Annotated in this window: 166 protein-coding genes and 1 pseudogene; 113 read left to right on the plus strand and 54 right to left on the minus strand. The window is 40.3% G+C overall.

Translation table 11 applies throughout. The features are described from left to right. Positions 1-499 precede the first annotated feature (499 nt). From H5079_RS07740 to H5079_RS07750, 3 genes are all read left to right on the plus strand, one after another. Positions 500-862, plus strand: coding sequence for a hypothetical protein (locus tag H5079_RS07740; RefSeq protein ID WP_011329423.1), 363 nt, complete (start codon positions 500-502; stop codon positions 860-862). Beyond that, positions 862-3,198: a fatty acid cis/trans isomerase gene (locus H5079_RS07745; RefSeq protein ID WP_182683907.1), complete on the plus strand. Its 2,337-nt coding sequence runs from the start codon at positions 862-864 to the stop codon at positions 3,196-3,198. The genes H5079_RS07740 and H5079_RS07745 overlap by 1 nt, the downstream gene beginning before the upstream one ends. Before the next feature lie 161 nt (positions 3,199-3,359). After that, positions 3,360-4,769 (plus strand): ATP-binding cassette domain-containing protein, encoded by a 1,410-nt coding sequence (locus H5079_RS07750; protein WP_182683845.1) that lies wholly within the window; start codon positions 3,360-3,362, stop codon positions 4,767-4,769. A 47-nt stretch (positions 4,770-4,816) separates the two neighbouring features. Here H5079_RS07750 and H5079_RS07755 read toward each other — a convergent pair whose 3' ends face one another. From H5079_RS07755 to H5079_RS07780, 6 genes are all read right to left on the minus strand, one after another. After that, positions 4,817-5,695: a TraB/GumN family protein gene (locus H5079_RS07755; protein WP_086994760.1), complete on the minus strand. Its 879-nt coding sequence runs from the start codon at positions 5,693-5,695 to the stop codon at positions 4,817-4,819. 50 nt (positions 5,696-5,745) lie between these two features. Beyond that, the gene (locus tag H5079_RS07760) at positions 5,746-7,179 is read right to left on the minus strand and encodes a sensor histidine kinase KdpD (protein WP_182683846.1); all 1,434 of its coding nucleotides are present in this window, start codon (positions 7,177-7,179) and stop codon (positions 5,746-5,748) included. Beyond that, positions 7,160-7,834, minus strand: a complete 675-nt coding sequence (locus tag H5079_RS07765; protein ID WP_011329418.1) for a response regulator transcription factor — start codon at positions 7,832-7,834, stop codon at positions 7,160-7,162. Before H5079_RS07765 ends, H5079_RS07760 begins: the two co-directional genes overlap by 20 nt. Before the next feature lie 63 nt (positions 7,835-7,897). Then, on the minus strand, positions 7,898-9,877 hold the full coding sequence (locus H5079_RS07770) for an LTA synthase family protein (protein ID WP_182683847.1): 1,980 nt from the start codon (positions 9,875-9,877) through the stop codon (positions 7,898-7,900). Then, complete coding sequence (locus H5079_RS07775; protein WP_182683848.1) at positions 9,868-10,239, minus strand: diacylglycerol kinase; 372 nt, start codon at positions 10,237-10,239, stop codon at positions 9,868-9,870. Before H5079_RS07775 ends, H5079_RS07770 begins: the two co-directional genes overlap by 10 nt. Next, positions 10,236-11,906, minus strand: a complete 1,671-nt coding sequence (locus H5079_RS07780; protein ID WP_182683849.1) for a phosphoethanolamine transferase — start codon at positions 11,904-11,906, stop codon at positions 10,236-10,238. Before H5079_RS07780 ends, H5079_RS07775 begins: the two co-directional genes overlap by 4 nt. A gap of 540 nt (positions 11,907-12,446) precedes the next feature. Here H5079_RS07780 and ilvG point away from each other — a divergent pair. The 8 genes from ilvG to H5079_RS07820 all read left to right on the plus strand — a co-directional run bounded on the left by ilvG (position 12,447) and on the right by H5079_RS07820 (position 21,555). Next, complete coding sequence (gene ilvG, locus H5079_RS07785; RefSeq protein WP_182677578.1) at positions 12,447-14,096, plus strand: acetolactate synthase 2 catalytic subunit; 1,650 nt, start codon at positions 12,447-12,449, stop codon at positions 14,094-14,096. Beyond that, entirely contained in the window at positions 14,093-14,335 is a 243-nt protein-coding gene (ilvM, locus tag H5079_RS07790) for an acetolactate synthase 2 small subunit (RefSeq protein WP_058374304.1), read from the plus strand. The genes ilvG and ilvM overlap by 4 nt, the downstream gene beginning before the upstream one ends. A 99-nt stretch (positions 14,336-14,434) precedes the next feature. Continuing rightward, entirely contained in the window at positions 14,435-16,291 is a 1,857-nt protein-coding gene (gene ilvD / locus H5079_RS07795) for a dihydroxy-acid dehydratase (protein WP_086994745.1), read from the plus strand. 2 nt (positions 16,292-16,293) lie between these two features. Next, complete coding sequence (gene ilvA, locus H5079_RS07800) at positions 16,294-17,847, plus strand: threonine ammonia-lyase, biosynthetic (RefSeq protein WP_089368828.1); 1,554 nt, start codon at positions 16,294-16,296, stop codon at positions 17,845-17,847. A gap of 97 nt (positions 17,848-17,944) precedes the next feature. Further along, entirely contained in the window at positions 17,945-18,973 is a 1,029-nt protein-coding gene (locus tag H5079_RS07805; RefSeq protein ID WP_182683850.1) for an ABC transporter substrate-binding protein, read from the plus strand. A 61-nt stretch (positions 18,974-19,034) separates the two neighbouring features. Then, positions 19,035-20,219 carry a methyltransferase gene (locus H5079_RS07810; protein ID WP_182683851.1) on the plus strand — a complete coding sequence of 395 codons (1,185 nt, stop codon included), beginning with the start codon at positions 19,035-19,037 and terminating at the stop codon, positions 20,217-20,219. 11 nt (positions 20,220-20,230) lie between these two features. Then, the gene (gene can, locus H5079_RS07815) at positions 20,231-20,890 is read left to right on the plus strand and encodes a carbonate dehydratase (protein ID WP_182683852.1); all 660 of its coding nucleotides are present in this window, start codon (positions 20,231-20,233) and stop codon (positions 20,888-20,890) included. 8 nt (positions 20,891-20,898) lie between these two features. After that, positions 20,899-21,555, plus strand: coding sequence for an NAD(P)H-binding protein (locus tag H5079_RS07820; RefSeq protein ID WP_086994733.1), 657 nt, complete (start codon positions 20,899-20,901; stop codon positions 21,553-21,555). Positions 21,556-21,796: 241 nt separating this feature from the next. Here the strand turns inward: H5079_RS07820 and H5079_RS07825 are convergent, their stop codons facing one another. Next, positions 21,797-22,060, minus strand: coding sequence for a ubiquinone biosynthesis accessory factor UbiK (locus H5079_RS07825; protein ID WP_086994730.1), 264 nt, complete (start codon positions 22,058-22,060; stop codon positions 21,797-21,799). A 163-nt stretch (positions 22,061-22,223) separates the two neighbouring features. Between H5079_RS07825 and rep the strand changes: the two genes are divergently transcribed. Next, complete coding sequence (gene rep / locus H5079_RS07830) at positions 22,224-24,242, plus strand: DNA helicase Rep (protein ID WP_182683853.1); 2,019 nt, start codon at positions 22,224-22,226, stop codon at positions 24,240-24,242. Positions 24,243-24,247: 5 nt separating this feature from the next. On the opposite strand, the gene H5079_RS07835 is transcribed toward rep, so the two are convergent. From H5079_RS07835 to elbB, 3 genes are all read right to left on the minus strand, one after another. Then, positions 24,248-26,818 carry a diguanylate cyclase domain-containing protein gene (locus H5079_RS07835; RefSeq protein ID WP_182677568.1) on the minus strand — a complete coding sequence of 857 codons (2,571 nt, stop codon included), beginning with the start codon at positions 26,816-26,818 and terminating at the stop codon, positions 24,248-24,250. 169 nt (positions 26,819-26,987) lie between these two features. Beyond that, positions 26,988-27,383 carry a cytochrome c5 family protein gene (locus H5079_RS07840; protein ID WP_041454600.1) on the minus strand — a complete coding sequence of 132 codons (396 nt, stop codon included), beginning with the start codon at positions 27,381-27,383 and terminating at the stop codon, positions 26,988-26,990. Positions 27,384-27,613: 230 nt separating this feature from the next. Next, a complete protein-coding gene (gene elbB / locus H5079_RS07845; RefSeq protein ID WP_182683854.1) occupies positions 27,614-28,261 on the minus strand; it encodes an isoprenoid biosynthesis glyoxalase ElbB in 648 nt (215 codons plus the stop codon). Between the two features lie 872 nt (positions 28,262-29,133). Here elbB and polA point away from each other — a divergent pair. The 3 genes from polA to H5079_RS07860 all read left to right on the plus strand — a co-directional run bounded on the left by polA (position 29,134) and on the right by H5079_RS07860 (position 33,441). Further along, entirely contained in the window at positions 29,134-31,869 is a 2,736-nt protein-coding gene (gene polA, locus H5079_RS07850) for a DNA polymerase I (protein ID WP_182683855.1), read from the plus strand. Positions 31,870-32,338: 469 nt separating this feature from the next. Further along, positions 32,339-32,926, plus strand: coding sequence for a YceI family protein (locus H5079_RS07855; RefSeq protein WP_011329398.1), 588 nt, complete (start codon positions 32,339-32,341; stop codon positions 32,924-32,926). After that, positions 32,923-33,441, plus strand: a complete 519-nt coding sequence (locus H5079_RS07860) for a DUF1285 domain-containing protein (protein WP_182683856.1) — start codon at positions 32,923-32,925, stop codon at positions 33,439-33,441. The genes H5079_RS07855 and H5079_RS07860 overlap by 4 nt, the downstream gene beginning before the upstream one ends. 449 nt (positions 33,442-33,890) lie before the next feature. On the opposite strand, the gene yihA is transcribed toward H5079_RS07860, so the two are convergent. After that, complete coding sequence (yihA, locus tag H5079_RS07865; protein WP_058374289.1) at positions 33,891-34,559, minus strand: ribosome biogenesis GTP-binding protein YihA/YsxC; 669 nt, start codon at positions 34,557-34,559, stop codon at positions 33,891-33,893. Positions 34,560-34,826: 267 nt separating this feature from the next. Here yihA and H5079_RS07870 point away from each other — a divergent pair, with 267 nt between their 5' ends. The 3 genes from H5079_RS07870 (at position 34,827) to H5079_RS07880 (ending at position 37,323) form a co-directional block, all read left to right on the plus strand. Further along, a complete protein-coding gene (locus H5079_RS07870; protein ID WP_011329395.1) occupies positions 34,827-35,459 on the plus strand; it encodes a cytochrome c in 633 nt (210 codons plus the stop codon). Between the two features lie 750 nt (positions 35,460-36,209). Further along, positions 36,210-36,794, plus strand: coding sequence for a Der GTPase-activating protein YihI (yihI, locus tag H5079_RS07875; RefSeq protein ID WP_011329394.1), 585 nt, complete (start codon positions 36,210-36,212; stop codon positions 36,792-36,794). Positions 36,795-36,807: 13 nt separating this feature from the next. Then, complete coding sequence (locus H5079_RS07880) at positions 36,808-37,323, plus strand: DUF2489 domain-containing protein (protein WP_011329393.1); 516 nt, start codon at positions 36,808-36,810, stop codon at positions 37,321-37,323. An 87-nt stretch (positions 37,324-37,410) separates the two neighbouring features. Here the strand turns inward: H5079_RS07880 and hemN are convergent, their stop codons facing one another. Beyond that, a complete protein-coding gene (gene hemN / locus H5079_RS07885; protein ID WP_011329392.1) occupies positions 37,411-38,784 on the minus strand; it encodes an oxygen-independent coproporphyrinogen III oxidase in 1,374 nt (457 codons plus the stop codon). Between the two features lie 118 nt (positions 38,785-38,902). Beyond that, positions 38,903-39,436, minus strand: coding sequence for a ribosome biogenesis factor YjgA (gene yjgA, locus H5079_RS07890; RefSeq protein ID WP_011329391.1), 534 nt, complete (start codon positions 39,434-39,436; stop codon positions 38,903-38,905). A 145-nt stretch (positions 39,437-39,581) separates the two neighbouring features. Between yjgA and pmbA the strand changes: the two genes are divergently transcribed. The 3 genes from pmbA (at position 39,582) to H5079_RS07905 (ending at position 43,831) form a co-directional block, all read left to right on the plus strand. Beyond that, positions 39,582-40,931: a metalloprotease PmbA gene (pmbA, locus tag H5079_RS07895; protein WP_182683857.1), complete on the plus strand. Its 1,350-nt coding sequence runs from the start codon at positions 39,582-39,584 to the stop codon at positions 40,929-40,931. An 80-nt stretch (positions 40,932-41,011) separates the two neighbouring features. Further along, positions 41,012-41,491: a DUF721 domain-containing protein gene (locus tag H5079_RS07900; RefSeq protein WP_182683858.1), complete on the plus strand. Its 480-nt coding sequence runs from the start codon at positions 41,012-41,014 to the stop codon at positions 41,489-41,491. A 267-nt stretch (positions 41,492-41,758) separates the two neighbouring features. Continuing rightward, on the plus strand, positions 41,759-43,831 hold the full coding sequence (locus H5079_RS07905) for a M13 family metallopeptidase (protein ID WP_011329388.1): 2,073 nt from the start codon (positions 41,759-41,761) through the stop codon (positions 43,829-43,831). A gap of 181 nt (positions 43,832-44,012) precedes the next feature. On the opposite strand, the gene mutT is transcribed toward H5079_RS07905, so the two are convergent. The 3 genes from mutT to H5079_RS07920 form a co-directional block, all read right to left on the minus strand. Further along, positions 44,013-44,411: an 8-oxo-dGTP diphosphatase MutT gene (gene mutT, locus H5079_RS07910; protein ID WP_011329387.1), complete on the minus strand. Its 399-nt coding sequence runs from the start codon at positions 44,409-44,411 to the stop codon at positions 44,013-44,015. 72 nt (positions 44,412-44,483) lie between these two features. Continuing rightward, positions 44,484-47,192: a preprotein translocase subunit SecA gene (gene secA / locus H5079_RS07915; protein WP_089368818.1), complete on the minus strand. Its 2,709-nt coding sequence runs from the start codon at positions 47,190-47,192 to the stop codon at positions 44,484-44,486. 419 nt (positions 47,193-47,611) lie between these two features. Beyond that, positions 47,612-49,639, minus strand: coding sequence for a methyl-accepting chemotaxis protein (locus H5079_RS07920; RefSeq protein WP_182683859.1), 2,028 nt, complete (start codon positions 49,637-49,639; stop codon positions 47,612-47,614). 110 nt (positions 49,640-49,749) lie between these two features. On the opposite strand from H5079_RS07920, the gene H5079_RS07925 reads away from it, so the two are divergent. Continuing rightward, positions 49,750-50,520 (plus strand): NAD-dependent epimerase/dehydratase family protein, encoded by a 771-nt coding sequence (locus H5079_RS07925; RefSeq protein ID WP_041454596.1) that lies wholly within the window; start codon positions 49,750-49,752, stop codon positions 50,518-50,520. Here the strand turns inward: H5079_RS07925 and hutH are convergent. From hutH to hutC, 3 genes are read right to left on the minus strand one after another with little or no spacing between them, the layout of a single operon-like run. Continuing rightward, entirely contained in the window at positions 50,517-52,049 is a 1,533-nt protein-coding gene (gene hutH / locus H5079_RS07930) for a histidine ammonia-lyase (protein WP_182683860.1), read from the minus strand. The two genes, H5079_RS07925 and hutH, sit on opposite strands and share 4 nt — an antisense overlap. A gap of 2 nt (positions 52,050-52,051) precedes the next feature. Next, positions 52,052-53,725: a urocanate hydratase gene (hutU, locus tag H5079_RS07935; protein ID WP_182683861.1), complete on the minus strand. Its 1,674-nt coding sequence runs from the start codon at positions 53,723-53,725 to the stop codon at positions 52,052-52,054. Between the two features lie 20 nt (positions 53,726-53,745). Continuing rightward, the gene (gene hutC, locus H5079_RS07940) at positions 53,746-54,459 is read right to left on the minus strand and encodes a histidine utilization repressor (RefSeq protein WP_011329381.1); all 714 of its coding nucleotides are present in this window, start codon (positions 54,457-54,459) and stop codon (positions 53,746-53,748) included. A 120-nt stretch (positions 54,460-54,579) separates the two neighbouring features. On the opposite strand from hutC, the gene hutI reads away from it, so the two are divergent. Both hutI and H5079_RS07950 read left to right on the plus strand, forming a co-directional pair. After that, positions 54,580-55,827, plus strand: a complete 1,248-nt coding sequence (gene hutI / locus H5079_RS07945; RefSeq protein ID WP_182683862.1) for an imidazolonepropionase — start codon at positions 54,580-54,582, stop codon at positions 55,825-55,827. 41 nt (positions 55,828-55,868) lie between these two features. Next, the gene (locus H5079_RS07950) at positions 55,869-57,638 is read left to right on the plus strand and encodes an EAL domain-containing protein (protein ID WP_404936204.1); all 1,770 of its coding nucleotides are present in this window, start codon (positions 55,869-55,871) and stop codon (positions 57,636-57,638) included. Here H5079_RS07950 and H5079_RS07955 read toward each other — a convergent pair. Beyond that, entirely contained in the window at positions 57,635-58,684 is a 1,050-nt protein-coding gene (locus H5079_RS07955) for a formimidoylglutamase (protein ID WP_182683863.1), read from the minus strand. The two genes, H5079_RS07950 and H5079_RS07955, sit on opposite strands and share 4 nt — an antisense overlap. A gap of 1 nt (position 58,685) precedes the next feature. Beyond that, positions 58,686-59,183 carry a ribonuclease E activity regulator RraA gene (gene rraA, locus H5079_RS07960; protein ID WP_011329377.1) on the minus strand — a complete coding sequence of 166 codons (498 nt, stop codon included), beginning with the start codon at positions 59,181-59,183 and terminating at the stop codon, positions 58,686-58,688. Between the two features lie 334 nt (positions 59,184-59,517). Here rraA and H5079_RS07965 point away from each other — a divergent pair, with 334 nt between their 5' ends. Continuing rightward, the gene (locus H5079_RS07965; RefSeq protein WP_182683864.1) at positions 59,518-61,398 is read left to right on the plus strand and encodes a methyl-accepting chemotaxis protein; all 1,881 of its coding nucleotides are present in this window, start codon (positions 59,518-59,520) and stop codon (positions 61,396-61,398) included. Positions 61,399-61,425: 27 nt separating this feature from the next. On the opposite strand, the gene H5079_RS07970 is transcribed toward H5079_RS07965, so the two are convergent. The 5 genes from H5079_RS07970 to priA form a co-directional block, all read right to left on the minus strand. Then, positions 61,426-61,800, minus strand: a complete 375-nt coding sequence (locus H5079_RS07970; RefSeq protein WP_011329375.1) for a gamma-butyrobetaine hydroxylase-like domain-containing protein — start codon at positions 61,798-61,800, stop codon at positions 61,426-61,428. A 67-nt stretch (positions 61,801-61,867) separates the two neighbouring features. Next, positions 61,868-63,196: an HslU--HslV peptidase ATPase subunit gene (gene hslU / locus H5079_RS07975; protein WP_011329374.1), complete on the minus strand. Its 1,329-nt coding sequence runs from the start codon at positions 63,194-63,196 to the stop codon at positions 61,868-61,870. An 11-nt stretch (positions 63,197-63,207) separates the two neighbouring features. Next, complete coding sequence (gene hslV, locus H5079_RS07980) at positions 63,208-63,726, minus strand: ATP-dependent protease subunit HslV (protein WP_011329373.1); 519 nt, start codon at positions 63,724-63,726, stop codon at positions 63,208-63,210. Between the two features lie 79 nt (positions 63,727-63,805). Beyond that, positions 63,806-64,333 carry an SPOR domain-containing protein gene (locus tag H5079_RS07985; RefSeq protein ID WP_011329372.1) on the minus strand — a complete coding sequence of 176 codons (528 nt, stop codon included), beginning with the start codon at positions 64,331-64,333 and terminating at the stop codon, positions 63,806-63,808. A gap of 20 nt (positions 64,334-64,353) precedes the next feature. Beyond that, complete coding sequence (priA, locus tag H5079_RS07990; RefSeq protein ID WP_182683865.1) at positions 64,354-66,540, minus strand: primosomal protein N'; 2,187 nt, start codon at positions 66,538-66,540, stop codon at positions 64,354-64,356. Between the two features lie 256 nt (positions 66,541-66,796). On the opposite strand from priA, the gene rpmE reads away from it, so the two are divergent. Next, a complete protein-coding gene (rpmE, locus tag H5079_RS07995) occupies positions 66,797-67,012 on the plus strand; it encodes a 50S ribosomal protein L31 (RefSeq protein ID WP_011329369.1) in 216 nt (71 codons plus the stop codon). Positions 67,013-67,556: 544 nt separating this feature from the next. Beyond that, complete coding sequence (locus H5079_RS08000; RefSeq protein WP_011329368.1) at positions 67,557-68,798, plus strand: malic enzyme-like NAD(P)-binding protein; 1,242 nt, start codon at positions 67,557-67,559, stop codon at positions 68,796-68,798. A gap of 98 nt (positions 68,799-68,896) precedes the next feature. Here the strand turns inward: H5079_RS08000 and metJ are convergent, their stop codons facing one another. Then, a complete protein-coding gene (gene metJ, locus H5079_RS08005; protein WP_006793094.1) occupies positions 68,897-69,217 on the minus strand; it encodes a met regulon transcriptional regulator MetJ in 321 nt (106 codons plus the stop codon). 199 nt (positions 69,218-69,416) lie between these two features. Here metJ and metB point away from each other — a divergent pair, with 199 nt between their 5' ends. Together metB and H5079_RS08015 are read left to right on the plus strand one after the other, a co-directional pair. After that, on the plus strand, positions 69,417-70,655 hold the full coding sequence (metB, locus tag H5079_RS08010; RefSeq protein WP_011329367.1) for a cystathionine gamma-synthase: 1,239 nt from the start codon (positions 69,417-69,419) through the stop codon (positions 70,653-70,655). A 5-nt stretch (positions 70,656-70,660) separates the two neighbouring features. Then, on the plus strand, positions 70,661-73,006 hold the full coding sequence (locus H5079_RS08015; protein ID WP_179808007.1) for a bifunctional aspartate kinase/homoserine dehydrogenase II: 2,346 nt from the start codon (positions 70,661-70,663) through the stop codon (positions 73,004-73,006). A 91-nt stretch (positions 73,007-73,097) separates the two neighbouring features. Here H5079_RS08015 and H5079_RS08020 read toward each other — a convergent pair whose 3' ends face one another. Next, positions 73,098-75,608, minus strand: coding sequence for a penicillin-binding protein 1A (locus tag H5079_RS08020; protein WP_011329365.1), 2,511 nt, complete (start codon positions 75,606-75,608; stop codon positions 73,098-73,100). A 131-nt stretch (positions 75,609-75,739) separates the two neighbouring features. On the opposite strand from H5079_RS08020, the gene H5079_RS08025 reads away from it, so the two are divergent. The 9 genes from H5079_RS08025 to H5079_RS08065 all read left to right on the plus strand — a co-directional run bounded on the left by H5079_RS08025 (position 75,740) and on the right by H5079_RS08065 (position 84,880). Next, positions 75,740-76,819, plus strand: coding sequence for a pilus assembly protein PilM (locus H5079_RS08025; RefSeq protein ID WP_182683866.1), 1,080 nt, complete (start codon positions 75,740-75,742; stop codon positions 76,817-76,819). Beyond that, a complete protein-coding gene (locus tag H5079_RS08030) occupies positions 76,807-77,379 on the plus strand; it encodes a PilN domain-containing protein (RefSeq protein WP_011329363.1) in 573 nt (190 codons plus the stop codon). The genes H5079_RS08025 and H5079_RS08030 overlap by 13 nt, the downstream gene beginning before the upstream one ends. Beyond that, positions 77,369-77,971: a type 4a pilus biogenesis protein PilO gene (locus H5079_RS08035; protein ID WP_182683908.1), complete on the plus strand. Its 603-nt coding sequence runs from the start codon at positions 77,369-77,371 to the stop codon at positions 77,969-77,971. Before H5079_RS08030 ends, H5079_RS08035 begins: the two co-directional genes overlap by 11 nt. Next, positions 77,971-78,507, plus strand: coding sequence for a pilus assembly protein PilP (locus H5079_RS08040; RefSeq protein WP_011329361.1), 537 nt, complete (start codon positions 77,971-77,973; stop codon positions 78,505-78,507). The genes H5079_RS08035 and H5079_RS08040 overlap by 1 nt, the downstream gene beginning before the upstream one ends. Beyond that, on the plus strand, positions 78,494-80,584 hold the full coding sequence (locus tag H5079_RS08045) for a type IV pilus secretin PilQ (RefSeq protein WP_182683867.1): 2,091 nt from the start codon (positions 78,494-78,496) through the stop codon (positions 80,582-80,584). The genes H5079_RS08040 and H5079_RS08045 overlap by 14 nt, the downstream gene beginning before the upstream one ends. A gap of 442 nt (positions 80,585-81,026) precedes the next feature. Beyond that, on the plus strand, positions 81,027-81,545 hold the full coding sequence (gene aroK, locus H5079_RS08050) for a shikimate kinase AroK (RefSeq protein WP_008466255.1): 519 nt from the start codon (positions 81,027-81,029) through the stop codon (positions 81,543-81,545). Between the two features lie 28 nt (positions 81,546-81,573). Further along, positions 81,574-82,644, plus strand: a complete 1,071-nt coding sequence (gene aroB, locus H5079_RS08055) for a 3-dehydroquinate synthase (protein WP_011329359.1) — start codon at positions 81,574-81,576, stop codon at positions 82,642-82,644. Further along, positions 82,644-83,969, plus strand: a complete 1,326-nt coding sequence (locus tag H5079_RS08060; protein ID WP_182683868.1) for an AAA family ATPase — start codon at positions 82,644-82,646, stop codon at positions 83,967-83,969. The genes aroB and H5079_RS08060 overlap by 1 nt, the downstream gene beginning before the upstream one ends. A 53-nt stretch (positions 83,970-84,022) precedes the next feature. Continuing rightward, positions 84,023-84,880, plus strand: coding sequence for a Dam family site-specific DNA-(adenine-N6)-methyltransferase (locus H5079_RS08065; RefSeq protein ID WP_011329357.1), 858 nt, complete (start codon positions 84,023-84,025; stop codon positions 84,878-84,880). Here the strand turns inward: H5079_RS08065 and H5079_RS08070 are convergent. Both H5079_RS08070 and H5079_RS08075 read right to left on the minus strand, forming a co-directional pair. After that, entirely contained in the window at positions 84,837-85,022 is a 186-nt protein-coding gene (locus tag H5079_RS08070) for a DUF2970 domain-containing protein (protein ID WP_182683869.1), read from the minus strand. The two genes, H5079_RS08065 and H5079_RS08070, sit on opposite strands and share 44 nt — an antisense overlap. A gap of 2 nt (positions 85,023-85,024) precedes the next feature. Beyond that, positions 85,025-85,321 carry a hypothetical protein gene (locus H5079_RS08075; RefSeq protein ID WP_182683870.1) on the minus strand — a complete coding sequence of 99 codons (297 nt, stop codon included), beginning with the start codon at positions 85,319-85,321 and terminating at the stop codon, positions 85,025-85,027. Positions 85,322-85,536: 215 nt separating this feature from the next. Here H5079_RS08075 and rpe point away from each other — a divergent pair, with 215 nt between their 5' ends. Genes rpe through trpS form a run of 3 tightly spaced genes read left to right on the plus strand, consistent with a single transcriptional unit; the run spans position 85,537 to position 87,922 of the window. Further along, entirely contained in the window at positions 85,537-86,220 is a 684-nt protein-coding gene (gene rpe / locus H5079_RS08080; RefSeq protein WP_089368799.1) for a ribulose-phosphate 3-epimerase, read from the plus strand. Continuing rightward, positions 86,220-86,885: a phosphoglycolate phosphatase gene (locus tag H5079_RS08085; protein ID WP_182683871.1), complete on the plus strand. Its 666-nt coding sequence runs from the start codon at positions 86,220-86,222 to the stop codon at positions 86,883-86,885. Before rpe ends, H5079_RS08085 begins: the two co-directional genes overlap by 1 nt. A gap of 32 nt (positions 86,886-86,917) precedes the next feature. Next, on the plus strand, positions 86,918-87,922 hold the full coding sequence (gene trpS, locus H5079_RS08090; protein ID WP_011329353.1) for a tryptophan--tRNA ligase: 1,005 nt from the start codon (positions 86,918-86,920) through the stop codon (positions 87,920-87,922). Positions 87,923-88,068: 146 nt separating this feature from the next. Here the strand turns inward: trpS and uvrA are convergent, their stop codons facing one another. After that, positions 88,069-90,891 (minus strand): excinuclease ABC subunit UvrA, encoded by a 2,823-nt coding sequence (gene uvrA, locus H5079_RS08095; RefSeq protein ID WP_182683909.1) that lies wholly within the window; start codon positions 90,889-90,891, stop codon positions 88,069-88,071. Between the two features lie 161 nt (positions 90,892-91,052). On the opposite strand from uvrA, the gene H5079_RS08100 reads away from it, so the two are divergent. The 6 genes from H5079_RS08100 to H5079_RS08125 all read left to right on the plus strand — a co-directional run bounded on the left by H5079_RS08100 (position 91,053) and on the right by H5079_RS08125 (position 101,717). Next, positions 91,053-92,420 carry an MFS transporter gene (locus tag H5079_RS08100; protein ID WP_011329351.1) on the plus strand — a complete coding sequence of 456 codons (1,368 nt, stop codon included), beginning with the start codon at positions 91,053-91,055 and terminating at the stop codon, positions 92,418-92,420. Between the two features lie 20 nt (positions 92,421-92,440). Beyond that, the gene (ssb, locus tag H5079_RS08105; RefSeq protein WP_011329350.1) at positions 92,441-93,175 is read left to right on the plus strand and encodes a single-stranded DNA-binding protein; all 735 of its coding nucleotides are present in this window, start codon (positions 92,441-92,443) and stop codon (positions 93,173-93,175) included. Positions 93,176-93,368: 193 nt separating this feature from the next. Continuing rightward, positions 93,369-96,176: an Ig-like domain-containing protein gene (locus H5079_RS08110; protein ID WP_182683872.1), complete on the plus strand. Its 2,808-nt coding sequence runs from the start codon at positions 93,369-93,371 to the stop codon at positions 96,174-96,176. Next, entirely contained in the window at positions 96,177-98,897 is a 2,721-nt protein-coding gene (locus tag H5079_RS08115; protein ID WP_182683873.1) for a TonB-dependent siderophore receptor, read from the plus strand. It begins immediately after the preceding gene. Positions 98,898-99,062: 165 nt separating this feature from the next. After that, positions 99,063-100,223 carry a cytochrome-c peroxidase gene (locus H5079_RS08120; protein ID WP_182683874.1) on the plus strand — a complete coding sequence of 387 codons (1,161 nt, stop codon included), beginning with the start codon at positions 99,063-99,065 and terminating at the stop codon, positions 100,221-100,223. Between the two features lie 186 nt (positions 100,224-100,409). Further along, a complete protein-coding gene (locus H5079_RS08125) occupies positions 100,410-101,717 on the plus strand; it encodes an EAL domain-containing protein (protein WP_182683875.1) in 1,308 nt (435 codons plus the stop codon). A gap of 2 nt (positions 101,718-101,719) precedes the next feature. On the opposite strand, the gene H5079_RS08130 is transcribed toward H5079_RS08125, so the two are convergent. Beyond that, entirely contained in the window at positions 101,720-102,628 is a 909-nt protein-coding gene (locus H5079_RS08130; RefSeq protein WP_182683876.1) for a 1-aminocyclopropane-1-carboxylate deaminase/D-cysteine desulfhydrase, read from the minus strand. A gap of 76 nt (positions 102,629-102,704) precedes the next feature. Here H5079_RS08130 and H5079_RS08135 point away from each other — a divergent pair, with 76 nt between their 5' ends. From H5079_RS08135 to H5079_RS08320, 38 genes are all read left to right on the plus strand, one after another. Then, positions 102,705-103,637 carry a hypothetical protein gene (locus H5079_RS08135; RefSeq protein ID WP_011329344.1) on the plus strand — a complete coding sequence of 311 codons (933 nt, stop codon included), beginning with the start codon at positions 102,705-102,707 and terminating at the stop codon, positions 103,635-103,637. Further along, the gene (locus tag H5079_RS08140) at positions 103,634-104,233 is read left to right on the plus strand and encodes a PilN domain-containing protein (RefSeq protein WP_011329343.1); all 600 of its coding nucleotides are present in this window, start codon (positions 103,634-103,636) and stop codon (positions 104,231-104,233) included. Before H5079_RS08135 ends, H5079_RS08140 begins: the two co-directional genes overlap by 4 nt. Continuing rightward, positions 104,230-104,916, plus strand: coding sequence for an agglutinin biogenesis protein MshJ (locus tag H5079_RS08145; RefSeq protein WP_182683877.1), 687 nt, complete (start codon positions 104,230-104,232; stop codon positions 104,914-104,916). Before H5079_RS08140 ends, H5079_RS08145 begins: the two co-directional genes overlap by 4 nt. Beyond that, the gene (locus H5079_RS08150; RefSeq protein WP_041454587.1) at positions 104,894-105,217 is read left to right on the plus strand and encodes an agglutinin biogenesis protein MshK; all 324 of its coding nucleotides are present in this window, start codon (positions 104,894-104,896) and stop codon (positions 105,215-105,217) included. The genes H5079_RS08145 and H5079_RS08150 overlap by 23 nt, the downstream gene beginning before the upstream one ends. Then, positions 105,195-106,853 carry a pilus (MSHA type) biogenesis protein MshL gene (gene mshL, locus H5079_RS08155; protein WP_011329340.1) on the plus strand — a complete coding sequence of 553 codons (1,659 nt, stop codon included), beginning with the start codon at positions 105,195-105,197 and terminating at the stop codon, positions 106,851-106,853. Before H5079_RS08150 ends, mshL begins: the two co-directional genes overlap by 23 nt. A gap of 2 nt (positions 106,854-106,855) precedes the next feature. Beyond that, the gene (locus H5079_RS08160; protein ID WP_011329339.1) at positions 106,856-107,758 is read left to right on the plus strand and encodes an ExeA family protein; all 903 of its coding nucleotides are present in this window, start codon (positions 106,856-106,858) and stop codon (positions 107,756-107,758) included. Next, positions 107,755-108,987, plus strand: a complete 1,233-nt coding sequence (locus H5079_RS08165; protein WP_182683878.1) for a tetratricopeptide repeat protein — start codon at positions 107,755-107,757, stop codon at positions 108,985-108,987. The genes H5079_RS08160 and H5079_RS08165 overlap by 4 nt, the downstream gene beginning before the upstream one ends. Next, on the plus strand, positions 108,984-110,711 hold the full coding sequence (locus tag H5079_RS08170; RefSeq protein WP_011329337.1) for a GspE/PulE family protein: 1,728 nt from the start codon (positions 108,984-108,986) through the stop codon (positions 110,709-110,711). The genes H5079_RS08165 and H5079_RS08170 overlap by 4 nt, the downstream gene beginning before the upstream one ends. After that, complete coding sequence (locus tag H5079_RS08175) at positions 110,698-111,918, plus strand: type II secretion system F family protein (protein ID WP_011329336.1); 1,221 nt, start codon at positions 110,698-110,700, stop codon at positions 111,916-111,918. The genes H5079_RS08170 and H5079_RS08175 overlap by 14 nt, the downstream gene beginning before the upstream one ends. Position 111,919: 1 nt before the next feature. Beyond that, complete coding sequence (locus H5079_RS08180) at positions 111,920-112,504, plus strand: Tfp pilus assembly protein FimT/FimU (protein ID WP_011329335.1); 585 nt, start codon at positions 111,920-111,922, stop codon at positions 112,502-112,504. A gap of 26 nt (positions 112,505-112,530) precedes the next feature. Then, positions 112,531-113,064 (plus strand): prepilin-type N-terminal cleavage/methylation domain-containing protein, encoded by a 534-nt coding sequence (locus tag H5079_RS08185; protein ID WP_182683879.1) that lies wholly within the window; start codon positions 112,531-112,533, stop codon positions 113,062-113,064. A gap of 8 nt (positions 113,065-113,072) precedes the next feature. Continuing rightward, on the plus strand, positions 113,073-113,561 hold the full coding sequence (locus H5079_RS08190) for a prepilin-type N-terminal cleavage/methylation domain-containing protein (protein WP_182683880.1): 489 nt from the start codon (positions 113,073-113,075) through the stop codon (positions 113,559-113,561). After that, positions 113,548-114,087: a prepilin-type N-terminal cleavage/methylation domain-containing protein gene (locus H5079_RS08195; RefSeq protein WP_011329332.1), complete on the plus strand. Its 540-nt coding sequence runs from the start codon at positions 113,548-113,550 to the stop codon at positions 114,085-114,087. Before H5079_RS08190 ends, H5079_RS08195 begins: the two co-directional genes overlap by 14 nt. Then, on the plus strand, positions 114,087-114,929 hold the full coding sequence (locus H5079_RS08200; protein ID WP_182683881.1) for a type II secretion system protein: 843 nt from the start codon (positions 114,087-114,089) through the stop codon (positions 114,927-114,929). Before H5079_RS08195 ends, H5079_RS08200 begins: the two co-directional genes overlap by 1 nt. Then, complete coding sequence (locus H5079_RS08205; RefSeq protein ID WP_058374243.1) at positions 114,919-115,410, plus strand: hypothetical protein; 492 nt, start codon at positions 114,919-114,921, stop codon at positions 115,408-115,410. Before H5079_RS08200 ends, H5079_RS08205 begins: the two co-directional genes overlap by 11 nt. Continuing rightward, the gene (locus H5079_RS08210; RefSeq protein WP_011329329.1) at positions 115,407-119,147 is read left to right on the plus strand and encodes an H-type lectin domain-containing protein; all 3,741 of its coding nucleotides are present in this window, start codon (positions 115,407-115,409) and stop codon (positions 119,145-119,147) included. Before H5079_RS08205 ends, H5079_RS08210 begins: the two co-directional genes overlap by 4 nt. 120 nt (positions 119,148-119,267) lie before the next feature. Further along, positions 119,268-121,307 carry a formylglycine-generating enzyme family protein gene (locus tag H5079_RS08215; RefSeq protein WP_011329328.1) on the plus strand — a complete coding sequence of 680 codons (2,040 nt, stop codon included), beginning with the start codon at positions 119,268-119,270 and terminating at the stop codon, positions 121,305-121,307. Positions 121,308-121,434: 127 nt separating this feature from the next. Then, positions 121,435-122,478, plus strand: a complete 1,044-nt coding sequence (locus tag H5079_RS08220; protein ID WP_011329327.1) for a rod shape-determining protein — start codon at positions 121,435-121,437, stop codon at positions 122,476-122,478. After that, a complete protein-coding gene (mreC, locus tag H5079_RS08225; RefSeq protein ID WP_172459221.1) occupies positions 122,478-123,320 on the plus strand; it encodes a rod shape-determining protein MreC in 843 nt (280 codons plus the stop codon). The genes H5079_RS08220 and mreC overlap by 1 nt, the downstream gene beginning before the upstream one ends. Continuing rightward, on the plus strand, positions 123,313-123,792 hold the full coding sequence (mreD, locus tag H5079_RS08230) for a rod shape-determining protein MreD (RefSeq protein WP_089368784.1): 480 nt from the start codon (positions 123,313-123,315) through the stop codon (positions 123,790-123,792). Before mreC ends, mreD begins: the two co-directional genes overlap by 8 nt. Then, the gene (locus tag H5079_RS08235; RefSeq protein ID WP_011329324.1) at positions 123,792-124,361 is read left to right on the plus strand and encodes a nucleoside triphosphate pyrophosphatase; all 570 of its coding nucleotides are present in this window, start codon (positions 123,792-123,794) and stop codon (positions 124,359-124,361) included. Before mreD ends, H5079_RS08235 begins: the two co-directional genes overlap by 1 nt. Before the next feature lies 1 nt (position 124,362). Further along, the gene (gene rng / locus H5079_RS08240) at positions 124,363-125,835 is read left to right on the plus strand and encodes a ribonuclease G (RefSeq protein ID WP_011329323.1); all 1,473 of its coding nucleotides are present in this window, start codon (positions 124,363-124,365) and stop codon (positions 125,833-125,835) included. After that, a complete protein-coding gene (locus tag H5079_RS08245) occupies positions 125,835-129,686 on the plus strand; it encodes a YhdP family protein (protein ID WP_182683882.1) in 3,852 nt (1,283 codons plus the stop codon). The genes rng and H5079_RS08245 overlap by 1 nt, the downstream gene beginning before the upstream one ends. A gap of 38 nt (positions 129,687-129,724) precedes the next feature. Beyond that, a complete protein-coding gene (locus tag H5079_RS08250) occupies positions 129,725-130,552 on the plus strand; it encodes a carbon-nitrogen hydrolase family protein (RefSeq protein WP_182683883.1) in 828 nt (275 codons plus the stop codon). Beyond that, positions 130,549-131,988, plus strand: a complete 1,440-nt coding sequence (tldD, locus tag H5079_RS08255) for a metalloprotease TldD (RefSeq protein ID WP_011329320.1) — start codon at positions 130,549-130,551, stop codon at positions 131,986-131,988. The genes H5079_RS08250 and tldD overlap by 4 nt, the downstream gene beginning before the upstream one ends. A 230-nt stretch (positions 131,989-132,218) precedes the next feature. Beyond that, complete coding sequence (gene trmJ / locus H5079_RS08260) at positions 132,219-132,944, plus strand: tRNA (cytosine(32)/uridine(32)-2'-O)-methyltransferase TrmJ (protein ID WP_086996586.1); 726 nt, start codon at positions 132,219-132,221, stop codon at positions 132,942-132,944. A gap of 207 nt (positions 132,945-133,151) precedes the next feature. Beyond that, positions 133,152-133,643, plus strand: coding sequence for a Fe-S cluster assembly transcriptional regulator IscR (gene iscR / locus H5079_RS08265; protein ID WP_011329317.1), 492 nt, complete (start codon positions 133,152-133,154; stop codon positions 133,641-133,643). A gap of 24 nt (positions 133,644-133,667) precedes the next feature. Then, positions 133,668-134,885 carry an IscS subfamily cysteine desulfurase gene (locus H5079_RS08270; RefSeq protein ID WP_011329316.1) on the plus strand — a complete coding sequence of 406 codons (1,218 nt, stop codon included), beginning with the start codon at positions 133,668-133,670 and terminating at the stop codon, positions 134,883-134,885. A 43-nt stretch (positions 134,886-134,928) separates the two neighbouring features. Beyond that, positions 134,929-135,312 carry a Fe-S cluster assembly scaffold IscU gene (gene iscU, locus H5079_RS08275; protein WP_011329315.1) on the plus strand — a complete coding sequence of 128 codons (384 nt, stop codon included), beginning with the start codon at positions 134,929-134,931 and terminating at the stop codon, positions 135,310-135,312. 9 nt (positions 135,313-135,321) lie between these two features. After that, the gene (gene iscA / locus H5079_RS08280) at positions 135,322-135,645 is read left to right on the plus strand and encodes an iron-sulfur cluster assembly protein IscA (protein WP_182683884.1); all 324 of its coding nucleotides are present in this window, start codon (positions 135,322-135,324) and stop codon (positions 135,643-135,645) included. A 112-nt stretch (positions 135,646-135,757) separates the two neighbouring features. Further along, entirely contained in the window at positions 135,758-136,285 is a 528-nt protein-coding gene (gene hscB, locus H5079_RS08285) for a co-chaperone HscB (protein ID WP_041454584.1), read from the plus strand. A 52-nt stretch (positions 136,286-136,337) separates the two neighbouring features. Continuing rightward, positions 136,338-138,200, plus strand: coding sequence for a Fe-S protein assembly chaperone HscA (gene hscA / locus H5079_RS08290; RefSeq protein WP_011329312.1), 1,863 nt, complete (start codon positions 136,338-136,340; stop codon positions 138,198-138,200). Between the two features lie 11 nt (positions 138,201-138,211). Continuing rightward, entirely contained in the window at positions 138,212-138,550 is a 339-nt protein-coding gene (fdx, locus tag H5079_RS08295) for an ISC system 2Fe-2S type ferredoxin (protein ID WP_011329311.1), read from the plus strand. A gap of 236 nt (positions 138,551-138,786) precedes the next feature. Further along, positions 138,787-140,214: an NAD-dependent succinate-semialdehyde dehydrogenase gene (locus tag H5079_RS08300; protein ID WP_182683885.1), complete on the plus strand. Its 1,428-nt coding sequence runs from the start codon at positions 138,787-138,789 to the stop codon at positions 140,212-140,214. Between the two features lie 726 nt (positions 140,215-140,940). Then, a complete protein-coding gene (locus H5079_RS08305) occupies positions 140,941-141,945 on the plus strand; it encodes a Fe(3+) ABC transporter substrate-binding protein (protein ID WP_011329308.1) in 1,005 nt (334 codons plus the stop codon). Beyond that, entirely contained in the window at positions 141,946-143,577 is a 1,632-nt protein-coding gene (locus H5079_RS08310; protein ID WP_182683886.1) for an iron ABC transporter permease, read from the plus strand. After that, a complete protein-coding gene (locus H5079_RS08315; protein WP_182683887.1) occupies positions 143,578-144,627 on the plus strand; it encodes an ABC transporter ATP-binding protein in 1,050 nt (349 codons plus the stop codon). A gap of 50 nt (positions 144,628-144,677) precedes the next feature. Next, positions 144,678-145,577 (plus strand): Dyp-type peroxidase, encoded by a 900-nt coding sequence (locus H5079_RS08320; protein ID WP_182683888.1) that lies wholly within the window; start codon positions 144,678-144,680, stop codon positions 145,575-145,577. Between the two features lie 15 nt (positions 145,578-145,592). Here the strand turns inward: H5079_RS08320 and argR are convergent, their stop codons facing one another. Next, on the minus strand, positions 145,593-146,060 hold the full coding sequence (gene argR / locus H5079_RS08325; RefSeq protein WP_041454781.1) for a transcriptional regulator ArgR: 468 nt from the start codon (positions 146,058-146,060) through the stop codon (positions 145,593-145,595). 226 nt (positions 146,061-146,286) lie between these two features. Between argR and mdh the strand changes: the two genes are divergently transcribed. Then, positions 146,287-147,219 (plus strand): malate dehydrogenase, encoded by a 933-nt coding sequence (gene mdh / locus H5079_RS08330; protein WP_011329303.1) that lies wholly within the window; start codon positions 146,287-146,289, stop codon positions 147,217-147,219. Between the two features lie 103 nt (positions 147,220-147,322). On the opposite strand, the gene ispB is transcribed toward mdh, so the two are convergent. Then, positions 147,323-148,294 carry an octaprenyl diphosphate synthase gene (gene ispB / locus H5079_RS08335; RefSeq protein ID WP_011329302.1) on the minus strand — a complete coding sequence of 324 codons (972 nt, stop codon included), beginning with the start codon at positions 148,292-148,294 and terminating at the stop codon, positions 147,323-147,325. A 422-nt stretch (positions 148,295-148,716) separates the two neighbouring features. On the opposite strand from ispB, the gene rplU reads away from it, so the two are divergent. From rplU to H5079_RS08370, 7 genes are all read left to right on the plus strand, one after another. Beyond that, positions 148,717-149,028 (plus strand): 50S ribosomal protein L21, encoded by a 312-nt coding sequence (gene rplU, locus H5079_RS08340; protein WP_006794538.1) that lies wholly within the window; start codon positions 148,717-148,719, stop codon positions 149,026-149,028. A gap of 16 nt (positions 149,029-149,044) precedes the next feature. Then, a complete protein-coding gene (gene rpmA, locus H5079_RS08345) occupies positions 149,045-149,302 on the plus strand; it encodes a 50S ribosomal protein L27 (protein ID WP_002957747.1) in 258 nt (85 codons plus the stop codon). A 230-nt stretch (positions 149,303-149,532) separates the two neighbouring features. Beyond that, the gene (gene cgtA, locus H5079_RS08350; protein WP_011329301.1) at positions 149,533-150,690 is read left to right on the plus strand and encodes an Obg family GTPase CgtA; all 1,158 of its coding nucleotides are present in this window, start codon (positions 149,533-149,535) and stop codon (positions 150,688-150,690) included. Positions 150,691-150,763: 73 nt separating this feature from the next. Continuing rightward, positions 150,764-151,255, plus strand: coding sequence for a type 3 dihydrofolate reductase (folA, locus tag H5079_RS08355; RefSeq protein ID WP_182683889.1), 492 nt, complete (start codon positions 150,764-150,766; stop codon positions 151,253-151,255). Positions 151,256-151,334: 79 nt separating this feature from the next. Then, positions 151,335-151,712, plus strand: coding sequence for a DUF3718 domain-containing protein (locus H5079_RS08360; RefSeq protein WP_182683890.1), 378 nt, complete (start codon positions 151,335-151,337; stop codon positions 151,710-151,712). Positions 151,713-152,094: 382 nt separating this feature from the next. Continuing rightward, positions 152,095-154,020, plus strand: coding sequence for a methyl-accepting chemotaxis protein (locus H5079_RS08365; RefSeq protein ID WP_182683891.1), 1,926 nt, complete (start codon positions 152,095-152,097; stop codon positions 154,018-154,020). Positions 154,021-154,112: 92 nt separating this feature from the next. After that, complete coding sequence (locus H5079_RS08370; RefSeq protein WP_179806929.1) at positions 154,113-154,586, plus strand: peroxiredoxin; 474 nt, start codon at positions 154,113-154,115, stop codon at positions 154,584-154,586. 70 nt (positions 154,587-154,656) lie between these two features. On the opposite strand, the gene H5079_RS08375 is transcribed toward H5079_RS08370, so the two are convergent. Beyond that, on the minus strand, positions 154,657-156,792 hold the full coding sequence (locus H5079_RS08375) for a S8 family peptidase (protein WP_011329296.1): 2,136 nt from the start codon (positions 156,790-156,792) through the stop codon (positions 154,657-154,659). Positions 156,793-157,104: 312 nt separating this feature from the next. Between H5079_RS08375 and H5079_RS08380 the strand changes: the two genes are divergently transcribed. Beyond that, positions 157,105-158,289 (plus strand): NAD(P)/FAD-dependent oxidoreductase, encoded by a 1,185-nt coding sequence (locus H5079_RS08380; RefSeq protein WP_011329295.1) that lies wholly within the window; start codon positions 157,105-157,107, stop codon positions 158,287-158,289. An 80-nt stretch (positions 158,290-158,369) separates the two neighbouring features. Here H5079_RS08380 and H5079_RS08385 read toward each other — a convergent pair whose 3' ends face one another. From H5079_RS08385 to coaBC, 4 genes are all read right to left on the minus strand, one after another. Next, positions 158,370-159,476 (minus strand): GGDEF domain-containing protein, encoded by a 1,107-nt coding sequence (locus H5079_RS08385; protein WP_182683892.1) that lies wholly within the window; start codon positions 159,474-159,476, stop codon positions 158,370-158,372. A 118-nt stretch (positions 159,477-159,594) separates the two neighbouring features. Further along, complete coding sequence (locus tag H5079_RS08390) at positions 159,595-162,375, minus strand: S9 family peptidase (protein WP_182683893.1); 2,781 nt, start codon at positions 162,373-162,375, stop codon at positions 159,595-159,597. Positions 162,376-162,536: 161 nt separating this feature from the next. Beyond that, on the minus strand, positions 162,537-163,124 hold the full coding sequence (gene slmA / locus H5079_RS08395) for a nucleoid occlusion factor SlmA (protein ID WP_011329292.1): 588 nt from the start codon (positions 163,122-163,124) through the stop codon (positions 162,537-162,539). Between the two features lie 158 nt (positions 163,125-163,282). Continuing rightward, complete coding sequence (gene coaBC / locus H5079_RS08400; RefSeq protein WP_011329291.1) at positions 163,283-164,476, minus strand: bifunctional phosphopantothenoylcysteine decarboxylase/phosphopantothenate--cysteine ligase CoaBC; 1,194 nt, start codon at positions 164,474-164,476, stop codon at positions 163,283-163,285. A gap of 143 nt (positions 164,477-164,619) precedes the next feature. Here coaBC and radC point away from each other — a divergent pair, with 143 nt between their 5' ends. The 4 genes from radC (at position 164,620) to rfaH (ending at position 166,773) form a co-directional block, all read left to right on the plus strand. Further along, positions 164,620-165,294: a DNA repair protein RadC gene (radC, locus tag H5079_RS08405; RefSeq protein ID WP_182683894.1), complete on the plus strand. Its 675-nt coding sequence runs from the start codon at positions 164,620-164,622 to the stop codon at positions 165,292-165,294. A gap of 273 nt (positions 165,295-165,567) precedes the next feature. Beyond that, entirely contained in the window at positions 165,568-165,804 is a 237-nt protein-coding gene (gene rpmB, locus H5079_RS08410) for a 50S ribosomal protein L28 (protein WP_041454777.1), read from the plus strand. Positions 165,805-165,815: 11 nt separating this feature from the next. After that, the gene (gene rpmG, locus H5079_RS08415; RefSeq protein ID WP_004335545.1) at positions 165,816-165,971 is read left to right on the plus strand and encodes a 50S ribosomal protein L33; all 156 of its coding nucleotides are present in this window, start codon (positions 165,816-165,818) and stop codon (positions 165,969-165,971) included. Between the two features lie 316 nt (positions 165,972-166,287). Beyond that, positions 166,288-166,773 (plus strand): transcription/translation regulatory transformer protein RfaH, encoded by a 486-nt coding sequence (gene rfaH, locus H5079_RS08420; protein WP_011329287.1) that lies wholly within the window; start codon positions 166,288-166,290, stop codon positions 166,771-166,773. Between the two features lie 57 nt (positions 166,774-166,830). Here the strand turns inward: rfaH and H5079_RS08425 are convergent, their stop codons facing one another. The 7 genes from H5079_RS08425 to lptD form a co-directional block, all read right to left on the minus strand. Continuing rightward, complete coding sequence (locus tag H5079_RS08425; protein WP_089368770.1) at positions 166,831-168,846, minus strand: methyl-accepting chemotaxis protein; 2,016 nt, start codon at positions 168,844-168,846, stop codon at positions 166,831-166,833. A 252-nt stretch (positions 168,847-169,098) separates the two neighbouring features. Continuing rightward, positions 169,099-169,917 carry a symmetrical bis(5'-nucleosyl)-tetraphosphatase gene (locus tag H5079_RS08430; RefSeq protein ID WP_089368769.1) on the minus strand — a complete coding sequence of 273 codons (819 nt, stop codon included), beginning with the start codon at positions 169,915-169,917 and terminating at the stop codon, positions 169,099-169,101. 12 nt (positions 169,918-169,929) lie between these two features. Then, the gene (gene apaG, locus H5079_RS08435; protein ID WP_011329284.1) at positions 169,930-170,319 is read right to left on the minus strand and encodes a Co2+/Mg2+ efflux protein ApaG; all 390 of its coding nucleotides are present in this window, start codon (positions 170,317-170,319) and stop codon (positions 169,930-169,932) included. Then, the gene (rsmA, locus tag H5079_RS08440; RefSeq protein WP_011329283.1) at positions 170,303-171,109 is read right to left on the minus strand and encodes a 16S rRNA (adenine(1518)-N(6)/adenine(1519)-N(6))-dimethyltransferase RsmA; all 807 of its coding nucleotides are present in this window, start codon (positions 171,107-171,109) and stop codon (positions 170,303-170,305) included. Before rsmA ends, apaG begins: the two co-directional genes overlap by 17 nt. Further along, positions 171,106-172,098, minus strand: coding sequence for a 4-hydroxythreonine-4-phosphate dehydrogenase PdxA (pdxA, locus tag H5079_RS08445; RefSeq protein WP_011329282.1), 993 nt, complete (start codon positions 172,096-172,098; stop codon positions 171,106-171,108). The genes rsmA and pdxA overlap by 4 nt, the downstream gene beginning before the upstream one ends. 2 nt (positions 172,099-172,100) lie before the next feature. Then, positions 172,101-173,396, minus strand: coding sequence for a peptidylprolyl isomerase SurA (gene surA, locus H5079_RS08450; protein ID WP_182683895.1), 1,296 nt, complete (start codon positions 173,394-173,396; stop codon positions 172,101-172,103). 98 nt (positions 173,397-173,494) lie between these two features. Then, complete coding sequence (gene lptD, locus H5079_RS08455; protein ID WP_041454580.1) at positions 173,495-175,741, minus strand: LPS assembly protein LptD; 2,247 nt, start codon at positions 175,739-175,741, stop codon at positions 173,495-173,497. Positions 175,742-175,834: 93 nt separating this feature from the next. On the opposite strand from lptD, the gene H5079_RS08460 reads away from it, so the two are divergent. From H5079_RS08460 to djlA, 3 genes are read left to right on the plus strand one after another with little or no spacing between them, the layout of a single operon-like run. Beyond that, positions 175,835-176,836, plus strand: coding sequence for an aminoglycoside phosphotransferase family protein (locus H5079_RS08460; protein WP_182683896.1), 1,002 nt, complete (start codon positions 175,835-175,837; stop codon positions 176,834-176,836). Continuing rightward, positions 176,833-177,486 carry an N-acetylmuramate alpha-1-phosphate uridylyltransferase MurU gene (murU, locus tag H5079_RS08465; protein WP_058374205.1) on the plus strand — a complete coding sequence of 218 codons (654 nt, stop codon included), beginning with the start codon at positions 176,833-176,835 and terminating at the stop codon, positions 177,484-177,486. The genes H5079_RS08460 and murU overlap by 4 nt, the downstream gene beginning before the upstream one ends. Before the next feature lie 17 nt (positions 177,487-177,503). After that, positions 177,504-178,364: a co-chaperone DjlA gene (gene djlA, locus H5079_RS08470; RefSeq protein WP_182683897.1), complete on the plus strand. Its 861-nt coding sequence runs from the start codon at positions 177,504-177,506 to the stop codon at positions 178,362-178,364. Here djlA and H5079_RS08475 read toward each other — a convergent pair. Together H5079_RS08475 and rluA are read right to left on the minus strand one after the other, a co-directional pair. Further along, positions 178,347-179,357: a DUF3530 family protein gene (locus tag H5079_RS08475; RefSeq protein ID WP_182683898.1), complete on the minus strand. Its 1,011-nt coding sequence runs from the start codon at positions 179,355-179,357 to the stop codon at positions 178,347-178,349. The genes djlA and H5079_RS08475 overlap by 18 nt on opposite strands. A 92-nt stretch (positions 179,358-179,449) precedes the next feature. Next, a complete protein-coding gene (gene rluA / locus H5079_RS08480; protein ID WP_182683899.1) occupies positions 179,450-180,103 on the minus strand; it encodes a bifunctional tRNA pseudouridine(32) synthase/23S rRNA pseudouridine(746) synthase RluA in 654 nt (217 codons plus the stop codon). 137 nt (positions 180,104-180,240) lie between these two features. Here rluA and H5079_RS08485 point away from each other — a divergent pair, with 137 nt between their 5' ends. From H5079_RS08485 to H5079_RS18515, 3 genes are all read left to right on the plus strand, one after another. Continuing rightward, the gene (locus H5079_RS08485) at positions 180,241-180,468 is read left to right on the plus strand and encodes a hypothetical protein (protein WP_011329274.1); all 228 of its coding nucleotides are present in this window, start codon (positions 180,241-180,243) and stop codon (positions 180,466-180,468) included. After that, positions 180,468-180,755: a type II toxin-antitoxin system RelE/ParE family toxin gene (locus H5079_RS08490; protein ID WP_182683900.1), complete on the plus strand. Its 288-nt coding sequence runs from the start codon at positions 180,468-180,470 to the stop codon at positions 180,753-180,755. Before H5079_RS08485 ends, H5079_RS08490 begins: the two co-directional genes overlap by 1 nt. Before the next feature lie 88 nt (positions 180,756-180,843). Beyond that, positions 180,844-180,933 carry an IS3 family transposase gene (locus H5079_RS18515; RefSeq protein WP_404936205.1) on the plus strand — a complete coding sequence of 30 codons (90 nt, stop codon included), beginning with the start codon at positions 180,844-180,846 and terminating at the stop codon, positions 180,931-180,933. A gap of 100 nt (positions 180,934-181,033) precedes the next feature. Here H5079_RS18515 and rapA read toward each other — a convergent pair whose 3' ends face one another. Continuing rightward, on the minus strand, positions 181,034-183,928 hold the full coding sequence (gene rapA / locus H5079_RS08495; protein WP_011329272.1) for an RNA polymerase-associated protein RapA: 2,895 nt from the start codon (positions 183,926-183,928) through the stop codon (positions 181,034-181,036). A 444-nt stretch (positions 183,929-184,372) separates the two neighbouring features. Between rapA and H5079_RS08500 the strand changes: the two genes are divergently transcribed. From H5079_RS08500 to H5079_RS08510, 3 genes are all read left to right on the plus strand, one after another. Continuing rightward, entirely contained in the window at positions 184,373-185,770 is a 1,398-nt protein-coding gene (locus H5079_RS08500; RefSeq protein WP_086997728.1) for a PhoH family protein, read from the plus strand. A 66-nt stretch (positions 185,771-185,836) separates the two neighbouring features. Further along, positions 185,837-189,607 (plus strand): PAS domain-containing hybrid sensor histidine kinase/response regulator, encoded by a 3,771-nt coding sequence (locus H5079_RS08505; protein ID WP_182683901.1) that lies wholly within the window; start codon positions 185,837-185,839, stop codon positions 189,605-189,607. Further along, complete coding sequence (locus tag H5079_RS08510; RefSeq protein WP_182683902.1) at positions 189,591-190,490, plus strand: diguanylate cyclase; 900 nt, start codon at positions 189,591-189,593, stop codon at positions 190,488-190,490. The genes H5079_RS08505 and H5079_RS08510 overlap by 17 nt, the downstream gene beginning before the upstream one ends. Positions 190,491-190,627: 137 nt before the next feature. Here the strand turns inward: H5079_RS08510 and H5079_RS08515 are convergent, their stop codons facing one another. Continuing rightward, the gene (locus H5079_RS08515) at positions 190,628-191,572 is read right to left on the minus strand and encodes a D-2-hydroxyacid dehydrogenase (protein WP_182683903.1); all 945 of its coding nucleotides are present in this window, start codon (positions 191,570-191,572) and stop codon (positions 190,628-190,630) included. 502 nt (positions 191,573-192,074) lie between these two features. Here H5079_RS08515 and H5079_RS08520 point away from each other — a divergent pair. The 4 genes from H5079_RS08520 (at position 192,075) to H5079_RS08535 (ending at position 198,882) form a co-directional block, all read left to right on the plus strand. Beyond that, the gene (locus tag H5079_RS08520; protein ID WP_011329266.1) at positions 192,075-193,208 is read left to right on the plus strand and encodes a 1-acyl-sn-glycerol-3-phosphate acyltransferase; all 1,134 of its coding nucleotides are present in this window, start codon (positions 192,075-192,077) and stop codon (positions 193,206-193,208) included. 317 nt (positions 193,209-193,525) lie between these two features. After that, positions 193,526-193,771 (plus strand): DUF1289 domain-containing protein, encoded by a 246-nt coding sequence (locus tag H5079_RS08525; RefSeq protein WP_011329265.1) that lies wholly within the window; start codon positions 193,526-193,528, stop codon positions 193,769-193,771. 181 nt (positions 193,772-193,952) lie between these two features. Beyond that, on the plus strand, positions 193,953-194,156 hold the full coding sequence (locus H5079_RS08530; protein ID WP_011329264.1) for a DUF3283 family protein: 204 nt from the start codon (positions 193,953-193,955) through the stop codon (positions 194,154-194,156). Positions 194,157-194,376: 220 nt separating this feature from the next. After that, positions 194,377-198,882: an EAL domain-containing protein gene (locus H5079_RS08535; protein WP_182683904.1), complete on the plus strand. Its 4,506-nt coding sequence runs from the start codon at positions 194,377-194,379 to the stop codon at positions 198,880-198,882. 57 nt (positions 198,883-198,939) lie between these two features. Here the strand turns inward: H5079_RS08535 and H5079_RS08540 are convergent, their stop codons facing one another. Continuing rightward, positions 198,940-199,893 (minus strand): ion transporter, encoded by a 954-nt coding sequence (locus H5079_RS08540; protein ID WP_011329262.1) that lies wholly within the window; start codon positions 199,891-199,893, stop codon positions 198,940-198,942. Beyond that, entirely contained in the window at positions 199,894-202,560 is a 2,667-nt protein-coding gene (locus H5079_RS08545; RefSeq protein ID WP_182683905.1) for a bifunctional acetate--CoA ligase family protein/GNAT family N-acetyltransferase, read from the minus strand. A 112-nt stretch (positions 202,561-202,672) separates the two neighbouring features. On the opposite strand from H5079_RS08545, the gene H5079_RS08550 reads away from it, so the two are divergent. Further along, complete coding sequence (locus H5079_RS08550) at positions 202,673-203,389, plus strand: SIMPL domain-containing protein (protein WP_179806947.1); 717 nt, start codon at positions 202,673-202,675, stop codon at positions 203,387-203,389. Here the strand turns inward: H5079_RS08550 and H5079_RS08555 are convergent. Together H5079_RS08555 and H5079_RS08560 are read right to left on the minus strand one after the other, a co-directional pair. Continuing rightward, positions 203,358-204,044 (minus strand): hypothetical protein, encoded by a 687-nt coding sequence (locus H5079_RS08555; RefSeq protein ID WP_182683906.1) that lies wholly within the window; start codon positions 204,042-204,044, stop codon positions 203,358-203,360. The two genes, H5079_RS08550 and H5079_RS08555, sit on opposite strands and share 32 nt — an antisense overlap. Before the next feature lie 191 nt (positions 204,045-204,235). Next, positions 204,236-205,999: pseudogene (locus tag H5079_RS08560) on the minus strand (DUF885 domain-containing protein); the annotation flags it as partial. On the opposite strand from H5079_RS08560, the gene H5079_RS08565 reads away from it, so the two are divergent. Then, a partial coding sequence (locus tag H5079_RS08565) for a cellulose biosynthesis cyclic di-GMP-binding regulatory protein BcsB (protein WP_259398055.1) occupies positions 205,941-206,127 on the plus strand: 187 nt, incomplete at its 3' end. The pseudogene H5079_RS08560 and the gene H5079_RS08565 sit on opposite strands and share 59 nt — an antisense overlap.

The raw sequence follows: 206,127 nt of genomic DNA on the forward strand, positions 1-206,127 counted from the left end.
AGTGTGGGTGAGTAATGTACACAAGTCTCCCGCGTAGGTCGGGCGAGCGTAGCGATACCCGACACTCAAATCATAAAAACATCACCACTAGCCAATGAATGTGGTGCATTTGCACTGTGATTTTCTACCGCTGTGGGCACTACGACATTACCAGGCTCCAAATTATAGAAAGCTCGACTAGAAATAGTCGGGCTTTTTTACATCTGCAGGAAAGTGAGGTTCGTATAATTAATATACACTCATCCAACACCTAACACGTAGGTCGGGCGAGCAACGCGATACCCGATGATAAAATCATAAAAAAAATCACCACCGGCGAATAAGGTTAAACTTAACTTGTGAGTATGATTGAATTGATAATGTTGTTATTCGTTTTTTATCACTAAATACAGCACATAGGCGTAGTTACTGTTGATAACTTTCGCTAATTTTTGATCTTATTATTTGCTATAATTGTTTTATAAATAGCCTGTATAGCCGTATTGAGAGAATCAGCACAATGGAATTTGAACAAGATAGCACTTTAACCCTTCCTTTATTTCTTTTTGATGACACTTTAAGTGACAGAGATTTAGAGCAACCTGACTTTGAAATTTCATTGCCACTAGATGACGAATTGCTGACTCAACTATGTCAAAACCCTAGTGAAGACAGTAGTATAGCAATTAGTGTTGAGAGCTATCAGTTAACAATAGTTAACCCTGAACTGGCAGATATTGCAGAGCAACAGCATGATGCACAATTAACTTTAACCCGCGGGCCATTATTAAGTGCAGTACTGATTACAGCAGATCAACAAACATTTGTTTCTCCACAAATGGATATGATGCCTACGTTTGATTTGGGCGATGAGGACGAATGATGAGAAAAGTCGTAATAAGTACGCTAATACTGATTATTTTAAGTGGCTGTGCGTATTTAGGTAATGCTCATTACAATGATTTATTTGGCCCTGAGCAAACACAAGATCGTATGGTTTTACATAGTACAATTGAGGGGGCTGATTTTTTACAAAATGTAAAGCCAGTGCTTGATACACGCTGTGTAGTTTGCCACGGTTGCTACGATGCGCCATGTCAGCTTAAGCTCTCATCTCCCGAAGGCATTGATAGAGGTTTAAGTAAAGAGCTGGTCTATGATGGTACGCGTTTATTAGCCACTACACCGAGCCGTTTGTTGTTTGATGCAGATAATACCCAGCAATGGCGTGATAAAGGTTTTTCGCCGGTGCTAAATGAGCGCGAGCAAAGCATAGAAGCAAACTTAGCAGGCAGTGTGTTATTTAATAGCTTAGTGCTAAAGCAAAGCTCTGATATTGCTAACAATGAAGTACTTGATGATGGTGATTTTGATTTTTCGTTAAGTCGCTCTCAAACCTGTGCCACTATGGGAGAGTTTGATAGGTTGGCGGATGATCAACCACATGGTGGTATGCCTTATGGTTTGCCAGGCGTATCGCGTGAGGAATTTAAGCACTTACAAAATTGGCTGAAAAACGGTGGTAAAATGGCCAATATTGCACCGCCAACAGCGTTTGAGCTACAACAAATTAAGCGTTGGGAAGCATTTTTAAATCAAGATAGTTTAAAGTATCAGCTTTCTGCGCGTTATATTTACGAGCATTGGTTTTTAGCAAATATCTATTTCACTCCAGAAAACACGCAAACCTTTTTTAAATTAGTGCGCTCAAGTACACCACCCGGTGAAGATATTAAACTCATTAGCACACGTCGTCCTTATGATGATCCTAATGTTGAACGTGTTTACTATCGAATGATGCATGAACGCTCAACTATTTTGTCAAAAACACATTTGCCACTTAAATTAAATGATGCAAAGCTAACGCGTTTATATCAGCAGTTTATAGAGCCTGAATATACGGTAGCGAGCATGCCAAGCTATGAGCCAAAGGCTGCCTCTAATCCTTTTAAAACCTATGAAGTGATTCCAATCGACTCAAAATATCAGTTTATGCTTGATGAAGCTGAGTTAATAATTATGGGCTTTATTAAAGGGCCGGTTTGTCGTGGGCAAATTGCACTTAACGTCATAAATGATCATTTTTGGGTTGCATTTGCTGATCCTAAAAAAGTGGCTACTCCTGCTGTAGGTGAAATGCTGATTCAGCACGAAGATGCGCTTGAGCTACCTGCCGCTGAAGAAAGTAACGCATTAGCGATTAAAAGCTGGATTAAATATTCGGTGCGCGAAAAACGTTACTTAAAAGCTAAAGTTGAGCTGGCTAATGAGCTGTTTAAAAATGGCGATCACTTAACCACTAATTTATTGTGGAAAGGTGATGGTGTTAATAAAAATGCTGCGTTAACTGTATTTCGTCACTCAGACAGTGCTACGGTTGTGAAAGGCTTAATTGGACAAGAGCCTAAAACTATGTGGGTGCTTGATTATGCTTTATTTGAGCGCATTCACTATTTATTGGTTGCTGGATTTGATGTATACGGCAATGTAGGGCACCAACTCGTTACACGTTTATATATGGATTTTTTACGTTTAGAGGGAGAGGGTAACTTTCTTGGCCTATTACCTGAAGATAAACGAGAGCAAATTAAAAGTAGTTGGTATCGTAAGTCACCGCCTAGCTTATCTAAGTTCTTTAAAAGTAACCAAGAGTTTAGCCAACCTAGCGGAATAGTTTATAAAACCGATGATCCGCAACATGAGCTTTATGGCTTAATTAAAACGGCATTATCGCCCGTACTTAGCGAGCATTACGATTACACTAGCGTTTCTGGGCCGTTAGCAAGTATTAATACTATGCCTGTTAAGGCAATTAACTTATTGCCACCTGTATCTTATGTATTGGTTAAGCAAACAGACAATAGCCATAAAGCGTATACCATTATTCATCATAACGCACATTACAATATCTCTAGCTTACTTAACGAAGAAGGTCAGCGAGCTTTTGAAGAAGATACTGTCACTCTAGTTCCTGGTTTTATTGGGGATTATCCAAGTGCTATTTGGTATTTAAATAATCAACAGCAAGTTGCAGCATTTGCAGAGCAGTTACCACTGATGCAAATTGAAGCTGATTATCGTGCGTTAAAATCTAAGTTTGGCATTCGCCGTACTCATCCACAATTTTGGCAGTATAGCGACATTTTACATCGGGCTGCTAAGCAGTATCGTGGTGTTGAATACGGTATGTTTGACTATAATCGCTTAGAAAACCGCTAGTTTTAATGAACTAAACGCAAGCCCAGCACTAAGTTGCTGGGCTTTTTTTATTGCTTGCTGCTTATTACTTGAAATAATTTACAGTGCAGGAAATAGCGGTTGCTTCGAAGTTTAACTTTGCGGTAATTTAAATTAAGTAGAATAAATAATAAGAGTAAACAGTGCAGTCAATTCAGCTTCAAGCATTTAGTGGCTATTTACAAGGCCAAGGGCAAAGTCGTTACCATATTAATGACCTAAGTTGGCAGGTTAACCAAGGCGAGCATTGGTTGTTACTTGGCGCTAATGGTGCCGGCAAGTCAGCTATTACTGCTGCGTTAGCTGGCGAAGCTAAGCACAGTAGTGGTAAGCGCAGTTGCAGTATAGATGCTGTGCAATTGGTTTCATCTGATGCGCAAAAACAGCTTATTAATAAAGAACTAAAAAATGACAAACAAAGCTCAGTGAAAGAGCTGTTATTGGGTACAGCCAATTATGATGTCGATTTGGCGCTGCGTTTAATTAACATATTAGACTTTGAGAAATTACTAGCTCGTCATTTTAGAGAGCTTTCAACCGGTGAAACTCGAAAGTTATTATTAATTAAAACGCTGAGTTCGCGGCCTAATTTAGTGGTGCTTGATGAACCCTTTGACGGGCTTGATGTAGAGTCGAGTACTGCGCTTAATGTCATTTTGGCGCAATTAAGTGAATATATTAGTTTTGTGTTTGTAGTGAATCGTGTAGACGAAATTCCTGCTTTTATTACTCATTATGGTTATGTAAATCAAGGGTGTTTACAGTCTATTTTAGCGCATCCAAATGCAGAGCAAGTAGCCGATTTACTCAAGTTACTGCACTTAGAGCACAGCCAACTGAATATTCCAGAGCGAGATAGCGCGCAAGTTCAAGGGGTGTTTACGGGCAATACCTTGGTAAAGCTAAGCCAAGCAAGTGTAAGTTATAGTGGTTTGAGTATTTTTACAGGGCTTGATTGGACTATTAATAAACATCAGCATTGGCAGTTAAGTGGTAAAAATGGCTCAGGTAAAACCTGCTTATTAAATTTAATTACTGGCGATAATCCGCAGTGTTATAACAACAATATTGAAGTGTTTGGCTTTAAGCGTGGCACGGGGGAGAGTATTTGGGATATAAAGCAACATATTGGCTTTATATCGAATGCGCTACACATGGATTATAGGGTGAGTATTTCGGCATTAAATACTATTGTTTCTGGCTTTTACGACAGTATAGGTTTGTATCAAACCCCAAGTGATGCACAAATTAATATTGCCAAACAATGGCTCGCGTTAATAGGTTTGGAGGAGCAATATAATACCTCGTTTACTCAGTTATCGTATGGCGATCAGCGGTTGTTACTTATTGCCCGCGCTATGGTTAAGCACCCAACCTTGCTTATTTTAGACGAGCCCTGTTTAGGGTTAGATGAGGCAAACCGACAGCGAGTGCTATTATTGATTGAAAAAATATGCGCCGCAGGCAGCAGCACGGTAATTTATGTAAATCATCATGCGGCAGATAAAATTAACGGTATAGAGAATTACTTAAAAATGGAAGATTTTAATTAAAACTGAGAGAAAGGTTGAATGAAAAATCACTCAACCTATTTTTTATTTTAAAGACGAGTAACGTTAAAACCTTTATCTTTTAATTGTTTAAGTAAGCCGTGTTGTTCAGGTAAGTGCAGTGCGCCGACGGCAATAAATAGTTGCTCGTTTACTAAACGTGGTGTTAGTTGTTTAATCCAGTTGTTGTTGCGGTTAATGAGCATTACTTGCTCACTAATTTCACCGTAATTACTATCATCAAAACTAGTATTGTAATAATTGGTTAGAGTTTGCATATCGCCATTTTTCCAGGCATCAACTAGCTTAATAAAGTAGGTATTAATGTCGGCAAGCTGCTCAAAGGTTTCTGCAATCATTTCATTACTTAATAATTCCATACCATCAAACATTTGTAGTTGTTGTTCAAGAGTCTCCAGCTCCCCTACTTTAATATCTTTATTTTTGGCGTAAGCGAGTACTTGCTTATCAATACCTGTTTTATCTGAATAACCGGCATTTTGAAACTCAATTTGCATCATAGTTACCATTACCGCCCATGGCTTTAAGCCATTAAACATAGCCACATCAATCGACTTTTTGGCAAAATAATCTTTAAGTTTATTGTAATTTTCTGCAGAGAGCTCAGTTTGCAATGTTTTACCGTTTTTTAGTAGCATGAGTGGCATAGAGCGCTGCTGCATTTGCAGTGGCGTTAGTTTGTTTATATCTACCTCTACAATAACTTGAGAGCTTGCATCAATTGCATCAGTTACATTTTTAGGCAAGCCTTGCATGCTGGCGTCGCCTACGTGCACAGTGCCAAATAAATAGGAATTAACTCCGTTTTTTTCTATTTTGTATAACGCAGGAGCAGCATAGCTGTTAAGGCTAAATGTTATAAGTAACGCCACAATAAAAAAGTGGCTAATACGAGTAAGAGCATTCATGGTTTGTCCTTAAAATCTCAAAAATTAGTAGTGTAAATACTAACCTAAATTTACCCGGAGGGCAGCGTTAATATAAACGTTAGCGTATTGTTTTCGGTATTACTAGCCGTAATAGTAAAGCCATTTAAGTTACATAAGCTCTGCACAATAGATAACCCTAAACCGTGACGGTGGTTATTAGTTCTAGATGAATCTAGCTGATAAAGCGGGTCGAAAATAGCTTGTAATTGTTGTTCGCTCAATACAGTAGCCACTTTATTACTTAATGAAATGATAGTGGATTTTGGGTTACTTACGGCACTTAATTTGATGTTGTGCTGCGTTAAACCATAAAATAACGCGTTATCTATTAAATTACATAAAATAGTATTAAGGCTAAACTCGTCAGCAATAATGGTTACATTATTTGCAATAGTATTATTTATACGGGTGGCAATATTAGGATGTTTAAAGGTTAGCTCATTAATTGTTTGTTTGAGCAAATTATTTAAAACGATAGTTTGCGCATTTAATTCTATGCTGCTAGTTGAGCGCTGTAGTAATAGTAGGTTGTTTACAATGGTTTTCATACGCTCAGAAATACTGAGTATGTCACTGGTATAGGTATCGCTAATACGCTTGTCATCTGGGTATTTAAGTGCGACCTCGGATAAGCTTATTAGCTCTGCAATGGGAGTTTTAAGCTCGTGCGCTATATCGCTGGTAAGGCGTTTTTCATTACTATAAAGCTGCTGATTAGTAGTAATGAATTTATTGAGTTCATTGCGTATAGGCTCTATTTCTTCTACTTTAAAGTCGCTTTCTATAGTTTGTGCCACGGTTGTAATATCGAGACGTTTTATTTGCTCGTTCAGATTGTGTAGCGGAAATAGCCCTTTATTTACAATGCGTGTAACCAAGTAGCGCACGCCAAATACACCAATCACACAGGTGAGAATAAACACCACATCAATAATGATCAGTACTTTATTAAGCTCGGCCGTTGGGGCTGCTATTGCCAGGGTCATACTGTTAATAGTAGCTGATGCGTTGGTGTTTCTAATATCTTTTTTAGCAACAAAGTGGCTTATAAGTACTCGGCCGCTTTGTCCGTTAGGTAAGTCGTAATCAATTATTTTAGATTCGTTTATAGGTAGTTCTAAAAAAGGCAGTTGAGTGTTTTTATACAGTTGTAACGATTGAGAGCGCTCAAACACCTCGCTGCCATGCCATAATTGGTAAAACTCACTGGCGTCGGCTTGTTCGTATTCCGACATGAATTTACCCGAAAATTCAAACTCAACTTTACCGTTGTCATCCTCTACTAAGGTTTTTAAGTAGTTAGCTTTATTAGTGAGGGATTGATTAAACTGCTCCTCTACCCAAGAATCTACACTTAAATCAACAGTTAAAAATATAGTGAATAATATAACGGAGATCACCGCGCTAATATTATTAACGAGTTTACGTTTTATTGAGTGACTTTTACTTTGTTGTTGCGACATAACCAAACCCACGTTTATTTTTTATAGGGAGTTCGCCATCAAACTGTCTTACTTTTTTACGTATGGTTGATATATGTGCTTCAAGCGCATTTTTAGAGAGCATATCGAACTGACCGACCACCGCTTCACTTATAAGCTCCAGCCCTAATACTCGCTCGGGGGCATTAAATAAGCACTCTATTATTTTGTATTCATTACGAGTGAGTTCAATGGCATGTTGCTGGTAATGAAGTGTTTTTAGCGAAAGATCTAATACACAGTCACCTACGGTAAGCGTATTTTGTTGGTTTTGCAGTGAACCACGGCGAAGTAGCGCAAGCACGCGAGCGTGAAGTTCTTCAAACGAAAACGGCTTAGTTAAATAATCGTCAGCCCCTTTCATAAGGCCATTTATTTTATCTTGCGGCTCACTACGAGCAGATAAAATAAGTACACGGCTTTGGTTATTACTGCTGCGCAATGCTTGCAAAATACTCATGCCATCTACACTCGGTAGCATTAAATCAAGTAATATTAGGTCGTAGTTTCCACTAAGTGCCATGCTTAATCCTTCTGAGCCGTCACCGGTTTCATCTACGGTAAAACCAAGGTTGCCAAGGCCTACTTGCAGGCTGCGCCTTAGTGCTTCTGAGTCTTCAATAACGAGGATGTTCATCTTTGCTCGATTTGTAAAAATAGCCTTGTTACTTTAACAAGGCTTTATTATCAAGTCACTTTGTTAATGATACCAACCATTTGTATAAGCTAAGTTACCTAGGTTGGCATGGGCTAGGGCTTTTTTAATCAGTTGCTCATCGTTTTTACATGGCACAAGCTGATTATTACTATACGTATAGGTGGTTGCTGGTTTTTGCGGTTGTAGCACCACCACTTTATTGTCGTGCATATAGGCAAAGTTTTTGTCGTATTGCATCATTGCGCGTTGTTTGTTGTCGCTAATAGGTTTTGATAAATCATGGCCTATCATAGGGTGTTTGCCACTTACGCCAATTAAAGATAGTAAAGTAACGGGAATATCGAGTTGGCTGGCTAGTTGATTATCGCGTTTATGGGCAATGTCTTTACCAAAAATAACCGCTGGAATTCTAAAGTGATCAATTGGCACCAAGCTAGCACCTGATACACGCGAGTCGTGATCGGCTATTACAATAAATACCGTATCGTCCCAGTAGCTCGACTTTTTAGCTTTTTCGATAAATGTACCTAGCGCGTAGTCAGCGTATTTTGCCGCATTATTGCGGGTTTGTTTTTGTTTGTCGTACAGGGTTATTTTATCGTCAGGAAATTCATACGGGCTATGGTTGGAGCTGGAAAATATAAGACTTAAAAATGGTTTATTTTGTTTTTTAAGTTTAGTGAGTTCGATATCAGCTTGGTCGTATAAGTCTTCGTCTGATGCGCCCCACGAGCCATTAAAGTCTATTTTATTAAAGTTATTTGTATCTACAATATCTTTAAAGCCATTACCTAAAAAGAAGCTTCGCATGTTATCAAAGTGGCTTTCGCCGCCATAAATAAATTGGGTGTTATAATTTTGCCTCGCTAAAAAGTCAGCGATAGTAAAAAAGTCACGTTGTGATTTATCAAGCTTAACAACTGCACGCGAAGGTGTAGGCGTAAAGCCTGTAATTATCGCTTCAATACCACGCACCGAGCGCGTGCCTGTGGCATATAAATTATCAAACCCCCAACCTTGCTGATAAAGTGCGTCAATATTAGGTGTAAGTGGTAAACCGCCAAGTGTGCCTACATAGCGTGCCCCTAAGCTTTCTTGTAAAATAATGACTAGGTTTTTTGGTTTAGTATTATTCGTTGCGGTATGAAAGGTGTTTGTTGGCGCACTTTTATCAGTAAATGTGGCTTGGCTATCTTGCATATTATTGCGCACTATACTGAGCAGTTCATCTGCTGGCATTTTTCCGTAATAATCTTGGCTAGATTGCTCATTAGAGAGCTGCTTTACCGCAAATGCTACGCTATAAAGTGAGTTAAGGGTTAAGTCGTTAAGTAAGTGATCGGTCGAAAACGATACCATGGCTGGGTTAAGTGGTCTGTGCCCTAATGAATTACGCGCGCCTAAAATAGTTAAGCACACTAAAACTAACGCTAAAATTGATTGATTTAACCTTGTTAGTGACGACTTACTTTGCCATTGATGGCTAAATACTTTACCTGCAAATTTGCAGCTTAAAATAAGTGCTATAACAGCAATAAGTATTTCTAATTTATAGCCCGAAAGAATCATTTTAGAGACTTCTTTAGGGTAAATTAAATACTCTATAAATAAGCGGTTTGGGCGTAAATCATACTCGTTTATAAATGTAGGGGTAATCACTTCAAAAAAAACGAGTAAAGCAGACATACCCACTAAGTAAATTTTAATTAGGCTGCGTATTTTATTTTGCCAACCTACGCTTTGCATCAGTAAAGTAAGTAGCAATACGGGCATAATAATGTAGCTTAAAGTGGCTATATCAACTCTTAAACCACCTATAAATATAGACAACCACGCATGCGATCCAAATACACGCTCCCCTTGCCATACACTTAAACCAAAGCGAGCAAGTGTTAAAAAGCCAAGGGCTAAAACAGCAAATACAACAAAAATCCATACCGGGCCAAGTGCATTTTTCACCTGAGGTATTACTTTAACTATTAGCCCCGTTATTTTAGGTATAAAATTTAGCTTTAAGCCCATAATACAGCCCACCAAATAAGTGCGGCAATTAACATGGCTATAAACACACTGGCAGAGGCTATATCTTTAGCGAGACCCGAAAGCTCATGGTGTTCGCTGCCAATCCTATCAACTACAACCTCAACTGCCGTATTTACTAGTTCAGCAAACAATACAAAAAGCAGGCTGGCTATAAGTAGTAATTTATCGCTTAGTGCAATTTCTTGCAGATACACAAACACACCAAGTAACGAAAACAGTGCTAACTCTTGTTGAAACGCCGCTTCAAATCGACTCATCCATTTTAAGCCGTTAAAAGAATGGCTTAAGGTAAAAATAAGGCGCATTAAGCCTTGGCGTTTTGTAACGGTTTTATTGCTCATAGTTGTATTTCGCTTGGTGTTGTTTGGCAGCTCGCAAGTAGATCAAGCGATGCCTGATACGTTTTGCTGTTAATGCCAATTAAATTTAAAAGGGTGTGGAAAATATTGTTGTGTGAGCGTGCAGCATTGGTGTCTAAATTAGCTAAGCAGGTATTGGTAATGCGCTGATTATGCTCATCAGCCCACATATAAAGTGGTACGTGGGTTTGTGTGCTAGGCGCAAAGCTATACGGAAAGCCATGTAAATAAGCACCGCCCTCGCCAAGAGATTCACCATGATCTGACACATATAAAAATTGCTTATCTATATTGTTTGGCAGCGTTTTTAATTGCTCAATTACTTGGGCGTTAACAAAGTCGCTGTACGCAATGGTGTTGTCGTAGGTATTAACTAATTCATCAAATGAGCAATTTTGAATATCGCTTCTGTCGCAGGTTGGGGTAAATTGTTTAAATTGTTCAGGGTAGCGTTTAAAGTAAGTTGGCCCGTGCGAGCCCATCATATGCAGTACGATAACGGTGTTAGCTTGGGTTAAATTAGCCAGTTTGTGTTTAAGTGGAGCTAATAGCGCTTCATCAAAACAGTACTTACCATCACATAAAGTAGATTTTGTTGTAGGTATGTCGATAGTAACTACTCGCGTACATACGTCTTTACAGCCGCTGTTGTTATCAACCCAGAGTACATCACTGCCTGCGTGCTGGGCCAAATCAATCAAGTTTTGCTGGCTGTCGGCTTCGAGTCGATCAAAGTTTGTTTGTGTTTGCAACGAAAACATACAAGGTACAGATACCGCTGTAGCCGTGCCGCAAGACGCCACATTATTAAAGTAAGTAACGCCGTGTTTTTGGGTATAAAAATTGGTGTTACGTTTATAACCTTGATAAGCAAAGTTTTCTGCTCGTGCAGTTTCACCAACCACTATTACGGTTACGCTACTGGTATTAGGCGCAATTAGGGTAGGTGCAGCATCTATATTTTTAAATTCCATATTGGTATACAGCAGCTGATCGCGCATATATTTATAGCCGCTAGAGAGATACTGAAATGGAATAATTTCTTTTTTCAAAATGCGGTTATTGCGGCCCGTTGCAGCATAGTCGGCATAAAAGTTTGTAACCACCAATACTATAAGCGCCAAACACGCTACAACTAGCTTTACGCGGCTAAGTACTTCTTGGTGAGGGCGGGTAAAGTGTATTTTTATTTTGCTTAAAACAAAAACAGGCAGGGCACAAAACAGCAGTAAAAAGCCAATAAGCTGCGGATTTAAATAGCTTAATGCTTCGCTTGAATCAGTTTCGAAGGTGTTTTGGATCATAGAATAATCAAACACCACGCCATAATTTAAGGTGCCGTAAAGTACTGCACTGGAAATAACCAATAAAAAGTAATTAAGTGGCTTTAATAACCACCGAACCGACACTATCGAAAAAAATATAATTAGCAGGCAGAGTAGTAATAGCGGTACTGAAAATAAAAATAGCCACGAAAAAGAAGCTAAAGAAGTAATGGCGCTAAAAGAGCCATGAATGAATGGAATATTTATAACCAAACAATAGTAGCAGGCAATCATTACTACAAAAGCGTTGGCGCTACAGTGAATGTAAAACCGTTTACCACGATTAAGTTTTTGCTGTGTAGATATAGGACTAAGTGAATGCATATTTAGGCTCGTTTAAAACAACAACGCCATGTTATGCAACAACACTTAAGAACTGCTTAAGAGAAGCTACGCATTTCCTGAGGGGGTAAAATAAATTTATTCCCAGAGTATTATTAAAAATTAATCAAACCATAAAAAGGGCATATTAGAATAGGGAATTTATAGCGCTTAACTATTCACATAAAAAAACCATAGCAGGTAATTATAGTGAATATTAAAACCACTTAAATTGCTTATTTGTCTTTTATTTGAATTGAATTTGATGTTGACTTAAAGGGCTCAGCACGGTATTAATATAAAAAGAGAGCAAAGGAATAGCCTTTGCGATAATTTAACAACATTTGGTATTAATTACATGCTTGCAAACGCACTAAACCTAGTCCTGATTATTATCGTGGTGATTATTCCCGCGAGGGCTTCGTAGTGCTTTAAAAAACTTAAGCATTTAAAAGCCCTCCGCACTTAACCGTTCGGGGGGCTTTTTGGTTTTAGCGGCAAAATATGTGATTGAATTGTCACTGAGGAATGAGGGTTTTATTAATGACAGGCGCAGAATTAACAATAGATTTATTAGCCAAACACGGCGTAAAAGAAGTATTTGGCTACCCAGGCGGAGCTATTATGCCAATTTACGATGCCTTGTATGGCGCGCCAGTCAAGCACTACCTTACTCGGCATGAGCAAGGTGCAGGCTTTGCGGCAGTAGGTTTTGCTCGTAGTACGGGTAAATTAGGAGTGTGTTTTGCAACGTCAGGCCCTGGTGCCACTAACTTAATTACTGCTCTTGCCGATGCGATGATGGACTCAGTGCCATTATTAGCAATTACCGGGCAAGTGCCTACCGCAGCGATTGGTTCAGATGCCTTTCAGGAGGTAGATGTGTTAGGTATGTCGCTGTCGTGTACTAAGCACAGTTACATGGTAGAGCGAGCCGAAGACTTAGCCGAAATACTGCAAGAGGCCATGCACTTAGCGCAAAGCGGTCGCCCAGGGCCCGTACTCGTAGATATCCCAAAAGACATTCAAATGGCGCAAGTGCCATTTCAGCCTTGGCTAGCAGCAGACGAGTACTTACCAGAACTTGATTTAAAGCAAGTTGCTATTGCTAATCAACTGCTTAGTGAAGCTAAACAGCCGGTTGCTTATGTAGGTGGTGGAGTGCAATCAGCGGATGCACAAGCCCAGTTGATGCAGTTTTTAAATAAAACCCACATGCCAGCGGTTGCCACACTTAAAGCGCTGGGCAGTGTGTTACCCGATTACGAGTATTACTTAGGTATGCTAGGTATGCACGGCGGCCAAGCTGCTAACTTAGCGGTGCAAGAATGCGATGTACTAGTGTGTATTGGGGCGCGGTTTGATGACCGTGTTACCGGCAACTTAGCAAAGTTTGCTGCAAACGCTAAAGTAATTCATTTAGACATAGACGCCGCAGAAGTCGGTAAGCGTAAACCAGCAAAAGCTTCTTTAATTGCTGACTTAAAAACGTCCTTACCTGCATTAGAGTGCTTTGTAACTCCGCAAGCATGGTGCGATTATAACAAAGCAATGATGGTTAAATATGCATGGCGTTACGACTATCCGGGCGACAAGGTATTTGCACCCTATTTACTTAATCAACTTAGCCAACGTATGCCTAAAACGGGTGTCGTGTGCTGCGATGTAGGTCAGCACCAAATGTGGGTGGCCCAGCATATGAAATTTAATCATCCCAGTAATCACTTAAGTAGTGGTGGTGCAGGCACTATGGGCTTTGGTTTACCTGCGGCAATTGGTGCACAAGTAGCGCGCCCCGATGACTTTGTTATTACGGTATCTGGTGATGGCTCTATCATGATGAACATTCAAGAGTTGGCAACAATTCGTCGTAATAATTTACCAGTAAAAATACTTATTTTAGATAACCAACGCTTAGGTATGGTACGTCAATGGCAGGAGCTGTTTTTTGAAGAGCGCTACTCAGAAACTGACCTTTCAGATAATCCAGACTTTGTGCAGCTAGCAGCGGTATTTGGTATACCAGGGCAAACCATAACCCATGCTAATCAAGTTGACGATGCAATAACTGCACTGGTTAATAGTAAAGGTCCATACATAGTACATGCCTGCATTGATAATAAAGAAAATGTATGGCCGCTAGTACCACCAGGTGCAGCTAACGATGAAATGATGACGGGGAAAGCACAATGAAACATAGTTTAACAATCGCCTTAAAAAATCAAAGTATTGCTGTAGAGCGTTTTTTACGCGTAGTACGTCATCGTGGTTTTGACTTAACCCATTTTCAACTCAACATAGACGATGGCCAATACCATGTAACCATGACGGTAGACAGCGATAAGCCAATTCACTTATTAACCAGCCAGCTAAATAAGCTGGTGGACGTAAAAGCCGTTACTTTACAAAATTTACAGCAACAAGCGGTTTAAGTGTGCGCGCAGTAAACAATTGCAGAGTGGGTTAATAAACTTACTCAATAACTAAGAATGAGGAATGCTTGCTTATAAAGCAGCAAAACAGAGGTAACCATGGCAAAATTAAGAAGTGCAACAACAACCGAAGGTCGAAAACGTGCAGGTGCTCGTGCATTATGGCGTGCAACAGGAATGACAGATAGCGATTTCGGAAAGCCGATTATTGCGGTTGTAAACTCATTTACACAATTTGTACCTGGGCATGTGCACCTTAATCAGCTGAGCGAACTGATGGCTGAAACCATTACCCAAGCGGGTGGCGTGCCAAAAGAATTTAACACCATAGCTATAGATGATGGTATTGCTATGGGCCATGGTGGCATGTTGTATTCACTGCCATCACGCGACCTAATTGCCGACTCGGTTGAGTACATGGTTAATGGCCACTGCGCCGATGCGATGATTTGTATTTCAAACTGCGACAAAATTACCCCAGGAATGATGCTTGCAGCGTTGCGTTTAAATATTCCGGTTATATTTGTATCGGGTGGTCCGATGGAAGCCGGTAAAACTAAACTTGCTAATATCGATATTAAACTCGATTTGGTAGACGCCATGGTTAAAGGTGCAGATGAGTCGGTAAGTGATGCAGATTCAGAGCAAGTGGAGCGCTCAGCATGTCCTACATGTGGTTCGTGTTCAGGCATGTTTACTGCCAATTCTATGAACTGTTTACTTGAAGCCATTGGTTTAGCACTACCGGGTAACGGTACTACGCTAGCAACGCATAAAGACCGTAAACAATTATATGTTGAAGCGGGCGCACGCATTGTTGATTTGTGCCGCGAGTATTACCAAAAAGATAACCAAGAAGTATTGCCACGCGCGATTGCTAACAAAACAGCCTTTATGAACGCCATGGTAGTAGATATAGCCATGGGCGGCTCGTCAAATACGGTATTACATTTACTTGCTGCGGCGCAAGAGGCAGGTGTTGATTTTGATATGTCGCACATTGATGCACTATCTCGTAAAACGCCCTTTTTATGTAAAGTAGCACCCGCTACGCCAGAATATCATATTGAAGATGTACACCGCGCTGGTGGCATGATGGCAATTGTACGTGAGTTGGGTAAAGCAGGCTTAGTTGATATGTCGGTAAATCATGTCGCTGGGTCAACAATGGCTGAGCTAGTTAAAAAGTGGGATGCAACAGACCCAACTAACGAAGCTGCTCGCAAATTTTATCGTGCAGGCCCTGCGGGTATTCGCACTACTAAAGCAATGAGCCAAGAATGCCGTTGGGATGAGGGCGATAACGACCGCGAACATGGTTGTATTCGTAGTGTTGAACACGCTTTTCGTCAAGATGGTGGTTTAGCCGTACTGTCGGGCAATTTAGCGGTTGATGGCTGTGTTGTAAAGAGCGCGGGTGTAGTTGATGACATGCTACATTTTGAAGGTACTGCCGTGGTGTATGAGTCGCAAGATGATTCGGTAGAAGGTATTTTAAACGACGAAGTAAAAGCCGGCGATGTAGTGGTTATTCGTTATGAAGGGCCAAAAGGCGGGCCTGGAATGCAAGAAATGCTTTATCCAACCAGTTACTTAAAGTCAAAAGGCTTAGCAGAAAAATGTGCCTTGATCACTGATGGTCGTTTTTCTGGCGGCACATCAGGCTTATCAATTGGCCATGTATCACCAGAAGCGGCTAGTGGTGGTGCGATTGCCTACGTTGAAAACGGCGATAAAATAATTATTGATATTGCTACTCGCGAAATTACTTTAGCGCTTAGCGATGCAGAGCTCGAAGCTCGTAAACAAAAACAGCTAGCGCGTGGCAAGCAGGCTTATAAACCGCTTGATCGTCAGCGTTATGTATCATCTGCGCTTAAAGCATATGCGCTACTTGCTACCAGTGCCGATAAAGGTGCAGTGCGCGATTTAGCCAAACTAGAGGAGCTTAGTTAATTATGGTTTCTCAAGAACTCGATTATTTTCGTGCAATTATTCAAGCAAACATGGAGCCGCTGGCTAAAGTAACTGAGGTTAGCAAAATGGCCGAACTCAGTACTAAGCTGGGCAACCATGTGTGGCTAAAACGCGAAGACCAGCAGCCGGTGTACTCATTTAAATTACGTGGTGCATTTAATAAACTTAACAAGCTGCCTAAAGGCTCAGTAGTGATTACTGCATCTGCGGGAAATCATGCTCAAGGTGTGGCGCTGAGTGCCTCACATTTAGGGCATCAGGCAACTATAGTTATGCCAGTAACTACCCCAGAAATAAAAGTAAGTGCAGTGCGTGCACTTGGTGGTGAAGTAGTATTACATGGTCATCATTTTGATGCCGCTAAAGCCCATGCGCTAGAACTTACAGAGCAACTCAACGGTATATTTGTACCGCCATTTGACGACCCAGACGTAATTGTAGGGCAAGGCACAGTAGCCCGTGAGCTAATGCAGCAGTTAAACGAGCTTGATGCGGTATTTATTCCCGTTGGCGGCGGCGGTTTGCTTGCTGGTATGGCGGTATATATAAAATCACTGCGCCCTGATATTAAAGTAATAGGGGTAGAAGCCGACGAAAGTGCCTGCTTACAAGCCGCACTAAAAGCAGGTAAGCCAGTAGAGCTTGATAGAGTTGGTAGTTTTGCCGATGGTGTGGCGGTTAAAATTATTGGCACTGAAACGTTTAGATTAGCGCAAAAGTTTTGCGACGACGTAGTTACCGTAAGCAGCGATGAGATATGCGCCGCCATGCAAGATATTTTTGTATCTACGCGTGCCATTGCCGAGCCTTCAGGCGCGCTTGCCACTGCCGGGCTGAAAAAGTGGAGTCAGCAATCGGGGTTAAAAGGGCTGCATTTAGCTGCCGTGCTTTCAGGAGCTAATTTAAATTTTGATCGCTTACGTTATGTAGCAGAGCGCACCGCACTTGGCGAAAAAAACGAAGCGCTATTAGCCGTTACCATTAATGAAGAAAAAGGCAGTTTTAAACAATTTTGTGCCTCGTTAGGTGGGCGCGCTATTACCGAGTTTAATTATCGTTATGCAGGGCCCGGCGATGCGCAAATATTTGTAGGTATTGCGCTACGTCAAGGGTTACAAGAGCTAGAAGAGTTAAAGCGAGATCTAACCAATAACAATTATCAATTTTGCGACCTATCGGATAACGAACTCGCTAAGTTACATGTGCGTTATATGGTTGGAGGTAAAGCACCTGAGCAATTACATGAACGTTTATTACAGTTTGAGTTTCCTGAATACCCGGGCGCATTAGCACGCTTTTTAGATACCTTAGGCAGTAATTGGAATATTACTTTATTTCATTATCGTAATCATGGTGGCTCTACGGGGAATGTATTAGCAGGTTTTGCAATTGAACCAAGCCAATTTGATGTGTTTAATGAGCACTTAAATCGCTTAGGCTATAACGTACAAGATGAAACAAATAACCCGTGTTTTACCCAGTTTTTAACCTCGCAGCCTCAGGGCAAAAACGTCGATAAACTCGCTTCGGCATAACCCTCTTTATTAACAAGCACCTCGTTGAGGTGCTTGCTTTATCATGTTTTTTACATATTATTATCAATAAATAATAATATGCTTTGAGGGGAACTCGTTGCTAATTAAAGGACTAATCATTGTTTTAGGGCTTTTTTGTTGCCAGCTACAGGCGCAAGAACCGGTTACATTGCAATTAAAATGGACTCATCAATTTCAATTTGCCGGCTATTATATGGCCAAGCATAAAGGCTTTTATAAAGAGGTCGGGCTGGATGTAAATATACTCCCTGCCAAGTTAAGTATGCCCGACAGTTTTGATGCAGTAGCACAAGGTGAGGTGCAGTTTGGCATTGGTCATTCTGGTGTTTTACAGCAACGCATTGCCGGTAAACCTTTAGTGGCAATGGCTGCTATATTGCAGTTTTCCCCTTATTGCTGGATGGTTAAAGACAGCTCTGATATTTTTCATGCACGAGACTTTATTACTAAACGAGTCACTACCAGCGGTAAAAGAGAGAATACTGAGTTATTAATTATGCTCCAGCGCAGTGGTATTAATACTGACCGCTTAGCCCATTATGAAGGTGATAATCCGACCCGCGCATGGATTGACAATAAAGTAGATGCAATGCAAGTGTATGTAACCGACCTACCTTATTACATGGCGCAACAAGGAATTGCCCACAGACTTATTTGTCCGCAAAGGTACGGTATGGATCTGTATGCCGATATTTTGTTTACTAGCCAAAGTATGCTTAAAAACCACCCGCAAACAGTAGAAAGCTTTTATCAGGCAAGTCTTAAAGGTTGGCGTTATGCAATGATGAATATGGATGAAGCGATAGCAGTAACTCAGCAATATGCACCGCATAAAAGCCCCCATCAGCTAGCTTATGAAGCCGAGGTATTAAAAGGCTATGTTACAGTACCCAGTACTCACCTAGGTAATATGTCGATGGCAAAGTGGCGCTTAATAGCTGATTTATATGGTATTGAACAAAGTGATTTTGACAAAGTAAAAGCTAGTTTTATATATAAGTATCAGGAGCCCGAAAGATTACAGCTTTCATGGATGTTACTGGCAGCAATTATTATCAGCATTATTTCTATCCCGCTGTATTTACGTTTAATCTTCAAAAAATAACCACTTAATGACAGTGGGCTGAGCTGCTATAATTAATTGTGTTTATTTATTTTAAGTTGATATGACCTTAGCTGAGCAGTTTTCTGCACTTGATTCTCTCCTTATGCGTAATCGCCAATATTGGCAATGTACGGCATTTGATTTTGATGCACTACCTTGGCCTGAGCTACAAGAGCCTTTAAATAATTTAACGGATGAAGAAGTTGCCCAATTAGATGGCAATGAAGAACAGTTATATCAATTTTTTGAGCCGCATATTGAGCAACTTGAACAGCTGGTAAATTTGTGTGAGTTACCAACAGCGAACTTAACGCGCAGTGACTATCCGTTTTGGCTTAGTAACGGTATAAAAGGGCGGAAGTTTCAGCAGCTGCAAGATTTTGTAGCGGCTTTACCCAGTAGTACCAAGCCTGTTTTAGAATGGTGTGCGGGTAAAGGACACCTCGGGCGTATGCTAGCGTTTAATGGTGCTAAAAGCGTGCACAGTATAGAGCTGCAACCGCAATTATGTGAGCAAGGGCAGCACAGTGCAAAGCAGCAAGGCTTAGCTATGCACTTTAGCCAAGCAGATGTATTGAAGGATGACATTACTGCTTTTTTTAAAGCCGATATGCACGCAGTCGCTTTACATGCTTGCGGCGGTTTACATCAAGCTTTTATGCAGCAGGCCAGTGTAGCTAAAGTCTCTAACATTAGTTTTTCTCCTTGTTGTTATCATTTATTTACCCCAGATAATTACCTAGCAATGAGTACGCTTGCACAACAAAGTCTCCTTAACTTAACTCATCGCGACTTAAAGCTCGCACTTCAAGAAATGGTCACCGCGCCTTCACGCATAGTTAAAGTGCGTAACACTGAAGTTGCATGGCGACTCGGGTTTGATGCCCTGCGAAAATCGATTACTAATGAGCAACATTACGTCAGTGTGCCGTCGGTTAACAAGGCGGTGTTTTCAGATTCATTTAAATCGTTTTGTGCATGGGCTGCAAACAAAAAGTCGTTAAAGTTGCCGCAAGAAATTGATTATAATAAGTTTTTACTTATTGGGCAGGACAAAATAAAAGTAACTGATCGTATTGAACTGGTTCGACATGTGTTCAGAAGAGCAATAGAAGTTTGGCTTGTGCTCGATCGTGCTTTATATTTACAGCAGCAAGGCTATCAAGTCAGTATTAAAACGTTTTGCGCAAAACAGTTAACACCGCGCAATATTTTGATCTTGGCAAATTACCCGTCTTCGAACTGAAAAGAGATGCAATGAGAAAGCTAAAAAATTTATTCGACAATAATAAGCGTTGGGCAGATCGCACTAGTAAAGCGGATCCTGACTTTTTTAAAATACTATCAATGCAGCAAAATCCAGAGTACTTATGGATTGGTTGTTCCGACTCCCGCGTGCCAGCCAATCAAATTGTAGATTTACTCCCAGGTGAGCTATTTGTACATCGTAACGTAGCAAACGTAGTTGTACATACAGATCATAACTGTTTATCGGTAATGCAATATGCTGTTGAAGTATTAAAAGTTAAACATATTATGGTGGTGGGGCATTATGGTTGTGGTGGTGTACAAGCAGTACTAGATGAAGCCCGCTTTGGCTTTATTGATAATTGGCTGCGCCATGTTGGTGATGTAAAAGAGAAGCACCTAGAGCAATTAAATGCAGTGCCTGAAAAAGAGCGTTTAAGCCGTTTAATAGAGCTTAATGTAATTGAGCAGGTACGTAATGTAGCGCGTACTAATATAGTACAAGACGCATGGGCACGTGGACAAAGTTTATCGATTCATGGTTGGGTTTACGGCCTAGAAAATGGCCACCTACATGACCTAGAGTCAGTAGTAACTTGTGCATCAGAAGAAGCCGACACTTATAAAAAAGCCGTGCAACACGTGTTTTCAAAACTTGGCCATGGATAATTAAAGCGATGACAAAAACGGCGGTAATTATAGGTGCAACAGGGTTAGTAGGAAATGAGTTATTAAAAAAGTTACTACAAAGCGCGTATTTTTCTAATGTAATTGCCTTAAGCCGTCGTGCGCTAAGCATACGTCATCCAAAACTCGTTAATCATATAATTGAGTTTGATGAGTTAACTCAATATGCTGCATTATTTAAAGGCGATGTGTTTTTTTCTTGTTTAGGTACTACTAAAAAGCAAGCCGGCTCAATTGCGGCGCAGCGAAGAGTTGATTTTGATTATCAATTTATTGCCGCGCAATTAGCCGCAAGTAATGGTGTGCAACATTACTGCTTGGTGTCATCAAGTGGTGCAAATGCGCACAGCACTAGCCCTTATTTAAAAATGAAGGGGCAACTAGAGCAGCAGGTTAAGCAACTGCCTTTTGCACGTATCAGTATTTTTCAGCCGTCGTTATTATTAGGTAACCGTAAGCAGTTTAGAGTGGCTGAGAAAATTGGCAGTGTTATTTTACCCATTATAACTCGTCTGCCACTTTTAAAACGCTATAAACCAATAACTGGGGAGCAAGTAGCGCAAAAAATGCTGGTTGTGAGTTGCGCGCAGCAGAGCAATTTAGCTTACTATGTACTTGATGAGCTATTTAACCTGAGCTCCGGATAATAAATCTATCTCAAGCAGCTATTTTCAGCGCTAACTGCGTTGAATTTACTTGCAATAGGCCAGCTATTGACGCGTAAATTCGCCTTGTTTTCACTGAAAACTTCTGGCTAGAGAAAATAAATATAATTATAATTCAATATGTTAGTAAATTCCTTAACTAGAGTTCAGGTTATTTAATTAATTAGCACTATTACAAAACAAAAAAGCAGCCTTGGCTGCTTTTTTACTTTAAGCGTATATATTATTCAGCATTTGGCTGAGTGCTAAGTTGTTGCTCTAACAGTGCAACTTTAGCTTCAAGCTCAGTTAGCTTTTCGCGTGTACGGATCAGTACTTGGCTTTGTACATCAAACTCTTCACGACTTACAAAGTCCATCTCAGCAAGCTTGTTTTGTAAAACTTGTTTGGTTTTACCTTCGAGTGTATCGGCTAAGTTTTTTACGCCTTGTGGCATATTACTAGTGATTTGCTTTGCAATTTCTTCAAGTTTTGCTGGATTAATCATGTTCGTCCCTTGGCTGTTGCCCAGAATTTATAATAACTAATATTACCTTATAGCCAGTGTATTTAACACAGGTTGATCTTTATCGAATTAATTAGTGCAATTGCTATGCTCGCTGTAATGGTTACGTTAAAATTGCCCGTCTTTTTAAATCTCTTTGGTCGTTATGAAACTCAATCCTAAACAAGATGAAGCGGTAAAATATATTAGTGGGCCATGCTTAGTGCTTGCTGGAGCTGGCTCTGGTAAAACGCGTGTTATTACTAATAAAATCGCATATTTAGTGAAACAGTGTGAGTATAAAGCGCGTAATATTGCCGCGGTTACTTTTACCAATAAAGCTGCTAAAGAGATGCGTGAGCGTGTTTTGCAAACACTTGGCAAGCAAGATGCCAAAGGGCTTTGGGTATCTACATTTCATACGCTGGGTTTAGAAATTATCAAAAAAGAACTTAGTACACTGGGCTTTAAGCCGGGTTTTTCGCTATTTGACGATCAAGATACCAACCAGTTATTAAATGATTTAACCGAAGACGAACTTAAAAATGATAAAGACCTACTCAAGCTATTAAAAATGGCAATTGGTAGCTGGAAAAACGAATTAATTTTACCAGAGCAAGCAATCCGCGAAGCGCGAGAGCCACAAAAAGCATTATTTGCACAGCTTTATGGTCGCTATCAAAACCAGTTACGTGCTTACAATGCACTAGATTTTGATGACTTAATAATGATCCCTACTTTGCTCCTTACTAATAATGCCACCTCACGGATGCGCTGGCAGCAACGCTTTAAATACTTGCTGGTGGATGAGTACCAAGATACCAATACCAGCCAATACCAACTTGTTAAGCTGTTAGTAGGTGAGCGCGCCCGCTTTACTGTGGTAGGCGATGACGATCAATCGATATATTCATGGCGCGGTGCGCGTCCGCAAAACTTAGTGTTATTAAGTAAAGACTTCCCCGGGCTTAGACTTATTAAGCTGGAGCAAAACTACCGTAGTGCAGGGCGAATACTAAAAGCGGCTAATATATTAATTGCCAACAACCCGCACGACATTGAAAAAAAGCTGTTTAGTGAGCTCGGTTATGGTGAGCCAATAAAAGTAATTGGTTGTCGTGATGAAGAGCATGAGTCTGAGCGCGTAGTGGCTGAAATTATTTCGCATAAGTTTATGAAACGCACTAGCTACAAAGATTACGCTATTTTATATCGCGGTAATCACCAAGCGCGAGGCTTTGAAAAATCGTTAATGAGTAACCGTATTCCATACAAAATTAGCGGTGGTATGTCGTTTTTTTCGCGCTCAGAAATTAAAGATATTATGGCCTACTTACGGCTGCTGGTTAATCAAGACGATGACAATGCATTTTTACGAATAGTAAATACACCACGGCGCGAAATAGGCACGGTGACACTTGAAAAGCTGGGCACGCTCGCAAATGAAAAGCACATGAGTTTATTTGCTACCTGTTTTGATAATGACCTAGGTTATAGGCTAAAAGGGCGTGGTTTGAACGCACTTACTGGGTTTGCACGTTGGGTTGTGGAGCTATCAGACAACGCGGTGCGCGGTGATACCCTAGAAGCGGTTAAAGATTTAGTGCGTAACATTAACTACGAAGCGTATTTATACGAGTCATCACCTAGTGCCAAAGCGGCTGAAATGCGGATGAAAAACGTATCGGAGTTATATCGGTGGATCACCGACATGCTAACCGGCGACGCCGATAACGAGCCCATGACCTTGGCCGAAGTAGTGAGCAAACTTACATTACGCGATATGTTAGAGCGTAACGAAGAAGAAGATGAAGCCGACGCGGTGCAGTTATCAACCTTGCATGCATCAAAGGGACTAGAGTATCCGTACGTGTTTATGGTGGGTATGGAAGAGGGCTTGCTACCGCATCAGGTAAGTATTGATGAGGACAACGTAGATGAAGAGCGTCGCCTTGCGTATGTTGGGATCACCCGAGCTCAACAAGAGCTCACCTTAACTTATGCTAAAATACGTCGTCAATTTGGCGAAACATCACAAACAGAGCTCAGTCGTTTTGTACAAGAACTACCACAAGACGATTTAGCATTCGAGAATAAAAAAGCACCTAATAGCCAAGCCGAGCGAATGGAAAAAGGTCAGGCGCGTGTGGCTAATCTACGCGCTATGCTTAAAAAACCTGAATAAATTGGTTAACGTTGCAGTGATTCAGAGTGACTAATAGAGGGCTGCAAACTACTGTTAAGTGCAGACTGTTTACCGATAAAAAATCCTAGACCGTGTTTATCTAATAGAGCTCTAAAATTTAATATAGCAGGGCCTTTTGCTATTACTTTAGTGTTTTTAATTTTAGTAATGGCAAGTACTCCCTGCAGTTGTAGGTCGTAGCTAGCTTGCTGCAAAATACGTTTACTAAATGTCGAGCTTAGTAGTAGGTAGTCAAAATCAATTTCGCTAAGTAAGTTAAGCTCGCATTTATCTTTAGCAAAATTATTTAACCCAATAGAGTAGCCATTTAAAGATAATTGCTTTAAATTTTCAATTTGTGTTGCACTAGCATAACGAATTTCTTGCTCGTCAAAGAGTAAGCAAAGCTGTGTTTTGTTTTCGCATTGGCTCAAAGCATCAGTAAATAAATTAAACTCAGGATGGGCCAATAACAAACTAGAGCAAGGTAGTAAGCCGACGTTTAAGTTAGCGTTACTTGTTTGTGTGTATGCTTGTTGCAGTAGCTGAAGTTCAACATTAAGATGTTGCTCTTTATCGCAGGCAAACTTTTTTAGAATATCAAAACTGGTATAGCCCAATATAGGGTGCTCGCCAAATGCCTCTAGCAATGACTCAGACTGGCAATTTTCATCAAGAGTAATGATCTCAGAACTTCTAAAATTCATTGGTAGCTGTTCAAGGTAATGCAGTACTGGTGATTGCTGCTCTGGTATTGCTTGCGTTAATAGCGGGTGGAATAGCTCATAGCGGTTTCTACCTGAGTTTTTAGCGTAGTACATAGCGGCATCGGCATCACGAATTATTTCATCCGTATTTTTATAGCTTTGGTTAGAGTAAGTTATACCAATACTTGCACCACTTTGCAGTGACGAGCCTTTAAAACAAAATGGTTCTGCCATTAAGTTAATTATTCTATTTGCAACATCTTCAGCTTGTTGAGGCTCGGTTAAATGAGTCAATAAAATTACAAACTCATCCCCCCCTAAGCGCGCTAATAAGTCGTGCTCGCGAATACACTGCGAAAATAGCTTACTCACGCTAATTAAAAACTGATCCCCGGCATGATGGCCAAGTTGGTCGTTAATACTTTTAAACTTATCTAAATCAATAAATAATACGGCAAAGTGTTGCTCTACAAAGCGATGATATTCTTGCAGGGTTTTTTCAAGTTGAGTTAAAAATAAGCTTCGGTTAGCTAAACCGGTCAGCGAGTCGTGATGCGCGTCGTGATAAAGCTGCTGCTCTATTTTTTTTCGCTCATCAATTTGCATTTGTAAATGTAGGTTAGCTTGGCGTAACTCTTTAGTTTTTTCGTCAACCCGAAACTCAAGCTCCTGATGACTCTTTTTAAGTGCGATATTAGCTAATTTTGTTTGTAATACTGTAGCAATTTGATGGGATACAAAGGTGATGAGTTCGCAATCATCTTGGCTAAAAATATGTTTATTGTTATACGCTTGGCAAACAATTAAACCAATAACACCTTGTGATGTTTTTAATGGTGCGCCAAGCCAACTAGTAGCCATTTGCTTTTCAGGCACAGGTGAAGTGCGTTGTACTGTGCCATCTTGTATAAGCGCTTTTGCTCTATCGGGATGTATAAGCTGAGTTTCTTCGGTGCTAATTACCAGCTCACTATAGCCTTTAGAAAAACGCCTTGATTGAGGGTTCTTTTTAAATTCATCTACGTAATAAGGAAAGCTTAGCCAGCCAGAATCTTTGTTATAAAGTGCAATATAAAGGTTATCAGCATAGGTTATCGACTTTATAATTTCATGCAGTTGTAAATATACATCATCAATATTTTTAGCTTGTGTTGCCAGCTCCGATATTTTAAATAAAATTTGCTGGCGTTGTAGGGCTCGTTTACGTTGTTCGACTTCAAGGTTAAGCGCTGCGTTACTTTGTGTAAGTGCTTGGGTGCGAATTTTAACTTCGGCTTCGAGTTGCTCGCGCTTTTTTACTCGCTCTATTGCGGTAGCTAAGTACAGCGACATAACCTCTAGTAATTGTATTTGTTGAGGGCTGTATCCTTGCTCTGTGTCGTAACTTTGTGCTGCAAGTACGCCTATAATGCTTTTTTCTTGAAATACAGGCACGCCAATCCAGTGCTCAGCAGGCGTACCTAAAGCTTTAAATAAACCATTATTAGCAGCATCTTGCATTTGTTGCTTAGTAAAGTAGGTTGTTTTACCTTGTTTAAATACATAACCAGTTGCACCTTCGTTAAAACTATTATGCTGATTAAGGGCAATAGCAAGACCATCTTTTTCGTCTGAAAAATAAGAAAGTTCTAATAAGTTTGTGTGTCTGTTGGAAAGTACAACATAAAAACTTTTGCTTGGTACGTACTTTTGCAAAATATCGTGTATAGCGGGATAGAGTAAGGTAAGTTCTGCAACCGTGCTGGCTTGCTCTGATAATAGGATCAGGGCATTTTGTAGATGATGTGCATGCTTGTACTTTTTCAGTAGCGCTTTAAGACGTTTATTTTGATGCGCTAAGTTACTAGGTACTGTTAATTTATCTTCCAATGATGTTAACCAGCTGTGTTTTTATTGTATACTAATTGCGCTTATAATTTCATTTTTAACTATTAGCGTCAAGTATATATTCGTTAAAATAGCGGTTAAAAGTAGATAAAAAGCATTAAAAAAGGCTTACCTTAGGTAAACCTTTTTATTTATTGATTTTAGTAGGCTTTTACTTAGTTGTCATAAAGTTAATTGCGGCACTAATTTCGTCTTCAGAACAATCCATACAAGTACCTTTTGGCGGCATTGCATTAAAACCATTCAGTGCGTGATCGAGTAATACATCATTACCTTTAGCAAGGCGAGGTGACCAATCATCAGCCGATTTAGGTGCGCCTAACGCACCAGTACCGTGACACGCAAAACATGAAGCTTGATATACTTGCTCGCCAGAACGTGGGCCAGTAGGGGCTGCAGGAGCGGCCACTTTGTCACCCTCAAGGTATACAGCACCAATCGGTGCGAGACGTTTTTTGATTGCATCGGCAGTCATAGAGTTATCATATGGCTGTGCGTATGCGGTGGTTGCTAGCATTAGTAATGCTGCAGCTGATAGTTTTTTCATTTTGCCTTGCCCACTTCAATTTGAACGTGATCAATCACGATTGTAAATGACGGAATTTAAAACAATTATAACTCCCCTAAGCAATTTATAAAATGCTAAGAGTAGATTTTATTGATTAAATCGACTAAAGATTGCGTTAACTCAATAAAAACAGCAGTTTACTAAATGGTTAAACAGAGTAACTGTTATTCTAAGTTACAAAAATCTAAATAGATCATATTGCTCAAAAATCAGCTTAGTGCGAGCACTTCACTCACCAGTTTAGCTATTCCAGCATCGGCATCGAGTATAGATTGTGCCAGCATATAGGCTGGTGTTGTTACTAGCTTGTACTGCTGATCTACAACAATATCATCTACTGCGCAGGTGACATGCTGAGCACCTAGGGTGTTAAGTGCATTAGCTGTGTCACTATCATTACCTATAGTTAGGTGTGCTTGCTGATAAATAAAAGGAATTAAATTAGGAGCAATACACATATAGCCCGCTGCTTTATTGGTATTGGCAAACGCTTTACAGGCATGTAACACGTCAGCATTAATACTTGCCTGTGGCCCTTTTATAGCAAAGTCAGATAGATTTTTTGCAGCACCAAAACCACCCGGTACAATTAAAGCGTCAAACTGTGTAACGTCCAGCTCAGTAATCGCTTTTACTTCGCCGCGAGCAATACGCGCTGCTTCTACAAGTACATTACGATTATCGGTGGTTTCTTCACCAGTGAGGTGATTAATGGTGTGATGCTGCGCTATATTGGGTGCAAAGCATTGATAACTTGCACCATTTTTTGCTATGTGTAATAAAGTCAAAACGGCTTCATTAATTTCACTACCATCATAAACGCCACAACCGGCTAAAATTACTGCAACTTTTTTCATTTTTTATCTGCTCCGTTTAAGTCGGCAAACTAAAATTTAGTTCGATAGATTAGGGTCTGTTAACCTTTGGGGATTAAAATTTGTTCAAACTAGGAGCGATTTGATCGCGGCGCGAGGTTTGTAACCTAGTAGGCTCGATAACTGCTCCTGCGTTATTCTACTGGCTTACATCTATGTGTAAATAAGTAAAAACAGAGCAAAGCTTTTGCATCCTGCTCATGCCCCTAACAAAGAGTTAATCGCCCCTAGACAGAACCCTTCGGGCAGCGCATGTTTGGTATTAATGCTGCGTTATCGCCTATTTATGGGGAATAACCACACCACATAGGCTCTGCCTTGTCTAAATACCAAACACACTGCTGCAAACTCAATCTTGAAAGATCAACAGACCTTCAAGTTTAACATGGCAAAAATAATCTGTTTGAAAAATTATTTGTATAGTTACTGTTCGCTAAGCGAGTGATCATAGGGTATATGCCATTTGGTGATCAACCACAGTGAAAAAAATTATAAAGGATCGCTATGATCTTTGATCCATTATGCTAGAATGCTCGTCCAGTTATTTAAATGGATGCAAATAATGGCAATGACTAACAGCGGATGTAACGCTTAAAACTTTTTTCCACATTGGTAAAAAAATAATAAAAAAAGAACCTCGTATTATCTTTTTTAGTAAAAACAACCAGTTAACTTTATTTCTAAGCGTTTTTTAATGCTTTGGAAGAATGGCCTGTGGCTGTTATCTACAAAGTTATCCACAGTTTGTTCTGAATTAATCAACATCAGTAGTATTAATTCGCAGTCGTTTTATTCACTGCCTTATGGCATGCTTATAATTATCTTACTTTTTGTATTTAGGATCCAAATTCACCATGGCTCAGATCCCCGAAAACCCACTTATTTTAGTTGATGGCTCTTCATATTTATTTCGTGCTTATCATTCACCGCCACATTTAACTAACTCAAAAGGTGAAGCGACCGGAGCGATATATGGTGTGATCAACATGCTAAAAAGTTTGATCAGACAATATGATCCCTCGCATATGGTGGTTATATTTGACGCTAAAGGCAAAACCTTTAGAAATGACATGTATAGCGAATATAAAGCGAACCGTCCGCCAATGCCAGATGACTTACGCACGCAAATAGCGCCAATCCATCGTATTATTAAAGCAATGGGTTTTCCGCTTATTAGCATTGAAGGTGTTGAAGCCGACGATGTAATTGGTACGTTTGCGCGCATAGCTTCAGAGCAAAAGCGCCATGTACTGGTTTCTACCGGCGATAAAGATATGGCGCAGTTGGTAAATGAACATGTAACGCTTATAAACACCATGACCGACAGTATCTCGGATCCTGTTACTGTAGTTGAAAAGTTTGGTGTGGGCCCAGAACTTATTATCGATTATTTAGCTTTAATGGGCGATAAAGTAGATAACATTCCAGGGGTAGAAGGGTGTGGTCCTAAAACTGCGGTTAAGTGGTTAGAAAAATACGGATCGCTACAGGGCGTTATGGATAATGCCAGCGAGATCAAAGGTAAAATAGGAGAAAAGTTAGCAGCTGCGCTAGATCATCTGCCTTTAAGCTATCAACTTGCTACTATTAAGTGTGATGTTGAGGTTGAGTCGGATCTTGATACCTTTAAGTTACAAGAGCCCAATAAAGATGAGCTAATCGCGCTTTATGGTGAATGTGAATTTCGTCGTTGGTTAGCTGAGTTACTCGATAACCCTAAAGATACCGAAACACACTTAGCTGTTCCCACTGAGGCTAACGAAGTACCAAAAGTAGCAGAGGCACAATACGAAACTATTTTAACCGAGAGCCAGTTTGATGCATTAATAGAGCAGCTAAATGATGCTGAGCTATTTGCCTTTGATACAGAAACAACCAGCCTTGATTACATGCAAGCACAGTTAGTAGGTATGAGCTTTGCGGTAAAAGCCGGTGAAGCTGCTTATTTACCCGTTGCTCACGACTATCCGGGTGCACCTGAGCAACTAAGCCTTGAGTTTGTAATGCAAAAATTAGGACCTATTCTAGCCGATGCCAAAAAAGCTAAAGTAGGGCAAAACCTTAAATACGATAAAAGCGTATTAGCAAATGCGGGTTATGAATTAAACGGTATTAAGTTTGATACCATGCTTGAATCGTATGTGCTTAACAGTGTGGGTACGCGCCATGATATGGATTCACTGGCACTTAAATTTTTAGGCCATAAAAATATCAGCTTTGAAGATATTGCTGGTAAAGGTAAAAAGCAACTTACTTTTAATCAAGTAGAGCTAGAAAAAGCCGGCCCCTATGCCGCTGAAGATGCAGATATTACGCTGCGTTTACACCAAGTTTTATGGCCAAAATTAGCCGCTGACGAAAAACTAAAATCAGTATTCGAAGATATAGAAATGCCACTGGTTAATGTTATTTCTGATATTGAACGCACTGGTGTAGCAATAGACAGCAAAATGCTTGCTGCGCACAGCCAACGCTTAGGCGAGCGTTTATTGGAGCTGGAAAAAGAAGCGTATGAAATAGCGGGTGAACCATTTAATTTAAGTTCTCCAAAACAACTACAAGTATTGTTGTTTGAAAAACTGGAACTGCCAATAATTAAAAAAACGCCTAAAGGCGCGCCTTCTACCGCAGAAGAAGTATTACAAGAATTAGCGCACGACTATCCACTGCCTAAAGTAATTATTGAGCACCGTGGTTTATCAAAGCTTAAATCAACCTATACCGACAAATTACCGTTAATGGTTAACGAGAAAACGCAGCGTGTGCATACCTCGTATCATCAAGCCGTAACGGCAACTGGGCGTTTAAGTTCAACCGATCCTAATTTACAAAATATTCCAATTCGCTCAGAAGAAGGGCGTCGTATTCGTGAAGCGTTTATAGCGGCCGATGGCTATAAAATTGTCGCTGCCGATTATAGCCAAATTGAGCTACGTATAATGGCGCATCTTTCACAAGATAAAGGTTTATTAAGTGCGTTCGCTAATGGTTTAGACGTGCACAGTGCCACTGCAGCAGAAGTATTTGGTGTAAGTTTAGAAGAAGTGACCAGCGATATGCGTCGTAAAGCTAAAGCGGTTAACTTTGGCTTAATTTATGGCATGTCGGCATTTGGTTTAGCACGTCAGCTGGATGTGCCACGCCATGAAGCGCAGCATTATATTGATAAATATTTTGAGCGTTTCCCAGGTGTTTTAGAGTATATGGAAACAACGCGTGAAAAGGCCGCTGAAAGCGGTTATGTAGAGACTATTTTTGGACGCCGTTTATATTTACCAGAAATAAAAGCCCAAAATGGTGCACGAAGAAAAGGAGCTGAGCGCGCAGCAATCAATGCGCCAATGCAAGGCACTGCTGCCGATATCATTAAAAAGGCAATGTTAAGTGTACACAGTTGGGTATACGAGCAAGCTCCCAATACCGTTAAGCTATTAATGCAAGTACACGATGAGTTGGTATTTGAAATTAAAACAGACTGTGTTGATGCTTACACAAAGCATATTTGCGAACTAATGTCGCAAGCGGCTACTCTTGATGTACCACTTATAGTTGAAGCTGATGAAGGCGACAACTGGGAACAGGCTCACTAAGTTTATATAATAAAATGACAAAAAAGTGCCTAAGGGCACTTTTTTTATGTCAGTATAAAAATATTAATTACTTAAATAAATAGCCGCATTAGTTACATAAAAGTTAACTAAAGAAAAGACCGATGTTAAATCATAAGGTGTTGGCAAATATACACAAATTATCTAGAATTTTATTGTACTAGTGCGCTGGCTTTTGTTAAAGTCGCGCCGTCCTCATCCTGTAGGACATCCTGTTGATGATGCATCTGCGAAGATGCAATTATTCATAGCTTCTCCCCAGTTTGCTATACCGGCCTATCATATATTTGATGGGCCGTTTTTTATTCCTAACCTTAATTATTCTCCATTTATTATTCTATAATTACACTTAATCCTTTAGGTGATACCATCATAAGCTCATAAAAAGTACTTTCTATTCATTTGTGGTTCTAATGAATAGGGTATTGTTCATTTATAGAAGGAATTCGTCATGTTTAAAGCATTAGCTATTGCAGGTTTGTCGTTATCAAGTTTAGTTATTTCTAATATCGCTCAGGCCGATTGGCAGTTAGTAAACGATAAAAGCCAATTAAGCTTTGTTTCTATCAAAAAAAATAGTATTGCTGAAGCAAATCACTTTACTAATATTGAAGGCAAGTTATCAGATAAAGGTGAGTTTAGTGTAAATGTAGACTTAACCTCGGCAGAAACACTGATCCCCATTCGTAATGAGCGTTTAACAAAATTATTATTTGAAGCCGATACATTTGCAAATGCCATATTAACCGCAGATCTAGCATCGCAGCTCAGCAGTATTAAAAAACCTGGCCAGTATGTGCTTAAAGGGATTAATGCGGAACTTGATTTTCATGGTAATAAAAAGCCGCTTACTATAGATGTGCTGGTTAGCAGTGCAGAAAATGGTGATTTAAGTGTGTCTTCTTTCAGTCCTATTATTATTAATAGTAATGATTTTGCAATTACAGAGGGCATTATGGAATTACAAAAATTAGCGGGTTTACCGTCAATTGCGACTGCCGTACCTGTTACTTTTGCACTGACATTTAAAAAGCAGTGATTTCCCTTAGCCAACTAAGCAAGCAATTAAGCGAGCCAAGCAAACCCTTTGATAGTTGGCAACCAACTCACTGTGGATCATTGCCAATGGTTATTAACGACCAAGGGCAATGGTTTTATGCTGGCAGTGAAATAACACGCCCGGCTATGGTAAAGCTGTTTGCCTCGGTATTGTGTAAAGAGGGTGAGCAGTTTTATTTAAAAACGCCGGTCGAAAAAATAGCCATCACGGTTGAAGACGCCCCCTTTATTATTGTTGCCTGGCGATTTGAAAATACCGAGCAAGGACAAGTGCTTTGTTGTATAGATAACCTAGACAGACAATGGCTCATCAGTGCTGAGCAACCTATATATATACAAGACTACAAAGATGCAGCCGTGCCTTATATACAACTCCCTTATGGGTGCTGTGCACGCGTGGCAAGAAGTGTATTTTATCAATGGGCAGAAATAGCCCAGACAGACAAACAGGGTTGTTTTATAACATCTGCCGGGGAGCCGTTTTATTTATCCTAAACTCGGGTAATAGCGGATAATAATGGCTTAGGTTTGTAATGCGTGCGTGGCAAGAAGTGTATGCTATTAATGCAATGGGCTAAAATAGCCAATACTGATAAACAGGGTTATTTTATAACATCTGCCGGGGAGCCGTTTTATTTATCCTAAACTCGAGTAATAGCGGATAATAATGGCTTAGGTTTGTAATGCGTGCGTGGCAAGAAGTGTATGCTATTAATGCAATGGGCTAAAATAGCCAATACTGATAAACAGGGTTATTTTATAACGTCTGCCGGGGAGTCGTTTTATTTATCCTAAACTCGGGTAATAGCGGATAATAATGGCTTAGGTTTGCAATGTGCGCGTGGCAAGAAGTGTATGCTATTAATGCAATAGGCTGAAATAGCCGAGACAGATAAGCTCGGCTATTTATCGAATGTGTAAGCTTTTAAGCCTTGCAGAATAAATTAGCTTGCTGGGTTAGTGTCATCGTTAAGTATTTTTTCAGCAGGTGGTACCGCTACAACAGGGCCTAAAAACCATTCATCAAGTTTTTTGGCAACGTCTGGCAAGCCAGTACCTTTTAGTGATGAAAATGCATGTACCGTAATATCACCATCAAGGGCGCTTAATTCACGGCGAACTTTAAGTACTTGTGATTGACGCGGACCTTGTTTAAATTTGTCTGCTTTAGTTAATAGCGCTAAAACAGGAATTTCACTGCTAATAGCCCAATTAATTAAATCACGGTCTAAATCTTTTAATGGATGACGAATATCCATTAAAATTACAATACCTTTTAAACTCTGACGCTTTTGTAAATATTCGCCTAGCGACTTCTGCCATTTCTTTTTCATTTCAATTGGCACTTTAGCAAAGCCATAGCCTGGTAAATCGATAAGGCGCATGTCATCAACATCAGCAAGTTCAAAGGTATTTATTAGCTGAGTACGTCCAGGAGTTTTACTGGTACGCGCTAATTTTTGGTCGGTAAGTGCATTAAGAGCACTTGATTTACCTGCATTGGAGCGACCGGCAAACGCAACTTCAATTCCCGTATCAGCAGGTAATTTAGTAATGTCTGGAGCGCTTGTAACGAAAGACGCGGTATTATATTTGATACGAGATTTGAGCACGGGCTCTCCTAAAACTTAAAAATGATCACATTGAGCTAAATTCGCTCATGGGGCGTATTTTATACTATAAAGGAGTTATTAAAAAGCTGTTAAACCACCATATACAGCACATTTAAACCAAGTTAAAGCTTAACCTAAGGCAAAACCCTATAAATTATAAGTTTAATATGAGTAGAAAACGTGCCAGAGAATTTATTATCGTGTAGAATATAAAAATCACAACATCCATATTGTAGATGATACAGGGTCGGAAACAGAGAATTCACCATGAAAAAAATAGCACTATCTTTAACTATATTGCTTGGTGCGTTGTCAGCAAGCAACGCAACAGCATTTGAAGGCGATGTAAACGCAGGTAAAGAAAAATCAGTAACGTGTGCGGCTTGTCACGGCCCAGACGGTAATGCACCGATTAATATCTATCCTAAGCTTGCGGGTCAACATGCCGATTATATTTATAAGCAACTTCAAGACTTAAAACTAGGTATGACCTCAGGTGGCAAAAAAGGTCGTATGGATCCGGTTATGAGCGCAATGGCTATGCCATTAAGCGAACAGGATATGAAAGATTTGTCGGCTTATTTTGCATCACTAAACATGAGCGAAGAAGCTACGCCTAAAGACGTAGTTGAAACCGGTAAAATACTTTACAAAGCAGGTGATGCAGATCGTGGTATTCCAGGATGTGCTGCATGTCATGGCCCTCGTGGTAATGGCTCGTCACTTGCAAAATTTCCAAAAGTTTCTTTTCAGCATCCAGGTTACGTTAAAGCGCAACTTGAAAAATTTCGTGATGGCACACGCCAAAATGATTTAAATGGTGTGATGCAAGATATTGCAAAGAAATTAACAGATAAAGACATTGAAGTACTTTCGCAGTACTTAGGTGGCTTACACTAAAGTTGTATTTATTTAATTATTATTAATGTAATAAACTACAATATGTACAAAAAAGCAGCTTAGGCTGCTTTTTTTGTGCTTAAAATTACTTTTATAGTCTTTATTCATGTAAGACATTGACCATGCATAGCTGTGAGATAAGTCTTATTTTAAAAACCATTAAATTGTTAACTTGATGTAATGTAATGGTTTTTGTGTTTTTTGTTATAATCCTTTTAATAAAAGATATATAAATTAGTTGTAACAAAATTATTAACAGGTACATTAACCCCTGTCGCAAAAAACAATAACAAAATGGAATAAGCTATAAGGACAGTAGCGCGACACGACTACATAGCACAAATTGGTGCTAGCAAAGGAAATAACAAAAAAGCGTTAGGAAGACCGAAAATAATAAAAACTCATGGAAGTTTAATAATAAAAACAAAATGGAATGCTACACGGAAGGTAAAAATAATAATAATAGGGATAGGTAAAAATAATAACAATAATAAAGACTAAAAAGTCGAAGGGAGAAGTGTCCAGATAATGGCGCTCAGATTAGTAGGCGGTAGAGATGTTTTCTCTACCGCCTTTTTATTTGTCCTGTTACAATAGCCACCGTTTAAAAACGAGCAGTAAGCTGTTTTAAGCGCTAAATAGAGAAACCCAGCCTCTAAAGCGCAAACTGAATTCTTCTGGCTAGGCCAGCATTGCGATGCCCATTGATTTGCGCCTCGCCCAAAACCTCTTAAGTGAGATGATCAAGATATGAGTAGAACTAAAAAGTCACGCAAAAGCCCAGCAAATGGACCAGTACGTTTAAGCCAAGATAAGCTTAAAGAAATGCGTGCATTAAAAGAGCAACGTGTTAAAAAAACCAAAGGTGCTAAGCCTGGATCTCGTAATACCCCTGAGCTATTAAATGATGATAGCCAAAAAAGTAACACGGGAACTAAAGATAAACGCATTGGCAGTAAAAAACCTGTGCCATTAATAGCTGTTGCAGCTGCACCTAAAGTAGAAATAAAACGTAACTTAAAGCCAACTGTTGAGCTTAAAAAGTCAGCAGAGCCAGAGTTTACGCCTGAGCAAGAGCTAGAAGCACTTGAAAATGATGAGCGCTTACTTAAATTAGTAGAGCGTCATGAAAATGGCGAAATGCTAACGGGTAAAGATGCTAAGTACTTTAATAGTCGTATTGCTCGTCATCAAGCATTGTGTAAATTGCTTGGTATCGAGGATGAAGATGAAGAAGAGTTTGAAGATGACTTTAGCGAAGAAAGTAATTCAGACTTCGATCAGTATTTATCGAACGATCTTGCTAACGAATGGTTAGACGAAGAAGACAAGTAATAAGGGTTATTAAATGAGTACAGCGGTGATCTTAGCCTTATTTGTAGGTGCTGCTATTATAGTGGGCTTAGCATTTTATGCGGGTCAGTTGCTTTATAAGTTAAGCGCGCAAAAAAAACTGATTGTTAAAAAGCAGGCTGAGCAACAGCAAAAGCTTAAGCAGTCGCGTTTAAAGCGTAACGCCAAATTAGCCGACAGCATTCATTTAATCGCGCGTGCAATGCATGAACAGCAGTGTGAGTTTTCAGAAGGCTGTTTACGTATTTGGGTACTTATGTCGCAATATGGTTTTGAAGACGAGCAAGATTTAACGACAAAATACTCGGGCATTTATAAAATGTACCAAGTAGTTAAAGAAATGCCGACTCATGATGCGCGTAAAAAATATACCAAAAAAGAAATATTTAAGTTAGATACAGCTCGCTGGCGTGCCGAAGAGACACATAAAGATGAGATTATAGCTGACTGCGCTAAAATTATTATTGAGTTTAAAGCCGCCCCTGGCAGCGAAAACGTGGTATTTAATTAATCAGCGTTTAAATAATTTAAAGCACAAAATACAAAAGCAGACCTCAGGTCTGCTTTTTCGTTTTAAATTTACTACTCGGGCTGAGGGTTAAATAACCCGAGAAAAACGCGTTGCATTTAGCTGTTTTTGTAAGTGAGCGTCAAAGCACATACAAATAATACGAATAAATAAATTACCTCTAGCAGTGACACTAATCATATTATTTTCAATAGTGACCATCCCATCAGCAATTAAAGGCTCAATTGCCGTTAGTGCATCAGCAAAGTAGTGGTTAAAGTTAAGTGCATGTTTGGCACTAAATGCCTCCATATCTAACTCAAACTGGCATATAAGCTGTTTAATTGCATCAGCGCGTATTACATCATCGGCACTTAAGTGCATGCCTTTGGTGATGGCACAGCCGCTTTGCGTTTCTACACTATGATAATAATGCTTTAACTCTTTTTGATTTTGTAAAATGGCAGTGCCAATTTGTGATATAGATGAAACCCCTAAACCTAATAAATCGCAGTTTCCGTGGGTAGTATACCCTTGAAAGTTACGGTGTAATTGCCCCGCATTTTGTGCCACAGCGAGTTCGTTATTAACTTTAGCAAAATGGTCCATACCAATAAATTGATAACCGGCTTGAGTCATTTGCTCTAAGGTGTTTTTAAACATAGTTAGCTTGTTGTGTGCACTGGGTAAGTCGGCATCTTTAATTTTACGTTGTGCTGCAAAACGCTCTGGAAGGTGAGCATAATTAAATACCGAAACACGATCAGGGCTAAGCTCAAGCAACTGCTCTATGGTTTGTTTAAAGCTTTGTGGCGTTTGCAATGGGAGGCCGTAAATCATGTCGGCATTAATCGATTTAAACCCTAATTCACGGGCTTGGGTGATTAACTGCTTTACTGTATCGGCATTTTGCGGACGGTTTACTGCTAGCTGCACTTCATCATTAAAGTCTTGAATACCAAATGATACGCGGTTAAAACCTAAGTTACTTAAATCAACCAACATGTTATCGGCAAGCGATCGAGGGTCAATTTCAATACCACGCTCAGTGGCGTCGGTAAAATTAAAGTGCAGCTCCAAAAGTTTAACTAAACGGCTCATTTGCTGCGTAGTTAAAAAGGTAGGTGTACCACCGCCTAAATGTAGTTGCTCTAGGGTGTAGTCTTTAAATAGAGGCGCTTGGGCTGCAATTTCTATGGCTAAAAAATCAAGGTAGGTGTCGGCTTTTGACTGATGGCGAGTAATAATTTTATTGCAGCCACAGTAATAACAAAGCTGACTACAAAACGGAATATGTATATATAAAGACAATGCACGGCTGTTTGATGACTCAATCGCACTGAGTAAGTCTTGCTGTTGATAGCCCTCAGTTAGCGACAGTGCCGTGGGGTACGATGTATAACGTGGGCCAGACACATTATATTTATTTATTAGGGTTTGATCCCATTTTGGAAGTTTAATCATCACGCGCACCTTGGTATATTATTTAGGTGCTGATTATAAAAAAATGTTTAGCAGGGCGGGTTGATCTACAACAAAAAAAGGTGCCGTAGCACCTTTTTAAAGTATATTTTTTAATCTGTTAGTAAGTAACTTGATGGGCATCTTTCAAATATTGAAATAGCTCTTTGTAACCTCTACCAGGTTTTTCATCTTTCGCTTCTTTAGCTGCATTACGAACTAGCTGGCGCATTTGTTGACGATCAAGCGATGGGAACTGCTCTATAGTCTCATTGATTAGGTCATCACCTTGTTCAATTAGGTCTGCACGTAATTGCTCAATTTTTTTGACCAACACTTCAGCTTGGTTATTTTTATTAAGCATAACATCGATAATTGATCTTATAGCATCGATGTTCTCTACGGTGCGCAGTGTTTTAGCTATGTAGTTTAAATGACGACGATAAGCATCGCTTTTATTGCTAATTTTATCGGCAACAACCATTGCGGCTTTTAAATCATCATTTAATGGCAAGCGCTCACGCTGCTTTTTACCCATTTTGGCAATTTCAGTCCCTAACTGATGAAATTCTTGTGCTTCACGCTTCAGTTCGGTTTTTGAGACATATTCAATTTCTTCTTCAATATCAGCAGGCTTGCTTTTTTTCTTCGCCATGGGGTGCTCTTAAATAAAAATAACTTCTGCCATTATACATGATTATCATACAGAGGAATATTAGCTGATGTGATGCATTGAGTGTGTTAGCATTTAAATATAAAAAATGTGTGCAACATTGCCTTCAAGGCTCAGGACTTAATTTATGAAAAGCCAACAACACGATCCAATTTATTCTCAAATATCTCAAGTAAAAGATGCGGTAGCAGCAGTGCTCGACCATGCGAAAAAACTCGGTGCCACAGCGGCAGAAGCGGCTATGTCTAGCACTTCAGGGCTGTCGGTTAGCACTCGCATGGGCGAAGTAGAAACCATTGAGTTTAACCAAGATGGCGGTTTAGGCATTAGTGTGTATGTAGGTAATAATAAAGGCTCTGCGTCTACCGCAGATTTAAGCCCTAAAACGCTACGCACTGTGGTTGAAAAAGCCATTGATATTGCAAAATTCACCTCAGACGACCCTTTTAACGGTGTTGCAGATAAAGAGCTACTTGAGTTTTCACCCAAAGATCTCGATTTATACCATCCATGGGATGTAAGCCCAGAGCAAGGTGTTGAGTTTTGTCATGCTGCAGAGCAAGCAGCGTTAAATGCGGATGAGCGCATTGTTAATTCAGACGGCGCAAGTTTTTCATCGCACCAAGGTTTGCGTGTTTATGGCAATAGCCATGGTTTAATTGCTGGTTTTCCGCGTACTCGCCACAGCATAAGTACTATGGTAATTGGTAAAGATGGCGAGCAAATGCAACGCGACTCTGCTTACACCGTAGCACGCGATCAAGCTGGTTTAAATGATGCCGCAGCAGTGGGGCTTGAAGCTGCAGCCGAAACTTTAGCTAAATTAAATAGCCAAAAATTAGGCACCATGAAAGTACCGGTAATATTTAGAGCTGACATTGCTAATTCATTATTTGGCCATTTAGTGTCGGCCATTGGTGGTGGTGCGCTGTATCGTAAATCGAGTTTTTTACTCGATAGCCTAGGTACACAAGTATTTAGTAATTGCGTAAATATTGCCGAGCGTCCGCATATACTCAAAGGGCTCGCATCGTCGCCGTTTGACAGCGAAGGTGTTAAAACCTTTGATAGAGAAATCATTCAAGGTGGCGAGTTACAAACTTACCTACTTGCAAGCTATGCTGCGCGTAAAATGAATATGACACCAACAGGGCACGCTGGCGGTATACATAACTGGTTAGTTGAGCAAACACATAACGATTTAACCGCGCTACTTAAAACCATGGGCACAGGCTTATTAGTAACAGAGCTAATGGGGCAGGGCGTAAATACAGTAACTGGTGATTACTCGCGTGGTGCGGCTGGTTTTTGGGTAGAAAATGGCGAAATTCAATATCCAGTAAGCGAAATTACCATTGCCGGTAACTTAAAAGATATGTTTAAAGGAATATCAGCTATTGGTGGCGACATAGAGCGCCGTGGTGGCATTCAAACTGGCTCTGTGTTAATTGAACAAATGCAAATAGCGGGCGCTTAGTCACTGCGCTCAGTGTATACTCAAGTCGAGGGTTATTTCGATTTGAGTAACCGCATTATTGAGTTTTTACGAGGTGTTAAATGGCTAAAGACAGGTATGCGCCAAAACCATTAACTGACATTATGGCAGGACTGAATAACCGCTTGTCGGCTTATGCAGGTAAAAGCCAAGCACTCGGTACCCAGCAAACCTTACTTAAAGACTTTTTAGGCCCCAAACTGGGTGATAAATGCCGCGTGAGTAACTACCGCGATGGTACTTTAATGATCGAAGCGGTATCTGCGCCTATTGCGCTTAGACTAAATTACTTAAAAATGGATATGCTCTCGCATTTTAGAGCCGCGGGCATGGCAGAGCTTGGGCAAATAAAAATTACCGCTAATCCACAAGCAACACAACGCTTGGGCGCAGTAAGTAAAACCATTAATACCCCAATAACTAATTCTCGTAAAATGAGCGAACAAACAGCCGATTATTTAAATGCCATAGCCGCCTCAGCCCCCCCTTCGCTAAAAGAAAAATTAGAGCGTTTAGCACTGCACGCAAAGCGTAAAACCTAGCTGCTAATAACTCGTTTATAAGCTCACATAGTTATTGATAGCACTATGTGGGTCACTCATCGCATTAAAATACTTTGTTACATATTCAATTTTATTGTTACCCCAATGGGGTTTATGATAGCTACTTAATACGCCTATTAACTAGGTTGCAGTTAATGCTTATTTCATTAAGTAAAAGTACATAAAATGTCATTACGCAGCTTTATGCTGCTGGTATTTGAATATTAATGAAATAGGTATTTATTTTAACTAACAAACGGAATCCTTATGATTAAAATAACAATGACCGCCGCAGGTATTGCGCTGGCACTTGGGTTGGTTGGTTGTGGTGAACAACAAGAAATTAAAGTAAACGAAACTCCCGCGGTTAGCGCTCCAGTTCCAGCTCCTTTTGCCTTGGGTATTGAGCTGGAAAATATGGATAAATCGGTACGCGCTCAAGATGACTTTTATTACCATGTAAATGGTCAATGGCTAGCTAAAACCGAAATTCCTGGCGATAAATCTAACTATGGTTCGTTTTCGCAATTATATGACGAGTCGCAAAAGGCGATGAAGACAGTACTTGAAAGTGCGGCAGCAAATAGCAATGTTGAAAAAGGCAGTGATGAAGCAAAGTTAGCGGCATTTTATAATAGCTACATGGCAGAAGAAGCGCGCGAAGAACTTGGCATCCAGCCACTTGAGCCATCATTGGCAAGCATTGACGCCGTTAAAGGTAAAAAAGATTTAGTTACTTTAATGGCGCAATTACAGATTAAAGGCGGCGACTTGCCATTTGGTTGGTATGTAAATAATGACGCTAAAAACTCCAGCGAAAATGCATTGTATGCGTATCAAGCTGGGTTAGGTTTACCCGATCGTGATTATTATTTAAAAGATGATGAAAAGTTCACTAAAATTCGTGCTTCTTATCAAGCTTACATTGCTAAAATATTAGCCAAGTCAGGGGTTGAAAATACAGAGGCTGTGGCTAAAAATGTATTAGCGCTGGAAAAAAACCTTGCTGAGGCGCAGTGGAGTCGAGTAGAGAGCCGTGATGCAACCAAGTCTTATAATAAAATGAGCCTTGCACAAGCAAATAAACTAATGGGTGACTTTGATCTTGCTAGTTACTTTAAAGCGATAGGCATAAACACCGAAGAGTTAATTATTAGCCAGCCGAGCTACTTTGAAAAATTTGCGACTATTTATAAAAACACCGATTTAGCAACATGGCAAAATTACCTTAAGTTTCACTTTGTAAGTAATTACGCTCAGTTACTCGATAAAGAGTTAGTGGACCTTAAGTTTAATTTTTACAGTACAACTTTACGTGGTGTAGAAGAACAAGCACCACTTTGGAAGCAAGCGGTTGATGCTTCAAACAGTGTGCTAGGTGAGATTTTAGGTAAAGTGTACGTTAAAGAGAACTTTCCACCAGAAGCGAAAGCGCGTATGGAAGAGTTGGTTGATAACGTAATTAAAGGCTACGGTGTTGCGATTGAAAATTTAGAGTGGATGAGCCCGGAAACTAAAATTGCCGCTCAACAAAAGCTAGACAAGTTTACACCTAAAATTGGCTACCCAGATAAGTGGAAAGACTACTCAGCACTAGAGATTAACCCTGATGAATTAGTCGGTAACTACATTCGTTATAGCGAATGGGCTTACAGCGATATGATTGCCAAATTGGGTAAACCAGTAGACCGCTCAGAGTGGCACATGACACCACAAACTGTGAATGCATACTACAACCCAGTAAATAACGAAATTGTGTTTCCAGCAGCTATTTTACAGCCGCCATTTTTTAACTTAGAAGCAGATGATGCAGTAAATTACGGTGCTATTGGCGCGGTAATTGGTCATGAGTTAGGCCATGGTTTTGACGACCAAGGTGCTAAATACGACGGCGACGGTAATTTACGTAACTGGTGGAGCGAGTCAGACCTTAAACAGTTTGAACAGCGAACCGCGGCTTTAGTTGCTCAGTATAATGAATACAAACCTTTTACTGATGCTGGCGTAAATGGTGAATTGACGTTAGGCGAAAATATTGGCGATTTAGGCGGCCTTACGGTTGCGCATAAAGCGTATATGCTATCTTTAGGTAACTCTAAGGCTCCAGTGATTGATGGCTACACTGGCGATCAGCGCTTCTTTATGGGCTGGTCACAAATTTGGCGTCGTAAGTATCGTGATGAAGCGTTGCGTAACCGCTTAATGACCGACCCGCATTCGCCTAGTCATTACCGCGTAATTGGTATTTTATCGAATATGCCTGAGTTTTATAAAGCATTTGACGTTAAAGAAGGCGACAAAATGTATATTAAACCAGAGGACCGCGTAAAAATTTGGTAATTTAATTACCTAACTAAAAAGTACCTAACTAGAAAGTACCTAACTAGAAAGTACCTAACTAGAAAGTATCTAACTAAAAAGGCCAGCAAGTGTTAACTTGCTGGCCTTTTTGTAGCTGCCTAATAATGGCGGTTTATTGTTATTATTATTTTACTAAAAGAGTATAGCCAAATATTAAGCGTTAAATATATTTCGCTTTTATAGCGCTAATAATATCGACGTTAGCTGCTGGAAACTCGTAGTTATCTAGCTCGTCAATACTTACCCAAGCATTATCTTGCCCTTCTGCGCCATGTGCTTCACCACTAAAGTTACTCACCACATGTACGTTCAGCTTTACCGTTTTATCATCGTAATCGTGTTTTATTGTTAGCAATTCACTGGAACTAAAAATAGTGATGCCAATCTCTTCTTGAAGTTCACGCTTAAGTGCTCTAAATACACTTTCACCGGCTTCAATTTTACCACCAGGAAACTCCCACAAACCTCCTTGATGTTGATCATTTGCCCGCTTGCAAATAAACAGAGCGTTATTTTTTTTAATTACGCCAACAGCCACATTTACAATTATACTAGTCATTTTATCTCCCTTAAACACCATAAAAAAAGCGACGCAAGCGCCGCTTTTTACGAAATTTATTACACTATTGGATTATTTTAATTTGCCACAACATTGCTTAAATTTTTGACCTGAGCCACAAGGACAAGGATCGTTACGGCCTACTTTTGGCTCGCTACGTGCCATTACAGTTGCGCTTTGTGGTGCTTCGCCGCCTACATGCTCAACTTCTTCATGCTGATATTCGCGAGGAGCGTTTTCACTTTTACGGTGTTGCTCTTCTACTTTTTCAACATCTTCTTCGGCGCGTACTTGTACTTTGCTTAAAATACTTACTACATCTATTTTTAAGTTTTCTAGCATTTCAGCGAATAGCTCAAACGATTCACGCTTGTACTCTTGCTTTGGATTTTTTTGCGCATAACCACGTAAATGAATACCTTGGCGTAAATGATCCATTGCTGCCAGGTGATCTTTCCAATGCTGATCTAGGCTTTGTAACATAATCGCTTTTTCGAATTGACGTAGTACTGAATCGCCTACCATCTCTTCTTTTTGCTTATATGCTTGCCCAACCGACTCTTCAATGCGCTCACGAAGTTTTTCTTCATAGAGTTTATTGTCATCAGCTAGCCACTGAGTAATTGGCAATTCAATTAAGAAGTCTTGTTTTAAGCGCTCTTCAAGGCCAGGTACATCCCACATTTCAGCCAAGCTTTGCGGTGCAATGTACTGATCAATAATATTACTCAGCACATCACCACGAATAACCGTGATAGTTTCTGAAATATCGCCTTCTTCAAGTAGTTCGTTACGCTGTGAGTAAACCACACGGCGTTGATCGTTTGCTACGTCATCGTACTCAAGTAATTGCTTACGCACATCAAAGTTACGTGCTTCTACTTTACGCTGTGCATTTTCAATCGCACGGTTAACCCATGGATGTTCTATCGCTTCACCGCGTTGCATGCCTAGTTTACGCATCATGTTGGTCATGCGCTCGCCAGCAAAAATACGCATTAACGCATCGTCCATCGATAAGTAAAAACGGCTTGAACCGGCATCACCTTGACGACCAGAACGACCACGTAATTGGTTATCTATACGACGAGATTCATGGCGTTCAGTACCAATAATATGTAAACCACCTGCATCAATTACTGCGTCATGGCGTATTTTCCATGCAGCTTTAATTTCAGCAATTTGTTCATCAGTTGGGTTTTCAAGCTTTTCAACTTCGCTGTGCCAGTTACCACCAAGTACAATATCGGTACCACGGCCAGCCATGTTAGTGGCAATCGTTACTGTGCCTGGTAGGCCAGCGTCTGATACGATATCAGCCTCTTGCGCATGAAATTTAGCATTAAGTACGTTGTGCTTAATTTTTTCTTTGCGTAAAAATTGCGATAAATACTCAGAGCTTTCAATTGAAATAGTACCTACAAGTACAGGTTGTCCGCGTTCTTGGCAGTCTTTAATATCAACTAAAATAGCTTCGTATTTTTCTTCTTGCGTTAGGTACACTAAGTCGGCGCGATCATCACGAACCATCGGCTTATTAGTTGGCATAACAACAGTGTCTAGGCCGTAAATAGACTGGAACTCAAATGCTTCCGTATCGGCTGTACCTGTCATGCCCGCAAGTGTTTCGTATAAGCGGAAATAGTTTTGAAAGGTAATAGATGCAAGCGTTTGGTTTTCGTTTTGAATATTTACGCCTTCTTTAGCTTCAACAGCTTGGTGTAAACCTTCTGACCAACGACGACCTTCCATTGAACGACCAGTGTGCTCATCAATAATGATAACTTCGTTTTCTTTTACAACGTAATCAACATCTCGTTGATAAAGCTTATGAGCACGAAGCGCTGCATAAACATGGCTTAGTAGCGTAATGCTGGCTGCAGAATAAAGCGAATCGCCTTCTGCAATTAAGCCGCGCTCAGTAAGTAGCTCTTCAACTTTAATTTGGCCACGTTCAGTTAAATGAACTTGCTTAGACTTTTCATCAATAGTGAAATCGCCATCGCCTTCAATACCTTCTTCGTCTTCTTTTTCTTGTAGTTCAAGTAAAGGCACCATGGTATTAATTTCAGTGTATAGCTCTGAGCTGTCCTCAGCAGGGCCTGAAATAATAAGGGGCGTACGGGCTTCATCAATTAAGATAGAATCCACTTCATCGACAACAGCATAAAATAATGGACGTTGTACACGCTCATCTATGCTAAATGCCATGTTGTCACGCAGGTAGTCAAAACCAAACTCATTATTAGTACCGTACGTAATATCGGCAACATAAGCTTGTTTTTTCTGCTGTGGCATCATACCCGGTACGTTACAGCCTACTGTTAAACCTAAAAACTCAAATAACGGACGGTTAGTTTCCGCATCGCGTTTAGCTAGGTAGTCGTTCACGGTAATTACGTGTACGCCCTTACCAGTTAAACCATTTAAGTAAGCAGGTAATGTAGCTGTGAGTGTTTTACCTTCACCGGTACGCATTTCTGCAATACGGCCTTGGTGCAGTACCATGCCACCGAGTAGCTGTACGTCAAAGTGACGCATGCCATTTACACGTTTAGATGCTTCACGTACCACAGCAAATGCTTCAGGCAGTAAGTCGTCAAGGCTTTGTCCGTTATCGTAACGTTCTCTAAACTCTGCTGTTTTCGCTTTTAAGTCGTCATCAGAAAGCGCTTCTAATTGCGTTTCAAGTGCATTGATCAGTGCGACCGTCTTTCTTAGGTTTTTAATAGTGCGGTCATTGCGACTACCAAAAATCTTGGTAAATAAATTAGATATCATGATAAAACCGTTACAATGTATTTTTTTGCCAGCCGTACATCGGCTAACCCATTTTTAACAATTGATAATTAATGTATTCTTTAAAGTAACACCGAGGACACATTAATTAGCAATTTTGTATTAAACCGTTCAAAAAGCACTGTTTATTACGTGTGCTACTATACCAGACTCTGCTAAACAACAAACCATCTCACTAAAAAGATATGGATTAAAAACAGAAAAACTTAATCTAGTACATAAAATTGCTATATATTTTTATACGAGGTGAAAACTGTTAGCAAAGCTAGTGATATTAAGTAAGTTTCCACTTTGAAATATCAACAGTCACTCAAAGATATGGTGCTGAATAAATTAAAAACAAGGGGGGTAATAAGCGCTTAAAGTTTATCCTCAAGCGCTTAAATATAAGTAGCCGGCGTTTATAGTTTAAACTGGTTTACCGTTTTATTTAATGCCCCTGCAAGGTCACTTAAATCATGTGCTTCATTGGCAAGTGTGTGTGCATGCTCTGCGGTACTATTAACTAAACTATTAATAGCACTAAGGCTGGTATTAATATCTTCTGCTACTACCGTTTGTTGCTCGGTAGAGGTGGCAATTTGATGACTTTGATCTTGTACTTTAGTTACCGACAGGGCAATGCTTTGTAGTGAGCTAAGTACTTCTTTTGTTTGCAACACAGAGTCCTCGGTTTGTTTTTGCCCTTGTAGCATCATACTAGAGGCTTGCTGAGCAATTTGCTGTAAACGGGTAATCATATTGCGAATATCGTCGGTTGACTCTTGTGTACGACTCGCCAACGAGCGAACTTCATCGGCAACAACGGCAAAGCCGCGGCCATGTTCTCCGGCGCGGGCCGCTTCTATGGCTGCATTAAGCGCGAGTAAGTTGGTTTGATCGGCAATTGAGTTAATTACATCAACCAATGCGCCTATGTTATTACTTTCTTGCTCAAGCCCGGCAACCACCTTAGAGGCTTCGCCAATATGTTCAGCCAGCGCACTCATTACACTTTGTGCTTGGCTTGAGCGGCTTGCACCATCGGCAGTAATTGCTTGTACTTCTTCTGCTGCGGTATTTGTTTGCTGTGCGTTACGTGATATTTCTTGCACGGTAGTGGCCATTTCTGTCACTGCGGCACTAACACTATCTACTTGTTGTTTTTCTTGCTGAATTTCTGAATTCGTTTGTTGCGATACCGTTTTAAGCTGATCGGCAGCGGCACTTAATTGCTCAGCTTGTGCTGCGGTGTCTAGCATCATCGCTCGCAACTTATCAATAAAGGTATTCATATGATTAGCCAGTTGGCCTACTTCGTCTTGGCTATCAATATTAATTTTTTGGGTTAAATCACCCTCGCCAGAAGCAATGTCGCGCATAATATGCGTGAGTGTAGTGATTGGTTTTGAAATCATATGGGTGGCCCATAAAATCATTGCTAAAATAATCACTAAAATAATGATAACGGCGGTTGTAGTGGTTGTAACCGCAGCATTTACCGGGGCTTCAATCATACTGGTTGGAATTAATAAACCCACATACCAATCTAAATGAGGCTGCTCTAATTGTAGGCGGTTATAAACCACATAAAATTGCTCGCCTTTAAGCATAACAGCTTGGCTACCCGCGAGGTTATTTTGCATTGCACTGTTAAGTGTTTTAAACCCTGAGGTATTATTAAATTGTTGTTCAAGCGCATCGAGTCCGTCTTTACCGTTAGGGCCTTCGTCGGTGACAGAGAGTTTATGCCCAGATGCTTTTGAAAAGTGCACAACTTTTTGTTGATCATCTAATAAAAAGCCATAGCCTTGGCCGTTAAAGCGAATGTTTTCGACCATGTCGTTAATTTTATTAAGTTGTAAGTCAACGCCGCCCACACCAATTAATTTGCCTTGTGGGTTATAAACAGGTTGTTGTACAACTGCTGAGGCATCGCCGGTGGTTAAGTCTACCGAAATAGGGCCTACGTAAAGCTTATTAATTTGCATTGCTTCTTGCCACCAACCTCGTTTGTACGCGTAGTAAGGTTCGCCATTATAATATGCAGTACGTTCGTTTTCTTTAAAGTACTCGCCGGTAGTGGCTGAGGCAAAAAAAGCAGATAAAATATTTTCATCATTTGCACTTATGCGTACAAAGTCTTGATTTATAGCCAAGTAGCCGTTGGCATTTTCTAGGGCTTGATCGCGCTTATCCCACGCGGTAAAAAAATTCACCAAATGCGGATTATTAATAAAGGTGGCAACTACTTTACCGTATGTAGCAAAGTAACTTTGCATTGATAATTGCTCGCTTTGTAAGTAGCTTTGAGCCTCACGCTCTATATTAACTCTGGATAGTTTGGCAATATGGTTAACAAAAAAAGTAGAGGCAATGAGCAGTAAAATAGTAATTGTTCCGCCAATCAATAATAATATTTTTTTTCTTAATGATAAGTTATTTAGCATAAGTGCACATGTTGTTATTGTTTTTGTAACAGATATCTAAGCATATTTAATTTTAGAACTCTATGAAATGAGTTAAGAATTATACATTTAAATAAACGGGGTCATATAAATTGAATCATCAGAGTAACAACTTAGTGGTACTAGGCGCGGGCTGGCTAGGCAGTGCTTTATGCGTTAATGCGCAGCAAGCAGGTTGGCAAGTGCAGGGTACACACCGCTCAGCAGTGCATGAGCATGATTTTGAACGTCAGTTTTTGCTAGAAAATGGCCAGTTAACGCATCAAATTGATTTACAAAATGCCTACTGGGTGTGCGCTATTCCTCCACGTAGTCGCCATAGTGAAAACAATTATGCGCAAACATTAACGGCAGCACTTACACTGGCAAAAAAACTGAATGCTAAGGGCTTTTTACTTTGCTCATCAACGGGAGTGTACGATCAAGAACCAGGTGTATATAGCGAAAGCAGCGATATTTCGTGTACAAACGAGCGACAAATAAAGCTATATGAAGCTGAAGAGCAAGTACTAGAGCAAAACGGTAAAGTGCTGCGCTTAGCCGGTTTAGTTGGACCCAATAGAGAGCCGGGGCGTTTTATTGCAGGTAAAGAGCTAAATACCTCTGCCGAGCAAGTCGTTAATATGGTGCATCAGCAAGATGTGATTAACGCTATTTTTGCGGTGCTTGAGCATTGGCATCAAGGGCAGAGTATTTATAATGTGGTTAACCCGTCGCATCCTTGTAAGCGCGATTACTATGCGCAAAAGTGCCAACAACATGGCGGCGAAATGCCACGCTTTACGGGAACCGATACGGCTGAGCGCAAAGTGCTTGGCTCAGCCATTGAGGCGTTAGGGTTTAGTTACCAATACGCAATTTAATAAGATACTAAGCAGTCACCCTCAATAAAGTTGCATAACTTGCCTGCGTTTAATAACGCATTTGCAGCTTCAATATCGGGGGCAAAGTAACGGTCTTTATCGTAGTAGCTTACATGCTCGCGCAGTAAGCTTTTAGCACGCTCTACTTTAGCAGCAGCTGTAAGCGGCTTTCTAAACTCTAACCCCTGCGCGGCCGCTAACCATTCAACAGCAAGTACGCCCTGGGTGTTATCGGCCATTTCCTTCAAGCGCCTTGCCGCAAAAGTGGCCATAGACACATGATCTTCTTGATTCGCCGAGGTTGGCAAACTATCTACAGAAGCTGGGTGGGCAAGTGATTTGTTTTCAGATGCCAGCGCTGCGGCAGTTACTTGGGCGATCATAAAGCCTGAGTTTACGCCGCCATTTTCAACTAAAAAAGGCGGCAATTTAGATAGGCTAGAGTCAATTAGTAAAGCAATTCGGCGCTCGGCAAGTGCGCCAATTTCAGCAATGGCAATTGCTAAGTTATCGGCGGCCATTGCCACCGGCTCTGCATGAAAATTACCGCCAGAAATAATATCACCCACATCAGCAAATACCAGCGGGTTGTCGGTTACGCCGTTAGACTCACATAATAAAACTTCTGCCGCCTGGCGAATTTGGGTTAAGCAAGCACCAAGCACTTGTGGCTGACAGCGTAAAGAGTAGGGGTCTTGTACTTTTTCACAATTTACGTGTGATTCACTAATTTGTGATTGTGGACCTAGCAAGGTTCTAAATATAGCTGCAGTATCTATTTGCCCTTGTTGGCCTCGAATTTCATGAATACGCGCATCAAATGGTGCTCGGCTGCCCATGGCCGCTTCAATACTCATAGCGCCAATTACGCAGCTTTGTGCGTATAAATCTTCTGCTCTAAATAGCCCTTGTAATGCAAAAGCAGTCGAGGCTTGGGTGCCGTTTAAAAGGGCTAAGCCTTCTTTAGCGGCTAAGGTAAGTAGTTTTAGCCCCGCAATTTTAAGCCCTTGCTCGGCACTGATTATTTGCCCTTGGTGGCGCATGTGGCCTTCGGCTAGTAACGGCAAGCACATATGAGCAAGCGGTGCTAAATCGCCCGATGCACCCACCGAGCCTTTTTTAGGCACGCAAGGGTATACTTGGCTATTAAGCAACTGGATAAAAAATTCAATGACCTGCAAACGAATACCAGAATAGCCACGCGACAGTGAATTAATTTTTAAGATGATCATTAAGCGTACGGTACTGTCATCCATATATTCGCCAATACCTGCCGCATGCGAAAGTACAATAGAGCGTTGTAATAGCTCTAGTTCGTTATCGGCAATTTTGGTGTTAGCTAATAAGCCAAAACCGGTATTAATACCATATACAGTGCGGTGCTCGTTAATTACGTTTTGCACTGTTTGTGCGCTGGCAGCTATTTGCGACTCGGCATGCTTTATAAGGCTCAATTTTACCGGTGAATTATTAATTTTTCTTAGTGTGTTTAAATCAAGCGAGCCGGGGGTGAGAGTTAGTTCAAGCATGATCATTCCTCGTTTAACATTGGTAAGTCTAGGTTTTGCTCTTTTGCACAATTTTTTGCTATATCGTAGCCTGCATCCGCGTGGCGCATAACTCCAGTTGCAGGGTCGTTCCACAGTACGCGGGCAATACGCTGTTTTGCTTCGTCGCTGCCATCAGCCACAATAACTACGCCTGCATGTTGGCTAAAGCCCATACCTACGCCACCGCCATGGTGTAGCGATACCCAAGTTGCACCACTGGCTGTGTTAAGAAGTGCATTGAGTAATGGCCAATCAGATACCGCATCAGAGCCATCTAGCATAGCTTCGGTTTCGCGGTTAGGGCTAGCAACCGAGCCAGAGTCGAGGTGGTCGCGACCAATAACAACCGGGGCTTTAAGCTCGCCATTTTTAACCATGTTGTTAAAAGCGAGCGCAAGACGGGCTCTGTCTTTTAATCCTACCCAGCAAATACGCGCCGGTAAGCCTTGAAACTGAATACGTTCACGCGCCATATCAAGCCAGTTATGTAAGTGTGCGTCATCGGGGATTAACTCTTTAACTTTGGCATCGGTTTTATAAATATCTTCGGGGTCGCCCGACAGTGCCACCCATCTAAATGGGCCAATGCCTTCGCAAAATAAAGGACGAATATACGCAGGTACAAACCCTGGGAAATCAAACGCGTTGGTAACGCCTTCATCAAATGCCATTTGCCGAATATTGTTGCCATAATCAGTGGTAGCAGCGCCCGCTTGTTGCAGCGCGAGCATAGCTCTTACTTGCACCGCCATTGATTGCTTAGCTGCTGTTACAACCGCTTTTGGGTCTTGTTCGCGCATTTTAGCTGCATGTTCCATGCTCCAGCCTTGCGGTAAATAGCCATTTAGCGGATCGTGCGCTGAGGTTTGATCGGTGACCACATCGGGAGTAACGCCACTTTTAACTAAAGTGCTAAACACATCGGCAGCATTACCAAGTAACCCGACCGAAAGAGCGTCACCTTTTACGCACGCATTAGTTATAAGTTGTAGTGCGTGTTCAAGGTTGTTGGCTTTAATATCTACGTAACCGGTTTTTATTCTAAAATCGATACGGGTTTCATCGCATTCCACCACTAATGCACAAAAGCCTGCCATAGTTGCAGCAAGAGGTTGTGCGCCGCCCATGCCACCAAGCCCGCCAGTTAATACCCATTTACCTTTAGCACTGCCAGCAAAATGTTGTTTAGCCATGGCCACAAAAGTTTCGTAAGTGCCTTGCACTATGCCTTGTGAGCCAATGTAAATCCAAGATCCCGCGGTCATTTGCCCGTACATCATCAAGCCCTTTTTATCGAGCTCGTTAAAGTGCTCCCAATTAGCCCAGTGCGGTACTAAGTTAGAATTAGCTATGAGTACTCGCGGCGCATTACTGTGGGTTTTAAATACCCCTACAGGTTTACCCGATTGTACGAGTAGCGTTTCGTCATCTTCGAGTCTATCGAGAGTTGCTATAATTTTGTCGTAACTTGGCCAGTCACGTGCAGCGCGACCAATGCCGCCATAAACAACTAATGCATGGGGATGCTCTGCAACGTCAGGGTCTAAGTTATTCATTAACATGCGTTTAGCGGCTTCGGTTTGCCAACTTTTAGCGCTAATTTTATCGCCGTGGGGGGCGCGTATTGTGCGGTTGTTGTCGAGTCGATTGTTCATATTTACTCCTGTTGTAGTTTTTAATTATTATTTTTAAAAGTTAAGTGACCACCTAAACGATACTTACTCCCTGGTGAAACAAGTCGGGCATAACTCACAATGCCGTTACTTGACCAAGTACGGCGAATGAGTTGCAGGCAAGGTTCTTGACTCGATAAGTTAAGCCACTGGCACATTTGTTTATTGGGCATAATGGCTTCCACCGTATGCGTTGCTTGGGTAAGCGGGGCTACATTCGATAAGTACTCATGTGGAGTAAGTAGCGTAAAATTTTGTTGTAAGTACTGCGTGGCAAAAGTGGGATTTACAAAGCGCTCCTCTATTTGCAGTGGTTTAGTATTTTCGTTATGCAGCAATACACTGCGATACACAGTGCTGTTAACTTTAATACCCAGTGCAATGGCAATACTAGTGATTGCGGGTAGCGACTCAAGGGCCAATACCGTACAGCTATAATTACCATTGCGTTCTTTTACTTCATCGGCAATATTTTTAATTTCAAGCAATGACGACTGCGATTTAAAGCTAGCAACAAAGGTGCCTAACCCTTGGCTGCGAGTTAAAATTCCCGCCTCGGTTAGCTCGCTTAATGCGCGTCGAGCGGTCATACGGCTTACAGAAAATTGATTGCTTAGCTCGTTTTCAGAAGGCACACGCTGGTTTTCTTGCCATGTAGCACTGCTAATTTTATCAACTATAAACTGTTTTATTTGTGCAAATTTAGGCGTTGTCATGGTGTATTTAATTGTATTAAAAATAAACTATAAGATTAAGATGGCATAATTACCTTGTATATACAAGATGGGTTGTTAGACTATATTTTAGTCATTATAAAAAACACAAGGGCGCGCAATATGCAAAGTGCAACACCAGGTTATGAATTAGAAGATATTGATTTACTGCTTACCGATGCCAACATTGCCACTATGGATACTGCTGTAGAGGCGCCTTATGGCGCGATAGAAAATGCAGCCTTAGCAATCAAAAATGGAAAAATTATGTGGCTAGGTGAGCAAAAAAACTTACCTAGTTTTGATGTGTTTGCAACGCCGACCTTGAGTATAAAAGGGCAATGGTTAACCCCAGGGTTAATAGATTGCCACACGCATTTAGTATTTGCAGGCTCTAGAGCAGAGGAGTTTGAGCAGCGCTTACAAGGGGTGAGTTATGAGCAAATTGCTGCCCAAGGTGGCGGTATAACTAGTACAGTTAAAGCCACCCGCGCTGCCGATCAAGAGCAGTTATTTGTAGCCGCCAAAGATAGGTTAAATACGTTACTGGCAGAGGGCGTGACAACTGTTGAAATAAAGTCGGGTTATGGACTCGATACTGCCAACGAAGTAAAAATATTAGAAGTGGCGCGCTTACTTGATGAGCATCACCCTATTAATATTAAAACCACCTTTTTAGGGGCGCATGCGCTACCACCAGAGTACAAAGGGCGTAGCGATGACTATATTGATTTAGTATGTAACGATATGCTTGATCAGGTAGTGGCTAATAACCTTGCTGATGCGGTTGATGTTTTTTGTGAGAATGTAGGCTTTAGCTATACCCAAACTAAGAGGGTGTTCGAGGCGGCAAAAAAACATAACTTGCCAGTAAAATGCCATGCCGAGCAGCTCTCTAATCAACACGGTGCTGAGCTGGTGGCGCAATTTAACGGGCTATCGGCTGATCATATTGAATACCTAGATGAAGATGGCGTAAAAGCGATGGCACAGGCCGGCACAGTAGCAGTATTGTTGCCTGGCGCATTTTACTTTTTAAGAGAAACACAACTTCCGCCAATAGCTTTGCTTAATCAATATAAAGTGCCTATAGCGATTGCTAGCGACTTTAATCCGGGCACCTCACCGCTGTGTTCGCTACAATTAATGATGAATATGGCATGCACATTATTTAGATTAACACCCGAGCAGTCACTTGCTGGAGTAACTCGTAATGCTGCTAAAGCTTTAGGATTAACAGACCGCGGAGTTTTAAAAGTAGGTGCGAGGGCCGACATTGCACATTGGCAAATAAGCCATCCAGCACAATTAAGTTACCAGTTTGGGGTAAATAAACTGTTAAACTTATGGATTATGGGTAAACTTATTTAGTCACACCTTTACCCCAGACCGATAAGTAGGCCTTAATATTTATGCTTTTATTTAATTTTTTAGCCAGTACCAGTAGTGCTAATTTGAGCTTGCTTAGCGACAGTGGCTTGCCGGTTTTTTTTAGTGGCGCCTTACTTATGGCGATGATCGCTACCTTGCTGAGCGTAAAAAATACAGCATCTAGATTAAGCTACTTATGCACAGGGTTAATAGGGTTGGCTATTTTAAGCAGTGGTGCTGCATGGCTTAGCGCTTTACTCGCATTAGGTTTTGGCTTTAATTTGTGGCATGCAATTGTACATAAAAACAAGCTGTTAATTATATTAAGTGCACTTGCTGCGGTGTTGTTTATAGCATTACTTATAGCCATTGCAGCGTTTGGCATTGCACTGTTTTGGATTGTTAGTGCGGTGTTGTTATTATCATTAACTGGGTTTATTACTAATAATGAGACACTTAATCAAGCGCCCTTGAAGCAGCAGCAAGCAGCACCTGAACATTACATCGAAAGCTCTCCGCTGGCCTCTTTTGCCGATAAACAAAAATTACGTCAAGGTTATAATACGTGGCGTAATAAAGCACCGTCACTAGGGGCGTTGGTAATTCTTCGTTTAGAAGGTTTTGAGCAAGTTAATCAGCATATTGGGCGTGATTTTGGTGATTTACTGCTTGCTCAGTCGGCGAATAGAATAAAAGAATTACTCAATAATGATGGCATTGTATCGTTAGAGGACGATGAAAAGCTAGCCCATTTAGGAGGGCTTAATTTTGCCTTTATTTGTAACTTAGCCAGCCATAAACACTTGCATGAAAAAATAATTACCGAAATATTTGGCGCTACACTTAAACCTTTTAATGTGGCTAACTGCACTATAGAAGTGACCGCAAGAGCAAGCTATGTGCATTGTAATGAGCAAGATGAAGACTTTGATAATTTAATTAAATCGGCTTATTTAGCACTTGATAGCCAGCCAAAACAACAGGTGGTTGCTTATCATCAACAAATGATGATCGAGCAGTTAGAGCAGCAAGCACGATTAAAAGAGCTTGCAGAAATTGATTTCACCAATGAGTTCGAGCTGTATTTTCAGCCGGTTATTGTAAATGATAATGGCCAAATTGAGTTTTTAGAACTATTACTGCGTTGGCAGCATCCTAAGCAAGGCATACTTTCAGCGAGTCGTTTTATTGATGATATTAGAATTGCAGGGCTTGCTTACCCACTGGCTATATTTGTTATAGAGCGCGCTGCTGAACTTGCAATGGCATTGCGTATGGAGGGCTTTGCAGTGCCATTGAGCATTAATGTATTTGGCCCTGAAATGCTCAATGAAGAGTTTGTAGAATTTGTAACGAGTGCTATGAAAGAGCATAACTTAAGGCCTGGCGATTTAATTGTTGAGTGCCCGCTACATATTTTTACTAACCTAGATGACAAAGGGCGAGCCATGATTGCGCGGCTTAATAATATAGGCTTAAAAGTGTGTGTTGATGGTTTGGGCGATAACCCCGTTTCGCTCTCTAAGTTACCTAGTTTAGCGGTAGAATACATTAAAGTCGCGCCAGCATTAACTGCTGATTTTAGTAATCAAAACAATATTCGCAGCCTAGTTGTTGGTATGGTGCAAATGCATAATCAACAAAGTACTAAGGTTATTTTTGAAGGGGTTGAAACCCTAGATCAGCTTAAATTTGTAAAAAGCCTAAAAGGCTATGCAGCACAAGGCTATTATTTTGGCCACCCATTAAGCAGTGTTGGTTTAATGAGCTGGTTAAAGCAGTGGCAATTAGCGCAGCAGCAAAGTAATTAAGCACACTCTTTGGCTTGCAGGTAACTATTCACTAGTGCGCTAATAACTTGTCCGCAATGCACTTTACCGGCTTTAATCCCGCTGGGATGTTGAATAGGAGCTGCTTCGCATAAGTGTAAGTAGTGAGAGTGGCGGTTGCTTGCAGCTAAATGTACAAAGTGCTCAGCGTCACTTACGCTAAAACCACTACAGGTATAAGCACTTACAGGCATAAATGCAATGCTATCTAAATCAACCTCAACACCTAGAGGCGCTGCATCAAAACTCTCCAGCGCATTGCTCACTGCTTGAGTTAGATTAATTTCACGTTTAACGGCGATTGACTGATAGCTATTAAAAGTAAAATTAGCAGCGGCTAACGCATCTATAATAGCTTGATTGTTTTTTAGCTCGTGCAAGCCAATAACATGGTAACTTTTTAAACACTGCGCGCTGTACGCATAGCTAAAGCCATTACCACTGTGGCGGCCTTCGCATTCTCGAAAGTCGGCGTGGGGATCAAAATTTATAGCGTTAATAGCGGTGTTTTTATACTTAGCTAACGCTTTTATAATACCTAAGCAATTATTATGGCCACCACCAATAACAATGGGTTCAAGTCCCGCTTTAAATATTAAACTTAATATAGCTTCTACGCGTTGATCAAGTTGCTCACATAACTCACGCAACTGTGTTAAATGGGCAGGGTTTTGGTTGTCGAGTAGAGCGCTTTGCGCCATTAAGTCAGCGGTGTGCACTTCGCCAAGTAACAGTACTTTTTGCGTGGCAATAAATTGATTATAAGGCTGGTTTAAAAAACGTTGTAAAAAAGCCGGCCATGCTTGCTCTGCACCCCCGGCTCCTAAGTTTGCTTTTGGGCCAATATCTTCACAAATACCCAGTAACACGTAGCGCATGCCAAATTGTGCGGCATCGCTAAGCGCTTGTTGTATATTTACGTCGGTATCGAGTAATGACATTGACTGCCATACTTTGGTTTCGTTAGCGCGACTAGTGCAAAACGACTTAACCGCGCTTTCATCGTAAACGTTTAAATAGTGCGCCACGTTATATTTCTACGATTTCCAGTTCTAGCTCTTCTGCAGATAATACAATGCCGGTGCTGTCGGCATAAATAAAGTCATCATCAAAAAACGATACGCCAGCAAAGTTAACCCCAATGCCGTCTTCGCCTGCGCCTTGGCTATCTGCTGCAACCGGAATAGAGGCAATAGCTTGAATGCCTAAATCAAGCTCTTCAATTTCGTCTACGTGGCGTACAGCCCCGTAAACAATAATACCTTGCCAGTTGTTTTCAAGTGCAAGTTCGGCCAGTTCAATATCGATAAGCGCACGACGAGTAGAGCCACCACCGTCAATAAGTAGCACTAGGTCTGTACCATCTTGAGAAAGTAATTCACGGATAAGTTCATTATTTTCAAAACATTTAACCGTTTTAATGCGGCCACCAAAGCTGTGTCGGCCACCAAAGTTGATGAACATAGGTTCAAGCACGTCAACCACATCGGCAAAGTGGTCACATAAGTCAGAAGTGCTGTAATCCATTATTTTATCCTCAAAAGATACATTAGTTTATGCTTCAGTATACCCTCCTTATATGCAATAACAACGACTTAATCGCAGTAAATTTAGGCAAAATAGGCGGCTAATAAATAATTTGTAATCATTGGCCTATACAATGTATAGGCCTTAAGTTATTGCTGGCATATAATCCGCAACTAAATAATTGCGCGGTTAATTAAGCTAAATAACGTCACTTTAAAAAGTGCTCAGCAGTGCAGGTGTTTTAGTGTTTTTCGGTATTTCTTTCTTTGTTAAAAGCTTAAGTTATTTAAGTGTAAGTAACAGAGTTGCTCATTAAATTTTTAAAGGTGTAACAATGATTGTTTTGCAAAACTTGACCATTAAGCGGCGTTTACAGCTAAATGCTTTAACTGTTGCTTTGGCCATGCTGGCTTTTTTATATGTAATTATCACAGGTTCACAAACCACGTTAAAGTTAACTAACATCACGCAACAGGCCGAGCAGTTAAACATTCATCAGTTGCAGTTAAGTGCACATGAAAAAACCTTTTTGTTTTATAAACAGCCACAAGCACTCTCATTATTTGAACAAGAATACGCACAGTTAAATAAACAAATAATTCAATTACAATCGCAAATGCAAGATTCAGAGATTGATACACAGCAGATAACTCTCTATATGCGTTTAATAAAAAGCTTTTATAGTGATTTTAATGAGGTTGTGCGACTGCAAAAAAGGATTGGCTTACATCAAGACGATGGGCTTTATGGGCAGCTGCGAAGTGCTGTACATGAAGTAGAAGGTTTGCTCAATCAACAAGATGAATACCAGCTATTGACCCTAATGCTACAGCTAAGACGTGCCGAAAAAGACTTTATGTTACGTTTGGATGAAAAATATTTAGCAAGTTTTCAAGATCATGTTGATACGTTACAGCAAAAAATAACGAGCTCATCACTAAGTCAAAACATTAAAAGTAATTTAAAAAACCTACTGTCTAATTATCAAAGTGCTTTTCAAACATTGGTAAAAGCGCAGCTTGAATTAGGTGTTGATCTAGACTCTGGCGCACTTGGGCGCATGCAACAAAGTGTAGAGCAAAGTGATCAGTTGGTAATGCAGTTAGTAGCAGATACTAAATTGCAAGTTGAAGCCAGTATAGCTAAAGCACAGTCGGTCGCTATTATGGTGTTTATTATATCGGGTATTATAGTTTTAACCCTGGTTTACTTAACCAGTCGCTCTATCATTGTACCTGTAGAGCGTATTTACCAATCTATAAACAAGATTCGACGCAATAATGATTTAACAGTAACCATTGAGCAAATTGGCAATGACGAAATTACGATTATGTCGAAAGATTTTAATAGTTTAATTGGTGACTTTAATAACCTTATAAATGAGGTGAATGGGGCTTTAAATGCGTTAAATATCGCGACTGAAAATTTATCAGAAAGTACCGCCGCAACCAGCTCGGGTATGCAAGAACAATTACATGAAGCCGATATGGTAGCCACTGCAGCGACCGAAATGCAGGCGACCATTCAAGATATTTCACATAATACCGAAGCTGCTGCTAAAAAAGCAGAATCAACTAATTTAAGTGCGCAACAAGGTCGTAGTGAGGTTGAGTCAACCGTCGCGCATATTAGAGGGTTGTCTGACTCTTTAGAGCATGCGTCAAGTGTCGTTTCTTTATTAGAAAAAGACGGTGAAACAATAGGCTCTGTGCTTGATGTTATTCGTGCGATTGCCGATCAAACTAACTTGTTAGCGTTAAACGCTGCTATTGAAGCCGCTAGAGCGGGTGAGCAAGGCAGAGGGTTTGCTGTAGTTGCAGATGAAGTGCGCTCATTGGCTCAACGAACACAAGAATCTACAAGTGAAATAGAAGGTATAATAAATACTCTACAACAGCGCACTCAAGAAGTGGTGAGTATTATGCATCAGTGCCGCTCACAAGGTGATGAAAGTGCATCGCAAGCAAATAGAGCTGGTGAGTTACTCGGAGCAATAACCGAAGATGTGCAAACGATTATGGAAATGAGCACACAAATTGCTGTGGCAATTGATCAACAAAGCCAAGTAGCATCTGAAGTAAATAAAAATGTGGTGAGTATTCGTGATATTGCCAGAAACACCTCAGGGCACGCTGCTAACAATGCGCAAACAAGCGAAGAAGTATCAGCGCAAGCACGAGTGCTTTTTGCTGCAATTGACAAATTTAAGGTTTAAAACTTAGCAATAAAGTACCCGTATAGTTTAAGGAATAAACTTTATGGGTACGCTGTCTTTAGAGTTATTGTGCTCACTAACCCGCTTTAAATACTCATCCCATAGAGTCGCTTGCTGCGCCTGTAGTTTTGCAAAATATTGCCAGCTAAATAACCCGCTATTGTGGCCATCGTCAAAATCTAAACGCAGTGCGTAATGACCAACATGAGCAATGTTTTTAATACCAACGGATTGTTTATTGAATACTAATTTCATTGGCCCTGAGCCATGTCCTTGCACTTCTGCAGAAGGAGAGTGCACACGTAAAAATTCACAACTAAATACGGCTTGGCTGTCATCATCAAAGTAAACATCTAAATTTTTGCTAACGCTGTGGTAATGTACTTTTGTTACGTGTTTCATTTTTATCTCATTAAAAAGCCCCCAGTGCGGAGGCTTTTAGTATAACTGTTTATGCAGCTAATTTTAATTAAAGAATGTAGCGGCTTAAATCTTCATCTTCAACCAGCGCACCTAAGTGTTTTTCAACATAAGCGGCGTCAACTACCAGTGATGTTCCGGCTTGCTCTGAAGCGTCATATGAAATTTCTTCCATTAGTTTTTCCATTACCGTATGTAAGCGACGAGCACCGATGTTTTCGGTTTTTTCGTTAACTTGCCAAGCGGCTTTAGCAATGCGCTCAATTGCATCATCACTAAATTCAATAGTAACTTGCTCAGTTTTAAGCAGTTCACGCTGCTGCTCGGTAAGCGATGCATGCGGCTCTGTTAAAATACGTTTAAAGTCATCAGCAGTAAGTGCTTCAAGCTCTACACGAATAGGAAGGCGACCTTGTAGCTCAGGGATCATGTCTGATGGCTTAGCCATTTGAAATGCGCCCGAAGCAATAAATAGCATATGGTCAGTTTTTACCATGCCGTGCTTAGTGCTAACCGTACAACCTTCAATTAATGGTAGTAAGTCTCGCTGTACGCCTTCACGACTAACGTCTGGACCTGATGAGTCACCGCGTTTACAAATTTTGTCTATTTCATCAATAAATACAATACCATTTTGTTCAACTGCAAAAATAGCCTGCTCTTTTAGTTCTTCAGGATTAACTAGCTTAGCGGCTTCTTCTTCACTTAATAATTTAAAGGCTTCTTTAATTTTTAACTTACGCTTAGTGCGCTTATCGCCACCCATGTTTTGAAACATGCTTTGCAACTGGTTGGTCATATCTTCCATACCAGGGGGGGCCATAATTTCTACGTTTGGTTGTGCTTGAGCTAAATCAATTTCGATTTCTTTGTCATCTAATTGGCCTTCACGTAGCTTTTTACGAAACGTTTGACGAGTTGAAGAGCTGTCATCGCGTTGGCTTTCGCCATATTGATCTTTAGCTGGTGGTAAAAGCGCATCTAAAATACGCTCTTCGGCTGCTTCTTCAGCGCGATGCTTAAACTTTTTAGTTTGTTGCTCACGCGTCATTTTAATCGCAACATCGACTAAATCGCGGATGATGGTTTCAACTTCCTTACCAACATAGCCAATTTCGGTGAATTTAGTTGCTTCTACTTTAATAAATGGCGCGTTAGCAAGCTTAGCTAAACGGCGCGCAATTTCGGTTTTACCAACACCCGTTGGGCCAATCATTAAAATATTTTTAGGTGTTACTTCATTACGTAAATCATCACTTAGCTGCATCCGGCGCCAGCGGTTACGCAGTGCAATAGCAACGGCTTTTTTAGCTTTTGCTTGACCAATAATGTGCTGATCTAGCTCGTGAACAATTTCTCTTGGGGTCATAGCAGACATAGCGGTTCCTGTTACAATTCTTCGATAGTTTGAAAGTCGTTAGTGAATACGCAGATATTGCCTGCAATGGTTAGGCTTTTTTCTACTATTTCGCGAGCACTTAAATCGGTGTTTTCCAGTAAGGCAGTTGCTGCCGATTGGGCAAAGTTACCGCCACTGCCAATGGCAATTAAGTCATTTTCTGGCTGTACTACATCACCATTACCGGTAATGATTAAAGAGGCTGTTTCGTCGGCTACAGCAAGCAGTGCTTCGAGCTTGCGCAAAGCGCGATCGCTACGCCAGTCTTTGGCCATTTCAACCGCGGCTTTAGTGAGGTTACCTTGGTGCATTTCTAGTTTGCTTTCAAAGCGTTCGAAAAGGGTGAAGGCATCAGCAGTACCGCCGGCAAAGCCAGCAATTACTTTGCCATTATAGAGGCGTCGAACTTTACGGGCATTGCCCTTCATTACTGTGTTACCAAGCGAAACTTGGCCGTCGCCGCCAATTACAACATTGTTGCCGCGGCGTACACTTACGATAGTAGTCATATTATTCCTCATCATCGAGCTGCAGGGGCAACTCGTAAAAAACGATTATGAAGAGGTTATATGGGTGAATGGTTTATTTTCAAGTCCAGCCCCAAATTCCGCAGCCGACTATTTTTACACGTTTAAGTTTATTTTTATCGCTCTCAGCTTGGCGCTTGGTTTTATAGGGGCCTAAGCGTACTTTATACCAAATGCCACTGCTGCCTGTGGTCTCTTTTATTTCAGAAATAAGCCCTGCAAAGGCTATTTTAGCTTTTAGCGATTCAGCCTGCGGGTAGGTTCTAAACGAACCGCATTGCATAACGTAAGGGCCTTTTTGTTCAAGTTCTTTTACTTCAACCTGAATTTCGTGGTTTCTAATTTCTTTAATAAACGCAGGCGTACGTGGTACAACAACTTCTACAGGAGTTGTAGGTACAGGGTTAGCTTGTTTTTCAACTAGCTCAGGATCGGCGTTATTTTTAATAAACCATAAGCCATAAGCAAAACCTGCCACCAATAAAGTAACAATTAAAACTAACAGTATTGGAAAGGGTTTTTTAGCGGGCGCTGATTTCGCTTTTTTGCGGTTTGCTGGTTTTTTGTTAATGTAATCGTGCTGTGCCATAGCTTTATTTTGGCCTTAACCTAAATCATGTCTATAGGGTCTACGTCTAGGCTCCAGCGTACTTTTTGTGCAAGTTTGCTAGTGCTTAGATAATCAACCATTTGCGCAAGATATTGGTGCAATACGCGGCGATCTTGCGCTTGAATGTGTAATTGAAAACGATACATACCTGCTACTTTTTCAAGAGGAGCAGGTATTGGACCGAGCAATTGTATACCAGTTACCCCGCTTACTGGAACCAAATCTGTCAAAAAATCGACGACTTGTTTTATATTGTGTCCTTGGGCGCGAACAATGGCCATATTTGTGATTGGTGGTAGGTCTGCATCTTCACGTTCACGCAGTGCAAAGCGAGCAAAATCCTGATAACCATTATTAACCAAATCTTGTAATAGTGGGTGCTCAGGAAAATGTGTTTGCAATAACACTTGGCCTGCCTCACCTGAGCGCCCAGCACGCCCGGCCACTTGCGTAACAAGTTGGGCTAAATGCTCAGTTGCTCTAAAATCACAGGAGTATAAGCCGCTGTCTACGTCTAAAATAACCACTAAACTTACATCGGCAAAGTGATGCCCTTTAGCCAACATTTGCGTGCCCACTAAAATGCGCGCGCCGCCTAGGTTTATTTCATCCAGTGCTTTTTCAAGGCTGCCTTTACGACGAGTAGAGTCGCGGTCGATACGTGTAACAGGGGTTTGTGGAAATTCACTCGATAAAAACTCTTCTATTTGCTCAGTGCCTTTACCATTAGGAAAAATTTGCGTGCTACCGCAGTCGGGGCATTGGTGTGGAACATGATATTGATCGCCACAGTGATGGCAAATCATTTGCCCAATAGCTTTATGAAAAGTGGCACTGGTGCTGCAACGCTTGCATTCGCTTAACCAGCCACATTCATGGCAAATTAACGTGGGCGAAAATCCACGACGATTTAAAAACACCATCACTTGTTTGCCACGTTTTAAATGTTGGCGCATGGTAGCAAGGCTGGCATGGGCAATGCCTGCTTGGTCGGGCTGGCCTTTCATATCGAGTAATTTAAATTGGTTATCGGTAGCGGTTTGCGCGCGCTCAGTAAGGCTCAGTAGTTGGTATTTATTATTAATTGCTTTGTGCAGGGTTTCGAGTGCCGGTGTTGCACTGCCTAATATAAGCGGAATTTTATGCTGATATGCACGATACGCAGCTAAATCACGGGCATGGTAGCGCAGCGTGTCTTGCTGTTTAAAAGACGAGTCATGTTCTTCATCAACCACTATCATGCCGAGCTTTAAAAATGGCAGAAAAATACTCGAACGTGTGCCTATTACTATGGCGCAGCTGGCTTTTTCGCAAAAACGCCAGGTTTGTAAGCGTTCATTATCGGTTAAAGCTGAATGCCAAAGCATAATGGGGGTGTCGGGAAAGCGGCGGCGAAAGCGGTTAACGGTTTGCGGGGTTAAGCCTATTTCGGGCACTAATACTAGTGCTTGTTCGCCGCGCTTTAGTACTTCTTCTAAACATTGTAAGTACACTTCTGTTTTGCCGCTACCGGTTACACCTTCTAATAAAAAGCTGCTAAAACCGCTGCTTTGATTAATTGTGGTGCAGGCAACCGCTTGCTCTTTGTTAAGTGTTGGTTTGCTACCCACTGTTGGGGCTACACTTTGCCAGTGGTTATCATGCTCAATTGACTGCGTTATGAGTGCCTTATCTATTAAGCTATCAATGGTTTTTTTACTAAAGCCCAAAGCTTTTAACTCGGTTAATGACGACTTGCCTGATTGCGATAGCTGCTTTAGTAAATTAAGTTGAGTCTTAGCTTTTAATGACGGCAGCAGCGCGCCTTTTTCCGTTAGGGCTACCATATTAATGCTGGTTTTATCAGGCGATTCGCCTTGGCGTAGTGCGCTTGGCAATGCAATATGAATGGTTTCACCCAGCGGGTAGTAATAATAACGGGCAGTAAAGCGCAGTAACTCTATGTGCTCTGCAGATAAAATTGGCGTATCGTCGATAATTTCAAAAATTGCCTTTATTTTGTTTTCAGGCACTTCGGTTGTTGTTTTAAGCGCTAAAACCACGGCTACTTTACGTTGATTACCAAAGGGTACTAACACCCGCATTCCGGGTTTTAATGGCGCAGAAGCTTCACCAAGCTGGCTATCTACTTTATAATCAAAGGTGCGCGGTAGTGGAACTTTTATAGCAACTTCAACAAAATACATAGTAACTCAACTGTTAAAAAAATAATGGGGGAGGGCGTGCTAATACTTGGCCCTAATGTACTAAAAATACAGCTAAAAACCTACTACCAAATAACCTTGTTTACTCAAAATGGTTGTTTTTTTAGCAAAAATACTAATTAATGCTTGTGTGCTTGATGGTTGTTGGATAAAATCCGCCACCAATAAATTTGTTTTAACGACGTATGGTGCCAGACTCCGGGTTTGGAGAGCGATGCGGCCTTAACTAGAGGTTTCTATGAAAGAAGGTATTCACCCTAAGTACGAAGTAATTTCTGCAACTTGTTCATGTGGAAACGAATTCGAAACTAGCTCTACTCTGTGTAAAAATATTCACCTAGACGTTTGTTCTGCGTGTCACCCGTTTTACACTGGTAAGCAAAAGATTTTAGACACTGGCGGACGTGTTGATCGTTTCAACAAGCGTTTCGGTGCACTTGGTAGCAAAAAGTAATTATTGCTATTTAGTTAAAAAAAGCATCTTAGGATGCTTTTTTTATGCCTAAAAATCCTCTAACTTCCCCCTAACCTCGCTAGTTTTAAGTTTATTGCTTTTGCATAACTATTTCCTGTTCTTATTCTCGGTATGCATAAACCTTTGCAGACAAATGACCTAATATTCTCTATATTTTTAATAGCTAAATTTTAAACTCGGTTTCTAAAAGTAGCCAACATGAAGCTATGTGTTGTTAAAGCAGAATAAATAATCGCTTTTAGCTGATTTTATTCACATTTTAAAAACGCTGTTTTGTGAATAATACTTTTAACTAAAATAAGCTTGAAAAGTGCCTTTTAGCACAATTTATATTTATGAAAAGTAGCGATGTTTTTATCGAAGTTGCTGAAAATTCGCTTAAAATTAACAGATCTAGCATATAACAGGATAGACCTGATATTGCTTGGAATTTAAAAATAATAAGGGTATCGTACTTTAAGGCATGTTAAGTGTCGCTTTACTCCCTCTCACTTTAACTTAAATTGCAGGATATAATCGCGTTATGTCGGACTTTCGTGAACAAGCACTACATTATCACTCTCACCCCGTTCCAGGTAAAATCAGCATTGAGCTAACCAAGCCTGCAGAAACGGCTCATGATCTCGCTTTAGCTTATAGCCCCGGTGTAGCTGAGCCGGTGCGTGAAATTGCTGCTGACCCTGTAAATGCCTATAAGTACACAGGTAAAGGTAATTTGGTTGCAGTGATCACCAATGGTACTGCTATTTTAGGTTTAGGAAATTTAGGGCCTTTAGCGTCAAAACCGGTAATGGAAGGCAAGGCGTTGTTGTTTAAACGTTTTGCAGGCATTGACTCAATTGATATTGAAGTAAAACACCGCACCACCGAAGACTTTATAAATACTGTGGCTAATATTGCTGATACTTTTGGCGGTATTAACCTTGAAGATATTAAAGCACCAGAGTGTTTTGAAATTGAAAAGGCGCTTATTGAACGCTGTAGTATTCCTGTTTTTCATGATGATCAGCACGGCACGGCTATTGTAACGGCTGCAGGCATGATAAATGCGCTGGAAGTGCAAGGCAAAGATATTGAAGATGCAGTTATTGTATGTTTAGGTGCCGGCGCTGCAGCGATTGCTTGTATGGAGTTATTAATTAAGTGTGGTGCACTGCGTGAACATATTTATATGCTTGATCGTAAAGGTGTTATTCACACTCGCCGTGATGATTTAAACGAGTACAAACAGTTATTTGCTAACAATACCGATAAGCGTACATTACAAGATGTAATTGAAGATGCTGACGTATTTGTTGGTGTGTCGGGCCCTAACTTATTATCGGCCGATGATTTAAAATTAATGGCAGCAAAGCCAGTCGTATTTGCTTGTTCGAACCCAGATCCAGAGATTGATCCGGCACTGGCACACGGCGCACGAAGCGATTTAATTATGGCAACAGGGCGCTCAGATTACCCTAACCAAGTTAATAACGTGTTGTGTTTTCCGTTTATTTTCCGTGGTGCACTTGATGTGCGTGCTAGTGAAATTAACGATGAAATGAAAATTGCAGCAGTTGAAGCTATTCGTAGTATTGCCAAAGAGCCGGTTCCACCAGAAGTACTAAAAGCTGCCGGTGTCGATAAGCTAGCGTTTGGTGCAGAGTATATTATTCCTAAGCCTATGGACCCGCGTTTATTGCCGCGTATTGCTAAAGCAGTTGCATTAGCAGCCATTGCTTCAGGCGTAGCGCAAATAGAGCTGCCAGCAAACTATATGGAATAAGCAGCATTATGTTGCTCGGTATTAAGTTACTTCAGTGTAATTTATAGCCATAAAAAAACCTCAGCATGGCTGAGGTTTTTTTGTTTAAAAGCCGCTGTTTAGTCTTCGTTTAAAACAGGAACTTCTAAGCCCATTTCTTGCATTATTTTTTTCACTTCTTCAGGCACTTTTTCGGCGTTATCTTTACGTAAATCATCATCGTTAGGTAACGGTTGCCCAGTAAACGCATGCAAAAATGCTTCACATAATAGCTCGCTATTAGTTGCATGGCGTAAGTTATTAATTTGCCTACGGGTGCGTTCATCGGTTAGTACTTTTAATACATTTAGCGGGATCGAAACGGTGATCTTTTTAACTTGCTCTGATTTTTTCCCGTGTTCTGCGTATGGGTGAATATACTCGCCATTCCATTTTGCCATAAGATGTATCGTTGCCTCAGATTATTAATTGCTCACCCTACTAAAAAATAGCGCGAATATGCGTGAAATTCTATCGATTTAAACAAATTAGTCAAATACTTGTTGCACAGATGGCTAGGTGTTTAAATGTTTTGACTTCTTAAGTTGAATGAATTACTGTTTTAGACGTCTAAACATCTAAATAAAGCAGGTAATAAATATGAGTGAAAAAAATAAAGCGACAATTGCAGTTCGCAGTGGTGTCGATGCTGATAAGCACCATGGCGCGGTTGTGCCTCCGCTGTATTTATCAACCACTTATTCGTTTGCCGACTTTGATACAAAACGTCAATATGACTATGGCCGCAGTGGTAATCCAAATCGTGATACTTTAGCCCAAGCACTCAGCGAACTCGAAGGTGGTGCTCGCGGCATTATTACTGCAACAGGAATGGCTGCCGTACATTTAGCCACTCAGCTGCTTAATAGTGACGATACGTTAGTGATCCCCCATGATTGTTATGGCGGCAGCTATCGCTTATTTACCTCATTACAAAAGCGCGGCCTATTAAAACTCGAAGTGTTAGATTTAACTAAACCAGAAAGTTTGCAGCAAATTTTAGTAATCAAACCTAAGTTAATTTGGATAGAAACCCCTAGTAACCCTATTTTACGTTTAACTGATATTAAAGCAGTAACCGATATTGCGAAACAATGCGGTGCTTTGGTAGCCGCAGATAACACTTTTTTATCGCCTGCATTACAAAACCCGATTAAATTTGGCGTTGATATTGTGGTGCACTCAACCACTAAGTACATAAATGGCCACTCAGACGTGGTTGGCGGTGCGGTTATTGCTGCAACTGACGAACTAGGTGAAGAACTGGCTTGGTGGGCAAATAATATTGGTATAACGGGGGCACCGTTTGATAGTTACTTAACTTTGCGTGGCTTGCGTACTTTAAATGTACGCTTACGGCAGCATCAAGAAAATGCCTTAGCTATTGCTAAGTACCTTGAAAGCTCAAAATTTGTTAGCCAAGTATATTACCCGGGGCTAGAGTCGCATCCACAACATGAATTGGCTAAAGCACAGCAACTTGGTTTTGGTGGCATGGTTAGTTTTGACATTAAAGGTGATGTAAATGACGCAGCTGCATTTTTAACAAACCTTAAAACATTTAGCTTAGCTGAATCTTTAGGTGGCGTAGAGAGCTTAATATGCCACCCAGCAACAATGACGCATGCAGGAATGGAAGCCGAGGCTCGTTTAGCCGCTGGCGTTGGCGATACGCTTATTCGTGTGTCGGTAGGTATTGAAGATGTAGCAGATTTATTAGCAGACTTTGATCGGGTATTTAATTTAGTGCAACCAGGTCAGCACAATAACGCAGGTAAAGCAGGTGCTAGCGCAAGTAGTAATGTTAAATTGAGCGCTGCTCACCCGGCGTTGTGGTAATTAATATGACTAATAATATTCATAAATTTGGTGGTTCGAGTTTAAGCTCAGCCGAGCGCTATAAAAGCGTTGCAAAAATAATTTTAGGGCAAGCTCAGCCCGGTGATTGTGTAGTGGTATCGGCTGCAGGAAAAACCACAGATACATTAGTAAAACTGTGGCAAAGTTATCAGCAGCACGATACTCAAGCGCTCGCTGATATTGTATTGCAATTAAACAATCATCAAAGTGATTTAATAACGCAGCTACTGCAGGGCGATTTAAAGCGCAGCGCCTTAACCACTCTAAATGAAGAGCTAAGTTTAGTTGCTAAATTAGCGAGTACTGAGCAGTTGCAAGAAGCGGCGCTACTCGCCCATGGTGAGTTGTGGTCAGCTCGTTTGCTCGCAGCGTATTTACAGCAACTTAATGTTGCTGCATGCATGCAAGACGCAAGAGGCTTGTTTACGCTAAGTGATGGACAATTATTGCATAGCCAAAATACGCAGCAGTGTAGTGAGCTTATTAGCCAGCACAAAATTAACGTGGTAACAGGGTTTATTGCGGCTAATACCCAAGGCGATACGGTCACTCTTGGTCGCAATGGTAGTGATTACAGTGCAACCTTATTGGCAAGTTATTGCAATGCTAAACAAGTATATATTTGGACCGATACACAAGGGATATTTAGTACCGACCCACGTAAAGTTAACAAGGCCATTAAATACGCTAAGGTATGTAGAGCGCAAGCTAACTTATTGGCAAGATTAGGTAACCCCGTTTTACACGCTAAAACATTATCGCCACTTAAAAATACCGATATAAAGCTTGCGGTGCGCAGTAGTTTTGACGTGCAAGCAAGCTCAACAAATGTAGTGAAAGAGGGCTGTGTAAAACAAAAACGCTTTATTACTACATTAGAAAATATAGATTTACTTAGTGTTGAAGGGCTAGTTGAGGGTGAGGTAACTCAGGTTAGCCAGCTTATTCAACATAGTTTGCATCATTTTAGTAGCGCGGGTGAAACTTACCTAATAGTACCTGCAGTAGCGACCCATCAAGTAGTTAGTTACTTTGCAGGAAGAGCCAATATTAGCGAGTCTAACCTACATGGTTGCGCGCTAGTTGCTCCTGAGCAAGATATAAACTTATTGAGTACTCAGGCACGCGAGTTGCTCAATTTGCATAATATTGAACCTCGCTTTGTGCATCAAGATAGTGGTTATGTATTGCTACTGACGGATCAGCTTATTGATAGTGATGTGCTTAATGTGCTGCACGATAAACTGATCACTAAAGGCCAAGAAATTGCCTTAATAGTGGCAGGGCTTGGTAACGTAGGGGATGTATTTGTTAGCCAACTATCGGCGCAGCTAGCACGCTTATCAACCGACTTTAATATTAAGTTAGTGGGATTAGCACGTTCGCAAAAACTGCTATTTAATCCCAGCGGCATAAATGTACAGCACTGGAAGAACCAATGGCAGTTAGAGGCTGTTGACTATAGCAGCCAAGATTTATTAACCGCTATTGGCCAGCTTGATTACGAGCATAAAGTGGTTATAGATATAACCGCCAGCGAGCAATTTAGTCAGTTATACCCAGATTTTGTTGCGCTTGATTGTCATTTAATTAGTGCTAATAAGTATGCTGGTACCGCGCCAACTCCTTGGTATAAAGCGTTGCAGCACAATATTGCGCAGCGCAATTTATATTGGCGCTATAACGCTAGTGTGGGTGCCGGTTTACCAATTAATTTTGCCCTTGCAGATTTACAAAACAGTGGCGATAAAATAACACGTATAGAAGGTGTTTTTTCGGGTACGTTATCGTGGTTATGTAGTATGTATAATGGCGCAACTGCATTTTCTGAGTTATTACTTGAAGCGCAACAAATGGGTTTTACTGAACCCGATCCGCGCGAAGATTTATCGGGGCGAGATATGCAGCGTAAGCTACTTATTTTAGCGCGAGAGTTAGGGGTTGAATTAGACCTTAACGACATTGCCTTAGCGCCGTTAATGCCCGATGAGCTAGCACTAGGTAGTTGGGATGACTTTTTAGCTAATAAACATAAGCTCGACACTTTTATTGAAGAGCATGCACGCAATGCAAAATTACAAAACGCGGTACTTCGTTATACAGGTTTACTGAGTATTGAGCACGATAGCGTAACGGCCAAAGTAGGGTTAGCGTATGTTACGCCCAATGACGCATTAGCAAACTTAACCCCGGGTGATAATATTTTTGTTATTAACAGCCAGTGGTACAGCAATAATGCCTTGATTATACAAGGCCCAGGTGCTGGTAAGGAAGTGACTGCAGCAGGCGTTCATTCTGACTTATATTGGCTGATAAAAAACTTAAAGTAATAATTAAATAAAACAAAAAACGGCAACCTAAAAAGGTTGCCGTTTTTTTTAGCGTAATTAATCATTTAGCTAATGAGAGGTGTGCTTATGGTTAAAATAGCTCTTCTTCTGTTTTGGTGTTTTCTTCAAAAATATCGCTTGGCTGCGAAAGCACATAACTAGTTGGGGTAGTGCCTTTTTCAAAGTATTCAAAGCGGCTAGTGTAATCATTTTTGTGGCTTAATAAGCCAGTCGCTAAATCAATACGAATAGAAACTAATCCTTCAGGTGGTTCAATTGGCGCTTCTGGTTGCCCATCAAGAGCTGCCCTCATAAATTCATTCCATGCGGGTTGAGCTGTTTTAGCGCCCGATTCAGCCCCTGTTATTTGACCACTATCAAGGTTGTTGTTATAAGCAGAACGACCTAGAGTATTGCCAGGGTTGTCAAAGCCAACCCATACTGAGGTGAGTACATTGCGGTTAAAACCACTAAACCAAGTGTCAACAGAATCGTTTGTGGTACCTGTTTTACCCGATAAATCACGACGCCCTAAACGCTGTGCTCGCCATGCAGTCCCCGTCCAGCCTGTTTTATTGCTCCAGCTTCCGCCGCCCCAAATTGCGCTGTTCATAGCGTCTGCAATTAAAAAAGCATTTTGTTTAGAAATAATACGTGGGGCACATTGCACTGTTTGCTGCGCTTTTTCACCTTGCTCAGTATTTTCTATCGTTAGGCTGCTGTTATTTTCGATAGCGAGGGGCTGCGTGTTCTCATCGCAGGCTAGGGCTGGGTTTGCTTTAAATAACACTGTACCAAAGGCATCTTGAATTTCAGATATAAAATACGGTTCTATTAAATGCCCGCCATTAGCAAACGCGCTCATACCACGAGCAAGTTCTAATGGAGAAATGGAAGCACTACCAAGCGCTAAGGATTCACTGCGGTTAATGTCTTTATTATCAAAACCAAATTTGAGTAAATGATCGGCAGTACGTTGCAAGCCTACACCACGTAGAAGACGAACCGAAATAACGTTTTTAGATTGCGCCAATGCGCGGCGAATACGAATTGGGCCATTATAAACTGCAGGGCTGTTTTTTGGGCGCCATGCAATACCTTGGCTTTTATCCCATTGATTAATTGGAGCGTCGTTTAAAATGGATGCTAAAGTGTAGCCTTTTTCCAGAGCTGCAGAGTAAATAAAGGGTTTAATGTTTGAGCCGACTTGGCGTTTAGCTTGCACTGCACGGTTGTACTGGCTTTGCTCAAAACTATAACCACCAACAATTGCTTTAATACGGCCATCTTGAGGGTCTAAAGACACAATGGCACTAGAGGCTTCAGGAATTTGACTCAATAAATAATTATTATCGTCGTTTTTACGTAGCCATATTTGTGCACCTGGTACTAATATTTCAGTTGCAGCTTTAGGAGCAAAACTTTGGCGGTAACGCGTAATATATTTACGTGCCCACTTTAAGTTATCCCATGTAAGTGTTGCCAGTTCACCATTTTTTAGTAAAACGTCGGCTGTTTTTTCGTTAACTGCCAATACCACTGCTGCTTGTAAGTCGCCAAGCTGTTTTACGTCTTTTAGCTGGTTAAGAATTTGCGCTTGGCTTAATGCTGGTTGTGTTTGCGCATCCCATAATAAACGCTCTGGACCTCTAAAACCGTGGCGCATATCGTAACTATGTAAGTTATTTACTAAAGCCGTTTGCGCAGCTTGTTGAACGTGGGACTCTACCGAGGTAAATATTTTAAAGCCAGAGTTATACGCTTTATCAATACCGTATTTAGCAACCATTTCTGCACGCACCATTTCAGATATATAAGGTGCGTATAAATCTATTTCAGCGCCATGAAAAACGGCCGTTATAGGTTGATTAATAGTCTCTTCATATTCGCTTTGGGTTATATAACGTTCAGACAACATTCTACCAAGTACGACATTACGACGCGCTTTAGCACGCACTGGATTGCGAATAGGATTAAGCGCTGAAGGTGCTTTTGGCAGGCCGGCAATCATTGCCATTTGCGCAAGGGTTAAGTCTTTTAGTTCTTTACCGTAATAAACTTGCGCTGCTGCACCAATACCAAACGCCCTATTACCTAATTCAATTTTATTTAAATACAGCTCAAGAATTTCGTTTTTGCTTAATAAGTTTTCAATATGTATCGCGATAAAAATTTCTTTTACTTTACGAATGTAGGCTTTTTCGCGGGTTAAGAAAAAATTACGTGCTAGCTGCATAGTAATAGTACTAGCGCCTTGTTTTTTCTCTCCGGTAGATATAAGTACAAGCGCAGAGCGGACTATACCTATTGGGTCAATACCAAGGTGATCATAAAAGCGGCTGTCTTCGGTGGCTAAAAATGCATTAATGAGGGGTTGTGGTATTTGGTCTATTGTGACCGGAATTCGTCGTTTTTCACCAAATTGATTGATCAACAGACCATCTTTAGTGAATACTTGCATAGGAGTTTGTAATTGCACGTCTTTTAAAACTTGCACACTTGGGATATCAGGTTTAACGTAATAATAAAGGCTGAACAAAGTGATCAGTCCAAATAATGTGCAAATGATAAAAAATTGTAAAGTTCTTTTTAATAAAATCACTGATATTTCCCTAAATGGACTCCCAATTACAAGTTGAGGCTGCTAGTATATATTGATTAAAAAATGAATAGTATTTTTTCAGATAAGAATTATAACTTGTTTATTATTAAAACAAAGGCAAAGTTGCAAACATGCTAAGTCAACTATTTAAAAAGCCATCGCCGATGATGGTAGGCATTGATATAGGATCGCACTCTATCAAAGCTGTACTGTTAAGTGAAACAGACACTGGGCTTCGATTAGAAGCACTTGCAATTGAACCTATGCCAAAAGGCGCCATGAGTGAGCGTACTATTCAAGATATTGAAGCAATTGGTAATGTAATAACTAAATTAAAACGAAAATTACCTAAATCACTAAAAGAAGCTGCGGTGGCTGTTTCAGGCCAGACCGTAATCACCAAGGTGATTTTCATGGATGTCACCTTAAGTGACGCTGAATTAGAATCGCAAATTGAAATTGAAGCAGACAGCTTAATTCCTTATCCATTAGATGAAGTTAATCTTGATTTTGAAAAGCTATCAACCAATGCCGCCGATCCTAGTAAAATGAATGTATTGCTTTCGGCTGCGCGTACTGAAAGCGTTGAAGCACGTGTTGGCGCGTTAGAAGCGGCTAACTTAGTTGCTAAAGTGGTTGACGTAGAAAGCTACGCATTAAGCCGAGCAATGGATGTGTACTATCAACAGTTACCAAGTGATGCATTTAATAAGTGCGTTGCAATTGTTGATATTGGCGCGGTATTAACACTCGTAAGTGTAGTGCAAGCGGGCGATACAATTTATACCCGCGACCAAGTGTTTGGTGGCGATCAATACACTAATAGTATTGTTGCCTATTATAATAAAGGCTTTGATGAAGCTGAAATTGGTAAAGCAACCGGCGACTTACCACCAAATTATACCTTTGAAGTACTTGCACCTTTTCAAACAGCCTTGCTACAACAAGTGCGCCGCGCGGTGCAAATGTTTTTAACCACCACGGGTAAAGATCAGCTAGATTATATTGTATTAACCGGTGGTACAGCTATGATTAGCGGTTTTGAGCGCTTATTAGTCGAAGAGTTAGGTATACACACAATTGTAGCCGAGCCATTTGTAAATATGGAAATATCTCCTAGAGTTGACCGTAATGTATTACAGCGTCATCGCACGCAATTTGCTATTGCAACAGGACTCGCTTTGAGGAGCTTTTCATCATGCCACATATAAATTTACTGCCTTGGCGTGAACTACAGCGTGAAGACTCAAAAAAGAAGTTTATTACTTCATTAATTGCAGTTGTTGTTTTGTGTTTTTTGAGTATGTATTTATTGAGCTCATTTTATGGCGCTTTAAAAGAGGGGCAAAATCTAAAAAACAATTACCTTAGTGCAGAAATAAGTATGCTAGATAAAGAAATAAGAGACATTAGAGAGCTAGATAAGAAAAAAGAAAACCTGCAGCAGCGTATGCGCTTAATTGAAAATCTGCAAAGGAGTCGTAATTTAGGCACGCAAATTATGGATGAAGTCGCAAAAATAGTACCTGCAGGGGTTTATTTAACTAAGCTAGAGCGACGCGGTAATCAAATTCATGTACTTGGAAAAAGCGAATCGAATAATCGCCTTTCAACCTTGTTACGTGAAGTGCAAGGTTCTTATTTATTAGAGCGCCCAGTAATGCAAGGTATTGTTGCTGGCGATAAATCGTCGCGTTTGTTGAGTGATTTTAATATGGAATTTTATGTAAAACCATTCGATAAAATTGGCGAGGTACATGATGAACCTTGATTTTAAAGCTTTTAAAGATATAGATTGGAATGAAATAGAACTTGATAATATAGGTGAATGGCCGGTTATTGTTAAAGTTATTTGCGGTGCTTTTATTGCGGGTTTAGTGTTGTTTTTTAGCTATAGCTTATTAGTTTCGGATGAAATAGACAGTTATCATAACGCTTTAGCCAAAGAGGTGGAGCTGCGCACTACTTATCGCACCAAATATGCGGTAGCCAGTAAACTAGATATTTATCGGCTGCAAATGATTGAAATGGAAGATAAGTTTTCTCAGCTATTAAAACGCCTACCAACCTCTAATGAAACCCCAGGCTTATTAGATGACTTATCTTATGTGGGTACTACCAGTGGCTTAACCTTTTTAAAAATTGGTTGGTTGCCTGAAGTTGAAAAAGAATTTTATACCGAACTGCCAATAAAAATAGAAGTGGTAGGGACCTACCATGAATTTGGTCAGTTTGTAGGTAAAGTGGCTCAATTACCGCGAATTGTTAGTTTACATGACTTTTCTATTTTATCATCTGGAGAAAAGCAGTTAACATTTAGTGTGATTGCAAAAACTTATCGCTACGAAGAGGGGACTAAATAATGAATAAACTCCCTTTAGTGGCTATTTTTACAATGTTATTGAGTGGCTGTAATAGTGACACTTCTGAACAAAAAGAATTTATTGATCAGGTAAAAGCAAGTACAACCCCCAGAGTGGAAAAAATACCAGAGCTCATTCAGTTTGAGTATTTTGAATACAATGCAGGTCAATTGCGTAGCCCATTTGTAGCTCCACAACCTGAAATTATACAAAATAAGTTAACGCAAATTAAAAATTGTTTGCACCCAGATCCAGATAGAGTTCGTGAGCCATTAGAAAAATATCCGCTAGATAATCTAGCGATGAAAGGCACATTAGGCTCTAATAGCCAAACATGGGCACTTATTACTGCTGCTGATGCAACGCTGCATAGAGTAACCGTAGGGAGTTACTTGGGCACTTACGACGGAAAAGTAAAAAAAGTGAGTAGTGACTATATTGAGTTAATAGAATTAATCCCTGATGGATCTGGCTGTTGGAAAGAGCGTCAGACTAAATTAGAAATGTTAGAGGCGACAATTGATGGCGCAAATTAATAACAAAAAAGGTCATACAAATATGTATAAGGATGTAGGTTCGCTTCATCGTGTATTGTCAGCTTTATTAGTGATTTTTACACTATTAATAGCCAAAACTGCGGTAGCTGAGCCGCTACTTTATGACGTGCGCTATAATCCATTATTAAAAGGCGAAACCGAACTACAACTGGTATTTGATGAAGAATTAACCCTGCAACCAAGTATTCAAGTGTTCAATAGCCCAGCGCGTATAGAAATGCTGTTTACCAATGCACAGTTAGATCAAGGGTTAGCCGATGTTGCTGTTAATTTGGCTGGAATAAATAATGTAACCAGCGTAATGACAAGTAACGGTTTAAAAGTAACGGTACATCTTGAGCGTTTGAAAATTTATGAAACCCAGGTTAATAATAATCTGGTCTCGCTGCGTATCTCTGATAATCCATTAACCGAGCAAGCGCTAACGACTGATGATGCTGCAGATAGCATTGGCGGTAGTTACATTAATCGTATTCAATCTATTGATTTTCGCCGTGGTGAAAAGGGCGAAGCTAAAGTATTGGTATTTTTGCAAGATACTCAAGCCGCAATAGAAGTACATGAAAGTGGCGGTAAAATTATTGCAGAGTTTCATCACACTGATATTTTAGATGATTTATTATACGAATTAGATGTACTTGATTTTGGTACTATCGTAAGCAATATAGAAACCTTTAAAGAAGATAACCTGAGCCGAATTGTTATTGAGCCAAACGCAGCATTTACGTTTACTTATCAGCAAATAGATAATATTTTTACCTTAAATGTTGAGAAAGACGAAACCCAAAATGCTTACCTTGATGGTGGTAAAGAATATCAAGGTCGACCAATGACCCTGAACTTTCAAGATATTTCGGTACGTGCAGTCTTGCAAATTATAGCCGGATACAACGACTTTAACTTAGTAACCAGTGATTCTGTAACGGGCAATATAACGCTACGTTTAGATGGCGTGCCATGGGATCAAGCGCTTGATGTGGTACTCAGAATAAAAGGTCTTGATAAGCGTATGGATGGCTCTATTTTAATGGTAGCCCCATCAGAAGAGCTTGCAGCACGTGAAGCAAAAGACTTAAAAGCAAAGCAACAAGTAGAAGATTTAGAGCCTTTGTACAGCGAGTACATTCGCTTAAATTATGCAAAGGCCGAAGATTTTGCAGATTTACTAAAAACGGACACTAACAGCATTATAACCCCAAGAGGGAGTGTGTCGGTTGATCAGCGTACCAATACATTATTAATGAAAGATACGGCAAAAAGTATCGAAAGCGTACGCCGCATGGTCGAAACGCTAGATATACCTGTAAAGCAGGTTGTAATTGAAGCGCGCATGGTAACCGTACGCGACAACGTTACAGAAGATTTAGGGGTACGTTGGGGCTTTAGTGATCAGCAAGGAACCGATGGTATTTCAGGCACCCTAGAGGGGGCTGAAAACATCTCTAATGGTAATATTCCAAGCTTGTCTGATAGATTAAATGTAAACCTACCAGTTGCTAACCCTTCAGCTAGCATAGGTATGCATATTGCTAAACTAGCTAATGGTACGTTAATTGATTTAGAGCTAACTGCGCTTGAAGAAGAAAATAAAGGTGAAATTATTGCTAGTCCGCGAATTACTGCGGCTAACCAGCAAAAGGCGAGGATTGAACAAGGTACCGAAATACCTTATGTTGAATCAGCCTCTAGTGGTGCGACAACAGTAAGCTTTAAAAAAGCAGTACTTAGCTTAGAAGTAACACCGCATATAACACCTGATAACAAAGTTATTTTGAATTTAATTATCACTCAAGATACCCGAGGTGATACAGTACAGACCGGAACAGGCCCTGCGGTTGCAATTGATACGCAACAAATTGAAACGCAGGTACTGGTAGAAAATGGCCAAACAGTTGTTTTGGGTGGTATTTTTCAACAGCAAATTATTAATTCGACCAAAAAAGTTCCTTTATTGGGCGACATTCCATACATTGGAAGACTGTTTAAAAGTACCAGTGAGTTTAACGAAAAGCGTGAACTACTGATTTTCGTCACTCCTAAGATACAAGTTGATTAGGGCGTGATTATATTTGAATATTGATTTTGCAGCACTCTACTTAGTTTACTAAGTAGAGAATATGCAGTGTGGTTACTTCCCAAAATATGCGATAGCAGCATAAAACCAACATGCGCTGCCCTTCGGGTGCACTCTAGTGTTATTTTGCGCTTTACTGTGTGAGTTTTACATAACATTACGTAGTAAAGTTATCAGTAATTTGATAAATACAACTTTGGATTGCACAAATTTTAACCATGAAAAATAAATACTCCCTAAAATAAGCTAATGTTTTGTTAACTAATGGATGATTATTTAGATTAATTGCTCGTTATATGGCTTTTTATGCTAATTGACTTGAAATACCCAACCGATTACTGAGATAATCCTCTCCTTAATTTTGGGGCCAGGTCGTTAGGCGGGGTTTTATTTCAAATTTTAGAGTTCGTTTGTACTAAAAGATATGGCTGAGAAACGTAATATATTTCTAGTTGGCCCCATGGGGGCTGGCAAAAGTACGATTGGTCGTCACATCGCTGACCAATTACACCTTGAATTTGTTGATTCTGATCAAGAAATCGAACGCCGTACCGGTGCAGATATTGCCTGGGTGTTTGATCTTGAAGGTGAAGAAGGCTTTAGACTTCGTGAAGAATCTGTTATTGGCGATCTAACCGAAATGCAGGGTATTGTACTTGCAACCGGTGGTGGTTCAGTAATGAGTAAAGAAGTTAGAAACAAGCTTTCGGCTCGCGGTATTGTAGTATACCTAGAGACACCGATTGAAAAACAAGTTGCACGCACACAACGCGACAAGCGTCGCCCATTACTGCAAACAGAAGAAGCACCTCGTGATGTATTAGAACGTTTAGCAGAAGAACGCGAACCGTTATATAAAGAAGTGGCTGATTTTGTTGTACGCACTGATGAGCAAAGCGCTAAAGTTGTTGCTAACCAAATCATCGAGAAATTGGATTTTTAATTACTAATATTAAAGGAAATAGCTAAGCATGCTTGAATTATCTGTTAATTTAGACGAGCGAAGTTACCCTATTTATATTGGTCAATCTACACTTCAAGATAATGGCCGCCTAGTTCATCACATTGGTGATTGTCGGCCTATCATCATTACTAACGACACTATTGCGCCTTTGTATTTACAAGGCTTATTAGCGCAGTTAGCAACATTGAATCCACTGCACTTTATTATTCCTGATGGCGAGCAATATAAATCGCTTACCTGGTTTGAAAAAATATCGGCATTTTTACTCGAAAATAACTGTGGTCGTGACACCTGCTTAATTGCATTAGGTGGCGGCGTTGTTGGTGATTTAACTGGTTTTGTTGCTGCATGTTATCAGCGTGGCATTCCCTTTATTCAAATGCCAACGACACTATTATCACAAGTTGATTCGTCGGTAGGTGGAAAAACAGCGGTAAATCATCCACTAGGTAAAAATATGATTGGGGCATTTTACCAGCCACAAGCCGTTTTTATCGACACACAATCATTACATACTTTACCTGCGCGCGAGTTTGCAGCCGGTATGGCTGAAGTGATTAAATACGGTTTGATTTACGATACTGAGCTATTTGCTTACTTAGAGCAAAATGTTGAGCGTTTACAGCAATTAGATGAAGCCTGTTTACAGCATATAATTTATAGGTGCTGTGAAATTAAAGCGCTAATTGTAGCTCAAGACGAAAAAGAGCAAGGCCTAAGAGCACTATTAAACTTAGGTCATACCTTTGCGCACGCAATTGAAGCGCAAATGGGGTACGGTGTTTGGCTACATGGCGAAGCAGTAGCAACAGGTATGGTACTTGCTGCAAAACTAGCATATACACGCCAAGATTTAACCGCTGAGGACGTTACGCGTATCTCTGGTTTAATTGCGCAATATAGCTTACCCACGCAGATCCCGGCGGTAATGACCAGCGAGCATTTTTTGCAGCATATGCGTAAAGACAAAAAGAATAAAAAGGGTACTATCCGCTTTATTCTGCCCACCCAATTTGGACAATGTGCATTAGTGGATGATGTTTCAGATGACCAAGTTCGAGCGTTAATCGAGCAATAATGCAGCCACAAATTTTACCAAGCCGTGCGGCATTGGTGGATAGAATCGCACTGCAATTTGAGTACGGACAAAACCTGATTGTTTTACTAGGCACCTCTGGCCTAGGTAAAAGCTACCTACTCGAAACTTTTATTACTGATAAATATAACGATTTTAATAAAGCATTTGTGCAAGTAACAGCGCAAATGACAGACATTCAATTAATGAGCGAGCTATTAGAGCAAAGCTTTAATGCACCTTTAATTGATCATAGCTTGAGCCTATCCGAAAACTTTTATCAATTATTACAACAGCAAGCTTGTGGCCCTTGTTTATGGGTGCTAGATAACGCCAGGCACTTATCAGAAGAATTACAGGTAGAGTTAGAACTACTGGCTAAAAACTCCCCCAGTACGCTTTATATTATGCTTGCTGCGCAGTCAAAACTGGCCTTTGCAGCGGCAATAAACATTCACTTAGAGCCATTAAACCAAAGTGAAAGTAAGCAGTTAATGCGTTGGTATTTTAGCGACCTGCCTTATGATGAAGACCCAGTTTATCAAGCTTTTATAGCTGCGGCTCAGGGTAATCCTAATTTATTACTGAGCTGGCAAGCAACAGAACATATAGCGGATGTTGTTGTAAAAGATAAAGTATCTTGGCGTTTGCATTTATTAATTTTGATGTTAATTATTCTGTTTTTAATAATTGGCTTGTTATATAAATCAGACATGACTCAATGGTGGCAACAATATTATCAGCAAGCTCAGCCTGAAGTACTCACAACGGCAATTTCGGTTAAGCAAATACAGCAGCCATTAGCGAATAGCGACAATAGCGACAATAGCGTTATTGCAGCGTCACCTAACTTACCTGCAAGCACAGTTGAGCTACAAACACCGCATAATGATGTGCCTGCAATTATGCAAAGTCTGACTGCGAAGCAAACAACTCCCAGCTCTAAAAATACACCATCGGTAGAGCCAAAGATATTAGCAGCGCAGCCACACAGTAATATTTCAGCTCAGGTTGAGAGCAAAATACTCACAGGTAATGCATGGTACTTACAACAGCCAGACACAAATACAGTTATTCAATTATTAGCGATTACTCAGCAACAAGTCAGTGCTGAATTTATTAGCCAGCATAAACTACAAAAAGTAGCGCATACCTATCAAACTAAAAGAAACAATAAAACTTGGTGGGTGGTAACAGTGGGTAGTTTTACTGATATGAATGCTGCAAAGTTAGCTATGAGCGCTTTGCCTGCAGAGGTTAAAATAAATAAGCCTTTCTATAAAAAAATAAGCAAAATAAAACAAGAAATTGTATTAGTTGATCAGTAAACTAAGCAACTTTAGTGTAAAATCGCGCAACACCAGATTGAAGTAAAGAGCCAATGCAGCAAAAGAGTAGAGCCTTCCTTAAATGGGCTGGCGGAAAATACAGTCTAGTTGAAGATATTAACGCGCGACTAAAGCAAGCTAGCCAGCAGGCTGATACTTTGGTTGAACCTTTTGTTGGTGCCGGCTCAGTGTTTTTAAATAGCGATTTTAAACACTATATTCTTAATGATATTAATGCCGATTTAATTAATTTATACAAAGAACTTAAAAACTCGCCCGATGAGTTTATAAGTGATGCTAAAAAGCTGTTTGTGGATTTAAATAATCATCCCGACGCTTACTACGAATACCGCGTGCAATTTAATCAAAGTAGCGATATATACGAACGCGCAATGCTGTTTTTATATATGAATAGACACGGTTATAACGGGCTTTGTAGGTATAACTTAAAGGGTATTTTTAATGTACCTTTTGGTAAATACAAAAAGCCTTATTTTCCCGAAAAAGAAATGTACTTTTTTGCTAAAAAAGCGCAACAGGCTACGTTTACCTGCCTTGATTACGATGACATTTTTAAACTAGTACCTAAAAATGCAGTTATTTATTGTGATCCACCGTATGTGCCTTTAAGTAAAACAGCCTCGTTTACCTCGTATGCTAAGGGCGGTTTTAATTTAGATGATCAAGCAAATTTAGCAAATTTAGCCGAGCAAGCGGCGTTTGAAAATGACACTCCAGTGCTTATCTCTAACCATGATACGGTATGGACGCGTAAAATTTATAGCCAAGCAACATTAGATCAAATTCAGGTAAAGCGCACTATTAGCCCCAAAGGGGGATCGCGTAATAAAGTGAGCGAACTAATGGCTATGTACTTAGCACCGAAACAACAATCGCGTAAATCGAAATAATAAAAACAATAAAAAGCATAATAGCTATTATGATAATGCTAACTGGCGAGTGGTGTTTAAAATCTGCGTGGCGTTTATTGTTAGATTGCACCCCAAAAAATGCAGCGAGTACACTTTGTAAGGCGCTAAAAAATTGTCGCATGTTTAAAATGATGGTTTTAAAGAGGGAAGCTTTTTAGAATCACCAGAGCTTGTAAGTAACTCTAATAAATCTAAATAATGAAACTGTGCACTGCGGCTATCGCCTGTTATCCATGAAGACCAAGACGATTCATCTACTATTTTAAGGCAAGCACTTACAGCTGTATCTGTAGAAGTTGTTTGTTTTTGCTGGCAATTGTTAATTGCCGTTAAATCTTGCTCAGAACTTGAGATAAAATTTAACGCTCCAACAAACAAAAATGCTGACGCCATTAATATCCCTGTTTTAAAAGCACGCATGATTTAAACCTAATAATTTGATCCTTTTTTAAGCATAACAAAAATTGCTTAAATAACAAACTTAAATTTTAGCATTAGCTTCTAAAGTCGAATAAAAATAAAGGCTTATCAATAATCTTTATTTTTATTAAGCCATTATATTTGTCGCGATTACTTGGGTAACATCATTAATTAAGTTACATTAACGCAATATATTATTCATTGTCGGATTAACTATGTTGAACCCAGAAAAAAAATACTTAATAGCCCCTTCTATTTTATCTGCTGATTTCGCTAAACTAGGTGAAGATGTTGATAGTGTACTTGCTGCGGGTGCCGATGTGGTTCACTTTGACGTGATGGATAATCACTATGTGCCTAACTTAACCATTGGCCCTATGGTGTGTAAAGCGCTTAGAAATTACGGTATTAAAGCGCCTATTGATGTGCATTTAATGGTTAAACCAGTTGATAGCCTTATTCCTCAGTTTGCCGAGGCCGGCGCTTCAATTATTACTTTTCATCCAGAAGCCAGTGAGCATATTGACCGCACATTACAATTAATAAAAGATCATGGCTGCCAAGCTGGTTTAGTGTTTAATCCAGGCACTAGCTTGAGCTTTCTTGATCATGTGATGGATAAAATTGATGTTATTTTAATAATGTCGGTTAATCCAGGGTTTGGTGGGCAAAGCTTTATTGCGCATACTTTAGAAAAACTACGCCAAGCAAAACAACGTATTGTAGAATCGGGTCGCAATATACGCTTAGAAGTTGATGGCGGAATAAAAGTCGATAATATTGCCGCTGCTGCAGAGGCGGGTGCTGATATGTTTGTAGCGGGTTCAGCCATTTTTAACCAGCCAAATTACCAAGAAGTTATCGATCAAATGCGTGAGCAATTAGGAAGTGTTAAATAATGAAGTACGACCTAGCCCTGTTTGATTTAGATGGCACCTTAGTAGATAGTGTATACGATTTATACATAGCACTTAATCTTACTTTGAGCGACTTAGCATTTCCGATTGTTAGCCAGCGCTTAGTAGAAAGCTGGGTTGGCAATGGTATAGAAGTATTAGTAAAACGCGCACTGAGTGGCGAAATGCAAATAAGTGAGCATTTAGATAAAGCACTTAGCGATAAAGCATTTTCATTATTTTACCAACATTATGAACAGCAAGTAGGTGAATATAGCGTACTTTACCAACATGTTGAAACTGGGCTTGCTGCCCTACGTGGTATGCCCAAGGCATTGATCACTAATAAAGATCGTTTATTTACCGAAAAATTACTGGATAAGTTAGCCTTAACGAGTCATTTTGAGCTAATAATTTGTGGTGATGACATGGCTAAAAAGCCATCAGCAGAGCCGTTGTTATTTGCCTGTAATAAACTAAATGTTGAGCCCAGTAAAGCGATTATGATTGGCGACTCTAAAAGCGATATACTAGCTGCCAATGCAGCTAAAATTGACGTTATTGCACTGAGCTATGGTTATAATCAAGGTGAAAACCTTAAGGACTATAATCCACAGTACCTATGCGATAACTTCTTAGATATAATACCTGTTCTTACACAGCGCTAAGTGCTGTTAATTAAGCAAAATAAAGGAAAATCATGAGTAAACCAGTAGTTTTAAGTGGCGTGCAGCCAACCGGTGGTATGACAATAGGCAACTATGTTGGCGCTATTAACCAGTGGCTAAAGTTACAGGAAGACTATGATAGCTACTTTATGCTTGCAGATCTTCACGCAGTAACTGTGCGTCAAGACCCTGAATTACTTCGCTCGCGCGTTTTAGATGGTGTAGCGCTTTATACTGCTTGTGGTATTAACCCAGAAAAAGCCGCGTTATTTGTGCAATCGCAAGTACCAGAGCATGCACAACTTGCTTGGGTATTAAATTGTTATGCACAAATGGGCGAACTTAATCGTATGACCCAGTTTAAAGATAAGTCGGCAACGCACGCGCACAATATTAATGTGGGCTTATTTGCTTACCCAGTATTACAAGCGGCCGATATTTTATTATACCAAGCAGAGCAAGTGCCGGTAGGGGAAGATCAAAAGCAACACCTTGAACTAACCCGCGATATCGCAACACGTTTTAACAACCTGTATGGCGAGGTATTTAAAATACCTCAAGCGTATATTCCAGAGTTTGGTGCGCGTGTAATGAGCTTGCAAGATCCGCTGAAAAAAATGTCTAAGTCGGATGAAAATCTAAATGGTTTTATTATGATGTTAGATGAGCCAAAAAAGATTGAGAAAAAACTGAAAAAAGCAGTTACCGATTCAGACGAACAAGCGCGTATTTACTTTGACCGAGCTGAAAAGCCTGGAGTGTCAAATTTACTTACCTTGTTAAGTGTGGCAACTAAACGTTCAATTGAAGATTTAGTGCCAGAGTACGAAGACAAAATGTATGGCCATCTGAAAAAAGACACTGCAGATGCTGTAGTGGCAATGATTGAGCCAATTCAAGCGCGTTTTAAAGAGATCAGAGAAGATCAAACACTCCTTAATAACATCATGAAGCGTGGCGCAGAAAAAGCCAGCAGCCAAGCCGAAGGTACGTTAAAAGCTGTGTACGATGCACTTGGTTTTATTCCTCGCGGCTAAACCTTGCTAGTTAAAATGATCAATAAAAATGCCGCTTTATTTATAAAGCGGCATTTTTGTTTTATTAGTGTATTTGGCGGTTAATAAAAGAAGTTAACCACCAAATACACAAAAAAATGAATAGCTACCCAGCTAAGCTGCACTCGTTATTTAAGCAGTTCTTTTAAATAACGGCCAGTATGCGAGCGCTCACACTCGACTACTTGCTCAGGTGTACCTGCAATGAGTATTTCACCACCGCCAGCTCCGCCTTCAGGGCCTAAATCGATAACCCAATCTGCGGTTTTAATAACATCGAGGTTATGCTCAATAACAACAATAGTATTACCGTGATCGCGCAAGCGATGAAGTACAACAAGCAGCTGTTCAATATCGGCAAAGTGTAAGCCTGTTGTTGGTTCATCAAGTATGTATAGCGTTTTACCGGTATCGCGTTTTGACAGCTCGCGGGCTAATTTAACTCGCTGTGCTTCACCGCCCGAAAGCGTTGTAGCTGCTTGGCCTAAACGAATGTACGATAAACCTACGTCCATCAGGGTTTTAAGTTTGCGTGCAATGGCCGGTATTTTATCAAAGTAGTCGTGGGCATCTTCCACTGTCATGTCGAGTACTTGATGAATATTTTTACCCTTATACAGTACTTCAAGGGTTTCGCGATTATATCGTTTACCCTTACACACGTCGCACGGCACGTACACATCAGGTAAAAAGTGCATTTCTACCTTAATTACGCCATCGCCTTGGCAAGCTTCACAGCGTCCTCCTTTAACGTTAAAGCTAAAGCGACCTACTTTATAACCACGAGAGCGCGACTCTTGCGTACCGGCAAATAATTCACGAATACCAGTAAAAATACCAGTATAAGTAGCCGGGTTAGAGCGTGGTGTGCGGCCAATTGGGCTTTGATCAATGTCGATCACTTTATCAAAATGCTCAAGCCCTGTAATTGATTTATACGCAGCGGCTTCGGCAGTCGTTGCGCCATTTAATTCAGTATGCGCAAGCTTAAATAAGGTGTCGTTTATGAGCGTAGATTTGCCCGAGCCAGACACACCTGTTACACAGGTCATTAAGCCAAATGGAATTTTTAAATCAACATTTTTTAAGTTGTTACCAGTAGCGCCAAATAACTCCAGCCATTTATCGTTAGTGGGGTGGCGTAATTTAGGTATTTCTATTCTACGTACACCGGATAAAAACTGCCCAGTAACCGACTCTTTACAGGCTAAAATATCGTCGCGAGTACCTTGGGCAATTATATGCCCGCCATGCACACCAGCACCTGGGCCAATATCAATAATGTGATCGGCTGCGCGAATGGCATCTTCGTCGTGCTCAACCACAATGACCGTGTTACCTAAATCGCGTAAATGCACCAATGTTTTTAATAATCGGTCGTTATCGCGCTGATGCAAACCAATTGATGGCTCATCCAGTACGTACATAACACCCACTAGGCCTGCGCCAATTTGGCTAGCAAGGCGAATACGTTGTGCTTCACCGCCCGAAAGCGTATCGGCACTTCTATCGAGTGAGAGGTAATTTAAACCCACGTTAATTAAAAACGATAAACGGTCGCGAATTTCTTTTAATATTTTTTCAGCTATTTGGCCTCTTTGTCCGGTTAGTTTTAACCCTTCAAAAAAGTCCATTGCTTCACCAATACTCATATGGGTAATAGTGGGTAAGTTAGTTTGGCCAATAAATACATGGCGCGACTCTTGGCGTAAACGCGAGCCATGACAGCTAGGGCAGGCCTGGCTGGTTTGATACTTTGCTAGTTCTTCACGTACCGAGTTTGATTCAGTTTCACGGTAGCGACGGTACATATTATTAAGTACCCCTTCAAACTCGTGATTACGGGTAATTAAATCGCCGCGGTCGTTACGGTAGCTAAAGGCTATTTTGGTAGTGTCGGAGCCTTCTAAAATAATTTTTTGCGAGGCTTTATCTAAATCCTGATATGGCACATCTAAATCAAAATTATAATGCTGCGCAACGGCTTGTAGCATTTGGTAATAATAAAAACTGCGTTTATCCCAACCTTTAATTGCGCCACCGGCCAAGCTTAGTTCAGGGTTTTGTACTACGCGGTTTGGATCAAAATATTGGCGTACGCCTAGGCCGTCACAGCTTTGGCATGCTCCGGCTGGATTGTTAAACGAAAACAATCTTGGCTCTAACTCGGTCATGGCATAGCCACAAGTAGGGCAGGCAAAATTAGCCGAAAACAGCATTTCTTCTGCGCTGCTGTCATCCATATAAGCTATGTTAGCCACGCCACCCGACATTTCTAATGCAGCTTCAAATGACTCAGCTAAACGCTGTTGTTGGCCATCTTTTACTTTAAAGCGGTCTACAACTACTTCTATAGTATGTTTTTTATGTAGATCAAGTGGCGGTGGATCCGATAGGTCACATACTTCGCCATCAATACGGGCACGAATGTAGCCTTGGCTCGCCAATTGCTCAAGGAGCTTAACATGTTCACCTTTACGCTCTTTTATTACCGGTGCAAGCAACATGAGTTTACTGCCCTCAGGCAGAGCTAAAACAGTATCGACCATTTGGCTAATAGTTTGTGCGGCTAACGGTAGGTCGTGAGTTGGGCAACGCGGTTCGCCCACGCGGGCAAACATTAAACGTAAATAGTCATAAATTTCGGTAATCGTACCCACAGTCGATCGCGGGTTGTGCGATGTTGACTTTTGCTCAATAGAAATAGCCGGAGAAAGACCTTCAATATGATCTACATCGGGTTTTTCCATCAGTGACAAAAACTGCCTTGCATACGCAGAAAGTGATTCAACATAACGACGCTGCCCCTCTGCATACAAAGTATCAAATGCAAGCGAAGACTTACCCGAACCAGATAGGCCAGTAATAACAATTAGCTTATCACGTGGGATGGTTAGGCTGATGTCTTTTAAATTGTGCGTGCGGGCGCCTCGGACTTCAATGTTTTCCATGCTATCTCGTCTATTACCAAAATTATTTGTCCAGTATCGCATAATACGTAACATTATTAATCTATGATCAATGAAAAATCCTTACTTATGACGATTAATTATTAGTAAGCTTATGGTAGAATCTCAGCCTAAATTTTCCACACAGTAAGATCACGCAAATAATGACCGCATCTTCACTTAATTCACGAGAAAAACGCGCGGCTATATCGCTAGCTAGTGTGTTTGCATTTAGAATGCTCGGCTTATTTATGCTGATGCCTGTATTAGCTATTTATGGCCAATCATTGGAGGGCTTTTCGCCTATCTGGATAGGCTTTGCTATTGGCGCGTATGGTTTAACCCAAGCGGTATTGCAAATACCTATGGGTCGATTGTCTGATAAAATTGGCCGTAAAAAGGTTATTGTTGGCGGCTTACTAATGTTTGCGCTGGGCTCGGTAATAGCGGCATTAGCCGATTCAATTCAAATGGTTACAGTTGGACGTGCGTTACAAGGTATGGGCGCTATAGCCAGTGCATTACTGGCGTTTGCTTCCGATTTAAGCCGCGATGAACAACGCCCCAAAGTAATGGCTGTTATTGGTATGAGCATAGGCATGAGCTTTGCGTTTGCTATGTTACTTGGGCCAATCGTCGCTGCCTCGTGGGGTATTTCGGGGGTATTTTGGTTAACCGCAATATTAGCTATAATCGGCATATTTATAGTGACTATGCTAGTACCTAATGCGGTTAATAAAGCTCCTAAAGGCGATACGCTCGCCAGCTTTAGCGATATTAAAAAATTGATTAAACACCCGCAGCTAGCGCGCTTAAATGCGGGCGTATTACTATTACATTTAACCCTCACTACTATTTTTGTAGTGTTACCGAGTCAGCTTATTAAAGATGGCTTAGTGGCCGATAATCACTGGCATTTATATATCCCAGTATTATTTTTAGCTTTTTTATTAATGGTGCCTATTATGATAATCGCCATTAAAAAAGAGAAAGAAAAGCAGGCATTTATTGGCTCCGTTATACTGTTAATGTTGAGCATGCTGGCTATGTCGGTATGGGTTAACAGTATTGTAGGTATTGCTGCTTGTATGCTGTTGTATTTTGTTGCATTTAACTTTTTAGAAGCCACCATGCCAGCGCTAGTATCGCGTATTGCACCAGCAAGCCAAAAAGGTTCTGCCATGGGTGGGTATTCTACTAGCCAGTTTTTAGGTGCCTTTTTAGGCGGTATGCTTGGCGGTTATGTAGCACAAACCACAACAACGCAAGCGGTGTTTGCGGCAGCGGCACTTGTTGGGTTAATATGGCTTATTATTGCGTGGAAAATGCAAGTCCCACCCAAAAGTAAAGTTATTAGCTTAATGACCAAATTAGACTCAGAAGAGCAGGCACAGTCGCTTGCTTCTCTGTTAGTTGCTTTACCTGGCGTAATAGAAGCAACTGTAGTGCGCGACGAAAGCCGCAGCTACTTAAAGATTAATGATAAAGAATTTGACCTAGACCAAGCACGTAAAGTAGCTGGTTTAATCTAACGTTTATAGGAGATAGTTCCATGGCACGCGGTGTGAACAAAGTAATTTTGGTTGGTAATTTAGGACAAGATCCTGAAGTACGTTATATGCCTAATGGCAACGGTGTAGCAAATATCACCTTAGCAACTTCAGATAGCTACAAAGACAAAAACACTGGCCAAATGGTTGATAAAACTGAGTGGCACCGTGTGGTATTTTTTGGCAAATTGGCAGAAATTGTTGGCGAGTATTGCCGCAAAGGTTCACAAATTTATGTTGAAGGCAAACTTCAGACACGTAAATGGACTGATCCACAAGGCCAAGAAAAATACACGACTGAAATTGTAGTTGACGGTTTTACCGGCCAAATGCAAATGTTAGGGAGCCGTGGTGGCGACCAGCAAGGTGGACAACAAAGCGGTGGTTACCAAGGTAATCAATCACAAGGCGGACAGCAAAGTGGTGGTTATCAAAATAACCAATCACAAGGCGGCCAACAAAGTGGTGGTTACCAAAGCAACCAGGGGCAAAATAACCAACAGCAAGGCGGTTATACTCCACAACAGCAGTCTGCACCAGCAGCACAGCCACAGTCGGCTCCTGCACCACAACAAAATAACCAATATCAGCAGCCACAAGGTGGTTTTGCACCACAGCAAAGCAGTGCACCACAACAGCAAGGTGGCTTTGCTCCTAAACCGCAAAATGCTCCACAAGGCGGCGCGTCTAACCCAATGGAACCAACCATTGATTTTGACGACGACATACCATTCTGAGGAATACATAAATAGAATATAGAGTGTCAATTTAGGCATTTAATATTATCTAAACCCAGCGTAACTGCTGGGTTTTTTGTTTTTAAAATGAGGTTTTAAATAGAGTTCAGGGTAGATTAATATTATTAAAGCGATTGATATTGATAATAGTTTGCATTAACATGCGCCTTCGGTTTTTATCTGAGAAATAGGCATGTCTCTTAAACGTTTAGCTTTAGTAATAATCTTTGCAGCATTAGCGCTCACTGGTTGCGGCTCTGGTGGTGGAGCTAACTCAGCGCCTATTTTTTCACAAGCCAGTTACCAAATCCAACTAAACGAAGACAGTGTTGCAAGCTTAATGGTTGCTGCAACCGATGCAGAAAACGACCTTCTGACATTTTATTTAGCAAATGCTGCGGCTAACGGCGCAGTTGCTGTTAATGCTAATAGTGGTCATATTAGCTATACCCCCAAAGCCAATTTTAATGGCGAAGATAGCTTTCAGGTTGCAGTATCTGATGGTGGAAACCTAACTACTAGTCGTGTGCTGGTAGTTGTTACAGCAATTAATGATGCACCAGTTATTCATATCGATAAAGTGATTGTGAGCGGTGGTGAAATTAAGCGCGGCAAAGTTAATGTATCCGATGTAGATAACGACCCCCTCAGCTATAGTATTTCACGCCCAGCAGAGCATGGCACTTTGCTAATTAATGCTAGCAATGGCGAAATTAGTTACCAAACTACACGCCTAGAAAATCTAGAGGATAGTTTTGAGCTAACGGTTGCAGATGGCAATGGCGCTGTGGTGAGTAAAAACTTAATTATAACCACTAATTTGTCGACTAATGCTGATCGCGCTTATTACTACTATGCCAGTGATGAATCGCATTTAAAGCAGGCGGAGTTACTTGCAAGCGAGTTACAAAATGATATTAATCTAAGCGCAATAAATGCATCGCTTGCAGTAGGTTATGCACAAGCTGGATTAAATAGTGAAGTTACACGTTTAACCTCGGTTGATAAAATAGCGCGTAATAATATACGCGCTATTGCCTTGTTAGAGGTAGCTACCTTATATAGTAAGCAAGGCAATAACGAGCAGGGTAATGAACTGCGTTTAACAGCAAAAAACCTTTATGCAGAGTACGTTGCAGCCAAAGGAATTAGTGCCTTTAATAGTGAGGATCAGCGTTTTTATAATGATTTAGCTTTGTCTTACTTACAGGCGGGTGAGTCTGAGTTGGCAAGTGTTAGTTTTAATATTCTCGATATTTTATTTAGCTCGGCGCTAGGAGAGGAGCAAACAACGCAAGCCTTATTGCTTTTTTTTGGTTATCGCGACCGAGTAGAGGATGTGGTTAATAATTGGCGTCAATCTCGAAACCAAGCCGACTACGATTATGCACTTAGTATGGCCGATAGGTTGTATCGTTATGCCAATATGATTGGCTACAGTTATGTAAAAAATAATAAAAATGGCAATCAAGGAAAACCCTATTTTAGCTCACGCCAAGCAGCGCTGAGTAATGTTATGGCAAACTACCTGGCGTTAAATGCAACACAAAAAGCCAAGTCAGTACTGGCCGATATATTTGCTTTATATGGGGTTGTTAATATAGACGCAGATTATCCGCGTACAGCTAATCAATATGCAAACGTAACCAGCATGGAATACCCGTATGGCTTAATTAACACCGCAGCATACTTTGTGCAGCTTTATCCGGCACTTGATGTTGAAAGCAAGTTTTTAAGCGCCTTTGAAAAAGACAGTAGTCATTACCAGTTAGCTAAAAATAAGGCAGCAGATGCACAATTGCTAGCACATGTACGTAATTCGGCCGATATAGATAGTAGCTTGCAATTAATTTTAGCAACACGTGATGCTAATAATTTACGCCCACTGTTTACTCAGCTAGTTGCATTTAATGCGAGTAAACTAGGTGCCTCGGGAATTTATATTGAGTTAGGGAATTATGACGCGGCAGCTAAGTTTATTGCCACAGGCATTGAGTTACTTAGCTCTGAAGCATATTTAGCACAGAATATTAAAAACCACGTATTTGTTACTGGTGCTACAGGGTGTCAGCTTGCGTTAGAGCAACTACTCACCATTATAAATATTACACATGACGAAAAGTACCAAACTCAAGCGGCCAACACACTACAAACATGCCGCGAAATAGCATTAACAAAATACAGCCAAGTAGATGGTATTAACGTATTTAAAGAGGATGTTGTTGATGCCAATATCGATCTTATTCCTTATCACCAAGCTTTAGGTCAAACCGCCGAAGCCGCGCCATTAGTTAATAAAGTGCAGCAGTATATTGCAACTTACACTGAGCAAGCGCTAATACAAAAAATTACGGATATTGGTAAGTTGGGCAGTGCGCTTGGCTTAAATGGTCAGTTTGCTTTAGCAAACCAGTATTATGCGCAATATATACAGCTGGTAATACAGGGTGAAGAAAAGGTCGCTCTCGCTGAGCGTTTTGCTCTTAGTGAGAAATTTTTTGATGGCTCTAGCAAATCAAAAATTAACTTTAAGCAGTACTTAAATCAGCTGTTGTATGTAGCGGGCACAAAAGCAGAATATGCCTCATTAATTACTGCAGCTAAAAGTATGTGGGCAGAGCTTATTGATTGGAATTTGGCGCGCTTAGAAAGTGCTTCATTGCAGTTACAAGTGCGTTATTTGCCTGTGTTTGCAGATCAATACGCCCAGCTTACTATGTTTAAAAGTGCTTATAAATTAACAGAAAAAGAAGTTTTAGGTGTAGTAGAAAAAGACGCTATAGCAACAAATGTTATAGGCCGTTTGAGCCGTTTTGACGCCTTTATAGGCTCAGAGGTTGCCAGTGTTGACACTGATAACGATGGCAAGGCGAACTTTTTTACCGCCCATGCAAGCGCACAAATGATTGCTAATTCAGGGATAGAATTAGACTTAGATAGCGACAACGACGGTGTCAACGATGACAGTGATGCGTTTCCATTAAATCCGAATCGACATTAAATGCAATATTTAACATTTATAGCGCTAGCTTGTACTTCGCTCACGCATGTTGCAGCTGCAGCGCAAAGCACAGTGCTAGATGAAGCAAGTGCAGCAGAGAAAACACCGGCTAAAGTAATTGCTACAAGTCACTATCAACAATGTAAAAAAAATACTGATACTTGCAGCGAAAATATCGAAATTATAGAGGTAACAGGGCAGCGACCAAACCCTATTTCGGTAAGTAGCCAAGGGGTGTATACCCTTGACAGAAAAATGCTGCGAGACTATCGCTTTGGTAATGGTAACTTAAACGATGTTTTAGGGGTTTTACCTGGTGTGCAGTATGGTGAAACTGCTTATGCTGCGGATCAGGTTAGTAATATTAAGCCATCGGAAGTGTCGCTTGCAGGTGCGCAAGGTAATGCTACAGGGTATTTAATTGATGGATTATCTAATAACTCAAACCTTAATAATGACAGCGCCAATTTTGACAAAAACTTAGCGCAAGATGTAAGTGGTCACACTCAAGCTGTTTTTTTAAATTTAGATTTAATTGACCATTTAGAAGTATACGACAGTAACATACCGGCAAAATACGGTAATTTTACTGGTGGACTAGTTAAAGCCGAAACCCGAAAAGCGGGCGATAAACTGCAATTTGGCATTAATTATCGGCAAACGAGTGACGATTGGGTTGAGTATCATAAGCTTTATGCCCCCGACTTTAGTGGCGATAACGAACTTAACAGTGCTATTTTTAATAAGCGTGATTTAAGTACCTACATTGCTACCCCACTAACCGATAAGCTGGGGTTTATTGGCCAATTTCAATATACGCAATCACAAGAGAGCCTACAGCAATTAGGGCAAACACGACTACAGCAGCAAACCAATTATAACGGTTTAGTAAAACTAGATTATGCAGCAACCGCTAACGATGACTTTTCATTTAGCTTTTTATTTGCTCCTTATAAAGGTGATTACTTTGATGTAAATGCTAAAAACAGTGATTACAACATTGAAGGGGGAGGCAATAACGCATCACTTACTTGGCAAGCAGATAGGAGTTGGGCTTATATTAAAACCCAGCTTGGTTATAGCGATAGTCGCAACAGTAAAAACACCAGTTCGATACGTTATGCTTGGCTAAATATACCGGGTACAGATTGGGGTAATATTGATGGCTCTATTACCAGTTTAGAAGGCGGCTTTGGCGATATAGAAAAGCGACAACAAACGGTCAGTTTAAAACAAGATTTCGAGCTTGCCAGTAAGACATGGCTGGGCGCTTATAGTAATTTATCGTTTGGTTATGAGTTAGCTCAGCAAAACTCAGTATTTGACCGCCTAGAAGATGCAATTGTATATAATGGCGCTATTGTGTCGCCGCAAATAGATTGTGCAGGTTATACACTTGACTGTATTGAAACGCGTTTATATCAATCAGTGGCAGATATAGAAGCAAAACTTGGACACGCACTTGATTTATCAAATCCCGATGACTTTTTAATTTATCAAAATAACTTCGCTACAACAGGGCAGTATTTTCAATATCGCCAAATTACACCTAAATCAACAGCTAGTGTAAAGCTTAATCAATTGTCGGCTTATGTAGAAAATGAATTTGAATGGCAAAATTACAGTTTAAATTTAGGAGTGCGTTACGATTATAACGATTTTCTTAAAAACCATAATTTTGCCCCACGACTACGTGGCAGCGTATCGGTATTTAATGATCAAGGTAAAATAGTGCTCGGTGCTAATCGGTATTATGCAGACGACTCAATTAGTTATAAGCTAAACCAAGCCATGCAGCCTAGCTATACCGAAGTGCGGGCTATCTATCAGCAACAGCCACAGCAATGGCAAGCGCAGTTAAGCAACCGCGGCTATCGTTATGTTTACTCTGATTTAAAAACGCCGTTTAGTGATGAGCTGTCGGCTGCTTATCGTCATCAATTACTAGGCGGAACGCTGGAGTTAAAATGGCTGTATCGAGAGCAGCAAGATGCGGTTAACCGTGTAAAAGGCACTAACGATGTAGGCGAAGCCACTTTATTTGGTGCTAACTCGGGCAGTAGCCGGTATCAGCGTTATACCTTGTCTTGGATGGCAACTTACAATAATCAACATGTTGAATTTAATGTATCGCATGCAACTAATACCACCAGTCGCGAGCAATTTGATGGTGAACCGCGCTCTTTTAATGGCGATGGGGACGCTTTTTTAGATTTTTCGTATGATGATAATGAGTTGGTTTTTTTACGTTCTGATCATTACGATATTGCCGGAAGTACTAATAAAGCTAATTATTATTTAGTAACTCGACATGATATGGAGTTAGAAAAACAAGACTTTAACCGCCCGGTGATTGCAAATTTAAGCTGGGGTGGGCAGTGGGATAATTGGACGCTATCGGCCTACGCACGTTACAACGGTGGGCAAGATGCTATTTACGCCACGAGCAAAACGCAATCAATTAAAGAAGCCAGTAATATTTGTGATGGATGTGCGCCAAATCGCCGTGAGTACCCTGTGTACCGTATTGAAAAACGCCCTGCATTTTGGCTGTTAAATACCAGTGTTAAATACACTGTGGCGGTAGCTAATAACTACCAAATAACTTTGAGCTTTGAGGCGGAAAACATCTTAAATAAACGTACCTATCAAATTAGCCCGTATAATACAGGCATTGAGTTAGGACGTCGGTTTTGGCTAGGGGCCAATATTAATTACTAACAGATTGAACTGTAAGGTTTTTTTATTTCTCTAGTCAGGTGCAATTAACGGTGAAAGTAGCTACTAGAGATAGACTTTTTATCCAGAGCTCTGGTTATTTACTGTTATAGCTGTGGTTTAGCCCCGTAACTTGACACACATTTACTTAAAACACGATAAAAACTTATGCGCTTATTATTTATTAATATCTTATTTTTTGTTGCTACTTGGTTTAACTTAGCCAATGCAGATTCAATCGATTTTACTCAGTTACGTGAGCAATATTTAAAGCCGCAAGAACAGTGGCCTAAGCCCAATTTAGATGCAGATATTACCCATGCTGAAATTACACTTTTACCAGAGGTAACATTTCCTAAAAACAATCAATTTAGTGCCGCAAAAATGCGTTTAGGCGAGCAGTTGTTTAACGACCCTAAACTATCTCGCTCTGGGCAAGTGGCTTGTGCGAGTTGTCACGATCGAGATTTAGGTTGGGCTGATGGCCGCAAACTTTCTTTTGGACACGATAGGTTAAATGGCAAGCGTAACGCACCAAGTATAGAAAATGCAGCATTTTGGCAGTCTTTATTTTGGGATGGACGCGCGCAAACTTTAGAGCAGCAGTCGTTAATGCCCGTTGAAGATCCCGTTGAAATGAACTTTACTATTGCAGAGCTAGAAGCGCGGATCAATCAAGATCAAGCTTATCAAAAAAAGTTTAACCAGGTATTTGGGCAAAGCGAAATAACCGCTACACGCATTGCCCAAGCTCTTGCTACCTACCAACGCACTATAGTGTCGCGCAATTCGGCCTTTGATTACTTTGTAAAGGCTGGTGAAACTCAAGATAAAAAATTAAAGCAACAGCTACAACAAAAACTCAGTGATCAAGCGTTGTGGGGGCTGCACTTATTTAGAACTAAAGCACGGTGTATTAATTGCCATTCTGGAGCGCTTTTTTCAGACAATAAATTTCATAATTTGGGGTTAACTTACTATAAACGAAAGCGTGAAGATCTTGGTCGTTATAATGTGACCAAAAACCCTGACGATATAGGCAAATTTAAAACTCCCAGCTTAAGAAATGTGATGAATAGTAAGCCGTGGATGCATAATGGTGTGTTTCCTTCTATTGCGGGTGTTTTAAATATTTATAATGCTGGTGGCTTTGTTTTTAATAAAGATCCTAACGATCCTTTGTCACCACAAACATCTAAAATACTGCAGCCTTTATCGTTAACGAGCAAAGAAAAAAAAGCTCTTGAGGCATTTTTACACTCTATTACTAGCGCTCCGGCTGCGGGTCCGCACAAAACGTTTATAGTACAAGAGCTAAATGAGGTATAACGTTTTAAGTTATTTAGAGAAGTTTATAAACATTATTTCTTAGCTATAAATGCAATACTAAACTTTTACTATTACCTTGTGCTTCTTGGGATCTTAGACAACACTTTAGCTAGTAATTTAACTAGCGAGTGCGTTATGCAAAAGGGTAAGCTTAAGTTTATTAACCGCTTTAAGGCTCATCTTGTTGTGTTGCTAAATTTAATTATATTAGCGGCAACTCGCTGGGTTGCTCATTTAGCAACCCGAGTAGCGTCATTGAAATCAAGGTTTAATGTAAAGCATAAAGTAGAGGCAGAAACAGCGCCTACTAATACTTTAGGTAATGACCGCCTTTTAAGTGAGAGTAGTACGGCAGCAGCTTATAATATATTTGCCCTGATCGAGTGTCATTGTCATTTTGATCCCAGTACTGATCTAGAAGCTAGTTTTAAAATTCTACTTGCAAAAAACTTACCTGCGTTAAACTATATTTCAGTTAAATTATTAAGTGCGGGTAACTTAGCGGTAACCATAAAGCATATTCCAATCATTAAGTTAGAGCTGTACATTGAGTGCTTAAATTTTTGTGCACTAACAATATGTAAAAAGCATCAAAAACACTTAACGGCAAAAAATGTAAAAATAGGCCTGTGTAATTACAGAGCAAGTGCTAATCAAACACTGGTTTATCAACAAGCAAAATCTGCGTTAACTTTATCGCAGCAAAGCCCATTACAGCATTGTCATCGCTTGGGAATAAGCCATAGCCGAGTAAATATATTTTCGAATAACCAAATAATAAAAAGCATTAAAAAAAATAAGTTTGTAATTTATTTTCAGCCTTTATTTGAGCTCGATAGTGGGCGTATTTTGCAACATGAAGTGTTGATTAGAGTACGCGGTGGCGCTAATGAGTTACTGCTAGCTAATGCTGGCATTAATCAGCTAGATAATGATCAAGACGCATTTTTATTTGATCAAGCAATTATCATCAAAGTTAAAAAGCTATTACTAGCAGATACTTCAGCCGCAATTATTAGCATTAGCTTACATCCTAAAAATTGGTTTAACAAAGCGTTTTGGCAATGGCTAATAACGCAAGTAAGCGATTTTAAAATAGAGCATAAACTACAATTTGAAATAAATGCAGCAGACTTTTTTAAATATCAAATACGTTTACAAGGCGTATTAAAAATAATAACTAAGCTAAATTATCAGATTATTATTGATGGTATTAAAAGTAGCGACCATATTATTCAACTGGTTAATTATCCACAAGTTTTAGGAGTTAAATTAGCCTACGATTTAGTGCACTCAATAGAGGCAAGCGCGCATCAACAAAGTTGTGTAAAAAACATTGTAAATGCGTGCCAGTTATTAAGTATAGCGGTATTTGCTAGTGACGTAGAAACCAAACAAGAGCTACAAATGCTTACTATTTTAGGGGTAGATGCCGCGCAGGGGTTTTATTTTACGCAGTTGTTGCCTGATTTTACACAAACCGTATTTCATTAATTTTAAATAAGTCCTCTGTATTTTAAACCATCTAATCCTTGTAACCCACCCGTATGAACCGCAATAATTTTACTGCCTGGCGCAAAGTAGTCCTGCGCAATTAATTGCCACAAAGCATGCATCATTTTACCAGTATAAATAGGCTCTAATGGCAGTTGGTGCTCAGTTTTCATGTATTGGCAAAACTGCCAAAGTTCGGCAGAAAACTTACCATAACCACCACCATGAAAATCACATAATAATTGCCAATTAGTTTGTGAAGCGGCTTTAGGGCTAAGCGCTTTAATTTCATCGCGTAAATAGTCTGCTTGTTTTAGTACCGCAATTCCCAGTACCGTTGTATTAACTGAACTGCCTTCAATAAGTCCCGCTAAGGTGCCACCGCTTCCTGTGGGGCAAACTAAGTAGTCGTGCTTAGGTAAGCTCAGGGCAAGCTCTTTACAACCCTCAAGCGCCAGTTTATTTGTCCCACCTTCAGGTAAAATATAGGCATTAGGGAAACGCGATTGTAACTGCGCTAAATAATCGCTTTGGTTACGTTGTTTGTACTCTATACGTGTGATTGGGTGTAGCTGCATACCACATTGCTGTGCGAACAAAAGTGTAGGATTGTTAGGGTCTAGTTCTGGGCCGCGAATAATCCCGTGCGTTTTTATATTAAAAAACTTGCCAGCCGCCGCACACGCATGAATATGATTAGAAAAAGCACCACCAAAAGTGAGTAATTCAGTTTTTTTAAGCGCCTGCATCTGGGCTAAATTGTATTTAAGCTTTCGCCATTTATTTCCACTTATGAGGGGGTGGAGTAGATCATCGCGCTTAACGCCTAAAAATATATTTTTGCGCTTTAATAAATCACTATCTATTTGTTGTATTTGATTGTTTTCATTTATTTTAAGTTTATTTAACATTATTTGTAATAATCACTTGGCAAAGTAATGAAAATGTACGACAGTTAGTACATCGACTAATAATAATAGTAGCTATATGAAAAGAAAACTGTTTTCACTGTTTTCCTTGTTCAAGCGTAGTTTAGATAAAAATACAGTTGTAGGTGTAGCAACATATGCTAATACCGTTAATGCAGTCTGTTTAAAAAAACAGTATGGACACTGGAAAATACACAAATATCACAGTGTAGAGATCACTGAAAAACATGACTATACTGCTGCAATTACGCTATGTACGCAACAGGTTAGTAGTGATGTGTGCGCAGTGAACTTAGTTATTCCTCATTCTCTTTATCAAATTGTACAAATAGAAAAACCCGCACTAAGTGATGAAGAGATCATTCAATCGCTACCGTGGACAACGAAAGATCTAGTCGATATTGATCCTGAAAATATTGTTGCTGATTTTATTGATTATCCAATTACATTGCCGATGCAAAGTAAAAAAATGAACGTGTTTATTACCAGTAAGCTGCAGTTATTGCCGTTTATAGATAGTTTTAAGCAGGTAAAGCCTCTTTTACGCACTATGACATCAGAGGAAATGACTCTTGTAACTCTACTCGGCACGAGTAAAGACGCCCACATGCTCATTGTGCAGCATGCCAGCTTTGAGCCACGTATTTTAATTATTCGCGATGGGCAGCTATTACTTACTCGGCGTTTAAATGGCTTACTGGGTATGTCAGATAAAGATCAAAGCCAAGAGTTGGTAGAGGCATTTGGACTTGAAATTCAGCGTTCTATGGACTTTTTTGAGAGCCAGTTGAAGCAGCCACCTATTCGCAGTATTCAGCTACAGTGTGACGATTTGACGTCACTAACACTTAGAGCAGAGTTGGCTGAGTTTTTACAAGTTAAAGTGATTGATTTTAAACCAACCCTAGACCTAGCACAGCAATTAGAAACGCAATATTACTACGCATTGGGTGCGGCTTATCAATTAACTGAGCCGGAGTCTGTGATATGAAAACCCGGATTAACTTTTATCAAAAGTCCTTACGTGTAAGGCGTGATCCAGTATTACTGCAAAATATGCTAATACTGTGGGGTGGCGCGTTAATTATTATTGCTATTGTGTGGTCACTTTATGCCTACAAAGAACATGCAAACCATATACTTTTACAGCAAAGTAAAGTGCAGCTTAAGCAAGCTAAAACTCAGCTAGAAGTGGTAAAACAGCAACTTGCCGATAAACAAAATAAAACATTATTAATAAGTGAATTAAAAACACTACAGCAAGAAATACAGCATAAACAACAAGTGTTTAGCTACTTAGCGCAAACATCAGCACAATCTAAAACCGATTATGCCGAAGTAATGCGAGATTTAGCGCAATATCATGAATCGAATATTTGGCTTACCGAAATTCAGTTTATAGGCCAAAAAGTTACTTTGCATGGGCAAACCTTACAGTCTAAGTATTTACCCATTTGGTTTAGTAATTTAAAGCAATCCACTTTTTTTGCTGATAAAGAGTTCTCAGTGCTGGAGCTAGCTACTGAAGATGGGGTTAGCGAGTTTAACGTTGCCACCGACCTGAGCGGTAAGGGAGTTAAGCCATGAGCCAAAATAAAGAGAGCAAAAAAACAAGTTGGCCTACTTGGGTTAAGTATCAAGCGCAGTTTGCGGCATTGCAAAAACGTGAGAAGTACTTAACGCAGTTTGTTGGTTTGTTAATCATTATTTACTTAGGTTTGTTATTTTTTATTTTTCCACAGCAAGATGCAGTTAGTCGAATTGAGTCGCAGCAGCATTCAATATTGCAAGAGTTACAGCAAGCAAACGACCAACTTTCTATGTTAGAGCAGGCGCTTAGCCATAACTATACCCAAGTTTTACAACAGCAAATAGCGCAAGCAAAACAACGGCAGCAGCTCATTAATAAACAGCTTAATACCTTTAGCCAAGGGTTTATTGCTGCTAAAAAAGTGCCCGCGGTATTAAAAGACTTATTAATTAACAGCACCGAAGTGCAAGTTGTGAGTTTTAAAGTAAAGCCAGCTAAAGCAATTGATGTAGAAAAACTAGGGGAAAATGATACACAAACGCTATTTTTTGAACATCAAATGGTGCTTACCTTACACGGTAGTTACTTTAATTTAATGCAATATTTAGCTGCGTTAAAAAGTAATCAAAACAAATTATTAATTCAAGAGTTTAGCTATCAGGTACAGACGTATCCGCAAGCTGAGTTAACTTTGCAAATTGCTACGGTGAGCGCGAATGAAAAATTTATTGCGTTATAGTTTTTATATTTTAATGGTGTGCCTTGTCACACCTAGTGCTGCAGCGCAGCTACTGGATCCAACTAAGCCCGCAATGTTTATCAGTAATGGCGTAGTGGTTGCACAAAAAACGGAGTTTAAGCTGCAATCTATTATTAAAAATAGTACGGCATATAAAGCGATTATTTCAGGGCATCTATATAAAGCAGGCGATGCTATAGAGGGGTTTCGAGTGCTAAGTATCAACTCAAAACATGTTGTGTTAGCTAATGATGATAAGCAAATAAAATTAGAATTATATGACTATAAAATTAAAAAATAATTTATCTAGCCCATGGTTGGTGCTTTTATTATTACCGACGTTTTTAACTGCTTGCCATAGCTTTAAGCCGGGTAAAGAGCTTAAATCGCATATTGGACAAGAGTTTGCGGCCGATTCAGCTCAAGCTAAAACTATTGCGCCACTAGAGATGCCCAATGAATTAGCACAAAGCTTATTATCATCAATTAATAACGAGCAAAGTCTGAGTGATGACTTGGCTATAAAGCGTTTTGATGTGGCCGCTAATGACGTTGAGATGGGAGCATTTTTTGCAGGGCTAACCGACGGTACGCCTTTTAGCGTAGCAGTTCATCCTCAAGTAAGTGGCACTATTAGCCTTAATTTAAAAGGGGTTACATTTGATGAGGTGATTGCGGTTATTAAACGCATGTACCCGTTAGATATTGTAAACGAAGGGCGCATTGTGCAAGTGCTGCCCGCGATCATGCGCACCGAAACTATTCCTGTTAACTATTTAATGATGCAGCGCCATGGGCAGTCAACCGTGAGTGTCGTGGCCGGTGGTGTGAGCCAATTAGCACAAAATAGCGGTAGCTCCAGTGGTGGTTCAAGTAACAGTGGACAACAAAATAATGAGTTTGGTGGTGGCAGTCAAAATTTAGATTTAAACGGTTCACGTATTCAAACAATTAATAAAAACGATTTTTGGCAAGAGCTAGAAGTAGCGCTTAAGTCGCTCATTGGTGCTAACGATGGCCGCTATGTTATCACCAGTCCTCAAGCCAGTTTAGTTACCGTAAATGCTTTGCCAAGTGAAATTAGCCAGCTAAAAGAATTTTTACGCCAAAGCCAAGAAAACCTGCAACGCCAAGTAATTCTTGAGGCAAAAATTATAGAAATAACGCTAAAAGATGAGTACCAGCAAGGGGTTAACTGGGAGCGTATATCAAGCGGTTTAGGCAGCAGTATATCCTTTGCTACTACGGCAGGTAATTTTGGTAATAACCTTTCAGCATCGCTTGGCGGGGTATCGTCGTTAACCATTGAACGCGGCGATTTTAACGGCGTGATTAATTTATTGGAAACCCAAGGCGACGTACAAATGTTGTCAAATCCTAGGGTTACAGCCACTAATAATCAAAAAGCAGTGATAAAAGTAGGTCAGGACGAGTATTTTGTTACTAATGTGTCGAGCACCACAGTAACCGGAACCTCAACCACCACTTCGCCTGAAATTGACTTAACGCCGTTTTTTTCGGGGATTGCTTTAGATGTTACGCCACAAATAGATAAGTATGGCTCGGTTATTTTGCATGTCCATCCGTCGGTAACCGAAACCCAAGAGCAGCTAAAGGTAATTACCTTAGATGACCAACGCTTTGAGTTGCCGCTTGCGCAAAGCAATATTAGAGAGTCAGACACTGTTATTCGCGCTCAAAGCGGTGAAATAGTGGTTATTGGTGGCTTAATGCAAACCTCAACGCAGGACGAAGAAACCAAAACACCTATTCTTGGCGATATTCCCATATTTGGTAATTTATTTAAAAACATACGTAAACGCCAAGAGAAAAAAGAACTTATTATTTTGATCCGCCCAACAGTGGTTATGCCCGACACTTGGAAAAAGCAGCAAGCCGAAAGCCGTCAGCTTTTAGACACTTGGTATAAGAACTAATTATGTATTTAAGCTTTTTTAACCTAAGTGAAATGCCTTTCACCTTAACCCCTAACACCGAGTTCTTTTGTGCGCTTGCGCCGCATCATGAGGCAATGCAAGTGCTTACAACTGCAATAGCAATGGGTGAGGGGTTTATTAAAGTGACCGGTGAGGTTGGTACAGGTAAAACCTTACTGTGTAGGAAGTTACTTAATCATATTGAGCATGACTACACAGTTGCTTATTTACCTAACTCATATTTAAGCCCAGAAGAGTTACGCTGGGCGCTGGCTATAGAGCTGGGAATGGACGTAGACAAAGCGTTAGATCAGCAAGCGCTAAGCCAGCTTATAAACCATCACTTATTGAGCTTACAAAGCGACAACAAGCGGGTGGTTTTACTAATAGACGAAGCGCAATGTTTGAGCTGGGAGACCTTAGAAGCGTTACGACTATTTACCAATTTAGAAACCGAAAGTGAAAAATTGATTCAGGTGGTGCTTTTTGGACAACCCGAGCTTGATGAAAAACTAGCCAATAATAAGGTAAGGCAATTACGCCAACGAATTAGCTTTTCGTATGCGTTAAGACCAATGACAGCAGCAGAGGTTATTTATTATATAAACCACCGGCTACAAGTGGCGGGTTTTAATCAGCCCCCTTTATTTAATAATCGAATGGGGTTAAAAATTGCACGTGCGAGTAGAGGCATTCCACGTTTGGTTAATATTTTATGCCACAAAGCGTTATTGCAAGCTTATGGAGAGGGCTTAAATGCAATAACTACGCGCCATATTCAGCTGGCAATAAAAGATACCGAAGATTGTGCTAAATACAGAGTGGGTTATTACTGGAGCTATAGTGCTATTACGATAAGTGTTATCGCTATTGCTGCAATTTGGGTATGGAGGCAGTGGCTATGAGCGTTATTAATAATATGCTAAAAAATATTGAACAGCGCGAGGCCAAGCAAGTTACCCAGCAGCACGCGGTTGGTGTAAATGTTACCCCAGTGTACGACCTACAAAATTTAGTATTTAAAGCGCTGGTGATTGCCACTGTAATAAGCATAGTTATTGCTGCTTATTTACTTTTACCGGCAGCGGCGAGCAATAAGCCAGCACAGGATGAATTATCGGTTACGCTAACCTCGGCATTACCACCAGAAGAAGTAAAAGCAGGGGCAACGGCTAAAAAAAGTGTAGCTAACACGATTATTGTGACTGACGAAATAGCAAAAAATAGTAATGTGCAGCCAGAAATTGCGACTGTTTTAAATACCCAACCTGGCGTTAAAGTAGCGAATGTTGTTGGCAAAGCAGCCCCGCAAAATATTGATGAGGCTGAGCAGTTATTAGTAAATAAATTAATAAATGATGCCGCCGCTGTTAATAACTCTCAGCCACAAGCGTTGGGTGAAAGTAAGGACGTAACTGCAGCTAATAAAAATTTACCTGCTGTGGCGGCTGTTGTGAGTAGTTTGCCAAATATTGAGCCAAGCCTTGAGCCAAACCTTAAAGTATCTAAAGCTAAGCCAGCTAACGTAATGATTAAAAGCTCATCTAAAACTAAATCTCAGCAAGTATTAATTGCTGAGCAATTGCTTGCGGCTAAGCAAGCAATACAGTTTGGTTTGTATAGTGAAGCAATAAGCGACCTGAATAATATTTTAGCGCAATCAAAGCAGCATATAGAAGCGAGAAACTTACTCGCGGCAACTTATTTTAAGCAGCAAGATATAAGCTCAGCGCAACAGGTTTTACAAGCGGGTATAAGTCAAAATCCTGATGTATTGCAATGGCGTATTATGCTTAGCAAAATTCTAATCATGCAGCAGCAGTACGACGATGTATTAAAACTACTCAGTGATGATTTTGAAACACAAGCAAACTTTGAATTTTGGGTGCTACAAGGTACGGCTGCACAAAGTGCCAACCAGCATAATAAAGCCCTTAATAGCTTTAAGCAGTTAACTAAATTACAGCCCAGTCAAGCTAAGTGGTGGCTAGCGTTAGCAACCTCTAAAGATGCATTAGGCGAGTACCCCGATGCTAAGCATTTATATAAAGTAGCACTTGATTTAGGGGGGTTAAATACAGCCATGACCCAGCATGCATTACAGCGTTTAGTAGCGCTGAAGGAGGCCGTATGAGACCTAGTTTAAAAATGCGTTTAGGGGATTTACTTGTTCATGAGCATATGATCACCGAAGCACAGTTAAGTGAAGCCTTAAATGTTCAAGCGGCTACGGGTCGTAAACTGGGCTCTACCCTAATCACACTTGAATTTATTAGTGAACCACAATTACTACGCTTTTTAGCGCAGCAGCTTAAAGTTCCTTTTTTAGATATTTCGCAGCGTAGAATATCACCGGATGTATCTAAGCTTTTATCAGAAGTGTACGCACGGCGCTACCGAGCGTTAGTTATTGAAGACAACGGCGACTCAGTTTTAGTTGGGATGAGCGATCCTGCTGACCTAAGAGGGTTAGATCAACTTGCTCCTATACTCGCCCCAAAGCGAATAGAATTAGCGGTTGTGCAAGAAAGCCAAATAATGGCGGCATTTGACAACGTATACCGTCGTACAGAAGAGATCACTAGTTTTGCAGAGCAATTACACGAAGAATACCAAGATGTAGAAGAATTCGATCTTAATTCACTCGGTGACGAAACATCCGATGCTACCGTGGTTAAGTTGCTGCAATCTATTTTTGAAGATGCGGTGCAAGTACGTGCCTCAGATATTCATATTGAGCCCGATGAAGGCTTATTACGTATTCGCCAGCGGGTTGATGGCGTACTGCAAGAGCATACCTTAAATCAGGTGAAAATAGCCTCAGCTTTAGTACTGCGTTTAAAGTTAATGTCGGGGTTAGATATTTCAGAAAAGCGCCTGCCACAAGACGGCCGCTTTAATATTAAAGTGCGTAGCCACAGTATAGATGTACGACTCTCGACCATGCCGATTCAACATGGCGAATCTGTAGTGATGCGCTTGCTCGATCAATCAGCCGGATTATTATCGTTAGATGAAACTGGTATGCCGGCACATATTTTAAAACGGGTGCGCAGTATTATTAAACGCCCCCATGGCATGGTATTGGTAACAGGGCCAACTGGCTCGGGTAAAACCACCACTTTGTATGGAGCGTTAAGCGAGCTTAATCAACAAGAAAGTAAAATTATTACCGTAGAGGATCCGGTTGAATACCGAATTGGGCGTATAAACCAAGTACAGATAAATAATAAAATAGGCTTAAGTTTTGCGAGTATTTTACGTACCGCATTACGACAAGATCCCGACATTATTATGGTCGGCGAAATGCGTGACCAAGAAACCGTTGATATAGGCTTAAGAGCTGCATTAACCGGTCACTTAGTGTTATCTACATTACATACTAACGATGCCATTACTAGTGCAATGCGCCTTATAGATATGGGAGCTCCTGCCTATTTAGTCGCAAGCTCGTTGCGTGCCATTATTGCTCAGCGCCTGGTTAGGCGTGTATGCAGCGATTGTAAATCGCCGTATCAACCAGATCATCAAGAAAGCAGTTGGTTAAAGTACCTTGGCGAAAATACAACAGATACACAGTTTTATAAAGGACAAGGCTGTACTGCGTGTAATCATAGTGGTTATAAGGGGCGAGTAGGCATTTTTGAACTACTGGAAATGGATGATGCAATGATGGATGCCTTGCGTATTAATGACACGCAAGGTTTTGCTAAAGCGGCTAAAAATAGCGCTAATTTTATTCCGCTCTCAGCTATGGCACTTAATTATGCAAAACAAGGTATCACTTCTTTAGATGAAGTATTTAAGGTTGCAGAATACATCCCCGAAATAGTCGGAGGTGATGATGCAGCTATATAGCTATAAAGCAAAAGATGCCAAAGGAGTGTTAGTTAAAGGTCAGCTTGAAGCGAGTAGCCAGGCAGGCGTTGCTGATAACTTAATGAAGCGTCAATTTATTCCTATTTCAATTGCGCTGGTTGAAACTAAAAATAACATTAAAGTTTTTGACAATTTATTTAATGAAAAAATAGGCCTAGAAGACATGATTATGTTTTCTCGGCAAATGTATTCATTGTTAAAAGCGGGTATTCCTATTATTAGAGCCATGGTTGGTTTGGCGGATACCACCCAAAATAAAGCCTTTAAACAGGTGTTAATGGAAGTAACTAAGCAGCTAGAGCAAGGCCGTGACCTATCAAGCGCAATGTCGATGCACAATAAAGTATTTAGTCGTTTAACTATTTCTATGGTGATGGTTGGCGAAGGTGCAGGGCGTTTAGAAGATGCGTTTTATCAACTTGCTATTTATTTTGAAAAAGAACAAGAAACCCGCAAGCGTATAAAAGCGGCAATGCGTTATCCCACGTTTGTAATTTGTGCGTTGGTGGGAGCCATGATCATTTTAAATATTTTTGTTATTCCGACCTTTGCCAGCATGTTCGCTAAATTTAATGCTGATCTGCCTTTAATGACGCAAATATTAATAGCAACAAGCAACTTTTTTGTGAATTACTGGTGGTTATTAATTTTAATGCTGGTGGGCGCAATAATTGGCTTTAAGCGTTATTTAAATACCGTAACAGGGCGTTATAAGTGGGATAAATATAAGCTAAAAATTCCCTTTGTTGGCGATATTCTACAGCGTACTTTATTAGCACGTTATAGCCAATGTTTGGCAATGGTGCTGCGCTCTGGTGTGCCTATGACCACCGGATTATCGCTCACTGCGCACGCTGTAGATAATAGTTATATGGAAAAAGCCATTATTACTATGCGCCAAGATATAGAAAAAGGCGACAGTTTACTCAGGGTTTCAAGAGCCAGTGAGTTATTTTCTCAACTTGTACTGCAAATGGTTGCTGTGGGCGAAGAAACAGGTCGAGTTGATGAGTTACTCCAAGAAGCCGCAGATTATTATGAGCGTGAAGTTGATTATGACTTACGCAGCTTAACCGCCAAAATAGAGCCTATATTAACGGTGTTTGTGGCAATTATGGTGCTTATTTTAGCTTTAGGTATTTTTATGCCGATGTGGAATATGATGTCAGCGATTAAAGGTAATTAAAGTGAAGACAATAATTACTCGCTCAAAAGGCTTTAGTTTATTTGAGTTGATAATTGTTGTTGTGTTACTGGCTGTAATTTTAAGTTTTGCTATACCTAGGTATATAGATATTAAAAATCAGGCACATAGTGCAAATGTTGATGCAGTAGCTACAAGCTTTATGTCAGCGGTAGGTTTGGTGCGCGGGCAATGGGAATTGAATGGGCGACCCAAGGGGTTATTAAATAAAACGTTTGTTAATTATGGAGGAGTAATTGTTGGTGTCGATGGATTGATGGGGACACCAACAAGTGATGAAACAGAAAAATGGGATACTCGGGCACATGCTATTAATGCAATTAAATGTCGCCAGGTGTTAAATGTAATTTTACAAAATGCACCCAGCAGCACACTAAATACTGAGGAGTTAAGTTTAAAAGAGGTTAGTTTTTTAGTTAGATATAACGCAGCTAATACGCAATGTATCTATTATTCAACGCACACTCTTAGTTCTCAAAACATACCTATAAATGGTGCAATAGCATCAGCAACAGTGGGTTTTTCGTACTTACCTAAAACAGGCAAAGTACATATATTTAAAAATTAAGTAATTATTAAAAAAGAGGCTTACTTATGAAAACACAATCATTAAAAAATCAACCTTTGAATAAGCAAGCAGGTTTTACGCTTGTTGAGTTAATTATTGTTATTGTTATTTTAGGAATTTTAGCCGTAGTAGCAGCACCGCGCTTTTTAAACCTGCAAGGTGATGCGAACGCATCTACGCTAGAAGGACTACAGGGATCAATTCGCAGTGGCATGAATATAGTTAACGGTAAGTCGATTATTGCCAGTGAGCAAAAAGAAGCGACAGCAACTGTTGCAGTAGATACTGGAGATGTAGCAACTGTATACGGTTACCCTGCAGCGACACAGGCAGCGTTTGAAGCATTTTTAGATGTAAAATTTGCGGCTGATAACACTGCCGATTTTAATCTTGTTGAAATTACAACTGACAATAAAGTGATTATTTTCCCAAATAGTTATGTGCAAGCTGATGATTGTCGCATTGAATACACTCAAGCAACAGCTGCAGTTACAACAACAGCACCAATTAAAACAGTTGTTACAGCGCCTATAGTTACTTTAGTGACAGATGGCTGTTAATTACATAAATGATCAGCAGTGGTAAGCAGCAGCGCGGTTTTACCCTCGTTGAATTAATTATTACTTTAATTATTTTGGGAATACTGTCGGTAACGGCAGTTCCCAAATTTTTAGGTAGTTCAACCGAGGATGCGTACTCGTATCGAGACCGCACATTAAATGCACTGCGAACAGTGCAGTTACGTGCCATGCAAAATACGGCGACCACAAGCTGTCATAAGCTTTACATTACCGCTAGGTTAATTGCAGGGCCAACACCCGATACATGCTCAGGAGGGGCCGATATAAACAACAGTGAGCACCTAGTAATACAAATTAATAGCCAAAGAAGTGATATTACCTTTAACGCATTAGACAGTAACGGTAATGTGTTTACCCAAGTTAACTTTGATCCCCTTGGCAGGGTTGATCAAAACTGCACAACGCAATGTCGAATAAATATAGGGTTAGCCGCGGTATGCATTAGCGGTGAAGGGCTTATTTATGCCTGCCCTTAAACATAAGGGCTTTACCTTAATAGAGTTAATTGTTGGTATTGTGATGTTTGCAATCGCGCTGAGTATTATTACTGCACTTATTGCGCCTCAAGCTCAAAAAAGTGCTGAGCCTATTGTGGCATTACGTGCTTCGGAGTTTGGGCAATCACTCATGAACGAAATTCAAAGCAAATCGTTTGATGAATACAGTGAGCGAAGCGCTCCTTTTAGGCGTTGCGGCGAAATATCTTTGGGCGCAAAGGCTTGTACCGCAGCGGCAGACTTAGGCCCAGATAATTCAGAAACACGTACCAGTTATAACGATGTTGACGACTATATAGCACTTTCGGGGCAGCCAATAACCAATAGTTTGGGTGTTTTATTACCGCAATATAGTGGCTTTAGTTTGGTTGTTAAAGTGCAGTACGACAGTGATTTTAATGATGCCACTAGTAATGATGGCAGCACTTTTAAGCGCATTACTATAGAGGTTACTTCACCTCTGGGTGAGGTATACGGCTTTAGTGCTTATAAAGGGAATTATTAATGCATAGCATAACGCGACAATACGCATTTACCTTAATTGAGCTATTACTGGTAATGGTAATTTTAGGTATTTTAGCCGTTAGTGCATTTTCGTTTATTGGCGCAGGTGTAAGTATTTACGCTCAAGGCGTGGAGCGTCAAGAAGCAGTAGCGCAAGCGCGGTTTTTAATAACACGCATTAGTAAAGAGCTACGCGATGCAACACCTAATTCACTTAGGTTAAGCTGTGATAACGACAGTAAAGGGGCGTGTAATACTCATCAGTGCCTTGAATTTACCCCTTTTTTATCAGCTACTCATTATACTAATTATTTACCGACTACAGCCCCGTTTAATATTACCGCAGTTGATTTTGAGCTTAATAACTTAACTAAACCGCAAGTGGGTAACTGGGCAGCAGTTTATCCATTAAATAGCGATGATATATATAACGAAAACAATCATAAACGCTTACAAGTTTTAGCATTTAATAACACGGCAGGAAATGCTATTGATCAGTGGCAATTTAGTAAAGCATTTGCAGCAGAATCACCCAGTAAACGATTATATTTATTAGCTGAACCAGTTAGTTTTTGCGTAGAAGGGCGGTTTTTATATCGCTATACAAATTATGCTTTTAATAGCGCCCAGTCAGATGCGCCTAGCTTACAAGTAACCCCCGGTGTTAAGCGAGATTTATTGGGGATTTATATTGCAAATAACCTAGCAAGCAACTTGTTTTTTACCATAGAGCCGGTGGCCTTACAGCGAAATGCTGTACTTAATGTTAATGCACAAATGCGCTTTAACGAAGCCGAAGTAATGAACTTTAACCATGAGGTGCATGTGCCAAATGTACCTTAATAATTATCAGCAAATTACCCGCTCACCCACAAAGCAACAAGGTAACTTAATTGTTGTGTGTTTAGTGATTATTGTTGCCTTATTAGCACTTGGCTTAGCATTAGTTAAAGTGCTGAGCGGGGCCGCGCAGCAAAATACTATAGAATATTATGGCGCGCGAGCATATATGGCTGCACAAAGTGGTTTAGAAAGCGGTTTAACCGAATTATTTCCGCTTAATAGCGCTGCACAAAATTGTGCCTCAGTTACTACAAGCCGAACCTTTAAAACAAATTATTTATCGTTTTGTGATGTATCTATTAGCTGTACAGAGTACCTGGATTTACCCGATAGCAGTGCGCGCTCGGGAACGGTTAATATTTATTATTTACAAAGTAGTGCTACTTGTGCGCCAATTGATTGCCCATTGGGGGATGCATGTAGAAAAGATTACTGGCAAACGCAACGCACATTAAGTGTAGAGGCTAAAACGTTACCATGATAAAAAATACTCTCGTGCTTATATGCTTAGCAGCGTTTTTATTTAGTAATAACAGCAATGCTGCAGCACCTAAAATTGAAGGGCGTTTTATTGAATTACAAAATACCTACACATCACCGGTATGGACAAAGGTTAATTTCCAGCAGCAATATATAACTCCTCCAGCTGTTTTTATGCTTTCAACTAACCAAGGTGGTAACCCAGCAATTATTCGAGTTAAAAATATCACCACTACCGGGTTTGAAGCGCTTCCTTTGGAGCCCTCCGGTGAGGATGGTGCGCATATTAATATGGGCGCACATTATTTAGCGGTGGAATACGGGGTTCATGAGTTCCCCGACGGCACCATTATGGAAGTAGGGAGCACCGATTTACAGCTAGAGGTACAATATGGTGCCAAATCTGGTTTTTCTCCATTTACTCCAAAGGGCTATAAGCCGCTTACTTTTGCCCATTCGTTTACCCAGCGGCCAAATTTATTTCATTCACTACAAACGCTTAATAGCTTAGATAGTAACCCTCCTGCACAAGCTTTGGTGCCCTTTTTAACTATTGCGGTAGAAACAGCCTCGTTATCTACTAGTGGAGTAAATATTGCGCTAGAAGTTTCTGAAACGGCATTCGGTATAATTAAAAGCGAAAAAGTAGCATATTTAGCGGTAGAGCCAGGGGCTAATCGCTCATTCACAGATGATAATGACGTGGAAGTTATTTGGGAGAGCTTTTTTACTGGTTTTGCTGTAGATGGTTGGAACGATGGATGTAATTATTTTAATTTTATTAATCGTTATTCGCAATCGCCTTTAGTTGTTGCAAGTAAAAACTCGCGTGTAGGGGACGATGGTGGCTGGTTGCGAAGTTGTAACTTAAGAGCTAACCGAGTCGGGTTGGTGGTCGATGAAGACCGAGATGGCGATAATGAGCGCTCTCACCCTAAAGAAGAAGTATCTATTTTAGCCATGACTAGTTCGTTTGTTTCTAGCGGCGAAATTTTAAGTTGTGACACCTTATTTCCAGGCGCGCTATCTACTTATAATGATGGTTTGGTGCAGTTAGTCCAAGGCGTTAAAGTAACAGACAATAACGCGCAATTTATTACGACTACTAATTTAACGTCTTTGGCACTAACTGACCCTGCGTTATGTAACGGCCAAGCTTGTTTAGCAAGTGGCAATAACTCTTTAACACCTAGCCAGGCAGCTCAAGTACCTACAGTGGCTAACGATGGCAGCTCTGTGGCACCAGTACCAGCCTCTTTAGCAGGAGATTATTTTTATGATGAGTTGCAGCTTGCTATGCTGGAGGATCAATACAGAGTAACGGCTCCTACGCGTATTTTTTTAAAAAACACGAGTTCGTTACTCTCAACCTCATTTTTAAATATAGGTAAAACCAATATAGTAGTAGATTCGGGAGCGTATCTTGCTATTTATGTTGATGGTGCAATTGCGATTGCCGCCAATGCCAATATAGCTGCTTATATTGTTGCTACCGGCGAGGTAAGAATAGCGCAAAATGTAACATACGAAGGCTCTATTACCTCAGGCACACAAATTATTACCGAGGGTAGCTCTACTTTCGATGCCATACCAGTACCAGATAATATTCCAGGCTTTTGTGGTATTTATAAACCTATATTGCTAGATCATTATCGAATATCAATGAGTGATAACCAAGGACTGACTTGCCAAGCTAAAGATATGGCTTTAACCGCCTGCGCAAATGATACTTGCGATGTTTTGTTTGATCAGCCATCAAGCTTAAATTTATCGCCAGATAATGGTGGTAAGCAGAGCTGGGTAACCGGTGAGAACATCAGCTTTACTGGTAGTACTAATATACAGTTTGCAAAACGTACCACTGGCAGTGCCACAATTGGTTATAACACTGCAGATCCATCTGCGCCGTTACGTTGTTATATTGGCGGTAAAAATGTTGGTTTAAGTGGCTGTAAAGTGGTGTTTTCGGACGCGGGTTTTATTTTTAAAAATGAAAGCGATAACAATACAACAATCCCTACCCAACTATCAGGTAAACCTTCAAATACAGGATTTAATGCAAAAGCATTAGCAATTCAAGCTGTAAAAACGAATACCGCCACGGGGGCGTGTGAAGCAGCGTTTCCTGTGGGGGCAGAGGTTGCTTTAGATTTAGCCTATACCTGTAGTGCAGGAGTAAGTTGCTCTGATCCGGTGCAGCTTAGCAATAATAATAAAGTATACGCGATTGAACAAAGTTATAAATCAGTGCCATTACAGTTTGATGATGAGTCTAAAGCGCAAATAGTAATAAATTACCCCGATGCAGCACAGCTTAGCCTTAATGCTAAAACTAATCTAATACTGGATCCGATTACTAACTTGTCGGTTAATTTAACCGGTAGCTCTAACGAGTATGTAGTAAAACCTTTTGGCTTGGCTATGAGCTTACCCAATGATGGGTTTGCAACAGATGCCGCGGGTAGCTTGTTTAAATTAACCGGAGAGACATTTGATTTAAAAATGAATGCGGTGCAATGGCGTGCAGGTCAAGACAACAACAACGATGGCTACCCCGATAACTACAGTGAGATTACTAACAACCCTATTGCTAAACATTTTATTAATGAGCAACCTTTAGTAACAGCGCAATTAAAGCTGCCCATAGCAGGTACTTCTGGAACACTTGCAGTCGTCAACACTGTTGCATTTAAAGATACAGGTAGTTTAAGTGAGTCAATTTCACAATATAGTTATGACCAAGTAGGGATTATTGATTTAATTGCTGGGCTAAACGATGGCGATTACTTTGGTGCGGGTGATGTTAAAGGCGAGCTTTATAATGTAGGCCGTTTTGCGCCATCGCAATTTAAAATAATAGGAGTGCAAGCTGCGGCCCAGTGTACTGATTATGGGAGTAATTTAACCTACCTCGAACAGCCATTTGAACTTGGCTTTACAGTGCAAGCACAAAACCAAAATAATCAGCTAATGAGTAATTACAGGGCTGGGTTTGATAAGTCGGTAGTGCAAGTTAGTGCTGAAAATAATGAAGCGGGTAATTACGTGCCAGCAAGTAGCTTTGCCAGTCGCCTAGTTAATTTAGGTGAAAACAATTGGGGCGATACCAATGACGGGCAATGGCAGATGAATCAAAGCAATGTTACCTTAAAAAGGCTAGGAGTTGATCAACCCGATGGCCCATTTGCTATGGTTAATTTAATGGCCACACTTACAAATATTGAGCGCGCTACATTAATTGATGCAAACGACAGCCCTAATACACAGGTAACCTGTAGCTCTAATTGCAACAGCGTACGACTAAACAGTGTGCCTATTGAGTTTAGGTTTGGCCGCTTAGTGTTAGGTAATAATGCAGGCTCAGATTTAGATCGATTACTCATCCCCATGGAGTCTCAATATTGGGATGGCAATGGGTTTGTAGTAAACAGCAATGACAACTGTAGTGTATTTCAACACCCTAAATTAAGCCAAGTATTGCCAGCTAGCCCAGTATTAACATATGAGTATGGTAATGGTGCAGCAGGGAAGTTAGAGGCGGGAGGATATCCAGTAAATAACGGTATTTATGCAAAGCCTAATGGCTCAGGAACATTCACTTTAGAATATAATACCTATGACTGGCTAAAATGGGATTGGCAAGGTGACCAATCTCAGCTGAATCCTTATGCTATTTTACAATTTGGCCACTTTCGAGGGAATGATCGGGTTATTTACTGGCGTGAAACACGTGAATAGTTGTAAACTTAGATAATAATTGAACAAAGCTTGTGTTTTGTGCTTCAAGTACATAGCATAAGGCTTTATTTTAGAAAAATAATAACGACCAAATAATTGCCGCTTTTTGGGACTGAATATATGCGAATTACTCCTTTATCTCTGTTAATTTCAGCTAGTTTGTTGGCTAGTAGTGCATTTGCACAAGACACAGCAACAGTAACTGGAATTGAATCTGAGATTAGTACAAAACAGATCGACTATGACAAATCTACAACAATACTTGATAAACATTTAAAAGAAGAAAGCCAACTGCAAACCCAGTTGCAACTTTTGCGTTCACGTTCAACCGAGTTAGATAAAGAAAAAAACCAAGCACTCGACGCGATGAATGAAATGTACCGTCGTTTAATTGATGATCCTAGCATTGATATAACCGCTGCTCAGGCGCGTTATCAAAAAGCTGTGGTCGATCACAAGCAAAATAAAGATGATATTTCTATGCAGTTGGCGGCAATTGCATCCCACCGTAAAGACATTGAGCAAATTCGTGTGGCTAAACACACGCTTTTAAACACTTTAGAGAGCTTAAAAGAGCAGTTAACTACCGCCAGAGTAGAGCGTTTACGTAACGAATTTACCCGCGAAGGCACGTTAGAGGTTAATCACACAATTAATTGTAAGCGTACCGAAACACTTGCAGCGTGTGAGCAACGCGGACAGCAAATGGGGTTACAAAAAGCGACTAAGCGTTTTGTTGACCAAATATTTGCTAACTTAACTGAAGAGCGTTTAGTTGAACCCAAACGTAATTTGGCCGGTGCTCAGGTACAAATTTTAAGTAGTCATGTGGTAAAAAGTGCATTTAGTGGCCAAGGCAATTATAACGTTAATTTAAGCGTTACTATGCGTGGTGAAGTTAACAGTAGCCGTTTATGTAACTTATTAAGCATTGATAACCGCTACTGCTCTGAGTACGGCACGCCCATGGCGGCAACATATCAGCCTACTTACAGCACAACTTTTTCAGATAGTCAGTTAACATTCAGTAAGCACGCGGATAATGGCAACGTTTCGGCGGCTCGTTTAAACGAGCAACCAGTGCGTGATTATGCAGTAAAGCCTATGGTAACAAACAGCTCGGTTATTGCTAATAACGATAAAAACCAAGCAGTAGAATTAACGCTACGCTCAAACGTATACGACGACGAAGTGTTTATTGATGGGGTTAGCTTTGGCTCAACCCGCTTAGTAACCCGCTTACCGCGAGGTGTGCACAATATTGAAGTGCGCAAGCTTGGTTATAAACCTTATCAGGTACGTGTTGATTTAAATAAAGCACAAACCGTGCATGCCAACTTAGTAAAAAAGCCAGAGTCGATTGCTGCACCGACATACACGCGTGAGCAACCTGAGCAAACAACTCGTAAAGTGAGTGACAACATCAGCGTATTAAACGCTAATGTAAAAACTTCAGTAGTTGTTATTCCGGCAGGTAAATTTAAAATGGGCGATATTAATGGCAATGGTTTAGCCAATGAGCGCCCAGTTGTTGAAAAAGTAATTGCCAACTCTTTTGCTATGCAAAGCAAAGAAGTGACAGTAGGTGAGTATGAGCAGTTTGCTGCTAATACAGGCTACAAAACCCAAGCCGAGCAAGGTAAAGGCTGCGCCTATTATTTAAATGGCGAACCCGTATGGGAAGCTAATTTAAATTGGCGTAATCCTGGGTTTGAGCAAACAAGTGATTTTCCGGCTGTTTGTTTAACTTATAGCGACGCTAAAGCGTATGCTGATTGGTTGTCAGGGCAAACAGGTCAACAGTTTCGTTTACCTAATGAGGTTGAGTGGGAATACGCTGCACGCGCAGGTAGTCAAACAGAATACCCTTGGGGTAACGATATTGGTAAAAATTTAGCGAATTGTGGCTGGTGTGGTAGTCAATGGTCAAACAAGAGTGCTGCACCGGTAGGATCATTTTCTCCTAATGCATTTGGTTTATACGATACCGTAGGCAATGTATGGGAATGGACTAACAAAAACTCGGGTGAGTCGGATGTTGCGGTTAGAGGTGGAGCGTGGAATTTTGCGCCTAGCCTTGCACGTGCCTCAACGCGATTAATATTAGCGCCCGACTTTAGAGCTAACTACATAGGTTTTCGCTTAGTTCGCGAACGATAAATAGGAAGCTTTGCTTCCTTTTTTAACTAAATTACAAAGGCAGCTGTGCTTAATATCGCTCATTATATTAGCGTATTAAAGTGAAAGCAGCTTAAATAAGAACGTATTTCAAAGGTCATCCAGCCTCATGTTTAAAAAACTCCGTGGTATTTTTTCAAACGATCTATCGATCGACTTGGGTACAGCCAATACCCTCATTTATGTAAAAGAAGAAGGCATAGTACTTAACGAACCATCAGTGGTTGCTATTCGTCAAGAGCGTGCTGGTGGGCCTAAAAGCGTTGCTTCAGTAGGTACTGAAGCAAAGCAGATGTTAGGCCGTACGCCTGGTAACATTAAAGCTATTCGACCAATGAAAGACGGCGTAATTGCCGATTTTTATGTTACCGAAAAAATGTTACAGCATTTTATTAAGCAAGTGCATAACAATAACTTTATGCGTCCAAGTCCACGTGTACTTATATGTGTGCCTTGTGGTGCAACCCAAGTAGAAAAACGTGCAATACGTGAATCTGCAATGGGAGCGGGTGCTCGCGAAGTGTATTTAATTGAAGAGCCAATGGCTGCGGCAATTGGTGCAGGTTTACCGGTATCAGAAGCCACAGGTTCTATGGTTGTTGATATTGGTGGCGGTACTACCGAAGTGGCTATTATTTCGTTAAACGGCGTAGTTTACTCCTCGTCGGTACGTATTGGTGGCGATAAGTTTGACGAGGCAATTATTAATTATGTGCGTCGTAACTTTGGTAGCCTAATAGGCGAAGCTACTGCTGAAAATATTAAGCATCAAATTGGTTCTGCTTTTAAAACCGATGAACCAATCGAAATTGAAGTGCGTGGCCGTAATTTAGCCGAAGGCGTACCGCGCTCATTTATATTAAACTCGCACGAAATTCTTGAAGCGCTACAAGAGCCATTAATGGGAATTGTTAGTGCTGTAATGGTTGCCCTTGAGCAATCACCGCCAGAGCTAGCGTCAGATATTTCAGCACACGGTATGGTGTTAACCGGTGGTGGTGCATTACTAAAAGATTTAGATCGTTTATTAATGGAAGAGACTGGTATTCCGGTTGTGGTTGCTGATGATCCGCTTACATGTGTTGCCCGTGGTGGTGGTAAAGCGCTTGAAATGATAGACGTGCACGGCGGTGATGTATTTAGTTACGACTAATGAAATCAATGTTTGCACAAACCGTTTCCTTGCAACTGCGACTCTTTGTCGCAGTGCTTTTGAGTGTCATACTGATTATTGGCGATAAGTACACCGAAGGTGGAACAAACGTTCGTACTAGTTTAAATACACTGGTTAGCCCATTAATTTATGTGGCTAATTTACCCTACGAAGTATTTAGCTTTGGTGCAAAAAGCTTACATACCCGCGATCAATTACTTACCGAAAATGAAGCGCTGAAAAAAAAGCAAATGCTGCAAAGCGAGCAGCTACAGCAGTACCAGTTTTTGAGCCGAGAGAATCAAAAATTGCGCGCCTTATTAGGCTCATCGGCTAAACCGTCAAATCGTAAAATTATTGCGCAAGTACTGTCAGTTCATTCAAACCCGTATAGCCATCAAGTTGTTATAAACCGAGGAACCACCAATGGACTTAGCGAAAGCCAAGCCGTAATTGATGATATGGGTGTAGTAGGGCAGCTTACCAAAGTAGGCTCAACCACCTCTCGAGTGTTATTAATGACCGACACTACCCACGCTACGCCGGTACGTATCTTACGTAACGATGTGCGTACAGTGGTTGAAGGCATAGGTAAAATTAATGTTGTTAAGCTCTCTCATGTACCGCATAGCCTAGATGTACGTATTGGCGATGTATTAGTGACCTCAGGTCTTGGAGGCATCTTTCCGGAGGGCTACCCCGTTGCCGTAGTTACTGAAATAAATCGCGATGAAGGCCAGCCGTTTGCACAAGTTTATGCAGAACCCATAGCGCAGCTAGATCGTATTAGATTATTAGTAGTGCTGTGGCGAAATCAACAGGAGCAGGTTAGCGATGATTAATCGTTATTCGTTGTTAATTGCACTGAGCATTTTTTTTGCGTTAGTAATGGCTTTGATGCCGTTACCGTTTTCGTTTGAGCCCTTTCGTCCTGACTGGGTGCTATTGGTATTAATGTATTGGTCACTTGCTGTGCCACATCGTTTAAATATAGGCACCGCATGGATTGTAGGCTTATTAATAGATTTAGCTTCTGGTTCGCCGCTAGGGGTTAATTCACTTACTTATTCAATCTGTATTTTTGTTACCGCCAGTAATTTTCAAAAAATCCGTAACTTTTCGCTATGGCAACAAAGCTTATTAATTGGCTTATTTTTAACTCTCTATCACTTAATGCAGTTTTGGCTAAATCACTTTTTATTGGGTGTGTACTTTAGCCCGCAATACTTATGGCCTGTGCTTACAGGTATGTTGAGTTGGGTATGGGTGTTTTTATTACTGCGTAAATACCGTAGACATTTTAGGATCAGATAATGACCAACGCCGTATACTTGGCATCTGCCTCGCCTCGCCGTAAAGAGCTTTTAACGCAACTAGGAATCGAATTTACACAGTTTAGTGTTGATGCCGACGAGAGCCAACTCCCCAATGAACTACCTTATGATTATGTAGAGCGCTTAGCGCGTTTAAAGGCGCAGTCGGGTGTAGCACTTGGTTATACCGATCGCCCAGTGCTAGGCAGCGATACCGTAGTGGTTATTGACAATCAATCGCTAGGTAAGCCTTGTGATGAAAATGACTTTACCCATACATTAAAGCGCTTGTCGGGCAATACTCACCAGGTATTAACCGCGGTTGCTTTTGCAACAACAGATAAGGTGCTTAGCTGCGTAGTAAGTACTAATGTTACTTTTAAAACCCTCAGCGATGATGAAATACATACCTACTGGCAAAGTGGCGAGCCACAAGATAAAGCAGGAGGATATGGTATTCAAGGCTTAGGCGGTCGATTTGTTACTCATATTTCGGGTAGCTATTTTGCTGTAGTAGGCTTACCTTTATACGAGACCGAACAATTATTACAAACATTCTTAAGAGGCTAGCATGAGTATAGAATTACTAATTAATGTCACGCCAAGTGAAAGCCGTGTTGCCCTAATAGAAAACGGTGTTCTACAAGAAATACAATTAGAGCGAATTGGCAATTTAGGGATTGTTGGTAATATTTACTTAGGAAAAATTAGCCGTGTTTTACCCGGCATGCAAGCCGCCTTTGTTGATATAGGCCTTGAAAAAGCTGCATTCTTACACGCCTCAGATATTGTAAATAGCGCCTCTATTGTTGAAGGTGTTGACGATACCCCGATAAAAAAAGTACAAGATATTCGTGAGTTAGTTCGCCAAGGGCAATATATTATGGTGCAAGTGGTAAAGGATCCACTGGGCACTAAAGGCGCGCGTTTAACTACCGACATTACCATACCTTCGCGCTATTTAGTGTTTATGCCCGACGCCACCCACGTTGGCGTAAGCCAGCGTATAGAAACAGAAGAAGAGCGTGGCAGATTAAAGAAAATCGTTGCTGAATACAGCGATGAAAACGGCAGCTTTATTGTGCGAACCGCCGCAGAAGGCGCAAGCGAAGCCGAATTAAGGCACGATGCTGCATTTTTACAAAAATTGTGGCAAAAAGTGGTGTCACGCCGTAAAAAAACCAGTAAAGCCAGTATCTTACATGAAGACTTAACCCTTGCTTTTAGAACGCTACGTGACTATGTGGGCGAAGACATGGAACGCATTAGGGTTGACTCTAAACTAACCTACCAAGAGCTTAAATTATTTACCGAAGAGTTTGTGCCAATTTTGTCGCAAGTGCTTGAATATTATCCGGGTGAGCGCCCCATTTTTGATTTGTTTGATGTTGAAAACGAAATACAAAAAGCGCTGCATCGTAAAGTAACCCTTAAATCGGGTGGCTATTTAATTATCGATCAAACCGAAGCGATGACCACGGTTGATGTTAATACTGGTGCATTTGTTGGTCATCGTAATTTAGAAGAAACCATTTTTAATACCAATGTTGAAGCAACTTCTGCTATTGCGCGCCAGCTTAGGCTGCGTAATTTAGGCGGTATTATTATTATCGATTTTATCGATATGGTAAGTGAAGATCATAAACGCCGCGTAATGCATTCGCTCGAATCGGCATTAGCAAAAGATCGTGCTAAAGCTAATATTAATGGCTTGTCGGCATTAGGTTTAGTAGAAATGACCCGTAAGCGCACCCGCGAAAGCTTAGAACATATATTATGTGATGTTTGTCCTGCGTGTTCTGGTCGTGGTTCACAAAAAACAGTAGAAACAGTGTGCTACGAATTACTGCGCGAAATAGTGAGGGTTAATCGTGCTTACGATGCAGATAAGTTTGTGGTTTATGCCGCGCCAGCGGTATGTGAAGCATTACTAAACGATGAATATCATAACTTAGCCGAATTAGAACTATTTATTGGCAAACAGGTCAATATTCAAGTTGAGAGTTTATACAGCCAAGAGCAGTTTGATGTGGTAATGATGTAATGAAAGCAAAAGCGGTCTGTTTTTTTTGTTTTAGAAAGTTATGGCAAACGTGTGCCATAATTTTAGTGTTACTGGCCGTGACTGTTTCTATTTTAAAATATACCCTACCTTATGCAAACGACTATAAAGATAATATAGAAAACTACCTACATACCAAGTTTGATATTAGTTTATCAATCGGCTCTATTTCAGCAAGTTGGCAAGGTAGCGGGCCTGCTTTAGTGCTCGAAAACCTATCATTTAAAGACAACCAAACTGCACCTATTGCACTCACTATAGCTAAAACCAGTTTAGAGCTTAACTTGTGGGAAAGCTTAAAAACGCTGCAATTAAAGTCAAACTACTTTGTAATAAATGGCTTTCATACCAGTATTAAAGTAGCTAATTTATTTGCCAAAAATGAAGGCGAAGTGTCGTTTGAGCAAAAAGAGTTAATAGAAGAGCTATTTTTGGGTGACACAGGCCACTTCGCAATAGAAAACTCCAGCATTAACTTTATTTTAGAAGACGGTACTGAGCGTAAGTTACTGTTAGAGAATATTGTTTGGCAAAATCAAAATAAGCAACATTTAGGTAGCGGTAGCTTAGCATTACCGGGTATTTCGGTGGGAAGTTTTGATGCGCGAATAGCACTCAAAGGCGATACTATTGAAAAAATGGCAGGCGACATGTATGTGCAAGCTAATGAGGTAGATGTATCTAACTGGTTAGCGCAATATATTAATACCGAAAAACAGCAACTGCACAGCAACATAAACTTACAAGCTTGGTTAGAGCTTAATCAAGGTTTAGTGAGTGATGTTAAAGTACAGTGGTTACCTAGTTTTGCACGTTGGGAGTTGGCTGGAGAGAAACAACAGCTGAGCCTAAGCGAAGGGGGATTTCATTTATTTCCTGAACAAAAAAGCTGGCGGTTGAAAAGCACGGGTTTAGCGTTTAATAGTAATGATAAAAGCTGGCCGAGTTTAGAGTTTGAGGCACTGCTGGGTAAGCAAAATAAAATTTGGTTACAGCAAGTTGATATAGCGCTACTTAGCGATTTAGCCGAGCTGACTAACTTTAATAACCTAACGCCATTTTTACAGCGCCAACCTAGTGGGCAAATAAAGCAAGCTTACTTAGACTATACCAATAGTGAGCAATGGCAGCTGTGGTTTGAAGCCGATAATATTGGCTGGCAAGAGCAGCACGCAATACCTGCCGCACAAGAACTGCGAGTTAGTGCTCTGGTTAATCAGCAATACGGGCGAATTACCCTGTTTGGTGAAAATAACAGCCTAATTACCGGTGATAGTTTTAGCCAAAATATAGATTATGAGCAATTAAATATAGAGCTCAATTTAGCCAAGCGCAGTAATGCTTGGCACATTAGTAGTGACAATATTTGGTTTAATAATGATGAAGTAACCTTTGCTGCAGAAATGCAGCTTAGCTTAGGCGACGAACCGCGTTTAGATTTATACGCCGAAGCATTTGCACCCGACGCGAGTATTGCTGGGCATTATTTTCCTTTAAAAGCGATGAGCCCTGAATTAGTTAGCTATTTAAATGGCGCTATAAAAGGCGGTGAAGTGTCAAAAGCACAAGTGCTTTTTGCAGGCCCGCTAACAGGCTTTCCATTTAGTGACGGCTCTGGGCAGTTTGATGTGTTAGCACAAATAGATAACGCCACTTATCAGTTTGATCCCGACTGGCCTGCAGTTACTAACGCCAGCGCCCAGTTACATTTTGCCAACGAGCGCATGGATATTTATAGCCAGCAAGGCAAGTTAGTAAATTTAGCTGTGGGCAGTAGTGTACGCGTTAGCATTAGCGATTTAATGCATGCCGATGAGCTAGTAGTTAAAATAGATAAGCAAGCCGAGCTTGAAAAAATGCACGACTTTTTTGCGGCCACGCCACTTGCCAGCCCGCTTGCTGAAATTTTTAAAATTGTGCAAGGTAAAGGCGAAGCTAGTGCAGATATAGAGCTGTTAATTGGTTCTAAATTTGCTAATGGTGCAAGTGTGAGCGGCAAAGTAAATTTAATAGACTTACCTGTTTATATTGCGACTCCAGGCATTGAGCTGGATAACTTAAACGGCGAGCTGCATTTTAAAAACAATGAAATAACCCTCACTAATGCCACTGCAACATGGTTGGGCATGCCACTCAATATTAACTATGACAGTAAAAGTGTTGAGCAAGATTATCGCGCCAATATAAACATAAAAGCGCAGCTAGATGCCGAGACTCTTATTGCGAGCGGCCAAGGGTTATTAAAAAACTACCTTAGCGGGAAAAGTGCAGCCGATATTGGTTTAGTGCTTAATTTTACCGAGCAAGGGTTTGATTATCGTGCGCAAGTAACCTCGTCATTAATTGGTTTAAGCAGTACTTTACCGGGTGACTATGCTAAAAGCAGCGAGCAACCATGGCCACTCAATGCAGTTATTCAAGGCGATAATATATCTAACTTAATTACCGCTAATATAAAGCAGCTATTTTATTTTAACGCCATTTTAGATAACGCCAACACCCACTTTAACAATGCTCATTTTGTTATCGGTAAAAATGATTTAGGGCTTAATAAAAAAGATTTAGCGGTTAGTATTAATTTACCACAAACCGATTTGCTTCCGTGGCTAGAGTTAATTGAGCAAATTATAAATGTATCTAAGCAAGGCTCAGAGCAAGCATCAGCTAGTGTTATGCCACCACTGCATGAAGTACTTGCTAATATAGAAAAACTTAATATTAGTGACGTGCAATTTAATGACTTTGAAATGCGCTTAGCACCTACCCAAAACGATTTATACCTAAAGTTAAATGCTAAAGAATTGCGTGCAGGGGTGCTAATTCCTATCTCGCAAGCCAGCCAGCCGATTCGAATTAATAGCGATTATTTAAGGGTTAACTTTATTGAACCAACAAATGTTAAGCCAGTTGCAAGCACAGAAACAGCCGATGACGTAAGCTGGCTTACTCAGCTACCCGCAATAGAATTTGAATGTGGCGACTGTAAGGTGAGTCAGTATCAGTTAGGTAAAGTAAGCGCGTCTTTATTGGGGGATGGTAAACGGCTTGTTATTTCTGAGTTAGTGGTTGATAAGAACGATCATATTTTACGCACCCATGGGCAGTGGCAAAATGGCCAAACGCAACTCAGCGGTGAGCTTAAAAGTGAGGATATAGGCGCATTATTTAATGAGTTTGACTTAACCACCGCAATTAAAGATTCAAACGCAACCATTAACTATAATCTTGCATGGCAAGCAGCCCCGTATAACCTTGATGTAGCAAGTCTTTCGGGCAATATTGATTGGCGTTTAGGCGAAGGACATTTAACCGAGGTAAGTGATGGTGGCGCGCGGGTGTTCTCGTTACTGAGCCTAGATTCACTAGTGCGTAAATTAAAACTCGATTTTAGAGATGTGTTTTCCAAAGGTTTTTTTTATAACAGCATGCAAGGCACAATGCAGCTTGATAAAGGCATTGCCTACACTCAAGATACTAAAATGGATGGTGTACCAGCCGACTTAACCATTAAAGGTTATGCTAATTTAAATACCCTAGAAATAGACTACGACCTAGCGGTTGCGCCGCAAGTAACCTCCAGCATACCTATAATAGTAGCTTGGATGGTTAACCCCGTTACCGGCCTTGCTGCGCTTGCTATAGATAAAGTGATTCACTCGGCGCGCGTTATTTCCGAAATAAACTTTAAAGTAACCGGTAAAATGAATGACCCGCAAGTACAAGAACTTGACCGTAAAAGTCGTGAAGTAACGCTACCACAAGCGGCGCAAAATCAGCCTCAAGCAGCAACAAAGCTTAAACTAAAAGACGCTGAGGTGAGCGTTACCCAATGAGAAATAACCAATGAGAAATAGCTAATGAGTGCTACCTTATGAGTGAAGCAATTCCGACAATTATTGCTCTGCAAATGTGCTCAGGGGTTGATCCTAAGCAAAACATACAAACGCTAGTTAATCAGTTACAACAATTACCCACTACAAGGCCACTATTAGTGTGCTTGCCTGAAGCCTTTTTAGTGTTTAGTAAATCGGGTAACGATACCTTAAAAGTGGCTAAGCATGCAGAGCGTTATAAGCAGCAGTTAAGCGAGCTGTGCCAATTGCATAATATTTGGTTAAGCGCTGGTACTATGCCAGAGCCTTATAACGACAATAAATATTACGCCGCGTCGCACTTATTTAATGCTCAAGGTGAGCTAGTTGCCAGCTACAATAAAATGCATTTATTTGATGTAACAGTTGACGATTCAACAGCCAGCTATCGAGAATCAGACTTTACTCAAGCAGGAAATGAAGTTGTTGTTGTCGACTCTCCCTTTGGTAAAATAGGCTTAACAGTATGTTATGATCTGCGTTTTAGTACTTTATATACTCAACTTGTACGCCAAGGTGCAGAAGTTATATTAGTCCCTAGCGCCTTTACGGTAGTGACCGGACAAGCCCATTGGCAACCTTTATTGGCGGCTCGTGCAATAGAAACACAGTGTTATGTGATTGCTGCAGCGCAATATGGAGCACATGAAAATGGCCGCCAAACCTATGGCCACAGTATAGTTCTGTCTCCTTGGGGAGATACATTAAGTGAGTTGCCCACGGGCACAGGTTTTATAAGCGCCACGTTAGATTTAAAGCAATTACACAAAATTCGACGAGATATGCCAGTGCAATCTCATCAACGATTTAGAGAGCATTTATTATGAATACGGTTGAACAGCATTTATTACACGACAGCCAGCTAAATCGAGAAGAACTCGAAAAAACGCTCGCCTACATTCATCAACATAAGGTGGATTACGCTGATTTATACTTTCAATCAAGTCACCATGAATCATGGGTACTTGAAGACGGCTTAGTAAAAGAAGGTTCATACAATGTTGAACGAGGCGTAGGTGTACGCGCAGTAAGCGGCGAAAAAACCGGTTTTTCGTACTCAGATGCAATCACCCTTGAAGCACTTAATAAAGCCGCAACTGCAGCGCGTAGTATTGCCGAGGCCGGTGAAAATAAATCAATTCAAGTATTTAGCGATGTAACTGCAAAGCAGCAGTTTGCCCCGCATCAGCCAATTTCAAGTATGAGCGATACTGATAAAGTAAATTTGTTACGAGAGCTTGAAAACTATATTCGTGAACTAGCACCCGACGCAGAGCAAGTAATAAGTTCAATGTCGGCCGTGTACGAAGAAGTACTTATTGCCGCTAGCGACGGTACTTTTGCCACCGATATTCGCCCACTTATTCGTTTAAATTGTTCAGTACTACTTGAGAAAAATGGTCGTCGTGAACGCGGTGGAGCCGGTGGTGGTGCGCGTTTAGATTATGGTTATTTTAAAGAGTTAGTAGAGGGTAAACCACGTTGGATGGAGTTTGCAGAAGAGGCAGTACGCCAAGCAAAGGTAAACCTAGAAGCCATTGATGCGCCAGCCGGAACCATGGAAGTGGTGCTAGGAAATGGCTGGCCAGGTGTATTATTACACGAAGCCGTAGGCCACGGCCTAGAGGGCGACTTTAACCGTAAAGGCGCATCGGCGTTTAGCGGAAAAGTAGGGCAAAAAGTAGCGTCTGAGCTATGTACTGTGGTTGATGATGGCACTATGGCTGATCGTCGTGGCTCACTTAACGTAGACGACGAAGGCACACCTGCGGCCTATAACGTACTTATCGAAAACGGTATTTTAAAAGGCTACATGCAAGATAAAATGAACGCGCGCCTAATGGGCGTTAGCCCAACGGGTAACGCACGCCGTGAATCGTACGCACATTTACCTATGCCACGCATGACCAATACTTACATGTTAGGCGGTGAGCACAGCCAAGCAGATATTATCAGTAGTGTTAAAAAAGGCGTGTTTGCGCCTAATTTTGGTGGCGGACAAGTTGATATAACGTCAGGTAAATTTGTATTTAGCGCATCAGAAGCCTATTTAATCGAAAACGGTAAAATTACCCAACCAATTAAAGGCGCAACCTTAATAGGTAACGGCCCAGAAGTAATGCAGCAAATATCTATGGTAGGTAACGACCTTGCGCTTGATAAAGGCGTTGGCGTGTGCGGTAAAGACGGCCAAAGCGTCCCTGTTGGGGTGGGTCAACCTAGTTTGAAAATAGACAAGTTAACAGTAGGCGGAACAGCTTAAGTACTGCTATTTGATTTAATAAAAGATAAAAGCAGCGCAGTGTTTGGACATAAGCAAAGGATGTTGGCTTGCGATCACTAAGTGTGTGCTTTAAATAAGCTGGTATATAAACCTAAACATGGTTTGTATTTTGAGCTGAACCCTATTCACGGCTGCGCTTATCGTAGCCGTGTTTTTAATTACATGGTAGAATTTGCGCAATTTTTTGCAGCAAACAAAGTAGCACAGCAATGATCTTAGATGATATTCGCGTTGTTTTAGTTAACACATCACACTCAGGTAATATTGGCTCGGCGGCTCGCGCCATGAAAACCATGGGCTTATCAAAGCTTTATTTAGTCGACCCAGCGTGTGAAATCGACAGTCATGCCAGTGCATTAGCCGCTGGAGCAAGTGATGTTTTAGGTAATGCTGTGATTGTTGATACTGTTGCTGATGCAATTGCCGATTGCGCGTTAACTATTGGCACGAGTGCGCGCTCTCGCACACTATCTTGGCCTATGGTTGAGCCACGTGAATGTGGTGAAAAGCTAGTAAGCGAAGCAGCTAATGGTCCGGTAGCTTTGGTGTTTGGTCGTGAAAATAGCGGCTTGAGCAACGATGAATTACAGCTTTGCAATTATCATGTATGTATTCCGGCAAATCCAGAGTACAGCTCGCTTAATTTAGCTATGGCAGTGCAGACATTATGCTACGAAACGCGAATGGCGTTTTTAAATCAGCAACCTAAAATAGCCGAAGAAGATGACACCGTTTACCCTAGCTCAAAACAAACTGAGTTATTTTATGGGCATCTTGAAGAGACACTGTTTAATACTGGGTTTATCATTAAGCAGCACCCAGGCATGGTTATGACCAAATTACGTCGTATGTTTAATCGTGCTCGCCCTGAAGATGCTGAAATGAACATTTTACGTGGTATTTTAACCTCTATAAATAAGTCGATACCTAAATAATAATGGTTATAGCAATTAGTTATAACAAGCTACGATTAAATAACGCGCTAATACTTGACTAAATTACTCAGGTAATTACAATAGGACGTAATACTTGAGTAAAACACTCAGGTATTACGTGTTTAGCTAAGAACTGGTTTTAAGTTTTAATACTTGACTAATTTACTCTGGTAATTAAAATTTGCACTCTTTTGTGCGGAGGGCGTTATGAAGTTAACATCAAAAGGCAGGTATGCCGTTACAGCTATGCTGGATGTTGCACTGCACACAGGTGTAGGTCCTGTTGCCCTTGCTGATATTTCACAGCGACAAGAAATTTCTTTGTCTTACCTTGAACAGTTGTTTGCCCGTTTACGTAAAAACGGTTTGGTAAGCTCTGTTCGCGGCCCTGGCGGTGGTTATTTATTGGGGCGTAAAGCGGACGCTATTTCTGTTGGTGATGTGATAAATGCAGTAGATGAGTCAGTTGATGCAACACGTTGCCAAAAAAGTGATATAGGTTGCCAAAGTGGTATGCGCTGTTTAACTCACAATTTGTGGTCAGAATTAAGCGCACGAATAGAAGAATTTTTAGATAATATTACCCTTGCTGAATTGGTAGAGAAATCTGATGTGAAAGAAATCGCATTACGCCAAGATAACAGTGTTAATGATGCAATTAAGCAGTTGGAAAATATTCAAGTAAGCTGTCAACTTTAAGGTTGACCTGCAGCGGAGAGAGAAATGAAGTTACCGATTTATTTAGATTACGCAGCAACCACGCCTGTTGACGAACGTGTTGCCAAAGAAATGATGCAATGCCTGACAATGGACGGTAATTTTGGTAATCCTGCGTCACGTTCACATAGGTTTGGTTGGCAAGCTGAAGAAGTGGTTGATCAAGCACGTACCGATGTTGCTGATTTAATTAATGCAGACCCACGTGAAATTGTTTTCACTTCGGGTGCAACTGAATCAAATAACCTAGCAATAAAAGGCGCAGCACAGTTTTACAAAAAGAAAGGTAAGCATATTATTACCGCTAAAACTGAGCACAAAGCTGTAATCGACACGTGTCGTGAGCTTGAGCGTCAAGGTTTTGAAGTAACCTATATGGACGTTGAAGAAAACGGCCTACTTGATTTACAAAAACTTGCCGACACTATGCGTGACGACACCGTACTTGTAAGCATCATGCATGTTAATAACGAGCTAGGTGTAATTCAAGATATCGCTACAATTGGCGAAATGTGTCGCGAACGTAAAATTATGTTCCACGTAGATGCAGCGCAAAGCGCAGGTAAAGTATTAATTGACGTACAACAGCTTAAAGTTGATTTTATGTCGTTCTCAGGCCACAAAGTATATGGTCCTAAAGGTGTTGGTGCACTTTACGTTCGTCGTAAACCGCGCGCTCGTTTAGAAGCACAAATGCACGGTGGCGGCCACGAACGTGGTATGCGCTCTGGCACACTTGCTACGCATCAGTTAGTGGGTATGGGTACAGCGTTTAGAGTTGCTAAGCAAGATTTCGAAAAAGACCATGCACATATAAGCGCCCTACGTAAGCGCTTAATTGACGGTATTATGAGTGATATGGAAGAAGTGTACTTTAACGGTACACAAGACCAATCAGTACCAGGCATTGTAAATATCAGCTTTAACTTTGTTGAAGGTGAGTCGTTACTAATGGCAGTAAAAGACATTGCAGTATCGTCAGGTTCAGCCTGTACGTCAGCAAGCTTAGAGCCTTCTTATGTTTTACGTGCACTTGGCCGTAACGACGAATTAGCACATAGCTCAATTCGTTTTAGTATTGGTCGTTTTACCACCGAAGAAGAGATTGATTACACCGTTGAATTAATGAAAAACTCTATCGGTCGCCTACGTGAAATGTCTCCACTTTGGGAGATGCATCAAGAAGGTATTGATTTAGATTCAGTTGAATGGGCTCACCACTAATAATAGTGCGAGTACATACCTAGCAGGTAGTGAGGATAGAATTATGGCTTACAGTGATAAAGTAATCGACCACGTAGAAAACCCACGTAACGTAGGTGTTTTAGACAAAAATGATCCGTCAGTGGCAACGGGTATGGTAGGCGCACCAGCATGTGGTGACGTAATGAAGTTACAAATTAAAGTATCTGCCGATGGTATTATCGAAGATGCAAAATTTAAAACGTATGGTTGTGGTAGTGCAATTGCTTCATCTTCACTGGTAACAGAGTGGGTTAAAGGCAAAACACTAGAGCAAGCAGCGACTATTAAAAATACTGATATAAGTGCAGAGCTAGAGTTACCACCAGTGAAAATTCACTGTTCAATTTTAGCCGAAGATGCAATTCAAGCAGCAATTGCAAATTATAAAAGTAAACAAGCGAAGTAAGAGAGTTCCATGGCAGTGACATTGACAGATGCGGCAGCAAACCGCGTACAATCATTTTTAGCAAATCGCGGTAAAGGTTTAGGCCTGCGCGTTGGCATTAAAACGACGGGCTGTTCAGGTCTTGCCTATGTACTTGAGTTTGTTGACGAGCTAAACGACGACGACAAAACATTTGTAGCAAAAGGCGTTACCTTAATTGTTGATGCTAAAAGCTTAGTTTACATTGACGGCACGCAGCTCGATTACACTAAAGAAGGCTTGAATGAAGGGTTTAAATTTACTAACCCTAATCAAGCTGACGAGTGTGGTTGTGGCGAAAGCTTTACCGTTTAAATTTAAACGTGTTTTGAATACCTAAGTTACTTGGGTATAAAACAAGCCCTGCCAATAAACGTAGGGCTTTGTTATTTTTGAAATTAATTTCTGAATATTATTGGTTGAAGTTATGCGCTATTTTGAGTTATTTGCAATACCAGTTGACTACAATATTGATTTAGTAATAGTTAACAAGCACTACTTAGAGCTACAGCGTGCAGTGCACCCCGATCGCCATGCCAACGCCAGCAGTCGCGATAAATTAATGGCCGTGCAAAGCGCCGCAGAAATTAACGACGCACTACAAATATTAAAGCACCCAGTAAAGCGTGCCGAATATATGTTAAGTGAGTTGGGTGTCGATATTCGTGCTGAGCAACAAACCTTGCAAGATCCGGCATTTTTAATGCAGCAAATGGAACTTCGCGAAGAGTTAGAAGAGCTAACGTCAGCGAGCGATCCTGACACTGCAATCGCTAATTTTGAAAAGCAAATCAAGCAACTTAACGAACAATACAGTGCACAACTTGCACAGCAATTAGCAAGTAACGACGAGCAGCAATACCAAGCTGCTGCAGATAATGTTCGTAAACTAAAATTTGTTTATAAACTACGTGACGAACTAGAGCGTATTGAAGACAGTTTATTTGATGACTAATCACCTAACTTGCTAATTTATAAAGCAAGGTAAAGCGAGTTTAAAAAATATTATGGCATTATTGCAAATTGCTGAGCCGGGGCAGAGCGCGGCACCACATGAACATAAACTAGCCATAGGTATTGACCTAGGTACAACTAACTCATTGGTAGCCACGGTACAAAGTGGCGAAGCACGCACCTTAACAGATGACTTAGGTGAAGCAATGCTTCCTTCGGTAGTGCGCTATCAGGCGGGTGGGATCACTGTAGGCAGCGAAGCTGTAAAATCAGCAACGCAAGATCCCGTTAATACGCTAATTTCAGTTAAGCGCTTTTTAGGTAAAACCCAAGCAGAAATAGAACAAAGCTATGGGCAACTACCGTATCAATTTTGTCAGCACGATGGTGCACTTGCCATAGAAACAGCTGCTGGAAAAATCAGCCCAGTTAAAGCATCTAGCCATATTTTAGCTGCATTAAAAGCCCGTGCAGAACAAAGCTTTGGTAATCAAGAAATATTAGGTGCAGTTATTACTGTACCGGCATACTTTGATGACGCTCAGCGCCAAAGTACAAAAGATGCCGCTGAACTTGCAGGTATTAACGTACTGCGATTATTAAACGAGCCAACGGCAGCCGCTGTTGCTTATGGTTTAGACTCGGGTCAAGAAGGTATTATTGCTGTTTACGATTTAGGCGGTGGCACCTTCGATATATCAATTTTGCGCTTGCACCAAGGTGTATTTGAAGTATTAGCTACCGGTGGCGATTCAAGCCTAGGCGGCGATGACTTTGACTCACTGATTGTTGATTACTTAAAGCAGCAAACGGGTGTAACCACTTTATCTCCAGCGGTACTGCGCTTATTTATTAATAAAGCTAAAGCCTGTAAAGAAGCATTAAGCCAATACTCAACTGTTAATGTTGGGCTTGAGTTTGATGATGAGAAACACATGGTTGAAGTGACCCGCGAAAAACTTGACGAGCTTGCGATACCACTCGTTAAAAAAACGCTTCGTTCTTGTCGCCGTGCTGTAAAAGATGCTGGTATTGAGAACGAAGAAGTGCTGCAAGTAATTATGGTGGGTGGCTCTACTCGCATGCCATTAGTACGCAGCCAAGTTAGTGAGTTTTTTAATAAAGAAGCACTAACGTCAATTGATCCCGATCGCGTTGTAGCGCTAGGCGCTGCGTTGCAAGCAGACGTGTTAATAGGTAATAAACCTGATTCAGATATGTTGTTACTCGACGTATTACCACTATCGCTAGGTCTTGAAACTATGGGTGGCTTGGTGGAAAAAATTATTCCACGTAATACCACTATTCCAGTAGCACGTGCCCAAGAGTTTACTACTTTTAAAGATGGCCAAACAGCCATGTCGTTGCACGTACTACAAGGTGAGCGCGAATTGGTAGACGATTGTCGCTCTCTTGCTAAGTTTAGTTTAAAAGGTATTCCGCCAATGACTGCGGGTGCTGCACATATTCGGGTTACGTTTAAAGTAGACGCCGATGGTTTACTTAGCGTATCGGCAATGGAAAAATCGACAGGCGTACAAGCAGATATTCAAGTTAAACCGTCATTTGGTTTATCAGACGACCAAGTCTCTAATATGCTAAAAGAGTCAATGAGCAACGCTAAAGGCGATATGCAAGCGCGTATGCTCAAAGAGCAACAAGTAGAAGCACTACGTGTAATTGAAGCACTAGAGGCATCACTTGCGAGTGACAGTGGTTTACTTGACGAAGCGCAACTAGCATATTTACGAGCTGAAATTGCAGAGTTGGTAAAAGTGCGTGAGAATGCGCAGCAACCAAACGAGATTAAAACCGCGATTGAAAAAATGGATAACGCCAGCAGCGATTTTGCCGCACGCAGAATGGATGCATCAATTAAAAAAGTTCTTACTGGGCAGTCAGTAGACAATATTTAAGAGAGATTAGAATGCCACAAATTATTTTTCTTCCCCATCCAGAATTGTGTCCAGATGGCGCTGCAATTGAAGCACCTAGTGGTCAAACGGTTCTTGATGTTGCCCTTAAAAATGGGATTAGCATTGCTCACGCATGTGAAAAGTCATGTGCGTGTACCACGTGCCACTTAGTGATCCGCGAAGGCTTTGATTCGCTAGAAGAAAGCGACGAGTTAGAAGACGATATGCTTGATAAAGCATGGGGCTTAGAGCCAGAGTCGCGCTTAGGTTGCCAAGCTATTATTAGAGATGAAGACCTAGTGGTTGAAATACCTAAGTATAACGTTAATATAGTTAATGAAGAGCACTAGCTTTTAACGATTAATATAATAAAAGCCGCTGTTTAATACAGCGGCTTTTTTGTTTGCAAACCGTAGGCGGGAGTTTACCTCGCGCACACAAAGCGCGGCATAAAACCCCGACTTGTATCTACATAGTGTTACCCGTAGGCGGGAGTTTACCTCGCGCAGATTTATATAAAAAGTTAGCCTTGGCTCTATGTCACGCATTAAAAGCTAACACCTTAAACGTAATTTGGAGGTTTATTTTGAGTAATCTTATTTTTTCTGACTCGTTTATTAATGGTGAATTTTATAAAACAGACACACACTTTAGTGTTGATGATCCTGCTACCGAAAAAAGCATTGTTGATGTAAGCGATATTGATGAGCAGGGTGTAAATAATGCAATAGTTGCTGCTCAAAGCGCATTTGTTAAATTAAAAGCAACCAATGCTACGCAGCGAAGCGAAACCTTGATGCGCTGGTATGAGCTAGTTATAAAACACAAGCAAACGCTTGCAGAGTTAATGACCAAAGAGCAAGGTAAACCACTTAAAGAAGCATTGGGCGAAATAGATTACGGCGCAGGCTTTATAAAATGGTTTGCCGAGGAAGCTAAGCGCAGCTATGGCGATGTTATACCTGCTACCGACAACACCCATAGGTTAACCAGCTTTAAGCAGGCTGTAGGAGTTGTTGCAGGGATCACGCCATGGAATTTTCCTGTTGCTATGATTACGCGTAAAGTTGCCCCCGCCTATGCAGCCGGTTGTAGTTTTATATTAAAACCTTCAGAGCACACCCCATTATGCGCTATTGCACTTGCCTATTTAGCCGATCAAGCAGGGTTTGAAAAAGGGGCATTTAACGTCTTAGTATCGCAAAATGCTAAAAAAGTAGGAAAAATACTAACCGACTCTGAGATAGTGCGTAAGTTTACTTTTACCGGATCAACGGGGGTAGGCAAGCAGTTATTAGCGCAATGCGCAGGTACTATTAAGCGCACTTCTATGGAGCTTGGAGGAAACGCACCTTTCATTATTTTTGATAATGCAGACCTCGATGCAGCTATTGAGGGGTTAATGGCTGCTAAGTTTAGAAATAGTGGGCAAGCTTGTGTTGCTGCAAACCGTATCTTTATTCAGCGTAATATTATTGATGCGGTACTAAATAAACTAACCCCTAAGGTGGCTGCTTTAAAAGTCGGTAATGGCTTTACAGCAGATGTTGATATCGGCCCGCTTATTTACCCTAAGGCAAAAGAAAAAGTACAGCAGCTAGTACAAGACGCACTAGATAAAGGGGCAGTATTGATTGGTGATAACAGTGATTTAGGTGGCAGCTTTCAAAACCCGTTGATTGTAAATAACGTCACTACCGACATGGATATTTACCATGAAGAAGTATTTGGCCCAGTATTAACAATTATTCCTTTTGATGATGAAAGCGAAGTACTTACCCTAGCAAACGACGTACCTTACGGCTTAGCCGCTTATTTTTACAGCCAAAATATTAAGCAGGTTTATCGCATTAGCGAAGGTCTTGAGTTTGGCATGATTGGTGTAAACGAAGGCGTTATTTCTAACCCTGTAGCGCCATTTGGTGGTGTTAAGCAATCGGGCCTTGGCCGTGAAGGGGGGCACCAAGGGTTAAATGAGTACCTAGAAGAAAAATACGTGTGTATTAAAATTTAAACCGTTTATATGCTCTTGGCGGCTTGCAGTAAAACAACTTCAAGGCGCTGTACAAATACATTGAGCAATTTATTTTAGGCAAAGAAAAGCGCGCTCTATCTCTAGGCGCGCTTGCGGAATCTTCTAATTTTCTGCATCCTGCAATTGAACTTAATCAACTCCAAATTCTTACAAATCCTTGTTATTACAATATTACTTTTTAGTTCTATGTAATGTAGGCGCTCCTGCCTGTATCCTTTATTTCCTCAACATCCTGTAAAACAACGTAAATCCTTTGTTGCTATCCTTTACGCATCATCCAGATGCTATCCTTTAAGACATTCCATTGTGCTGCTCTCCTAGAGCCTGTCCTAAAATCCGTTTTGTATTAGTAACCTAAATCATTGGTTGGTCGAGTAAGTTGTCCGTTTCCATTTACTCGTTAAGCATCACTGCTTGGTTGTTAAGTTAATTATAGGCGGTACGATATTTTAAAGAAGTATAGGTTGCTAATTAATTGCTATAGTCGTAATAGTTAAAATAATTTACTTTAATTAAAACAATTGGTTACTTTGTTTGTTATGGTTTTTCATGTTGTGTTTTCATCATTGGCTGTCACGTTTGTAGGATATGTCTTACGTTGGTTTTCTATTTTAGCGATTTTAACAGGATCAGATTATATAAAGTGTGCACTTTTGGGTAAGGCACGGTAGAATTATTGATAATAGTTATTATTCAGGTGGAAATATGAAAAAAGTATTCGCAATTGTAGTTGGTTTGGCTGTGTCGGCACCCGTTTTTGCAACTGAGTCCGTTAATATTTATTCTTTTCGACAGCCTTTTTTAATAAAACCAATTTTAGATGACTTTACCAAACAAACTGGTATTAAAACAAATGTAGTGTTTGCTAATAAAGGCTTAATAGAGCGCGTTAAGCGCGAAGGTAAACACAGCAAAGCCGATTTAGTATTAACGTCTAATTTTAGCGCCTTAATCCAACTTGAAGATTTAGATTTAACGCAAACTATTAGTAGCGAAGCAATTAATAACAATGTGCCTGCGGCATTTCGTGATGGCGACGGCCAGTGGGTGGCACTTACTAAGCGAGTACGTAATGTTTACTCGTCAAAAGAGCGTGTGGGCGCGCTACCTGAGCTGACTTATGAAGATTTGGCTGATCCAAAATATAAAGGGCAAATATGTACTCGCTCTGGTAAACATCCGTATAATTTGGGTTTAGTTGCATCCATGATTGCACACCATGGCGAAGCAGATACCAAAGTATGGCTTGAGGGGGTTAAAGCAAATTTAGCGCGTAAACCACAAGGTAACGATAGAGCGCAAGTAAAAGCAGTAAAAGAAGGTTTGTGCGATCTTGCATTTGGCAATAGTTACTATTTAGGTAAAATGCTGCAAGATGAAACCCAAAAAGAATGGGCACAAGCGGTAAATATTAACTTTCCGAACCAAATCAATCGCGGCTCGCATATAAATGTGTCGGGTGCAGTTATTACAAAATACGCTAAAAACCCTGAAAATGCCTTGAAACTCCTAGAGTATATGACCGACAATAAAGCGCAAAACATGTACGCTTCAATTAATATGGAATATCCGGTTAAGCCAGGCGTAGAATTATCAAGTTTAGTTGCATCTTGGGGAAGCTTTAAAGAAGATAGCTTACCACTTGATGAAATTAGTAAATATCGTCCGTTAGCGTTAAGGCTAATTGATGAGGTGAAATTCGATCTTTAAATGACTTATAAATTTCAGCTGTCTAAATGGCAGCTTTTTGCATGGTCGACAGGATTATTACTGTCGACCCCATTGTTTTTTCTGCTATTTGAATCTCTACAAGGTAACTCAGAGGTGTTTTCGCATCTTTGGGATACAGTGCTGTGGGATTACATTTCTAATACCGTATTACTTATTTTAGGTGTGTGTGTACTAAGCTGTGCTATTGCCTTACCACTTGGCTGGCTAACCGCTTATTGCCAGTTCCCGGGTAAAAAACAGTTTGAATGGGCGTTAATGCTGCCACTGGCTATGCCTACCTATATTATTGCCTATGTTTATACCGACTTGCTTGATTACGCAGGCCCAGTACAAAATACTCTCAGAGACTGGTTTGGGTGGCAATCGCCGGATGATTACTGGTTTTTTGATATACGCACTTTGCCCGGCGCTATTGTAATGCTTGCACTGGTGCTTTATCCCTATTTATATTTAATTTTTAAAACAGCCTTGCGTGAGCAGTCTTTTAAGTTAGTACAGGCTAGCCAGTTAATGGGGCTGTCGTCGTGGCAGAGCTTTTTTAGGGTGAGCTTAGTGTTATCGCGCGGCGCAATTGTAGCTGCGCTAGCGCTAATTAGTATGGAAACCATGGCTGACTTTGCCACAGTAAGCTACTTTGCTGTAAGCACGTTAACCACTGCCGTATACGATACTTGGTTTGGTTATTACTCGTTAACCGCTGCAGCTAAAATATCGGGCGTGATGTTATTACTATTGTTTTTAGCCTTAATGGCGGAGCGCTTTAGTCGCCGTAATCAAGCGGTGTTTGAGCGTCAGTCGGGTATAAATAGTGAAGCGCTTTATATATTAAAAGGCAAGTCGGCTTGGCTGGCAACGCTATTTTGCAGTGTGATTTTAATTGTTGCCTTTGTTATACCTATTGCTGTGTTAATAAAGTACGCCATTGTTTATTTTGATCAAGCATGGAGTAGTGAGTTTTTTAGCTATGCGTGGCAAAGTTTAAAGGTAGCTATAGTAGTAAGCGTAGTAACGCTGTTACTTAGTGTATTAGTGGTGTTTTATCAACGTATAGCCAAGCAAAGCTATCCACTTATTCCGGGGCGATTAGCTAGCACCGGCTACGCTTTACCAGGAACAGTACTGGCTATTGCGGTGCTATTACCGCTTACGCTGTTAGAAAATACTGTAAACCGTGTGCTTGAGCCATACGACTTAAATATAGGCTTGTTACTCACTGGCAGTGTATTTACCATTATTTTTGCTTATGTAGTGCGTTTTTACGCAGTAGCACATGGCGCGATTGAGTCGAGCTTTTTACGCATTAGCCCCTCTCTCGACATGGCTAGCCAATCTATGGGCAAAAGCCAAGGCCATACGTTACGTTTGGTGCATTTACCCCTACTTAGACGCGGGGTGCTTACTGCGGCTTTGCTGGTGTTTATTGAATGCATGAAAGAGCTACCTACGGCTTTGTTACTTAGGCCGTTTAATTTTGAAAGCTTAGCTACGCATGTGTTTCAGTATGTGAGTGATGAGCAATTAGAGCTGGCTTCTATATCGGCATTATTTATTGTGCTGGTTGGATTTATCCCTCTGTATTTTATTAACCGTTCTATGGAGCAACGTAGTTAAATGAGTAGTTTGATTTTACAAGGCGTGAGCTATCAATATAACGGTACTAAGGTTATTCACGAGCTAAATTTAACCATAGGTAAAAACGAAATAGTGTGTTTGTTAGGTGCCAGTGGTTGTGGTAAAACCACCACCTTAAAAGCAATTGCAGGGCTAATAGAAACGCAACAAGGAAGCGTGTTTATCGATGGCAAGCTGGTGAGTAACGCCAATACATTTATCTCGCCAGAGCATCGTAATATTGGCATGATGTTTCAAGATTATGCGTTATTCCCGCATTTAACCGTGGCACATAATATTGCTTTTGGCTTAAGTAAAATGAGTAAAGAGCAAAAGCAACAGCGCGTTGATGAAATGCTTAAGCTGGTGCATTTAGTTGGCTGCGCCGACAGGTATCCGCATCAGTTATCGGGTGGGCAACAACAGCGCGTGGCGATTGCGCGTGCACTTGCTTACAAACCAAGTTTACTATTACTTGATGAGCCGTTTTCGAATATAGACACTCAAGTACGCTTTGAATTAATTGCCGATATTCGCCGCATAATTAAAACTCAACAAGTGTCGGCAGTATTTGTTACCCACTCAAAGGAAGAGGCTTTTGCATTTGCAGACACGCTGGCTATTATGCACCAGGGTAAAATAGCTCAGCAGGGCACCCCAGAACAGCTTTTTGCTAAACCAAGCTCAAAGGAGGTTGCAGAGTTTCTGGGTCAGGGCATATACTTAAGCGCAGAAGTGTTAACAGCAACTGAATATAAAACCGCTTTTGGCCTAGTTGAGTCGGTTATTGCGCACCAGCATCAGGCTAATATAGGAAAAATATATGTGCGTCCTCATCAAATAGAGCTAAGGAGCGACAATAAAAAAGATAGCCATAGTGAACGCGCCACCATATTAAGCAGTCGTTTTATTGGTTCGGCTTATGTTTACACTGTAGTTATTGCACAACAAGAAATAGAAGTTGCAGCGCAATATGGCCAGTCATTTGTTCAAAATGAGCAGGTTATAATAAAAATAAAACCCCACACGGTGAATTTTTTCGAATCATAAATTAATTTGTTATTCGCTGTGTTTATCTATTTATAAGCTAAGGAATAACAATGGCACAAGCGCAATCAGGGATTTGTGCTGAAGCAAACTTACACGGTTTGCATTTATTTTTTAATGTGTTTGATGGCCAAGATGAGTCATTACGTACAAAGCTCAAGCAAGTAAGCGCTATTGAGGAAGAGTTTAGCGATCAGTTTTCTGAATCTATGCTTTCTTGTATGGTGGCTATTGGTGCACAGTATTGGCCGCATATTTTGCCAGAGTATATCCCCAGTGAACTACAAAGCTTTCCTAATATAAATCATAATGAACACGCAATGAGCGTGCAGCCGTGTGATTTGTTTGTGCAAATACGTTCAGACCGCGAAGACGTCAATCATTTATTTGCACTGCAAATTTTAAAGTTATTTGCACCAGACGTAGAGCTGGTGGAACAAATTCGTAATTTTAGATTTTTAGATGGTCGCGATTTCAATGGTTTTATTTATGGTGGCAAAATGCCGCATGGCCGACAAAAGTGGGCAACGGCGTTAATAAATAAACCAGGTAGCTTTGAGGATCAAGGCAGTTATATTCATGTGCAACGTTATAAGCACGATCTAAGCGTATGGCAGCATCTATCGCTAGATGAGCAAGAGCAAATAATAGGTCGCACTCGCTTAGACAACACTCTTATAGCCCCAGCGCTTGAAACCAGCCATGCACAACGCAGTGAATTAAAAGATGAGCAAGGCCAGCCAATATTACTTAATCAAGGCATGCCTTATGGCGATGTTTACGAGCAAGGAATGCTGTCAATTACTTGCTCGGCCAGTGGAACCGCATTTGAACAGGTATTAAAAAGTCGTTTAGGTGAGGGGGAGTGCTATGATCATTGGCTTGATTTTACTCAAGCCGATATGGGGTCTGCGTTTTTTGCACCGTCAGTTGGGTTTTTAAAGCAGTTATAACGCATGTTTTAAATACTAAACCGTATCAAATAAAATACGTACCCGCTCTAGGGTTAAGTCTATTTCAGATATTTTAGCTGGGGCAATAAAAATAGTGTCGTCGCCAGCTATAGTACCTAACACGCCATCGGCTTTACCTAATGAGTCAAGTAAACGCGCAATAAGCTGAGCCGCGCCTGGACTGGTACGGATAATAATCATCATTTCGTTATGCATTATATCAATAACAAGCTGGCGCAGCGGGCTTTTTGCTGTGGGTACGCCCATTTCTGCTGGCAAGCAATACACCATTTCTTGTTTGGCATTGCGCGTTCGTACCGCGCCAAACTTACTAAGCATGCGCGACACTTTACTTTGGCTTATATTGTCAAAACCTTGCTCTTTTAACGAATCTACTATATCGCCTTGAGAACCAAAGTTTTCTTCTTTTAAAAGCGCTTTAAATGCTTTTACTAACGCTTCCTGTTTGTCTTGTGGTTGCATAGTTTTTATTTGCTTTTTATTATCCATGCCGCAAATTCTACACAAAAACGAATAATTATGCAGCAGTTGTTTATTTAACTTGCCAGTTTACTGTATTCAGGCCAAATGTTTTTACAACTATGGTCTAAAATATTACGAAAATAGGCAGGATAAATTTGTTTTTAGTCGCTAATTTCTTTATCTTAGAGCCATAAATATTTCCTACCTCAAATCACGGAGAATTCCAATGAAAGTTGCTGTATTAGGTGCTGCAGGCGGTATCGGTCAAGCGTTGTCTTTATTATTAAAAACAGGCTTACCAGCTGGTTCTGAATTATCACTATATGATGTTGCACCAGTAGTTCCAGGTGTTGCGGTTGATCTATCTCATATCCCTACAGCGGTTAAAGTAGCTGGCTTTGGCGCTGATGCGTTAAATGAAGCGCTTAAAGATGCTGATATCGTACTTATTCCTGCTGGCATGCCACGTAAGCCAGGTATGGATCGTGCAGATTTATTTAATGTAAATGCTGGCATCATCAAAACGTTAGCAGAAGGCATAGTTGCAAGTTGTCCTAAAGCATTAGTAGGTATTATTACTAACCCAGTAAACGGCACTGTACCAATTGTTGCTGAAGTATTTAAAAAAGCAGGTACTTACGACGCTAAACGCGTATTTGGTATTACTACGCTTGACGTTATTCGTTCAGAAGCATTTGTTGCTGAACTTAAAGGCGTAGACGTAGCAACTGTTAAAGTTCCTGTAATCGGTGGCCACTCAGGTACTACTATTTTACCTCTACTTTCTCAAGTTGAAGGCGTGAGCTTTACAGATGAAGAAGTTGCAGCACTTACTCCACGTATCCAAAATGCGGGTACTGAAGTTGTAAATGCTAAAGCGGGTGGCGGTTCAGCTACTTTATCAATGGGTGCAGCAGCAGCTCGTTTTTGTATGTCTTTAGTTAAAGGCCTACAAGGTGAAGACGTTGTAGATTACGCGTACGTTGCTGTTGAAAATGGCGATGCGGAGTACTTTGCACACCCAGTACGTTTAGGTAAAAACGGCGTAGAAGAAATTCTTTCTTACGGCGAACTAAGCGCATTTGAAACAAAAGCAAAAAATGACATGCTTGAAACACTGAAAAAAGACATCAAAGAAGGTGTTGATTTCATGGCGTAATAGCCAAAATCAAGTGACAAAAAAGCCTGCGTTTGCAGGCTTTTTTATTGCTCGGAATTTAGCTAACCTGCACCCAGGTTAGCTACACATAAAGGCAGTAAAGTTAGTGATCGCGATCAACTGCAATACGGGCAAGGCTCACAAGTGCTTGTTTATATTCAGACTCAGCTAAAAAGTCTAAGCAAGCAATGGCTTTGTCGGCTTCAAGTTCGGCCTTTTGCATCGTAAATTCAAGCGCATTGGTTTGTTTAAGTGCCGCTAAAATTTCTTCAAGATGATCCATGCCATTACTGTGCTCTATAGCGTCACGGATCAGCTGTGTTTGCTGCTCATTACCATGTTGCATTGCATAAATAAGCGGCAGAGTTGGTTTCCCTTCGGCTAAATCATCACCAATATTTTTACCTAATTGATCTGCATCTGCGTTGTAATCAAGTACGTCATCAACGAGCTGAAACGCAGTACCTAAATGCATGCCGTATAGGTTAAGCGCATCAAGCGTGGCTTGGTTTTGCTCAGTAATAATGGCCGCAAGGCCTGTCGCGGCTTCAAATAGCTTAGCGGTTTTAGAATAAATAACCTGCATATAACTCGCTTCAGTGGTGTCGGGGTCATTACAGTTCATTAACTGTAATACTTCACCTTCAGCAATAATGTTAGTTGCATCTGCAAGCACTTGCATTACCTGCATTTTACCAAGGCCAACCATAAGCTGAAATGAACGAGTGTAAATAAAGTCGCCCACTAATACGCTGGCAGCATTACCAAACTCAGCATTTGCTGTAGGCGTGCCTCGGCGTAAGTTAGATTCATCAACAACATCATCATGTAATAGTGTTGCGGTATGAATAAACTCAACAATAGTTGCAAGTGTAATATGATCTTTACCCTGATAACCCAATGCTCTGGCCGCTAGTATTGCCAACATTGGGCGCACGCGCTTGCCGCCACTGTTTACAATATACAAGCCAAGTTGGTTAACTAACGCCACATCTGAGCGCATTTGCGCATGTATAAGTTGATTGACGTCATTCATATCGTTTTCGATTAACGCCTGGATAGCTTTTATATCCATTGATCTCCGAGCCAATTTTTATGTGTGAACGGCGCAGATTGTACAACAAAAAAAGCACTAGCTCGATATTTTGTGACGATTCCCTGAAAAAACACGGTTAACATCGCTAATTAGCACTTAAATACGAGAGATAGCTGATTAATTAGCGTACAAAGTGTGCTGTAATTTATGTTTATTTATTATCCGTTGTAGTGTGTGTTTAGCTAAGGCAAATTATTTTCACTAATCGTGAAAAAGCGCTTGGCAAAAGGGCTATTTAATATAAAATAGGGGAAATATTGAATTGCTCTCAATGCAGCTACTTTTTATTCATTTTAATTACAAAATAGGCTTGCTAGTTATTACGCCGTAGCGTAAACTTCGCGCCCTATCGAAGAATATTTTAGTTGCGTCGATTTGAGGGCGCACAGACGGAGTTAATTATGTACGCGGTTTTCCAAAGTGGTGGTAAACAGCATCGTGTGACTGAAGGTCAAACGATTCGTCTTGAAAAATTAGACGTTGAAACTGGTGCAGCAGTAGAATTTGATTCAGTACTTTTAGTTGCTGATGGTGAGAAAATCGAGATTGGTGTACCGTTCGTAAACGGTGGTAAGATAACAGCTGAGGTTGTTTCACATGGTCGCGGTGAGAAGATTAAGGTTGTTAAATTTAGACGCCGTAAGCATTCTCGTAAGCAAATGGGCCATCGTCAATGGTTCACAGAAGTTAAAATCACTGGCATTAGCGCTTAATTAGAGGTACTTAGAAATGGCACATAAAAAAGCAGCTGGTAGTACTCGTAACGGTCGCGATTCAGAAAGCAAACGCCTAGGTGTTAAGCGTTTTGGTGGCGAATCAGTTCTAGCGGGTAGCATCATTGTTCGTCAGCGTGGAACTCGTTTCCACCCTGGTACAAACGTAGGTATCGGTAAAGACCACACTATCTTCGCAAAAGCAGATGGTAAAGTTCAGTTTGAACAAAAAGGTCCTTTAAACCGTAAATACGTAACTATCGTAACTGAGTAATCAGTAAGATAGTTAAAAAACCCCGCCTTTGCGGGGTTTTTTGTTTTCATTATTTTACAATATATACCCAAGCCTGCAATTATACCTATGGGTTTAAGTAGCGGGCTCTTTAACGAAGTTATAGAGCGATCTAATTCGTAAAATGGTTCAAATATTTATGCCAATTGGTATTAAGTTGGCTTGGGTATATAATAGTGTTATTAACAAGCCAATCCCTAAAGTGAGTAATCATGAAGTTTGTAGATGAAGTAGAAATTCGCGTAGAAGCTGGAGACGGTGGCGCCGGTATCGTGTCTTTCCGTCGTGAAAAATATATCCCAGAAGGTGGGCCTGACGGTGGTGACGGTGGTGACGGTGGTAGTGTTTATCTACAAGCGGATGAAAACTTAAATACCTTAATTGATTACCAATTTGAACGCTTCCATAGAGCAGATCGCGGTACTAATGGCCGCAGCCGTAACTGTACTGGTAAAAAGTCTGACGATTTAATTATTATGGTGCCTGTAGGTACACGTATTATGGACGTTGATACGCAAGAGGGATTAGGGGATTTAACCCAACATGGCCAAAAGATTTTGGTGGCAAAAGGCGGTTTCCATGGCTTAGGAAATGCGCGTTTTAAATCAAGTACAAACCGTGCTCCGCGTCAAAAAACCTTAGGGACAGAAGGCGAAGTACGCAACCTTAAACTAGAGTTATTGTTACTAGCAGATGTAGGCTTATTAGGTTTGCCAAATGCAGGTAAGTCTACCTTTATCCGTAGTGTATCGGCAGCAAAACCAAAAGTAGCAGATTACCCATTTACGACGCTTATTCCAAATTTAGGTGTGGTACGTCCTGAAGCTAATAAATCATTTGTTATCGCTGATATACCAGGCTTAATTGAAGGCGCATCGGATGGTGCTGGTTTAGGTATTCAATTTTTGAAACACCTAGAGCGCTGTAGAATATTACTGCATATTATTGATGTAATGCCAGTTGATGGCTCAAATCCAGTTGATAATGCATTTGCGATTGTTAATGAGTTACATCAGTACAGCCCTAAATTAGCAGAAAAACCGCGCTGGTTGGTATTTAATAAAATAGATTTATTACCAGCTGACGAAGCAAAAGCTTTATGTGAAAAAATTGCACAAGAGCTAGGCGAAACTGAAAATATTTACAGTATTTCTGCTATTAATAAATCAAATACTCAACCACTAATTCATGACGTAATGACATTGCTTGAAAGCATGCCAAAAGAGAAATTCGTTGAAACTACAGACGAAGAGGTTGAGTTTAAGTGGGACACCTATCATCAAAAAGCTGCTAAAAAGAGCGACGATGATGATGATTGGGATGAGTGGAATGAAGATGATTACGACGTAGAAGTTGTGTACGAGCGTTAATTATAATTAATTACATATAAAAGGAGCTTATGCTCCTTTTTCTTTGTTTAATAATAAATACTGGATAATTAGTGTGATAATTTCAATGATTGCTGCAATGGCAAATAACCGTGTAATTGGCCTTAATAATACAATGCCTTGGCATTTACCTGGAGACTTACAGCATTTTAAAAAAGTAACCACAGGTAAACCTGTGATTATGGGGCGCAAAACATTTGAGTCTATTGGACGGCCTTTACCTGGGCGTCGTAATATTATTATTACCCGTAATAGCCAGTATCAAGCAACTGGAATAGAAGTTGTTACAACGCCAGAGGCCGCGTTAAATTTAGTTGCTGATGTGGAAGAGGTGATGATCATTGGTGGTGGAAATATTTATCAACAATTTTTAGAAAGTGCACAAAGACTTTATTTAACCTTTATAGACTTAGATGTTGAAGGTGACACTCAGTTTCCTGATTACGAAAAAGTGGCAACCTGGCAGGTTAAAGATGAAATACAAATGGCTGCGGATGAAAAAAATCAATATAGTCATAAGTTTGTAACTTTATATAAAAACTCTTAACATTATTGCGAAATACTGAGCATATTGGTACAATATTAACTAATCCAATAGGAATAAAGTATTATAAAAAGGGTTTTCCATGATTAAGTTATCAAAGCTAGTTGTTATTACTGCGCTTGCAGCCGGTTCGTTTGTATATACTGCCCCTGCACAAGCAGATGATCAGTTAGCGATTTCTATCTGTGAGTATATTGCAGCGGATGATAAAAATCGTTTACGTAGTAAGCTTAAAAGCTCACGAGTGAAAGTTCGTAATATATACGATGCAGTATTTTGTAACGGCAATAATTTATTGCGTCATGCAGTGGCAAGTAATGCATTAGACAGCGGTGAATATATAGTAAAAAACTTATCTAAAAGCTCGCTAGAAGATGGTGCTGATATATCATGGGCTGAATCGAACGGTCATTCAGGATCGCCCTTAATTGCGATAATTAAAGAGCGCGCAGGTCTTTAATTTTACAATAAATACGATTAAACCACGTTTTATACGTGGTTTTTTTATGCCTATATTTTTATAAATAATTTTAAATAACACAGCACTATTTTAGTATTGTAATCCCCCCCTTTTAACACAAACGCCAACCTTATTAAAAACATAACCCTTTTTACTTATTAACTTACTTATTGTGTTGAAATGAACTTATAGCCGACTCTATAGGTGCTGAAGTTAAAGGAATCTAGGAATAGCCACAAAAAATAACTCATTGTTTTTATTTGGGTTAACATTCTTGTTGTTGCTTTGACAGCTCATGAATTTAATACGATTAGTCGTATTTGCCATTAAACTGTCATAAATAGTCAATATTCTACGCGCATATGATTTTAGGGATTTATTTATGCGCGCCTCTACATTTACCCGCTTACTGGCTGTTTTGTTAACTCTCGCGAGTGTTTTATTAGCTATGACTCTACTTTGGGCCAGTCAAACTTTACTAAAACTAGAGCAGCAAGACAGTGCATATAGACAGCTTAAAAATACGATTATGGTTGATCTAGCGAGCTATCTAAGTAATTACTTAGCACAAGGCGATAGCCAATACTTAACACAAGCCTCAAGTTTAATCTCGCAAGTAGAGCAAAAACAGTTAACGCTATTACCAGCAGCTCTTAAATCACAACTTACTGAGCAGTTAATTACTCTAAATAATGATATAAACGGTAAATATAGAGCCTTGGGTAAGCTCTCTGGTAACGAAACGGCTTTACTTGATAATGCGCTAAGGCAAATGGCTGGTTCGGCATCCTCGTTAATTAATTATGCGCGCTCAGCTTCGGATAATAGTCACAACACGCTTAGTTATTATAAATTGGCCAATGAGTATTATAGTGAAGTGATTAACTTATCATTATTTAGTTATCAACTGGTGCTAGATTATCAGCAGAGTGTAGAGCAGAGTTTGCAACAAAGCGTGAAAAATTTAAATGTATTAGCAGCAAAAATAGAGCAGCTACCAAACTTAGGTGTGATGGATAAAGTAGATGAGTATAGTTTATTTATTGACGAGCAAAGTGAAGATTTAGCTACTGATATTAAATCAGAATTAAGTAGTTGGCCAAATCGCTATCCTCGGGATTTAACCAGTACATTAACTCAGGCACAACAACGACAGACGGGGGCCGATGAATTGCGCACGCAGCTTAGTAATTTATCTAAAACAGTGATAAATGCAGAGCAAGCACTAAAAACACAACAAGATAATTTAAAGCAGCAAGTATTTTGGGTGTTTTGTGTTGCTATTAGTGGGCTAGTTATACTTGCTGGCGGTGTTTATATTGTTCAGCGTAATCTGGTACTTAATCCTCTTCGACGGTTGCGCGACGGGTTTGCATTTTTAATTGAAACGAATGAGTTTAAAAATATTGTCAGTAATAACCCAAAAACTGAAGTTGGGGAAATAGCCCAATACTTTAATCAGCTAATTGAACGCCAGCGCATAGAAGCACAAGAGCGAGCACAAATGCTAAAAGTAGTGAATGCTTTTATGCAGCAAATGAGTAAACACTTACAGACGATTGAGCAACAAACTACTACGAGTTATGGGCAAGTGGAACAGAATCAGTATTTACTAACCGATATTCAGCAGATTGGAGAGCAAGTTAATGATATTAATACACAAGTAGCTGATAACGCACAAAGTACCTTTAGTGCCATGGAACAAAGCTTAGGATTTGCGCAAAGTATGTTAAGTGCGAGTGCCGATACACAGGCACGGGTTGAACGCAGTATACAAAGCTTACAAGAGCTACTTAATGGTGTTGAAGGCGTAAGTAAAATTATAGAAGTAATACGTAATATTGCAGATCAAACCAACTTACTTGCGCTAAATGCAGCAATAGAATCAGCTAGGGCAGGTGAGCATGGTCGCGGCTTTGCAGTAGTGGCTGATGAAGTTAGGCAATTGGCACTGCAAACGCAAGGCTCGCTGAGCGAGATAAATGGGCAGCTCACCATACTGAGTGAAAACTCACGGCTAGTTGCTACGCAAATAACAGCATTAACCCAAGGTGCTCAATCGCAAACGCAAAATGCCCAAGAACTTAAGTTAAATTCGGAAGCGGTGGCAAGTAATGCAAAAAATGCTAATAAAGTAGCGTTTGAGGCGATGAAGCTTGCTAAGCAGCAAAGCAATTTATTAGATAACTTTAGTCAGTCAATGGCTGAAATGAAGGGGCAAGTAAGTGAGTCGAGCTCGTTGGTGGATGATATACGACATCAGCTACAACAACAAATTCATTCGATTAAAGGGGGCCTGGGGTTGTAATAAATTAGCTTTAGCGCTCATCTTATATCATGCTCTAAATTCTATGTGCTAAGCTGTATGCTGGTTTTATTTTATAAAATGAAGGATTTATAATGATTGTACAAGGTCAAACTATTCCCTCGGTTACGCTAAGTCAGTTAACCGACGATGGTATGCAAACACTGACTAACAGTGAATTATTTGCAGATAAAAAAGTTGTATTGTTTGCAGTCCCCGGTGCGTTTACACCTACCTGTTCAAATGCACACTTACCTGAGTTTATTACTCTGGCAGATAAAATAAAAGCAAAGGGCGTTGATGCAATTTATTGTGTATCGGTAAACGATGCGTTTGTTATGAAAGCATGGGGGGCATCACAAAATACACAAGAAATAGCCATGCTGGCAGACGGCGATGCGAGCTTTACCAAAGCATTAGGCCTTGATATGAATACGGCAGGGTTTGGCGGTGTGCGTTCAAAGCGTTACGCAATGATCGTGGAAAATAGTGTAGTAACCGGTTTATTTGTAGAGCAAGAAAAAGAATTTGTGGTTAGTCGTGCTGCTGCTGTTTTAGAAAAGCTATAGAATAAATTAGCGATTTGAAAATACAAAAGCCGATGTTGATGCAACATCGGCTTTTTGCAATTATTGCTTATTAAGGCTGATATTGCCCGCTAATTGTTAAGCCCGAGAAGGTTTTATACGCGTTAACACTTAAGTGCCACGTACCCGCTTGTGGGCTTGAGAAAGTACAGGTTTCGGCATTACCATTTTTATATGGACGACAATCGTAACTCGATGTCGTGGGCTGACTGCCAAACTTAACAAACAAATCAGCATCGCCTGTGCCACCGCTTGTTGTTACTGTAAATGTAGCCATACCTGCTGGCACGTCTAGTGTGTAATGCTTCCATTGACCTGCATTAGCACTCACATCGCTTACAGTGCCACCACCAGCTTGAGGTGTGCCTGAGCCCCCGCCCGAAGCTGCTGTAATATTACCAGTTAAGCTGATCCCAGAATAGGCAGAATAACCTCGTAGCATCACATGATACGTACCTGATGTAGGGTTATCGATTGAGCACTCTTCGTTGTTACCACTTTTGTAAGGGCGGCAATCGTAGGTAGAGGTTGTTGGCTTACTGCCAGAGCGCACGTATAAATCGGCATCACCAGTGCCTCCACTCATAGTGAAAGTGACATTAGTTGCGCCACTGGGCACTGTCATTGTATAAAATGTTTCAGAGTTAGTTGCGCCGCTTAAACCGGTTTGAGTTTCGCCATCAAGAAGTTCATTACCACTTGGTGGTGGTGCAGTGCCACCACTTGCAGCAGCTACGGCAGCTGCTGCATCAACAATACCGGTACCACAGCTAGTACATGTGGCTGGGAACGAGCGGGTGGTTGTTTTTAAAATATTTTCGATTTCATCGGGAGTAGCATTCGGCTTTGCTTGTTTTATCAGTGCCGCTACGCCAGCAACATGGGGGGCTGCCATTGATGTACCCTGCGAAAAACCGTAGCTATCACTAGAAGGGGTTGACGAACCGGCGTTATAAGTGGATAAAACACCTTCAGAATCGTTAGCAAAACTTTGCGCACCACCCGGTGCGGCAACATCAATATTACTACCGTAATTAGAGTAATAAGCACGACCGCCATTACGGCCAACCGAGGCTACATTTACCACGCCATTACAGTTGCCTGGGTTATAGTTTGCTGAGTTATCGTTATCGTTACCAGCAGCAATTACCACTACTGTGCCGTTATTACGTGCGGTGTTAATAGCACTTTGTGTTGTAGAGCTACATGAGCCACTACCCCCTAAGCTCATATTTATTACATCTGCAGGATTGGCATTTGCCGGTAGCCCAGATACATTGCCACCAGAAGCCCAAATAATACCATCAGCAATATCAGAGGTTAAACCACCGCACTTACCTAGTACACGTACAGGCACTACTTTGGCGCCGTAAGCAACCCCAGCAACACCCTCACCATTATTAGTAACTGCAGCAACAGTACCCGCTACATGTGTGCCGTGCCAGCTAGAGTTTTGTGCACCGTTAGTACCACATTCATTGGCAGCAACCGCATCGCCCGGATCGCGGGCATCGCTATCGCGACCATTGCCATCATTAGCCACCGATAAATTCGAGATCATATCGTAACCGGGTAAAATATTAGCGTTTAAATCAACATGAGGGCGATAGCCTGTATCGAGTACAGCAACAACAACACCGCTACCAGTGGCTGTATCCCACGCTGTAGGTAAGTTTAAGCCGCCAGCTTGTTCATAATAATGCCATTGGTCGTCAAATCGTGGATCATTAGGCGTTGCAAATGGTTGCAGCATTTGATCGACTTCAATGTATTCAACATTGCCAGATTCAAGCATTTCTTGCATAAATTGCTGTGCTTCTTGTGCATTTAGCTTTTTACTTGCACGCATTACATGGTGATTATTAAGTGCCATGGCACGAATATACTTCGCTTTTACTTTGCCTTTTTTAGAGGTGTAATTTTTAACAAAGCTCTGCGCTTTATTTTGCATATTTGATTGGCTTACATCTGTGTCTGTAGCTGCAAAGCTAGCTAAATCATTAGTGTTATTTTTATATTTAATAATGAATTGTGTTTCAAAACCAGTTTGATTTTGTAATTTAGCTGTTGTTTCTGCCATTGATGGTGCAATTGCTTGTGCAGGAGTTGCAATACTCGATGTTGCAGCAAATAGTGAGCTGATAGTAAAGGCTATTGCACACTTTTTAAATGATTTACCTGTTGTCATGATTATCCTTAGTTTTTATTTATTATTTCGTAGCACAAATCCACGAAGTGGGTACAAAGGTAAATGATCTGTTAAATTAATTGAAAGATTAATTACTTATTAGCTTCTTTCATTTGGTTATAACCTTGTTATTAGCGGGTTTGTAGTTACTTTGTGCTTTTTATATTTATAAATGTAAGTATAAGTAACTAGTTTTAAATTTGAGTATTAATACTTTTATTTTTATTTGTTGTGCAATTGAAAATAATCAATTCGATGTCCAGCCGGTGCATAAATTTTGTTATAATCAAAAAAAATTAATGAGATAAATAAATGACCCAAGTAGATGTGATAGTAATAGGTGCGGGAGCAGCAGGCTTAATGTGTGCAGCGCAAGCAGGATATCGTGGCCGTAGTGTTACAGTACTTGATATGGGCAAAAAGCCAGGTCGAAAAATACTCATTAGTGGCGGTGGGCGCTGTAACTTCACCAACGAAAATGCCAGCCCTAGTAATTATTTGTGTGGCAACCCTCATTTTGTTAAATCATGTTTAAGTCGTTATACCCAACATGACTTTATTGAACTGGTAGATCGTCATGGTTTAGCCTACCACCACAAAACACTAGGTCAGCTTTTTTGTGATAATAATGCTCAAGACATTGTTGATATTTTACTTACTGAGTGTGAGTGGGCGGGGGTATCTATAAAGTTGCGTAACGAAGTAATCAGCGTTTCAAAAACTGAAACTGGTTATAGCGTAGTAACCGAGCATGAAACATTTTATTGTGAGTCGTTAGTGATTGCCTCCGGTGGCTTAACTATGCCTAAGCTTGGCGCAACACCCATTGGCTATAAAATTGCTGAGCAGTTTGGCTTAAAAGTATTACCGACCATGGCGGCACTTGTACCATTTACTTTGCATCAGCACGATAAAGAACGTTTTGAAGCGCTTTCAGGTATAAGTATTTTATGCGATGTTACTAGTGAAGATGGCACTGCATTTAAAGAAAACATTTTATTTACCCATAGAGGATTATCGGGCCCTGCTATATTACAAATAAGCTCATTTTGGCGCGCCGGACAGGCGGTAACTATTAATTTATTACCCGAAACAGATTTAAGACAACAGCTAGCCGATTGGCGTGAAACGCAATCCCAAAAGTCGTTAAAAAATAGCTTAGCCACTATTTTACCTAAACGTTTTATTGAAGTTCTTCATGAGGGGAAAGCAATTCCTGATTGTAATATTAACCAGCTAACACATAGCCAAATTGACGAGTTAGTTAACTATATACATGCATGGCAAATTAAACCAAATGGCACAGAAGGTTACAGAACAGCGGAAGTAACGTTAGGTGGTGTAGATACCGATGAACTTAGCTCAAAAACCTTCGAAGCAAAAAAAGTACAAGGCTTATATTTTATTGGCGAAGTAACCGATGTAACCGGTTGGCTAGGGGGCTATAATTTTCAGTATGCGTGGAGCTGCGGTTTTGCTGCTGGGCAGTATGCTTAATATTTTAGGAACAATAAGTTAGCAGTTACAAGGTTAATTTAGTTTATTGGGTTTAACCGCTGATACTTTAGAGCTAACTTTTAAATAGCAGCGGATTTACTTAATGTGTTTTCATAGCGAGTTTTGGTTAAGTTGTCGCTAGCAACACAGACCTGATCTCGTCCTTGTAATTTTGCTTTATAAAGCGCTTTATCGGCGCGCTCTAAAAGATGCAAAGCAGTGTCGTCAACATGCGCTTTAGCTATACCAATACTGATAGTTAACGCTCTATTATCGATTAAATGAGTGGCAATAAACGCTCTGAGCTCTTCAGCTTCGTTAATTGCGTTATCTAGGCTGCTATCTCGAAGAATAATAGTAAACTCTTCTCCGCCCCAGCGTGCAATTAATGCACTATTTGTAAGCTTGTTTTGTAAAATATTGGCAAACTCACTAAGCACGTTATCACCCGCTAAATGGCCATAAGTATCGTTTACTTTTTTAAAGTGATCTATGTCGCAAATCATCACTATATTTGATTTTCGCTCATTATTGTTTTCACTCAGTAATTGCGACAATTCAAAATCAAATTTTTGCCTGTTATATAGCCCGGTGAGCTTATCGGTTTCGGCTAGCTGTTTTATTTCGGCATTGCGCTTCGAAAGATGAGAGTAAGCCGAAAAACGCGTTTTTTCATAAAACCTAAATAATAAAACATGCGCAATAGACACTTCAATAAAATTAAATAATGCAGATAAACCTATGGTAATTGATAGTTGTTGCTGTAAGTAAACTAGATAGGCACAAATACCAAAAGCAATGCTACTTAATATACTTCCCCAATTCCGCCCAACTAAAAAAAAGGTAAAAGGCGGAATAAGTGTTGCCCAAAATAATGAATGAGCATGACCCTTTGCCGATACTATAAAGAGCATAATTAAGCTAACTATCATTAATGCAACAACCCAAGCAGCTTTACTAACCTGGGCTGTTTTATTAAACCATATACAAATACTTAATGACGCTATAAGTCCTAAGGCATCAATAAGTGCAATATCGTAACTCGAAAAATAAAAAACATTTAGTAAGGTTAAAATTAAAAAGTAGCAGCAGCAGATTAATAAAGAATGTGCAATTAAGCGTGTTCGCCAGTAATCCTTATGATCTCTAGGGTATTGCGGAAATTCTTTATACCAAAAATGTAGCATCAAATAACGACTTAATAATTATTAGTTAATTCAGTATTGTCTATTTATTATAAAGTGGGTAGTAATAAATTATAAAACCCCGATAGACTTAAATCTATCGGGTTTTTATCATTTATTTTTACTCTTGTATAAATGCTTCGCCTTCTTTCATCCACTTTGCGGCGGGTTTGCCTTTTAAGTAATGATCAAAGTACTGCATCATACGAATCGAAAAATCGACTTGATTAGGAAACTTTTTCAAGTGATGAGGTTCGCCTTCATACTGTAAAAAAGTGGCATCTTTACCCGCACGGCGCAGGGCTAAGTAATACTGTACCCCTTCGTGCCAAGGTACAGCGTCGTCTTTATCGCCAAACATAATTAAAATAGGAGTGTTTACTTTATCGGCAAAAAATACCGGTGAGTTTTCTATGTATAATTCTGGCGCTTCAAAAAGGTTTTTACCAATGCGGCTTTGTCCTGTTTCGTACTGAAACTGACGCGCTAAGCCCGATTTTAAACGAATGCCACTATAGGCGCTGGTCATGTTAGACACGGGAGCACCCGATACAACCGCTTTAAACATATCGGTTTGAGTGATCATAAAGGCACTTTGGTAGCCTGCCCACGAATGACCTTGTAAACCAATTTTATTTTTATCAGCAATGCCTAAATCAATGAGCTTTTGCGTGGCGTTGATCATGGTTTGCGTTGATGATTTACCTGGGTGGCCTATTTCAAAACGAATGTCGGGTAAAAATACCGCGTAACCGTTTGAGGTAAACATAGGGAAGTTAGGGCGGTGGTTTAATTCCATTTTAGGAAAGTCGTACATGCGCTGGCTCATATAACGGTAAAAATACACCATTACTGGTACTTTTTCGCCTTTTTTGTAACCCGCAGGTTTAATTAGTACGCCTTGTAAGTCTTCGCCATCAAAGCCTTTGTAGCTTATGAGTTCTGGCTTTTCGCCCCAGGCAAAGTTACTTATTTGTGGGTTAAGTGTAGTCACTTGTTGCGGAGCACTGAAACTAAAGTCAGTTTGATAAAAGTCTGGAAACTGATGGTACGCTTGCTCAGTAAATAGGTATTTATCGGCATTTTTTGCTTTTTTAACTAAATCAAAACGTTTATTACCACTGAGCACTTTAGTTACTGTGTTGGTGGTTAAATCAAGCTTGGCTATTTCACTTTGCTTAGTTTGTAAGTTAATAGCCGATATAAGCAATGTTTCGTCTTTTTTAAAGCCAACTTGGCTTTTATCAAGTTTAATAACGCGATATTGAGTATTGGTTTGTTTACCATTAGTTAAACGTTTTGCCTGCTGGCTATTTACATCAAACGCCCAAATATCGTACTTACTGTAAGCAAGTAGTTGGCTGCTATCTTGATTCCAACCGGCAAAACCATAACCTGGTTGGGCTGAAGGGTAGTCGTGCTTGTCATCAGCAAAAGTAGCTCCAATAGCGCGTGTAAGCGTAGTGACTTTATTATTTTTTAAATCTTTTAGCTGTATATGGTTATCGCTAAAGTAGGCGGCAAACTCGCCATTAGGTGCCAAACTTGGTTTAAACGGGTAGTTACTAACAATGGGAGTGTGTTTACCTGTATTAATATTTACAGCAAAGTAGTCAGCAAAAAAGCCGCCATACATTATTTTCTCAAGGTATGGGGTATCAGTATAACCAAGCAGTGATGTATCGCGCTGCGGATTAAGCGCAACCTCTGGCATGCTCACAGTACTTAGCTGGGTAACTTTTTGCGAATTTATGTGGTACACCGCGCTGTAATGGCGGTTTTTGTTTTTTTCGTTCCACTGCTGCTGTTCACGCGGTTTTATTTGCGCGTCGTTGTTATGCCATACTTTTAAGCCTTTATGCTCTCGTATAGTGTCAAAGTCGTATAGTGAGGCTTCGTCGCTATACTCTTTAGCTTTTACTTTAGCGGCTAGTTTAGGGCGATTTTCAAAATATAAACGCTCGCCATTTTCAGACCATATTAACGCGGCGGTTTTACCTATTCCCCAATCTTTGTTGGGGGAGTTAATCGTTGTTAGCTGCTCATTTTGCCAAAGTTGTAAGCTGTAGTTACGACGGCGCATGTCGTCGTTAACATAGTTACCTAACGTAAATGCTACGCTTGCCTCAGTTGGGTGCCAGGCTATTTTATTGGCCACAACACCAGGCTCATCTATGAGTATGCTGCTTACAAAGTCATTTAAATTAAGCAGTGCTATTTGATTGTTGTTACCATCGCTGTAACTCTGGCTAACTAATAGTTGCTGATTAGTTGCGCTAATACTGTAGTTAAATACATCTGCAATTGTGTGGCTGCGTTTATTGCTTAAATTTACAATAACCAGCGGATAGGTTTTATCATCTTTGTCTGGTGTGATGGCGCTATCGTTTTTATTAGCATGAGTGCTGGCACTTTCATCCTCGGCTTTTTCATCATCGCCTTTAGCTGCTTTTTGATCTAAGCGATAGGCAAGCCAAGTTCCATCGTTTGATAACTTATAGTCTTTTACATTACTAAAACTTTGTTGCTCGCCTGTTTGGGTATTTACCAGTACCAGGTTGTTTTTTAGAGCATCTTTTTTCTTCGTGGTTTCTTGTTCTAGTAACGTGGGTACTTGGGTAAATGCGACCCAGTTAGCAGCTTTATTAATAACAGGCTTGGTACCACGCGGTACTTCTGCAATTAAGCTATTACCGCTTAATAAGTATACTTGGCCAGTGGCATCACCACGATACGGGGTTGCACTGAGCGATAAAATACGGCCATCTTCAGAAAGTTGTGTTGCTTTGGCTGATTTAAAATCAAACACATCGTTAAATTGTAGCGACTCTTTAGCGTAAACTGTGGTGCTAGCTACGCTGACAATAAGCGCAGAGCTTAAAAGGGTGAGCTTTGTTTTCATTATAGGTTCTCGTTTTTTAGCGTTATTTTATTGTAACGAGTTTTGTCTATAATTCGAGTATATACGACAAGTGGTAGTAAAGCAGAGTTGAAAGGCTGAAGGTGAAAATTTAAAAACCTTGCAAGCGTGGCTCACAAGGTTAAGTGTGTTGAATTTGGAATTTATAACCAGATTTTTTGTAGCTCCGGCCATTGTTTTTCAAATTGTGCGCTTGGCTTAGTACTAAAATTACTGCGTACAAACTGATTCATTTTACCTTCAACATAGGCAAGTAAAAAGTTGGCTAGGGTTAGCTCGTCACTTTGAAAGTTTTTACCTTCACGCAGCTTTCTCTCGCGCAGCACTTGTTTAAATTGGGTCTCAAGTTTTTCAAAGAAACTTTGCACTCGTTCACGTAACCGCTCTTGCTCACCTTGCAATGCGTCGCCGGTTAAAATACGGGTAATACCAGGGTTCTTTTCAGCAAACGTTAGTAGTAAATGCAAAATATTATAAACGCGGGCTTGGCTTTCTTTTTCGTTTTCTAAAATAAGATTTATACGAGATAAAAGCGTGTCTTCAATAAATTCTATTAAGCCCTCAAACATACGTGCTTTACTAGGAAAATGACGATACAACGCTGCTTCCGATACACCAACCTCAGCGGCTAGCTTTGCTGTGGTAATACGCTGGCCGGGACTGGTTTCTAACATTTGTGCAAGTGCTTGCAGTATTTGCTCTTTGCGATTACTTCTTTTTGTCGCAGGCATGAACATTCCTTTTTTATTAGTTATCTTTTAGCAGGAGCTAGTCATTTTGATTCAAATGTTTAAGGCGCGTTTATATTTAGAATTAAACAAATTTAAACTCTTAAAAGTAAACGCGTGTTTAGCATGTTAATGTTTTATTCAGTTTGTTTCCAGCTCTTTTATATTCTCTGAGCGAGCTGTTGGATCACTGTTAGCGCAATTGCTGTTTTGCTATTTGTTGGTAATTCAAGCTGTTCATTATGCCAGTACAGGGTTAGCGCATTATTGTCAGCGTTAAACCCAAGATCACTTTGTGATACATCGTTAGCGCAAATCATATCCAGGTTTTTATTTTTTAATTTGCCTTTTGCGTAGTTTGCTACATTTTGTGTTTCTGCGGCAAAACCAACAGTGTAAGGGCGGTTTTGCTGTAAATTAGCTACGTGTGCAATTACATCCGGGTTTTTAACTAAAGTAAGAGTAAGCTCGTCGCCTTGCTTTTTCATTTTTTGTGCTGCAACCGTTGCTGCGCGGTAGTCGGCAACAGCGGCGCAGCCAATAAACGCATCTGAACGCGGTGCGTAGTTGAGTGATTCGTTTAATAGCTGCTCGGCGCTTTCTATGTTGATCAAATTTACGCCAGTAGGGGCTTTTATAGTCACCGGGCCTGAAATTAAATTAACTTTAGCGCCAAGTAATAAAGCGGCCTCAGCAAGTGCGTAGCCCATTTTTCCTGAGCTGTGATTAGATATAAAACGTACCGGGTCAATGGCTTCTCGGGTCGGGCCTGCAGTTATGGTAATGGTTTTACCTGCAAGTAACTGAGGTTGCTCTTTTGCAATACATAAAGCAACTAGCTCATGAGGCTCTAGCATGCGCCCAGCGCCTACATCGCCACAAGCTTGCTCACCCTTTCCTGGGCCCCAAATAAGCACGTTACGTGCTTTAAGTGTGGCTAAATTAGCTTGTGTAGCAGGGTGAGCATACATTTGCTGATTCATAGCCGGTGCGATAGCGACTTTAGCCGGAGTTGCAAGTAATAAGGTAGTGAGTAAGTCATCGGCAATGCCCGCCGCCATTTTAGCAATAATGTTGCTGGTGGCTGGGGCAACTAAAATTAAATCGGCCCACTTGGCAAACTCAATATGGCCCATAGCAGCTTCTGCAGAAGGGTCGAGTAAGGAGTCTGCAACCATTTCACCGCTCACAGCTTGCATAGTTAAGGGGGTTATAAAATGTTTTGCTGATTCAGTCATAACTACTTTAACACTACAACCATGCTCTTTTAAGCGTCTAACCAGTTCTGCGCATTTATAGGCCGCTATACCGCCGCTAATTCCCAGCACTATTTTTTTATTAGTTAAATTAATCATGGTTGTCCATCAGCCTTATTTAATATTAGGGCTAAAATAACAAATCTTGACCCGTACAGCTAAGCTTTTAAGATGAAAATAACAGGCTAATTTTCAAATTTGCATTACAGTTAATATATAAGCCGATTTATCAAGGATGAATAATGCAACTAACCTCACTTCCTAATTCGCAGCGTCCCCGCGAAAAGCTAATCGAAAAAGGCGCAAAAGCGCTCAGTGATGCTGAATTGCTTGCCATATTTTTACGCACCGGTTTGCCGGGTATGAATGTGATTGAGCTTGCCCAACATTTACTTAATGAAAACAAAACGCTACACAATTTATTTAATGCCAGTATGGAAGAGTTTTGTGCGCAAAAAGGGTTAGGTACAGCTAAGTATGTGCAGTTGCAAGCGGTGCTTGAGCTCAGCCAGCGTTATATGCAGGAGCGTTGCCAGCGCGATGCTATATTTAACTCGCCAAACGCTGTATATGATTATTTAACCTTGCAAATGCGTGGTTTGCAGCAGGAGGTATTTATGGTGCTGTATCTTGATAGTCAAAATCGCTTAATTAAAGATGAAATACTTTTTTATGGCACCATTAATTCTGCCAGTGTATATCCACGAGAAGTGGTAAAAGCGGCACTTAAAAATAATGCAGCAGTGGTTATTTTTGCGCATAATCACCCAAGCGGGATTGCCGAACCGAGTCAGGCCGACAAACTTATTACTAATAAATTGCAACAAGCACTGCAATTGGTAGATATAAATGTGCTGGATCATATTATTGTTGGAGGAGAAACCTGTGTTTCTTTTGCTGAACGAGGTCTTATTTAGCTTTACTTTTACAGAAGAGTACTAAAAACGAGCAGTTTAGTGTGTTTTGGCAAATTAGTTTAATTTAAATGCACTTTTTACTTTCCCTATGGGCTTTCGATCTTTATAATTAGCCGCTATCAAATTTGCACATGAGCTGATTGGATGAGATCAGTTATTTGATCTTCGCCTGTAAAAGCTGTATAAAGAGCGCCCTTCGATTTATCTCTAGGGCACAACTACATGGCCTTAGGGAAAATTAAGCTCGAGCTAAGTTATTGGAGATATATAGACATGGCTAAAGTATGTCAAGTTACAGGTAAGCGTCCTGCGGTTGGTAATCACCGTTCACACGCGAGAAACGCGACTAAACGTCGTTTCCTACCTAACCTACAAACACACCGTTTTTGGGTTGAAAGTGAAAAACGTTTTGTAACATTACGCACTACTACTAAAGGTATGCGTATTATCGATAAAAAAGGCATCGACACGGTTCTTACAGAAATCCGTGCTCGCGGCGTAAAAGTTTAAGGATCTGAATCATGCGCGATAAAATCCGTTTAGTTTCAACTGCCGGTACTGGTTTTTTCTACACTACCGACAAGAACAAACGTAACATGCCTGAGAAGATGGAAATCAAAAAGTTTGATCCAAAGATTCGTAAACATGTTCTTTTTAAAGAAGCTAAAATTAAGTAATTTTAGTTTTCTATTAGAATGTAAAAACCCAGCTTATGCTGGGTTTTTTGTTTTTGTTTTACGTAAAATAATAGCTTAATTGTTTAATATTGCCCTTAGCTTTAGCTTAGAGCTTGCTTCTAATAGCTGTAATATATCAGCGCTTACCCCTCAATTAAAACCTACTCGTTTGATTATCAGCGTATTAAATCACTTTTTCTAAGTGAGTACTTATTTACTGTGGGGCTATTTTACATAAAGGTTTGCATAGGAGTATAATGCTGCGCTCATTTAGTTTATGGTTGTCTTATCTTCAACTCAGGCTGTAGGAATTGCCATGGAAAGTTGGTATTTAGTTGTATGTAAACCTCGCCAAGAAGAGCGTGCGCAGGTTAATTTAAAAAACCAAGGAATAGCGTCATTTTTTCCAAAGTTAACTACTGAAAAGTTAGTTAAAGGACGCCGCACTGTTAAGCAGTCTGCTTTATTTCCTGGTTATGTATTTGTGTGTTTAGAAGCTGAAAATGGTAACTTTTTTGCGGTAAAAAATACCCGCGGAGTAAGTGGCTTTGTAACTTATGGTGCTGCATATCAGCGTGTGCCCGTTGAGTTAATTAATCAGCTTAAAGCAGAGCGTTCGCACTCACATGAATCGCAAGTTCCTAAAAACGGTGACTTGGTGAGTGTAAACAATGAGTCATTTAAAAATATTGACGCTATTTATAAAGAGCCTGATGGCGATATGCGCAGTATTTTGTTCATTAATTTGCTTAACAAACAAATAGAAATTAGCGTGAGTAATCAAGCAATAAGCAAAATTTAATAAAAAAAGGGGAAGTAATAAATTACTTCCCCTTTTTATAAATGTTTATAGCAGTAATTAAACCTTAAAGTTTTCTACTGATAACCTAAGTTCTTCTGCTAGTTTTGCTACTTCTGAACTTGATATGGTCGTTTGTATTGCGCCCTCAGCGGTTTGCTCGGCTATAGCAACAATGGACTCTAAGCGTTCACTTATTTCTTGTGATACTTGTTGTTGCTCTTGCGCTGCCGTTGATATTTCTTCACTCACGTTATGCGCTTGCGATACGGCTAAAGTAATCGAGTCGAGAGCGCTGCTTGCTAAATCGCTTTGCTTAACACACGACACGGCTTGTTGTTTACCTTTTTCCATAGCCGATACAGCGGCTTCTGCACCGCTTTGTAGTGACTCAATCATAGATTGAATCTCTTGGGTTGATTCTTGTGTTTTACTTGCCAGAGAACGTACTTCATCTGCTACTACAGCAAAGCCTCGCCCATACTCACCTGCACGCGCTGCTTCAATCGCGGCATTTAATGCCAATAAGTTTGTTTGATCAGCAATACCGCGAATCACATCTAATATACTGCCAATCGATGCGCTGTCTTTGTGGAGCTTATTAATAACATTCGACGCTTCATCAACTTCGTAAGCTAGTTGCTCAATAGTGGCTTTATTTTGATTTGAAATGTCTTTAACGCGCTCGGCTTCTTTATCGGCATTTTTAATCTCATGTAACGCCTGTTGAGCGCTATTACTTACCGTTTGTGATGTACTACTCATTTCTGTTGTTGCTGTAGCTGCCTGTTCAACTTGTGCTTGCTGATTACGAATTGCTTTACTTGATTCGCCAGTAATTGTTGAGGTTTGCTCTGATGCAGCTGCAAGCTGAGTTGAGCGTGAAATAATGCCTTTAATTAAACTGCGAAGGCTATCAATTAAGGTGTTACAGCTTTTAGATAGCTCACCAAACTCATCTTTGGCACTGTCATCTAAGCGCTGTGTCATATCGCCACTTGCTACAATATCTAAAATGCGGTTAACTTCAGCCAGTGGTTTAGTAATACGATTAACTGTAACGACTGCCACGATAATTGCAATTATGGTGGCTATTATCATGCCTATCCAAGTCCACAAGTTTGCAGAATCTACGTCGCTGCGCACCCCTTTTTGCAATGAAAAAGCAACATCGCTGGCTTGTTTTACAAGTACGTCAATTTGATTTAGCGCTGTTTTAGTTGCTTGCTCAGACTCTGCAAGTTCACGTTCAGTAAGGCTAATTGCATCGATTAAGCGTTTTTTATTCGCAGCAAGGCTATTGTTACCTACAATGTTGCTCTCTAGCGTGTCTACGTATTCTTTTAGACTATTGTATAAACCACTATGGCTTTGCTCTATGGCTGGTTTAATTAGCGCTATGGTGCGGGTCACTTCTTCGAAGTAGTATACTTGTTCATTTTTTACAATATCTAAGGTATTAAGCGTTTTAACCGTTAGCATGTCGGTACTGTTGCTTACTACAGACATAAAATTGTTTTCAAGATTATTAGCAGCCTGGTAAGCGCGTGGGTTACTTTGCTCTAAGCCGTTTATATCAATAATATCGAGTACAATTGAGTTTGCATCTTCGGCGGCAAGCTCTATGCTTTCTAGTTGCGCTTTTAACATTTTATTCAGTGCTAGCTGTTTAGCTTTGTCGGCAAGTAAGCCTTCTACCGTGCTTAAAAAACTTAAATAGGTTGTTTCAACTTGTTGGCTACTTTTACTCAATAGTGGATCGTTTTTAACCACTTCTTGTAATTCACTATGCAGCGTATTGAATAACTGCTTTTGTTCGAGCACTTGGTTTTTTATTGGTTCTAGTTGCTCTGCAGAAGAGGTATAAAAACTAGCTTGAGCAGCTTTGCTCATTAAAATAAACTCGGCTTGTAATTCAGCGCTTTTATTTAAAGCGGGCAGCGACAACTGATTTACTTTTTGGGTGGAGCGATCAATATTTGCTATTTTTATTAAAGAGTTACCGCCAATTATTAAAAGCAGTAGAGTGATGAAAATAAATCCACCCCAAATACGCTGACTCACTGTTAAATTCATACGGATTTCCATTCTAAAGTATATCAGTTAAAACTTATCGGCTTGTATTGCAATAAGTTAAGTAATTAAAGTTAATTTTAATTGTTTAATCTGTGTTGATTATTTTTAATTAAGCAATGGCCATGCGTAGCTCTAATTATAGGAGTGCTATTTTTGCTATTAAATATAATGCCAACTTAATGTGAACAGGTTGTAGTTACAAAGTTTCAACATGCGACATTAAACTTAACAGATGTATTACTTTATTTCAGTTTATTTAGACGAAAGTTGTGATTTTTCTACAGTTTTTTGTTTGCTTTTTAATTCTATTAAGGTCATGGCGCCTCCCCAAACACATCCGGTGTCTAAGGCTAATAAATGATTATGAGGTGTTTTACCATTTAATGCTGCCCAGTGGCCAAAAATAAGCGTTTGTTTAGCCGTTGTTATTGCTGGATGCATAAACCAAGGGGTTAAGTTATTGCCACTTGTTACTTCTCCTTTTGCACTTAAGTCGAGTTGGTTATCGGCAGTTAAAAATCGCATACGGGTAAAGTAGTTAACTATGTATCTAAACTTTTCATAGTTATTAAGTTCATTAGGGTTATTAATGGGGTGAGGTTGGTACATGTTTGCAAAAAAGTCATGCGCTTTAGGCGAGCTGTAACAATGCTGAGCAAACTGAGCATGTTGTAAGGCTTGTGCTATCGACCAGTCAGGGTTGAGCCCAGCATGGGATATAAAGCTATTGTACTGCTTAAGGTAAAGTGCCAAAGGCTGAGTTTGTAAAAATGCAATATAGTGGGGGAGTTTAGTGCTATTGAATACAGCTGCTAATTTATCATTAGGGTTGGGTGGTTTATTAAGTAGATAGCAGGCAATCAGGTGTAAGTCATGATTGCCTAGCGTAACTGTAATGCTATTTTGGTGTTTGTATAAGTACTCTAAACAGGCTAGTGAGTCAGGGCCTCGAGCGACTATATCGCCCACCAAGTAGAGATGATCTTTACTTGGATTAAAGTTAACGCGTTGGAGTAACGCGTTAAACTCGTTAAAGCAGCCTTGCAAATCACCTATTGCGTAGTCAGCCATGCTTATAGTGTACTAGTGCAGTATGTTAGGGCAGGCTAAACGAAACACGTTAATAGGCGCTTTAAACTCAGTGCCAAACTCGTTACGTAACGTATAATGCCCTTGCATAGTACCTACAGGGGTATCTAGTATTGCCCCACTGGTATATTTATAACTTTCGCCGGGTGCTATAACCGGGTTTTCGCCGACCACACCTTCGCCTTGTACTTCAATTTCTTTGCCATTTGCATCGGTAATTAACCAATAACGGCTCAGTAATTTAGCGCTACACAAACTGTGGTTTTTAATGGTTACAGAATAAGCAAATACAAACTTTTCGAGTTCAGGTTGCGACTGCTCTTCTACATAAAATGTTTCAACAGATACCTTTACAGGCGATCCAATATTACTGCTTGTTGTCATAAATCCAATTTGCTATGTCAATAAATTGTTGTAACGATAAGCGCTCAGCACGCAAAGTAACATCTATGCCAATGCTGGTTAGCTCATCTGCAGTTAGTAAGTTGCTTAAACTATTGCGTAGTGTTTTACGACGCTGGTTAAAGGCTTCTAGGCAAACGTTATTTAAAATTTTCACGCTTTTTGCAGTGCGTTGTTCAGGCTTTTTAGGGATTAAGCGAATAACCGCCGAATCAACTTTAGGCGCAGGTTTAAAGCACTCAGGCGGTACTTCTATAACCGGCATTGCATTACAGTAGTACTGAGTCATTACGCTTAAACGACCAAAGGTTTTGCTCCCCGGGCCTGCAACCATGCGTTTTACTACTTCTTTTTGCAGCATAAAGTGCATGTGCTCAATATTGTCTGCAAATTCAAAAAGATGAAATAATAACGGAGTCGAAATGTTATACGGTAAGTTACCAAACACTTTTAGTTTTTTGTCATCTCTCACCAAGCTTGCAAAATCAAAGGTCATTGCATCGCCTTGGTTTACGGTTAATTTAGGTCCCAAAAATGGGTGTTCAATTAAACGCTGTGCCAAATCTTTATCTAATTCTACAACCGTTAAATGGCCGCTTAATTCGGCTACCGGTTCAGTAATTGCGCCAAGGCCTGGACCAATCTCTACTAGGTTATCTTCTGGTTTAGGATCGATTGCGCTCACTATTTTACCGATGATCATGTCATCAAATAAAAAGTTTTGTCCAAAACGTTTACGGGCGCGGTGTCCTAAATGTACTTTATCGGTCATTGATTTTGTGCTTTTTCTTGGGCGAGCTTAATTGCTTCGCGGATCGCTAATTCAAAACTGCCAACATCAGCAGTACCTTTGCCTGCCAAATCCAGAGCAGTACCATGATCTACTGAGGTGCGGATAAATGGTAAACCTAAGGTAATATTTACCGAGTTACCAAATCCCTTGTATTTTAGCACAGGTAGCCCCTGATCGTGATACATAGCTAATACGGCATCGGCTTCATTTAGGTATTTATCTTGAAATAAAGTGTCGGCAGGGAGTGGACCAATCAGGTTCATACCTTGGTTGTTAAGTATTTCAAGTGTTGGAATAATGGTATCTATTTCTTCACGGCCTAAATGGCCATCTTCACCAGCATGAGGATTTAAACCACAGACTAAAATACGCGGCTTTTCTATACCAAACTTAGTTTGTAAGTCGTGGTTTAAAATACTCGCTACTTTGATTAGCCGATCCTCTGTAATAGCACGCGATACATAGGCAAGCGGAATATGCGTCGTTACCAGCGCTACTCTTAGGCCTTGCGTAGCAAGCATCATTACTACATCTGCGGTATTCGACTGTTGTGCAAAATACTCGGTGTGGCCACTAAACGAAATACCGGCTTTATTAATAATACCTTTATGTACAGGGCCGGTAACAACTGCTGCAAAAGTGCCATCCATGTTTTTTTCACTGGCAATACGCAAAGTGTCTAATACGTATTGGCCATTAGCATCGTTAAGCACACCTAGCTCTACAGGCTCAGCTACATCTACTTGATGTAGGTAAAGGCTTCCTGCTGGTGCAGGCGTTGCTGCAGCATGCTGGTCAAACTCTATTAGCTTTATACTTAAGCCTAAATGTTTAGCACGTTGCTTAAGCATATTTGCGTCGGCAATGGCAACAAGCTGTGCGTCCCAAGTTTGTTGGGCAAGTTTTAACAGTAAATCTGGACCAATGCCCGCAGGCTCACCAGGGGTAATTGCGATACGTAATGTCATAGTTATTCGTCTATTGGGAAAATTTCAACATGGGCTTGTTCGCGCATTTCTTGCTGCCAGTTAAAGCTTTCTTCTTTAAATTTACGATTAAATAGCATGCCATGGGCGCGGTTGCGTTTAGCTTGCTCGGTTTTATCAGCTACACGGGTATCGAGTAACTGCACAATATGCCAACCGAATTGGCTTCTAAATGGTTCGCTAATTTCATTTTGCTTAAGTGATAATAAAGTATCTCTAAAGGCTGGAACATAGCTAGTTGGATCAGCCCAATCGTACTCACCACCTTTAAGGGCTGAGCCTGGATCTTCTGAGTATTCTTTAGCAAGTTTTGCAAAGTCGGCTTTATCAGCGCGTAAGTCTTTTACAAAACCGGCAAGCATACTACGTGCTTTTTCTTCACTTAAAATAATAGATGGCTTGATTAAAATATGACGTGAGCGAGTTTCAGTTGTTTCTACAACTTGACGACCACGAACATCTTGGACTTTTATAATATGAAAACCAGCACCAGAGCGCAGCGGACCAATAATAGCGCCTTGCTTTTTACCTTTTACGGCTTCAGCAAATAACGACGGCATTTCGTTAATGCCCATCCAACCTAGTTGTCCACCTTCAAGTGCTTGAGAGCCGCTTGATGATGAAATAGCAATGCGTTTAAATTCTTGCTCGTCATTAAGTAATTCAATTACTTTGTCTGCGCGCGTTTTAGCTGACGCAATTTCATCGGCGCTAGCATCACTAGGAATATCAATTAAAATATGGCCAATGTCATACTCTTCTGCGTTTTGACCTTGGCTTTCCATAATTTTTAGTAAGTTATCTACTTCTTGCTCGCTTACATAAACACGGCGATCAACATTGGCGCGCATAACTTGTTGCGTAGTGATCTCTTTACGAATTTCTTCACGGTATGCTTGAAAGCTTTCTCCCGAGCCCTCAATAGTACGACGTAAATCTGCAACGCTACCGCCTTGCTCTTTAGCCATACTTGCAAGTGTTTGATCTAGTTGGCTGTCTGAAATCTCTAACCCCATACGCTCAGCCATTTGCATCATGAGTGTTTGGTTAACTAATCGCTCTACGGCCTGGACACGTAATGTTTCGTCTTTAGGAAGCTCCTGACTCTGTTCTTCAGCTTGCTTTTTAACACGGTTAACTATGGTGTCCACTTCACTTTTTAAAATAACTCCTTGGTTGACTATGCCAATAACTTTGTCGATTTCAACCGGAGCTGCAAATGCGCTTTGGCATAAGCTAATACTTAAAACTGCTGATGTTAATAATTTTTTTAAATTCATATTCTTTTTACTACTCTTGCTAATAGTACTGTTGTGATCCTAGGGAATACTCAATTTTTAGCGTTAATTAATACTACTTTAACTTTAAAAATAGTGTCCTAGTCATTAAGAAAATACGGTCTACGATAACCAAAAATACCTTGTTGTAATAATTTTTTAGCATCATAACGGCTTTTACTACCTAACCCTTTTAAAACAAAATTCAAACGAATGCTTGAATCAAAAGTCGCCTGTTGTTGCCCTATAGACTGATTTAAGTCGGTAACAATTTGGCGATGGCCAGTAATTTGAAATGCCCAACAGCACGATTCATACTGTAGTCCGCTTAACACTTCGATACTGCGGTTATTTTCAAGGTCGCGGTGATAGCTTGCAATAAACTGCCATTCGTCGCTCACTGGAATGCTTGTAAATAAGCCTGTTTGTTCAATTGCATTACCTGAGACATCATCTGAATACCGATGGTTCAATTGAACTAGCTCATTATCGTCGCCTTTATAGTCGAGCGTTACGTTAGACTGAATAATTTGTTTACCGTCAGTATCATACTGAATACCCGCAGATAAATACCAGCGACGATGCCAATGTACCATGGTTTGTGCTGCAAACAAGGCATTGTAGTTGGTGTCTGAGTTTAATCCTTGCTCTGTAGGTTTGGCTGAATCGCTTAAATAAAATATTTGTCCGGCGCTAAAATTAAATACTTCTTGGTGTTTTTTGTCAAATAACCGAGTCGTTGCACCTAAGGTAAATTGGTTAGCAGCAGCTATTCTATCAACACCTGAAAAGCGTGTGTCTCTAAATAAACCAAAAAAATCATCTTGTAGTTTGGCAGTATCAAATAAGCCAATATCAGATTGATCTTCATTAGGGGTATATAAATATTGTAGCTGTGGCTCTAAAGTTTGAATACCGTCATCAATAAAGTAGGAGGTTTCGCGCTCAAAATTAAGTTGTGTATACAAACGTACTTTTGGCAGTGTACGCGATACGCTTTCGCTGTATTGAGTACCTTCTAAATCACCATGCTGTTTGTAGTTTGTTTGTAATATGCTTACTTCTGATAAAAACGACCATGCATGTTCTTTATAATCAAAGCGAGCTTTTGGCTCAATATGTATTCGAGTAGCTTGATCAATAATAGCTGAGCTATTAGTAAAGTGGCTCACTTCTCCCGATACACTAAAATCAAAGTTGTCGTATTGCCAAGGTGCGGTTTGGGTAAAACTAATTTGTGGCAAAGCGGTATAAGACTCTAAGTGATCGCCCAGTACTTCAAAGTTTTGTACTGTAATATCGGTACGCCAAGTGTCGCCCATATGAGTAAGCGAGCCTGTTCTGTACAATTGAGTATCGGTTTTACTGGCATAATTAGAGTCTAAATCAGTTAAGTAGTTGTCGTCACTCACGTTTGTTATATCAACATTAGCGCGCCAGTTTTCACCTAAATAGCTTTTTTGTTGCCAATGAAACATATAACGATCGCCAAGATCGGGGTCTGAATCATCTTTATTTAAATATTCAATACCCACTAAGCCTTCATGCTCTTGGGTTAAATATCTAAATTCAGTTTGCAGTTGTAAACCTTTACGCGACATATAACGCGGGGTAATGGTGGCATCTAAATTGGGAGCGATATTCCAGTAGTAAGGCGTAATAGTTTCTAAACCATAGCGATCTGAGCTTGAAAAACTAGGCGTAAGTAACCCAGATTTACGGCGCTCATCAAGCGGAAAGGTAAAATAAGGTAAATATAAAACCGGCGTATCTAGGATGCGTAAAACCGCATTATAGGTTTCGCCCCAGCCTTCTTCGCGAGAAAGGTTAATTTCGTCGGCTTCAATGGCCCACACAGGTACTTCGCCAGGGCAAGCAGTAAAGCTTGCATTCATTAGCATTAAGCCAGACTCATCAACGGTGAGTTTTTCAGCGCCACCTTTGCCTAGCTGTTGTGTTAGGCTATATTGTGCACCAAGTAAGCTGATTGCTGAATTATTTAAATCGGCGTTGAGGCCAGTGCTGTTAACTTCGCTTATTTTGTCGCGATAAGTAATTGGCCCAGTAGCATTGAGTAAACCGCGTTGTTTATCGATTAGTGCAGTTTGTGCGGACAAACTCATATTAACGGTGTTAATATCAACATTACCAGTAAATTCAGCGCTTTGTGTGCCTAAAAGCTCTACGTCGTTAGCGCGAATATCAACCATACCTAGCTTTAAGCCAGGAAGCGGTTGCCAAGCTCTGGTTTGCATTGAAGTGCCACAAAACTTGTGTGTCAGTTCAGTTTCGGCAAGCGATGGTGCGCTCAGTACGCTTAGCATCAATATGCCCCAGGTTTTGCTCATTTATCGACCTTTATACGCTGTGATTAATTTCAAGTAGACATAATAAAGGAAAACAATGGCAAAGTAATTAGTGAAAAATAGATAGCTTATAAAATGACACGTTTTGAACGCTTACAACTCTTTATAAATACTCACTTTAGTGAGCAACAATGCACGTTAGCGGCAATTACTGCCGATGCGAGTTTTCGTCGTTATTATCGCTTAAATTGTGCTAATAACAGCTTTATAGTGATGGATTCCGATCCGCTTAAAGTAAATAATGCGCCGTATATCTCGCTTAATAGCGTATTTACGCAGCAAGGATTTTTATTGCCCGCTATTATTGCCAGTGACGAGCAGCAAGGCTTTTTTATTTTAAGTGACTTAGGCAGCACGCACCTAGCAGACATGCTTGATGATGAGCACCGCACCGAGTATTACCAGCAATTAATTAAGCTGAGCGTACAGTGGGCAAAAACACCTGCAGCCGCTGCTATGCAAGCTTATGATAAAAAGTTTATAGCTGTTGAGCTTGGCATATTCAGCCAGTGGTTAATGCATGACTTCATTGATTGTGAACTAACAGCAGAGCAACAAATGCTGTGGCAAACAAGCTGTGATCTGCTTAGTAATACCATGCTTGCTCAGCCTAGCGTTACCATGCACCGCGATTACCATAGTCGTAATATTATGCGCTGCAACCAGCAATGGGCGATCATAGATTATCAAGATGCTGTACGCGGGCCGTTGTGTTACGACTTGGTATCTTTGTTACGCGATTGCTATTTTAAACTGCCAGAGAGCGAATTAACTCATTTAGTTAAATACGGATACGATGAATTTAATCGCCAAGGTTTAATTGCTAATGTTACCTTTAATGAATTTAAATATTGGTTTGATTTAACCGGTTTACAGCGCCATTTAAAAGCGGCAGGTATTTTTTGTCGTTTGTATTTACGTGATGGTAAAAAAGGTTATTTGGCTAATATACTTCCTACACTTGCATACATTGTAGAGGTAGCTGCTAATTACTCAGAGCTACAGGCCCTTGGCTTATTTATACAAAATACCATTGTTCCTAAAGTGGTTGAGCGCTTGGCTAAGGAGCGCACATGAAGGCGATGATTTTAGCGGCCGGGCGCGGACAACGTATGATGCCACTAACGCAAAATATGCCTAAACCTATGTTGGCAGTAGCGGGTAAGCCATTAATTGAGCATCATATTGTTAATCTTAAAGCGGCGGGTATTACCGAAATAGTAATAAACCTTGCGTGGCAAGGTGATAAAATTAAAGATTATTTTGCCAATGGCAGCAAGTGGGGCGTAAATATACGCTATAGCCAAGAAGTGGCAGGTGGCCTTGAAACGGCCGGTGGCATTATTGCTGCGCTGCCCCTATTAGGCGATACCTTTATTGTTATAAATGGCGACATATATACCGATTACGACGTAAGCGCGTTAACTCAACTGCATTTACAAGCGGGTGAGGCGCACATAGTTCTGATAGAAAACCCACCGCATAATCCTAACGGTGATTTTGCACTCAGTCATTTGTCGAGTGATAGTCAAAAATATACATTTTCTGGAATTGGCCGATATCAAGCCGATTTTTTTAACGATTTTGAGCAAGGTGTTCGTCCGCTTGGGCCAATTTTAGCTAAAAAATTAACTGAACATTTAGTCTCTACCGAACTCTACATAGGCCAATGGGATGATGTAGGTACTCCTGAGCGATTATCAGCACTTAATCAACGACAAATTTAATAGAGGTAATAATTTAGATGTGGGGAAAAATACTCGGGTTTATTTTCGGTTTTATGTTTGGCAAAATATTTGGTGCTATTTTTGGCCTATATCTTGGCCATATGTTTGATAAAAGCTTAAAAAAAGATTTTGATAAAGCCGGTGGCTTTTCAAACTTATTTAAAGGTGACGACGTCAACGAGCGTCAAGCGCTGTTTTTTTCTAGCTGTTTTGCAGTTATGGGGCATATTGCTAAATCAAATGGGCGCATTAGCGAAGTACATATTAAAGCGGCAACGTTATTTATGGACGAAATGGGCCTACAAGGCGAAGAGCGCCGCGAAGCACAACATGCATTTCAGTCGGGTAAAGAAAATGATTTTTCATTAAAAGAAACAGTACAAGACTTTAAAGAACGTTTTGCTAAGCGTTATGATTTATTACAGCTATTTTTAGAAATTCAAATTCAAATGGCATTTTCAGATGGTGTACTCGCTGAGCAAGAAAAACTACTTTTACAAGAAGTGAGTAAACAGTTAGGCGTATCTAGAGCGCACTTTGCTTTTGTATTAAAGCGTTACCAAGCAGAGTTTAGCTTTAGGCAGCAGCAACAGCGTTATAAACAACAGCAACAAGGGCAAAGTGGCAGTTACCGTGAAGGTTCAGGCCATCATGTACCACCTAATAATAATATAAACCGCGCACAAGCGTTGGCATTATTAGGGCTTAATGACTCGGCAACAGCGCGAGAAATAAAGCTCGCGTATCGAAAACTGATGGCGCAGCATCACCCTGATAAATTGGTATCGCAAGGTTTACCAAAACATATGATGGAATTAGCGGTCAAAAAAAGCCAAGATATTCAAGCTGCTTACGAGTATTTAAAAAAGTCGGCGTAAAAAGCCGTCTATTTCTTTACTTAGGCGTGCATGTTGATCGGGCTGATTGCGCAAACCAAATAACTGGCGTTGGCGATAATCAAATTTTGCGTTGCGGTTAACCCAGCGCTGACGATTTTTAAGGTTCATTAAAATCTCGTTGTTATCGTTAGCGTAGTAAATATCCAGTAATGGTGGGGCAATTAAAGACGAAGTTTGGCTTAAGTCTTGATTACGTTTACTGTTAGGTAAATAACTGCTTAAACTTATAAATGCATTAAGTCTTGAGTCGGGAAATTGCGCATAATGTTCAAGTAGCACGCCAGCACTGATCCCCTGGGCAATTACTACAATATTATTCGGCTCTGCCATTGCTGTATTATACAGTGCTTCATAGCGGGCGATTAAATTTACTTTATAGTTATCGAGTACCGCGTCACTCACTTTTTCAATGGCATTAACATGGTGTGGCTCAGCACTTTTGTTTACACCAGTATCCTCAATAGTAGCACTTTCAACAGCAGCACTTTCATTATCAGTGCTTTGATTAGCTGTATTTGCATTGTCAGAGCTTTGGGCAAGAATATTTTCAGCTGAGGTGCTTTCAGTTGCAGTGTTTTCGTTAGTTGCAGCAGTGGCTACTTCACTCGCCTGCCAGTTAATATCAGGTACTGTCATTACGTAGGTAGTGTAGCCTAAATTATTTAGTTCTTTGCGTAAAAAGCTCATTCCGGCATTATTGGTCGCGCTTGATTGCCAATCAGGTATAAGCATTACAGTGCCTCTAAAGTCAGCACTCATATACTCGCTGTATAAGGTTAAAAATTCAGTATCGCCAGCTAATATAGGCTTTATTTCATCATTGGGAAGTAAGTGTTGAATATCATTATTTTCAATACTTGCATACGAGGGTGGGGCAATATGCTCTGCTGCAGTTACTTGCACAGTTAAAAGTAGCGCACAGCTTAGCAGTACGTTTAGTTTAATTACCTTTAAATACTGCGCCAATACCATAACCAACTCAAATAAAAAATATTACTTAGATATCGGCGCAGCAGCAAAAAAGTTTAGCGTAACAGGCTAAACTTTAATATTAATTGTTAGCGCTAAAAATCAGGGGCAGCTTCAAATGTAAGTATTTTCTCAGTAGTTGGATGTTTTAAGCTGAGCATTTGTGCATGTAATTGCAAGCGCGGCGCCGCAGCGAGTGCCTCTTTGTGCGCGTAAAGCCTATCACCTAAAATAGGATGGCCTAGGCTTAGCATATGTACACGCAACTGGTGCGAGCGCCCTGTAATAGGGGTTAGTTCTACACGGGTTGCATGTGGTTCACGTTCAAGTATTTTAAAGTGGGTAAGCGACGGCTTACCGTTTTCGTGATCAACCATTTGCTTGGGGCGATTAGGCCAATCGCAAATAAGCGGTAAATCAACCGAGCCGGTTTGCGCCTCAAGTTGCCCATATATCCGGGCAATATAGCGCTTGGCGGTTTCGCGCTCCTGAAACTGCATACTTACATGGCGGTGTGCGGCTTTATTCATTGCCAAGCAAAGTATGCCCGACGTTGCCATATCTAAACGGTGCACTATTTTAGCAGTAGGAAAAACTCGGTTAACACGGCTTATTAAGCAATCGGCATGTTTAGGGTCTTTACCTGGCACGGTTAACAACTCGCTAGGCTTATTAACGATGAGTAAGTCCTCATCCTGATACAGAATAGTTAAATACGGATCTGTTGGGGGATTGTAGTTAATTAACACGACCGACCTCAGTGATTTACAAGGGCGCCATTTTAGTGGAGTGGGCACTAAGGCTCAAGGAAAAAGAACAAAGTTTAATTGCGTGTTTTTCATACTGGTGTAAAATTACACCAGTATGATTTTTTGAGGTATATATTATGGCAAGGCAAAGCATTTCGCTCACTGAGAAAAATGATTTATGGCTGCGTAATCACATTGAAAATGTAGGTGATTACGCGAATAAAAGCGAATTAGTGAATGACTTAATTCGACGTGCAAGAAGGGCTGAAGCTATCAATAGTAAACTGCTTAAATCTGAAAAAAGTGGCTTTACTAATCAATCTGCTGATGAAATCCTGACTGAATTTAAACTAAATGTTAAGTAATGCGAAAGTTTAAACTCTCAAATGATGCTAAAGAAGACTTACGTCGTATTTATCAGTATGGCTGTAAGGAGTATTCACAGCAGCAAGCAGATACTTATTTTTATGCTTTTTTTACTCTGTTTGAAAAGCTAGCTGCAAATCCTTATCCCTACCAATCAGTTGCTCATATTCGTAAAGGTTATCGACGTGCCGTTTGTGGCTCAGATAGTATTCATTACAGAGTTTATGAAACTGATGTTGAAATAATGGCTGTTTTGGGTGGGCAAGATATAGAAGAGTGGTTGTGATTTACAAGTGATTTTAGAAAGAGTTGAATAGCACTTAACTAATCGTTTTATTGGGTTTTATCAAGTTTTAAGGTGAGCTCAGTAATAAATTTTTTATTACAACAACGCATGCATTAAGTTGAAAATAAAAAGCCTGAGTTCGATACACTACCGAAATCAGGCTTTATTAGCTGCTTAGAAATGAATCCAACTTTATGGGGTCACTTCAAAATACCGCGCTTTCTTCATTCGCACATTAGCAATTTTTTACTAACGGCTGTCAGCTTATCGTCAAAGCGTTAGTGCGAAACCACAATCAAGCGTATCGCATCTAGTTTTAACTGGGTTTTTTCAATGTAGGTAGTCAAATCTGTGCGTTGCTTATCGTAAAAGGTAATTTCTTCTTGGCGAATATTAGGGTTAATTTGCTTAAGGGCAACTAATCGTTGCTGCTCTTCACTTAGTGATGTTTGCATTTTAGCCAGTGACGCAGCACGAATAACTTCAAGCTTTTCTTGTGCCATGTCTTTTGCGGTGCTGATCATTGGGTGAATAGCACTTTGCAATGCGCCGGCTAGTTTACTGGCTGTTTGGCGACCAACGGCAGAAAGCTGCTGATTAAAGCCGTCAAACGCGACGTTTTCACCTAAGTTATTACCTGCTTTATCGAGTAAAATACGAATTGGCGTAGGTGGTAAAAAGCGTCCTACTTGTAATACTTTTGGTGCCATAGCTTCGGCTACAAAAATAAGCTCAACAAAAAAGGTGCCTGGTGGTAGTTTTTTGTTTTTAAGTAAAGCAACCGATGCGCTACCAAAATCGTCGTCACAAATCATATCTAGGGTGCCTTGCACCATAGGATGATCCCAACTAATAAAGTGCACGTCTTCTTGCGAAAGCGCGGTATCGCGGTCAAATGTAACTGTCATGCCATCTTCTCTTAATGCCGGAAACGAGGCGTTTAACATATGCTCGGTTGGCTTTAAGATAATGGTATTTTCGCCTTTATCTTCTTGGCTTACGCCAAAGGTGTCAAATACGTTAATCATGTAACTAGGCAGTTCAAACTGATTGTCTAGTTTTTCAATATCAGCTACCAAAGAGTCGGCTGCGCCTTGGCCCGATGAATGCAGCTCAAGTAAACGGTCGCGTCCGCTTTCCATTTGCTTGCGCAGTACCGCATTTTTTTGTGCTACTTGCTCAAGTAATGGATCTAACTCGTCTTCGTCGCAGTTATGCGCTGCAATGTAATCAAGTAGGTCATCACGGAATTCTTTATACAGCATTTGTCCCGTTGACGAGGTAGATTCGAATGCGTCTAGGCCTTCGTTGTACCAACGTAGTAATACTTCTTGGGCGGTGTTTTCAAAATATGGCACGTGAATGTTCACATCTTGAGTTTGTCCAATGCGGTCTAGTCGGCCAATACGTTGCTCTAGTAAATCTGGGTTTAGTGGTAAATCAAATAACACTAAATGATGTGAAAACTGAAAGTTACGCCCTTCAGAGCCAATTTCAGAACACAGCAGTATTTGCGCGTTGTCGTACTCGTCTGCAAAAAATGCAGCGGCGCGGTCACGCTCAATAATCGACATACCTTCGTGAAACACTGAGGCTTTAATTGCTTCGCGTTCACGTAGTATTTGCTCAAGGCTGATAGCTGTTTCGGCTTTAGCACATATTAGCAGTACTTTTTCACGCTTAAGGGTTTTAAGAGTGTCGATTAGCCAATCTACGCGAGGATCAAATGCTCCCCAGCTGGCGCTTTCGCCTTCAAACTCTTGAAATATTTTTTCTGGGAATAGTGCGCGCTGTGCACTAAGTTCGGGGTTTTGAATGCCGCTCATATTGCCCAGTACTGTCATTGCTGTTTTATATTGCTTTGGCAATGGCATAGGGTAGGCGTGTAATATACGGCTAGGGTAGCCGTCAATGCCGCTGCGGCTATTTCTAAATAAGATGCGGCCGGTGCCGTGGCGATCCAGTAACATGTTAAGTATTTCTTTACGCGCGGGTAAATCACCTTGCTGTGCTTTTGCCAGAATATCGGTAATGTCGGTTTCTTTTAATAGCTCAATTAAAGTCGCTTTAGCGCTCTCGTCTAGGCCTTGCTCTTGGAGTAATTGATTAGCAGCTTCGGCAACGTCTTTGTAATTTGCTTCTTCTTCTTTAAACACGTCGTAGTCGTAAAACCTGTCTGGATCGAGTAGCTGTAGGCGAGCAAAGTGGCTGCTATGACCAAGTTGATCTGGCGTGGCGGTAAGTAAAATAAGGCCCGGAATATCTTGGCTAAGCTCGGCCATACGTTGATACTCTGAGCTTGGCTTGCCATTATTAATACTTAAATGATGCGCTTCATCTATTACTAGTAAATCCCAGTCAGCTAAAGTTGCTTGTTCGAACCAACGTTTTTTCTTGGTTAAAAACTCTAGGCTGGTAAGTACCAGTTGTTCGGTATCAAATACATTTGGCGAGTCGGCAAAGGCTTCGTCGCAACGATCTTCATCAAAAATAGAGAAACGTAAATTAAAGCGGCGCAGCATTTCTACTAACCATTGGTGCTGCAGATTTTCGGGTACTACAATAAGCACACGGCTGGCACGGCCACTAATAATTTGCTGATGTAAAATCATTCCCGCTTCAATTGTTTTACCAAGGCCTACTTCATCTGATAAAAGTACGCGTGGTGCAAAACGTTTACCTACTTCTTGGGCTATATAAAGCTGATGCGGAATAAGATTAGCACGCTGACCAATTAAGCCTTTTATAGGCGACTGTTCACGTTCAAATTTATGTAACCATGTTTGGTAGCGTAGCGTGTAACGATCAAAACGATCTACTTGGCCGGCAAATAAACGATCTTGAGGTTTGTTAAACTTAATAAAATGATCTAGAAAGGTTTCTTTTAGTTTGGCTGCTTCACCATTATCAACACGAGTACCGTGATAACAAAGTAGCTCGCCTTGCACTTCAATAGACTCAACTTCTAATTCCCACTCTTCAACGCTTTTGATCACATCGCCAGGATTAAATGACACACGGGTTACGGGTGCTTCTGCCCAAGAATAAACGCGGCTTTCGCCACTAGCAGGAAATAATATGCTGACCTGACGGCCCTCAATGGCAACAACTGTGCCTAATCCTAAATCTGACTCTGTATCACTGATCCAACGCTGACCTAAGGAAAAATTCATATATGTCTCGTCTATGAAGAAAAAGGCGGCTATGTTACCTGTTAGACAACACCACTGCAAGGCGCTATTAGCCTCACTTTTAATTAATTCGGTAAGTGTGAATTATTCCTAACAAAACGGCTAACATCTGGATCTTTTTTGGGTAAATAAGTACACAGTAAGATAATAAATAGCTCTGCAGCTATTACTTTGAGCGTTAGCAGCATTAAAAATATTTCCTTAGCAAAACCTACTTAATTAACTTTTAAAATGCACTATTTTAGTCAGTCAATTACTTTAGTTTTAAGGTTTAATTAAAACAAAATCGAGTTTGTAATAAAACGGACTTTTATGACAAATAGACTAAACTAAAATTATACCTAAGTAACTAACGAGCCATCACTACTCAAAAGCACTTAGTTAGTTTGGTATAGCATACTCATCATAAAAAGTAAGGAAAGTGCTATGGAAAATGCTTCGAACCTTAAAAGTAAAATGTATGTGCTAGATACCAATGTATTGCTTCACGAACCCCTCGCGTATTTATCGTTTCAAGAGCACCATGTAGTTATTCCGATGACAGTGTTAGAGGAGCTTGATCATATAAAAGATAGAAAACACGATGTAAGCCGTGATGCTCGCGTGGCTATTCGTGGTTTAGATGAAATATTAAAAAATGCCACACCAGAGCAAATGCTCCAAGGCGTAGCCCTTCCTAGCAATAAAAAAGCGAAAACAGCATCAAACGGCACCTTAATTATTGTAAACGATCATTTATTTGCCGACTCTATTTCTGGCCTGCCAGGCAATGAAAACGATCATCGCATTATTAACTGTGCAGTGCATTTACAAAAGCAGCACACAAATAGCAAAGTAATATTAGTCACTAAAGATATAAACATGCGCTTAAAAGCCAAAGGTGCAGGGCTTAATTATGTTGAGGATTACCGCACCGATCAGCTTATAGACGACATTAGCTTACTAACCAGCGGCTACAAAAAAATAGCCGGAGACTTTTGGCAGCATGTTGGCCAATGTAATACTGAGCAATATGGCCGTGAGACCTTGCATCATGTGGCTAAAAACTTAATCCCTGATGTATTTTATAATGAGTATTTAATTGATGAGGGGGATCAGTTTGCAGCGCGAGTTAAATCGTACGATGAGGAGCATATAACCTTAAAAGATATAGGTTATGAGCGATTAATGAACCAAGGTGCATGGGGTATTAAACCAAAAAATATTTACCAAGGTATGGCACTCGATGCTTTATTAGATACCAGCATAGAACTGGTTATTTTAACCGGCCCTGCGGGGTGTGGTAAAACTTTATTGGCGCTTGCTAGTGCACTAGAAATGGTGATCGAAAAAGGCATTTACGACAAAGTAATAGTAACGCGTAATACGCCAGAAATAGCCGAGTCAATTGGCTTTTTACCCGGCACTGAGGAAGAAAAAATGGCGCCATGGCTAGCGGCCATTACCGACACCCTAGAGGTATTACATAAGGGCGACGAAAATCCAATTTCAAGCCGTAATTATATTATGGAAAAAGCCAATATTCAGTTTAAGTCGGTAAATTTTATGCGTGGTCGCAGTATTCAAAATGCAGTAGTTATTTTAGATGAAAGCCAAAACTTAACGGCGGCACAATTAAAAACCATTATTACCCGTTGCGGCGAAGGTACTAAGCTAATTTGTACCGGTAACTTGGCACAAATAGACAGTAACTACTTAACACCGGTTACTTCGGGCTTAACTTATATTGTGGAGCGCTTTAAAAACTTTGAAGGTAGCGCAACAATAAACCTCAATGGTGTGGTACGTAGTCGCCTAGCTTCATTCGCTGAAGAAAACTTATAACTTGCGCTTAACATTATGGCTCGCTAGTCTATTAGCTGATTATTGAGCCATAAAACAGGCAAACAGTTGAAGTTTTTACCCTTAAAAGATTATTACCGCTCTTTAGTTGTGGCTTTGGCCGTGCCTTTGTTTGTGGCTTTATTATTATGTTTGCACCTTTACAATATTAAGGTTGAACGTGCGATAGAAAAGCGCCATGGCGATTTTGCTAATGTATCGGCGCAAATTGAACATACTATGGCTGGGGTAAATAATTTATTTACCGCTATGTTTAATTTGTATCACCAACCTAAGCCGCATTCAGCAGATAGCACAATGCCATTGCACGTTAATCAGTATGATGACTATTACTATCGGTATTTAAGTAATTTAAATGGCGAAATAGTAGGTGCTGGCGAATTTTCTCAATCGCAAAGTGCCTTATTACGCTGGCAAAAAGTCGTTATGTTAGCCCCTTCATTTAACACCACGTTAGCGCTAATACAGTCATTAAGTGCAGTTGCTTATGTTGATGAGCAAGGTTTTGCTTACGTTGCCAGGCGAGATCGTAGCCAAAGTGCCTTTTTAACTGATATTTTAAAAGGCAAATTTAAACCACCACTTTTAACCGAGCAACTCAGCTCTAGCCAAATTATTAAGGTTGCTAATAAAGCCTACTTTGCCATTGGCCGACAACAAGATATTAACTCCCAAGATTACATAGTTCTTATTTATGACTTACAAGCTATTTCTAATTGGCTAAAAAAAGTATCGCCGCAGCAAGGCGAATATATATTTATGAATCAGTATCATGAGGTTATTGCCAGCTCACAAAAGTTGATAAACAAAGCTGTTAAGTTAAATCAATATTGGCCGGCAGTATTAATAGAGCACAATAATACTAAGGAAATTAAAGGTAATCAGTTTTTAATGCAGCCAATTGGTAACTACCCTATACATGCTGCCTACCATGAGCCAATAGAGCAGTTATCTGCGCCGATTATTTACGAAACAGCGATAGAATTTATATTTTTAACCGTGTTTTTAAGCATTATGTTTAGCGTGTTTTTTTGGTTGAGCCAGCGTATTTTTATCAAGCCGATGACCTTTTTAATGCGTTATCTAGAGCATAACGACACTGTAACTGGCGAGCAGTTAAACTATAAAATTCCTTTAAATTGGCAGCCATGGTTTTTAAAGGTAAAAGCTATATTTGCTAAAAATACTCAGCTGGTCGAATCCCTACAGAACGTTAATAAAGATTTAGATAAAAAATTGCAGCTACAGTCTGAAAAACTAACCAGCAGCTACGAAGCCAAAGAGCGTCATTTAGCTTTACTTAATACTGTACTTAATAACGTTCCTGACTTTATTTATTTTAAAAGTATTGATGGCTTATTTTTAGGTTGTAATAAAGCTTTTGAAACATTTATTGGTAAAAAGCAAGCTGAGCTAGTTGGTAAATTAATAGAAAATGAGAGCAGCGATAGTAAAAAAATTAGTAAGCTAGAGCAACAAGTACTACACAATCGCACGCAAATTCAACAACGTATTGATAGCGCAGAACGCTCTTACTTATTAACCATAGCGCCATTTTATAATGAACAGCAACAACTGTTAGGCGTTATGGGGATTGGCCGCGACATAACCGAGCAACAGCAAACCCTACATGCATTAAAAGAATCAGAAACTAAATTTAGAAGTGCGATAGAGTTTGCGGCTAATGGAGTGGTGTTACTTTCGCTTGATCATACTATTTTACAAGCGAATAAAGCGGCTAGAGAGCTATCTTCTGAACAAAATTTATTGGCGGGAGCGCCTTTAAATCGGGTGTTTAGTAACCCCCAATGGCAAGAAATTAAAGCCACGTTAGCGCAATTACTAAATAATAAAAAACGGGTATACCATTTAACTTTAGCGCACGGCGAACTGGCAGATTGGTTACAGCTGAGCGTGTCGTTAGTGTGGAATGAAAATGCCGAGCCGCTGTATTATGTTATTCATATTCAAGATATAAGTATATTAACCAAAGCAAAACATGATGCAGAGCGCGCCACATTAGCAAAAAGTCGATTTATTGCTAATTTAAGTCATGAGATCCGCACACCGCTAAATGCGGTATTTGGTTTACTTGATATGCTTATTGAGCAAGGACTTACGCCAAAACAATTAGAACAAACCGCGCAAGCTAAGCACGCAGCACACAGCTTGTTGTTAATGCTTAACAGAATGCTGGATTTTGCACGGGTAGAAAGTGTGGCAGCGCAGTTAAAACTCGCGCCATTTAGCATTGTTGAGTTGGTTGATATTTGTGAAAGTTTAACGGCACCTTTATGTGAAAACAAAGGGATTGAATTAATTATTGATATTGATCCCTTAATTGCCCCCAACCTTATATGCGACAGCATTCGCTTACAGCAAGTATTAGGTAACTTATTAACTAATGCTGTTAAATTTACTAAAACCGGTAGTATTACCCTTAAAATGGATTTATTACCAAGCGATACCTCAGAGCAACAACATATTTGCTTTAAGGTAATAGATACCGGAGTTGGCATAGATAAAGCCGATCAAAGGCGCTTATTCGATGCCTTTACCCAAGGGGATGAGTCATCTACGCGAACTCATCATGGCGTGGGCTTAGGGCTGGCTATTGTAAAGTCGGCAGTGCTGTTAATGGGTGGCGAAATAGCGCTAAATAGTGAAAAAGGCGAAGGGTGTGAGTTTTACTTTAGTGTTTTATTAGATGTTGTACCTGCTTGTAAGCAGCTACCTGATAATACATTAGTTATTTTATCAGCGGATAGTCACGAATTAACTCAGGTTATAAATGCATTCCCTACGCTTACTTATACTAATTTAGAGCAAATATTAAAATCTCCTCGGGAGCATTTAAAAGCCAAGCAATTAATTATAGGTGCAGCAGATTTACCTGCTTTATTAGCGGTAGCTGTAATTAAAGATATTTTATTTGCAAAAGCAATTACGCTTATTGTTGTAAGTAATCAACCAAGGTTAAATTTGCCGATCAGCATGGGTTTAACTGTACAGCATATTAAAACGTCAGCGCTTGCACAGCGATTGTTTAATTTAAATTTAGAGTCAGCTTTAAAAATAACGAATACAACGAAATTAAACCCAAGTGTGTCGGGTCTGTTAGTGTTAGCGATTGATGATAATCAATTAAACTTAGAAATAATTAGCAGCGTGTTACGCCAAGCAAAAATTAATGTGGTTACAGCCACCAGTGCCATTGATGGTATGGCATTATTACCGAATTTAATGCCAGACTTAATTTTAATGGATGTGCAAATGCCTCATTTAGATGGTTGCCAAGCAACAACTTTAATTAGGCAGCAGTATAGTGCAGAGCAATTACCTATTTTTGCACTAACCGCTCATTGTGAGCCTGCAGATATTGAACGCTCTTTAGCGTGTGGCATGAATAAGCATTTAACTAAACCTGTGGTTGCAGAAGTGCTTATAGGTGCAATAACCGATTTAGCACCTTATAAGCCGAGCTTTTTTGAGTACTCATTTGCTTTAACTCAGTTTAGTTTAAACGAAACACTGCTTAACACTATGATCGGTAAATTTGCTAGTGTGTGCAAAACTCAATTAGCGCAGCTCAAAATAAGTAATAATAAAGATGACTTAATTCGTATAGCGCATAGTATTAAAGGCGTAGCGGGTAATTTAGGCTTTAGTCGACTGTCGCAATGTGCACAGCAAACTGAAAAAGATCTTAAAACAACCGATAAAGCTGTTGAAATAACAACGAAAGAGCTTATTATGCAGTTAGAACAGGTGGTTGTTTTTATAAACGTTTTAGGGGCAATGGATGTCAAAAAAAGCTAAAGTATTAATTGTTGATGATGATGCTCTTAATCGAATTGTACTCGAAAAAACACTTAGCGATGAGCATGAGGTGTTTTTAGTTAAAGGTGGTGACGAAGCGCTTACTTTTATAAAAACAACACAAGTTGATTTAATTATACTCGATATTGTTATGCCAGGGATGAATGGCTACGAAGTACTGGTTAAATTAAAAGAAGATTCAGCAACGCAAATGATCCCGGTTATTTTTATATCGGCAAATAGCAGCCATGATGACGAGTCTAAAGGTTTAGAACTAGGCGCAATGGATTATATAACTAAGCCATTTTGTTCATCAATTGTGCGCGTAAGAGTACGTAATCAACTGCTTATTAAGCAAAAAAATGATTTGCTTGAAATGTTAGCTTCGATTGATGGCCTAACCGAAATACCCAATAGACGCAACCTAGACGAAAACCTATCTCGTGAATGGCGTAAAAGTAAGCGCAACAACACACCACTTTCAGTGCTACTTATGGATATAGATCACTTTAAGCGTTACAACGATACTTATGGGCACCGAGCTGGCGATGACTGCTTAAAAGCGGTGGCTCAAGCACTTGCGGCACAATGTGAGCGTGGCAGTGACTTTATTGCACGCTATGGCGGAGAAGAGTTTGCAGCCGTTTTACCCGGTGTAGATAAAGCTGAAGCGACAGGCTTTGCAAATAAGCTACGTAATGCTGTTAATGCATTAAATATAGCGCATAAAGCATCGCTTAATGCTGAGCATGTAACTATTAGTATTGGTGTAGCTAGTACTGAAAACGCAAGTATTGAAACTGAGCAGGCACTTTTAGAAGAAGCTGATTTAGGTTTATATGCAGCGAAAGAGGGTGGCCGTAATCAAGTTGTTGCCCGCTAATTAAACTTTTATTTGTAAAGTAAACGCCAACGTTATTGGCGTTTAATAGTTAATTTTCGGATGAACACATTTAAAAAAGTGTAGCGCTTTTTAGAGCTACACAGCTGGGCATTACAGCAGGGCACTACAGCAAGGTATTACACTAAGCGATTACGTGATTGCTGCTGCGTAAACGCCACAATATTTAAACTTACCTCATTTACCAAACGTACAATTGACTCTGTGCTTGCCCAAGCAATATGTGGCGTAAGCAGTAAGTTATTGCCTTTATAATTAGCCAGTGGGTTAGTTAGTTCAGCGGGCTCTTTAGTCAGCACATCAACCCCGGCACCTGCAATTAAGTTTTGCTCAAGAGCGGTTGCTAAGTCTGCTTCGTTAATAATGCCGCCACGTGCAGTATTAATGATAATGCTACTTGGTTTCATCATTTTAAGCTCATTGAGTGTAATTAGATCGCGAGTTTCATCGGTTAATGGGCAGTGCACACTAATTATATCGGCGGTTTTAATTGCTTGTTCAAAAGGGATACGACCTTCACGGCACTGTGTCCCTTTGCGCTCGGCAGTAATTACATTTGCGCCAAAAGCGCTAGCAACCGTTGCAACCGCGCTACCAAGGGTTCCACCACCAATAATAGCGAATGTTTTGTCTTGTAAATCGTTAAAGCTATAATCTAGACGGCAAAACATTTCACTTTTTTGCCATGCACCTTGCTGGCAGTCTGCTTGGTAGCGATGTGTATTACCTAATAAATTAGTGATTAAAGAAAAGGTATGTTGTACTACAGAGGGGGTTGAATAGCCGGCAACGTTAGTTACTGCAATACCAAGCTCTTTAGCTGCTACTAAATCTACATTATTAGTACCAGTGGCACTAACACAAATTAGCTTTAGTGATTTTAATTGGCTCATAGTTTCACGGTTTACAACTGCTTTGTTGGTAATTAAAACGTCAGCATTTTTACTATGAGCAACAACTTGCTCCGCACTTGTTAATTCATGAACGGTAAGCTCACCTAATTGAGCAATACAATCAAGTGATGTTTTAGCAAGAGTCGCATTATCGAGAATAGTAATTTTCATATTTTTTCCTAAAATTAAACCCCATTTAAGAGAGTTATTTGCAATGCTTGCATTGCTTGATTTGAGGTTGGAAATATTTGCAGTACTAATGAAAGCAAATACAGCGCAGCATACGTATGCAAGATTAATACACTAAAGTACTATAAAGCATACACTTTGTTAATTTTAAAGTCGTAAAAACGTAGGCCAACTTAAATGTGGTCTGCCCACTAGGTTAGTTGTTACATGCTACCCTTTACGGCTATTTTGTTGTACTGCCGTCGCCATGCAGCTTTAGTAAAGCTATTTGCTTTAACTAATATTCACTATAAATAACAACAGGGCAATGTAAGTTGCATCAAGTGTGCAAACTTATAAACTTGCCGACTAAACTATAACTCTATTTGAACTAGGTAAATCGAACTTTAGTATTGCTAGTTTCGTATTTTTGATTGAGTTATAATCAAAATTAGACACGACGGTGCGCTTTGGCGTGCCGTTTTTAACTTTGTAGATGCGCTAAATGATTGAATTAGAAGATAAGTACGCTGACATAAGACCTTACAATGATGATGAAGTTGCCACTTCGCTGAAGCGTTTAATTGACGATAATGCATTTATTGATGTAATTGCAAAGTACAATTTACCACGCATTTTATCGGCAATTCCATTTGTTGCACGACCATTAATTAGACAGCAACTACGTAAAAAATGGGGCCAAATTAATAGCGTTGAAGATGTACAAAATGAAGTTGCAAAGTATTTAAATAAGTTAGTAAAACGCACTACGTCAGAAGTCACTTTTTCAGGGTTGGATAAACTAGACCCTAATCAGGCCTATTTATTTATATCGAATCATCGTGACATTGTGCTCGATCCGGCTTTAGTAAATTGGGGATTGTTTCAACATAAAATGAAAACAGTGCGCATTGCAATAGGAGATAATTTATTGCAAAGACCCTATATCACTGAGCTTATGCGATTAAATAAAAGCTTTATAGTAAAGCGATCTGCAAAAGCCCCTAAAGAAATGCTTAAAGCATTAACGCAGTTATCTTCCTATATTTATGACTCACTAACAGCAGGAAACTCTATTTGGATAGCGCAAAAAGAAGGGCGAGCAAAAGACGGTGTAGATCAAACCGATCCGGCACTACTAAAGATGCTACAACTAAATGGGCGTAAGCAAAAAAAAGAATTTGGCGATTATATTAAAGAGCTAAAAATAGTGCCGGTATCAATATCGTATCAATACGAACCCTGCGCAATTGCTAAAGCAAAAGAGCTTTATCATAAACAACACCATGGTCAATATGTAAAATCTGTAGGTGAAGACATAGCCAGTATTGTTGAAGGTTTTAGCTCATCTAAAGGACATATTCATTTAGCTTTTGGACAGCCGATAGAGTCACATTGCGACAGCGCAGATGAGCTGGCTAAAACAATAGATAAACAAATAATAGATTCATTTTATTTGCACCCAGGTAACTTTATAGCAGGCGGCTGTACAGAAGCGGTCATTAATAAAGCCGACGCAGCAAAGTTTGCAAAACGTATGGATAAAGTGCCCGAAGAGCTTAAACCTTTGGTATTAGCTATGTATGCAAAGCCATATCATCGTAAAGCAGAAGTAAATATTAAAAGTTGTGAGCATTAAAAGCTAAAGGCAGTTTTTGGCGATTATATTTTAGCTTTTAGTAAGCGATAAAAGTCACTCAGTATTTATTTAAAGTATTTTTATTACTGAAAGCTAATAGCTAAAGCTGCTTTTTGTTACGGCACTTTAGCTAAAGCGAAGTAAATTTGTATTACAGCTTCAGCGCATGTTGGGCTGTGGTTTATGCCCCGGCTGATACCTACATTTTATCTGGTTAAGAGATTTACTAAACGTCCAGAGCTAATTACTCACAAAGCTGCTCTTTGAGTAAATAACGCTATACTTAACCTGTATCTTTATAAGTGTGGGGAGGGGCAATGCAACAAATTGAAATATTTGATATTCCAAGCCCTTGCAAGAGTATTTGTTTGGTTAATAATAGGGGATATTGTAAAGGTTGTTATCGTAGCCGCGATGAGCGTTTTTTATGGAATTCGTTAACCAACGCACAAAAGAAAAAAGTATTAAATTTGTGCCAGCAGCGCTACAAGCGTTTTATACAAAAAAAACTAGACGTTACTGCCGCTAGCGAATTAATTAATCAGCAAGGTTTTGACTTTTAGTTAGGGGGCGTGCCCTTTGTTGATTAAATTCGTAATTATCTGAGCCAATAAGCTATTAAATCCCCAAACATAATATAGCATTTAGCTGACTAAGCTTGTTGGCCTAGATGCTTTATTAAAGCAGCATTCATAACTATTTATAAGTATAATAAAACATCTTTAGTAAGTAATAGGAGTTACTGTGAGTTTTAATTTATGTAATTTACCTCGTGAACAAAAGTATCAAATTCAGTTAGATTATGAGGCTTCTTTTTGGGCGTATCAAATTAAGCGCGGGAAAAAAACACGTGAGCAAATATATAACACCCTCCATAGCCGCCCTATTGCAGAGCAAGCTTCTTTAAAGCAACAATTTGAAAGGTATTTAGCACTAATGTTAGGCTAATGTTGTGCTTACTTGAGCAGCTCGAGTTGATTTAAAACCTCTTTAGTTTATAGGATTTATACATTCATCTCTAAAAGTAGACCTGATTTATACCGCACTATTGGTTTTAACTCGATGTTAACATATAATCATTCCTTAGTAGTGCTTTTGGTGTGTGCCAATATCGTATATCGTCGCTGTCAAATACCTATCAAAAGCAACATAATAAGTGGGATCAAGAATGGGTAAAGCTATTAACAGAACAATAAGTTGCTTGCTCGCACTTATGCTAATAATGAGCAGCCAAATAAACGCACAAGTGAAGCGTTTATCTCCTAGTGAGGGGCTATCTCAAAGCTATGTTAATACTATGCTTATTGATAATAACGGTTACTTATGGCTGGCAACAGAAGGTGGCCTTAACCGTTATGATGGCTACCAAGTAATGCCAATTAACGGGCCTAATGGTGAGCTTGAAGAAGCTATTATTGACCGCATATATCAAGACACCCAAGGGCATATTTGGATTGCCTCACTGCTGGCAGGGCTATTTCGCTATGATCCAGCTACCGATTCTTATAAACAGTTTTTAGAAAAGCCGCTAAGCGAAGAGCAGATAATTAATCAATCTGTTTTTAGCATGTTAGCAATAGATGATAAAACCCTCTGGATTGGCCGAGGCCGTGACTTTGCAAAGCTTGATATTGAAAGTGGTGAAATAACCACTATTTTTGAGCTTCCGAGTAAATACAAAAGCACCCTAGTTAGAAAGCTATTTTATTATAACGGCTATATATTTATTGGTACTAGTCATGGTGCTTATGTGTTTGATATTGCCAGTGAAAAAGTGCGGCCATTAGAGCATTTACGCGCAGAGGCTGAGCATATTTACCAAAATAATGTGAAGTCATTTGCTATTGCTAACAATAATCAGCTATTAGTGGGCGCTGTTAAAGGGTTGTACCAAGTTGATATTAGTAATTTATCGAGCATGTTTGAGCGCCCCGATGTGGCATTTAACAATAGTGTATTGCTTGATAATTTAAATATTTGGCAAATTACAAATGACCATGAAAAAATTGATTTAGCCACTGATAAAGGGTTGTTCAAGTTTAATTTAAAAACGGGGGAAATAATAAAAAACACCCGCATTAACCAAAGTAAATATACCCTAGCCGATACCAGTATTATTGATATGGTTAAAGATAATTCTGGTGGAACATGGGTGGCCACTAAAACAGATGGGGCGTTTTATTTAGCCAATAATAACTATCAGTTTACCAATGTTGAGGGCAGCATGCTTGGCGGTGACGGCTTATCGCATCATTCTATTTGGGGTATTACTGAGTATAAAGACAAGCTATGGCTAGCTACGCATAATGGTTTAACTGAAGTTGATTTAAAAACAAATATAGGCAAAACGTATTTACAAGATTTTAAAGTTGATTTGCTAACCACTGAATTTACTATTTATAAAATAATGCCTTATAAAAATAAATTATGGCTGCACTCCAACAGAGGTTTATTTATTTTTGACCCTGTTAGCCTGCAATTAACTGAGCCGCAAACACAAAATCCGAGCAACCAAAAGCTGATCACCGGCTGGGTTCATGGTGTTACTTTAATGCCCGATGGTAACTTGTACTATGTGCACTCAGATCATGGCATGCTTATGTATAATATTAATACCCAGCAACTAACCCAGTTAGAGGGCGAGTTTACTCAGTTTGACCCTTTTTTAGCGCATGGGTTTTTACCACCATTATCGACACAACCAGATAAACCTTTATTTTTTAGTGGTGGGATTTTATATCAAGTTAATCCTCACAGTTTAACTCTAAAAATAATATATAAGGTTCCTAAACAACATGAAAATGTTGCCATAAATGTGCTGTCGTATGAAGTTGATCGTAATAATATTTTATGGCTCTCGTTATCCAACTTTGGCCTGATTGGCATTGATGCCTTAACGTATGAACTTGTTCATACTATTGATTTAGACAAAAACAAATTGGGTACCTTATTGTACGATATGGTGCTTGATGACGATGGCATGATTTGGATGAGTAGTCATAAAGGCATTTGGCGTTTAAACCCGACTACACTGCATTTTCAGCAATTTACTACGTCAGAAGGGCTGCTCTCTGCAGAATTTAACAGCGGCGCTATGGCACATTTAAAAGATGGGCGTATTGCTTATGGTAGCCTAAAAGGCTTTACCTATTTTCACCCAATGAACAATCAAAACACCAAAGCGTTAATTGATCACGTTAATATTACTCGGATCAATTTAATGTCGCGAAACTTGTCGCTTAATTTACAGCAACCCCTTGAAGAAATAACATTAAATCATGACGATATAGGTTTAGAAATAGCTTTTTCGGCAATGTCGTTTAGTTTTCAAGAGCGGATTATTTATGAGTATCAGCTCGATAACGGGCAAAAAAGTTATACCCGTAACAACAGAGTGTTATTTCCAAAATTAAATCCGGGTAACTACCAATTAAAAGTGTGGGCTAAAGACCCATTAACCGGCGAATATACGTCGCCCGCTAGTTTAAAAATAAAAGTGAAATACCCACTATGGCGTGCCCCTTATTTTGTGGTGCTATATGCATTATTGTTAATTGCTTTAGTGGTTGCTTGGGTAATGCGCCGCAATAAAGTACAGCGTATTTTATTGGCAGCTCACAAAGAAAGTAAAGAAAGCGAAGCGCGTTTAAAACTGGCACTAGAGGGCAGTGAATCCGGGGTTTGGGACTGGCAGTCAAGCAGCCTTAGTATTTATCAACCGCGGTTAATAAATGAATTAGGCTACAGCGTTGAATGCGTAAATTTAGATGACTATTTAGTAAAAATACACCCACAAGACAGACCTTTATTTAGATTGGAGTGGTTAGAGTTTTTATCTACAGATAAAGGATCTTTTAATTGTACCTACAGGCTTAGGCATGCAAAAGGGCATTGGCGCTGGTACAAAGACTTTGGCAAAGTAGTAGAGTGGCATAATAAATTACCGCAAAAAGTGGCCGGAACTTACACCAATATGACCCGTGAAATGGTGTTTGAAGAGCATGCTCGCTTATTCGCAGCAGCCTTTGAGCAAACTCGCGATTGGGTATTTATACTCGATAAAAACTTTAATATACGCGCCTCTAATAAATCCTTACAAACAGCGTTTAACTTCCCAGCTGAGCCACGCTCTAGTCGAGTACTTAATTTAGGAATTTCGCGCAGCAGCCGCTTTGATTACTTGCGCATTATGCAAAAGCTCAATGTAGGGGAGCACTTTTCTTGCGAAGACACAGTAACATTGGTTAATAACGAGCAACGCCACGTGCTTGTTAAAATAAGTGCAGTTGCCGATAACGAACACAGACTAACCAGTTACGTTGTTATTTTAACCGATATTAATGCACAAAAATTAGCAGAAAATGAGCTGCATATACTCGCCAACTACGATCAGCTAACTAGCCTGCCAAATAGGGCATTATTTAATGACCGTGTAATACATGCCATTGAGCAAGCACAGCGCCATAACAGTAAGGTTGCTTTGCTGCATATTAATATTAAACGCTTTAAACACTTTAATGATTCGTTAGGGCGAGAAGTTGCCGATGAATTGATTAAAACAGTGGCAGAGCGATTAAAAAGTACCTTACGCCCCAGCGATAGCGTAGCTCGATTTGGTGGTGATGAATTTGTTGTGTTGGTGGAAGATATACAACAAATAGAAGAGGTATTGCTCGTTTGCACTAAATTAATGGGCTGTGTTAATAAAAATATTGCCCTTAATGGCCAAGTAATTAATATTAATTTAAGCATTGGTGTTGCCACATATCCAGATGATGCGCAGCAATATAAAGATCTATTAAAAGCTGCCAATATTGCTTTATACCACGCTAAAGATAATTTAGAAGGGAGCTATAAGTTTTATAAGCAAGAGATGAATCAACGGGTGCAAAAAGCACTGCACCTAGAATCGCAGTTAACTAAAGCGTATCAAGAGCATGAATTTTGTAATTATTATCAACCTATTATAAGTGCTAATAGCCAAAAAACCGAAGGCTTTGAAGTATTGCTACGCTGGCCAAAAAATCAATTAGTGAACACTCAAGAGTTTTCGTTAGCGGCAGAGAGTATTGGTTTAATTACAAAAATAATGCTGCAAACATTGGGCCGTGCTTTAGAAGAGTTAGTGGCTTGGCGCAAAATTGCTCCCGAGTTATATTTGTCGATTAACTTATCGGCACTCGATTTTGAATTTGAACACTTGGTGCCTGAAATTAAAAAGGCATTAATTAAAGCAGCTATCCCTTCAAAGGCGATTGTATTTGAAATAACAGAATCAATATTAATGCGCGATTCAAAGCAGGCCTTATCGAGTATGGATATGTTAAAACAACTAGGTTGTAGGCTTTATATGGATGACTTTGGTACAGGTTACGCATCGTTAACTTATTTGAAGCGCTTTCCTATTGATGTATTAAAAATTGACCGTAGTTTTGTACAAGATATAGGGGTTGATTCTAATGATGAGGCAATTATTCAATCTACGCTTACTTTAGCCCACAGCTTAAATAAAGAATGTGTGGCAGAAGGCATTGAAAGTACCCATCAATTAGTATTTTTAAAAGCACTTGGTTGCGACTATTTTCAAGGTTATTTATTTAGTAAACCTGTGCCCACAAATGCTGTTATTCCTTTAATTACTCGCGATTGGAGCGACGTGTTTAAGCAAGATTAAAGGAAAACCCTTAGTGTGCAGTTGCCAGCTAAAAGCTGACAACTACTTTTAACCTATTTATGGGCGCTTGCCACAGTTTCTACAAAACATGTGTTCGCTGCGCTCGTTAAGCTGAACTTTTATGGCTTTATTGGCCTCTAGTTTACTCAGCCCTAGTTTGTAACGCAGATCTTCAAGGTGACTGAGGTGCTCCTCGCTGAGAGTGCCGTTAGTGATCTGTTCATGTACTGCATTTTCGAATACTTGACGGCGTTTGCGTACTTGCTCTGAAAAGCTCGATGCAAGTAAACCGGTAGGCACTGCAACCATTCCCATACTCACTAGGGTTATTACCCCACCAAATAGTTTACCAATAGGTGTTATGGGCACTACGTCGCCGTAACCTACGGTAGTTAGCGTTGCCATAGCCCACCACATTGCCGCAGGGATAGAGCCAAATTTATCGGGCTGTATATCGTGTTCAAGCAAGTAAATACCACAAGAGGCTAAAATAAGCACCACGGCCATAATAAAAAATGCCGCTAAAAGTGTACTGCCTTCATCAATAAATGCTTGTAACAGCAACTGCATAGCACGCGAATAACGGGTTAACTTAAATACTCGCAGTAACCTTAAAACTCGTAAAAAGCGCAAATCTAGCATAAAGAAAAACATCAATAAGCTAGGTAATATAGCAATTAAATCAATTAATGCTAAAGGCGAAAAAATATAGTGCAAGCGTCGTTTGGTATTTGAGCCCTCAATAGCTGCATATTTAACTCTGTCTACACAGGTCCAAAGCCGTATTATGTATTCAATAGAAAATATAGTTATGGAAACAATTTCTAATAAGAAAAATTCTTCATGGTACTGCTTAGCAATACTCGATACAGACTCAAGGACAATGGCAACTACGTTGACCATTATGAGACAAACCAGCATTACATCAAGTATGTGCCCCGCGCGCTGATACTCTCCAGAGGCTTCAAAAGTGTGCGCAATTTTTTGTCTAAGTTTTCGTATATAGTTCATTTATAGTTTAAGTACCATATTTATACTGCCTTCTTCAAAGTCGCGGCTTATTTTAAAGCCCAATTTACGCGTAAGCTCAATCATGCCGGTATTCTCTGGTAAAGTAATCCCTTCAATAGATTTAACTCCTTGGCGCTTACAGTGCTCAATTGCAGCTGTCATTAATATACGACCTAGGCCAAGGCCTTGGCAGTCTGAGCGCACTACAACGGCAAATTCGGCCTGTAAATTATCAGGATCCATAATAACGCGCGAGACGCCAAGAGTACGAGGCTGCCCTTGATATGTTTGAGATACAATAAAGGCCATTTCACGGTCGTAATCTATTTGCGTCATTTTAGCGAGTTGGTCGTGATTAAACTGCCTTAACTCCCCAAAAAATCGTTTATAGCGATCCTCTTTAGTTAAAGACTGATCGAACTGCTGATGTGCTTGCTCATCTTCTGGTTTAATTGGGCGCAGCGTCGCTTGGGTATTATTTTTTAACGTTACGCCCTCTACCAATTCAATCGGGTAGGGGCGAATAGATAAACGTTTACGGTGCGTTTGCACTCGATAGCGGTTAATGGTCATGGTGGCGTCCAGCACTAAAAATTGCCCATTACTGGCTAATATAGGGTTGAGCTCTAAGGAACTAATGTCGGGCTGATCAATTACTAACTGCGAGATGCGAGTAAGCAGTGCGCAGAGCCGATATTTATCTACTTTTTCAGGTAGAATACGATCCTTTAGTACGCCTTTATCGTGCGCCGCGGCAATTAAGTATTTTGCTAGGTTCATATTTAGCGGGGGCAAAGCTACTGCTGCTTGTGCGTATTCAAGGCCGGTGCCTGCTTCTCCTAGTAAAATAACGGGACCAAAATTAGGCTCTGTTTTTATTGCTATTCGCAGCTCGTTGGCTCCGGCACGCGGCGCCATTTTTTGTAGCGAAAAACCATCAATAATTGCATCGGGATAAGTGTTCTTTATTCTTAATAACATCGAAAAAGCAGTTTGCTCTACTTCTTGAGCGTCATTTAAGTTAAGCACTACGCCACCCACTTCAGATTTTGAAGGAATGCTTGGGCTAATTAATTTTAGCGCCACCGGAAACCCTAACTCAATGGCTTGCTCTTTTGCTTCTGTTGGCGTGTAAGCCACTTCGGTTTGAATACACTCAATACCGTAATGACTTAAAATTTGGCTCGCTTGATGGGTCGGTAAATAACTTTGTCCTTCTTCTAAAAATTCATTTACTAAGGCTTTAGCTGCCGACTTATTAATTTTTGTATCTACGGTATTCGACTCAGGTGTTTGGGTTAAATGCTTTTGATTGCGTCGATAACTAACTAAGTGCATAAAGGCCCCAACAGCGCCCTCGGGAGTACGATAAGTTGGGATCGCGTTATTAGCGCAAACACGCCTAGCAGCATAGGCGGCATCTTCACCGGTAAAGTTAGTAATAACATACGGGCGCGCCATTTTTGGGAGTGCTTGTAAGGTTTTAACAATAATATTTGCATAGTCTTCGCTAGGTGCTAGCGCAGATGGAGTGTGAATAATCAGTAAGTTTTTTACTTCAGGAGCTTTAAGTAGAATTTCTAACGCCTGCTTATAGCGGCTCGGGGCTGAGTCACCAAAAATATCCACCGGGTTTGAGGCCTTCTCTGAGCGAGGAATTACTTTATTGAGTGCATCACATGTCTCTTCACTCAATTGCGTTAATTTACCTGAACTTTGTATTAGCTCATCTACTGCCATTACGCCAGGGCCGCCACCATTGGTTAAAATAGTGAGCTGCTCTACTTTTAATAATTTTGGGTGCATGGCTAATGTTTGCGTTGCAGCAAATAGCTCGCGTAAATCGTTTACTCTTAACATACCCGCGCGCTGAAATAGAGCATCGTATACCGCATCTGAGCTATGCGCTATTCCCGATTGAGCTTCAGCGGCAATAGCGCCCGCATGGGTCCTGCCCGTTTTAATTACAATTACGGGTTTGCTAAAAGCAGCCGCTCGAGCGGCTGAAATAAAGCTGCGACTGTCCTCAATGTTATCTATGTAGAGCAAAATAGCCGTAGTTTTAGCATCGCGACCTAAAAAGTCGAGCAATTCAGTAAATTTAATATCCAGACAATCGCCCATTGACACAAAGTAAGAAAAGCCAATTTCTTTGTTTTTTGCCCAATCTAAAATGGTTGAGCACACTGCCGCCGATTGTGAAACGAAAGCGAGTTTGCCAGGGCTCGCTACGGTATGTGAAAAGCTGGCATTTAGGCCAATATGAGGAATTAATAACCCTAAAGAATTTGGGCCCAACAGCGTAACTTGATGGCTACGTGCGCACTCTTTTAAAGTTTGTTTTTGTGCGTTACTTAAGCCGTCAGCAATGATGATGGCATTATGACAGCCCAGTTTTCCAAGTTGCTCAATAATAAGGTCTAAGGTGTTTTTATTGGTACAAATAACCGCGAGATCAGGTACTTTTGGTAGGGCATCAATACTAGGGTATGCCAGTACACCATGCACCGCAGTGTGGTTTGGTGTTACTGGCATAATTGGCCCTTTAAAACCACTTTGCAATAAGTTACGCATAACTACGTAGCCAGCGCGGGTTGGCGTGTTAGATGCACCAATAACGGCTACCGAGCTTGGGTTAAAAAACTGACTGATACGCTTGAGACTCATGGCTTTTCCTATGCTGATTAATCTTTGCTATCTGTAATTTCACAATGTACTCTGTTTATATTATATTTTCGAGCGTTTAGGGTTGTTTTAGGCGCTTAACAAGGGAGTTTTAATGAATAAAACATCTAACTTTAATATTGTTATTGCGGCTATTTGTTTAAGTATAGGCCTAATTAGCTTAGGATTTATTTTAAAAGGTGCTGCGCTTGATATCAAAGGTATGGAACGTACCGTACAAGTAAAAGGATTGGCTGAGCAAGAAGTGCTGGCCGATACCGTGATCTGGCCACTGCAATTTAGTGATGCCGACAATAACTTAGAAGCGTTAGTGAGTAGAGTTGAGGGTAAAAACGATGCAGTAATTGCATTTTTAAAGTTACACGGCTTTGATGATGAAGAAATTAGCACTGGCAGCCAATCAATTATAGATAAACAAGCTCGCGAATACGGCAGCGAAAATCAACAATTTAGATATATAGTGCGCTCTAATATTATTGTTTATTCAAATGCGCCCGACAAAGTAAAAAATGCCCTGAGCAAGGTAAGTCAGCTGGCTAAGCAAAATATTGCCATAGTGCAAGATAACTACGAAACCCGTGTGGAGTATATGTTCACTGGTTTAAACGACATTAAACCAGCAATGGTACAAGAGGCCACCGAAAAAGCCCGTGAAGTTGCGACTAAATTTGCCAAAGACTCAAATTCAAAATTAGGTAAAATAAAAACGGCTCGCCAAGGGCAATTTAGCATTAGTGATCGTGACTCTAATACGCCGCAAATCAAAAATATTCGCGTGGTTACGAGTGTGGAATATTATCTTTCTGACTAAGTAAATTAATCACTTGAGTTATTGAGCGCTGTAAATAGGCAGCGCTTAATAAAAGCGTGGTTTCGTTTACCGTATTGCTTTGTAATACATTTAATAATTGCTGTTTTGCTTGTGCATTTTGCTTTTGCTCCATTTCCATTAATGCGAGTAGCGCCGAGAACTCATGCTTTATTGGCGTAGTCGGTTTATTTGCATAAGCAATATAACAGGCAACTGGCGTTAACCCTTGCAGGTTAGGCTGTGCCAGCGCTTTTAGTAAGTCATCGTTAGATTCAAATAACATTAACGAACGTACATAGTTAAACGGTAAATTATTTGCATCAGGGTGTTTAAATACAGTATGCAACACAGTGTTACCGGCCTCATTTTGCGCCAAAAAACCCTTGTTAACTTTAAGTGCAGGTGTAAAAAAGCTTAATGCGTCTAGGGTGCTTAGTTGGCTAATAAACGATGTTGGTAAAGGGTTATTGGTTAAAATACGGATTGCCACATTTTGCATAAAGTTATATTTAACACTCATTCGCTGCGCGCTTTGATACAAGTGCATTAATTGGCTTGCTTGCTGAGCAGGGGTTAACTGCTTAAAGTCGTTATCAAGCTCGTCGAGTTGATACTTAGCAAGGCGTGCGTTAAGTAATTGTATGCATAATTCCATGGCTTATCTCCTTAGTTTATTATTACCTAGCCAGAACACTGGTTAAGAGATTTACTAATGTATTGAATCATAGTTATATTTAATTTTATTATCCGGAGCTCAGGTTACCTACTCTAGCTTAAACAATTGGCTTATAAAACAAAAAAAGGCCGCATAAGCGACCTTCTATATTGTTACTGAGTTATTACAAGTTAAGCTTGTTTACTTGCTATCCACTGATTAACAAAGTTTTCTAGTACGTTAAGTGGTACAGGGCCATTTTTAAGCACTACGTCGTGGAACTGGCGAATATCAAACTTATCACCTAGTTGCTGCTTTGCATTTTCACGTAGTTCTAAAATCTTCAGCATACCCACTTTATAAGCAGTTGCTTGCGATGGCATTACAATGTGACGCTCAACCATTTTAACCCCGTCAGAGGTCGCATTAGGTGTGTTATTTACGTAGTAATCAATACCTTGTTGGCGGTTCCACTGCATAGCGTGAATACCTGTATCAACCACTAAACGTGCTGCGCGCCATAATTCCATCGAAAGGCGACCAAAGTCAGAATATGGGTCTTCGTATAAGCCCATTTCTTTTGGTACTAGCTCAGAGTATAAACCCCAACCTTCAATATAAGCAGTGTAGCCACCAAATTTACGAAACTTAGGCACGCCTTCTAGCTCTTGCGAAATTGCAATTTGCATATGATGCCCCGGAATGCCTTCATGATAGGCTAGTGCTTCCATTTGGTAAGTGGGCATAGCTTCCATGTCGTAAAGGTTGGCGTAGTAAACACCTGGACGAGAGCCATCTGGTGCAGGTTGTTGATAAAACGCTTTGCCAGCTGCTTTTTCACGAAATGCTTCAACGCGTTTTACAATCATATCGGCTTTTGGTTTTACAATAAATAACTCATCAAGACGCGACTTCATATTATTAATTAGGTCGGTTGCTTGGCTAATATATTGCTCTTTAGCTGCATCAGTATTTGGTAAATAAAACTGCTTGTCGGTTTTCATAAACTGCATGAAAGCGGTTAAATCGCCTTTAAAACCTACTTTATCTTTAATGGCGCGCATTTCGTCATGAATACGAGCTACTTCAGCAAGGCCAATAGCGTGTATTTCTTTTGCTGTTAGGTCTGTGGTAGTGGTGCGCTTTAACGCATTGTTATAAAACGCTTCGCCATCAGGAAATTTCCATGCACCGTCGCGGTTATCTGCGCGCTTTTCAAGTTGGGCTATATAATTAATCAGTTTAGAGTAAGCAGGTTTAACAGCCGACTTTAAAGCATCTACTGCATCAGCTGTTAAGCTGTCTTTTTCGCTTTGATTGATTTCTAGTTTATTAACTTTGCGTTTAAAGTCGCTAAGCAATGTAGAGTCGTCGCCTTGCTCAAATGGAGCGCCTTTTATAATATTTTTACTTGAGTCGATAACATGCGGGAATACAAACTTAGGTGCAATAATGCCTTTTTCAGCACGTACTTCTAAATCAGTAATTAACTGATCAAATACTGCTGGCACACCGTTTAAGCGAGATATATACGCTTTAGCGTCTTTTACATCACTTACTTGATGCTGGTTAATTAAAAATGCCGCGATCATAGAGTGAGTGCCGTACATTTGGTTTACCGGGTAACTGTGGTAACGCCATTTGAAGTCAGCAATTGAGTTTTCAAGATCTTGCTTTTTTAAGTCGTAACTTACTTTAGTTGCATCATCAAGCTGAGCACGATTAATGCTATTAAGCGTTACTAAATCAGCTTTGGTTTGTGCAAAATCTTTTAATTTTTTAGCTTCGCTACCATCGTCCCACTTGTCGTAATCTTGCTTAATACCCATGTAAGTTTGATACACAGGGCTGCTCATTACGTCACGAGTAAAGGTATCTTCAAAAAATGTATTTGCTTTGTTTATTTCGCTTTGTACTGGTTGTGTCTGTACCGCAGGTGCTGCTGTTACTTGTTGTGGTGATTTTTTACGTGACTACCCTGATGTTGATAAACCAACAATTGAAATTATTTCTAACCCACTCCATCGCTATAAAAAAATGTTACTTATAGTGGGCAAAGACACTGCTGATTTAAAAACTGCAG

This window comes from Pseudoalteromonas sp. SG44-5, assembly GCF_014164175.1.
Taxonomy (GTDB): Bacteria; Pseudomonadota; Gammaproteobacteria; order Enterobacterales; family Alteromonadaceae; genus Pseudoalteromonas; species Pseudoalteromonas nigrifaciens.

What these genes read in the sequence shown, in the direction of transcription:
- H5079_RS07740 (WP_011329423.1), top strand. Translation starts at nt 500, where the DNA reads ATGGAATTTGAACAAGATAGCACTTTAACCCTTCCTTTATTTCTTTTT.
- H5079_RS07745 (WP_182683907.1), top strand. Translation starts at nt 862, where the DNA reads ATGAGAAAAGTCGTAATAAGTACGCTAATACTGATTATTTTAAGTGGC.
- H5079_RS07755 (WP_086994760.1), bottom strand. Translation starts at nt 5,695, where the DNA reads ATGAATGCTCTTACTCGTATTAGCCACTTTTTTATTGTGGCGTTACTT.
- H5079_RS07760 (WP_182683846.1), bottom strand. Translation starts at nt 7,179, where the DNA reads ATGTCGCAACAACAAAGTAAAAGTCACTCAATAAAACGTAAACTCGTT.
- H5079_RS07765 (WP_011329418.1), bottom strand. Translation starts at nt 7,834, where the DNA reads ATGAACATCCTCGTTATTGAAGACTCAGAAGCACTAAGGCGCAGCCTG.
- H5079_RS07770 (WP_182683847.1), bottom strand. Translation starts at nt 9,877, where the DNA reads ATGGGCTTAAAGCTAAATTTTATACCTAAAATAACGGGGCTAATAGTT.
- H5079_RS07775 (WP_182683848.1), bottom strand. Translation starts at nt 10,239, where the DNA reads ATGAGCAATAAAACCGTTACAAAACGCCAAGGCTTAATGCGCCTTATT.
- H5079_RS07780 (WP_182683849.1), bottom strand. Translation starts at nt 11,906, where the DNA reads ATGCATTCACTTAGTCCTATATCTACACAGCAAAAACTTAATCGTGGT.
- ilvG (WP_182677578.1), top strand. Translation starts at nt 12,447, where the DNA reads ATGACAGGCGCAGAATTAACAATAGATTTATTAGCCAAACACGGCGTA.
- ilvM (WP_058374304.1), top strand. Translation starts at nt 14,093, where the DNA reads ATGAAACATAGTTTAACAATCGCCTTAAAAAATCAAAGTATTGCTGTA.
- ilvD (WP_086994745.1), top strand. Translation starts at nt 14,435, where the DNA reads ATGGCAAAATTAAGAAGTGCAACAACAACCGAAGGTCGAAAACGTGCA.
- ilvA (WP_089368828.1), top strand. Translation starts at nt 16,294, where the DNA reads ATGGTTTCTCAAGAACTCGATTATTTTCGTGCAATTATTCAAGCAAAC.
- H5079_RS07810 (WP_182683851.1), top strand. Translation starts at nt 19,035, where the DNA reads ATGACCTTAGCTGAGCAGTTTTCTGCACTTGATTCTCTCCTTATGCGT.
- can (WP_182683852.1), top strand. Translation starts at nt 20,231, where the DNA reads ATGAGAAAGCTAAAAAATTTATTCGACAATAATAAGCGTTGGGCAGAT.
- H5079_RS07820 (WP_086994733.1), top strand. Translation starts at nt 20,899, where the DNA reads ATGACAAAAACGGCGGTAATTATAGGTGCAACAGGGTTAGTAGGAAAT.
- H5079_RS07825 (WP_086994730.1), bottom strand. Translation starts at nt 22,060, where the DNA reads ATGATTAATCCAGCAAAACTTGAAGAAATTGCAAAGCAAATCACTAGT.
- rep (WP_182683853.1), top strand. Translation starts at nt 22,224, where the DNA reads ATGAAACTCAATCCTAAACAAGATGAAGCGGTAAAATATATTAGTGGG.
- H5079_RS07840 (WP_041454600.1), bottom strand. Translation starts at nt 27,383, where the DNA reads ATGAAAAAACTATCAGCTGCAGCATTACTAATGCTAGCAACCACCGCA.
- elbB (WP_182683854.1), bottom strand. Translation starts at nt 28,261, where the DNA reads ATGAAAAAAGTTGCAGTAATTTTAGCCGGTTGTGGCGTTTATGATGGT.
- polA (WP_182683855.1), top strand. Translation starts at nt 29,134, where the DNA reads ATGGCTCAGATCCCCGAAAACCCACTTATTTTAGTTGATGGCTCTTCA.
- H5079_RS07855 (WP_011329398.1), top strand. Translation starts at nt 32,339, where the DNA reads ATGTTTAAAGCATTAGCTATTGCAGGTTTGTCGTTATCAAGTTTAGTT.
- H5079_RS07870 (WP_011329395.1), top strand. Translation starts at nt 34,827, where the DNA reads ATGAAAAAAATAGCACTATCTTTAACTATATTGCTTGGTGCGTTGTCA.
- yihI (WP_011329394.1), top strand. Translation starts at nt 36,210, where the DNA reads ATGAGTAGAACTAAAAAGTCACGCAAAAGCCCAGCAAATGGACCAGTA.
- H5079_RS07880 (WP_011329393.1), top strand. Translation starts at nt 36,808, where the DNA reads ATGAGTACAGCGGTGATCTTAGCCTTATTTGTAGGTGCTGCTATTATA.
- hemN (WP_011329392.1), bottom strand. Translation starts at nt 38,784, where the DNA reads ATGATTAAACTTCCAAAATGGGATCAAACCCTAATAAATAAATATAAT.
- yjgA (WP_011329391.1), bottom strand. Translation starts at nt 39,436, where the DNA reads ATGGCGAAGAAAAAAAGCAAGCCTGCTGATATTGAAGAAGAAATTGAA.
- pmbA (WP_182683857.1), top strand. Translation starts at nt 39,582, where the DNA reads ATGAAAAGCCAACAACACGATCCAATTTATTCTCAAATATCTCAAGTA.
- H5079_RS07900 (WP_182683858.1), top strand. Translation starts at nt 41,012, where the DNA reads ATGGCTAAAGACAGGTATGCGCCAAAACCATTAACTGACATTATGGCA.
- H5079_RS07905 (WP_011329388.1), top strand. Translation starts at nt 41,759, where the DNA reads ATGATTAAAATAACAATGACCGCCGCAGGTATTGCGCTGGCACTTGGG.
- mutT (WP_011329387.1), bottom strand. Translation starts at nt 44,411, where the DNA reads ATGACTAGTATAATTGTAAATGTGGCTGTTGGCGTAATTAAAAAAAAT.
- secA (WP_089368818.1), bottom strand. Translation starts at nt 47,192, where the DNA reads ATGATATCTAATTTATTTACCAAGATTTTTGGTAGTCGCAATGACCGC.
- H5079_RS07920 (WP_182683859.1), bottom strand. Translation starts at nt 49,639, where the DNA reads ATGCTAAATAACTTATCATTAAGAAAAAAAATATTATTATTGATTGGC.
- hutH (WP_182683860.1), bottom strand. Translation starts at nt 52,049, where the DNA reads ATGCTTGAACTAACTCTCACCCCCGGCTCGCTTGATTTAAACACACTA.
- hutU (WP_182683861.1), bottom strand. Translation starts at nt 53,725, where the DNA reads ATGAACAATCGACTCGACAACAACCGCACAATACGCGCCCCCCACGGC.
- hutC (WP_011329381.1), bottom strand. Translation starts at nt 54,459, where the DNA reads ATGACAACGCCTAAATTTGCACAAATAAAACAGTTTATAGTTGATAAA.
- hutI (WP_182683862.1), top strand. Translation starts at nt 54,580, where the DNA reads ATGCAAAGTGCAACACCAGGTTATGAATTAGAAGATATTGATTTACTG.
- H5079_RS07950 (WP_404936204.1), top strand. Translation starts at nt 55,869, where the DNA reads ATGCTTTTATTTAATTTTTTAGCCAGTACCAGTAGTGCTAATTTGAGC.
- rraA (WP_011329377.1), bottom strand. Translation starts at nt 59,183, where the DNA reads ATGGATTACAGCACTTCTGACTTATGTGACCACTTTGCCGATGTGGTT.
- H5079_RS07965 (WP_182683864.1), top strand. Translation starts at nt 59,518, where the DNA reads ATGATTGTTTTGCAAAACTTGACCATTAAGCGGCGTTTACAGCTAAAT.
- H5079_RS07970 (WP_011329375.1), bottom strand. Translation starts at nt 61,800, where the DNA reads ATGAAACACGTAACAAAAGTACATTACCACAGCGTTAGCAAAAATTTA.
- hslU (WP_011329374.1), bottom strand. Translation starts at nt 63,196, where the DNA reads ATGTCTGCTATGACCCCAAGAGAAATTGTTCACGAGCTAGATCAGCAC.
- hslV (WP_011329373.1), bottom strand. Translation starts at nt 63,726, where the DNA reads ATGACTACTATCGTAAGTGTACGCCGCGGCAACAATGTTGTAATTGGC.
- H5079_RS07985 (WP_011329372.1), bottom strand. Translation starts at nt 64,333, where the DNA reads ATGGCACAGCACGATTACATTAACAAAAAACCAGCAAACCGCAAAAAA.
- priA (WP_182683865.1), bottom strand. Translation starts at nt 66,540, where the DNA reads ATGTATTTTGTTGAAGTTGCTATAAAAGTTCCACTACCGCGCACCTTT.
- rpmE (WP_011329369.1), top strand. Translation starts at nt 66,797, where the DNA reads ATGAAAGAAGGTATTCACCCTAAGTACGAAGTAATTTCTGCAACTTGT.
- H5079_RS08000 (WP_011329368.1), top strand. Translation starts at nt 67,557, where the DNA reads ATGTCGGACTTTCGTGAACAAGCACTACATTATCACTCTCACCCCGTT.
- metJ (WP_006793094.1), bottom strand. Translation starts at nt 69,217, where the DNA reads ATGGCAAAATGGAATGGCGAGTATATTCACCCATACGCAGAACACGGG.
- metB (WP_011329367.1), top strand. Translation starts at nt 69,417, where the DNA reads ATGAGTGAAAAAAATAAAGCGACAATTGCAGTTCGCAGTGGTGTCGAT.
- H5079_RS08015 (WP_179808007.1), top strand. Translation starts at nt 70,661, where the DNA reads ATGACTAATAATATTCATAAATTTGGTGGTTCGAGTTTAAGCTCAGCC.
- H5079_RS08025 (WP_182683866.1), top strand. Translation starts at nt 75,740, where the DNA reads ATGCTAAGTCAACTATTTAAAAAGCCATCGCCGATGATGGTAGGCATT.
- H5079_RS08030 (WP_011329363.1), top strand. Translation starts at nt 76,807, where the DNA reads ATGCCACATATAAATTTACTGCCTTGGCGTGAACTACAGCGTGAAGAC.
- H5079_RS08035 (WP_182683908.1), top strand. Translation starts at nt 77,369, where the DNA reads ATGAACCTTGATTTTAAAGCTTTTAAAGATATAGATTGGAATGAAATA.
- H5079_RS08040 (WP_011329361.1), top strand. Translation starts at nt 77,971, where the DNA reads ATGAATAAACTCCCTTTAGTGGCTATTTTTACAATGTTATTGAGTGGC.
- H5079_RS08045 (WP_182683867.1), top strand. Translation starts at nt 78,494, where the DNA reads ATGGCGCAAATTAATAACAAAAAAGGTCATACAAATATGTATAAGGAT.
- aroK (WP_008466255.1), top strand. Translation starts at nt 81,027, where the DNA reads ATGGCTGAGAAACGTAATATATTTCTAGTTGGCCCCATGGGGGCTGGC.
- aroB (WP_011329359.1), top strand. Translation starts at nt 81,574, where the DNA reads ATGCTTGAATTATCTGTTAATTTAGACGAGCGAAGTTACCCTATTTAT.
- H5079_RS08060 (WP_182683868.1), top strand. Translation starts at nt 82,644, where the DNA reads ATGCAGCCACAAATTTTACCAAGCCGTGCGGCATTGGTGGATAGAATC.
- H5079_RS08065 (WP_011329357.1), top strand. Translation starts at nt 84,023, where the DNA reads ATGCAGCAAAAGAGTAGAGCCTTCCTTAAATGGGCTGGCGGAAAATAC.
- H5079_RS08070 (WP_182683869.1), bottom strand. Translation starts at nt 85,022, where the DNA reads ATGCGACAATTTTTTAGCGCCTTACAAAGTGTACTCGCTGCATTTTTT.
- H5079_RS08075 (WP_182683870.1), bottom strand. Translation starts at nt 85,321, where the DNA reads ATGCGTGCTTTTAAAACAGGGATATTAATGGCGTCAGCATTTTTGTTT.
- rpe (WP_089368799.1), top strand. Translation starts at nt 85,537, where the DNA reads ATGTTGAACCCAGAAAAAAAATACTTAATAGCCCCTTCTATTTTATCT.
- H5079_RS08085 (WP_182683871.1), top strand. Translation starts at nt 86,220, where the DNA reads ATGAAGTACGACCTAGCCCTGTTTGATTTAGATGGCACCTTAGTAGAT.
- trpS (WP_011329353.1), top strand. Translation starts at nt 86,918, where the DNA reads ATGAGTAAACCAGTAGTTTTAAGTGGCGTGCAGCCAACCGGTGGTATG.
- uvrA (WP_182683909.1), bottom strand. Translation starts at nt 90,891, where the DNA reads ATGGAAAACATTGAAGTCCGAGGCGCCCGCACGCACAATTTAAAAGAC.
- H5079_RS08100 (WP_011329351.1), top strand. Translation starts at nt 91,053, where the DNA reads ATGACCGCATCTTCACTTAATTCACGAGAAAAACGCGCGGCTATATCG.
- ssb (WP_011329350.1), top strand. Translation starts at nt 92,441, where the DNA reads ATGGCACGCGGTGTGAACAAAGTAATTTTGGTTGGTAATTTAGGACAA.
- H5079_RS08110 (WP_182683872.1), top strand. Translation starts at nt 93,369, where the DNA reads ATGTCTCTTAAACGTTTAGCTTTAGTAATAATCTTTGCAGCATTAGCG.
- H5079_RS08115 (WP_182683873.1), top strand. Translation starts at nt 96,177, where the DNA reads ATGCAATATTTAACATTTATAGCGCTAGCTTGTACTTCGCTCACGCAT.
- H5079_RS08120 (WP_182683874.1), top strand. Translation starts at nt 99,063, where the DNA reads ATGCGCTTATTATTTATTAATATCTTATTTTTTGTTGCTACTTGGTTT.
- H5079_RS08130 (WP_182683876.1), bottom strand. Translation starts at nt 102,628, where the DNA reads ATGTTAAATAAACTTAAAATAAATGAAAACAATCAAATACAACAAATA.
- H5079_RS08135 (WP_011329344.1), top strand. Translation starts at nt 102,705, where the DNA reads ATGAAAAGAAAACTGTTTTCACTGTTTTCCTTGTTCAAGCGTAGTTTA.
- H5079_RS08140 (WP_011329343.1), top strand. Translation starts at nt 103,634, where the DNA reads ATGAAAACCCGGATTAACTTTTATCAAAAGTCCTTACGTGTAAGGCGT.
- H5079_RS08145 (WP_182683877.1), top strand. Translation starts at nt 104,230, where the DNA reads ATGAGCCAAAATAAAGAGAGCAAAAAAACAAGTTGGCCTACTTGGGTT.
- H5079_RS08150 (WP_041454587.1), top strand. Translation starts at nt 104,894, where the DNA reads ATGAAAAATTTATTGCGTTATAGTTTTTATATTTTAATGGTGTGCCTT.
- mshL (WP_011329340.1), top strand. Translation starts at nt 105,195, where the DNA reads ATGACTATAAAATTAAAAAATAATTTATCTAGCCCATGGTTGGTGCTT.
- H5079_RS08160 (WP_011329339.1), top strand. Translation starts at nt 106,856, where the DNA reads ATGTATTTAAGCTTTTTTAACCTAAGTGAAATGCCTTTCACCTTAACC.
- H5079_RS08165 (WP_182683878.1), top strand. Translation starts at nt 107,755, where the DNA reads ATGAGCGTTATTAATAATATGCTAAAAAATATTGAACAGCGCGAGGCC.
- H5079_RS08170 (WP_011329337.1), top strand. Translation starts at nt 108,984, where the DNA reads ATGAGACCTAGTTTAAAAATGCGTTTAGGGGATTTACTTGTTCATGAG.
- H5079_RS08175 (WP_011329336.1), top strand. Translation starts at nt 110,698, where the DNA reads ATGCAGCTATATAGCTATAAAGCAAAAGATGCCAAAGGAGTGTTAGTT.
- H5079_RS08185 (WP_182683879.1), top strand. Translation starts at nt 112,531, where the DNA reads ATGAAAACACAATCATTAAAAAATCAACCTTTGAATAAGCAAGCAGGT.
- H5079_RS08190 (WP_182683880.1), top strand. Translation starts at nt 113,073, where the DNA reads ATGATCAGCAGTGGTAAGCAGCAGCGCGGTTTTACCCTCGTTGAATTA.
- H5079_RS08195 (WP_011329332.1), top strand. Translation starts at nt 113,548, where the DNA reads ATGCCTGCCCTTAAACATAAGGGCTTTACCTTAATAGAGTTAATTGTT.
- H5079_RS08200 (WP_182683881.1), top strand. Translation starts at nt 114,087, where the DNA reads ATGCATAGCATAACGCGACAATACGCATTTACCTTAATTGAGCTATTA.
- H5079_RS08205 (WP_058374243.1), top strand. Translation starts at nt 114,919, where the DNA reads ATGTACCTTAATAATTATCAGCAAATTACCCGCTCACCCACAAAGCAA.
- H5079_RS08210 (WP_011329329.1), top strand. Translation starts at nt 115,407, where the DNA reads ATGATAAAAAATACTCTCGTGCTTATATGCTTAGCAGCGTTTTTATTT.
- H5079_RS08215 (WP_011329328.1), top strand. Translation starts at nt 119,268, where the DNA reads ATGCGAATTACTCCTTTATCTCTGTTAATTTCAGCTAGTTTGTTGGCT.
- H5079_RS08220 (WP_011329327.1), top strand. Translation starts at nt 121,435, where the DNA reads ATGTTTAAAAAACTCCGTGGTATTTTTTCAAACGATCTATCGATCGAC.
- mreC (WP_172459221.1), top strand. Translation starts at nt 122,478, where the DNA reads ATGAAATCAATGTTTGCACAAACCGTTTCCTTGCAACTGCGACTCTTT.
- mreD (WP_089368784.1), top strand. Translation starts at nt 123,313, where the DNA reads ATGATTAATCGTTATTCGTTGTTAATTGCACTGAGCATTTTTTTTGCG.
- H5079_RS08235 (WP_011329324.1), top strand. Translation starts at nt 123,792, where the DNA reads ATGACCAACGCCGTATACTTGGCATCTGCCTCGCCTCGCCGTAAAGAG.
- rng (WP_011329323.1), top strand. Translation starts at nt 124,363, where the DNA reads ATGAGTATAGAATTACTAATTAATGTCACGCCAAGTGAAAGCCGTGTT.
- H5079_RS08245 (WP_182683882.1), top strand. Translation starts at nt 125,835, where the DNA reads ATGAAAGCAAAAGCGGTCTGTTTTTTTTGTTTTAGAAAGTTATGGCAA.
- H5079_RS08250 (WP_182683883.1), top strand. Translation starts at nt 129,725, where the DNA reads ATGAGTGAAGCAATTCCGACAATTATTGCTCTGCAAATGTGCTCAGGG.
- tldD (WP_011329320.1), top strand. Translation starts at nt 130,549, where the DNA reads ATGAATACGGTTGAACAGCATTTATTACACGACAGCCAGCTAAATCGA.
- trmJ (WP_086996586.1), top strand. Translation starts at nt 132,219, where the DNA reads ATGATCTTAGATGATATTCGCGTTGTTTTAGTTAACACATCACACTCA.
- iscR (WP_011329317.1), top strand. Translation starts at nt 133,152, where the DNA reads ATGAAGTTAACATCAAAAGGCAGGTATGCCGTTACAGCTATGCTGGAT.
- H5079_RS08270 (WP_011329316.1), top strand. Translation starts at nt 133,668, where the DNA reads ATGAAGTTACCGATTTATTTAGATTACGCAGCAACCACGCCTGTTGAC.
- iscU (WP_011329315.1), top strand. Translation starts at nt 134,929, where the DNA reads ATGGCTTACAGTGATAAAGTAATCGACCACGTAGAAAACCCACGTAAC.
- iscA (WP_182683884.1), top strand. Translation starts at nt 135,322, where the DNA reads ATGGCAGTGACATTGACAGATGCGGCAGCAAACCGCGTACAATCATTT.
- hscB (WP_041454584.1), top strand. Translation starts at nt 135,758, where the DNA reads ATGCGCTATTTTGAGTTATTTGCAATACCAGTTGACTACAATATTGAT.
- hscA (WP_011329312.1), top strand. Translation starts at nt 136,338, where the DNA reads ATGGCATTATTGCAAATTGCTGAGCCGGGGCAGAGCGCGGCACCACAT.
- fdx (WP_011329311.1), top strand. Translation starts at nt 138,212, where the DNA reads ATGCCACAAATTATTTTTCTTCCCCATCCAGAATTGTGTCCAGATGGC.
- H5079_RS08305 (WP_011329308.1), top strand. Translation starts at nt 140,941, where the DNA reads ATGAAAAAAGTATTCGCAATTGTAGTTGGTTTGGCTGTGTCGGCACCC.
- H5079_RS08310 (WP_182683886.1), top strand. Translation starts at nt 141,946, where the DNA reads ATGACTTATAAATTTCAGCTGTCTAAATGGCAGCTTTTTGCATGGTCG.
- H5079_RS08315 (WP_182683887.1), top strand. Translation starts at nt 143,578, where the DNA reads ATGAGTAGTTTGATTTTACAAGGCGTGAGCTATCAATATAACGGTACT.
- H5079_RS08320 (WP_182683888.1), top strand. Translation starts at nt 144,678, where the DNA reads ATGGCACAAGCGCAATCAGGGATTTGTGCTGAAGCAAACTTACACGGT.
- argR (WP_041454781.1), bottom strand. Translation starts at nt 146,060, where the DNA reads ATGCAACCACAAGACAAACAGGAAGCGTTAGTAAAAGCATTTAAAGCG.
- mdh (WP_011329303.1), top strand. Translation starts at nt 146,287, where the DNA reads ATGAAAGTTGCTGTATTAGGTGCTGCAGGCGGTATCGGTCAAGCGTTG.
- ispB (WP_011329302.1), bottom strand. Translation starts at nt 148,294, where the DNA reads ATGGATATAAAAGCTATCCAGGCGTTAATCGAAAACGATATGAATGAC.
- rplU (WP_006794538.1), top strand. Translation starts at nt 148,717, where the DNA reads ATGTACGCGGTTTTCCAAAGTGGTGGTAAACAGCATCGTGTGACTGAA.
- rpmA (WP_002957747.1), top strand. Translation starts at nt 149,045, where the DNA reads ATGGCACATAAAAAAGCAGCTGGTAGTACTCGTAACGGTCGCGATTCA.
- cgtA (WP_011329301.1), top strand. Translation starts at nt 149,533, where the DNA reads ATGAAGTTTGTAGATGAAGTAGAAATTCGCGTAGAAGCTGGAGACGGT.
- H5079_RS08360 (WP_182683890.1), top strand. Translation starts at nt 151,335, where the DNA reads ATGATTAAGTTATCAAAGCTAGTTGTTATTACTGCGCTTGCAGCCGGT.
- H5079_RS08365 (WP_182683891.1), top strand. Translation starts at nt 152,095, where the DNA reads ATGCGCGCCTCTACATTTACCCGCTTACTGGCTGTTTTGTTAACTCTC.
- H5079_RS08370 (WP_179806929.1), top strand. Translation starts at nt 154,113, where the DNA reads ATGATTGTACAAGGTCAAACTATTCCCTCGGTTACGCTAAGTCAGTTA.
- H5079_RS08375 (WP_011329296.1), bottom strand. Translation starts at nt 156,792, where the DNA reads ATGACAACAGGTAAATCATTTAAAAAGTGTGCAATAGCCTTTACTATC.
- H5079_RS08380 (WP_011329295.1), top strand. Translation starts at nt 157,105, where the DNA reads ATGACCCAAGTAGATGTGATAGTAATAGGTGCGGGAGCAGCAGGCTTA.
- H5079_RS08385 (WP_182683892.1), bottom strand. Translation starts at nt 159,476, where the DNA reads ATGCTACATTTTTGGTATAAAGAATTTCCGCAATACCCTAGAGATCAT.
- H5079_RS08390 (WP_182683893.1), bottom strand. Translation starts at nt 162,375, where the DNA reads ATGAAAACAAAGCTCACCCTTTTAAGCTCTGCGCTTATTGTCAGCGTA.
- slmA (WP_011329292.1), bottom strand. Translation starts at nt 163,124, where the DNA reads ATGCCTGCGACAAAAAGAAGTAATCGCAAAGAGCAAATACTGCAAGCA.
- coaBC (WP_011329291.1), bottom strand. Translation starts at nt 164,476, where the DNA reads ATGATTAATTTAACTAATAAAAAAATAGTGCTGGGAATTAGCGGCGGT.
- radC (WP_182683894.1), top strand. Translation starts at nt 164,620, where the DNA reads ATGCAACTAACCTCACTTCCTAATTCGCAGCGTCCCCGCGAAAAGCTA.
- rpmB (WP_041454777.1), top strand. Translation starts at nt 165,568, where the DNA reads ATGGCTAAAGTATGTCAAGTTACAGGTAAGCGTCCTGCGGTTGGTAAT.
- rpmG (WP_004335545.1), top strand. Translation starts at nt 165,816, where the DNA reads ATGCGCGATAAAATCCGTTTAGTTTCAACTGCCGGTACTGGTTTTTTC.
- rfaH (WP_011329287.1), top strand. Translation starts at nt 166,288, where the DNA reads ATGGAAAGTTGGTATTTAGTTGTATGTAAACCTCGCCAAGAAGAGCGT.
- H5079_RS08425 (WP_089368770.1), bottom strand. Translation starts at nt 168,846, where the DNA reads ATGAATTTAACAGTGAGTCAGCGTATTTGGGGTGGATTTATTTTCATC.
- H5079_RS08430 (WP_089368769.1), bottom strand. Translation starts at nt 169,917, where the DNA reads ATGGCTGACTACGCAATAGGTGATTTGCAAGGCTGCTTTAACGAGTTT.
- apaG (WP_011329284.1), bottom strand. Translation starts at nt 170,319, where the DNA reads ATGACAACAAGCAGTAATATTGGATCGCCTGTAAAGGTATCTGTTGAA.
- rsmA (WP_011329283.1), bottom strand. Translation starts at nt 171,109, where the DNA reads ATGACCGATAAAGTACATTTAGGACACCGCGCCCGTAAACGTTTTGGA.
- pdxA (WP_011329282.1), bottom strand. Translation starts at nt 172,098, where the DNA reads ATGACATTACGTATCGCAATTACCCCTGGTGAGCCTGCGGGCATTGGT.
- surA (WP_182683895.1), bottom strand. Translation starts at nt 173,396, where the DNA reads ATGAATTTAAAAAAATTATTAACATCAGCAGTTTTAAGTATTAGCTTA.
- lptD (WP_041454580.1), bottom strand. Translation starts at nt 175,741, where the DNA reads ATGAGCAAAACCTGGGGCATATTGATGCTAAGCGTACTGAGCGCACCA.
- H5079_RS08460 (WP_182683896.1), top strand. Translation starts at nt 175,835, where the DNA reads ATGACACGTTTTGAACGCTTACAACTCTTTATAAATACTCACTTTAGT.
- murU (WP_058374205.1), top strand. Translation starts at nt 176,833, where the DNA reads ATGAAGGCGATGATTTTAGCGGCCGGGCGCGGACAACGTATGATGCCA.
- djlA (WP_182683897.1), top strand. Translation starts at nt 177,504, where the DNA reads ATGTGGGGAAAAATACTCGGGTTTATTTTCGGTTTTATGTTTGGCAAA.
- H5079_RS08475 (WP_182683898.1), bottom strand. Translation starts at nt 179,357, where the DNA reads ATGGTATTGGCGCAGTATTTAAAGGTAATTAAACTAAACGTACTGCTA.
- H5079_RS08485 (WP_011329274.1), top strand. Translation starts at nt 180,241, where the DNA reads ATGGCAAGGCAAAGCATTTCGCTCACTGAGAAAAATGATTTATGGCTG.
- H5079_RS08490 (WP_182683900.1), top strand. Translation starts at nt 180,468, where the DNA reads ATGCGAAAGTTTAAACTCTCAAATGATGCTAAAGAAGACTTACGTCGT.
- rapA (WP_011329272.1), bottom strand. Translation starts at nt 183,928, where the DNA reads ATGAATTTTTCCTTAGGTCAGCGTTGGATCAGTGATACAGAGTCAGAT.
- H5079_RS08500 (WP_086997728.1), top strand. Translation starts at nt 184,373, where the DNA reads ATGGAAAATGCTTCGAACCTTAAAAGTAAAATGTATGTGCTAGATACC.
- H5079_RS08510 (WP_182683902.1), top strand. Translation starts at nt 189,591, where the DNA reads ATGTCAAAAAAAGCTAAAGTATTAATTGTTGATGATGATGCTCTTAAT.
- H5079_RS08515 (WP_182683903.1), bottom strand. Translation starts at nt 191,572, where the DNA reads ATGAAAATTACTATTCTCGATAATGCGACTCTTGCTAAAACATCACTT.
- H5079_RS08520 (WP_011329266.1), top strand. Translation starts at nt 192,075, where the DNA reads ATGATTGAATTAGAAGATAAGTACGCTGACATAAGACCTTACAATGAT.
- H5079_RS08525 (WP_011329265.1), top strand. Translation starts at nt 193,526, where the DNA reads ATGCAACAAATTGAAATATTTGATATTCCAAGCCCTTGCAAGAGTATT.
- H5079_RS08535 (WP_182683904.1), top strand. Translation starts at nt 194,377, where the DNA reads ATGGGTAAAGCTATTAACAGAACAATAAGTTGCTTGCTCGCACTTATG.
- H5079_RS08540 (WP_011329262.1), bottom strand. Translation starts at nt 199,893, where the DNA reads ATGAACTATATACGAAAACTTAGACAAAAAATTGCGCACACTTTTGAA.
- H5079_RS08545 (WP_182683905.1), bottom strand. Translation starts at nt 202,560, where the DNA reads ATGAGTCTCAAGCGTATCAGTCAGTTTTTTAACCCAAGCTCGGTAGCC.
- H5079_RS08550 (WP_179806947.1), top strand. Translation starts at nt 202,673, where the DNA reads ATGAATAAAACATCTAACTTTAATATTGTTATTGCGGCTATTTGTTTA.
- H5079_RS08555 (WP_182683906.1), bottom strand. Translation starts at nt 204,044, where the DNA reads ATGGAATTATGCATACAATTACTTAACGCACGCCTTGCTAAGTATCAA.